The following is a 230,686-nucleotide window of genomic DNA, read 5'->3' as shown; positions in this document are numbered from 1 at the left end:
TATCCGCTCAACATCGGTCTTGCCGCGATTATCGCGTTTGACTTTTTCCTCACGCTCATGATCAAGGGTTGGATGCATCGATTGGATCGTGCACGTTGGGAACCCAGCATCACAACTTCCCTCGCTTTCTGCATCGCCACCTCGCTGGTCTTGATTATTGGTCAATTGCTGGTTACGATTTTGGTGTATTTGATGGCCCTCTTGCTGACGGGAACGAGATACCGCATGCATGACCGGGCAGAACCGGTGATCCTGGGTGCGCTGCTGGGAATCGTGGTAGCGGTCATCGGCGTGCAAATGCTGTAGGATGGATAGGAAGTGTCAATCCATCAGCAATCGTCACGTTTTCTCAACCGATCAACTTTGGGCGCAAGGATACGGAGCGAAGGCCGGGGCTGTTTGCGAAACTTTGTCAGCAATCCTGGGTAACCTGGAGATGATCCGGTTCCAAACGGTTACCAATGAGACAATGTAGATGGTGGGCAAAGGAGATTGGACATGGAGCGATTGATCGAAGCAGCGAAACAAGCGCGCGAGCAAGCCTATGTTCCCTATTCGCGGTTCCGGGTTGGAGCCGCTTTGTTGACGGACGAGGGAACCATATTTACGGGGTGCAACGTGGAAAACGCCTCGTACGGACTGACCAATTGTGCGGAACGGACGGCGCTGTTCAAAGCGGTGTCCGAAGGCGCCCGCCGATTTGCCGGGATTGCCGTGGTGGCGGATACGGAGTGGCCGGTTTCCCCCTGCGGTGCTTGCCGCCAGGTATTGTTTGAATTGTGCCCTCCGGACATGAAGGTGTGGTTGGCCAACCTCAAAGGTGACGTGACCGAAACAACAGTGGGGGAATTGTTGCCCGGCGCGTTCGGAAAGGGGGATTTGCGTGATGAGTGAAGGGCATAAATCGGGGTTTGTGGCGTTGATCGGCCGCCCCAACGTGGGGAAATCGACGCTGATGAACCACATCATCGGCCAGAAAGTGGCGATCATGTCGGACAAGCCGCAGACGACGCGGAACCAGATTCGCGGCGTATATACCGACGAACGCGGACAGATCATTTTTCTGGATACGCCCGGCATCCATAAACCCAAATCCAAACTGGGCGAATACTTGGTGAAAACGGCGCAAAACGCGTTGGAGGAAGTGGATTTGGTACTGTTCCTGGTTGATGCGAGCGAAGGACTGGGACCCGGTGATCGATACATCATCGAACACCTGAAGGGGATCAAAACGCCGGTCTTTCTGGTGATCAACAAAATCGACCAGGTTCATCCCGACGATCTGTTGCCGCTGATCGACCAGTACCGGCAACTGCACGACTTCGCGGAGTTTGTCCCCATTTCCGCGTTGCAGGGGAACAACACGTCCACGCTGGTACGGTTGATTTTCGAACGCTTGCCGGAAGGACCGGCTTACTATCCGGCAGACCAGGTGACGGATCACCCGGAGCGATTTATCGTCGGCGAACTGATCCGGGAAAAGGTGCTGTTTCTCACGCGCGAGGAAATTCCGCATTCCGTCGCGGTGATCGTGGAGGAGATGAAACAGCGCGATAACGGAGCCGTCTACGTTCGTGCCACCATTTACACCGAGCGGGATTCGCAAAAGGGCATCCTGATCGGCAAACGGGGCAGCATGCTCAAAGAAGTGGGCAGACTGGCGCGGGAGGAAATCGAGCGCCTCTTCGGCAGCAAGGTTTTCCTCGATTTATGGGTGAAAGTGAAGAAGGACTGGCGCAACGAAGAATTTCTCCTGCGGCAGTTCGGCTATCGGGAAGAGGATTGAACTGGAAGAAAAAGTTTCTGAGGATATCCCGCAATTCACACATACTCCTTCCGATCCCGGTCATCCTAACAGATGACAACAAAGCGGAAAGGATGATGCTGGTTGCGCGAATTCTTTTGGAACTGTTTTGCCGTGACTGGCAGTGTCGACGCATACTTGTTGTACAAGGATGCGGAGGCGTTAGCGAACGATTCCGCAGAAGAAACGCCGGATGACCGGGATGAGGAAGAGATAACCTAGGAAGGACGCGGCGTATGCTGATCAAAACGGAAGGCGTGGTGATCCGCACCCGCGATTACGGGGAAAGTCACAAGCTCGTCTGGTTGTTTACTCGGGAACAGGGCAAGGTCTCTGTGATGGCCCGCGGTGCCAAAAAGCCGAAAAGCCGTTTCAGCGCGGTGACCCAACCTTTTACCCACGGCGAATATGTGTGGTTTTCGGGAGGGAGCGGGTTGCCCACCTTGTCGCAAGCTGATCTCATTCATGCTCATCATTTGCTTCGCTCCGATCTGGAAAAAACGGCGATCGCCGCTTACCTGTCCGAACTGCTGGACCGCCTGACGGAAGAAAAGGAACCACACCCGCATTTGTTTGCATTGTGGACGTCCACCTTGTCGTTGTTAGAAACGGAAACCGATGCCGACATACTGCGCCATATCTTTGAATTGAAAGTGTTGGAAATGGCGGGATACCGTCCCTATCTGGACGGGTGCACCCGATGCAAACGGGCGGTACTGCCCGTTCGGTTCAGTGTTCGACACGGGGGATTTCTCTGTTTGGATTGCGCGTCGCATGACCCGGCTTCATTGCCGTTGTCCGAAGCGTCGGCCCGCATTTTGAAGCTGTTGCAACGGGCCGTGCCGGACCGGCTGGGGGAAGTTCGGGTCAAGGAAGAGACCAAGCGACAACTGGACAACGCATTGCGTGCGTTCATCGACGAGTATGTTCCCGTTCGTTTGCGATCGCGCGCATTTCTGGATCAGATGCGAGGCGGATGGGGCCGAGATTGACAAGGTCCTTTTTTCTTTGGTATAAATAGTCTATCTCCAAAACTGAACAACGGAAGTGCGATGAGAGAAAGGAGTAACCGGATCTTTCGTGTCTGAGCGAGCCGGGGAGGGTGGAAGCCCGGCCACGGAACCCGGTGAAGGGCAGTCTCGAGCACGAGTGCAAAAGAGGGGATCGACTGAAAGATGCGGTCGGTCAAATAGGGTGGAACCGCGGGAAACCTCCCGTCCCTATGTGAAAGGGGACAGGGGGGTTTTTGTCGTTCTCCGCGGAACGGGGCGGACCTGGTCATTCATGGTTCACCCGGTCAATGTGCAAGGATCGTAGGCACAAGAGCGTGTCCGGCAAATGGGAGATCGAGGAACATCGTTCCCCGATGAGCGACTTCATCACGCGGGGAATGAGCCGGGGAAAGGGACCCCGGAGACAGCCGTTTTGATCATGCCTGATTGGTCGTGCCATGATGATGGAGGTGGAATGATGAACTTTCAGGAAATGATTTTGCGTTTGCAGTCGTTTTGGGCCGAACAGGGCTGTGTCCTGGTCCAACCGTACGATGTGGAAAAAGGGGCCGGGACGATGAACCCGATGACGTTTTTGCGCGCGTTGGGTCCGGAACCTTGGAACGTGGCGTATGTGGAGCCCTCGCGCCGGCCGGCTGACGGCCGCTACGGGGAAAACCCGAACCGCCTGTACCAGCATCACCAGTTCCAGGTGATCATGAAACCGTCACCCGACAATATCCAGGAAATCTACCTGGACAGCCTGCGTGCGCTGGGAATCGATCCGCGGCATCACGACATCCGATTCGTCGAGGACAACTGGGAAAACCCCGCCATGGGGGCTGCCGGCCTTGGATGGGAAGTATGGCTCGACGGGATGGAGATCACCCAATTCACCTACTTCCAACAAGTGGGGGGACTGGATGTCGATCCGGTTTCGGTGGAGCTGACATACGGACTCGAACGGTTGGCGACCTACATCCAGGAGAAGGAGAGCGTCTACGATCTGGAGTGGGTGAACGGCGTTACCTACGGCGACGTGTTCCACCAGCCGGAATACGAGCACTCCAAATACTCGTTTGAGATCTCCGACGCCGATCTGTTGTTCCGCCTGTTCGACGCCTACGAAAACGAGGCGAAACGGGCGCTGGAAGCAAAGTTGGTACACGCCGCCTACGATTATGTGCTCAAATGCTCTCACACGTTCAATCTGTTGGAAGCGCGCGGTGCAATCAGCGTGACCGAACGAACCGGCTATTTGGCCCGTGTGCGCAACATGGCCCGGCAATGTGCCCGCGCGTATGTTCAGTCCCGGGAGGAACTGGGGTATCCCTTGCTGAAAAAAGGAGGGAATCAGCGTGACGAAGCGTGATTTGTTGCTGGAAATCGGTTGCGAGGAAATTCCCGCCCGGTTTATCGATGATCTGCGCCACCAATTGGCCGACCGGTTGCAAAAATGGTTGAAGGAACAGCGCATCGACGCAAAAGAGGCGGTTACATACGCAACACCACGCCGGATCGCGGTTTTGATCGGCGATGTGGCCGAACGGCAGGAGGACTTGGATGAGGAAGTGCGGGGTCCGGCCAAAAAAATCGCTCTTACGCCTGACGGCAGCTGGAGCAAAGCGGCGGAGGGGTTCGCCCGGAAACAGGGAGTCCCGGTCGATGCGTTGGTGTTTGACGAATTCAAAGGGGAAACGTATGTGTTTGCCCGCAAAAGGGTGGAAGGGCAACCGACGGCGACACTGTTGGCTGAAGGTCTGCCGTCGGTACTTTCCTCGCTTCATTTCCCCAAGACGATGCGTTGGGGAGCGGAGCGCACCCGCTTTATCCGCCCGGTTCGCTGGTTGGTCTGTCTGTTTGGCGAAGAGACCGTTTCGTTTTCATGGGCCGGTGTGACCGCTGGCAACCGGACGAGGGGCCATCGGTTCTTGGGGAAAGAGGTGACGTTGTCTCATCCGGGTCAATATGTGGAAGCCCTTCGTGAGCAATGGGTGATCGCTGACGTCAATGAGCGGCGAGAGAGGATATTGGACCAGTTGCGGCGGATGGAAGCGGAGCGCGGATGGCGCATTCCGGTCGCGGAAGATTTGTTGGACGAAGTGACGCACCTGGTGGAGTACCCGACGGTACTTGCCGGTTCGTTCGATCCAGATTTTCTGGTGTTGCCGCGTGCCGTGCTGATCACCACGATGCGGGAACATCAGCGTTACTTCCCCGTGGAATCCGCCGATGGCCGTTTGTTGCCGCATTTTGTCACCGTGCGTAACGGGGACGAAACCTCCCTCGACGTGGTGGCCAAAGGGAATGAAAAGGTACTGCGCGCTCGTTTGGCTGATGCCCGATTCTTCTATGACGAGGACCTGAAGCTGCCGATCGATCAGGCGGTGGAAAAGCTGGATCAGGTGGTGTTTCACGAAGAATTGGGCACCGTGGGCGACAAAGTGCGGCGGATTGTCCATATGGCGGACCGTCTGGCCGATGCGTTGCAATGGGAAGAAGACCGTCGACGGGTATTGAAACGGGCGGCACAGATCTGCAAATTCGATCTGTCCACGCAGATGGTCTACGAGTTCCCCGAGCTGGAAGGTATCATGGGCGAGGAATATGCGCGAAAAGCCGGGGAAGACGAAGAAGTGGCACGGGCGATCAGGGAACATCACCAACCGCGCCATGCCGGGGATGAGACACCGCAGTCCGCGATTGGTGCCGTGATCGGGTTGGCTGACAAAATGGACACGGTCGCCGCTTGTTTCGGAATCGGCATCCAGCCGTCCGGTTCGCAAGATCCCTACGGCTTGCGGAGAAGAGCTTCCGGTATCGTGCAAATCTTGTTGGACCATGGTTGGTCTCAATTGACACTGGATCAGTTGTGGGCAATCGCGCTGGAGCGCCTGCAATCGGAGGGGCTTTTGAAAAAATCGGCGGAGGAAACCGCGGAAGAATTGCGTTCGTTCTTTGCACAACGTTTGAAAACGGTACTGCAGGAAGAAAACATTCGTTACGATGTGATTGACGCGGTACTGGGTGCGGACATATCCCGGCCCAAGCTGGTGTTGGCCAAAGCGAAAGTATTGATGGACCGGGCGAACGCCTACGAAACCTACAAACTGGCCGTAGAAGGCTTCACCCGTACAGCCAATCTCGGTGTCAAGGGTACGCACGATGTGCCGTTGGCGGAAGCTGATATGACGGAGCCGGCCGAGCGCAAGTTGTACGAAGCCTATCAGGAGGCAGAAAAGGCCTTTATGGCGAGCTTGTCGGAGCAGGATGCCGACGGTATGTATGAAGCGTTGGCGTCGATGGTTCCCGTCATCCACCGGTTTTTCGACGAAGTCTTGGTGATGGTGGAGGACGAAACCGTCCGGACACGCAGACTGGGTTTGTTGCGCCGGATCACGGATTTGGTGCATCAGTTCGCACGGTTCGATCAATTGGTCTTGACGTAATAAAAACGGCCGTTCCATCACGGAACGGCCTTCGTTGTTGACAAAGCCATGGGCTTCGATTGCAACACCCCTTTTTGAGACCGGAAAAACGACGCAGATAACCCCTCATTTCGTTTAGACCTAGGTTATCCTCCTGGGACGACGAACCAACTCACCCGCGCCAATTTGGGCATTTAAATAGCATCATTTCAGTGCAGTTTCGACAACATGTGCATTCAAAAGAGCAAATATATGCTTCATCATGATGGTGAAGTGACTTTCCGCATTTTTCACACTCATCTTTCATTTTCAAAGGCATCATTTCATCACTCTCAAAATGTGTGATAAAGCATTGTTTGTTCGTCTGTCTACGTGATTCCCTCCAAACGAAGCAGTTCAGCCTTGAGATCCAGTCCGCCTCGATACCCTGTCAAGGTTCCGTTTTTGCCAATGACGCGATGGCATGGGATGACCACCGGTATCGGGTTAGCGGCGTTTGCAGCTCCGACGGCCCGAACAGCTAACGGTCGGTTGATTGCCTTTGCAATTTCCGAGTAGCTCTTAGTGGTTCCATAGGGAATGTCAAGCAGTGCTTTCCATACTTGAATTTGAAATGGAGTCCCCCGAAGATCGAGTGGAAAGGTAAACGCTTTTCTCCTTGATTCAAAATACGCTTTCAGTTGTTGGATATATTCGGACAATAACGTTTCATCTTTTACCAAAATGGAACTTCCCATGTGTTTTTGAGCCCAACGTTCAAGTGCTTCAAACGATTCGTTGGGCAATGTAATACAGCATAGCCCGGCTTTCGTGGCAGCCAAACGAAATGTCCGGTTTCCGAGATTACATATGCCCCAATAGACATTCTCCGGTTCTTTGGTCAAAACGTTCTCCTCCTTTGACGGATTTCAGGTGAGAATTTCTGAACTCCGAAGGGGTTTGACCGGTCACCTTTTGGAATACAGACGAAAAGTGCGAGAGGCTGTTAAAGCCAATGGCGAGGGCGATTTCTGTAATCGTATTGTACCGAGGATCTTTTAAAGCTTGTTTAGCTGCGTTGATCCTGAATTGCAACAAGTACTCAGCGGGTGTCATTCCCGTGAAACGCTTAAAAATTCGGTGTAGATGATAGGGACTGATCGTCACTTCACCGGACAACTGGGCAAGCGTAAGCTTATCATGATAACGGGTATGGATCATTTTTTTCACATCTTCCACAAGCTCTGCGTCTGGACCAAGCGGGCCTTGATCCGGGAGACACCGTTTACACGGGCGAAAACCGGAAACGATCGCTTCATCAACGCTTCGGAAAATACGGACATTGCGTATGTTTGGAGTGCGGGAACGGCATGATGGCCTGCAAAAGATACCGGTTGTGATCACGCCGTAGTAATATTTCCCATCAAAAGTGGTTTCACAATTGACAATCGCTTTCCAAAGCGCTTCGTTCATTTTCATAACCTCCACGTTTACAATACACCCGGTAGTCGGGTGACGTAAAGACATGCTGAATATGATAGCAAGAATTTGAAAGCGAACGAGTGGGTGATATGGATAAGTGAGAGGGTCGATTTCCCGCGGGCGGCCATTGCTTTGTGATGCAGGAGCGAAAGGAATTTCGGCGCACCCAAATCACGATGGTAGACATTTTGTCAGCAGAATCAGGCCGTTCCATCACGGAACGGCCTTGTTCTTTATCGTTTTTTCAATTGACGCAACGTATCCAGGAATACCGGCAGCTGTTCCGACGTTTCTCCGGCGGTCAAGCTGATCGGTGTAGCGGTATCCACTTCTTCGGCAAAATCGAGCAATTCCGGGTGCGCTTCCTCCGGGAAGGGGATGTGCGCCGTATGGGGGGTGTCCCCCCAACTGACTGCATAGGAAAGGCGGACCATCGCTATATGTTCCTGGGTCTGTCTGTAAAATTCCCGCCAAGATCGCGGTGCGTTCATGATCTCCTTTTCCGTTGCACCGGCAAACAAACTGCGGGATCGGTGCATATAGGACAAAACGTTGGATGCAATGCGCGCATGAGCGGTGTCCAGGCACAGTTTCACATCGGTCGCCTGCGTGATTTGCAGCAGATGACGCGGTGTGCGCAAAGCAGGGTGGATACGGGCCTGCCCCGGTTCAAAATACAGGGGACCTCCCATCGGTGCATTTTCGATCAGCAGATGGATACCGAGCGGTTTGGCGATTTCCTCGATCTGGCGCAGCTGCTTGATCACCGTTTCCACGTATTGGGTTTTGAAATCATGCAAGGCATTGAAATCATGGGGACGCTCGTCCAGAAACTCGAATATTTCTCCCAGTGTAACGGTGGCCCCGAATCCGATCACCCATTTGGGTTGTTCCAAAAACAGAGGTGCAACGGTTTCCAACCAATATCGCCAATTTTCAAGTTCAAAAGAGGGAGTACCCAACCCCATGTCGGGAGAAACGCGAAAGGCCATCGGCTCCGTGCCGGAAGTTCGGAACAAGTCGGCCAGTTCCTCCGTTGTGTACCGTGCGGGCGAAAGTTGCAACTCCACCCGGCGAATGCCCATTTTGCCGATGGTATGCATCTGATGGAGATCGGGCGCACTCGTCACCGCCACCGGATTGGAAAACAGCATGAGAATTCCTCCATTGACCACTTGATTTTCTTCCAATTCATAGAAAAACGCGGATTGCAATCAGCGTGGTACTGTTCAAGAGAGCCCCCGTTGCAGGCGGACATGATCTGCTTGCCGGGAGCATTCAGGTGAACAAGCCGGGAAAGCGGCGCGTACGCTATGGATCAGACACCCGTTAGTTTTCCCCAAACGAAAAAACTCATGAAGAAAATCGGTTGCAGACAAGCTGGGAATGGGATATAGTATATACTAAATGGTGAAACAAACGATTCAGTATGACATAATAAGTGTGCGGATCATACTGGGGGTGTGGGGAGATCGAGCTAACCAAACGACAAGAGCGGATCTTGCAAATCGTCAAAGATGAAGGTCCGATCACCGGTGAGCAAATCGCCGAGAAGCTCAATCTGACAAGAGCCACGTTGCGCCCTGATCTGGCCATCCTGACGATGGCGGGATTTTTGGATGCACGACCTCGGGTGGGGTATTTTTATGCCGGCAAATCAGCCAATCAACTTCTCGGCGAACATGTGCGCAAATTGATGGTCAAGGATTACAAATCATTGCCGATTGTGGTCAAAGAGGAAACCTCCGCATATGACGCCATTTGCACCATGTTTCTCGAAGACGTCGGTACCCTGTTCGTTGTCAAGGAGAATAAACAGCTGGCCGGAGTTGTCTCACGGAAAGATTTATTGAAAACGGCCATGGGCAAACAGGACTTGCAAACGATCCCCGTCAGCATTGTCATGACCCGGATGCCCAACATCGTCACGTGCTCGCCGGACGATTCGTTGTTGGATGCAGCGGCCAAGTTGATGCGGTATCAGGTGGACGCGCTTCCAGTGGTGCGCCCGATGGAGGACGGCGACGGGGTGGAAGTGATCGGACGCATCACCAAAACAACGATCACCAAAGCGTTTGTGGAACTGGGACAACATACGGATGTCTGATATAGGAGGGGAAGAACCATATCCAACCAAACCCAGCAGCCGATTGTTTTTGTCGTTTCCGATTCCATCGGAGAAACGGCCGAATTTGTGGTCCGGGCGGCCTCCAGCCAGTTTAACGGAGGGCATATCGACATTCGGCGTGTCCCATATGTGGACGATAAGGGCACGATCATGGAAACGGTCCAAGCGGCAAAAGAAGTGAACGGTATGATTGCGTTCACACTGGTGGTTCCGGAGTTGCAGCAGTTTTTGCTGGAAGAGGCGGGTAAAGCGGGCATTCCTGTCGTGGACATCATGGGACCCATGATTGAAGGCCTGTCCCGTTTGTTCCGACAGGAACCCAAACGAGAACCCGGATTGGTCCACCGTCTGGACGAAGATTATTTTCGCAGGGTGGAAGCGATCGAATTTGCGGTCAAATACGATGACGGCCGCGACCCGCGCGGACTGTTGCGCGCAGACGTCATCTTGATCGGCGTGTCGCGCACCTCCAAAACGCCGCTCTCCATGTATTTGGCACACAAGCGGCTGAAAGTGGCCAACGTGCCGCTTGTTCCGGAAGTGGAGCCTCCGGAGGAGCTCTTTATGATCGACAACAAAAAATGCATCGGACTCACCATTCAGCCCGAGCAATTGAACAACATCCGGCGTGAACGTCTCAAGGCGCTGGGGTTGACGTCAAGGGCCAACTACGCCAATATGGAGCGGATTCTGCAAGAGCTCGATTACGCGGAAAAAATTATGAAGCGGGTTGGCTGTCCGATCGTCGACGTTTCCAACAAAGCAGTGGAAGAAACGGCCAACCTGATTCTGGACATTCTGCGCAAGGGAGGCACTGCTGTATGAGCGAGAAGCGAGTCTACCTGTTTCATGAAGGAAACGCCCAAATGCGGAACCTGTTGGGAGGCAAAGGCGCCAATCTGGCCGAGATGACCCGCGCCGGCCTCCCGGTTCCTCCGGGGTTTACGATTACCACGAAAGCGTGCAACGATTACTATGCCGGCGGGAAACAATTGTCCGAAGGACTAATGAATGAGGTTCGAAAAGCATTGGCAGAATTGGAAGCGCAAACAGGGAAAAAATTGGGCGACCCGTCCAACCCGCTGTTGGTGTCTGTGCGTTCCGGAGCGGTGTACTCGATGCCCGGCATGATGGACACCATTTTGAACCTGGGACTCAATGACGAAACGGTGGAAGGATTGGCGCAACTGACCGGAAATCCCCGGTTTGCCTATGACTGCTACCGCCGGTTCATCCAGATGTTCGGTGATGTGGTTCTGGGGATCGACCACTACCGTTTTGAGCGGATCATCGACAACGTCAAGGAATCGCGGGGCGTCAAACATGATCCGGAATTGTCAGCGGAAGATTGGAAACAGGTGATCGCTTCGTTCCAGAAACTCGTGCAGGAACAGACCGGTGAGGCATTCCCGCAGGATCCGCATGAACAATTGCGCCGGGCGGTGATCGCGGTATTTGACTCCTGGAACAACCAGCGTGCCATATTCTATCGCAAACTGCACAAAATTCCCGATGATTTGGGGACGGCCGTCAACGTGCAGATGATGGTGTTTGGCAATATGGGAGACGATTCGGGCACCGGTGTGGCGTTTACCCGCAACCCCTCGACCGGAGAGAAAACGCTTTACGGCGAATTTCTCATCAATGCCCAAGGGGAAGACGTCGTCGCCGGCATCCGCACCCCCCAACCGATTGCCCGACTGGCCGAACAAATGCCGGAGATCTACAAGCAGTTCCAGGAGATCAGCCAACGCCTGGAGCATCACTATCGTGACATGCAGGACATCGAATTTACGGTGGAACGGGGCAAATTGTTCATTCTCCAAACCCGGGCGGGCAAACGGACGGCCCATGCGGCCGTGAAAATCGCGGTCGATATGGTCCGGGAAGGCATCATCGACAAACAGACGGCCCTGTTGCGCGTCGACCCGGACCAGTTGAACCAGATATTGCATCGCCGTGTCGATCCCGACGCCCGGCTGGAAGTGTTGGCCAAAGGGTTGCCGGCTTCCCCGGGTGCGGCTTCCGGGCAAGTGGTGTTTGATGCCGACACTGCAGAAAAATGGGCCAACGAGGGGCAACGGGTCATTTTGGTCCGGCCGGAAACGACACCGGAAGATATTCACGGTATCATCGCCGCCGAAGGTGTGTTGACCAGCCGGGGCGGCATGACCAGCCATGCGGCCGTAGTGGCGCGCGGTATGGGGAAACCGTGCATTTGCGGTTGCGAAGAGCTGAGAATTGACTTGCAGCGGAAAGAACTGCATATCGGGGACACTGTGATTCGTGAGGGGGATCGCCTGTCCATCGACGGCGGGACCGGGAAGGTGTTGCTGGGTGAAGTCCCCCTCATCGATCCTGAACTCTCCGGGGAATTCCAGACATTGCTCACCTGGGCGGATGAGGTGCGCAAGCTGAAAGTAAGGGCCAATGCTGACAATCCGCATGATGCGGCCAAAGCTCGGGAATTTGGTGCTGAAGGGATCGGGTTGTGCCGGACTGAGCACATGTTTATGGAGGCCGAGCGCGTTCCGATCGTCCAGGAGATGATCCTGGCGGAAACATTGGAAGAGCGTCAGGCAGCACTGAACAAACTCCTTCCCATGCAACGCGAGGATTTTGTCGGCATCTTCCGGGCGATGGACGGCCTGCCCGTGACCATCCGTCTGTTGGACCCGCCGCTACATGAGTTTTTGCCGGACTTGGAAGAGCTGTTGGTGGAAATCACCCGGCTGCGGATGACGTCGGATGCGGACAAGCGGGAACTGCTGAAAAAAGAAAACCTGTTGCGCAAGGTACGGACCCTGCATGAGTTCAACCCGATGCTGGGGCACCGTGGATGTCGATTGGGCATTATCCATCCGGAAATTTATGCGATGCAGGTGCGGGCCATTTTTGAAGCAGTCTCCATCGTCAAAAAAGAAGGGGTCGATGTGCAGCCCGAGATCATGATTCCGCTGGTGGGTCATGTCAACGAACTGCATGAGATGCGCAAACTGGTGGAGGAAGTGGCGGAACAGGTTCAACAGGAGACGGGTGTTTCGATTCCGTTTAGCATCGGTACGATGATTGAAGTGCCGCGCGCGGCGCTGACGGCCGATCAAATCGCCAAGGAAGCGGACTTCTTCTCCTTCGGCACCAACGATTTGACGCAGACGACGTTCGGTTACAGCCGCGACGATGCGGAAGGCAAATTCCTGCATCAGTACGTGGACCAAAAAATCTTGCCCGATAATCCCTTCATCACGCTTGACACCGAAGGGGTGGGCAAGCTGGTTTCCATGGGCGTCCAGCTGGGCCGCCAGACCAAACCCGATCTGAAAACGGGAATCTGCGGTGAACACGGCGGCGAAAAACGTTCCATTCAATTCTGCCACAACACCGGACTGAACTACGTCAGCTGTTCGCCGTTCCGGGTTCCTTTGGCGCGTCTGGCGGCTGCTCAAGCCGCTTTGTCGGCTGAACGCTCTTGATACCGGAAGCGTGTGTGGGTAGCTGCTCTCATCTTTCGAAGCACGGGAGTGATTCCCCGACGATCCCATACAGGGCTGACCGATTCCGGTAGAGCGAAGCACCGGAAAGAGGGGAGACAGAAGGGAGAATACGGAGCAGCTTGGGAAAGCGTGGCGGCTGATATTGCCAGACAAGGATCAGCCGGACCGGTAATTCGACTGACGTCCTTCGATGTTTCATTGTTTGTCCGAGGGGAAAAGAAACACTGAAGGCAAAAGGCCCGTTCTGACATCTTGGCGGGCCTTTTGTCATCCGTTTCAGATAATAATGATTCTAAGATAGAAAAAAAAGGAGATGTCAAGGCTGAAGCAGGATTTTTTTCATTTTCCGGCGTATAATACTACAGGTGTATCTTTTTGAGCGATCTTGCAAAATTCGACACAATTTTGTCGAAAAAGAAATACACCAAAGGGCTGGAAGGATTCGCATGCTCTGTGTAGAATAAAGGGATAGGGGGTTGGGCAAGGTTTCCTTCTTTTTTTTCCATCCATTTAAACCAAATATTACTATAGGCTATCATTGGGGGTTGTGCAGGATTTTGACGATTTTTGTCGAATACAAAGTGGGTATTAAGGCACAACCCCCGGTTCTGCTGCAAAAAACGGATCATCCAGACGGGAAAGCGGTGATTTCTTGATGGGGCGCATCCCTGACGAAGTCATCGACCGAGTCCGGGAACATTTTGATATCTTGGATGTAGTGGGTCAATATGTGCAATTGAAGCGAAGCGGGCGCAATTATTTCGGTTTATGCCCGTTTCACTCAGAAAAAACCCCTTCCTTTTCAGTCGCTCCCGACAAGCAGATTTTTTATTGTTTCGGATGCGGTGCAGGCGGCGATGTGATTAAGTTCATGATGGAAATTGAACAGCTTTCCTTTGCCGAAGCCGTGCGCCATCTGGCCGATCAGGCCGGGATCGCCCTGCCGGAGACGAATCGGGAGGAACGGCCGGAGGATGAGAAGCGCACCCGATTGCGTCAGGCGTTGGACTTGGCGGCGCGGTTGTACCACCACTTGCTGGTGAACACGGATCACGGTCAGCCCGCACGGGCATATCTGGAACGTCGGGGTGTGAGCATGGAGACGATCCGCGAGTTTCAGATCGGATATGCTCCTCCCTCCCGGCAATTCCTCCTGTCGTTTCTCAAAGGAAGGGGATATCACGAGCAGGAGATGGAGGAAGCCGGGTTGATCTCGATGCGTGAAAACGGAACCGGATACTATGACCGGTTTCGCGGGCGGGTGATGTTTCCCATCCATGACGCGCAAGGCCGTGTGGTCGGGTTCGGCGGCAGACTGTTGGGAGAAGGCCGTCCCAAATACCTGAACAGCCCGGAAACACCTGTCTTTCACAAGGGGCGCAATCTGTTCAACCTGCATCGTGCCCGCCAGGCGATGCGCAAAGATCAGCAAGCCGTCCTGTTTGAAGGTTACATGGACGTGATTGCCGCCTGGCAGGCAGGGATTCGTTCCGGTGTGGCGTCACTGGGCACTTCGCTTACGGAGGAGCAAGCCCGTGTGATCCGGCGCAATGCGGAGGCAGCCATCATCTGCTACGATGCGGATGATGCCGGTCAATCGGCGGCCGATCGCGGGCTGGAACTGCTTCAGGAACAGGGGGCCATCGTCAAGGTGGCGCAACTGCCGCAAGGGATGGATCCCGACGATTATATCCGTGAACGGGGTGCAGAATCATTTCGCCGGGACGTCATCGGTTCCGCTCTCCCGTTGACTGCGTTTAAACTGGAGCGATTGAAAAAGGATTTCGATCTCCGGGATGAACCGCAACGGTTGAAATATCTGACGCAGGCCCTGGAAGTGGTCGCTGACCTTCCCCTTGCCATCGAGCAGGATCATTATGTCCGCCGTTTGGCAGAAGAGCACCGGTTGTCCCTGGATGCCCTGAAACAGGAGCTCAGGCGCATCCGGCGGCGCAAACAAAGAGAAAACAAAAGGGATAAAGGTCAAACAAAGTGGAATAATGTATATCATAATACCAAACACATGGTCGGTTCAGACAGACGCACCGCTGCGCATGAGGCGGAAAAACAGTTGCTCGCCATGATGATCCGTGACAAGGAAATCGCCGCGTATGTGGAACAGACGCTCGGGCCGGATTTTCACATTGATGATTACCAAGCCATCGTTGCACATCTGTATGCGTATTATGCCGAGGGTAATCCGGCCGATCCGGGACGGTTCCTGCATTACGTCAAGGATGCCGAGTTGTCATCTCACATCAGCGAACTGGCAATGATGGACATTCCGGACGATTTTTCCGAGAAGGCTGTGGACGACTGTATCCGTCGCATCCGCCATCATTCCATTCATCTTGAATTATTGGAAATCAAACGTCAGATTGAAGAAGCAGAACGTGCTGGTGACACCGCAAAGGCGGCCCAGTTGGGAATCAAACTTTTGCAACTGGAAAAGAAAAAGAAAATGCTGGCCTGAGACGGTGAAATCAGGGAAGGAGGGAACTGACATTGGCAAAGGAACAACATGTTGACACCGAAATGGATCTTTCTTTGGAACAAATGAAGGAACAACTGATCGACCTCGGCAAGAAACGGGGCGTTCTCAGCTATAAAGAGATTATGGAAAAATTGTCCGCCTACGATCAGGACTCCCAACAAATCGATGAATTTTTCGAGCAGTTGGCTGATCAGGGGATCGAAGTGATCAACGAAGACGTGGATGATGACATGGTCTTTGACGATGACGATACGCATCCTGAAGAGGAATATCTGGACGATGACCTGAGTGTGCCCCCGGGCGTCAAAATCAACGATCCGGTTCGGATGTACTTGAAGGAGATCGGACGTGTACCGCTGTTGTCTGCGGAAGAGGAAGTCGAGCTTGCCAAGCGGATCGAACAGGGGGACGAAGAAGCCAAGCGGCGCCTCGCCGAGGCCAACCTCCGTCTGGTGGTCAGCATCGCCAAACGGTATGTGGGCCGGGGCATGCTGTTCCTGGATCTGATCCAAGAAGGCAACATGGGTCTGATCAAAGCCGTTGAGAAATTCGACTATCGCAAAGGGTACAAGTTCAGCACCTATGCCACGTGGTGGATCCGCCAAGCGATCACCCGGGCGATTGCGGATCAGGCCCGCACGATCCGAATCCCGGTGCATATGGTCGAAACGATCAACAAATTGATCCGGGTTTCCCGCCAACTGTTGCAAGAACTGGGTCGTGAACCCACGCCGGAAGAAATCGCCAAGGAGATGAACCTCAGCCCCGAAAAGGTTCGCGAGATCATGAAAATCGCGCAAGAGCCGGTCTCGCTGGAAACACCGATCGGGGAAGAGGACGACTCCCATCTGGGGGATTTCATCCCCGACGATGACGCGCAGGCGCCGGCGGATGCGGCCGCCTATGAGTTGTTGAAGGAACAGCTGAAGGAAGTGCTGGACACCCTGTCCGAGCGGGAAGAAAATGTGTTGCGTCTCCGCTTCGGATTGGACGACGGACGCACCCGCACGCTGGAAGAAGTGGGCAAGGTGTTCGGCGTCACCCGTGAGCGGATTCGGCAGATCGAAGCCAAAGCGCTCCGCAAATTGCGCCATCCCAGCCGGAGCAAGCGGCTCAAAGACTTCCTCGAATAAGCATCCGTGAGGGGAGAGCATCCTACACGGGTGCTTTTTTCTTGTCAGATACTGACTCAATTTTATCCCTTTTCAAATCGCAATGCAAACGCTCTCCCGCGCCTTAAACGACAGAAAAAAGTGTTCATTCCCAAAATTCTTGATAAAAATAAATGAATCCACCTATAATGGGATTGATAGCGCTTTCCACAAAAAAAGAAGGAGTGGGAGAACATGAATTTCGACCTGACGGAAGAGCAGAAGATGATCCGCAAATTGATGCGTGATTTTGCCGAGGGAGAGGTGGCTCCTACCGCAGACGAGCGGGATCGGACCAAGCGGTTCCCCCGAGAAATCTTTGAGAAGATGGCTGAACTCAATCTGATGGGGCTGCCGTTTCCCGAGGAATACGGTGGCGGGGGAGCAGATACGGTCAGCTTCGCCATCGCGGTGGAAGAGTTGAGCCGGGTGTGCGCTTCAACTGGCATTACGTATTCTGCTCATATCTCGTTGGGTTGTGCTCCGCTGTATTTGTTCGGTACCGAGGAACAGAAACAAAAATATCTGGTCCCGCTTTGCCGCGGGGAAACGCTCGGGGCATTCGGACTGACCGAACCCAATGCCGGTTCGGACGCGGGAGGAACCAGGACGACTGCGGTGCGTGAAGGAGATGAATGGGTGATCAACGGCTCCAAATGTTTCATCACCAACGCCAGTTACGCCCGTTTTCTGGCATTGACGGCCGTGACGGGAAAAAAGGGGGAGCAACGCGAAATCACCGCGTTCATCGTTCCGACGGATGCGGAAGGCTTTCAAGTGATCGATCAATATCACAAAATGGGTCTGCACAGTTCCAACACGGCTGAGTTAGTGATGGATCACGTGCGCGTGCCGCATGAAAACATCTTGGGCAAAATCGGGGAGGGGTTCAAACAGTTCCTGATCACGCTCGATGGCGGGCGAATCGGCATCGGGGCGATGGCGGTCGGAATCGCGCAGGGGGCGTATGAAGCGGCGTTGCAATACGCCAAGCAACGGGTGCAGTTTGGGCGTTCTATTTCGAAATTTCAGGTGATTCAGCACAAATTGGCCGACATGGCCATGTACATCGAATTGGCCCGCAACATGGTGTACAAAGCAGCTTGGCTGAAAGACCAGGGGCGCCGGTTTACCAAAGAAGCGTCCATGTGCAAACTGTTCGCCTCCGAGGTGGCAATGAAGGTATGCAACCAAGCGGTTCAAATCCATGGCGGTTATGGATACATGCATGATTACAAGGTGGAACGCTTTTTCCGTGACGCCAAATTGACGGAAATCGGGGAAGGAACTTCGGAAATTCAGAGAAATATCATCGCCCGGGAAATCGGGTGCTGAATGAGGAGGGGCAAGGGTGGCGGAACTTCTCGATATCACGGTGGGGGATCTGTTGGATCAAATGGCGGATCGGTTGGCGGATCATCCTGCGGTGATCTATCCGGAGTACGGGTTGCGTTGGAGTTACCGGGAATTCCGGCAGCGATGCAACCGGGCTGCACGCGGCCTGATGAAACTGGGGTTGAAAAAAGGAGATCATCTGGCGATCTGGGCGCGAAACGAGCCGGAGTGGTTGGTGACTCAGTTTGCCACGGGCAAGATGGGCGCCGTCCTGATAACAGTCAACACCAACTACCGTACCCGGGAGCTGGAATATCTGCTGCGCCAGTCGGATACGGAAACACTGATCCTGATGGAACAATTCAAAGGGAACAATTATGTCGAGATGCTGTTGGAGATCTGTCCCGAATTGAACGATTGCTCGCCGGGGGAATTGCGCTCCGCCCGACTGCCCAAGCTGAAGAACGTCATCCTTCTGGGGCGGGAGCGCAAACCGGGCATGTTTTTGTGGGAGGACATCCTGCAAATGGGAGATGAAGTGACCGAGGAGGAGTTGGTGCAGCGGCAGCAATCGTTGCATCCGGAAGATGTGATCAACATGCAATATACGTCGGGTACCACCGGCTTTCCCAAAGGAGTCATGCTCACTCATCGCAACATTGTCAACAATGCCCGCAACATCGCCGAGTGTATGCGGCTGACCCACCAGGATCGCCTCTGCATCCCGGTTCCGTTTTTCCACTGTTTCGGGTGTGTGTTGGGTACGTTGGCCTGTGTCTCCGTCGGCGCAACGATGGTACCGATTACGGAATTTGATCCGCTCCGGGTCCTCGAGGCGGTGGAACAGGAACGCTGTACCGGTTTGCACGGGGTGCCGACCATGTTCATCGCCGAGCTGAATCATCCCGAGTTTGACCGATTCGATTTATCATCCCTGCGTACGGGCATCATGGCCGGTTCCAACTGTCCGATCGAATTGATGAAAAAAGTGGTTGAGGTAATGGGGGCGCGGGAAATCACCATTGCTTACGGTCAAACCGAATCTTCCCCCGTGATCACGCAAACGCGGACGGATGATCCGATCGAATTGCGCGTCGCTTCGGTAGGAAGGGCACTGCCCCATGTGGAAGTGAAGATCGTGGATCCGAACACGGGCGCCGAAGTGGAACCGGGTGTGCAGGGAGAATTGTGCACCAGGGGTTACCATGTGATGAAGGGATACTACAAAATGCCCGAAGCCACCAAGGAAGTCTTGGATGATGACGGTTGGCTGCACACGGGCGATCTGGCGACCATGAACGAAAACGGGTACGTCCGCATTACCGGTCGGTTGAAAGATATGATCATCCGCGGCGGGGAAAACATTTACCCACGGGAAATCGAGGAGTTTCTCTACACGCATCCCAAAATCCTCGATGTGCAGATTGTCGGCGTGCCTGATGAAAAATATGGCGAACAGGTGATGGCATTTGTCCGCGTCAAAGAGAGAGAGACATTGACACTGGAGGAATTGCAGGATTTTTGCCGGGGGCAAATCGCTCACTTCAAAATACCGCAGGCACTTCAGATTGTGACGGAGTATCCGATGACGGCCAGCGGGAAAATCCAAAAGTACAAGTTGCGGGAGATGGCTGTACAGATGCGCCAATCCCAGACTTGAAGAATCACACCGGGATACTCCAATCCCGCTCCCTGCTGAAAAGAGGGAAGCCATGATCTTGCCTTGAACATCGAAAACCGTCTCCCCGCTGAGCAACCTGGGACGACAGGCATGAAGAAGAGGCGGATGTGTCAAACATTTAAGTTCCATTGATTCACCTCTGATGCGGCATTTGTGAACAGAGGCGATCATCCCCTTTTGTAAATCACGATACTTTCTTCCGGTCTGCCTCCAACCGCTTCACAATCTGCTTGCGCATACGGTTTTCCGGTTGCCGCGTTTGGGATCTGGAGACCAAATGGTTCCAAGTGAAGCGATTGATCAACTGATGACAGGAATTTCACTTTGATCAATTCCCGAATGGGAGGCAGTGTCCATCAGTTGGTCAAAACACTCACCTCCCTGGGGTGTTCTTTCAATCATGCAGTACACAAAAGCGTTGCCGCGTGTGCTTGCTCGTCGCCGAAAAAGGATATAACCTGAAAATAAATGAAATTCAGACTGAGGTGGCGATGAATGGCCCAGCAATTGCAAACCGCTTCGACGGAACGGGATTTTTTTGCAATCCGTGATGTGGATTATTTGGAAATCTATACGGGCAATGCAAAACAGGCGGCGTATTTCTTTTGTCGGTCATTCGGATTCCGGCTTGTCGCTTACAGCGGTTTGGAGACAGGGAATCGGGATCATGTCTCCTATGTACTGGAGCAAGGGAAGATCCGCCTGGTTGTGAGCGGTGCTTATGGTCCGGATCATCCCATTGCCGAATTCGTCAAGCAACACGGTGACGGAGTCAAGGATATTGCGCTGTTGGTGGATGATGTCGAATCGGCTTTTTCGGAAGCGGTTTCAAGGGGTGGCATTCCGGTAAAAGAACCTCATGAATTGCAGGATGAACACGGCGTGATCAAAAAAGCGGTCATCGGCACATACGGGGATACCGTTCATACCTTGATCGAACGTCATCAATATCATGGTTTGTTCGCCCCCGGCTTTGCCGCACCTGAATGCGACATCCCCCATCATGACGCCGGTTTGGTTGCGATTGACCATGTGGTGGGCAATGTGGAGCGGATGGAGGAATGGGTTGCCTATTATGAAAACGTGATGGGCTTCAAGCAAATGATCCATTTTGACGACAAAGACATCAGTACCGAGTATTCGGCACTCATGTCCAAGGTGATGCACAACGGTGGACGAATCAAGTTTCCGATCAACGAACCGGCCCAAGGCAAGCGGAAATCGCAGATCCAGGAGTACTTGGAGTTTTATCGCGGTGCGGGAGTGCAACATGTCGCCTTGCTGACCAATGACATCGTCAAAACCGTGGAAACCCTGCGACGTCACGGAGTAGTGTTCTTGTCCACTCCCGATGCGTATTATGACACCCTGATCGAACGTGTGGGAAACATCGACGAATCGATCGAGGATTTGCGACGGCTCAACATTCTGGTCGACCGGGACGATGAGGGGTACCTCTTGCAGATCTTTACCCAACCGATCGTAGACCGGCCCACCCTCTTCATCGAGATTATTCAGCGCAAGGGAGCTCGCGGTTTCGGCGAAGGAAACTTCAAAGCACTGTTTGAAGCAATCGAGCGTGAACAAGAACGGCGGGGCAACCTTTGACACACTCCTCAAATGCGCTCCCAACGTCATCTTCCGGCGGGGGCATGAAAAAGTTCACCCGGACAAATCAATGATCAACGGCCATCCGTTCATATTTCCCTTGCGATTGGATCATCCTATAGGGAGAAATCTCCAACAGAAATGGGTGGATGAACGGATGAAACGCCGTTTTTTCTTTTTGTTCGGTTTGTTGACAGTGATCAGTCTGATTGTGACCGGTTGGTCGCCCCGTCCGATGAATGGATTGCGGACGGTCCCATCTGCGGAAAAAACGGAGCGTCCGCATTACCGGATCACGGCTCATTATCATGACGAAAAGGTACAGGTTACCGGTCATGTGACGGTGACTTTCCCCGCCAAACAGGTCGGCGATTCACGGGAAGTATATTTTCATCTGTATCCCAACGCTTTCTCCCATTGGAAATGGGGAGCCCATACCAAACCAAAGCAACCGGGGTATCTCCATGTATCCCATGTGAAAGTGAACGGTATTTCCGTTTCCCATCAAGTGAAGGAGACGGTCATGAAGGTGCCGTTGCCCGGACGGGTGGGAGCAGGAAAAACATTGCGGATTGACATGGATTACCGATTGCAGCTGCCCAAGGGCGGCACCCGGTTGAACACATTCAAGCGGACCGCTTTCTTGGCTCAATGGTATCCCATGTTGGCGGTAAAGGATCAAGACGGTTGGCATACTGAACCGTATACGACCATCGGCGATCCGTTTTACACCCGGATGTCCGATTTTGAGGTCACATTCCATGTGCCTTCGGGATATCGTTTGATCACTTCGGCTCGTGACCCGGAAGACTCGGTGGAAGGAGTCGTCACCCTTCGCCGTGACAACGTGCGGGATTTTGCCGCCGTCATCACCAAAGATTATGAGCAGGTGCAGGGAAAGGCCGGTTCTGTACGCGTTCGGCTTTGGTATTTGCCCGGCATGGAAGACGTGGCACAGGAGCTGCACGATGCCGCCGTATCCGGGATGAAGTTTTTCTCCCAACGTTTTGGTGCCTATCCGTATGACGAAGTGGATGTGGTGTTGGGAGAAACGGGATACGGCATCGCGGGGATGGAATATCCCGGCCTGGTCACTTCGGTCCCCAAAATTCTCACACGACAAGGGGAACGGCCCGCCGTCAATGTGGTCGTTCACGAGTTGGCCCATCAGTGGTGGTACGGAGTGGTGGGGAACAATCAAGTGAAGGAACCGTGGTTGGACGAAGGATTGACCACATTTTCCGAGTTTCTCTACATGCACGACCAAATGGGAGAAGACGAGCGGGATCTCTTGATCCGTGCCGCTGAGCAATGCAACCGAATCAACCGGAAAACCGGCGTCACCTCGGTTGAATCGCTGTACCGCTATTCGGATCTGGTTTACGGATTGATGGTGTACACTCGCCCGGCGGCCATGCTGTGGGAACTGGCAGACGAAATCGGCAAGGAAAAGGTGTTGCGGATATTGCAAACCTATTATCAACGATACCGGTATCAAATCGCCACCACCGAGGACTTTATCCGGGTTGCCAATGAAGTGGCCGGCAAAGACCTGACCCCGTTTTTCAACAAATGGCTGTACTTTCAGTCACGATGAAAACGAAAGCTGGCTACCTTCGATCCCTGAAGAACGATGGATCGATCGTATGGCCGGCTTTTCGTTTGATCTGGTGTGACACCCACATCCATCCGCGACGGCTGTTCCCAAGTCCGGGTGAACCGATATTCTGTCGGATTTTCGCCAGGGCTGGAGTGCTTCCTCGTCTGACGCGCGTGATGATGCCGACCTTGCAGAAATGGGTTTTCCGCTCGTTCTTGACCCTCGGGTGAGTCTTTTTCCTTCCCGTTCCTGTCAGCTTCGTTGAGAGGTCGCTCATCGGAAAAAGGCTCCCGCCCCCGGGCCAATGCATGAACGGACATGTGCCGAAAGCGGATGAGCCTAAATACGTACTTCCCCGGCTTGGTCGATCACATCCGGATCAATCATCTGGTTGGGACTGCCGGTGATATTGAGAGAAAAATCACCGATGGGAGAAGAGCCGCCAACACCCTTGTCGTTGGATGACGGGCTGACATTCATGGTGTCTCCCCAATTGATGGTGGATGTGGAATCAACTTTGCCGATTTTCGCATGGAAAATCTGATTGGCGGTGGGCAATGCGCACGCCTCCCCTGAACGAAATGACGTTGTTGGGGACGTAGGGCGAACGTCCCGCCCTGTCATTTTATTCACTTCGCTTTAAAGCGTTCATGGACAACGGCATCGCGGAGTTGTACCCGATTCGTTATAATGGGAAAGACGAAGGATTGCCAAAGGAGGATGCATTCATGGTGCAACCGAATGAGAATGCACCTTCCGTCCAAGTGTCCAAGCGGTTGAAAGTGATCGCGCAAAAAGTCAGGCCGGGAACAGTGGCGGATATCGGTGCCGATCACGCCTTGTTGTTGATCGCGTTGGCGGACTCCGGAAAGCTTGTTCGCGGAATCGCCGGAGAAATACATACAGGCCCGTACGAAAACGCGCGCCGGCGTGTGCGGCAAGCCGGACGGCAGGAACAGATTGAGGTTCGTCAAGGAGACGGTTTGTCCGTTTTGCGTCCGGGGGAAGTGGATGCAATCACGATCGCCGGAATGGGCGGTGCCCTGATCGTCCGCATATTGGAGGAAGGGAAAGAGAAATTGACCGGTGTGCGCCAATTGGTGTTGCAGCCCAACACCGATGGCCGGTATGTTCGCCGGTGGCTTGCGGACAACGGCTGGGCGCTGACGGAGGAAGAGTTGGTCGAAGACGGGGGAATTCTGTATGAAATCTTGGTCGCGGAACCGGGGGAAAATCCGGGGCTTTACGACCAACCTTTATTGACCACCGAACAACTGATGATACTCGGACCCTGGTTATGGAAACGAAGACATCCGTTGCTCAAACGACGGATTCGGGAAATATTGGAGGAGAAGCAGCGCATCGCCGAGCGGCTTCAGGAGGCAAAGTCGGCTGAAGGCCTGAAGCGCAAAGCCGAGCTTGCCCGTGAAATCGAAGAGTGGAGGAGGATCGAGCAATGGGGATTCAAGGACGCGAATTGATTCGGGCCATGGAAGCATGGGCTCCGACGCGATTGGCGGTGGAAAAGGATCGGATCGGATTGCAGGTGGGAAATCCGGATGCCGAGGTTCGCGGGGTTTTGGTCACGTTGGATGTGACCGAAGATGTAGTGGATGAAGCGATTCGACTTGGGGCGAACTGGATCGTGGCCCATCATGCGGTCATTTACAAACCGGTCTCATCACTCCGGACGGACCGGCCTGCAGGTCGGTTATACCAAAAGCTGTTGCAGCATCAGATCCAGGTTTACATCGCTCATACCAATCTGGACACCGCCGATGACGGTGTCAACGATGTACTGGCGGAACGGTTGGGCTTGCAGGAGACGGAAGTGTTGCTCCCGCACGTTCACGAACGGTTGAAAAAAATCGTGGTGTTTGTACCGGAAGACCATCACGAAGCGGTGTTAAACGCCATGTGCGAAGCGGGCGCCGGTTGGATCGGACAATACAGCCATTGTACGTTCAACGTGAACGGTACCGGTACATTTCTTCCGCGGGAGGGAACCAACCCCTACATCGGTGAACAGGGAAAATTGGAGCGCGTCAAGGAAATCAGGCTGGAGACCATCATCACGGAATCGATCCAGTCGCGCGTCATTCAGGCGATGCTGAATGCACACCCTTACGAAGAGGTGGCCTACGATCTCTATCCCTTGGATAATCCCGGACCGGCCATGGGGCTGGGGCGCGTGGGCCATTTGCCGCAACCGGTGACCCTGCGGGAATTGGCTGAACAGGTCAAATCCGCATACGAAATCGAAGGAGTGCGGTTTGTGGGCGAACCGGATCGTCAAGTGCGACGTGTGGCGGTCATGGGCGGCTCCGGCGGCCGTTTTTATTCCGCGGCATTGGACAAACAAGCGGATGTCTACATCACCGGGGACGTTGACTTCCACACGGCGCAAGATGCGTTGGCCGACGGATTGTGCCTGATCGATCCGGGGCATCACGTGGAGCGCTGGATCGTGCCACGGGTCTGTGAAAAGTTGCGTTCGGCCCTGCCGGATGTGTCGGTAACACCTTCCCGAGTGAACACCAATCCCTTCCGTTTCGCCTGATTGCCAATGAATCCCACTTGAAACGGTGAGCGGGATTTGTTACAATGTAATCTCTGATTTGATACAATGGATCTCCGTTGAAGAGCGGAAAGTAAACCAGGCAATCGCCGGTGGATCGCCGCAAGGCGCCACGGGAGGAAAGTCCGAGCTCCATAGGGCAGGGTGCCGGCTAACGGCCGGTGGGGGCGACCCTAAGGCTAGTGCCACAGAAATGCAGACCGCCGATGGAAGTGCTGCGGCACTTCACAGGCAAGGGTGCAACGGTGCGGTAAGAGCGCACCAGCGGCATGGAGACATGCCGGCTAGGTAAACCCCACCCGGAGCAAGACCTGATAGGGGATCGGCGTGCTTGGCACGCAACTGTGGCCCGCAGTGATCCCGGGTAGGTCGCTGGAGCTGTGCAGCAATGCACAGCCTAGACAGATGATTGCCACTCCAATGGGCGGGAGGCGAACAAGCCGCCGTCGGTACCGCTCGGAGTACAGAACTCGGCTTATGGTTTGCTTTCCGCGGAGCTTGTACGGAGATCATGTTTTTTACTTTCCAGTAGAAATAGGTTCGGCGTTGGTCGTTTCACTGATCCAGTGGTGAACGATCAGCGCCGGTTTTATTTTTCTGATGTAGAATGTCCGATTTCAACGACATGTTTTCATGAAAAAATATGTAATATTCCTATTACATTCCTTTTATATGGATGAAATGGGAATGTGATGTTGATCTTGTATACTTAAGGTCACAACAGGAAAAGGAGGTGAGTGACATGAACAAGGTGTGGCCGTTGATCCTGGCCGTCGGGGTCAGCATCTCCGTTTGGGCAGGTTGGGAGTGGATACAAGCATGGCACCGGCCCGCCTCTGCACGGTCCCTTGATGCCGGCATTGTTCATGAAACTCCCTCCGTGTTGCAAACATTCAAAGCGCGTGCGAACGACAAAGGGAGCCTGCATTATCTGGCGTTGGGCGATTCAGTCGCATTGGGAAAAGGGGCCTCACGAGGATATGCTGCGGAAGTGGCAGACAGGCTCAAACAACATCAATTGCCGGTGCAACTGGATAATCAGGGGGTGTCCGGTCAAACCTCATCGCAATTGTGGACAGCATTGCGCAATCCCGAGATGAAGCGCAAAATCCGGCAAGCCGATCTGATCACCATCACCATCGGCGGAAACGATGTGTTGAAAGTGGCACTGCAACATTCCCATCCGTGGGAAGCAATATCTTCCTTCGACGATATCAGGGACGGATTTGTCCATCATCTGGATCAAATCCTGACACTCATTCGACAGGAGAATCCCTCAGCCGTTGTGCTCGTCACCTCGTTATATAACCCGATACCACCGGAGGCGTTCTATTTCCCCCTTGCCGAAAAACTGCTGGACAACTGGAATACGGCGTTGACGCAAACCGTATCCACTCAACCGGGGTGCATCGTCGTTCAGATTGATGAACGGTTAAGACCGGAGCACCGCGATTGGCTGGCGGATCAGGTTCATCCCAACACCCGCGGCCACCGGTTAATCGCCACCGCGATTCTGAACGCCATCGGACTGGACGATACCGGGTCGCAATTGGCGGATGCCGGAGGAAACGGAAGATCCACAAATCGATGACAAACTGTTCGAACGTGTGTCTGCTATTTGATCAAACGGCGTGAAGCGAAACTTGGCCGTCCTTGCGCCTTCGGTGTGGAGCGGGCGGGGCTTTCCCATCACTTTTTCAACTGCCTGACCCATTTGTTTTTCGTTCTCGCCACCCGCCGTCCCTCGAAAGAGCACAGGTGAGGCGAACGGGAAAACGAAGCGGACGATATTTTTCAGACACGCCGTGGCCAATCCGATTTCGGGTGCGGGTCCGAAATCCCTTCCCGTTTGTGAAGAAGGGGGCGGTGCTTTCATATGGAAATGCCTCTCGCCATAAACATGAGTCAAAGCAGTTTGTTCTTCGATCTTCAGCCGACCCGCACAAGGAGGCGCAACCGGTGGCGGAAAAATGGCTGAGTATCGCGATCACTGCTTTTGTCGGTGGGCTGATCGGCCTGTTTTTTTCTTTTGTGAAGGACCTGTTGTTCGTATGGTTTCAGGGCAGAGGGCGGTTGGAAGTACAGGTGAGACGTGTTCTGTTCTCCTATTATCGCTTTGGTGATACCGGAAAGGGGGGATGGGGAAGCCGTACGGAAAGACGAAAGGAAGCGCAGGTAGCATTGTTGGAAGTGGATGTGGTGTGGGTAAACCGATCGGCTCGACCGATCGTGGTGACGGATGCGTGGGTGACATTACGTAATCGTGGTCAGGATTACCGCATCCAACCGGTGGATCGGCATGAGGGAAAGACATTTGGGATGTACCGGGTGGAAGGGAATGACAGCTGTCCGGGCTGGTTGTCCGCACGTTTCAACCGAACCGAAGAAACCCGTTTTTTCTTTGAGGGGAAAAAGACCCAGGTGGGTCTTTTGATCACCACACGACAGGGGAAGACGACGGAAGTGGCCTTAAAATGGGAAGATCGCGATTGATGAACCAATTTCCATCCATATGGTTGGAATCCCGGTCGGCTCTGGCCGAGATGCATGGAACCGTCATCGGCGGGAAAGGCTAAACCAAACGGGTGGAAGAGGTTGAAAAGGTATGATGTATCCTTTTTCTTCTTATGAGGCGTATATTGAACGCTACAAAATGTTTTGGTCCGAGGAAGGGGATGGACGTCCCCCCATTTTGTCCGAAACGGAATTCCGCAAAAAATTTCAACTGCTGAAAGAGAGCTACCGTACCTATTGGGAAATGCTCCGTGGTGGGCAGGAGTCAGAAGCGGCCCATTACTATCTCAATGTTATCAATCCATTGGAAAATGAGTTGGCCATTGCGGATGGAGCGGATAATTTCTTGTTGGATGATGAGAATCAATAAATGATCCGTAAGCCAAACCAACACCCTGCGGCATCGACTCCGCAGGGTGTTTTAATCTGATATGGCCGGAGATTCGTTCACTTGCAAAAGGTGATGCATCTCACGGCAATGTCTGAGCAGCGCTTCTTGGGACGGAAATCCGCGTTCGGTGGCCAAAAAGCGCATGATTTCCTCCAATTGGCGGACAGATTCCTCTCGTTTTCCTTCCGTCATGCTGTCCATCCATCGTTCCGCCAGTTCGTGAACGAGCGGTCCATGAACTTCCGACCGGAGCCGGTGATACAAGTCAAAGGCGCGGTACAACCGCATCACGGTGATATAGACGCGGATTCGTCTTCCGGGATCAAACCGCAGCATGGAGGGAATCATCCCGGGGCTGGTGCTGATGGCGGTCCATCCTTCATCCGATTCAAAATCCGGGTTGTCCAGGGTAAATCCTTCGGTTTTCAGCCGGTCAAACCCCATATAAATCCATGCAGGCCGGCCATTTTTGATACGTGTCAGGCACAATGTGATCAAAGCGGACGGCTTTCCTCTGAGGTATGGAGTGAGATCAACAGTTTGATCTTCCCACCGTTCACGTTCCTGCGTCACCAAATCTCTGCGCCAAACGACCCGGCGGTCCACCCGCAATTGCATTTGGTATTGACCGGTCATTTTGGCAAGGGGCACTTGGTCCGGGTAAACGCTCATATACGAGAACGTCAATCGGTAGCGGGAAGACGGGGACAGGCGGACTTTTTGCCGGAACCCGGCCGATGTTCCCGTTCGGGTCAGATTATTGGGAGCGACGAACACACTGGCGTATCCCGTCCCTGATCGTGCCAGACGTTCTTTCACTTCCGGAAACCACACTTTGTGCAATACATAGGTGATCAAACCCTGAATGCGTTGGTTCCGCAGCGCATTCAGTCCGTAGCGCACGGCTTTGTCTACGTAGGAAACGGTGGGACTGGCCGGAGTGGCGGACAATTTGCTCGCATGTACCATCAACACCAATGGCAGCCCATGGGGGGCCAGCAGCTGACGCGCCTGCTCCACCTGCCCGGGCAAACTTTGCAGACGGTGCGTGTTTCTGTATTTGTCGTCGCGAAAGGTCATCACCACGCCGTCGATCGCGTGATGATACTTTTCAATGAAATCGGTCGTGATACCGGGAAAGTATATCTGCGGATAAAAAAGAAGGTTGGGGTTTTCCGCTTTACCCGCCCGCTGAATCCGTTCCGTATATCGTACAGTGAAAAATCTTCGGTTATCGTTGAAGTCGTCGATCACAACGCCTTTGAGATTGGGAAAGGTACGGGACAAGTGACCGATCGCCCGAAACCAGGCCACATAATCGGTTCCAAACGGTTCCGAGGATTTCTCCATCGCTTCGCTTGGCGGCACGAGATAAGCCCACACCTGAATCCCGGCCTTTTTGGCGGCAGGCAAAAACTCGCGGCGTAAGTCGTCCCAATCGGTCGGCTCGTGCCAAATCAAATAAAAATATGTGTTCACCTTGAGTTCGCGCAGACGTTGGATCATTTTGGGCGTGTCAATGTGATGAATCCCGTCTTTCCGGGGTTTCGCCTCCCGGATTTCCCCGCCGTAATCGCCGATCATGGCGGAAAAGGAAGGCGGGGGAGTCGGGTTAGACATGACGGAAACCGTTGCGTCCGACCATGACGGCCACAGACCTGCCGCAAGCCCCAAAGTGAGGATGACGGCCAGGAATGATCGTTTTCCGCAAAACGAGGGTATCACTTAATGAACGTCCCCGTTGACTTTTGCCACTTGGGACTCCAGACTGATCGGCTGGTCGCGGCGGTCGTCGATCGTAATCTGCGTGATCACACGATTGGTTCCGTTTTGCATGGAAGAACGGTGAATTTCCCGGGCCACATCCATCAAACGTTCCAGATCTCCTTCGATGACGGTGGCTGTCGGGGTAATCTGATAATGGAGGCCGCTCTGTTCCACCATCCTGCAAACATCTTTGACCATATTGCTGAAGCTGGGTGTATGGGTTCCCACCGGTACGATACTGATTTCCATCAATGGCATTGTTGTTCCTCCCTTCCTCCGTAGTGTGAAGAAGAGGGAGTGGAAATATGTACGTAAATAAACGGAAAACGTTTCAGCCATAATACATGGCGGATGAATATGGGAGGAAAGGAAGACAATGAGATGGAACTGTTGAAAGAATTGACGGAAGCCAATGGAGTCCCCGGTTTTGAACGGGAAGTGCGCGCCATCGTGCGTCGGGAGTTGGAGAAAGGGAATACGGATCTGTTGTGGGATCGCATGGGCAGCGTGTTCGGTCAGAAAAGGGGGACGGAAACCTCTCCGCGTGTCCTCTTGGCCGGTCATTTGGATGAAGTGGGGTTTATGGTGACCGAAATCACCAAAGGGGGATATCTCCGTTTTTCCCCGTTGGGCGGTTGGTGGAGCCAAGTACTGTTGGCCCAGCGGGTCACCATTATGACCGAAAAGCGGAATTTCACCGGTGTAATCGCTTCAAAACCGCCGCATGTAATGACGTCAGAAGAAATGAACAAGGTTTACCCGATGCGAGAGATGTATATCGATGTCGGCGCGCATTCGGACAAACAGGTGAAAGAGTGGGGCATTCGCGTCGGCGATCCGGTCGTACCGATATGCCCTTTTGAGATTTTGCCTGATGATGACACCATTTTGGCCAAAGCGTTGGACAATCGGGTTGGGTGTTATCTGGCCCTGGAAGTGATCAATCAATTGCGCGTCACTGAACATCCCAACACCGTCATCTGCGGTGCCACCGTGCAGGAGGAAGTGGGGTTGCGCGGTGCCACCACCACACCGCATGTCACGGAACCGGATGTGGCGTTTGCATTGGATGTGGGCGTAGCCGAAGACGGGCCGGGCAGTGAGGGAACCAGCAAAGCCAAACTGGGCAAGGGACCGCTTATCACGTTCCTCGATGCGACGATGATTCCCAACGTCCGACTGCGCAACCTGGTGATTGACACAGCTGAGCGACACGGAATCCCCTACCAAATTGACACCATGCTCGGCGGCGGGACGGATGGCGGCCAATTTCATCTTTTCCGCAAGGGGGTTCCCACACTGGTAGTGGGGGTGGCCGCACGGTACATTCACAGTCACGTGTCGATGGTGAGCAAGAAAGACGTGGAAAACGCCGTCAAACTGTTGGTGGAAGTAATCAAAGAGCTGAATCGGGAAACGGTGGAATCGCTCACCGCCTATAATCAAATCTGAACGGGTAAACGCGATTTTTCTCTCCTGGACTCACGTTTCATCCTGTGTCATAATGGGTAACGGATGAGTGATGTCAACATTGGCAGGGAGGGAACGGATATGGCCAAAGTGTTGATTGTGACGGGAGACGCCGTGGAAGCGTTGGAAGTGTTTTATCCGTATTATCGACTGCTGGAGGAAGGGCACGAAGCAGTTATCGCCGCTCCCAATAAAAAGAAACTGCAGACCGTGGTTCATGATTTCGAACCGTCGATGGAGACCTACTCTGAAAAACGCGGCTACGGTCTGGATGCCCATATCGCCTTTAAAGATGTGAACCCGGCTGAATATGACGGGTTGATCATTCCTGGCGGTCGGGCTCCGGAATACATTCGTCTCGAACCGGAAATCCCCTCCATCGTGGGTCACTTCTTTGAAACGGGCAAACCGATTGCTGCGATTTGCCACGCGGCACTGGTGTTCAATGTGATTCCGCAACACGTCCGAAACCGCAAAATGACGGCCTATATTGCCTGCCGTCCGGAAGTGGAAACGGCCGGTGCGCAATATGTGAACGAAAACCTGCATGTCGACGGCAATCTGGTGTCGGGGCACGCTTGGCCGGACCTTCCCGGATTGATGAAAGAGTTTCTGAAGTTGTTGAACCGCTAAAGTTGTTCTTACGTAGGCTCGCCCAAACAGGGCGGGCCTTGTTTATTTACCCGTCGGCTCGTAACCTTTCCCTTGCATCAAAGAAAACAAGACACCACTTCGTTAAGAACGATAAGGACTGTCCTGACTGGAGTGTGTCCGGTGTTGTCCACCAGTGCTTTTCCAGCTCGCTCCACCTGCGCCCTGCAGGGACGCAGATGATGGCCGCTCCGACCCGGTCAGCGCAGGTCGCGGGCAAATTACGCTTCGCTTTGAGGAAATGGCCCGCGATTTCCATCCTGCGCTTCCCGAGTCTTCGCTCAGTCAGGGCTTGGTCAGTCGCTCGTCCGGAAAAACATGGCTCCCTTACGGAATGATCAGACACGCCATAAAAGTAATCAAGAGAGAGTGAACGCCAACTCCTTTTAGTCAAAAGTTGATTCATATTTTTGTCCATGAAGTTGTTGATTTCCCAATCGGATTCCAAATCAGTTGTTGGTAACCAACGGTTGCAATCGAGAAAAAGGTATGGCGAGCAGGATGATATTGTGTGTTTGTCCTTTCTCCGATAGTGCGGGATCAGGTTTCCTCATCAGTAAGCGAATTGCGAATTTTTTTGAAGGAATCCGTTTCGTTTTTGTTTAATATTTTTTATCGGACAACAAACAAATATTAAGAAAGGATGAATGTTGATGTTTAGAATCACCTAATATGATTTATATTATGATGATTGTTGCCTTGTTTGGACATTTTGCGGAGCGGGGGAAACCAAATGGGGATTCGGATTCGGTCTTTAACGAAAAACTATCGTCGTCATCGTGCGCTCAATCGATTTTCGCTCGATGTGCAAGACGGGATATTCGGCCTGCTGGGCAACAACGGTGCCGGAAAGAGTACGTTGATGAAAATCTTGGCGACATTGTTGGACTACGATGAAGGGGAAGTGGAGATATTCGGCTATGATCTCCGGAAGGAGCCGGAAGAGATCCGATCTCTTCTCGGTTATCTCCCTCAGGATTTTGACTTTTTTCCACAGTTGACGCTGTGGGAGACATTGGACTATTTTGCTGACTTGAAAGGATTGGAAAAGGGGAGACGTCGCAAAGAAGAAATCGAGTGGTGCCTGGAACAAGTCGATCTGCTGGGGCACGCTCGCAAGAGAATCAAAGAGCTTTCCGGAGGGATGAAGAGGAGGTTGGGAATTGCCCAAGCTTTACTTGGGGATCCCAAACTATTGATAGTGGATGAACCCACTGCAGGATTGGATCCAAACCAACGAATTGCTTTTCGTAATTTGCTCAACAGGATCAGCCAAGGGCGGGTGATCCTGTTGTCCACCCACATTGTCCCGGACATCTCGAGCACATGTGAACAAGTGGCCATCATTCGGCGGGGGGAGTGTTTGTATCAGGGATATATTGACACACTGTTGGAAAGTGTGGAAGGGAAAGTCTGGTCTGTACAGACAGGGATGCAACATTTGGATGAACTTTCCCGTCAGGTGCATATTTTATCCATCGTTCGAAAACGGGAGGGAATTCAGGTGACGTTTCTGTCCGATGATGAAAAGGCTGCTGTGTTGCAAGCCGAACCGGTATCGCCCAGTTTGGAGGATGCCTTTGTTTATTTGGATCATTACTGTAAAGGAGCGTACCATGCGTGAATTTTATCGATTGATTCGGTTTGAGTTCCATTCCATTGCTCGCTGGAGTGTATACTGGCTTTTTGTATTGGTTGGTTTCATCCTCGTGCCGCTGAAATTCAGCCGTTTTCTACATACGTGGGATCTACGGAATTTCATCATTCTTTTTCATATACAGATGATTCATGTTCTCTTATTTTTTCCTGTTTTTTTGTCAAGAACTTTCAATGAAGAAACGGAAGTGTTTGTTCCTCCATTGATTCTGGCCAAGATACGGCACAAATGGTTGTATATCACCGCCAAATCGATGGTGATCTGGTTGTTGGGATGGTTGACGGTGACGGCGATCGATACTGTACTGATGGGTGTGTATACATTCCGAACCGGAAGCGGCAACTGGGTACTGCTGGGAAAAACTGCTCTTGCCGGTTTGACCACTCTCTTGTTTTACAGCCAGGTGTTAATGGCAGTTACCCTTTTGATCAATCGGGTGATTTATGTTCTTTTCGTCATGATCGTATATGTGTTGGTGGGAATCAAACTGGATCACCCCTTTTTTTCGATTTGGTTCGGTCCGATGTCAGCGTTGAAATACCTCACGGAACATTCGTCTGAATTTTGGCTTTCCAGGGCATTGTTGTCTTTGTTGGCGTTGGGGATGGCAGTGATGTTGGGGCGTTGGCATGTCAGGGGGTGGAGGGCGTGACGGGGAGATGGCTGACTTTGTTTTTCACTAATGACCGGGCATATTTTTATTTCCTGTGTCTGGGAGGATTGACTGCTTGGGCATGGTCGATCATGAAAAGCCCCAATGCCATCTTGGTGGTGAACCTGTTTTATTTGTTTACTGCATTTATCGCTTATCAACTCAGTACATTTCACCGTCGTTTTCAAAGCGAGACATATCTGTTTCTCTCCAGGTTCGGTACGGGGCGGCTGGTAATCGAACAGTATGCGGCTTCCCTGCCTTTTGCGCTTCTCCATCTGCTGATTCTCTTCGTCCTGTTGTGTCGGGCCAATAACGATTTTCCCGCACTTCTTCTTGTCGTGCAGGGTTCAGTGGCCGGTTTTTTCGCGGTTTCCCTGGGGATTTTCTCCGGCTCCTTGATCCGAAACCGTTGGTGGGGGCTGGTGCTGGTCTTCGCCTTTTACTTGACCAGTTTGCAAAGTATGGACGAACTGCATGAGCTTCTCTTCTTCGTTTCTCCAGTGGTACAGCTGTTTCACCCCTACGAATGGAATTGGCTCAACTTGTTCGGGTTGCTTTCCATTTCACTCTTGCTGGGAACGGTGACTGTTATCGCTTATCCCCGGAGAGAGAATCAACGTTTTCTCCGATGGGTATACGTTGGTTTCGCAGTTTTGTCATCACTGATTTTGTTGGTCGTAGTCGCCTTTCCTTTTTTCCGGGATCATCAGATCAAGCATGAGCCGTATCAGACCGTCCAAGTGGGACACACACTCGTGGAATACAAGGGGATCACAGAGGAACAAGCGAAAACATTCGGACATTTGTACGAAAGTGTCCAACAAGAGGTCCAGCGGGTGGGGCTTCCCACTAAGCGACACACGCTTCGCATTGTAAAAAGCTACTCGGATGGAGATTGGTTTTCCAATGATATGCCCATTACAAGAGAGGGAGACAAGCTGATATTACGGTTGTATGCCACAAAACACCTGAACTTGAACTATTGGGGTGGTGGGGCAGACTGGACCAGTGCATTTTTGGAGGAGATTTTGCCGCCACCAAAGAGCGTTCAACGGGAACACCCCGGCTACACTGATTTGCAGTTTTGGTTGAAATATCGGGTAGTCCAACATCATTCCGAGATTTTCGACCAGTATCAACGTCAGCGATACATCACGAATTTCCGTTATGTGCTAAGCCGTACACCCACACGGTCCCGTGCCAACTTGGTAAAAGTGTTGACCCAAGTACACAGTGGTTGCTCAGGTGTACGCAACTACTGGGATTTATTACGAGTACATCCTGATCAGCTGAGGTCAATGGGTGAAAAAACACTGGTTGGGGGCATTTGTCATGATCCGTAGATTGTGGAAGTATCCAGGATCAAAACTTGTTAGTCAATTCCAATGCGATACCGGTTCTCACAGGGAAACATTTTTCCTTTGATCGAAGAATGACCGGACAGCCTGGAGCGAATCCGTGCGAATCCGTATTCAAGATCAAGATTACATAGAAACGTCCTCCACACGAAGATCTGGATTGGATGAGGTTGAAGTGGCGCTTCTCTTATCGAATCGAAGAAGGTCATTTTTTTTTGTGATCCAACCCAGATGGTGAACCCATTCCTCCATGCTTTTGCCCCATTGGTTTTTCGTGGTAAGATAAGATTAGATTGTTGGCAAAATTACCACGCTTCGGCCGATTGTTGAGGATGTATCCGGTATTTCCCGACCGAGAGAAGAGCGGTCTGGTTCCGGCAAACGAGCAAGAGGGGGCAAGCACGCTCGGGCCAAACGGATTGACCGGATACACCCTGGCCGCAGGCGGAATCGCAAACGGATGTACCGGGAGGGAGTGTCGTGGATCGGCGGTTGGCTTTTTTGGATGAGGTGGATCGTCGTCTGCGTGATCTGCCGCACGTTTCACTGTCGTCGGTGGTGGAAAGGGCCGGTGGCATTGAACGGGTGTTCCTCGTGTTGGTGGATATTCTCAAGGGTTTTTGTGACACGGGTCCATTGTCCAGCAAACGCGTCCGGGAGATGGTGGAGCCGGTGAGGCGCTTGACGGCGATTTGCTTGGAAAGGGGCTTGCCGGAGCGCAATTTGCTGTTTTTGCATGATGAACACCCCGAACATGCCGTCGAGTTTGCCGCGTTTCCCCCGCATTGCGTCCGTGGGACGGCGGAGTCGGAAGTGGTGGATGAACTCCGTCCGTATTGGGAATTGCAAGGAGTGAAGCGATTTCGAAAAAATGCGACCAGCGGATTGTTCGGGGTGAATGATGCGAATGAAGTGTTTCATGCGTTTTTGACCGACCGGTTCCGGGAGGGACATTGCACCTTTTTGGTCATGGGAGATTGCACCGATCTGTGCATCTACCAAAATGCACTGGGTATTCGTCTGTTGGCCAATGAGCGGAATGCCGATGTGCGGGTTATGGTCTCCCGTGAACATGTCCGGACGTATGATTTGTCCGTTGATGCGGCGGAGGCGGTTGGAGCCCTTCCTCACGACGGCGATGTGATGGATTGTTTGTTTAACTACCACATGTGGCTCAACGGTGTGGAGATCGTGCAGACGGTGACGTTGGACTAAGGAGTGACCAAAAGGACAGCTGAGATGCAGTAAAGGATGAAATCGAGACAACCCTTTCCCGAAAAGAGATTTTCAACACGTGAAGAACGAGCCGGGGAAATGAAAACAGCCTTGACGGGATGGATGTTGTGACAAGCCAAAGGGGGCTATCGTGTTGCGAACGGAAGAAATGTTGCTCAACGTGGGTCCGCAGCACCCGAGCACACACGGCGTTTTGCGCATCATCCTGCGGATCGACGGGGAAATCATCCGTTCCGCCGAACCGGTGATCGGCTACTTGCACCGCGGGACGGAAAAATTGGCCGAAAACCTGAATTACACGCAAATCATCCCCTACACCGACCGGATGGACTATCTGTCGGCCATGATTAACAACTATGCCATCGTGCATGCCGTGGAAACATTGATGGGGCTGGAAATTCCGGAAAGAGCGGAATACCTGCGCGTCATCGTGATGGAATTGAATCGGATCGCCAGCCATCTTGTCTGGTTCGGAACATACCTGTTGGATATCGGTGCGATGAGTCCGTTTTTGTATGCTTTTCGTGACAGAGAGAAGATTATTGATCTGTTCAACGAGTTGTGCGGGGCTCGGCTCACCTACAATTACATGCGAGTGGGCGGCGTGAAGTGGGATGCGCCGGAAGGCTGGATCGACAAGGTGAAGGAACTGGTGTCCTATCTTCGGGAGCGTCATGAAGAGTACCTGGATCTGGTGGCGGGCAACGAAATTTTCTTGGCCAGGGTAAAAGGAGTCGGTCGATATGATCAAGCGACGGCCGTTTCCTACGGATTGTCAGGCCCGTGTCTGCGGTGTACCGGGATTCAGCGCGATCTGCGCAAAGATCAGCCGTATTCGATTTACGACCGGTTCGATTTCGATGTGCCGATTTCGACCAACGGCGATTGTTACGACCGCTTTTTCGTGCGCATGGAGGAAATCCGTCAGTCGTTGCGCATCGTGGAGCAGGCGGTGGAGCAATTCCCGGATGGCGGCCCGGTGATGGGCAAAGTACCGCGGGTCATCCGGCCGCCTGAAGGCGAAGTGTATGTGGCCGTGGAAAATCCGCGGGGAGAACTGGGCGTGCATCTGATCAGTAAGGGCAAAGACAAACCATGGCGCATTCATTGGCGCCGGCCTTCCTTCTACAACCTCCAGATTCTGCCGCATTTGTTGGAAGGGGAAAACATCGCCAACCTGGTCGCCATCCTGGGCGCGATCGATATCGTGTTGGGCGACGTGGACGCTTGACAAAAAACCCGCAGGGAGGGAACCGATTTGGGTTTGGTCACCCCGAAGGGATTGTTGGAAGCGGCGCGTGACAAGCAGTATGCGGTGTGCGGTTTCGCTTTTCACAATTTGGAGTTGTTGCAGGCTGTCGTCGCGGGGGCAGAGCGGATGCGGGCGCCGGTGATCCTGCAAACGACACCCGCCACCATCGAAGCGGTCGGGCTGAACTACTTGGTTCATCTGGCAAGAGCGGCCGCGGAGTCGGTATCCGTCCCCGTCGTTCTGCACCTGGATCATGGACGGGATTACGGAACGGCCTTGCGGTGTTTACGGGCGGGATACACTTCGATCATGATCGACGGTTCCCGATTGCCGTGGGAAGAAAATGCGGCGCTTGTCAAAAAGGTAACAGAGGCAGCCCATGCGGTGGGGGTGCCGGTTGAGGCAGAGCTGGGTCGAGTGCCGGATGCGGCGGATGCTTCCCCGACAGCGGAAGATACATACACTGATCCTTACGAGGCGGCACGTTTCGTGGAAGAAACGGGATGTGACTCGCTGGCCGTCGCCATAGGAACCGCGCATGGGGTTTACCGGGGTGAGCCCAGACTGGACTTGGATCGACTGGCATCCATCGCTCGTGAAACGCCGGTGCCGCTGGTGCTGCACGGTGCCTCCGGCTTGCCGGACGAATCCGTTCGCCAGGCGATCGCAAAAGGCATCGCCAAAATCAACATTTCCACCGAATTGAAACTGCCCTATGCTTCTGCACTCCGTTCGTATCTGCACGATCATCCCTCGGAATCCGATCCGCGGATATACGTGCAAAACGGGAAGCGTGCAGTGCAAAAAGTAGTGGAAGAGAAACTGCGTCTCACCGGTTCGGCGGGACGTGCCGAAGCGACGGTGACAACGGGGGCGATACCGACATGATTCTGACTGTCACCTTAAATGCTGCCATCGACCAAACCTGGATCGTACCCGATTTTCGCGTCCATGCCATACATCGCAGTCGACGGGTGATTCGGCAGCCTGGCGGTAAAGGGGTAAATGTCGCCCGGGTGTTGCATGCGTTGGGCACAAACGTTTGCGCTACGGGTTTTGTCGGCGGACAAAACGGACGATGGATGATGAAAGCGCTGGAATCGGACGGGATCCCGTCCGATTTTGTTTGGATCGGGAAAGAGACGCGAACCTGTCTGACCTTTTTGGACCCGGATCACGGCACGCAAACGGAGGTGTTGGAACCGGGACCGACGGTATCCGAAGTGGAATGGCACCAATTGACGGCCAAAGTGGCAACATGGGCGGAGCGGTCATCCATGGTTGCCTGTTGTGGGAGTCTACCGCCCGGGGTCCCGGAGGATGCTTACGGCGAATTGATCCGGATTGCCCGTTCACGGGGAGCGACCGTCTGGCTGGATACGAGCGGGAAGGCGTTGCAGAACGGATGGGCGGTCCGGCCGGACGGCATCAAAGTGAATCAGGATGAAGCGGGGCACCTGTTGGGGAAAGTGGTTTCGTCCCGTGCGGAGACCATTGCGGCTGCCAGACAGTTGGTGCGGGACGCGGGGCAAACGGTGATTGTCACGGCCGGTGTCCAAGGATTGGCGGCGGTGGTCGGTGGAGAAACATATTGGGTGACGCCGCCCACCGTTCAAGCGGTCAATCCCGTAGGGAGCGGGGATGCGTTTCTGGCCGGTTGGCTGTCTGCCACTCACCAAAGGAAAAGCAGGGAGGAGGCGCTGGCATTGGCGACGGCGTGTGCCGCTGCCAATGCGCTGCGGGAGACGGCGGGGATTGAGAAACAGCAGGTATCGGTGTTGTTGAAAGAGGTTCGCGTGGAAAAAGTGGTAGACTAGGGCGTGACTTGTCAATTCGTGAGCGGGCACATGCATGCCCGGTTGAGTGAAGACCGAGTCCGGCGAAGACCCGAACATGCAGAAATGAAATCGCGGGCAACTACTTCAAAGAGAAGCGTACATTGCCCATCCTGCGCTCCGGGTAGGAGCGGCCATGATCTGCATCCTTGCAGGACAAGGCGGGGCAAGTCAGGAAAGCAATTGGACAGTATTCACCAGACACGCTCCGATCCGGTGAGATCCAACCGAGACAGCCGATGTCGATGAGCTTTCTTGTTGGCGGAGAAAGGCATGACGCAAATGGATTCATCATCGATGAGGAGGGTTCATATCATGTGGACATGGGAGTATTATGCGAACTGGGATTTGGAAAAAGGGGTGCCCGAACAGCCACTTACGGAATCGGAAGCCAATGAGCGGGATGAAGAATTGGAACCCTATGTGGTAGTGGTCAAACAAGACGGCCAACCTCGGTATGTGGTGGATATCAGGTGTAATTCCTTCAGCTACGGCCTCATTTATTTGGACAAAAGCCGTCAAGCGGAGCGGATGGACTTCTATACCATCATGGATGCTATGGGCGATGACTTTCTGTTTCTGGAGTCAGTTATAGAATGGAAAAGGGCGGAGGGGGTACGAATTCAATCGTTCTATCATCTTGACGGAACTTGCAACAGGTTGCATCATCGTTTGGACACGGACGAGTGCTTCAAAGAAGAAACGATGGAGTACGATTTGGCGGACCATATTCGGGAAACGGTGTCGTTCGGTGAATATCGTTCACTTCTGCCTGCGGTCAATGAATTCACTACAGACTGTTAACATCACATTACTTTGGAATCAAAAGAAAGTATGATATCCTATTATTTGACGCGAATGCCGCGAACGGTTCTCAAACGGGGTTGAAACATGGAACAAACGTTGATGGAATGGTTATTGGAGTACGGCTATATCGGTATTTTTCTGTTTCTGGTATTCGGCATCGTCGGATTGCCGTTGCCGGATGAAATCATGATGACGTTTGTCGGATACCTTTCTTCCATCGGCCGGCTCAATCTGTATTTGGCGTTTGCCAGTGCGCTGACCGGTTCCCTGTGTGGGATTACTGTCAGCTATTTTTTGGGCTGGCGGTTGGGATATCCGTTTTTGAAAAAATTTGGACCGAAGTTTTTCATCACACGCCGTCGGTTGCGCATCACGCAGTTTTTATTTCGCAAATACGGCAATTGGGTGTTGTTTTTCGGTTACTTCATTCCCGGTGTGCGCCATGTGACGGCTTATTTGGCGGGGATCTCCAACCTGCCGTGGCCCAGGTTCGGTCTGTACGCCTACACGGGTGGGTTGTTTTGGTGCTTAACGTTTATCGGCTTGGGTTATCAAGTAGGGGCCAATTGGGAAAATGCGCTCCATCTGTTGCATCGCTATGGCATGGATTTGTTGTGGATTGTGGTTCCCCTCGTACTGGTCTGGATGGGTTGGGCGGTTTGGCAGAGTCGGGTGAACTCCGACACGAAGTGAGGCATCGTGTCCCGGATTCCGCGTTATGGGATCGGAGGCTGGAAAAGCCCATGCCCAAAGTGGTTGTGAAGAAGAGAAGGGAACCTGTTTTCGAGGTGGAGGAAGAGGAAGGCCGTCTCAAAGCGACAGGTGAGTTGGAAGCATATCGGTGAGGGATAATGAAACGGCGTCCGGCATACGTCTGGCCTGCCAGGTTTGGATCTACGTGATGTCAAGGTATGTGTGTCCACTTTTTCCTAAATCACCTTCGCAAGCGTCCACATTCCCGGAAAACCCGGGGGGTGGGCTTTTTTATTTGGTGTGGGCGGGTGCCCATTTTGATCTGCCCATGTTTCGAAATGGGACGCCCATCATACTGTAATATAGGCGATGGCTGATATGAGGAGGAGTTCCCATTGATTATCAAGCTAGGAGTATTGAAGGTGAATGCCGTGACGACGACCTCATCCATCACGGTGGGAACGCATTTGACTTATTATCCGTTCAGTTTGCAAAAGAACAACGTGGGAACCTCGACGACCGGTGACCACGCGGTGATCCGCACGGCCAACCCGATCGTCGATCCGGACGTGAACGATCACCCTGTTCTTATTCAACAGGCCTGAGGGCATGTCTGGTCATACCACAAGAGGGCACTTTACCCGGTCCGACCGCGCATCGATTCGGGAAGTGATACACGCGACAGGGGTGAGACACACCCCGGGTCAGACAAGGAGGAAATTCGATGCCCATCTCGATTGGTGGAATCAAGGTGAACACCGTATCGATCAATGCCCACGTGAATACGTCCCCTCTGACGGTGGAATGGGCGCCGTTCAGCTTTATCAAGGAAAACCTTACCCATATTAGTTATGGGGATAACGGATGGTTGGAAGAGTGGGCGGAGATCGCAGACGAGGATTTGAAGGAGTGCTTCTGGGGGAAGCGCAAGTAAGGAACGATAAGGGGGAATGGGCATGCCATTCGTCTTTAAAATCAACAGCGTCTCCAGTACCGGTCAACTGAATGTGGCGCCGGTCAACTTTTTGGTCAATCAGGAGAGCTTTCAGAAAAGCAACTTGGTCAACAGCAACGCGGGTGATTTACCGGTGTCCATCGTATTCGGACCGATATTGGATTCCGATGTGGCGGACACCCCCATTTTTCAGGTCAAAGGGGTTTGAGCTAAGGAGGGAATGCCGTGTTGTCACCCATGGTGATCGGGGCACTGTCCATCAACCAGGTTTCCAGTGTGGGGAAAGTCAATGTTTCCTATGGTTTGAACTTCCTTGTCCACTCCCGAAGTTTCCTGAAAGCGAACGTGAGCAATTTTCATGTCGGCGACGCTTCCGTCCATCGGGTCGTGTCTCCCGTCAATGACCGGGATATCACGGATACGACGGTCATTCAGGTGAAAGTGGTTTGATGTCGTGCAGCGTCACTCGATCGGCGGTTGACGCCGGGTGAACGGGATTGTTAAAATGGAGAAAAATGTGATACGTTTCGTTCCACCACTAGGGGTGCACCATGGGTGCTGAGAAAGGCGCGGAGCCTTAACCCTTTGAACTTGACCTGGGTAATGCCAGCGAAAGGAAGTGGGGGAAGGTTGGTGTTCAGGAAAGGTTTACGTGCATTCAACCGGTATCCCCATGGATACCGGTTTTTTTATGGTCGGAGGAAGTGACATTCCGATGGAAGTCCATGTGATCACGGACCAGCGGCATACCTGGGAGCAAATTTGTCGGGTGGCGAGGCAGGCGGGACCGTATGTCGACCGTTTTCATCTGCGGCTGAAAAACCGGACGGCCCGAGAGATTTGGAGCTGGGGGAAACGTTTGTTGGAAGAGAGATGGCTCACACGCGAACAGCTGGTGGTGAACGACCGGATGGATATTGCCCTTTCCCTGGGATGCCGGGGGGTACATCTCCCGGAAAAGGGATTGCCGCTGTCGGAGGTCAAACCGTTGGCAAGCGGCCTCAGTGTGGGCCGTTCGGTTCATTCGCTTGAAGAAGCACTTCGATCCGAACGGATGGGGGCGGATTACATATTGTTCGGCCACGTGTACAACTCAGCCTCCAAGCCGGGCATTCCCCCGCGGGGTTGTGCTGAATTGGCCCGCATCGTCCGTGCAGTGCGCATTCCGGTAATCGCCGTGGGTGGGATTACGGTTGAAAATATGGTCGAGGTGGCGGAAACGGGATGCGCCGGTATTGCCGTGATTTCGGCGGTGATGGATCATCCCCGGCCGGATGGTCAGGCCCGCAAATTGCGGGAAATCGCCCGGCATTTCCGGAAAACCGACGGGGAAATCCCCGATGCGAAAGGAAGGAGCCAATCGTGCAAACACAGGACGTAATCATCATCGGCGGCGGTGTGATCGGGTGTTCAATCGCCTATTACCTGGCAAAAAAAGGGGCTGACGTCGTGGTCTTGGAGCGGGACCGCGTGGGCGCCCACGCTTCATCCGCGGCGGCAGGAATGCTGGGTGCCCAGGTGGAGATGGCTTTTCCGGGACCCATGATCGAACTTTGCCTGCGCAGCCGGGCGATGTTCCCGGAATTGGCACGTGAATTGTATGGACGAACCGGTTTGGACATTGAGTTGAACACCGAGGGTCTGTTGCGGGTGGCATGGAATCGGACAGAAGCGGAAGAATTGCGCGACCGTGCACATTGGCAACGGGAATTGGGCGGCCGGGCGGAATGGTGGGAGCCCCGTTCGGTTCGCGAGGACGAACCCGAAGTGGGAGCTGACATCACAGGCGCGCTGTTTTTGCCGGATGATGCCCAGGTGTCGGCTCCAAGGCTGACGTTGGCGTTTGCGCGGGCCGCGCAGGCGTTGGGAGTCCGGTTTTTGGAAGGATGTGAAGTGACGGACTTTCTCACCGACGGTGACCAAGTGACGGGTGTGGAAACCGTGTTTGGGACTTTCCGCGCAGGTGTCGTGGTATTGGCCGCCGGGGCGTGGAGCGGTGTGTTGGCCCGGAGATTGGGACTCAACTTGCCGGTATTCCCGGTGAAAGGGGAATCGCTCGCCTTGCGTCCGGACCGGCTGTCGCATCGGAAGACACTGTTTGCCCACGGGTGTTACCTGGTGCCCAAAGCGGATGGCCGCATCGTCGTAGGCGCGACGGAGAAGGAACATGATTTCTCCCCGGGCGTTTCGCTGGGAGCGATCCACCGGTTGGCGCATGAGGCGGCGCGACTGGTCCCTTCATTGGCTGAAGCTGATGTATTGTCGTATTGGTCGAGCGTTCGTCCGGGTTCCGGGGACGGGTTGCCGTTGATGGGCCGGTTGGCGTCGGTTCGCGGCCTGTACGTGGCATCCGGCCATTTCCGTAACGGGATTTTGCTGAGCCCGATCACCGGTGCGTTGATGGCGGAGTTGATCACTGGTGGGGAGGTGCCGGAACTGGCGCCGTTTTCGCCGGATCGCCTGCCGGAATCCGCGATGGACGGTGTAAGGAGGTGATGCGGGAGTGCGCATCCAGTTGAATGGACAGCCCTATGACTTGCCCGCGGGGGTGGACACGGTTGCGCGGTTGATTCAACACCTGCAGTTGGAGCAGCGGATTGTGGTGGTGGAACACAATCGGCGCGTGTTGGAGAAGGAAGACCACGCATCGGCGGTTTTGCGCGAAGGTGACGTGTTGGAGATCGTCCATTTTGTGGGAGGAGGCTAAGTATGCTGACCATTGGCAAGTATACATTTCAATCCCGGTTGTTTCTTGGAACGGGGAAATTTTCTTCCTTGGACGTTCAACGGGAAGCGGTGGAAGCATCCGGAGCGGAAGTGTTGACGTTTGCGGTTCGTCGATTGAACATCAGTGATCCCAATCAGCCCAACTTTTTGGAGAAACTGGATTTGAGCAGATACACCCTGTTGCCCAATACGGCAGGCGCAACAACCGTAGAGGAAGCGATAAGAATTGCCCGACTCGCCCGCGCCTCCAAGTTGTGCGACATGATCAAGGTGGAAATTATCGCTGATCCGAAAACGCTGCTGCCCGATCCGGCGGCAACGCTGGAAGCGACCAAAATCTTGGTGGAAGAAGGTTTTACGGTACTTCCCTATACCAACGACGACCCGGTGACGGCCAAAAAATTGGAGGAGGCCGGGGCTCATGCGATCATGCCGGGCGGGTCGCCGATCGGAACGGGACTGGGTCTGCTCAATCCGTACAATCTCCGTTGGATTATCGAGCAGTCCCAAGTGCCGGTAATCGTCGATGCGGGTATCGGGTCTCCGGCTGACGTGGTGCAAGCGATGGAATTGGGTGCAGACGGGGTGTTGCTCAACACTGCGGTGGCCGGTGCGGACGATCCGGTAAAAATGGCCCGTGCGATGCGGTTGGCCGTTGAAGCGGGTCGTCTGGGCTTCGAAGCGGGGCGTATCCCCAAAAAACGTTATGCCAGTGCCAGCAGCCCGATGGAGGGCTTGGTGACGACATGAGCAATAGGAGACGCTGTTCTTCATGAAAACGGTTTGAGCTGTTGTCTAAGGAAACGGGACTGTTCCTCATGAACAGCCCTGTAGGTTATTGCCAAAGTTTACGGGCTCTGATTTCCCGTCTCCGCTCCGTAGCGACAGCCAGAGTCGCTCGACGGGAAAGTCAGACCCGTCTCTCTAACAGAGGGTGGGCGTTTTCCCACGAGCGACCTTTGAGCTTGGCGAAACAGGAGCGAGAGGGAAAACGGCTCACCCGAGATTAACGATATTACCCACTTTGTAAGCAGTCTACAGGGCTGTTCCCGGGGAACAGCCCTGATTCGCGTTTATCTACCCGGAACAGAAACCGGTCCGCGAGGTTTTTTCTGTTTGGCCGGCATGTCGGTGTAGCGGGAAATATTGAGCAAGATGCCCAACGATGTCATGCTCAACATCAACGTGGAACCGCCATAACTGATGAACGGCAACGGTACACCCGTAACCGGGAGCATGGCGGTCACGACACCGAGATTGAACAAGGCTTCGATCCCGATTAAGGAGGTAATGCCGATCCCGAGCAGCATGCCAAACTGGTCGGGTGCCCGCAGGGAAATGCGAATCCCGCGCAAAATCAGCGCGATAAACAGGGCGATCAGCAGCGTCCCACCGATAAAGCCCAGCTCTTCCGCCACGATGGCGAAGATGAAATCGGTGTGTGCTTCCGGAAGGTAGGCCATCTTTTGGATGCTGTTGCCCAATCCGGAGCCGGACAATCCGCCGGGTCCGATCGCATACAGCGACTGAATGATCTGATAGCCGTCCGCAGTGGGATTTTTCCACGGGTTGAACAGGGTGGTGAGCCGTTTGATTCGGTACGGCTCCATGATCATCACCCAAACGAGGATCGGTATGCCGGTCAATGCGAGAAACAAAAGATGGCGGAATCGCAACCCCGCACAAAAGATGACCACCATGCAGGAGGAGAGGATGATGATGGTGGTACTGTAGTGCGGTTCGATGACGATCAGTGAGCAGATGAGACCCAACACGATCAAAGGTGGCAAGATGGCGCGTTTGAAACTGTCCATGACCGGTTGTTTCTTTGTCATGATCGATGCCGTATAGATCAACGCGCTCAATTTGACCAGCTCCGATGGTTGAAAGCTCATCGGTCCCAGTTCGATCCAGCGGCGGGCTCCCTTGACCTCGACACCGATGCCGGGAATGAGTACGGCGATCAATAGCAGAATGCTGATCAACAAAATCGTACCGACAAATCGTCGATAAATGGTGTAGGGTATATTGGCCGCCACAAAAAAGAGAAACAATCCGGCCACTGCCCAGATTAACTGCCGTTTAAAAAAATAGTAACTGTCCCCGCCATAATCGGTTAATCCTTTATAGTAGCTTGCACTGAATACCATGACCAAGCCGAATCCCAACAGGATGAACGCGATCAGGATCAGCCAAAAATCAGGTTTCCCTCGTCTCATGGCAAATCCCCTCGATGTTATGTATTTAAAAGTATTCACATCCTATGTTAGCATGGACATGCAGAAGAATCATATGAAAAAAGCAGGTGTGAGCAGATGACGCACAAGTGGAAGCGATCTCTCGTATCATTGGACTATCCGCTCATCGTGTTGGTCCTGCTTTTGGCCGTCATCAGCATTCTCTCCATTTCCAGCGCCACCTACACGTCGGATTCCTCCTATGTGGTCAAGCAAATCGGGTGGTATCTACTGGGTATTCTGTTCATGACGGCCGTTCTCCTGTTTGATTACCGCATTTTGGCGCAGGGCAGGTTTTTGTACTTGTTGTACGGTTTGGGATTGGTTCTGTTGATGTTGGTCTGGGTCCCCGGCTTGGGTGCCAAGGTGAAGGGAGCACAACAATGGATCCGTATCGGATCGTTCCAATTCCAACCGTCGGAGTTTATGAAGATCTTTTTGATACTCATCTTGGCCAAACATCTGGCCGAAGTGAAGCGACTGCCCCTGCGTGATTTCAAAACGCTGGGCAAAATCTTCCTGTTGTTTGCCGTCCCCTTTTTGATCATCCTGAAACAGCCCGATCTCGGAACCGCATTGGTTTTGATCGGAATTTTGGCCAGCATGCTGCTGGTGGGCGGTTTGGATTGGCGATGGATTCTCACCGGTGTGGTGATTGTGGGGATCGTTGTCGGCACGGTGTTGGGATTGTACGTTACCAAAAGCCCGTTGATCCACGTCATACTGGAACCGCACCAGATCGAGCGCATCCAGACCTTTTTGGACCCGGCATCCGATCCGACCGGAGCGGGGTATCAATTGACCCAATCGATGATTGCCGTCGGTTCCGGTCAGTTGTCGGGAAAAGGGTTTCACAACGGGACGCAGGCACAGGGACGATGGATTCCCGAACCGCACAATGACTTCATCTTTGCCGTGTTTGCCGAGGAATTCGGATTTATCGGCGGAAGTATCCTGTTGTGCATCTTTATCTTCATCGCTTACCGGATGATCCGTATCGCTCTGCGTTGTGAGGATCGTTTCGGTTCCTGCATCATTGCGGGGATCGTCGGAATGCTGGTGTTTCAGGTGTTTCAAAATGTCGGCATGACCATCGGCATATTGCCGATCACCGGTTTGCCCCTTCCGTTCATCAGTTACGGCGGCAGTTCACTTTTGACCCAGATGGTGGCGGTGGGCTTGGTGTTGAATGTGGGCATGCAGCAAAAAAGAGAGTTTTTGTTCATGGATCGGTGAAGCGGCTGTTCCCGACCGGGCTGACTCCGGTGAAAGGATTCGGGACAGGAAAGGAATGCCCGCAGACTTCGCCCATGATCTTTCAGCCCGCTCGGGCTGAGTTTTTCACAAGGGAACCGAATATTCTGGATATATAATGTTCCGGGATCAGTGTCATTTGGTGGTGGCAGATCAAATCATCACTCATAGAAATACCGGGCGGCGGAAACCCAACGGCTTTAGCAGTGGAAGAAGACGCCCATCTCCACTGATAAATAACGTCCATAAGATTACTGCCAAGCCCATGGCTTTAGCCGTGTGGTAGTTGACGACAAGAAGGGTTCAAAGACGTTTTTTCGTCACTGTTGCTTCCATTTGTTTGTCAGGAATGACATTGACAATTATTTTTCAAACTCATCTATTTTTCAAACTCATCGATAAGGCTGTTGATCCTGTTTGTAAGGGCTTCCTCCAGACAGCGTGACCTTTTTGTGGCGATGAGTCTAAAATTCCCCAGCATGTTGCGGGGCTGTGGTATAATACCGTAAAAAGGACACCCTGATGATACGAGGTGTTCAAGTTTGATCCCTTTATCGCTTATCAGTGCGATGTTGCTCCTGTTGGTTCCGATGTGTGCATGTGACGGGGTGATATCCGCAGAATGCACAACGGTTCGATGGGAGCGTGAATGGACTGCACATCGGCCATCGAGAGAAAAGACACGGATCAAAAGGAATGTGGAATATAGATGCCGTGCGCATGAAAAAGCGGCGATTGAACGTTGGTTATGGAACTTTCTCGCCGTTGGTTGGCGACTCCGTTGCAGATGGATTTTGCCTCGTCAGTTTCAGAGCGATACTTTCGGCCTCCAAATCAGACCCGGATGCTTCAGCGGTTGTCGCAGAAAAACTTATCATGATGCGATGGGAGGAATCAGCCTATGGTGACATTGTTGTGGATCTTGTCATTGGCGGCGTTGGGTTTGACGTTTTGGGCGCAGTTCCGTGTGAAGGGCACATTTCGTAAATGGGCGAAGGAACCGGCCACTTCCGGGTTGACCGGTGCCGAAGTTGCCCGGCGCATCTTGGATTCAAACGGGCTGCACGATGTGGCGGTCGAACCGGTACCGGGGGAATTGACTGACCACTACGATCCAATTCACCGGGTTGTGCGTCTGTCGGAGCCGGTTTACTACGACAGCTCGATCGCTGCGATTTCCGTGGCGGCTCACGAGTGCGGACACGCCATTCAGCATAAAGAAGCGTACGGTGCGTTGGTATTGCGGCACCGCATGTTTCCGGTCGTCAACTTCGCCTCTTCCGTGGCTCCGTTCTTGCTGATGGGTGGGATTTTCCTGCAAATGATGAACCTGTTTGCGCTGGGAGTCGTGTTTTTCTCCGCTGCCGTGGCGTTTCAGCTTGTCACGCTGCCGGTGGAGTTTAATGCCAGCTCCCGCGCGAAACAGATCATGGTTCGCGATGGATATATCCGCAATCTGGAAGAACGGGGCGTCAGCAAAGTGCTGAATGCGGCCGCGTTAACCTATGTGGCTTCGGCGTTGTACGCACTGTTGGAACTGTTTCGCTTCGTGGCGATGTTGGTGGTTTCGCAAAACGATGATTGATATGCGCACAGCCGCGTTTTTCGCGGCTGTTTTTTGTTTTACATATTTCATTCGCAAGCGTCGGATACTAAGCGGAGAATCCAACCAAAAGGGGGAATACGGCCATGCGGCTGTTGACCAAGTGGATCGCGGGAACGCTGACGCTTGCGGTGTTCCTGGGAATGATGGGATGTGCCATGCAAAAAAGACCGGAATCCCAGCCTGACACGCGTCCCAGGACGACACAACCGATTACCTACCGTACGCCGAATGCCGCACCCAATGTCACCAATCTGCGGGCAGCCAATCATGTGGCGGACGCAGTCGCCCGTCTGAAAGAAGTCGACTCGTCCGTTGTGTTTCTGGCCGATCGCACGGCATATGTGGCGGTCGTGTTGGAAAAAGACTACCGTGCCGGTTTGACGGGGCGTTTGAAGTCCAAAATCTCCAGGCAGGTGAAAAGGATCGATCCGAGCGTACGAACTGTCTACGTATCCACCAATCCCGATTTTGTCGCCCGGATGCGAGATTATGCGCGTGATGTCCAACAAGGACGTCCAATCACAGGGCTTATCGACAATTTCCGGAAAATCATTCAACGGACGTTCCCGACGGCACGGTAACCGAAGGCCCCTGATTCCAGGGGCCTTTCATCATGGGAAAATCGTCAACAAACCGACCTTCCTTCATTGTAACGGTTCGTTATAGTATTATTTATAAAGAGCGAGCGGAAAACCCGGCCTCTTCAGGGTTGGGATGAAAGCGAGCGTCGGACGCGGGAGGGCTTTGGCTCTCGCAAGTCTGACATGGTTCCCATGCCCTTGATCCATTCTGAAAATACCTGGAATCCTGTATAATACAATTGTAGGGAAAAGGTGATTACGATGATGAGAATCTGCAAATTCAGGCTGAAACCAACGTAAAAGTCAATCTGGAAAAATGGAATGGACGCCGGGCATGTGCCGCTGGTCTCTGCAACGCCATGCTTGAACAAAGAAAGTTTGCCTGTAAGAGACGTGGTATTACCATGAACGATCACAAGCAAGCAGTAGCGCGGGGAAACACCGGGATACCCTCGCATTTAAGGAGAACCGTACGATGGCTTCACCGATCCTCAAGCCGGTTACCAATCACGGTCGATCCTCACAACACGTCACAGGCATGCTCCGAATGTGATCAGACCGGAAAGAAGACATGAAACGAACGGATCGATCGTTGCTCATGCGGATATATGGCAGACAGAGATGTCCATGCCGCAAAAAATGTTCTGCATCCAGCGATGGGATCCGTTCCTGAACCGGGATACGGGCAATGAGAACCAACCCTTTTCCGGGCTTGAACAAAGCCATCATGGATGGGAGTGGGTTGCCGTGCCGGATGAGCGAGAAGCCCACGGCGACCGAAGGAAGTGCGCCTTTGGTGTTTGAGCCGTGCGGAGCAAGTCACATAAAGGGAAAACACCAGGATTTTGGGAGGAGGCTTCATCGATGCAACGTTTGACGCCGATGGACATTTACAAAAAAGATTTCAAACATGCCATCCGAGGATATGACATAGATGAAGTCAATCAGTTTTTGGATTTGGTGATCAAGAATTTCGAAGAGTTGATCGAAGAAAACGAACGACTGAAAAAAGAGCTGAAAAAAGCCCAATCCGGGCAAGTTGGTCAAATGACGCATCCCCGCCTCGCCAAGACGGAAATTTCCCCGAATGACCCCGTAATCCAAGACATCCTGCGCCGTTTGGAACGATTGGAACAGCGTATTTTCAGTACCCGACCATAGGACCCCAACGGAGGAGGAAACAAGATGTCATTTTTACGCCGAATGTTCAGCGGCGTAACAGAGACGGGGGAACGCGATCCCGATCCGGATCTGCGCACCCGGTATTACCGTGCACCTGTAAAAGAAGTGGGAGAGACACTGGAACAGTTGCCGGCACGCCTCTCATTGTTTCGCGTTGTTCATCATGACCGGCAACGTCACGAAATCATGCTGGAGTATCGCAACCCGCTGGGCGGGAAACATGATGTGGTGGTCACGTTGTTTGCGGTTTCCCCGGTCAGGGTGGCGGTGGATATTCATGCAGCAACCAGGGGCAAAATGATCGATCTGGGTTGGAACAAAAAGTGCATACAAGCCATTTATCAACACCTGGATGGCATCCATCCAAGGGTATCGGGGGCATGACATGCGGACATGGCGTGATCGACTGGAACCGTTGTGGGAGCGATGGAAGTCGGAATCGGGAGAGAAAGGGGCACAAGTGGGGTGTGCCCTTTTTTCGCTTCGACGGAAGGAGACGTACGGTCACCGGGATGAAGAATGGATGATTCCCGCGTCCAACAACAAGCTGTGGACTTCCGCCGTTGCATTGGAGCGGTTGGGAGCGGAGTATCGTTGGCAAACGCTCCTGGAATGGACGGAAGATCGTTGGTTGATCGTAGGGGGCGGTGATCCCGTGTTCGGCCAACGACAGGCGGAAGCGCTGTTGGCGGAATTAAAAGGACACGGTGTTCGACGCATGCCCGGTCGTATCGACTGGGACGACAGCGCATTCCCGACGCGGCGATGGGGTACCGGTTGGGCGCGGGATGATTTATCGGAAGGATACGCCGCCCCTGTCCACGCGCTCAATATGGAATTGAACCGGATTGCTTGGGTGGCTGATCCGGAAGACCCCTATCCCCGCCTTCGGTTGCCACCGTCATATGGCACACTTACTGTTCAATGGCGAAGTCATTTGTCGTGGACCGAAGAGGAAGAATCAGATGTACGGGTGATGAGGGCCGAACGTTCCAACCGTTTTCGCATCGAGGGGGCGCTTTCCCGCCAGGATCCGCAGGTAACGGGAGCGGTATGGTCGCCTCCGCACTTTTTTATGGAGCGTTTGCGTTGGTTTGCACAGGAACAAGGTCTGGCCGTCCCGGAAACATGGACCGGACGCCGGCGGAAGAGCGGTGGCCGGATGCGGAAGACGGGTGTGGACTCTCCACCGCTGAAAGAGTGCCTGGCATTGGTCAATGCCGACAGCGAAAACTTGGTGGCGGAGATTCTCCTGCATACAATCGGGCGCGAATCCGGTGGGAAGGACTGGGTGGAGCAAGGCATTCAAATCGTCGAACAAACCTTGCGACGGTGGGGATTGGAACCGCCCGCGGCATTTGTGGACGGATCGGGTCTGTCCATGCATAATCGCTGTTCACCACGCCAATTGTGCGAATTGTTGCGCTTGATGCTAGACCATCCGGCTTTCTCCGTTTTTGCGGACAGTTTGGCGGTTTACGGACAAACCGGTACGTTGAAGAAACGGAATCCGCTCCCGCCGCCGATCACCGTTCGCGCCAAGACAGGCACGCTCACCGGTGTCAAAACGCTTTCGGGATACCTGTTTGAAGGTCGGACGCCCGTTTACGTGTTTTCGCTGATGGTGAACGGCGTGCGGGAAGAACGAAACGTGGAAAACCTCCAGGATGCGTTTTTACGTCTCCTCGCCGACCATATCCGTGATGAGCGGGATTGAGGCCGGAAACTCGGAGCCGTCATAGCGTCGGCCAAAACAAAATTCCTCCGCATATGGTGCGTCTTGGCTGAGTGATTGCACCTGAACGGGCAACCCCGTTCGCGGGGCGTGGATGAATCGGTCGTCTCCCACATACATCCCCACATGATGAATCCGACCTCTGCCCTGCTCGTAAGCGAAAAAGACCAGATCGCCCGGTTCCAGCGAGTCCCGCTCGATGCGCAGACCAAATGAGGCTTGAACATGAGCATCGCGGGGAATGCGAATACCACAAGCTTCAAACACACGGTGGACAAAGCCGGAGCAATCCATCCCATACACGGAAGTGCCGCCCCATAGATAAGGAAGGCCCAAAAAACGGCGGGCCGTCTCGATGCGTCGGTTCGCTGCGGCCACCGGCAGTGTACGGCCGATGTGAACGTGTTCAACCGGAACCCGTCCCGGTATGCCGGACGGGGTCATCACGATGACGTCACCGTTGGCTTCTCCGATAAAGGGCAAGCGGGTCAGCCATCCGATTTCCATCGTACGCTGGGCGCCGTCGATCAACAGTCCGGTCTTCAAAGCCGTTACGATCGCAAACGGGTGGCTCTCCCGCATATGGTGGAAATCCGGATGATAAGCGAGATGATGAGCGGGGACCCAGCCGGGGTAACCCCGTTTTTCTTCGTGATGCGGCTGTCCGGGAATGAATACGTGCGCCCAGCCGTCTATTTCTTCCTTCACCCACACCGGTTCTCCCAGCAGCAGTTGGGTTTCCAAGCGTCCGACCAGCCCCAACCGTCCGTCCTTCTCCTCGTCCAGTCGGGACAACCATTCAAACACACTCGGATGCCTTTTCAGGATTACACCGTCCATTTCTCGCGGTCGGTCCGGATCTTTCCATACGTTGGCGACCGGAACACGGACATAGGCGATCGTCATGTTTTCCCTCCTCGTGCGATATAGTGAAAACAAACGACTGTCCTTCGAGATGTATTCGATTCTGCAAACGGGAGTTCCTCGGGATTTTCGGAAAAAAGGAATTTTTTGCGCCGTGATCGAAATCGTATCAATGGAAATGGATTCGTTTTTTTCCGTAGGAAAAGGAGAATTTTCAAGGGGGTTGTGCCATGGGGCGTTATGGGAGACTGATGCTCATATTTATCCTCGCAATCAGTTTGTTGGCTGTCGGATGTCAGGGTGGTTCGGTGGAAGGGACCGGAGAAAAAATTTTAAGGCAGAACAGTTCTTCGGGAGAACCCTCTTCGCTCGATCCGGCAAAAGCGTTTGACGAAGATTCCATGGATGTGGTCGGTTCACTGTTTGAAGGGTTGATGCGGCTCAACGCCCAACATCAGCCGGAGCCGGCCGTAGCCGAAAAAGTGGACGTATCGTCGGACGGACGGACGTATACGTTCCATCTGCGGGATGCTCACTGGTCCAATGGAGAGAAGGTGACCGCCCACGATTTCGAATACGCGTGGAAACGGGTGCTCAATCCCCAAACCGCTTCGGAAGCAGCATTCTTAATGTATTTCATCGAAAACGCCGAAGCATACAACACCGGAAAAGCGACAGCCGATCAAGTCGGGGTGAAAGCAACGGACGACCGTACATTGGTGGTCAAACTGAGCCAGCCGACACCGTTTTTTAAGCAGTTGACCTGTTATCCGGTATATTCACCCGTCTACAAAAAAGGATTGGAAAAAAACCCGAACCTCTACAACGAAGCCGCAAGCTATGTCAGCAACGGCCCGTTCAAAATGAAAACGTGGAAACATGACCAAAAGATCGAGGTCGTGAAAAACGAACATTACCGTCTGGCGGATCAAGTGAAACTGGACGGCATTTCGTGGACGATGGTCACTGAACAGAAAACGGCCTATCAAATGTATCAATCGGGTCAATTGGACATGTTGAGCCGGAAGTCCGTGCCCTCTGACATCTTGGCCGGATTGATCAAAAAAGGGGATGCCAAGGTGAACCCCGGATCGGGTCTGGAGTTTTTCCGGTTCAATGTCACCAAACCCCCCTTTCACAATGCGAAAATCCGCAAAGCGTTCGCTCTGGCGGTGGATCGCACCGCGATTGTGAAACAAGTGGTTCAGGGGAATGAACAGCCGGCAGGTGCGTTCGTCTCACCGGGAACTTTATCCCAAACGGGCGATTTCCGCAAAGCGGCATCACCGTTTGTACCGTTGGCGGCCCAACCCGCGCAAGCCAAACAATTGTTGCAAGAGGGGATGAAGGAGGAGGGTTGGAAAACATTGCCTCCCGTCACCCTGCTTTACAACAGCAACGAGAAAAACAAGGCCGTGGCGGAAGCACTGCAGGCGATGTTCAAACAAAACCTGGGCGTGGATGTCCGGTTGCAAAGCCAAGAAACCAAAGTGTTTTTGTCCAACCAAAAGGCGAAGAATTACCAATTGTCCCGCTCCAGCTTTTTGCCTGATTACAACGATCCGTACAACTATCTGGAAAGTTTCCAAACGGATCATCCGATGAACCGGACAGGTTGGAGCAACCCACAATATGATGCCTTGGTGAAAAAGGCGTTCTCCGAACCTGACGATACCAAACGGCTGGGATACCTCCATCAGGCGGAAAAGATCCTGTTCGACGAAATGCCGATCTTCCCGTTGTACTACTACAATCAGGTACACGTGCAAAAGGACTACGTGAAAAACATCATCCGCCACCCGGTCGGACCCAGTGATTATCGGTTCACGGTGCTGGACAAATAACAGGAATCGCCGGTCCCCCGCCTCCGTGCGGGGGCCGGTTTATAAAGAGCGGGTGGGGAAAGCGAGCAGCATTCACGGAACATGTCTTGGAAGGGAGAAACCGGCAGTTGCTCCATCACTGGAAACGGTTGATGGTTGTTGGCACCTGTTTTTGGTAACGGAGAACGATGAAACAACGGTCGGGAAGTATCTGCCCGATGCAGGATGGATGGCATGGATCATGTTGGCGGGTGCCGTTTTTGTCACGGGATTGTTCCGTTCTCGATATGAAGGCGGATTACCTTTTGGACAGGCGTTTCCTGGTGATGTAGAAACTGTCAAAATACCGTTCCTTCCACTGTCGCATACTAATATCAGGCTCATACGAGTGGAGGGATTTTTGTGGCCAAAGAGCACCATGAAGACGAAAAAAGGGAGGAAATGCGGCAGTTGGAAGCTTCCCTTCAGGACGAGCGGGATCAGGTGGAGAATACGGATCGCACTTCTAAGGAGTGGAGTTATGCCAATACAGAACCGGTGGATGTGGAAGCGGCTTCTGAGTTGGCCGAACCTGTCCGCCGGGACAACATTCCCGACCGCAAAAAAGAAGGTGTGTCCGACGGGCGCACCATGGGGATCATCGCTTTGGTGTTGTCGCTGATTTCCTTTTTCCTGCTCCCGTTTTTGTTCGGCTCCGTCGGTATTATTTTAGGCGTGTTTGCGGCGGCGAGGGGCAGTCGCATCGGTTGGTGGGCGTTGGCCCTGTCAGTGATCGCCATCGCGGCCTCCATGGTGATTACGCCGATCATGCGGTATTGATGTTGTTCCAAAGTGCTCCGAAATCGGAGCGCTTTTATAATGAGCGAGCGGGAAAGCCCAGCCCTTTGGGGTTGGGATGAAAGCGAGCGTCGGACGCGGGAGGGCTTCCACTCTCGCAAGTCCGACAGCATTTGGGTATCATCAAGTCGTGCGACAACATTGAAAACGACGATGCAAGCAAAGACTCGTGAAACCGAAAATCACCCACGTTTGGACGAAGCCGTCGTGGATGGATGTGGGCAGCCACGCCGGATGAAGCGAGAAGGTTCCGGTGCTTTAGCCGTGCGGAGCAAGTCACCTTGAGGTGAAACGGGCATCAACAATTCATTGACCCTGTGGATCAAAACCAGCCAATACCCGGACAGATCCAGGTTTTGGTGACGGGGGATGATTTTCGCATTCCAACAAAGCCCGTCAATCCTTGCAGCGGAGATACCCGTTTCACCGCCATGACCGTTCAGGTGTGGAAAGTTCGACCGAGGACAACAGCTGGAAATATGGATGTGGAAATCCGGGCCGGGGACGAATCTGTTTTTCCGTACAAAAAAAGGTTGCATAGACAAAAGAGACGTGCTAAAATAATTTCTGCACCGCGCGGATGTAGTTCAATGGTAGAACACTAGCTTCCCAAGCTAGTAACGCGGGTTCGATTCCCGTCATCCGCTCCAGGACCAACCCGTTGCACCTGCGTGCGACGGGTTTTTATTTTTTGGAAAAGGGGAGAAGGTCGTTGGTCCGGATTCGGCTGGCGACGGAGGAGGATGTGCCCTTGATCTACCTTTGGCGTCAGGATGAGGAAGTGGCGTACTGGTCTTCCGGCGGGCACGGATATTCAGCCGTCACGTTTTCACAATTGTCGGAACGCATCCGCGGACAGCGTTCGGACAGCCGCAGTTTGATGTATATGGTGGAGATCAGGGAAGATGGGGGATGGAAACCGATCGGTTCTTGCCATTTTCGCGATTTTGACGCGGTATCCCGTTCGGTGATCATCGGTTTCACGATCGGTGAAAAGTCGTATTGGGGCAAAGGGTACGGCACACGGGCGCTGAGGGTGTTTGTGGACCTGCTGTTTCAGCGGTACAATCTACACCGCATTCAGCTTGATACGTTCGATGAAAACAGACGAGCGATCCGTTGTTACGAAAAATGCGGATTTGTTCGGGAAGGCGTTTTGCGAAAAGCTTTTTGGACCATCCATGGTTACCGGGACAAGATCGTAATGGGATTGTTACGGGAAGATTGGGAAAAGGATCGGGCTGGACATGAGGATGGATCATAATGGAAAATCAAGTTGTCGGTACTTGGTGAACAGTTGCCGACTAAATAGGCCGCCCGGATCTTTCATCCACCGGCATACAAGGAACGGGCACTCAGGACCGTGAACAATGTCGGAAAAGATAGAAGAAATCATCAACAACCGCTTGTATAGGGGGAGTCAATGGTGAATAAACGGGAAGCGTATGTTCAACAGTTGTTTGTCAAGGAAGACGAGGTGCTTCGTTCGATCGAACCGGGCCTTTCCGAGAGAGGCATGCCGCAGATCTCAGTGTCCCCCAATGTGGGTAAAACCTTGCACATGCTGGTACGAATCACGGGTGCTCGACGGGTGTTGGAGATCGGGACACTGGGGGGGTACAGTACCATTTGGCTCGCCCGCGCCCTGCCGGAAGACGGTCGTCTGGTTTCGCTGGAATTGAATGCCGCTCATGCATCGTTTGCCCGTACCAACGTGGAACGTGTCGGGTTGGCTGATCGGGTGGAAATCCGTGTCGGGGACGCCAAGAAAAGCTTGCAGCAGTTGGCTGAGGAGGGGGAAACATTTGACTTTTTCCTGATCGATGCGGACAAGGAAAGTTACTTGACTTATTGGGAATGGGCGATCCGGCTGGCTCGCCCCGGCGCAGTGATCACGGCGGACAACACCCTGCTTCATGACCGCATTTTCGAAGAAAACGTCAAGGACGAACGTGTCCGTGCCATCCTTCGTTTCAATGAGGCTGTCTCGCGGGATGATCGGGTGGAAGCCATGCTGTTGCCTTTCGGTGATGGCTTGTTGGTGGCGCAGGTGAAGGACTGACACCAAATCAAACCCCGGCAAGATAGGCCGGGGTTTGTTTACGGTCGGAACAGCTGTTGGATTTTCCGTGTCTTTTTGAACCGGTCGATCCGCTCCGCCAGCTTGGGATAACGGGCGCGCAGTTTCATTAATAAACGGCGGGCCCAAGGCGAAGTGTAGGACAGCATGTACAAACCGATCAACAAAAACAGCACACCCTGCAACACGGGCAAAAAGAGACCGAGTACACCGAGAAACAGGAAGAACCAGCCGCCGATTGTCAGCAAGATCCGTTTGACATTCGCGTTCATGAAGCAACTCCTATTCACGTGATTTGTTACATAGTTTGCGCTGATTGACTTACTGCCATTCTAACACAGATTCGATACGGTTAAAAGGAAAGGACCGGAGGGAAGAATATGGAGCGTTTCATCGGTTCACAGTCACCGGTGTCCCTTTTGCCTGTCTGTTTGGCTGTTGCCCCAACCATGGTTTGTACGCCGGCAATTTTTCATCGTGCCGGCCCCATTGTCTGGCTTTTTCATTATATTCGCAGGCCGTTTGAGATGCTCCCTTTTGAGCTGACAGATGCACAACCTGGTATGGGGGTACCAAGTCCAATAAATGCAGAAAAATTTCTTGACACGCCACATGTCTGAAAACGTGGAATTCTTGGACCGTTGGCGTCCGCAGTCCGTTTTCCGCTTCGGATAACGCCCAAGTTCAGGGGTGTGTATCACCCGGTCCCAAGCAGTTCTGCAACAACGCTGCATGTACCCGCATGGGCGGCGTACCTGCGACCAACGGAAGTGCCCGTGGTATTACCGGTACGCCGGTTCTTCTTTACTCGCGCTCATGGTACCCGGTGGGGGTTTTTGCCGCCAGCACTTCCTGCCATGACGTACAAAATCCTACTACCAGCAGGATGAGCACAGATTGATGAAGATGCTGACATTTCTTGTTTTCCCTGACCATCCCCGTGATGGGGATCACGGACAAAGCTGTCTTTTATCCCACGATTCAAATACCCCCAAGGGGCTTGCAGTCAGCTTTCTGTAAAAATGCCACCGATTCCTTACACGGGCAAAAAATAATCGACACTTTGTGGTGGGAAAGAATCACCGCGCCGACCGTCACAGATCAATCTGTCACCAGCCGCGGGTTTTTTTGGCTGATTGTCGGGAATGATGGTCATGCACTACTCCCTTTGTACCCCATTCCTTTCATTCCCATGTCGGAGATCAACATTTTTCGAACACAGTGGCTGTCCCGTTTTTACCGAAGGATAATAAAGCGGAAGCCGTGTGCGTATATTGTGTTGCGGAGGGATGGCAGATGATCATCGCGGTGGATTGCGGGCGCAGTTATGTCAAAGTGATGACGGAAGAAAAGACCTTTCTGTTTCCCAGCAAAGTGAGCGGGTGGCGCAAACGGAACTACCGGCAGGAAGTGGAAGGGGACATCGAACTGCAGTACCGGGGCCGAAAATGGTTTGTGGGTCAACTCGCCGAACGGGAAGGGGAGTTTACCCGCCAGGCGATGCAGGACACCAAAGCGGTGGAGGAGACGCTCTTGCTCACGCTGACCGCCATTCACTTGGCGGGAGGGAAGGGAAAGGTCACGTTGGTGACGGGTTTGCCGATCGTCAATTTTACCGAGGAGGAGAAGTACGCAGTCAAGCGGCTGTTGCAGGGGCATCATCACGTGGAAGTGAACGGCCAGTGGAAACAGTTTCACATCGATCGCGTCTACACCACAATTGAGGGGGGAAGTGCATTTTTCGCCGAACCGCGCATGGGATTGGTGCGCATCATCGATTTTGGAGCCAAGACTACCAACTATGCGACATTCAAGGACCGGGTGTTTATCGACCGGGAGTCGGGCACCATTCCGATCGGGTGGGAAACAGCCAAGGAGTCCAATGTAAGGGAGATGGCGGATTTGATCGCCAGCAGTGTCTCCAAAAAATGGGGAGCAGACGACGTCGTCCTGTTGGTAGGGGGAATGGCGAAAAAGATGGAGCCGCACATCCAGGAACATTTCCGTTGCGCATTGGCGGTCAAATATCCGCAAACAGCCAATGTTCGGGGTTATTTCGCGGTGGGGAAAGCAATGCTTGAAGGAGTGCAGGTATGAAAAAAACAGTGGGTGTCTCATTTGATCTGTCTGATCCGATGGAGAATGATCTGTTTCAGTTTGCGCAAAAGAAAACGGGCAATTTCGACGATCTGGTCAAACATTTGTTGTTTGCGTGGCGCTACGGTTATCTGGAACCGGATGGACAATGGGAAACGTCCCGGCCCGATGCGGCACAGGTGATCCGTAACAGCGGCCTTCCTTTTGGATGAGCATGCAAGAATGGAGGAATCCCGCTTGAATCGAACGACGGAGTTTGTGTTGGCTTTGATCGGTGGTATTTTCGGGCTGCTCTTGTCCCTTTCCTATGTGTTGTTCGGCGGCGTTGGACTGGTTTCGGGAGTGGAAGAAGCGCAACAGGGCGGTATGGTGATCACGGTGGCCGGTATTCTGCTGTTGATCGGCTCGATCGCTTCCATGATTCTTTCCGCACCTTCGCAAATCCGGAAGCATCACAAATGGAGTGGCGGCGTGACATTGGCCACCGGCATTCTTGGCTTTTTTGTAGCGTTTATTCTGTGGCTGATTCCCGGTGTATTGTTGATCCTCTCCGGTGCATTGTCACTTCGAATTCCCAAAACGGACAGGCAAAACCATACGGAAGTGTGAAGCACATCCCGGATGCCCGGGAAGGCATCGAGACTGCTGACAAAGGGGTTTCACCACTCGCGATTTCGGGTACGCCGGTTTCCCTCTCATTCCTGAATCGCTGTGGCTCAATGGTCGCTCGCAGGAATTGGGACACCCTCTTTTAGGAGAGCGGGTCCGGATTCCCTGTCGAGCGACTCTAGCTGTTAGAGCTTAAGACGGGTAAAAGGGATTTTTTTATATTATCTAGAGAAATTGAATTTTTTTGTACATTCCATTGTCTGAGAGAATGGGCGCCATTATTAAGTGAAAGTGAGGAGAGATTATGTCAGACGGGTTTGTCGCGCGTTCTTTAGATGAGATACGATTTTGGTCACGTCATGAAGGAACATTCACTCTTTCTTAAATTAGGTTTTCGATGTGAAGATACTCAATTGATTCAGGAAGCCGACTACTTTTATGCTTTGTTTCAAGGTATAGAAAACAAAGCGCATTCCTACTCATTCAAAACAGATCCTGAGGTCATTAAACGGTTTAATGCAAAGGTTTACAATGCTGCCTCACAGATTTGGGCATTCAAAAGAAAGGTATTGGGCTTGGTGCTCACATGTCAATTGCCCGGGGCAAACAACTTTCCCTTATTAATCGACCATGTAAGCAGGGAAGCCAATTATTTTAGAAAGCGATTGAGAGAACTCAATACAGGAACATTAGAACCACTACCTGATGCGATTATTGATGAAAATGTATTTTTCTTACGTATTATGGCTGACCATGCAAAATTCATTGCTCATTTACTTGACCCATCCGAACGCAAGCTGGTTGAACAAGCACGAAGTTTTAGTCATGATTTTGATCAGTTACTATTTCAAGCCAGAGATTTGGAATCGATGCGTCCTCAATCACAAACCGTTCCTCTCTTGGATCAATTTCTGGATCAGAACAGAGTATCTGTAAAATCACTTCGTGACTTCAAAAAAACTGCACGCGAATTAATTGAAGCGTGCCGAATAAAAAGCATTATTCATCCTTTATTGGCAGATCACGTGTTTCGCGAAGCAGAAAGGTTTCTCACTATTATTGATATGTTTGAACAGCATTTAAATGCTAAGACCCGGTGAGACATTGGCGGGCAAGCCATTACCGAAGCTCAGAAAATATAAGAGGTGTATAATCCATGAATTTCCGGTACAATCCGTGTAGCGATCCATTCTTCTTTGGCTCCGGGACATTGGAAACATTGTTGATTTTCAAGGCCGGATTTGGATTATCATGCTAATCGGGAAAACTGCTGCATCCCGAACTTGTTCATATTCGACTCCTCGGCGTAGCCGGTAGGAGTTTGGCGCGGTAGTGAACCGGAAGTGGTGCGAATAGTCAAACAGGTGAGGGAAGAGACTTGTTCCATTGCCATGCGCTCTGTTGCCTCGCACTTGTAGTCGGATGCATACTTTCGATCGGGGTGACTGCAAACTTTGTGAACAACCAGGATGCCCGTGAGGGCATCTTTTCGTTTCCGCACCAACCGTTTCCATCCACATAAGATAGGCACTGACATGGCACGAATCTGCACAAAGGAGAGAAATCGCATTGAAAAAACGGTGGACGGTTGGAATCGCGGCGAGTCTGTTGTGGTGGGGAACAATCGGGTGTGGGGCAACCCCTTCGGCCCCGGCGAAAGAGACTGAATCGAAATCGGCTGTGCCGGCGAAACCGACACCCGCGCCGACACCTGCTCCCGCCCCGGAAGTGTCGGAGCCTGAGGCAACCCGGCAGGAAAAAGCAGCATATCTGGAGCAGGTCGGTACGTTGTCCGAACGGATGGCGGAGGGGATGCGGGCGGTCGCCCAAGGGTTATCGCTGATCCAAAACGGCGATACGGAGAGTGGTTTCGGTTTGTTGGACGAAGGCGTAACCCGATATGAATCGGCTTTGCGCGAGCTGAAACAGCTCCATACTCCCGGTATGGCAGACTTTCAGCAGTTCCATGCCGATTTGCTGGAAGCGGATGAGGGGATCCTCCACGCCGTCAAACAGTTACGGATCGGGATTACCACGGGAAATAGAGAGATGATACAATCCGCCACGAACGCTTTGGATCGTTGGAACACTCGTTTGGATGAATTGGCTCGGCAAATGCAGATTTTGGGATAGGAGGGTCGTTTGGCGGTAGCGTGTGGAAGACGTGTCACAAGAAGCACAGTGTGCCACACGGTGCGGGACGGATCCGTGGCCGGTTCCGTTCCGCGGGGAGGCCACTAGATCCGTTTGAGGTGTTTGGCACTGTAAAGCAGAATGTGACCGCATTGCCTGCACTGGTAATTGAGTACGGGTACGGCGCCTTCTGTATGTAAGCGCGTCCGTCCGTCCGCGGTTTGGGTCATCGGAGTCAATGCAAAAAGCTGGCCGGTCTCGAGAAAATGGAGACTGCCGCACTGGGGACAGCGCATTCGAGAAGGATGGGTTCGTAGGTTGCGTTCTTCCAAAGTTGGAACACCTCCGGTTAACATTCTACATCATTTGATCTATGTGACGGGAGATCCCATATGAAAAAAAGCGGAAGGTCCGGTATAATGAAATTGCTTGAGATATGAAGGACCGATCCGTACGGCGGATCGAATCGAGGAGAGGTGTGCCAGATGGGAAAAGTGACGCATGACCACAGCAAATACGCCAACATTCGTTTTGACACGCAAGACGAATCGGCGATCATGGTGGATATCCTGGAGACCATCCCGTACGAATATCCCGGCAAAGATACGGAAGTGGTCATCCCGACCAGTGAATTCACCTCCGTCTGTCCATGGTCAGGTCTGCCCGATTTTGCCGAGTTGACCATCACCTTTATCCCTGACCGATTGTTGGTGGAGATGAAATCGCTCAAATATTATCTGACTTCCTACCGCAACGTTGGAATCTATCAGGAGCATGCGACCAATCGCATTTTGGAGGACCTGGTCAATTTGATCCAGCCGAAATACATGAAGGTGGAAGCGGTGTGGAACCCGCGCGGCGGCTTGGGCACCCGCGTGGTGGCGGAGTATACGAAAGAAGGCTACGTACGCAAATAAGAGCAGGAAAATGAGCATGTTAGGTCCTAAAAAGGGAGCGTTTCCGGTGCATGAGAGCGGAAGCTCCCTTTTTTTCGCTCCAAGCCTTCGCGGAAGTGTATCTGGCTCTTTTGTCAGAATGAGTCGTGCGTTTCGCATTCACGCAAGGGTGAATGATGTAGAACAACCAGCCGTGAGCAGTAGCCACAGCAGAATCACAATCAATCCGGCGATCCGATTCCAGGGCTTCTCTGTGACCGGAAAAGAATTCGCTTTTTTCTGCCATCTCCGAGCACGGGAGTGGGTATGAGTTGAATGGCATTGCGATTCCGACGGATAACAGGAACGAGTATCCAAATAGCCCGGGATGAAATCAAGGACGGGTTCCCGATCAGCGTAGTATCACGTGAGCACTTCCCGCTTTCGTTTGTTTGCCTATTCCTTCCATGATTTCATCTCGGTATCCCCTTTTCATTTTGTCGCTCTTGATGGGGAAATTCCATTGCTGAAGGGATACCAAAAAGGGAAGATTAACATAATGAGGGATTAGATGCTTTTTTGTTGACGTGGAAGATAACGGTACATAAAATATAAGTGAGTAATCACTCACTATCCGCAGATAGGAGGAGCCATCATGTTTCACCGAATCGGAGCCATGGTGCGCAAGGAGTTCATCCAATTGCGGCGCGACAGGCGGTCATTGGCGATGATGCTGATGTTGCCGGTGATCTGGTTGGTGGCGTTCGGCTATGCCGTCAACTTCGACATTCACCGCATTCACGTGTATGTGGTGGATGAGGCGAACAATGCCGACAGCCGCCAGGTGATCGGACAGATCGGCCAACAGGATGATTTTTCGTACCAAGGGAAAGTGAGCAGTGAGCAGGCGCGGGCTTATCTGAAAGACGGTCGTGCCGACGTGGTAATGGTCTTCCCGAAAGACTACCGCGTTCTCCCGAAATCGTCCGCCGCCCGAATGCGGGTGTGGGTGGACGGCAGTCGTCTGTTCACAGCCCAATCGGCGGTTCGTCGGGTCAACGAATTTTTGTTCCGCGTGCAAAAAGAAAGTTTGGCCGACTTGCAGGCGAAAATCAAGCGATCCATGACGGCGCCGGGTGGGGGGATTGATCTGAACCTCGCACAAATTCAGGACCCGCGTTTGGCGTCCATGTTTCGGCATATGCCCGCGGAACAACGTCAACAGATACAAGCGGCTTTACAGGAGCAAATCGGGCGGTCGCTGGCATCGGTGGTTCAACAGCGTTCCGAAACGATCGGGCAATTGTTCCCGAAGACGGAGTTGCTTCAACCTTCGGTGAAAGTGTGGTACAACCCTGACCTGAAAAGTGTGTATTACATGATTCCCGGACTGGTGGGGCTGGTTCTGATCTTTGTCACAACGTTGATGACGGCGTTGGGTGTCGTGCGGGAAAAGGAACGGGGAACACTGGAGCAGTTGATCGTTTCGCCGCTTCGGCCATGGGAGCTGATGGTGGGCAAACTGCTCCCCTACATGTTGATCGCCTTGGTGGATTTTTTGCTGGTGATGGCAGTCGGGGTATGGGTGTTTGACGTGCCGTACCGCGGAGAACTCGGAACGTTTCTGTTGGTGGCACTGTTGTTTTTGACAGGGTCGCTCGGCATGGGACTCCTGATTTCCACCGTGTCGCAAAACCAGCAACAGGCGATGCAGTTGGCCGTATTGACACTGGTTCCGCAATTTATTCTTTCCGGTTTCGTCTTTCCTCTGGAGGCGATGCCGTGGGGGATCCGTTGGCTCGCTTATCTGATGCCGCTTACGTATTTCCTGCCGATCAGCCGCGGAGCGTTTCTAAAAGGTGTCTCTCCGTTGGAGGCAACGACCGGATTATGGGTGCTGGCGGGTTATGCGGTATTGTTCATCCTGATCGCTACCGTGCGCTTCCGGCGCAGTCTGGCATAAGGAGGAATACAGCATGACGGTACTGGTCATGGAACAGGTAAGCAAACGTTACCGTCAGACAACGGCCGTCGATCAGGTGTCCGTTTCCTTGGAAAAGGGGGAAATCGTCGGGGTGCTCGGGCCTGACGGCGCGGGCAAAACCACGTTGCTCAATCTGGCGGCGGGAATGATCCCTCCTACAAAGGGACGGATCAAACGTGAGGAGGAAGCAGTCGGATTCGTTCCGCAACATTTCGGCATGTATGAGGAATTGAGCATCGAAGAGAATCTCCATTTTTACGGTCAGCTCAACGGGATCGACAAAAACGAGCGCGATGAACGGATCGCGGAACTGTTGGCCCGTATCCGTTTGGCGACGTTTGCCTCACGGCGGGCCGGTCAGCTCTCTGGCGGGATGAAGCGGAAGCTGGCCATCGCCGGTGCGATGTTACACCGACCCGGTCTGATGGTGTTGGATGAACCGACACACGGTGTTGACCCCGTATCCCGACGCGAGGTGTGGGAGATGATTCGTCATGCAGCCGCAGAAGGGGCAGGCGTGCTGGTCTCCACCCAATACTTGGACGAAGCGGATCATTGTGATCGGGTTCTGCTGTTGCATCGGGGTCGAGGCTTGGCTGACGGGCGTCCGGAAGCGTTGCTCCGTCAATTTCCCTATCCGGTTTGGGTGGTGCGCGAGGCGGTGAACATTCGGTCGAACGGCGTTCGGCATCTGTTGCAGATGAAAGAGGTGGTGGACGCCTATCCGCGCGGTGTCGATCTGGTGGTGATCGGTCGCGACCCATCGGCTGGAGAGGCGCTGATGCGGTGGTTACACGAAACCGGTGCCGCCCGCGAGGTGGGTCCGGTGGAAGAAACGGGGCCGACGATGGAGGATGTGCTGATCCGGCTGATTCGGGAACAGAAGGGGGAAGGACGATGATCGAATTGCAAGGCGTCACCAAGCGGTTCGGTTCGTTTGCGGCGGTCCGTCAAGTCTCCCTGCACGTGTCCCGCGGAGAGATTTTCGGCCTGCTGGGTGCGAACGGGGCGGGAAAGACCACCTTGATCCGCATGATGTGCGGTATTTTGAAGCCGACCGAGGGGACGGGTACCATCCTCGGTTGGGATATGATCCGCGATCAGCAGACGATCAAGGAGAACATCGGATACATGTCGCAGAAGTTTTCATTGTATCCCGATCTGACCGTGGAGGAAAATCTGCGGTTTTATGCTCATGTGTACGGCGTCCGTCAGCCCGTGGCGGAACGGGTGGAATCGCTGCTCCGGGAGTTTGAGCTCACAGGGGTGAGGAAAACGCGCGTTTCCGAGCTTTCGGGTGGCGTGCGTCAACGTGTCGCATTCGCTTCCGCCATCGTTCACGAACCGCCGCTGTTGTTTCTGGACGAACCGACCAGCGGGGTTGACCCCTTGACGCGGCGCGCGTTTTGGGAGATGCTGTACCAGATGGCCGACCGGGGAACAACCATTGTGGTCACGACACACTATATGGATGAAGCCGAGCGTTGCGACCGGATGGCGTGGATGAACCGCGGACGCATCGTGGCGGAAGGTTCGCTGGCCGAATTGCGCAGGCGCTTTGCCCCCCGTGTGGGAAACCGGAAGGCCACTCTGGAGGAAATGTTCGTTTACGCGATGGAAGAAGGGGAGGATCATGACGGACAAGACGTGGGATGAGTGGATAGAGCAGATCGCTGTGGAATACGAGTTGAACTTGGGAAAACAGGACAAAGAGACGGAAAAACAGAAGCGGATCTTGGAAGCGGCGATTCACACGTTTTCCGAAAAGGGGTTCAGCGGCGCCTCCACACAGGAGATTGCCAAGCGGGCTAATGTCGCCGAGGCGACCATCTTCAAACATTACCGTTCGAAAAAAGGGCTGTTGCTCCGGTTGGTGATTCCCGTCATCTCCAAGCTGGCGACACCGTACATCCTGCGCTCGGTGCTGAAAATCCTGGAGAAAGATGCACCACTGTATCAATTGTTGCAGGAAGTGTACAAAGACCGTGTTCATCTGGTGGAACGCAATTGGAAAAAAGTGAAGATCATCGTCGTGGAAAGCCTGTTTCACCCCGAATTGCGCGAGGCGTTGCAGGAGCATGTCGCCCGGACATTCTACCAGGTGATGTCGGAAAAAGTGGAGAAGTGGAAAGCGGAAGGGCGGGTACGTAACGATTTGCCCACCCATGTGGTGATCCGCAGTCTGCTGTCCATCGGAGTCGGCTACATCCTGGCGCGCAACATCTTTCCCGATGTGTTGGCACGGGAATTGGAAGAAAAGGAGATCGCCTGGATGGCCGATGTGCTCTTGAACGGCATCGGTGGACCCAATGAGCCGCGACGGGGAGAGTGAGATGTTTCAGCAAGCTCGCCAAACTTCCTAAATGAACCAGCGTTTGAGATCCAGATCAGCAACGTCACGACGGATGCCACATTCGATTTCGTCACCCAAGATGCAACGGGAATCCCATTCCGGGAGCCCCGTACTTCCGGACACAAGACCGGTTCCGGATGATCACCGCGTTCTCCACAGGCGAGTAGGCAATATTTTCAAATGCTGGCCAGGTTCACGGCCAGCTTTTTTCTTTGTGGAGATTCAGTTTTCCTTCGGCCACCAAAATACCGGCCAGGATCAGCAAAACACCCATCCACTGCGCGGGTGTGACAGGCTCGGCCAGCCACCAAGCGGACAAGCTGACGGCGACGGGCAGTTCCATCGAGCCAAGTGCTGAGGCCAGTCCCGTGCCGACCAGGGGAACACCGGTGGTGAACAGGACCGACGGCAGGATCGTTCCAAACAAGGCAATCCATCCGGCCCACTCCCCCAGACCGCTGTCCCACACTCCCTCCAACAGGAAACGCGGCGGGAACACGATCAGCGTGACTGCAACGGAACCCGTGGAAATCCACGCACTGCGCCACCAGGGGGAAACGTCGACGGCGATATGGCCGCTCAGATGGATGAAGCCGGCGTAGCAGACGGCCGAGAGCAGGGCCGTGGTGACGCCGAATAAGGATATCGTGGACGAGGGTGTATCCGTCCATCCGGCGGCCAGCACCGTTCCCGCCAGGATGAGCACCAATGCCCATCGCTGGTTGCGGGGAGGAGTGCGACGGGTGATGCGCCATTCGATCACCATGCCCATCCACGTAAATTGAAACAACAGCAAAATAGCAAACGAAGCGGGTAAGTCCTTTAATGAAATGAAATAGAAAACCCCGGTCAGACCGCCCAACGCCCCACAACCGCATAAAGCCAGCACTGTGCGTGCGGGGAGTTTCGGCACTTGTCGGGTGGCCGCCAGACAGACGAGCCAAATGCCCAAAGCACCCGCCATCGCCTGAGCGGCGGTCAAATCAGCGGGTTGCAAACCGTCGGCATAGGCCATTTTGACAAGCGGCGACAGCAAACCGTAGCTGGCGGCAGCCGTCAGTACGAATAAACTGGCGATCGAACGGTTCATCCGCATCCGTTTTCTCTCCCTGTCTGCAAAATTGCCGGAAAACGGGATTCCCCCATCGGAGGAACCCCGTTTCATTAAACACGCCCTATTCAATCAATATATCACAAAAAGTCGGTTTCCGCGCAATAACGATCAACCGGCCCGATCATCGGGCCGGTTGACGTTCCAGGTACAGAGGTGAAGGAGGTGCAGATATACCGATGCGGCAGGGCATCTTTCCCATAGGAGACGGCGGGAAATGCCCTGACATCATAACAGACGGCGCAACTGGTGCAAAGGTTGCAAAGATGATCAATTATATTTGAATCCCTGCTGGTCCAAAGCCGGACGAGTCTTGGAATAGTAGATTTTGTGGTAAAAGGAGGAGACGGTTTGCGACCAGTTGCGGTCACTTTCCCCGCCTGTGCGCTGACGCATGTATTCGGCCATCGTTTCGTCGTACTGCCGGATCAGATCCAGCTGATCCCGGTTGTAGGTTTCCTGATGAATGACCGCTTCCCGCGGGAGTCGGGGTTTTTGCGCCGAGGGATCGGCAGGATGACCGATTACCAGACCGGAGACGGGGAACACGTACTCGGGCAGTTCCAACAGTTTGATCACTTCATCCGGATTTCTCCGAATCCCGCCGATGGGGACAATCCCCAATCCCATCGATTCAGCCGCCGCGGCGGCATTGGCCAGGGCGATTCCCACATCGGTTGCACCGATCAAAATCGATTCGATGCTGTTGGTGATGGCGAGTGGCTCGCCGTTGATCTCCGCAGCCAGTTTGGCCCGGTAGAAATCCAGGCAGAGTACGAGAAATACGGGAGCTTGGTCCACCCAGACCTGGTTGCCGACGAGCTGGGAGAGTTTCCGTTTCCGCTCCTTGTCCTTGACCACGATCACCGTAACCTGTTGACCGTTGACCCAGTTGGGAGCCGCTTGAATGGCACGGAAAATGTGATCCAGCTGTTCATCGGTCACTTCCTGGGAGGTGTAGCTGCGAATCGAACGGTGTTGGGTGAGCGTGCGAATCACGTCGTTCATCTTTCAGACAACCTTCCTGCATGTTATCGGCTTGCCAAAACATCAAGCGAAGCGCGGGTGAAAGCGTCCAGGTCATCCGGCGTCCGGCTGGTGACCAATCCTCCGTCCACAACCACTTCTTCGTCAAATACTTGCGCACCGGCATTTTTCAAATCGATTTGGATTGAGGTGTAACCGGTCACCCGGCGTCCGCGCAGAACCTCAGCGTTGATCAGCAGCTGCGGGCCGTGGCAGATGGCGAAAATCGGCTTTTCCAAGTAGGCGAATTTCCGCGCAAATGCCACGAAACGCTGATCCGCCCGCAGGATATCGGGGGAGAATCCACCTGGGATAAACAATGCGTCAAATTCTTCCGCTTTTGCATCGTCCACGGAAAGCTCAATTTTCTGTTTGCCACCGTACAATCCTTCCACGGTGCTCCCCGCTTCCGCTCCGACCAAGGTCACTTTGTGGCCAGCTTGTTTGAACGCTTCCGCCGGAACCTCAAATTCCTTGTCATGGTACATGTTGCCCAAAACGACTGCGATGTTTGCCATGTGTTTTCCCTCCACGCGCTTTCTTTCTGTTAGACACTTACATGATATACCTATTACAGACTTATTTAAAGTAGTGATTTTTTCTACACATAATTTCGATTAGGATATATAATTTCCAATAGGAAAGTAATAGGAGGGATTGGGATGGAAAAAACGAAGCCAACAGCGGACAAACAAGAGGTGTGTACGGATAGAGATGTGGAGTGGATGCAGTGTTCGGTGGAAGAAGTGTTGGATGTGATCGGAGCCAAGTGGTCATTTCTCATTTTGCGCGATTTGATTGAGGGACCCAAGCGATTTGGAGAACTGCTGCAATCGCTCAAGGGAGCCAGTCCCAAAACGTTGTCCGTCCGTTTGAAGGAACTGGAACGGCACGGGATTGTCACTCGTACGGTATATCCGGAGATACCGCCCAAAGTGGAATATGCCCTGACGGAAAAAGGAATGGACCTGAAGCCTATTTTCTGGGAAATGAAAAAGTGGGGTTGTAAATGGTTAAAGTGAGTGCATGAGTGAAGTGCCCCGTTTCCCGTAAACAGGGAATCGGGGCGTTTTTCATGGTGATCATGCTGATCGATTTTTTCGATCAATTCATGAAAAGTAATCAAAAAATTGATGCAACGGCGGAAGGAATAAAACCATTTGTAGAAGAATGATTTTATTGCAAACGTTTTCTTTGGAATAACCTCATTATACACAGGGATTTTTCACTCTTTTTTTGCAAGATTGTGCAAACGATTGCACAAACAGAAGGGAGATGATGGTGTTGAAACGAAGAAGGTGGCTGTCGATGTTGATGGCATGTCTGTTGGGCCTTACCGCCTGCGGCCCGCAGGACAATGCTGCGGGAGTGGGTGGGGAGAGTAAGGAAAAGCCCAAGCAGTTGGTCATTTGGGAAAATGAAGACCCGATCGAGTTGGCCAATACAAAAAAATTGGCCAAGCAGTATGAACAAAAAACGGGAATTCACGTCAAAATCGTCACGATCAAGATGTTGGATCAACCGAAAAAACTGACCTTGGACGGGCCGGCCGGGAAAGGTCCGGACCTGATCACCTTCCCGCACGACAATATCGGGGATACGGTGTTGAAAGGCCTGATTCGCCCGTTGCAGGTGGATGAAAGTGTCAAGGATCAGTACAGCGCTCCGGCGATTCAGGCGATGACCTATGAGGGCAAACTGTACGGATTGCCGAAGGCGACGGAGAGCGTCGCGTTGATTTACAACAAAAAGCTGATGCCCAAACCGCCTGCCACATTTGAGGAATTGATCCGATTTGCCAAAGACTTCACCAAGCCGGAGCAGAAAAAGTACGGCTTGCTCTTTGAAGCAAACAATTTTTACTACGACTTTTTCCTTTTTGACAATGCTGGCGGATATGTGTTCAAGGTGAAGGATGGTATGTTCGACACGAATGATATCGGTCTGAACAATGCCGGGTCGCAAAAAGCGGTGCGGATGATCGGCGATTGGTATCGTGAAAAACTGCTTCCGCAGGGGATTAAGGCGGATGTGGTCAACGGATTGTTCAAAGAAGGCAAGGTGGCTGCCGTTATCAACGGGCCTTGGGCGGTGAAGGATTACCAGCAGGCCGGCATCGATATCGGTGTGGCACCGCTTCCCAAGCTGAACGGCAAAGATCCGCGCACATTCATCGGTGTCAAGGGATGGTATGTTTCCAGCTACAGCAAACATGCTGCTTGGGCGACGGATCTGGCCCGATTCCTGACAAGTCATGATGCATTGAAATCCCGCTTCCAAGATACCAAACAAATCCCGCCGCGCAACGATTTGTTGGCGGATCCGCTGATTCAGGATGATCCCATCGTGCGTGCGTTCGCTGACCAAGCATCCCGGGGCATGCCGATGCCGAGCGTTCCGGAAATGGCGCAAGTTTGGGAGCCGATGGGTAACGCCGTCACCTTTGTTTCCCAAGGCAAACAACAACCGGGTCCCGCGCTGAATGACGCGGTCAACATCATCAAACAGAAGATCGCGGCACAAAAGCAGTAAGCGGAGCGGCGAAAAGGAAGCGGTTTCCCTGTCAACCGGGAGCAACGGGGAGACCGCTCATCCTCCTCAAAACGTCACCGAATCAACGAGAGGGCGGCCTATTGCAAGCCAATATATCTTTTGATCTGTCATCACAGGGAGGATATGCACCTTGGAAGCACAAGCAGAATGGAAAAACGTCATGAAAGGACGAACATGGAGGATGCGCCATACGGCGGGGCTTTTGTCCGCATTGTCGATGGGTCTGGGACAATTGTACAACCGCCAATGGTACAAAGGGATTTTCCTGTTGTTGCTGGAGTTCTCCTATATCGGTATATTCGCCGATCTCTTCAATATGGGACTGTGGGGGATCGTCACATTGGGCACGGTGCCCTTCCGGGATGATTCGGTCCAATTGCTGGCCAAAGGGATCGTGGCGCTGATCGTGATTGCGTTCGGTCTGTTCTTTTATGTGTTGAATATACAAGATGCGGTTCGCGTCGCCAAGATGAGGGAGCGCGGGGATCGTCCGCCGGGTTTGTGGCAGACTTGGCGAACGGTGACCGACAAGGGATACCCGTATCTTATCATCGCACCGGGATTTTTGCTGTTGGTGTTTGTGGTGCTGTTTCCACTGTTGTTCATGGTAGCACTGGCGTTTACCAATTACGACCTGTACCACTCCCCGCCCGCCAAGCTGGTGGATTGGGTCGGCTGGGACAACTTCATCAATCTGTTTCGTCTGGATTTGTGGAAAAACTCGTTGATCTCCGTTTTTCAGTGGACGGTGGTCTGGACGCTGATTTCCACCACGGTGCAATTTGCACTGGGCTTGTTATTGGCCGTACTGCTCAATCAGAAGCAGGTGAAGTTCAAACGGTTGATCCGCACTGTGCTGATTTTGCCTTGGGCGGTTCCGCCATTCGTGTCGGTGCTGGTGTTTTCGATGATGTTCAACGACAGCTTCGGCCCGATCAACGGAATGCTTGAAAGTATCGGTCTGGACCACATCCCGTGGATGACCGACCCGTTCTGGTGCAAGGTGGCGATCCTGCTTATCCAGTTTTGGTTGGGCTTTCCGTTCAATCTGGCCCTGTGCACCGGTGTGCTGCAAACGATTTCTTCCGATTTGTACGAGGCGGCGGATGTGGACGGAGCCACGCCGTGGCAGAAGTTTCGCCATATCACGTTGCCGCTGGTGCTCTATGCCACCGCTCCGCTGTTGATCGTGCAGTATGCGGGCAACTTCAACAACTTCAATGTCATTTATCTGTTCAATAAGGGAGGACCGGCGGTGCCGGGGCAGACGGCAGGCGGGACAGACATCCTGATCTCGTGGGTATACAAGCTGATGTTTGATACGTCCAAGTTCAACTATGCCGCGACCATCTCCGTCATCATCGGCTTGGTGGTGGTATGTTTCGCGGTGTATCAATTCCGTCAAACGAGATCTTTCAAGGAAGAGGATTTGATACAATGAACGCCCAACGTTTGAAACGTGCAGTCGGATTGTGGATGACGTACGCAGTGCTGCTGATCATGATGGTGATCAGCGTCTATCCGATTTTGTGGGTGATCGGCTCGTCGCTCAACCCGGGCACAAGCCTGTTTTCCAGCACCCTGATCCCCAAACATGCGACATTCGATCATTATGTGTGGTTGTTCACCAGTCCGGACAGCCAATATCTCACCTGGTACAAAAATACGCTCATCATCGCCGCGTTGAATGCGATCGCCTCGGTGATTCTGACAATGGGAACGGCCTATGCATTTTCCCGGTATCGGTTTGTGGGGCGGAAGCACGGTTTGGCCTTTTTCCTGGTCTTGCAGATGTTTCCGTCGATGATGACGATGGTGGCCATCTACGTACTGCTCAACATGTTAAACCTGTTGGACAGCTACTGGGGACTGCTGTTGGTTTACGCCGGTGCGCAGATTCCGTTCAACACCTGGCTGGTCAAGGGGTATTTTGACACGATCCCGCGCAGTTTGGATGAAGCGGCCAAGATCGACGGCGCAGGGCACAACACGATCTTTTTCCGTATCATGTTGCCGTTGGCTCGACCAGTGATTGCACTGGTGGCACTGTTTAACTTCACCGGGCCGATGACGGACTTTTTGTTACCGCAGATCGTTCTGACCAGCCCGGAAAAGAAAACGCTGGCGGTGGGGCTGTTCGGATTCATTTATGATCAGTTCGGCAAAAATTTCACGCTGTTCGCGGCGGGTTCGGTGTTGATTGCCGTACCGATTGCGGTTCTGTTTCTGGCTTTGCAACGGTTTTTTATTGCCGGGCTGACGGCAGGCGCCAGCAAGGGCTAAATGGATGTGTGACGTGCAGTTCGCTCAGGGTCAGCGCCAGAGTGTGATGGTGGATATGGACTTGCGAGCTGTATGGGTGCGTGTGAGTGTAGCGAGAGAGGAGAGGGAGGATCGATCACATGAAGGTGGAAGCGTTGTTTCACCGGGCGGAATCACCGTTTGCCCATCCCCTGGACGCCCGACGGTTGCATGTTCGGCTACGGACGAAACGGGGGGATGTAAAACGGTGTGAAGCGCATTATGCGGATCGCTATGATCCGCCGGAAATGTCGGAAATCGTCCCGATGGTACGGACGGGTTCTGATGCGTGGTTTGACTATTGGGAAGGCGTGATTCCCGCGCCGCACAGGCGGGTGCGGTATGCATTTTACCTGGAAGATGAAAACGGTGACAGTCTGTGGTACGGGGAGAGCGGGTTTTCCTCTGACCGACGGGAGGCGGGCGTGTTTCAGTACCCCTACATTCACGAGGAGCATTTGCATTCTGCGCCGGATTGGTTTCTCGACAGCGTGGTGTATCAGATTTTTCCCGAACGGTTCATGAATGGTGATCCGACCAATGATCCGGAACATACGGAGGAATGGAGCGTGTCCGCCCGTCCTCGGCCGGACAGCTTTTACGGAGGGGATTTGCAGGGCGTCATCCGCCAACTGCCGTATCTGAAGGAGCTGGGTATAAACGCGTTGTATTTGACACCCATCTTTGCATCGCCGTCCAACCATAAATACGACACAACCGATTATACCCGCATCGATCCGCACTTCGGTGATCGGGAAACGCTGAAGGAGTTGGTCAGCCGGGCGCATCAATCGGGAATACGGGTCATATTGGATGCGGTGTTCAACCATTGCGGGTATGGCTTTTTTGCGTTCCAGGACGTGATCAAAAAAGGGCGTGCGTCCCGTTATTGGGATTGGTTTCACATCAAATCGGGGCCGGTGATGACCACGCCCAAACCCAATTATGAAACATTCGCCCAAAATGTGTGGACCATGCCGAAACTGCGGACAGATCATCATGAAGTGAGAGAATATCTGCTGGATGTCGCCGCCGAATGGACGCGGGAGACGGGGATCGACGGGTGGCGACTCGATGTGGCCAACGAGGTGGATCATGCGTTTTGGCGGGCGTTTCGTGAACGGATCCGGTTGATCAACCCGTCCGCCGTCATCATCGGGGAAGTCTGGCATGATGCGGGTCCGTGGTTGAAAGGCGATCAATTTGACTCAGTAATGAATTATCCGTTTCGGGAGGCCGTATTGGATTTCGCTGCCCGTGGCCGGATTTCGGGGAGGGAGTTGGACGCCCGTTTGACGCGGATTCGAATGACGGTGCCGGAACCGGCGCATCGGGCGCTGCTCAATTTGTTGGGTTCCCATGATACCGAACGCGTTCGAACGGCATGCGGGGGAGATGATCGGCGGTTGCGGCTGGCGGTGCTCCTGCTGATGACCTATACGGGCGTACCGATGATCTATTACGGAGACGAAGTGGGAATGGAAGGCGGGAACGACCCGGATTGCCGTCGACCGATGATATGGGATGCGGATGAGCAAGACCGGGATTTGCTCGCTTATTATCGTTTGCTTATCGCGATTCGCCGCGGCAGTGCAGCGATGAGAAGAGGGGAGACGCGCACTTGGTGGGTGGACCCCGACGGCGGCGGATACGCCTTTTTCCGCCGGTGGCAGGAAGAAACGGTCGGTGTGGTTCTCCATAACGGCGATACCAGTCGTACATTCACTTTGGACGCCCGACCGTTTGATCACGCGGAAGAGTTGGTGGATGCAATGACGGGTGAGGTGTTTGCTGTCCGGAACGGAACCGTCACGGTGGCGTTGGGGCCGTTTCAGGGCAGAGTGTTGCGGTTGAAATAATGGGAGAAGTGAGTTCCCGGATTACCCCGGAATACCTCGCGAATCCATCATCGTATCCCGTTTCCCGGTGCAATCGGCTACGCAAACAAGAACAGGTACATCAATGGTGGGAGAACAACTGGGGAGAAACCGTATTGAATCGACAAAAAAAGGCAAAAGGTTGGGTCCTCCCCCGGTGTGCATGACACCTTCGTGCGGCCCAAGTCATAGAAACTATGTGCCCGAGGTGTGCAGGGCCTGCAGAACCCGTAAAGACGTTTTACCGGGCAAACGAATCGTAAGTCCCATAACGGACGTTGCGAAATGCAGCCGATGACAGGTACCTCCGTATGCCGCAAGGCTTGCTTCAAACCCACCTCGCGCCTCACACTTGTGGAGGAAAGCTCCGATCACGAAATCCGCTCCGTGGTTCACCTCCGATATCTCCTGATTGATAGCAGATACGAGGAGCAAATCCCAAATAAATGGAAGACATCCGAGGAAAACGACCTTTGATTGTGTATAATGAAAACGATGAAAACGATTGCGCACAAGCTGAAACAAAGGGGATATCGTCATGGCTACCATCAAGGATGTCGCCAAAAAAGCGGGCGTGTCACCGTCGACGGTTTCACGCGTGATCGCAGGAAGCAACCGGATCAGCCAAGAGACGAAAGAGCGCGTGCGTCGTGCGATGGAACAGTTGGGATACGTGCCCAATGCAATCGCCCGGAGCCTGGCCCGCAGCAACACCCATACAATCGGTTTCACGATGTGCCGGCGTGCGGATCAAGTGTTTTCCAACCCGTTTTTCCCTGAAGCGATCCGCGGAATGTCCGCGGTGGCACAGGAGAAAGATTACAACATCCTGCTTTCGATCAGTCTGACTCCGGAAGAAGAGTTGAAAAAGTGTTTGCAACTGGTACGGGAGCGGCGGGTGGACGGGCTGATCCTGTCCACTTCGCGGGTGCGGGACCCGTTGATCGAAGCGCTGGTGAAAGAAAACATTCCGTTTGTCGTAATCGGACGCAGTGCGGATCAGCCTGTCCGTTCCGTCAACAACGACAATGTCAAAGCAGGGTATCAAGCAACGTTACACCTGTTGGATCAAGGGTATCGGCATATCGCGTATATCAGTGGACCACAGGATTTGGTGGTCAGCATGGACCGGTTGACCGGATATAAACAAGCGTTGATTGAACGGGACATCCCGGTTGTGCCCGAACGGATCGAGGTGGCGGAGATTTCGGAAGAGGGCGGAACACAGGCGATGTATCATTTACGTGAGAAAGGGGTACCGTTTGATGCCGTTGTGGCGGCGGACGATTTGCTGGCACTCGGTGCTCTCCGCTATGCTCATGAGCAGGGGGTCCATGTGCCTGATGAGCTGGGGATTGTGGGTTTCAACGACACGCCGATCATGTCATATACCCATCCGCCGTTGACCAGTGTCCGCATCCTTTCTTACCAGCTGGGTGTTGAAGCGATGGAATTATTGCTCGAGGGATTGGAACACCCCGAAAAAGCGCAAACCAAAAAAGAGATCCTGTTGCCGTCGGAACTGATCGTGCGCAAGTCCAGTTGCCCCGATCGTCCGTAAGGTGTAAGCTAATAAAATGACCCGTGGAAACAAGTTGCCGAACCGAAGGGATATCGTTGCCAGTTTCACGGACCCGATACGGGGGGATGCGGACGTGAGCGAAAGGATGGAAGAAATGGCCTATTTGGACAATAGCGCCACCACCCGGACTGATGATCAAGTGGTGCGGGTGATGGTTGAGGTGATGAACAACATATACGGGAACCCCGCTTCGCTTCACGGATTGGGCGCCAAGGCGGAACGGCTCGTCACCCAGGCCCGTGAAGCGACGGCGCGCACACTGGGTGTCTCCCCCGGGGAGATCGTGTTTACCTCCGGTGGAACGGAAGGGAACAATACGGCGATCAAAGGTGTGGCGTTCCAATACCGTGACCGGGGTCGCCATCTGATTACCACCCGGGTGGAGCATCCTTCCGTCTACGGGGTGTGCAAACAGCTGGAAGAGTGGGGTTGGCGCGTCACCTATTTGCCGGTGGATGCGTACGGTCGGGTGCGCCCTGAGGACGTGGAGACAGCCATCACCGACGAGACGGTCCTGGTTTCCGTCATGCACGTCAACAACGAGGTGGGCACCATTCAGCCGATCGCGGAGATTGGAGCGCTGCTGAAACGTCATCCCAAAGTGCTGTTCCATGTGGATGCGGTGCAGTCATTCGGCAAAATGGAAGTGCGGCCCAAAGAATGGGGCGTGGATCTGATGACCCTTTCCGGGCACAAGTTTCACGGTCCCAAGGGTGTGGGATGCCTCTATGTCCGGGAGGGGGTATCATTGGCACCGCTTTTGACAGGGGGCGGACAGGAAGGCGGACTTCGTTCCGGTACGCACAATGTCCCCGGCATCGCCGGTTTTGCCAAAGCGGCCCTGTTGGCCAAAGAACGGCAACCGGAAGCGGTTCGTCGTTGGTCGCGTTGGAAGGCGGATCTGATTGAACAGGTGATGAGCAGGGTGGAAGGTGTCCGGGTCAACGGTGACCCTTCTCATGAAGGGGGTGCCCCTCATATCGTCAGTTTCTCCTTCCCTGGCCTGCGTTCGGAGGTAATTGTGCATGCATTGGAAGAGGAAAACGTGTTTGTTTCCAGCAAATCAGCCTGTTCGTCCAAAGGAGAAAAACCGAGCCGCATCCTGTTGGCGATGGGGCTGGACCCGACTGCTGCGGTCGGTTCAATCCGCATCAGCATGGGGTATCACACCACGGAAGAAGAAGTGGAACGGTGTGCACGGGCACTGTGTCAAGTGATTCCCCGATTGCAAAAGATCATGACGTAAGGGTGCGACGCATATGGGATACGATGTGATTTTGATTCGATATGGAGAATTGGCGTTGAAAGGAAAAAACCGGTCCGATTTCGAAGACCGCCTGTTGCGGAATATCCGCAACAAGTTGAAAGATTTTCCGGATGTGAAAGTGAAAAAGACGTATGGCCGTATGTTGGTGGAGCTGAACGGACAAGCTCATCCGCCCGTCGTGGAGCGGCTGAAGGAAGTTTTCGGCGTTGTCGGTGTAAGTCCGGCCAAGCGCGTCCCCACAGAGTTGCAGGCGCTCCAGGAGGCGGCTGTGGCATTGATTCGCGAGCAGCAAACACTCCCCGCCACTTTCAAGATTGCGGCCAAGCGAAGCATCAAATCGTTTCCGCACAAATCGATGGAGTTGAACCATCTGATCGGTGGTTACGTATTGAAAAATGTGGACGGGATCAAAGTGGACGTTCATCATCCCGAGATCACCGTTCATGTCGAAGTGCGCTCCGAAGCCGCCTATGTATACGGTGACGACATTCCGGGGCCGGGCGGATTGCCCGTCGGTGCCAGCGGTCGGGTGGCCCTGCTTTTGTCAGGCGGGATCGATTCGCCGGTGGCGGGGTATCTGGCGTTGAAGCGCGGTGCGGAATTGCAGGCGATCCACTTTCATTCCTATCCGTTCACGAGTGAGCGTGCCAAACAGAAAGTGATCGACCTGGCGCAAATTTTGACCCGCTACGGAGGAAAGATCCGTCTGCATGTGGTGCCGTTCACCGAAATTCAAACACAGATCCGGCAAAAATGCGAAGAGTCGTATTCGGTGACGGTGATGCGCCGGATGATGTTCCGCATCGCCGAACGAATCGCTCACAAAGAGAAAGCGCTGGCGCTGGTCACGGGTGAAAATCTCGGCCAAGTGGCCAGTCAGACGCTGGAAAGCATGTACACGATCAATCACGTCATTCGGATGCCGGTTCTGCGCCCCGTGGTGGGTATGGATAAACAAGAAATCATGAACATGGCCAAACGGATCGGTACCTATGAAACCTCCATTTTGCCTTATGAAGACTGCTGCACCGTTTTTCTCCCCAAATCGCCCAAAACCCGTCCGGATTTGGCCGCGACGGAGCGGACGGAATCCAATCTCGACGTGGAACGGCTGGTGCAGGAAGCGGTGGATGCGACGGAAGTATTGGATCTGTCACCGGACAAACGGGAGGAAGAGTTTACGTTTTTCTGATTCCGAACGGAAGCGAAAGTCTTTGCCAGTGGAGATACGGAAACGCGGGGGACACACAAAACCGGGGACCCGTTTTCCCAACAGAAGCGATATGCGCATTCGCGGGGAGACGGGTCCCTTGATCCATTCATATTCACTGAAACCACGACAACATAGATCATGCTGCAAGAAGGGGAGCTTTACTGCTTGCTTGCGATCGTTCAACGCCATAGCGCGTCTTTTGCAGGTGAAATGCGTTGTTCAAGCATGGCGATGTAGAACCGGCGGCACATGCCCGGTGTCCATTCCGTTTTCGCGATTGGCTCTAACGTTGGTTTCAGTCTGAATTTGCAGGTAATTATCACCGTGATCAACTTTTTGTACGGTCTTTCCTTGGTTGATACTACCGGCATTTTCAGAATGGATGAAAAGGGCATTGGATCAATGGGTGAGAGCGGAAGCCCCTCCCGCGTCCGACGTTCGTTTTTATCCCAATCCCGAAGGGCCGGTTTTTCCCATTCGCGCTTTTGGCTGCTTCAGCTCTTCCCAAAATGAGCTCAGCTTCCACTTTGTCTGCGAAAGCCCGGGCTGGATCATCCCATGACGGTGGTGGCGGGAATATCACTGCTGTAATTGCTGTGGAAGAATAACTCGGAACACCGACGTATGGTGATATCCCCTAGGCGGGAAATCGGAACCCGTTAGCCTCACGCCCTGAAAAAAGGGGAGCCGTTTTCACCATCCGGTGGAGGTGAACAACGGCTTCGGCAGCATCTCCCGCTTCACGTAAACCCATTCTACTCGGCATGAAAAGGTGGCCGGTCGAACACTTTCGTGAGACTCCTTGATTACAGCAGCCGCTCAATCCGCTCGATCAACGCCACATCGCGCTCCGTCACGCCGCCGGCGTCATGCGTGGTGCAGGTGAGGGTCACGGTTTGATAGCCGATCAGCATGTCCGGATGATGATCGAGACGCTCGGCTTCTTCCGCCACACGTACGGCAAAGTGAACACCGTCCATATATGCGGGAAAAGAGAACGTTTTGACCAGTGCCTCGTTTTCCCGACGCCATCCCGGAAAACGGACCAGTATATTCTCAATTTCCTGAAGGGACAGTTTCATGATCAGGTTCCCCTTCCTTTTCGGCTGTAGGGTACAACTATTTCTCAGTTTATGATATCGTATGATGGGAATCTATAAAAGCCGAAACCTTGTATGACAGGAAGGAATGGAGTTGGATTGGATACACAATTTTGGATTGGATTCATTAATATCATCATTCTCGACTTGGTATTGAGTGGAGACAATGCCGTCGTGATCGGTATGGCGGCAAGAGCGCTCCCCGAACGACAGCGGAAAAAGGCGATCATCTTCGGTACCAGTGCCGCCATTGTGCTTCGCGTCGCTTTGACCGGCATTGCCGCCTATTTGTTGAATATCCCGTTGTTGATGTCCATCGGTGGATTGATCTTGCTGTGGATTGCGGTAAAACTGGTCGCTGAAGAGGATGGCGAGACGGAAGTCCATGTCGGCCGGGGGTTGAAGGAAGCGATCAAAACGATTATCGTCGCCGATGTCGTGATGAGCTTGGATAATGTACTGGCAGTAGCGGGGGCGGCGCACGGCAATTTCTGGCTGGTGCTGTTCGGTTTGATGCTGAGTATCCCCATCATCATGTGGGGCAGCCGGATGATTGCCGTGATGATGAACAAACTGCCGTGGCTGGTGTTCGTCGGCTCCGCCATTTTGGGATATACCGCCGGACAGTTGATCGTGGAAGATCCCATCATCCATCAACAGTTCGTCGAGTCAGTGCCTGTTTTGTCCTGGGCAGTGCCGCTCGCTTTGGCTCTGTTGGTTGTGATTGCGGGTGGCGCGCTTAAACGTGCCGCCAAATGAAAAAACGGTTCGCGTTCCGCAACTGCGGAGCGCTTTTTTGTGTGCATGCCGTTTGCGTCCCCGATCCATACTAACAGGGCAGAGTTTGAATCGGAGGCGTTGGTGGGATGAGTGGCGGTTTATTGTCGGCTTGGCGTTTGTGGGATCAAGTGTATTATCACTGTACCCGCCTACAGTATGTTGACAGGGAAAATGAAAACCTGTTCCGTGTGGTGATCAAACCGTATCATGGACCGACACTGACGACGTCTGACGGGGAGGTTTTACAGGAGGGAGATTGGTATGCCAAATTGCATTTGCACAATTGCTTGTTGGCACACATATTGCGTCGTCACAGGGGAGACGATGTCCAAATGGCGCTGCGGGTGCTGACAGAAGTGCGCCAATCTCTCCCTGCATTGGCGCGTTTCATTGCTGATCATCCGCGATCGGATCAAATCAGGGTATTGATGGGAACCACATTTTTGCACCGTGGATCACAACACCTGGGGTTTGACGTGACGGATGTGCCCGGCTCTTGGTATGCCGCATACAAAACCTGGTTTTTTAAATTCATTTTGTCCAATTGCCATCCCGAAGGATGGAAGCGACTGAAAACAGGGAACAGCCCTTTGATCCCCAAACGGGTCTACATTTCCAAAGCACGCTTGTTACGGCGTTATCTTGATGGTGAGGGGCCATGACAGACAGAGTGCTGATTTTGACGGAGCAGATTGGCGGTAACGGGCATTTCAAAGCGGCACAGGCCATTCAAAAAGGGTTGGCGAACGCGGCTCCCCGACTCCAGACGGAAATCGCCTGCGGTATGCCGTTGGTCCACCCCTCTCTGGAGCAGATGATCCGCAAATGTTATCTCCACACCTTGCAATATGCACCGCATCTGTGGGGGGCGGCGTACCGAAGAGAAGGGGAACTGAGTCAATGGTTCAAAACGCCGCTGGGAAAACTGGTAGCCAATCGGATCAAAGACTGGGTCCAACAAGTACAACCCCGCACGGTTGTTTGTACGCATGCGTTATGTTTGAGTGCGATGGGCAGAATCAAGGAACGGATGAAACGACCGTTCTCATTGGGTGCGGCCATCACCGATTTCGATGTCAACGGTTTTTGGGTTGACCCCGCCGTTGATTTTTATCTGGTGGCCCATGAACGGGTGAAACAACGTTTGTGTCAGCGTTTTGGCATCTCTCCCGGCCGAATTCATATCACGGGCATTCCCATCGACCCTGCTTTTTCCGTGCAACAACCGGCCAAGTCCGAGCTTCGGCGCATGTTGGGGCTGGATCAGAATCGTTTGACGGTGCTGATCATGGGCGGGGGTGTGGGTTTGGGCCCGATGGAAGCGTGTTTGACATCATTTTGCCGCGATTGGCCGGAAGTGCAGTTGGTGGTCGTGACAGGAAAAAATGAATCCCTGTTCCGACGGTTGAATGATCGTTTCGGCGAGGCGGAACAAGTGCGCGTGTTGGGATATGTGGACCGGATGGCACAATGGATGAACGCTTCCGACTGGATTGTTTCCAAGCCGGGAGGATTGACCAGTTCCGAAGCGTTGGCAGCCGGGCTGCCGTTGGTCATTTGCCGACCGATCCCCGGTCAGGAAGAGCGGAATACCCGTTTTCTCTTGCATCAGCGGGTGGCGGTTCGTCAGGACTCGCCTGCCGCCATTCCGCGACAGATGCAATCCATGCAAACAGATGATGCTCAATGGCGGCGCATGCGCGACAATGCCCTTCAGCTGGGGAGACCGGATTCGGCCCATCGGGCGGCGGATGTGATACTGAACACATTGTGAAAAAAAACCGATCCGAAACAATCGGATCGGTTGAACTGGCATTTAAGCATGGTCGGTTCTCGCATGATTACGATGCATCCGCGGTCGGTGTATTCAAGGTGTGGAATGTGATCTCCGGACGGGAACGCAGGCGGAGATTGAGGGCCGTCTGCCCCAGTCCCTCGCTGATGTAGTAGGCGCGGTTCCGGTAATAATGCAGACCGCGGAAGATGCGAAGATGCGGAAGTTGTCCCATCTTTTTCAGATGGTACGGTTTGGGCCAGTGAATCTGCCCGCCGTGGAAATGACCGGACAGCAGATAGTCAAACGGGTAATCCGCCATCTCCAGCACAATGTTGGGATCGTGTGTCAACACGAGATTGATGCCGTCCGAGACATCTTTGTATGCACGGGCCAAATCACTGCGTCCGGTGTAATGATCATCCACACCGATGATATTGAGCCGAAGGCCGTCTTCCAACTCCAGCGTACGGTGTTCATTTTGCAGTACGCAGCAACCCCGCTTCTCCATCTCTTTTTTTAACTGAGGCAAAAGGTTTTCGATGCAGTAATCATGATTGCCGAATACGGCGTACATCCCATAACGCGGATTCAAAGAAGCCAAAACGTCCATATATTCCAGAAAGCGGTCGGTCATCCGCGGTGTGTCCAGGTAATCGCCCGTCAATGCGATCAAGTCGATTTCCGTATCCCCGATTTGCTTAAGCAACGCCTGAGGGGAAACCGACAACTTCTCCATGTGCAAGTCGGTCAAATGGAGAATTTTCAATGGAGAAGAGAGAACAGGGCGCGGAATTTGGAGGTTCACATGTTTCACCATCGGTTTGTACGTGTTTCGCCGGGCGATGATCCACAGCACGACGATCGCCGTCGCCATGGCGCCCCCGATCCATTCGATGATGGACATGTTGTCAATCACCACCTTCTACGTTTCCCGACTCTTTTCTAGCATACTGGCTCTACCTCCTCCCGTCTATAGCAAATGAAGGAAAGAAACCGCAAATCACGGGATTTCACTCAATGATTCACCCATTGTTCCAAAAGACGGCCCCTGTCCCATATGGATTCATCCGGTTGTGCTGTCTCAGTGGTTAATGAGGGCTTTTGGATTGTAGAGCATTCAAAATAATGATATACTTTTCTCGATACCGAACAAAAGTTCTCTTTATATTCGATTCCCCAATCGGGCAACATGATCTCTCTATGTGGGGGAGCGGAAGATGCATCTTGAAAGGAGATGATTCCATGGGAGATCAATTCAGCAATGCGCAAATCGGTCAAATCGGCTTTTTTGAAATTAACGCCAAAAATCCAAGAGAAGTAAAAGGGTTTTATGAATCCGTTTTTGGCTGGAAAATTGCGGATGATGACGGTGAATCGCTGAATATCTCAGGTGATGAGGCGGGGATCAATGGCCATATTTTTAGATGGCCACATGAACACCCTCCCTATATCACTTTTTATGTGAAAGTAGAAAATATCCAAGCCACCTTAGACAAAGTCACCCAAGCCGGAGGCAAAGTGATGATGCCCGAAACGGAAATCCCTGGAGACGGCACATTTGCCCTTTTCACAGATCCGGAAGGTCATGTAATGGGCATTTACTCCGGAAGATAATCACAATGTAAAAAAACCCTTCAACCCTAGTGGTTGCAGGGATTTTTCATTTCTTGATTCATTGCCCCCGAGTGTCTCACCGTCTCGGGGGCCTTTGTTATGGCTGGGGAGGCAGGAATCGAACCTGCGCATCACGGAGTCAAAGTCCGTTGCCTTACCGCTTGGCTACTCCCCATCAAATTCATGTCGGGAATCGGAGTGCCACGCTTCACCTGAATGTTTACGGATATCTTGTCACATTGAAGTTGTTTTTATACGACAATAAATGTCGACAAAAAGAGGAAAATGATGAAATTTGTAGAATGTTTGGAGGTGTATGGGGATGAAAGGATGAGGTGGTGGGAGATGGATATTCCGGCTTCGATTGCAAAATTGCTGGAGCGGGCGATCGACATGCGTGCCAGTGATATTCATGTGGAGCCGCAGAAGGATGGTTTGCGCATCCGGTTTCGGATCGACGGATTTTTGACGGTGATCGACCGCATACCGTCCGAGTGGATGTGGCGATACGTGTCCAGGCTGAAAGTGATGGGCCACTTGGATATCGGGGAGAAACGCCTTCCACAGGATGGGGCAATGACCATCCGGCATCGGGGTGAAAAGGTGGATGTGCGCATTTCCACGATGCCGACCGTACACGGCGAAAAGGTGGTGCTCCGCCTGTTGCGCGACCGACCTGACGGATGGAGGCTGGCCGAATTGGGAATGGACGAGCCGGAGCTGTCCCGTGTGACACGTTTGATTGACCGGCCGCATGGATTGATCGTGGTCACCGGTCCGACCGGGGCGGGGAAGACGACGACGCTGTATGCGATGTTGCGCGAGTTGAACCGACCGGAGACCAATATCGTGACATTGGAAGACCCGGTGGAGTTTCAGATGGAGGGGGTCAACCAAATTCAGATCCACCCGAAAGCGGGATTCACCTTTGCAGCGGGTTTGCGGGCCGTACTCCGCCAAGATCCCAATGTGATCATGGTAGGTGAAATACGGGACAGGGAGACGGCGGACATTGCCGTTCGCGCCGCCATGACCGGACATCTTGTGCTGTCCACCCTGCACACCCCGGATGCGCTGGGTTCCATCACCCGTTTGCTCGATATGGGGGTAGAGCCGTACCGGGTGGCGGCCACGCTGATCGGAGCCGTCGCCCAGCGGTTGGTTCGGCGGGTCTGCGGTTCATGCGGAGGCGAAGGATGTCCGGATTGTCAGCAGACCGGTTATCGCGGGAGAACGGGCGTGTTTGAAGTGATCACAGTGGATGAAGCGTTGAGTCGCGGCATCGCGGAAGGCTGGTCATCGGAACGGATGCGGAAACATCTGTTGCTCCGTGGTGTGCGCACCATCGCCGACCGGGTGAAGGAACGCGCTGCATCCGGATTGACGACGTTGGAAGAGTGTCATCGGGTGGTGGAGTTCAGTGAGGAAATGGAAGTGGTCGGCGGAGCGGTTGGCGATGTTCAGCAGGACGCTCGCTCACCTGCTGGAAAGTGGATTCCCGCTGTTGCCCGGCATCGCGATCCTGGCGGAACAACGGGTGATCAGTCCCGCACAGGCCGAACGGATCCGGCAAAAGTTGAATGAAGGAGCCAGTTTCTCACAAACCTTGCAGGGAGAAGGCGTGCCGCCGCTCTTCCTGTCATTCGTCAGTGCGGCGGAAGAGCACGGAGATTATGGGCAGGGGTTGCGGCAGTGCGAAGCGTACTATCACGAGCTTGCCCGCAGGAGACGGGAAATCGGACAGGCTGTGATCTATCCCGTGATCGTGTTTGTTTTGGTCATTCTTTCGTTTCTTTTTCTGATTACCGCTGTCATTCCTCGTTTTTCGGTCTTATATGAAACAATGGGTTTGGAATTGCCCCCGTTCACGGTCGGAATGATTCGCCTGTACGCCTGGCTCAATGAGTCGCTGGCGGGGGCGGTGTGGAGCGTTTCTCTCTTGGTTGTGGCGGGACTCGGTTTGCGTATGCTGCCGCCTGAGAGGCGTGCACCCTGGGTCGAACGGATCATTCGTTTGCCGATGGTTCGGCGTATGTATCGTTACCGTTTTACACACTATTTTTCCATTCAGCTGGGGTTGTTGCTGAGAGCGGGCGTTCCGCTCTTGCGCGCATTGGACATCATGCGGGAATTGACACCATGGTGGTCGTTAAAGGCATCCATTGACCGGATTCGATCTTGCTTGCTGTCGGGAGAATCTCTGCACGATGCGTTGAAACACGGTGGAGCGACCCTGTTGTTGCCGACCCTTTCCCAATGGGTCGCCTTGGGAGAGGAGACCGGGCGGCTGGATCATGCCCTGTTGTCGATGGCCAAGGGAACGGAATTGTTGATGCATGAACAAATTCGCCGGTTCACCCGAAGTTTGGAACCCGTGCTGATCTTCTGCATCGGTCTTATGATCGCCGTTACGGTGATGGCGCTGTTTTTACCCATGCTGCAGTTGGTGAAAGCCATATAGAAGGGATGTGGACGCATGCGTTCCCCGATCGGGAACCAACGGGGATTCACCTTGGTGGAAATGTTGGTGGTGCTGTTCATCATCGGTGTGATCATTGCCATCGCCTTGCCCAACCTGAAATCGGCCGGAGAAAAGGCGCAGGACCGGGCATGTCAAGCCAATCGCCAGCTGATCGGCGCTCAGGCGGACAATTATTACCTGGAGATGGGAAAATACCCTGCCAACGTGGCCGAATTGAAAAAAAGAGGGTATCTCAGAACAGAACCGGTTTGTCCTGCCCACGGCAAATATACCATCCAACCGGATGCACCGCCGGAAAAACGGGTCCGTTGTTCCAAGCATGGTGAGTAGCGGTGTGTTTGATTATGAGGCTGACACCCCGTCCCGGGAAGGAAGGCGGATGGACGCTGTTGGAGATGGCATTGATCCTGGCTTGCATCGGCTTGTTGACTGCGTTGGCTTTTCCGGCCGCGGCGCAAATCGGGGAACGGGTGGATCGGGAGATGACTTTGTCCCGTCTGCAATCGGATTTGCGTATGGCACAGCGGTGGGCGGTGAGCCGCGAACGGGAGGTGGTTGTACAGTTGTCGAAAGATGGTCGGCACTATCGGATTCTTTCCGGTTCCGCCGTATGGAGGACAGGTGAAGTGTCGCGAAGATACCGACTGGTCAGCAACTATCCGGGCGGTCGTTTGGAATTTCGTCGAAGCGGGCAGGTGCGGGGCGGAACCATTCACCTGATGGAGGGAAACGCGATCCGGGGAAAGGTGATCATCCAGGTGGCATCAGGACGTGCCCGTGTGGAGACGGCACCGTGAAAACGTTTGGCGGTGAACGCGGCTTCACGTTGGCGGAGGTGCTGACAGCGCTGATGATCCTCGGTTTGTTGGCTGTCACGGCCATTCCGGCATATACGGAGTTGCGCATCCGATATCAGGTGCAGGATCAGCGCTTTGAAGCCGTTCAGTTGATGCAGGAACAAATGGAACGCCTCCAACGGACATGGGTCGTGCCGGCGGTCAACAGGACAATGGAGATCAACCGTGCCGGGACGATGTTTCGGGTCACTGTACGCAAGAGGTTGATTCGTTCCCATTTGCTGGAGTCGGAAGTGGTGATACGATGGCGGGACTTTCGGAAACAAGAACAACTGCTTCGCCTGCGCGCCCGTCAGTTCGCTCCCTGAAGCGTCAGGCCGGCTTTACTTATGTGGAAATGGCGGTGACAACGGCGCTGTGGATGTTGATGATCCCGATCGTGTTCACCGTGGCGTTTACTCTGGAATCCTCGCTGAAAAAACAAATCGGCCGGGTACAGTTGCAGATGGAAGCCAATGCGTTTGTCAGTGATATCCGCGATGAAATTCGGGGAGCGGTCAGGGTTCGTTCCGGAACGGACGGTGCTTTGTGGTTGGATCGCGCTGACGGGAGTATCGTTCGTTACCAGCTGAAAAAACGGCGGGTCATCCGGGATGTTCGTCATCCTGGCGAGCGTTCCTTTTCCGGGACGACCGTTCTGTTGCACGAGGTGTATTTCCTTTCTTTCGTTCCGGCAGAGGACGGGGTGAAGGTGGAGGTGGGACTGCAAAACTGGTATGCTGACTTGGAAGTGTTTACGTTTGTTCGGCTTCGCGCACCTGCCGACAGGCCGTAGTCGGCAAAACGGATTCGCGTTGCCGATGGTGTTGGCTGTTACGATGATGCTTTTCCTGTTGCTGACCGCTGCTGTGAGCAGTTTGGCCGACAACAGGGACGATACGATGTGGCAGTGGGAAATGACGCAGGCGCAGTATGCGGCGGAAACAGGGATTGCCCGGATTCAGTCGATGCTGGCCGAACGGCGAACCGTTCAAGGGACGCTCTCATTCAACTGGGATGGGACGAAAGTGCGTGTCCTGGCCCGACCGGGTCCGTCCGGGTATTGGAGCGTGACGGCCGTGGGAGAGCGGAGAAGCGGGATTGTACAAACCGTCCGCGTCGTGCTGGAAAACCGGCGATGGACCATCATCCGCTGGGAACGGTAAACCAACGTCGACACGCTGATTCGGAACCAACCGTACGGGGCCTCCCATTCGACAAAAATCAGGGCGATCAAGTAATATAGTGAGTGATACATGCATCATCAAAGGAGAACACACAGCAAATGAAACAGCACCTGATTCTGATCGGCATGACGGGAACCGGCAAAACAACGGTGGGACGGGCACTGTCTGAACGCCTGGGACTTCCGTTGACGGATACCGACCGTGTCATTGAGCAAACCACCGGACAATCCATCGCCCAATTGTTCCGGGAACAGGGTGAGCAGGGCTTTCGTGCAGTCGAAACACAGGTGTTGCATCAAGTGTTGGCTGGGAAGCCTCAAGTGATTGCCACGGGAGGAGGCATCGTACTTCGGGCTGAAAATGTCGAACGGATGAAGCGGCACGGTTGGGTCGTTTGCCTGCAAGCTTCGGCGGATGAGATTTGCCGGCGGTTGGCAGGTGATACAAACCGGCCGTTGTTGCAGGGAGACCTGAAGCAGCGTGTTCGGCAATTGATGCTGGAGCGGGCCGGCAAATACGATTTTGCCGACTGGAAAGTGGAGACCACGGGCCACACCGCTTATGAGGTGGCGTCGATGATTGAACAGCGGTGGCGTCGGGAGATGGAAGTCCGTGTTTAAATACGCCCCCTTGCGGTCATGATAGACCGTAGGGGGTGTTGTTTTTTGTCTTCCAAGGATTTGCTGCGCATGATGTTGGAACGGTTGTTATGGTTTGTGGAAACCCCTCGGCATGAACGCAAACAATTGCAGAAGAAGAAGGAGCCGTGGACTGTGCGATGGTTCGGCATGCTTCCCGTCTCGTTGAGCATGATGATGAACACAAAGGAAAGGAACGGATCAGGAGATCATGAACACACATGATCAAAGCAAGAAAGGTTACCGATTGATCAACCTGGAAGATCGTCCTGATGTGATGCGGACGATCTCACAGGCGGAACAAGAGTTACACCGCTTGCTTCAGCAGGATGTCGCGTTGGTCGCCTACGTTCGCCAAGCTGATTCGTTGTAATCACAGGTTCGAAAATCGCCCGCATATCCTGGGTGCGTCTGTGAAAACCTATGGTCCATGAAGGAGGTGTCCGTCATGGCGAAACGCATCGCTGTGGAAGATCATTTGAAACACGTGCAGGAATATCTTCGTCACAATGGTTATGAAGTCGTGCCGCTGAACGCGTCGACCCGGCTTGACACGTGTGATTGCTGTGTGATTTCAGGTGGGGACAAAGATGTGATGGGGATGCAAAACATTGATACGGGCGCACCGGTGATCAGTGTAAAGGGACAATCGGTGGAAGAAGTATACCGCGCAATCCAGGAACGTGTGGGAAGCTGATACATGACCTGATACTGTGAATATACAGCTCAGGTTGACAAACGTCTTCTTCCCGACAAGCCGTGTCTGGCATTTTGTAGACCGACAAGGGTAACCGCTTTTCCATGAGCGACCTCGGAGCTTATGCGAAACAGGAGCGAGAGAGAAACAGGCTCAACCCCGGCAAAAGGGACTGATGGAGACACACCCTGGCGGTCTGTTTGCAGAACTTGGTGACCGTTTACCTGGAGCCAAAGGCTCTCTTAGGTTGTTGACAAATTGCGCGTGCTCCAAAATCGCATGGTGGCACGTAGTCATCAGATCCGGGGAGCCAAAAGGCTCCCTTTTCGTCTGCCTGAAATATGGTATACTCGTATAGGTGGAATGCAGGACTCATTCATTCATTTCAAACGCCATCATCTGACGGATCGATACAAAGGAGCGATCAGATCCATGTTCCATCGAACGGAAACCAGACCCGTTAAAGTGGGGAACATTCAAATCGGCGGGAATGATCAAGTGGTCATCCAAAGCATGACCACCACCAAAACGCACGACGTCAAAGCAACGGTGGAGGAGATCAATCGGCTGGCGGAAGCGGGTTGCCAAATTGTCCGTGTTGCAGTGCCGGACATGCGGGCGGCGGAAGCCATCCCATTGATCAAAAAAGAAGTAAACGTACCGTTGGTGGCTGACATTCATTTCGATTACAAACTGGCGTTGAAAGCAATCGAAGGCGGTATCGACAAAATCCGGATCAACCCTGGTAACATCGGTCGACGAGAAAAAGTGGAAGCGGTGGTCAAGGCCGCAAAAGAACGGGGCATCCCCATTCGCATCGGGGTCAATGCCGGTTCATTGGAAAAACGGATCTTGGAGAAATACGGTTATCCGACCGCGGAGGGAATGGTCGAGAGCGCCCTCTACCATATCGGCATTTTGGAAGAGCTGGATTTCCACGACATTGTCGTGTCACTCAAAGCGTCCGATGTGCGTCTGGCGATCGAAGCTTACAAAAAAGCGGCCGAGACGTTTCGTTATCCGCTCCATCTCGGCATTACCGAATCGGGCACCTTGTTCTCCGGCACGGTGAAAAGCGCTGCCGGCTTGGGCGCGTTGTTGGCGATGGGAATCGGCTCCACCATTCGGATTTCCCTGAGTGCTGATCCGGTGGAGGAAGTGAAAGTGGCGCGGGAATTGCTCAAGGCTTTCGGATTGGCCGCCAATGCCGCTACGTTGATCTCCTGTCCCACCTGCGGACGCATCGAGATCGATTTGATCAGCATCGCCAATGAGATCGAGGAATACATCTCCAAAATACAAGCACCGATCAAGGTATCTGTCTTGGGTTGCGCGGTCAACGGTCCCGGGGAAGCCAAAGAAGCGGACATCGGCATCGCCGGTGCGCGCGGAGAGGGATTGTTGTTCCGGCACGGAAAAATCATCCGCAAAATCCCGGAAGAAAAAATGGTGGAAGAACTGAAGAAAGAGATTGATAAGCTGGCGGAAGAATTTCGCCGCAAACAACAAACGGAACAAGGTGTTTGAGTTTTATGCTGATGAACTCCGGAATCCCGGAGTTTTTTTGTTATACATCCGCTCAAATATTGAAATACTGAAGCTGAGTCGGTAAAAAGGAGGAATTACGATGGGCCGTTTGGCTTTGATATTGGTGATAGTCGGTGCCGTGAACTGGTTGCTGGTCGGACTGTTCCAATGGGATTTGGTCGCCGCCATCTTTGGAGGAGACGCCACACGCGAATCCTCGATCATCAGTCGGATGATTTACGGTCTCGTGGGACTGGCGGGAATTTACTCCATCAAGTACCTGTTTGATGATCGGGTCCCCGCCCGTGAAGCGGAATGAGTGGGCGAGGGAATCAATTTCCCGTTCTGAAACTCCGCACTCGACGGCAAATTTGGATTCGTTCCCGAGGATGGCCGTTTTCCCGTGAACGACCCGTGAACTGGCGAAACAGGAGCGGAGGAAAACGGTGCATCGGAAATTCCATTGAATCACTTGTCAGGAGACTCACAACACCGGAAACACCGGTGTTGTTTTTTGTTTGGATCCGGTCATTTCTGCAGTACAGTTGCCGCCTGGTAATGCGTATATTGAAACAGCGATTGAATGGCTTATCCCGGATGGAAGAGAAGGGGGACGGAAACATGAGACCGCTGATCGGATTGACGATGTCCTTGCAGGAAGAGCGGGTACAGACGCTCTCGCGGGAATACAGTGATGCGATCCGCCGCGCGGGAGGAACACCTGTGGCGATTCCGTACTGTCATGATCCGGAGATCGTAAATGAGATGGCGCAGCGCTTGGACGGCGTGGTGTTGACCGGAGGAGGGGATATTGATCCGTCGCTGTTCGGGGAAGAACCGTTACCGGGACTGAGAGAGATTGTGCCGGAACGGGACCGCATGGAGACGGCTCTGGTCCGTCTTTTGTTGGAAAGGGACAAACCCCTTCTGGCCATCTGCCGGGGATGTCAGGTATTGAACATCGCTGTGGGCGGCGACATGTATCAAGATTTGTACACTCAACGTGAGGGTTTGCTTCAGCATGATCAGCGATCCCCCCGTCACCATGCCACACATGCAATTCAGCTGGTGGAAGGCACCTTGCTGCATCGTCTGGCACAGGGAAATCCCGTTCGGGTTAACAGCTTTCATCATCAAGCCGTTCGAAGAGTCCCCTCTTCGTTTCGGATTGCCGCACGGACGGCCGATGGTGTGATTGAGGCAATCGAGAGCGCACGGCACCGATTTGTTGTGGGCGTACAGTGGCATCCCGAATGCATGGCGGAGACGGACGCTTTTTCCCGGAGATTGTTTGAAGCATTGGTGGAAGCGGCGGGACGACGCTTCTGACATCTTAAAAGAACCCGTGGTATCCGTGGGAGAATGAAACGAGGGAAGGACAAAGCCCCGTTGATCCAAAGACTGACCTGAGTATGACCCGCAAGCGCGGGAATTGACTTGGGCAAATGAGCAATTTCCTCTTGAGTGAAGCGTATTTTGCCCGTGTTGCGCCCTTGATCCCATCCGGCATGGATCTGCTTCCTGAGACAGCTCAACCGGGTTGCCTTGGTGAAAAAGCGAGGAACCGCCCAACGGTCAAACCATTCGCTCTTGACCCCCACCTTCAAGAGTGGGGGCCTCCTTTTTCACCGCGAACGTATTTTGCATTGAACAGAAACAGGCGCAACAAGAGATACAGTGACGGAACGAGCAAAAAGAGACCCGCAATAAACGCCGTCACCAATGCCACTCCCATCGTGGAATGGGTCAAGGCGGAGTGAATCGTCACATACGGATACAACAAATACGGCAGGTGGGAGATGCCATAACCGTAGAAGGCGAATGCAAACTGCAGCATGACGAGGACAAACGCCCATCCCAGCGCTTTACGCTTCCAGATCAGGATGACCGCTCCGAGGAAGCAGAGCAGGGACAAGGCAAACATCCACCACAGCTCCATGGTTTTGGCGAAATGCTGAGGATTGTGCTGAGACAAGCCCACAAAGACGAGAAAACTGGCCAGTATCGTCGGCCCGCTCCAGGCGAGTGCATACTTGCGCAACAGCTCCATGGCGGGACGGTCTTCCGCGCGGTGTGCATAAAACGTCAGAAAACTGGCGCTGATGTAGAGTACGCTGACCAAGGCGAGAAAGACGACCGCCCAGGAATACGGGCTGGTCAGCAGCCGATCCGGCAAAAAGATGACATTATCGCCTTCTTTGCGGATGAATCCCCCTTCGGAAATGGTGAGCACCGTAGACAGAGAGGCGGGGATAAACAGACCGGTCGCACCGTACAGAAAGAGATACAGCCGGCTTTTCCGCGCGCCATAATTGGCAAAAGCGTAAAACGAACCGCGGATCGCTAGCAACAAAAGGGCGATTCCGCCGGGGAGCAGCAGGGCGGTTCCGTAGTAAAACGCCGTTTCCGGAAAAAACCCCACCAATCCGACGAAAAAGAACACCAGAAACACGTTGGTGACTTCCCACACAGGGGATAAATACCGGTCGATGATCTTGTTGATGATGTGTTCCCGTTTGGTTACCGCACTGTAATAGGAAAAAAATCCGGCTCCAAAATCAATGGAAGCCACGATCAGATAGCCGTACAAAAAAGTCCACAGCACCGTGATCCCGATCGCTTCCAAATGCACGGTCATCCGCCTCCCTTTCTACAGGATGATGTTGCGGTCGGCCAGTTCCGATTCCGGTGTTTTGTTTCGGAACAGACGGATCAATACGGTCACGGCAATGATGCCCAGGGCGATGTAGAGGAAAGTGAAGATCAAAAACACCGGCAGCGTGTGCTCCGATGTGGTCACGCCCTCCTTCACCGTCATCATGCCGCGGATCATCCATGGTTGCCGCCCGACTTCCGCGTAGATCCAACCCAATTCGATGGCGAGGAAGGACAGGGGTCCACCGGCGAGAATACCGCGCATCACCCATGGGTGCCATTCATTCCCTCCCTTTTTTGCCCAGAGGAAGAGGAATACGGCTGAGATGAAAATCAGGTAGAAGCCGATCGCAACCATCAAGTCAAACAAATAGTGAACGTACAGCGGCGGCCAAAGGTGTCGGGGAATATCCTTCAGCCCGATCACTTCCGCAGAAGGACTCCCTTTTGCCAAAATGCTCAGGGCCGACGGGATCTCAATACCGTACCGAACTTCCAATGTTTCGGGGTCCAGAATGCCTCCCACCACCAGCGGCGCATGGCGTTGCGTTTCAAAATGCCATTCGGCGGCCGCCAGTTTTTCCGGCTGATGTTTAGCCAGGAATTTTCCGGACAGGTCCCCGGCGATCAAGGTGGCGATGGCGAGGATGAAGCCGGAGACCATCGTCAATCGGAGCGCTTTTTGGAAATAAACGTGGCGACGTCCCTTCAAAATGGAATAAGCCGCGATGGAAGCCAGCAAAAAAGCGCCCGTCAGGTATGCGGAAGACAGCACGTGCGCCACTTTGCTCGGTGTGGCCGGATTCAGCATGGCCTCCAACGGACGGATATTGGTCAACGTACCATTTTTGACGGAAAAACCGGTCGGTGTATTCATCCAAGCATTCACTGTCGTGATAAACACAGCCGACATGGTGGAACCGATGATGATCGGGATCGATGTCAACCAATGATAGATCGGTTTTCGGAAACGGTCCCAAGTGTACAGGTAAATGCCGAGAAAAATCGCTTCAAAGAAAAAAGCGAACGTTTCCATAAACAGCGGCAAACTGATCGTATTGCCGGCCACTTGCATGAACCGTGGCCACAAGAGACTGAGCATCAAGCCGATGCATGTACCCGTTACAACGCCGACGGCGACGGTGATAACAAACCCGCGTGTCCATCTTCGGGCCATCAGGATGTAGTGAGGATCTTTCTTGAAGATTCCCCATGCTTCCGCGATGGAGATAAAAATGGGCAAGCCGACGCCGATGGTTGCCCAAATGATGTGAAATCCCAGTGTTTCAGCCGTCAACAGCCGGCTGATTGTCAATCCGTCCACACGGTTTCCCTCCTTTGTGATCTCTTTTTTATCATACCCTTTTTTTCCCTTTTTCAGTGGGATGTCAATGAATCGAAACAACAAATTGGCGGATTTGTCACAGATGATTGGTGATTATTTCTTCAAGTATCCTCCTGTAATTGATGCACACTAAAAGCGAAGAGAGGAGGGTCACCATGAGACAAGCGGTGATGATCGCGGCGGTGCTGTTATGGGTGTATGGCTGCAGTATCGTCCAGGAACCTCTGAAGTCGGGGCAGTCGCATCCGAAAGCGGCTCCCACACCGCAAATGTTCATTTTGGAATCGGACGGACAGCGATGGTCCGTCGATCTGCGTGAATTTGGCTATGACGGAATCGATCCGACGACGTTGAACCGAGGAGCGTTCCATACGTGGTTAAAACGGGTGGAGGAACGTGTATACCGTCCACCGCAAAATGCCCGTTTTGTCAACCGGTCCGTTCAGCCTCATCAAAACGGTCGCAAACTGGATCAGCAGAAAATCGACGACTGGCTTGACAATATCCATGAATATGTCAACCGAACTCTCCCCGTACCGTACCGGACGCTGTATCCATCCATCACCACGGAAATATTGGAACAGATCAAAGAAAAACGCATCGGACGTTATTCCACCCTGTACAATCCGCATCACGCCAATCGCGCCCACAATATTTGGTTGTCGGCCAAGGCTATTGACTATCACGTGGTGGATGTGGGCGAAGTGTTTTCATTCAACCAAGTGGTCGGACCGCGTACAGTAGCCCGCGGCTACAAGCCGGCACCGGTCATCGTGCGTGGTGAGTACACAGAAGGCGTCGGCGGAGGCATTTGCCAAACGTCCAGTACCTTGTTCAACGCCGTTGACCAAGCGGGATTGCGTATTATCCAGCGAGTGAGCCACAGTAAAGAGGTCACTTATGTTCCGGTCGGACGGGATGCAACTGTCTCGTGGGGTGGAGCCGATTTCCGGTTTCAAAATCAACTGAATCAGCCGGTACTGATCGTGACGCATGCACGGTACGGCAGGTTGACGGTGTCGATCTACGGTCCGGAAGAAATTCGTAACCAGCCGCACCCGGTACCGGAAGCGCCACGGCAGATACCGGAATCGGAAAAAGTGCCGCCGAACCAGCCGAAGCCGTTGGAAAAGAAATCGGAGTATGAAGAATCGCCGATTCCGCCGTCGGAGCTTCCTCGCTCCTATGGCCAAGAAGGGACGGAAAGTACTTCGCTTGGATACGCCAGAGTTGGCTGACCAGGGTGTGTCCGGTCATTTCCGCGCAAGTTTTCCCGGTAAGTAAAGACTCGGCTGAGCGAAGACCCGGCAAGCGCCGGAATGGAATTGCGGCCCATTTCCTCTAATCGAAGTCTGCTTCGCGGCCTGTCACTTCGTGTCGGAGCGGTCATGATTCGCTTCCGTCCGGGCCGCAGATGGAGCAGGGGATTCACCAGACAGTCCGAATGAATCGCCTGCGGTCTTGTGTGGACCGAGTGCACTTCTCGTAGGAAGAAAACGTCCCGTCTGCGTTGTGGACAACCCGCCCGTATGGGCGGGAAAGCCTGCTCAGTTAAAGTAGGCTTGAGGTTATTGACAAACTCCGCGGCCGTGCCGCTCCGAAGCGGCAGCTAAAGTCGCTCAACGGGAAATTCGTACCCGCTACCTAAAAATAGGGTGGCCGTTTTCCCACGAGCGACCTTTGAGCCAGCGAAACAGGAGCGAGAGGGAAAACGGTGCACCCGGAATTCGGAGTGGTTCAACACTTTGTCAGCAGTCTCAACCCGCCCGTATGGGCGGGATTTTTGTGTTCCATCAGGTGCATTTTGAAGGATCGGTGAGAGATCGTTCGTTTTTCGGCCGTAACAGTGAGAGATGGAAAATCGCGGGGAAAATTTTCATGGCTGGACATCATCCGTATCTGCTATAATAGTAAACGTGTTTTTCGGTATTTTTCAGTGAAGGAGGCGTTGGATGAAAAAGATCCTACTGATCGGAATCGGGATTGTGTCCATCCTGCTCCTTTCCGGAACACTGGTCTATGCGATGCAAGAAGATGTGACCATCACCTTCAGCGATAAAGATCACCCCTTGGTCACCAGTGTGATGGGGGGCACATTGGAAGAAGCATTGGAAAGTGAAGGGTATGACATCCAAAAACTGAAAAAGAAATATATTCCCAGTATTCCGTGGAACCGAACGCTGTCCGACAATGCAAAGGTTCAACTGTTGTGCCAATGCAGGGTCCAACTGCAGGTTGGCGGCGAAAAAACGGGAACCTATACGACGCGGCAACGCACGGTGGGACAATTTTTGGCGGAGCGCCACATTCAGCTTAATCGGTGGGATCAGGTAAATGCCCCGCTGAATGCCAAAATCACCGACAACATGTTGCTGGTCGTAGACCGGATCGAGAAACGGATCAAAAAGAAAGTGGAGGTCACGCCGTACAAGACGGTGAAAAAAGAAGACCCCAAATTGGAAAAAGGTAAAGAGCAAGTGCTGAAACAAGGGGTCAAAGGAAAAAGGATTTACGAAGTGGCGTTGATCTACAAAAACGGCAAACCTTTGGTAACGGACGAACGCTTAATCGAAGAAATTCTCCCTGTACATATGCTTGTCGCCGTCGGGACTGGAACGGAGATACCAAAAGACCAAGAACAAAAAGAGGATACGCAAGTGGCCGAAGAACGCGGTTCGTCCAAAATTGCCGGTATGGAGTATACCAAAACGATGGATGTGGAAGCGACCGGATACACTTCCAGCGGCAACGCCAAAACCGCGACCGGCACCACGCCTCGCCGCGGAACGATCGCAGTTGACCCGGATGTGATTCCGCTGGGGACCAAGATGTATATCCCGGGCTACGGTGTGGGCGTGGCCGAGGATACTGGCGGTGCCGTCAAAGGGAACATTATCGATCTGTATTTCGAGTCGGAGCAGGAGGCAATCCAATGGGGTCGTCGAAATGTGACGATTTACATTCTAAAAGATTAGACGCAGAAACCTGCGGCGAAGTTGCTGCAGGTTTTCTTTTTATGGAGAACATTGTCGCGAGGGGACTTCAATTCTTCCCTGTACATTCATTTCATGGATTTTTTTGCAATTTTCTTTTGTCTCTTGTGTCCATTTCAGATATACTGAATGTAAGGAATATCCTTTTGGAGTGTGAACCATGGTTGGTCGAAATGATCCATGCCCCTGCGGGAGTGGAAAAAAATACAAAAAATGTTGTGAACGTGTCGTGGCCATTCAGGCGGCCGAACAACTTCGTGAGAAGCGGGAAATCCAGATCAAAAACGAAATCCTCAAGGATCTGAAGGAATGGTTTGAACGACACGTTTCGAGGGAAGAGGAGAGAAAATGGAAGAAACGCTTTAAAGAGATTCTGCGTTTTCCATCCGCCAAACCTCTCCCTTCGAAATATACACTTGCTTATCGATTTTGGTTGATGCTGGACGCACCGTGTGTCGACGGCCGTCGACCGATCGATGCATGGAGAGAGGCGGCGAAACTGCAAACGGATCGGCTGGAGGTGGCCGATCAGTTGCGAGATGTTCATCTCGGATGCTACGAGGTATGTCACACCGGAGATCAGGAAGTGGTGCTCCAACCGATCCTCGGTGAGGGAACCTATGTAACCAAGGTGTTTGAGCCTTTACATAAAGGTGATGTATTGATCGGACGCCTCTCTCGATTGGGAAATCGCTACGAATTGTTTGGTCCCTACACCATGTTTAGACAACAGATGAGAGGGGAGATCTTGATGCATCTGGAAAAACAAGTCCCCCGGGATCCGGCGGGAGCGCGGGAGTTCTGGCGGCAAAACGGGTTGCATGTCTTGGGTTGGGCCATACATCGAGCCAAGGAATGGGACCAGCTTTCCAGTCAAGCACAGGCTTCCCGGGATGAAGCGGCTCCAACTGCTGAAGTCCGTGCCCTGCCTTCTCTGCCGTCATTGAAAGAAGAAGAAAAAGGGCTGCCGGATTTGGTCACCCAGCATTTGGAGCTGTTTTTTATGAATGCGGTCTCCGAGTATCAACCGCGTACCCAGGCGTTGTTTGCACGCTCGCTTGAGTACTTGGTGGAATACATTTCCCTGTATTTCGGAAAATCCTTCACCTGGTCCCGGTTCAATGAGGATATTCTCGCCCATTTTTGCGGTGTCTGGTATGTCGACCGTGTTGGCGGCAATGCGGTGAAGGCCAAGATTTTTCTCAACACGATCAAACATCTCTTCCGCTGGTTGGATGGCGAAGGAATCGAAACCGTCTATGCCGCCTATCGCAGGGTGTATCCTTCCTTGATCCAGTCGTTGCCCTTGGCGTTTGAAGTGAGAAAATGGCTGGTGCAACACGGGGTTCAAAATCAAACAGCCGAAGAAACGGCCATGACGGGAACCTATTTGTTGGCCGTTCCGCCGTCCGGCCCCGTGTTGCTGGTAGGGAAAAAGTGGTTGCCGCTCAATTTGCGGGGCTTTCCACCGAACTGGGCGGAATACCGGTTTTGGTTGAGAGGAACAGTCGCAAACGATGGATCACTTCACCGCGTGGAAGCGGTATATCCGGTGTTGTTGGACGATTGGGATCAATCGGTGGAGAAAACGATGGAAGAAAGGTGAAAAAGCGGCCGAGGGGAGCGGGCCGCTTTTTTTGTTGCGCCATTGATTGAAGGAAAAATGAATGATGGAGGAAAAAATGCGAAATCCGTTTCATCCTGTGAGGGAACAAAGTAGGGTATGATGAGAAGGGGAGGGGATCGTTTTTTGCCTAGAGAGGAGCACCATGTAGATTTTTTGCGGTGGAGAAGAGTCCGCCAGCGGCAAAAAGAAAGGCAGTTTTACCGGCTGTTGGACGATGTGTTGGCATTTGCGGAAAAACGTACGCTGTTGCGTGAAAAAGTGCGTGCCCGCCATATTTTTCAACAACTGACCGGTCGAAAACCGGATCAGCCGGCAGCGATGTCCGGGTTGGCCGAACAGGTATTTCGTATCTGGTATGCGTTGGATTATCTGAATATCCGCCAACGCCGCCTGATCCAAGAGTATCTTGACGCCGGCGGTGGAGCATGGTTGGACAAAAAGAGCCGATTGATCTGGGTGAGTACACTGATTGCTTCTTATTACTCCATATTTTCCGTGACACGCGCGGGAGAAGACTGGATTCTGAAAGAAATGGTTTCGGACTTGCCGCCGTTGACGGCCGACCCTCGTTATTGGCCGACCGAGGGATGGCGGGAAGGGGTGTCTGTGATCGCCCGACCGGTCAAAGTGGGTGTCCATCATTTGCCCGTCGGACCGATACGGGTGATGTCGCAAGAAGAATCGGACGATGTGCGGGGTTTTTTGGAACGGGTTTACACTCATACAAAAAAACATCACCCCCATCTCCCATGGCGTGTATTCATGCAACGGCACGGCTTGGGATGGTTGGGTCAATTGGAATCGGGAGGAAGTGATTGAGTCATGGCGCGTGTGGATTTGCACATTCATACGACAGCATCGGACGGGCTGTATTCTCCGGAAGCGGTTGTACGGTTGGCCAAAAAAGCGGGACTTCGGGCCATTGCGATCACGGATCACGATACCGTGGGTGGAGTGGCTCAAGCGGCAGCCGCGGCGGCCAATCTGGGAATGGAGCTGGTACCCGGAATCGAGATCAGCACGTTAGCGAACGGGCAGGATGTCCATGTGTTGGGGTATTTCGTGGATACGGAACAGGAATGGTTTTTGCAGCGGTTGCAGTCCCTCCGGAACACCCGGGAAGAGCGCAACCGCAAAATCATCGAAAAGTTGAACGAATTGGGCATTGCGATCACGTGGGAAGAAGTGCAGGCCAAGAAGAGAGGCGCCATATCCGAAAAGAATGTAGGGCGACCCCATATTGCCGAAATATTGGTGGACAAGGGGGTTGTTCGCTCGATGGATGAGGCGTTTGATCGGTATTTGGGGAAAGATGGAGCCGCCTATGTCACCACGAAACGGATTACCCCGTTTGAAGCGATCGAATTGATCAAGGAAGCCGGCGGCGTTCCCGTATTGGCTCACCCGGGATTGTATGAAAACGACGCGTTGGTGGAGGAGATCATCGTCCACGGCTTGGCGGGGTTGGAAGTGTACCATCCCGATCATGATGAGGAGTGCACTGAACGCTACCTGGAGATGGCGGAACGGCACGGGTTGATTGTTACCGCCGGATCTGATTTTCATGGTGAACGGCACGGCTCAATGTTTCATGCACCGATCGGTACCAAGACGGTGGCCTATGAACAGGTGGAACGGCTCAAATCGGCCGCAAGGAAGCGAAAATGAGTGCGAATGATCAAATTGGCCGGCGACCTCGTTCATGCTGATGCCGTGCAGCTGCATCCGGGCACGTTGGCGGGGCCTGTCTTTCCCGTCGAGTGTCACGCCAGTTTTTTGTTCATCCAAATGTGTTTGACGCCCATCTCTTCATAAGGTTTTCCTTCGGTATGGTAGCCCAATTTTTCATAGAACGGCCGGGCGTGCAATTGTGCACTCAACACCAAGTGTTCGGCTCCTTTCCGCTTCGCGTAAGCTTCAACGGACTCCAGCATGGAACGGCCGATTCCGGTGCCGCGAAGTTCGGGAAGCACCGCCACGCGTTCGATTTTGGCCGTTTTCGGGTCCAGCCAGCGAAGGCGCAAAGTGCCGACCGGCCGGTCTTCATCATAAGCCAGCAGTTGGATGGCGAAATCATCATGCCGATCCTTTTCCATGATGTCGGGCATCTGTTGTTCGTGGACGAACACCTGGCGACGGATACGTTGTACTTCCGCGAGTTCTTCAGGTGTTTGCGCTTCTTTGATGTCGGTTTCGGCCTGTTTCAAGTTGCAATGCCTCCTTTGCACTCATTATTGGTATTCCCGATCTCCCACCGCATGCAACAGGAAAAATCAGATAAAAAAAGAAAAACAGGGCATTCGCCCTTTCGAGGTTGATGACAAATGTTGTAACCATGCGTGTTTCGTTCGCCGATTACTCTCTCGCTCCGGAATCGCTGCGCTCAATGGTCGCTCGGGGGAAACGGCCACCCTTTGTTGGAGGGGCGGGTCTCCGGTTTTCCCGTGAGCGACTCCGGATGTTTTACCCTTTCAAAAGAAAGCTTTGATATACGCTCCAGGAACCGTTTTCAAGCTGATACAACAGGTGAAAACGGTCCACTTCGGTATGTAGATCCAATGAGCACATCCGCAGGCTCCCATAGACGTCGTGCAATTCGTCGGTAGACATATCCTGTCCGATGGTCAAGTGAGGAGTGAACGGGTAGCGATGGGGGTGATACAGTATACCGGAGTTGACTTTTTCATGCAGCGTGCGGAGCGGTTCATCATTGTTTACGGCCAAGTAGATGACGTTGTTTGTCGGATGAAAGTGACTTACTTTATGAAATCGGATTTCAAAAGGCTGAGACTCTTCGGCCACCTTTTCCAAATGGTCGACGGCTTTGTCCAGTTCGGACTCATTCATTTCAAACGCTTCTTTCAACGTGATGTGTGGCGGGATGAGGGTATAGTGCGGGTCATATCGTTTGCGGTAGGAGTTTGCAAAATCTTGGACGTGTTTTTGCGGGAATATCGCGATGCCATATTTCATATGAACTCCCTCCTTTTGACGCTGTCTTCGCCGTGCAGGCTGAGGTTTCGCCGGATTCAGAGAACCTGGTGAAGGGTGACCGTTTTCCTGCAAGCGACCTTTGAGGGTATCATTGGAGGAGCGAGTGGGAAAAGGCCACCCAAAATGCGTTCTTCAAGCACCGGGGTGTATTTCTTTCCGAAATTTCCCACGAATAGAAACGACGAGTGGACGTGCAATACGTTGTATTTTCATTATACCCCCTTTTCCTGCCGCTGATGAAGGGCGGTGAAAGAAAGATTTCGCGCGTACCCGTTTATCAAACGCGAGCGGGAAACCGGCACCTGAAGAGTTGGGATGCGAGGATGAGGGAGGGCTTCTGTCTTCTCGCAAGTCCGACAGGACTTTGGTACAATCTAGTCATCAGTGTGAAAACACGCAAAACTGCTAAAACGCTTGAAACGAAACCGTCCAGGCTTGGATGAAGCCATTGTGGATGGATGTGGGTTGCCACGCCGGATGAAGCGACAATCCCACGGCGACCAAAGGGAATGTCCCCTGGCGCTTCAGCTCGCTTCAGCTGTGTGGGGCAACGCACTCCGGTGTGTGTTATGATAGACATAGGCTCCCGCGTGGGAGCAGGAGAGGAGGGTTACCGGATCGTGAAGCGTGTTCACAGCCGGGAAGTGAAACAGGCGGCGATGGAACGACTGCAACAACGCGGCGTCACCATCGAAGGGATTGCCGAAATTGTATATCAGATGCAAGCTCCCTACAACGAAAATCTGACGCTCGATCTGTGTGTGCAAAGTGTACAGGCTGTATTGGAAAAACGGGAGATCCAGCATGCCATTCTCGTGGGAACGGAATTGGACATGTTGGCGGAAAAGGGAATGTTGTCAGAACCCCTTCAAACCTTGGTGAGAACGGATGAGGGATTGTTCGGATGTGATGAAACGCTGGCCCTTGGGTCGGTGCTGGGATATGGAAGCATCGCTGTCACCACGTTTGGCCATCTCGACAAACAAAAAATCGGATTGATCAAACAACTGGATACAAAGAAAGATGGATCAGGTCCTGTCCACACGTTTATTGACGATTTGGTCGCCAGCGTGGCGGCCGCCGCATCCAGCCGGCTGGCTCACCGGCTGCGCGATGAAGAGGAAAAAGCGGTTGTATCACCATCCAATTGAAGGAACAGTCTGTCCCGCGCGAAAAAGCGCGGGCCTTTTTTGTTTCGCATCAAAAAGACCCAAGCGCCTTCCGGCACTCGGGTTGGATTAGAGGAGGGAACATCTGTCCAATGGCAGATCAGATGGCTAAACAAACGGGGGAACCGTTTGTGCTATATCTTATGCGCCAAGACGAGTCTTCGCTTCATCCGCGGAAAAAATGTGCCATTGCCCTTTTGGCATGAATGCAGCTTGGTTTAGGCACAATATCGAGTGAATTCTTCCGCAGGAGGGAACACCGATGTCTTGCTGGATTTATTGGGCCAAATTGTATGACACGCGATTTCAGGCACGTTGTTTGGCTGCCCGTATCCAGGAGGATTGGTGGGTCTACGGTTACGACAGCCCTGCCGAGGTCGAAGTGTTTCAATCGAAGCGTGGCCGTTACGGCGTACGCTACTTGTGGGACAGAACTGAGGTTCGGAAAAAAAAATAAAAAAACCTCTTGCATTCCTCTCGAGCCTGTTGTATAGTTATAGTTGTCGTCAGCGAAAACGGCATGAATGAAAAGAGCGACGCGGGGTGGAGCAGTTGGTAGCTCGTCGGGCTCATAACCCGAAGGTCGCAGGTTCAAGTCCTGCCCCCGCAACCAAATACGGAGCTGTGGTGAAGTTGGAGTTCACGCCGGCCTGTCACGCCGGAGGTCGCGGGTTCGAGTCCCGTCAGCTCCGCCATTCTCAATGGGCCTATAGCTCAGTTGGTAGAGCGGTCGGCTCATAACCGATTGGTCACAGGTTCGAGTCCTGTTGGGCCCACCAATACGAATACCTTCACTTGGGCAGTTAGCTCAGAGGGAGAGCGCTTCCTTGACACGGAAGAGGTCGTAGGTTCGATTCCTATACTGCCCACCAAAAACACCTCTATATGAGGTGTTTTTCTATTATGTGAAAAAAACCCCCATTCTTGATAGTGGGGGTGAGTCGTGTGATACAATGGGATTGTCCATGTAGGGGATCTTTTCGAAAAACAGTAGAGGGAGACCGTCATGGGAAGACCAATCGTCCTCATCGCAGCCGCATTGTTGGCGGTGCTGTTGATCGTGTTCACACAGCAGGGGGACGACGCGGGTTGGCGTACATGGTTGCGGGAATGGCATCAACAGGTGGAAGAACATTCCTCGGCGTTTCGGTTACCCGCTTCCAAAGCCAATCGCTCCTCCTCCGAAGTTGCTCTGCCGTTCCGGTCTGTGGATGGAACGGTCTATTTTCGTTTGAACGACTTGAAACGGCTACATATCCAAGTCTCTTACCAAGCCAAGGAAGGCATCATCACCATCCGTGAAGGCAATACGGTGTTGGAGATGTTGCGATCGGCACCCGTGTTGAATCGCAACGGGATCTACCTGCCGATGACGGAGCGGCCCCAAGTGTGGGGGAATGAGGTGTGGATTCCCTCGTCCGCTCTGAGGGATGGCTTGGGAAAAACCATCCGCTTCCAACGAAACACTGCTTTGATCAGTGTAATGGATGCGGTGCCGGTTCAGTCGGCTCCGATGAAAGATCCGAGCGCATCGTTTTCGCCCGACCAAATGGTTCAATATTTGTCTTTCCTGCAAACACCCATCCGGGGAGCCAAAGTAAGTGAGCGCGAATCGCACTTGCCGGGGGCGCCGCGAAGGTATCGTAACGGCGTACACGAAGGACTCGACTGGTATGGTTATGCGTGCGGGGTGACGATCGATTCCCGGACACCCGTCTACGCGGTGGCGGACGGAATCGTGGTCAGGGCGGACAAGGATTATCGCGAGATGTCCGATGCCGAGCGGGAGCGTTTGTTGCGGATCGGCGAGCAAAACGATGGGCAGACTCCACAGTACATTTTGGACAAGATGCGGGGCCGGACGGTTTGGATTCAGCATGACAAAGGCGTGATGTCCCGTTATGCGCATTTGAGCCGGATTGCGGATGGCCTCTACGTGGGACAACATGTGAAAAAAGGTCAACTGATCGGCTATGTCGGAAATTCGGGCACGCATTCGGGAGTGGAACACAACGGCAATGATCTTCACTTGCATCTGGATCTCTTGATTTACGGGGACTGGTTTTGGAAGTATTTCACACCGGCTGAACGCCGGTACATCCTGGAGCGCGTGTTCAACCACTGAATATGCTCTCCATGAAATGTTCACATGCTGTTCATCGTTTCTTCATCTGCGTCGTTTAGGCTGAATAGGAACACGCTTGACGGGGGTTGGGCGACAGATGCAACGTCTGGTCCATCGGATTCAGCGGATGGATGTTTGGTTGGTGTGTTATGTCAACCGCCAGTGGAAGTCTCGGATGATGGACTGGCTGATGTGCCGGTTGACTCATTTGGGTGGTGCTTTTTGCACGATCACGTTTTTGGTTGTTTGGTGGTTGTTCACTTCCTCTCCGATGAAGCAATGGGCGGTGGAGGGATTCGCTGCTCTGGCGGGCAGCCACTTGGCCGTACGGGCCTGCAAACATTATCTTCCCCGCATCCGCCCTCATTTGCGATTGAGTGAGTTGTATGCGTTTCCCGATGCCTTGACGGACTATTCCTTTCCTTCCGGGCATACGACGGCCGCGTTTTCCATCGCCACCGTGTTTGTGCTCCATGCACCATGGTCGGCGGCGATTTGGTTGCCGTTGGCCTGTCTGATCGGTCTTTCCCGGATGTATCTCGCACTCCATTATCCGACGGATGTGGTGATGGGGGCCGTGTTGGGTACGGGATTCGCATTGGGTGCCTGTGCGTTGCTGGGCGCGGGCTGAGGTATTCGGTTTGAGTGAGCGAACTACGGAAAGCGCAGCGGACCGGTCGCGGGCAAACGGCTCCGGTTCAAAGCGGCTTGTGCGTTGATAAAGAGAAAACCACTTCAAACTACGATGCGCGCAAAAACTCGTGAAGCGAAAATCACCCGGGCTTGGACAAAGCCATCGTGGATGGATGTGGGTTCCACGCCGGATGAAGCGAGAAATCCACGGCGGCCAAGGAAGTGCCTCCGGTGAGTTCCGAGCAATTTCGCTCCTACGCTGCACCCGCAATGAAAAAGGGTGCGCTTTTTTTGTTTTCATGATTTGCAGTGGCCACCGATTTTGCCCGCTCGGTCGTAGAAAACACTGGCGGGCGTGAGTGAACGGGCGTACAAAATACTCGTCGTGCCAAACCGTTCCCGAATGCGGTCGATCGCATCGGCCAGCTGCTGGTCTTTGGCCGTACGCCCGAACAGGTCCAGCTGCAGGCTGCGTTCCGGTTCCAAGTTGCCCAGGCTGATCCCCACCAGCCGAACGGGAGCATGGTTCCAATGCCGGCGAAACAGATGCATGGCTCCTTCAAAAATCACCCGCCCGATGTTGGTGGGTTCCGGCAAGGTATACGAACGGTGAACGGAGGTGAAGTCCATCCCCTTCAAGGTGAGTGACACCGTTCGTCCGATGGCGCCCGCCCGACGCACCCGACCGGCAACTTCCTCCGCCAGCTCCCGCAAGACGACGCGAATATCCGATTCGGTCTCATAATCCCGGGGCAAGGTGAACTGATGTCCGATCGATTTGTTTTCATCCAATGAATGGGGATCGACCGGGCTGTGATCGATGCCGTTGGCTGATTGGTGCAACACGCGCCCGATCACGCCGAAACGGTGTTGCAGCAGTTCCGGATCGGCATGGGCCAAATCACCGATCGTCCGGATCCCCATCCGGTGAAAATGCCGCTCCATGCGCGGCCCGACGCCGAACAGCTCGATTACCGGCAAGGGCCAGATGCGGCGGGGGAGATCCTCCATCGTCAGAACGGTCAATCCGTCCGGCTTTTCCAACCCCGCAGCCATCTTGGCCATCAGCTTGTTGGGCCCGACTCCGATGGAGCAACGGAGACCCGTTTCCCGAAAGATGCGTTCCTTGATCAGCCGGGCCGTCGTCTCTCCGTCACCAAAAAGGGCTTCACATCCGGTGGTTTCCACAAATGCCTCATCTATCGAAAAAGGTTCGACCAGCGGTGAAAACTGTTTCAGAATTTCGACGATCCGTACCGAAACCTGCAAATACCGTTCCATACGCGGTGGGACCAAGCAGGCATGGGGGCACAGCTCCTTGGCCTGATGGACGGCCATCCCGGTTTTCACACCGTATTTTTTTGCTTCGTATGAAGCGGCCAGGACAATACCGCGCCGACGGGCCGGATCGCCGCAGACAATGACGGGGCGTCCGCGCAGATTCGGGTTGCGCATCTGCTCCACGCTGGCGTAAAAGGCATTCATATCGGCCAACAATACGGTGCGTCGGGCAGTCATCTCGCTCCCTCCTCACGAACGTTTGTTCTTATTTTACCACGGAACAAACAAATGAGGAGAGGAAAATGATGGGTTTTCAGGCGCTATTTTCTGGGGTTGAAATACATGACCCGTCCATTGAACAGGTACAGTTCCGCTTTCAGGGAACGGGCGAGATACCGGGACAATTCGTTTGCTTTGGCTTTGTCTCCATGAGTCGAATCGGCTGGGAGAATGATTTGGATCCGGTCCGGTTCTGCCACTCCGATTACCAGATGTTTGTACAGGTTGGGATCGGTTCCCGTCAACACCAACCACGACCGTCCATCTTTGGATTTTTCCTCGATCCGGTACGGAAACGCAGCGGCGGCGTAGTCCCAGTCCAACTGCTGACCGGTATAGGCGCTCATCTTCCGGTATCGTTCCAGATGCTCCTTCACCTGATGCAACTCGATTTCCGATTGAATCGAACCTTCCACCAGGCGGATCGTCGCCACTTGGTTCATGCATGTCACCTCTGCGATATGGGGTTTTCTCCGTCACCTGCAACATAATCATCTTAGCACGTTCCGGGATGTTTTCACAAACAAATCAGAATCGTGCCACTCCGGGCCGGGCTTATTCAAGAAAGAAAACCGATGTTGGTCGATTCGTAATAAAACTATAAAATATTGTGAAAATATGTTGTCTTGCACACTTCCTTATGATACACTAATATCTAACTTTCAGTGTCCGATGGGGGATAGATGTGCATGCGAAAATCGGACCTGTTGGATGAACTCCGCTCAGAAATCGGTGTCATGTCGGACAAAATGGACGGAGGCATCGAAGAACTGTATCATTTTGTCATCGATTGTTTATATGAAAAAGTGGCGGCATATCGATTTGTCGGCATTTACCTCACCAAATCGTACATGTTTGAATGTCTGGGCTATGCAGGAGCCAATCCGTATCCCTGCCGGGTTCGTTTCGGCGAAGGGCTTCACAGCTTGGCAGCCGCCCGGGGCGGTGTCGTCCGGGAACAGAGGGGCAAGCGCACCGAAGTGTTCGTCCCGTTTTATCGTGGCCATCACTTGATTGGTGAACTGGTGGTGGTCGGTGAGCCGAGCGATCAGATCGATGAGGAGGATATCGCGTTTTTCTGTGAACTGGCTTCTTTGTTTGAGTCGAAGTCGGAAGAGTGCAATTCATGATCACGTTTTGATCGCCGCCGGGTTTCACTGCGTAGATCAGACCCCATCAGCGGTCCTCACGCCCATCACTTCAACTTGTACCCGTCTCTATGAGAGAAGGCTTGACAGGGTTTGAAGACTACGAGAAACGGGTAATACATCCCTAACCCTTTCTTTGTGCCGAAATATCACGATATTCCTCGAGGGATCATTCCGGGTATCATTCCGGTGGCGAAATCATAATATAAAGGATATGGCTTCCTTTTGGCGTACAAACTTTTGCAAAGGAGGAGATCTGTGTGAGTCTCTATGAACGGCTGTATGATGAAGCTGAACAAGCCAAGGTGCGTTTTGTGGGGTTTGTTTCGGAAAACGGTCGTTATGATTTCGGGATCGTGTACACCAACATGTTTTTCGGAAAGCCATTGGTCGTTTGTATGCAGACGGGACGCTCCTCTCTGTTGTCACAGGATGATGTGGAGAATCTGGAATACCTGCAAAAGGTGTACAATCTGAGGTCCAAAGAAGAAGCAGAGGAATTGGCTGTCTTTTTCAGTAACAATCTTCCCGGACTCACCTTGGAAGCCGAGTCTGAGTATTAAACGGAGATGACAGTCATGTCCGATTTGGTTGATCCACCATATACCGCCGCTCATTGCAGGAGTGAAACCGACCGCGAGGTATAACGGGAGAAAGTGTTTCTCAATCCCGTACCTCGCGGTTTTATTTTTGGTGAAATAAGCCCAATTATTCGGTGTGCATTGACATAAATATGACATCATATTATACTAATAGTGACATATTAATTGAAGCGGTTACATTTCCGCGTGAGGGGGATTTTTCATGGAAGTGATTGTCTGCCAACAGTGCGACAAGATCATCGCCTTCACGGAAGCCGAGAAAGCCGGTGTGTTGTACGGCAAATGTCCTGGATGCGGTGAGGAAAAACAGCGCGAACAACGCAGAGTATCGCAAACCGCATGACCAAAATACAAAACCGACAGGCACAGCCGTTGGATTCACCACCCCTCGGAACAGGTGGTCAGGTTGTTGGCGAAGTCCACGCTTTCCGCTCTGAACCTTTGTACTCGACGGGAATTGCGGAAAGCGTCCGGCAAATGAACGCAACGTTTTTCCGGGTGAGCTACTGGCCCTAACCTCGAAGAACGGGAATTGATTCGCGGGCAAGTACCTACTTGAAGTAAAGTGAGGCTTGCCCGCATTCCTGTGTCTCCGGTTTGCAACGGCCTTGTTCGGCTTCCTTGCAGGGTGCAGGGGGAGAGAGCCGGGAAATCTGATCATACGTCGGACCGTTTTGTCAGCAGACTCACCACCCCTCTGACGGGTGGTGTTTGCTTTTTTGTGCGATTCAAGGTGCTAAAAACCCACCCATGAGGATGGGCGGGTTTTTAGCGGATCACGCGTACCATTCGGATATCGGGATCTTCGGGACCCTGGACGGGCAATCCCACTTGCATATGTTCGCGGATGTAATCGATGTTTTGTTGCGTGATGCGTTCACCGGGCAACAATACCGGGATTCCCGGCGGATAAATCATGATGAATTCGGCAATGATGCGACCGACCGACTCCTCCAGCGGGACGGCGACCGTTTCCGCATAAAACGCGTCCCGCGGTGATACTGCCAACTCCGGGATATCCGGCAGGCGGATCGGACCGCCGTTTTTCCGGTCGGGCGAATAAAAATGCCGGGACAAATCCTGCAGCCCCTCTACCAGCAAGCCGATCGTCTCTTCTGAATCGCCGGGGGTGACGAGGCACAGGATGTTGTACAGATCGCTCAGTTCCACTTCGATATTCCAGTTCTGACGCAACCATTTTTCCGCTTCATAACCGGTAATGCCCAAATGTTTGAGATGGATGGTCAGCTTGGTCTCGTCCATATCGTATGTGGCGTCGGATCCGAGGATTTCCCGGCCGACACAGACGATGCCCGGGATTTCGTTGATCCGTTTGCGCGCCTGATCGGCCAACATCAATGCCCGCTCGAATTGAGCGTGACCTTGCGTGGCCAAAAAACGCCGCCCCGCATCCAACGAAGCCAAGAGCAAATACGATGTGGATGTGGTCGTCAGCATGCTGATGATGGATTGCACCCGATTGGGATTGATACGCTCGCCCTTGACGTTGAGGACCGAGCTTTGCGTCAGCGATCCTCCCAGTTTGTGCATACTGGTGGCGGCCATGTCTGCCCCGGCCTGCATCGCGGACATGGGGAGCCGTTCGTGGAAATGCGTATGAATCCCATGCGCTTCGTCCACCAGCACCGGAATGTTCCAACGGTGAACCAGATCGACGATTTCGGCCAAATTGCCGGCTATACCGTAATAGGTCGGGTTGATTAACAACACCGCTTTGGCATCCGGATGGGCGCGGAGGGCTTTTTCCACATCACGGGCGGTGACACCGTGCGCGATGCCCAACTGATCGTCCATGGCCGGATGCACGAATACCGGATGGCCGCCGGCGAGAATGATGGCGGACAGCACGGATTTGTGAACGTTGCGCGGGACGATGATTTTGTCTCCCGGTGTGCAGACGGACATCACCATCGTCATAATGGCACCACTGGTTCCCTGAACGGAGAAAAATGTGTAATCCGCCCCAAACGCCTCCGCCGCCAATTCCTGCGCTTCCTGGATCACACCGTGCGGATGGTGCAGATCATCCAGGGGCGCAATGTTGATCAAATCGATGGAGAGCGCGTTGGGACCGATGAAATCGCGAAATTCGGGGTCCATGCCATGCCCTTTTTTGTGTCCGGGTATGTGAAATTGGATCGGATTCTTTGCCGCGTGTTCTTTCAGCTTGGTAAACAGCGGTGTTTGATACTGTCTGGGCATCATGGTTGCATGCCTCTCTTTACATAAAGATTCACTCGGCAAGTATAACAAAAACAGAACGCAAACTGAAGAGAGAAAATGAAGGATGGGAGGAATTTTTTCCGTCGGTATCGAAACCCTTGGGTGCTGAAGTGTGAAGATTGCGACGAAGGAGTGATCACCCCAACCAAAGTACAAGGATCGGATCATCTGCTTGAATGGGAAGGACACACTGCTCATCAACCCGGTCATTGGGTGTACCGGGTAGGGGATTGGATACCGCACGCAGGATTTTGTCAAAAGAACCATCCGGCGAGGCGTCGCTCTGCGGGTTGATCCGTGTGATGCCGAAGTGTTCGGATTTGGAACCGGTTTCGGTTGGTGGGTTTTTTCGCCAAAATAATGGAGAAAAATTACTTTTTCGATTCGGCTTGCAATTTCTGAGCTTTTTCAGTAGCATCAATAATAAAACTGTCTGTAGGGGGTGGTGGAGAGTTCAAGCGACGGAGCGTTTTTTGTGCCCGGATTGTATAAACATGTAAAGGGGTGAATACAATGGCGACCTTGACATGGAAAGTGGGCGGTGCCCAAGGGGAAGGGATTGACAGTACCGGGGACATTTTTGCCACCGCACTCAATCGTATGGGTTATTATCTGTTTGCGTACCGTCATTTTATGTCGCTCATCAAGGGGGGCCATACCAACTACAAAGTGAGGGTGGCGGAAAGCCCCGTGGGATATCATGGGGACGATCTGGACATTTTGGTCGCATTCGATCAACGGACCATCGATGAAAACGCTCATGAATTGACGGAAGATGGCGTATTGATCTATGATTCCGGAAAGTTGAAGTCCCCTGTCATTCCGGACGGACTTCAGGTAAAACTGTGCCCCGTTCCCGTGACGGACATGGCCAAAGAGCTGGGAAGCCCGATTATGAAAAACATGGTGGCCAGCGGGGTCTCCGCGGCGATCGTCGGATTGTCGGCGGACGCATTTGACTCGCTGATCGAAGAGCGATTCGGAAAAAAAGGGGAATCCGTGGTAGAGAGCAACAAAGCGGCTGTCCGAGCCGGATTTGAATTTGCCATGGACCGGTACGGCGTGCTGAAAAAGTTGCCCAATCCGCAACCGGCTGATGACGGCGGCGGTCATTTGTTCATCTCCGGAAACGAAGCCGTGGGACTGGGGGCGTTGGCCGCGGGGTGCCGGTTTTTGGCAGCGTATCCCATCACGCCCGCCACGGAGATCATGTACACCGCATTGGCTCATTTCCCCAAATACGGCGGAAAAGTATTGCAGGCCGAAGATGAAATCGCCGCCTGCATCATGGCGATCGGAGCCAACTACGCCGGTGTACGCGCGATGACGTCCACCTCGGGTCCGGGACTTTCACTGATGCAGGAAGCAATCGGCCTGGCGGGGATTTCGGAAACGCCTCTGGTGATCGTGGATGTCATGCGGGGCGGTCCGGGAACCGGGTTGCCGACCAAAACAGAGCAGTCCGACCTGAATGAACTGGTCTACGGTTCGCATGGGGAAATTCCGCGCATCGTGCTGACGCCTTCGACGGTGGAGGAGTGTTTCTATTACACGGCTGAGGCATTCAACCTGGCGGAGAAATACCAATGCCCGGTGATTGTGGCCACCGATTTGTATCTGGGAATGTCCAAACAATCGGTGCCGGTCGGTGCCATCGATTTTGAAAAAGTGACCATCGACCGGGGCGAATTGATTTCGGACGAAGAGTTGCTGGCATTGGCACCCGGCGAATACCGCCGTTACGCTGTTACAGAGTCGGGGATTTCCAAACGTTCGATTCCCGGGCAGAAAAACGGTCGGTTTGTGGCGATGAGCAACGAACACGATGAGGGAGCCAATGAGGAGATCGAAGATCCGGAAACCCGCGTCCAACAAATGGCCAAACGGATGCGCAAATTGGATGCCTTCGACCCGTCCGCTTTGGGTGTGGAATACGACGGCCCGGAAACGACGGAGTTGACGCTGGTCGGTTTCGGCTCCACCCGTGCGCAGATCGGAGAAGCGGTCAAGCAATTGCGGGAAAATGGAGCAAAGGTGGGTCACCTGCAGATCAAGGTGGTCAAACCGTTCCCGGATGCGCTGGTCAAACGGTATCTGTCCGGCGCGGAACGAATTGTCGTCGTGGAAAACAATGCCACAGGACAACTCGCGGAGCTGATCCGCGCACGTGTCGGGTTCCATGACAAAATCCATTCCTGCCTGAAATTCAGCGGGGATCCGTTTACGGTGGAGGAGATTTTGGCGCATTGCAAACTGAAGCAGGAGGTGGGGTTGTAAGATGGCAACCATGAAGGACTTCCGAACGAAAAACAAGCCGACGTGGTGTCCGGGTTGCGGGGATTTCACTGTCTTGGCCGCTCTGCAGAAAGCTGTAGCCGAGTTGGGATTGGAGCCGGAACAAGTAGCCTTGGTGTCCGGAATCGGATGTTCGGGGAAAATATCCCAATACTTCAACAGCTACGGTTTTCACAGCTTGCACGGAAGGTCTTTGCCCACGGCTACCGGTGTGAAACTGGCCAACCAGGATCTGACGGTAATCGCCGCCGGTGGAGACGGGGATGGCTACGGCATTGGCATGGGTCATTTTGTCCACACGGTCCGCCGCAATATCGACATTACCTACATCGTGATGGACAACCACATTTATGGGTTGACCACCGGTCAAACTTCACCGACCAGTGATCGGGGTTTCCGTTCCAAAACCTCGCCGCAAGGTGCCGCCGAAGAGCCGGTCAAAGCAGTGGAAACGGCGATCGTGAACGGTGCCAGCTTCGTGGCCCAGGCGTTTTCCGGCGACGTGAAACAGATGACCCATATTTTCAAAGAGGCAATCAGCCATAAAGGATTTGCGCTGGTCAACTGTTTCAGCCCGTGCGTCACCTTCAACAAAGTCAATACGTATGAATGGTTCAAAGAACAATTGGTCAACGTGGATGAGTTGGAGGATTATCAACCGGAAGACGTCGATCACGCCCTTCGCGTGTTGGCCGAAACGAAAGGGACGGTGACCGGCATCCTGTACAAACAAAAGCGACCGGTATACCACGAAGTGATGTCGGGAGCCAGCGATGTCGCCGCCGCCAAGTTGGATCTGCGTTTGCCGAAAGAGGAACAACAGGCCCTGTTGCAGTCGTTCCGTTGACATCCGGGGGGATGATGATTGGATTTTCCGCTCCGCGAACGGAGCGGTTTTTTATTTTTGAAAACAGGGCCTGTTATATAATGTTCAGATATATTATATTACTGTTATAATACAAAATCAACGGTCTGTAGGAAAAAATCGTTCATTTGCAGGCTGCCACGCCAGGTATAAGCGGGGAGCCAGCGGGTGAGTCGTGTGGAGCAAGCGGTTTCCTGAGATCGGAGAAAGTCAATGAATCAGCAACGGATGATCCACCGCTGTCAGGTGGATGTTTTTTGTCCTGTTCCACGAATCGGGGGGATTGGGAAAGTGTGGGCGCAAAAGCAGGGTGAGCCATTCCCGTTTGCTGCTGTGACGCAACATCGCTCACGGAATTCAGGCCACCCTCTTTTCATGAAGCGGGTTCCATTTCAGACGGGAAATCGGAACCCGCGAATTTGGACTGCAACCAGGATTTTTTGTTTTGAGGCGTTTGACAACCCGGCATCTCCATTCAGTGCCCGGCCGTTTCCGCCAAACGGTACAGCGGCATAAGCTGTTGAAACGTCGTTTGCACCGAACGGAGAAACGCTTGGCCGTCCTGAACGACCGGATCGTGACGGTCCAGCAGGACACCGCACAGAAACTCCGCTTTTTTCACCTTTTCCAACCGCTCCAATACACGGCGTATTCCATCCCGCCCCAAATCACGCTTCGCTGTGGTTTCCGGGCGCGTATGGTCTTCCGATATGACAAATCCGTCCGGTACCGTCGGCCACACCTCATCCAGTTGCTCCAGAAGGCTGCGTGCAAACGCGCTTTTGCTTTTGCATTCCTCAATCAAGGCAAACATGATGAACGCTTGCGATTGCCTCAGACCGACTTGGAAATGGGGATACGCTTTGTAACCGCGTTTGCTGGTTGACCAGGCCACCCATGTTTCATCCGGCGGGTTGACGGTGCGGCGGGCGTGCTTCGCCACATGCACGTAACAGGGTTCGCCGATCATTTGCTCCAACAACGGGGCCACCGCTTCTCCGATCGCCGCCAATTTGGGCCGGATTTGCGCTCTCAATGCCTCCATTCTCGGCTCCAGCCCGGGTATGGCAAACACGTCAAAATCGTGATCGGTAAATCCGGGAAACATCAATGTTCATTCACCATCCGTGGATTCATTCATAGAAAGTCAAGCTTATTCTCCATCATAACACAATGTTGATAGCACAAAACGGCCTGCGTATATTGAGTGAAAATTATAAAAAATGAATCATATCAGTGGAGAACCGTGACCGAATTTGGAGAACCTGCGTACGTTGTAGGTAACAAGTTGGATGGGTGAAATCGAAACCGGATCGGACCGATAGGTTTATTTCCTAGATTGGAAGGGCATCCTGTAGCCAGATTCCCTTCCGTCCCAACATAATGAGGCACCGATGGCGTTTCCTTCATCAAAAACGGGGTGGGATCTCATGGGAAGACACAAGCGAGAGAAGGGGTGCAGCGTAACCGTGGAAGAAGTGATCCGAGCGTTCAAATGCCGGGAACCCGAGAAGCGTATACCGGTCCTGAGAATGGAGTTGGATTACGAACTGGCCCTGTTGCACGAGGCAATGGTTGAAAACGATCCCCACCGGATCGATCAATGCAAGGCGCGCTTGCGTGAACTTCGTCGTGAAATGATGATGTTGGAGGCTTTGTGAAGGAACGTCAGCTGAAAAGGAACATTTCAGGCCTTTGTCGAAGAATATCCGTGTATCTCCTGTGGGGATGCACTTTTTTCTATGTCCAAAAAAGGGGGAAACGTCATGAAACTCGTCCGATACCTTTACCAAAAACAGATCCGGCACGGCATCGTGCGCGGGAATGCGATTCACCCGATCACAGGCTCTCTGTATGAAACATGGAAGGAAACGGGTGAGCCGGTTGCGGTAGAGGATGTCCAATTGTTAGCGCCGCTCATTCCCAACAAACTGATCGGTATCGGTCTCAACTATGCCGCACACGCGGAGGAGACCGGCAAGCCTCTTCCGGATGAGCCGATGATGTTCATGATCTCCCCCACCGCGGTGATCGGACCGGAGGCGTCGATTGTGTTGCCCAATGTGGATGACCGAATCGACCATGAGGCGGAACTCGCCGTGGTGATCGGAAAAAGAGGCAAGAACATCCCTGCAGAACGTGCGACGAATTATATATTGGGGTATACTTGTGCCAACGATGTTTCCAATCGGGTCCTGCAGAAGAAGGACGGACAATTTACTCGCGCCAAGTCATTCGACTCATTCAAACCGCTCGGCCCGGTCATCGAGACGGAACTGGACCCGTCCGATCTGGAAGTGGTCTGCCGCGTCAACGGTGATGTCCGGCAAAAGGGGAGAACGTCCGATCTGATCCATTCCGTCCCGGAGTTAATCGCACACATTTCGTCGGTTTTTCCGCTGGAACCCGGTGACGTGATTCTGACCGGGACGCCGAGCGGTGTCGGTCCGCTTTCACCGGGGGATCAAGTGGAGGTGGAAGTGGAAGGGATCGGTGTGCTCGCCAACCGTGTATTGGGACCGTTGGAGCACATGGCGCTTTGACGACGAAGGAGGGAGAGAAGCTGAAGCGGGACTGGGTTATGCTTTTTGAAGCATTGCGCAAGTGGAGACCGAATCTGACCGTGGATGGATGGTGGGAAGTGACCGATCCCTTTTTCAAAAGTGCCGGGTGCGTGTTGGTGCAAAACACCTCGTGGCATAATGCGTGTCTCGCGATCGATGGGCTGTGTTCACGGGGCATGACCACACCTTCAGCTTTACTCCAGGCATCCGACGACACATTGTGGGAGGCGATTCGTCCGGCGGGATTTTACCGTGCCAAATCGGCCGCGTTACGAGGACTGTACACGTGGCTGAACACCGTTGGAGGATGGGAGAGGGCCAAGAAACAATCCGCTTCCATCCTGCGGGTGCAGTTGCTGGGGATTCGGGGAATCGGTTCGGAGACGGCGGATATGTTGCTGCTGTACATGCTGGAGAAAAAAACGTTCATCGGTGACGCGTACACCCGGCGCATCGCCGCCCGCTGGTTTGGCGGTCCGCCGCCCACTTATGAAACCGTTCGGGCGGAGGTTCTGGAGTCACTCACCGATGTGCCGGCGTTGCAGTTGTTCCACGCCTTGTTGGTGGAATTGGGCAAGGAACACTGCAAAAAGAACGTCCCCGGTTGCACAACCTGTCCCATCCGCGGGAATTGTGCACAACATCAATCCCGCAGTGCGTAATACCTCCATGGGCAATATGGAGCAGGGAGTGGGAGAACCATCATGCAGGTGTTGATCAGCAAAGAAGCGGTACAGGCAATCCAAAGCAAAAAACCGCAAGAGTCGTCCGCCGTGTTGCGGCTTTCGGCGACGGACGAGGGTTGCGGTTGCGGAGCGACTGTATTGTATGAGTTCAATTGGGACCATCCCGGACCGGAGGATGTGCACATTCCTTTTGACGGGTTCACATTGGTGTATGATCAAGACAGCGAAGCTTATTTTGATCCGCGGGTGAAAATCGACTACGATCCTTCAAGGGATTCGTTTACGGTGCAAAGCGATGGCCAGATCTATCTGATGCACATTCGCTTATAGAACCATGTGGATCATCCGAATCAAAGGAGGAATCGCATATCGAACCCCTCGTGTTTGCCCATCGCGGAAGCTCCGCGGCGGCGCCGGAGAATACCATGGCCGCGTTTGAACTGGCGGTCAAAGCGGGTGCGGGCGGGGTGGAGCTGGACGTACAACTCACCAGGGACGGCCGGGTCGTGGTGATCCATGACGAGACGTTGGATCGCACCACGAACGGCTCGGGCTGGGTGAAAGACCATGAATGGGAAACATTGCGGCGATTGGATGCGGGATCATGGTGGAACCCCCGTTTCTCATCGGAACGAATCCCGCTGTTGGAAGACGTGTTGGACTTGTTATCCAACACGGACATGATCATCAACATCGAGTTGAAAAACGGTTGGGTTCGGTATCCGGGGTTGGAAACCGCGGTGTTGGCGTGTATCGATCGGTTCCGCATGGCCGAACGCGTCATTCTGTCGTCGTTCAATCATAACAGTTTGCGCATGTTGCGCGGGATGAGACCGGAGCTTTCCTTGGCGGCATTGTATGAATCGGGCTTGTTCGAGCCGTGGGTCTATGCCCGATATCTGGGAGTGCATGCGATCCATCCGGATTGGCGTGCGATCGATGAAACGGTGGTAAAAGGGTGCCAATCGGCGGGAATTGCCGTACGGCCATACACGGTGGATGATCCCGAAATGATGCAACAATTCATTGCATGGGGTGTGGACGGCATTATCACCAATTACCCTGAACGATGTCGTCAAGTACTGGATGGCCGGCCCATGAAAAGTTGAAGGTGGAATTGCAAAAATGGTATGATGAAAGAGGTTCATGGCGCCCGCAATGGTTAGCAGGCGCTTTTTTGGTTTCGGGAGGCGAATGAGATGAAAATCGGTTGTCACATCAGTGTGGCCAAAGGATTTTTGAAAGCGTCGCAACGGGCGAAAGAGCTGGGTGCGACTGCTTTTCAGGTGTTTACGAAAAATCCGCGCGGACTTCGTCCCAAAAAAGTGGACGTCAAAGATGCCGAAGCGGGTGTCCGATTTTGCCGTGAAGCCGACATCACATTGGTGGCGCACACGCCGTACATCACCAATTTGTCCACACCCAAAGCGGATTTGCACGAGGTGACAATCCGCTCCATTCGCGAGGATTTGCGGATTGCCGAAGCGTACGGGGCCATCGGGGCGGTCGTCCACTGCGGCAAGCATGTGGGCGAAGGCGTGGAATATGGCACGAAGCGGATGATCGAAACGCTGAACCTCATTTTGTCCGAGTATGACGGACCGGTGAAACTGTTGTTGGAAAACACCGCCGGTCAGGGATCGGAATTGGGTCTGACCATCGAGGATTTGGTGACCATTCGGGAGGCGACCGATCATCCGGAGAAAATCGGCTTCTGCTTCGACACGTGTCATGCGTTTGCAGCGGGTGTCTGGTCGGAAGAGACGTTTGATCAGTTGGTGGAAACGATGGAACAAACCGGCTATCTGGATCATCTGGTGGCCATTCATTTCAACGACAGCAAGGCACCGTTCAACAGCCGGAAGGATCGGCACGAAAAAATCGGAAAGGGTGAAATCGGTTCCGCCGCATTGGCCCTGTTTCTGCATTGCGACCGGTTTGAAGGATTGCCGATCATCTTGGAGACGCCGGTGGAAGACGAAGCGGAATATGCGGATGAAATCCGTTACTTGCACGAGCTGAAGGAACAGGCCATCGGGGCTTGAGAAGGGGGACCATCATGGCGGCGATCAACGCGTGGTTGCATCAATCGTTTTGGGGCGCGTACGGAGTGATTCTCGTTCTGACGGCGATCGTGTACAAAGTCGTATTCGCCAGACCCCTCCCGCTGCTGAAACAGTTGATCGTTTATCTGGCACTGGTGGCGGGATGTTTTCTGTTGTTGGTTTTTCATCTCCTCGGGTTTCCGATCATCCCCATTCTGATCGGCACCGTAGTCCTGATGATCGTGGCACGGATCCGCATGGCGATGACGGCCAAACAAAATTCCGAACGTCATCACCGGGAGAATCACTGATGACTGCACGCTATTGGCTGGTGCCGGTCACACGACTCACACCGTTGACATTGGGAGAAGAACGTATCCGATTGGATCAAACGGCGGCGGAGCAGTTGATCAGGATCGCCCGCGCGGCACACCCGCGCCTGATTTTGCCGATGAAAATCACCCGTATGGTTCAACAGGAGCAAGATACATGCGGACGGTTGCCACAACGGCTGGAAGCGGACGGTCCGATCGTACTGAACGGAAATCCTTGGTCCCCGTCCGGTTGTGCGTGCCGGTGGGCAGAATCGCTGTTGGGAGGGGATGCCGCGCTGGCGCTTGCCCGTCATTTCGACGGACATGCATTGGGGGCAACATTGGTTCAATGGTGGAGTCGGGGGTTTCGAACGGGATTGTTGGTGGAACCGGAAGGAAAGAGGGTGACGGAGAACAGATGCAGTTGATGGATGCCTTGTTCAATTGGTTGCAGATCAAGGTGGTGTGGGACGCTCGTCCGGCGGATCGTTCCGCCAAGGACACGGTGGAGTTTTTTGCACAGATGTTGCGGGAAGACCATGGCGTGGAGGTGACGGGCGTCACCTTGGAAGGGGATCATTACCTTGTCCGGTTTGAAAAGGACGGGCAGACGAGCGAACAACGCTTTGAACGGGAAGCGGTGGAGCAATTGCTGTCGTTTATCGAGTCAGAACCCAAATTCAATCAGTAGTCGGGGAAGCCCCCGATTTTTCCCGGCGTTCAAGGGCTTTTTTCCCCACCCGTTCGTAGCAGTCCGAACAGATGATGATTTTGTGCGGGTGTTTGCGGATCTTTTTCTCTTGCAGCTTGGTCGGTACAAACGGCTGTTCACATAAAATACAAATCACTTTCATGATCCTTGTCTCCTTTTCCTTTCCTCTCCCGTCAACGGGTGTGCGGGGAAGAATGGTCCACGATCTTTTTCAATTGCTGGATGGTGTCGCTGATATAGGGAATATGAGAGAGTTCTGACAGCAGAATGCTGAGTAAACTGATCACGATCGCCGTCCCCAGTGTGAGACCGAGTCCCCTGCTCAGTCCGGCCAGCAGATTGAGCCAAAACACGCGTTGCGGCTGGGTGTAGTTTAACAGCAGATCCTGCAGGCGGGATTGTTCCATCCACAAGGTGATCCGGTCCAGCCGGCTGTTGAGGCGCTCCGTTTGATCGGCCAGTTTTTCCACCCGCTCTATCAGATCGGGGTGGTAGGTGACGGTTTTTTGCCGCTTCATGGTTCGATCTTCCCCTTCCTTCCACACTAGTATACTACTAAAAGGGAAGCTTTTTTTAGAACCCTTATTGATAATGAGTGAGTGGCAATACCCGGCCCTTCAGGGTCGGGATGACAGCGAGCGCCGGACGAGGGAGGGCTTCAGCCCTCTCGCAAGTCCAAAGGGTTTTGGTGAAATCAGGTTGAGTAGTGCGAAAACACTTAAAACAATTATGCAGGTAAAACGTGAAACGAAAATCACCCAAGCTTGGACAAAGCCATCATGGATGGGGGTTGCCATGCCGGGTGAAGAGAGAAGCCCATGGTGACCAAAAGGAGTGCCTGCTGCCTCTGGTTCTTGGAGCCGCGGGGTCCCAGTCACGTACCAACCGCAATCAGGCCCGTTTGTCATCCTTTCGCAAACTGACGGGCCCATTTTTGTTTTCATGGACAGTGTATCATATTTTCGGTTCTTCAACCCAGGAAATGTTGAAAGCCATCATGGTTGATAACAAATTGTAACTGAATATCATGATTGTTTCGTATATACTATTTGTCGGAGTCTTCGAATGCAGGAAGAAAGGAATGATTGATCATGGACCCGAACAAAGAAAAAGGCATGGAAATTGAATTGGAAGACGGTGAACTGGAGCTCGAGATTGGTGGGGTTGAGATCGAAATCGGTGATGACGGGATCGAAGTCGAATGGGATGATTGATGAAAAAGATAGGGTTCCGGCGATAACTCACAGCTGCCCGACGGCAGCTGTTTTTACATGTCGAGAAAAGGATGATGAGGGTTGTTACCAGCTTTTTTCTCGTGTATGCTGATGTCGTCCAGCATCGTATACAATCCCGCACAAGCGGCATGTTCAAGTAGGGGAAATGAAAATCCGGTTGGGGGCCTCGAAACATTCTCCGCCGGTGCGATCAGCTACAGCGAATAAGGAAGCAAGGAGGAGATACAGATGTCGGATCAGGTGGCGAATGCATTGCCTGAAGCGTTGCTGGCCAAGTTGCAGAAGGAACAATATGTGTTGTTGGCCACTGTGGACGTGGAAACGAAAGCGCCCAGCGTCCACGCCGTATCCTGGGTATACGCGCCCAATCCGAACCAAATCCGGTTTGCAGTGGGTCAGCGTTCCCGTATCGTGGAAAACATCGAGGTCAACCCGGATGTGAGTATCACGCTGATCGGCGCCGGTTCCACTTATGCGATCGAGGGAAAAGCGCGTGTGGTGGAGAAGCCGATGGCCAATGTTCAGATCAAACTGGCCAAAGTGGAAGTGAACGTGACAGCGGTGCGTGATGTGATGTTTTACGGAGCCAAAATCGATCAAGAACCCACCTATATAAAAACCTACGACGAAGACGCTGCAGCTAAGTTGGACAACCAAGTGATGAGTGCGTTGAAAAACGACGGAGAATCTTGATTGAGGGGGAGACGAGTTGGCACGCCGTTGGGGAAACATCGTGTTTTGGCTGGTGAACGTGGTGGCGTTTGTCACCATCGGTCCGGTGGTGAGCATGTGGGCGTTTTTCCAAGAGGTACACGCATTCATGGACCAAGCGTCCAGACCGTCGGGATGGATGGTGGCGGGCATGTTGGCGGCGGCGATGGTGATTTTACTGATGGTCCATGCCGTGATCAATGCAGTGATGCAGGTGAAGCGCCCGCCGCGGACATTGATCCTGATCAGTGTGGTCATCCCCGTCCTGTCTTACCTGCTGTTTGATTACCTGATATTCCGTTTGTGAGAGGGAAAAGGACCGTGTCCGGTGCTTCGGGTTGCTCGACGGAACGGTCCATTTTTTGAATGGGAAATCTCCCTCACCGCCTGGGGGAAGGCGCGGACGGAGATTGATCGATTTTTTCCTGATTGATCTTGGTGTTCTGCTGTTCCCGTTTGGGAACGGTTTTGGACGGTTGCGGCATCAAACGGTTGACGATTTCGGCCAACTCCTGCGCCACTCCGACGGCCGGTCGACCCTGGCGAACGTCTTCGCTCAATTCGCGCAATCGTTGCACCAGATCCACATCGGCGGTAACCAGCGCATGCGCACCATAGGGGTCTTTACGAAGAGCCTGGGCGACAGAATATTTGATGGTGCCAACGCGCCCGCGATCCAATGCGGGATCGACATCAATGCCCACAACTGTATACCGCCCTGCAACGACGGCCGTAGCTCCGCGTACCTGCGGCTGGCTGGTGGCTATCTGCGTCAATCTGCGGGCGATCGCTTGCGGATTGGCGGGCCGGCCGGATTCCGGCGCCGTTTGTTTGACACGGATGGTTTCGGGGATGTTGGGCGGCGGTGCCGCTTGGTTGGCCGGCGGCTTATTGGCCGGCTGACATCCGAAGGTCAAAAGACCGAACGTACACATGATGAACAACAGACGGATCAATGGTGTTCCTTCCTTTCCGTGAGCGTGATCGGTTGTCGTTAGTGTATCCGCAGAAACCAGATCCGATGTATGCACCCGTAAAGGAACATGGTTTTCGAACGAGGCCGGTATCGATATCGTAAATAAGGGAAGTTGCCCATGTGCCGGCAAACGGGCTTGGCCGGTCTTTCTTGTCATTTTTCATGGTAAAACGTGTCTGCTCCGACAATTCGGGATAAAATAATAGAATAAGTCCATCCATGGGGAAGGGGGAGGAAAATGAACGTTCGTTCCTTTACGCTCGGTCCCGTAGCCACCAATTGCTATGTGTTGTACGAAGAATCGGAAGCAGTGGTGATCGATCCGGGCATGGGTCCCGATCCGGTGCTGGAATGGGTGCAGGCGGAACAATTGAAAGTGCGGGCGATTTTGTTGACCCATGCGCATTTTGACCATATCGGCGGAGTGGAAGCCGTACGCGCGGCAACGGGTGCACCGGTCTATTTGCATCGTGCGGAAGCGGATTGGTTGACCGATCCGCAAAAAAACGGCTCCAGCTTGTTTCCGGGATTGGAGCTGATTCGCTGTAACCCGGCGGATTATTTGTTGGAAGGCGGGGAAACATTGAAATTGATTAGCAGGGAATTCCGCGTCTACCATACACCGGGTCATTCACCGGGCAGTGTGACGTTTCATTTGGATGATCAGGTGTTCAGCGGCGACGTCTTGTTTGCCGGATCGATCGGTCGTACTGACCTTCCGGGTGGCAATTATGAAACATTGATGCGCTCCATACACGATGTGCTGATGGAAATGCCGGAGGAGACACAAGTCTATCCCGGACATGGTCCTGCCACCTCGATTGGCCGTGAGCAGGCGTCCAATCCGTTTGTGACGGGGATGATGGGTTAATCAAGCAAAACATGGGGGTCGAAAGACGCCTCCCGGCCAAGCGACATAGCTGGTTCGGTCATTCTTGAGAGGAACGGGTTGGCCTGTTTCCCGCAAACGCCTTGAAACGCAAGGGAGCGAAAGGGAAGCAGGCTCACCCTCTAAACGAAGGATACAGAACAAACGTTGTTTGCGAAAATCTGTCGGCAGTCTGTACATGTTGATCATTTGGCTTCGTTTGGTGGGACCTTCGGCCGACGTCCCCGTTTCCAAATGTAGAATCCCAGTGTCAGTACGATCAATGTGATGCCCAATCGGAAATAGTTGGATTCCACGTGGATCAAGTCATAACTGATCAGCACCTCAAGTGAGATGGATGGGATTTTTCCCACGGCGGTCGCTGACAAAAAGATCCACACGGGAATGGTGGTCAGGGCAGTTGCCATGTTGACCAACCCGGATGGGACGAACGGGGTGATCCGTATCAGGATCAGGGAAAGCAGTTGCTGCTGTCGGGTCATCCGGTTGAGAGAACGAACCCATTTCCAATCCCGGTGCCGGGTGAGGCCCGCTTTTTTCACCCCAAATCGATACAGAAAAAAAGCAGCAGCTGAGCCCAGCATTTCCCCCAACCACGACACGATTCCCCCCAGCCAGGGACCCCAAACGAGTGTATTGGCCGCAGTAATCGCGACGGAAGGCAGAAACCCGATCAAATTGATACCGCCGTTGACCGCGATGCTGACCAGAACAGCCCACCATCCCCAGTCGATAAATCGATCCACCCAGTATGAAACCATCGTATCTCCCTTTTTCCATCCATTTACATACATCCGTAATAATAGGTTTGATATCCCGTTTCCATTGTAACGGAATTGGTGAAGGAGAACGAAAGAGTATCCATGTCATCTCACTTTTCTTTACATACCATAGGGAGGTATAGTATAATACGATTAAGATTACAGGGACAACACAAGGGGATATAACCGATCGAGGATACGGATTCCCGGTATCCTGTTGAGGTGATGAACGTGGAAAAGCAAGTCGTGGTGCGAATTACGGGAATGACATGCGCCGCATGCGCCAATCGGATTGAAAAAGGGTTGAAACGCCTGGAAGGGATAAAGGATGCCAACGTCAATCTGGTAACGGAACAAGCGACGATCCATTATGATCCGGGACAGCTGGATGTGGGGAAAATCGAGGAAAAAATCGAAGCGTTGGGTTACGGGACGGTAAAGGAGTCCGTCGATCTGGCTATCACGGGAATGACATGCGCTGCGTGTGCCGCCCGCATTGAAAAAGGGTTGTCCCGCATACCGGGCGTGTGGGAAGCCCATGTCAACCTGGCGACAGAGACGGCGCGGGTGACCTATTCCCCCGAATCGGTGAACACGGATGATTTGATCCGAAAAGTGGAACAGCTGGGTTATCAGGCCAGACTCCGTTCGGAACAACCGGAAGACCGTGACCATCGGCAGTCGGACATGATCCGGCGCAAACGTCAATTTATCTGGTCTGCGCTGCTGTCGCTGCCGTTGTTGTGGGCGATGGCGGGACATTTCGCATTTCTCTCTTTCCTGTGGGTACCGGAGCTGTTGATGAATCCATGGGTTCAACTGATTCTGGCCACACCGATCCAACTGGGGATCGGATGGCAGTTTTACAAAGGAGCATACAAAGCATTGCGCAACCGCAGTGCCAACATGGATGTGCTGGTCGCTCTCGGTACGTCGGCCGCTTATTTTTACAGTCTGATTCAGACACTTCGCACCATGGGAGGCGGTCATGCCGAGTTGTACTATGAAACGAGTGCTGTGCTGATCACCTTGATTCTCCTCGGCAAGTGGTTGGAAGCCCGGGCCAAGGGGCATACGTCGGAAGCGATCCGCAAATTGATGAATCTGCAGCCGAAAATGGCGACGGTCATCCGGGATGGAAAGGAACTGCGCATTCCCGCTGCCGAAGTGAAGGTTGGCGATCAAGTGCTCATCAAGCCGGGAGAGCAGGTACCGGTGGATGGCGAAGTGACGGAAGGCGCCTCCTCCGTGGATGAGTCGATGTTGACGGGAGAAAGTATTCCCGTAAAGAAAACGAAAGGGGATCAGGTGATCGGCGGTACGGTCAACGGAAATGGCGCGTTGACTTTGCGGGCCACGCAAGTCGGGAAAGACACGGTGCTGGCACAGATCATCCGGGTGGTGGAAGAAGCCCAAGCGGCCAAGGCACCCATCCAGCGCATCGCTGACGCCGTCTCGGGCGTGTTTGTGCCGATTGTCGTCGGAATTGCGTTGGTCACGTTTGGTTTGTGGTACGTTTGGTTGGAACCGGGTCTATTCGCCTCCGCCCTGGAAAAAGCGATCGCAGTGCTGGTCATCGCTTGCCCCTGCGCATTGGGATTGGCCACACCCACTTCGATCATGGCGGGATCGGGACGAGCCGCAGAATGGGGGGTTTTGTTCAAAAGCGGCGAGCATCTGGAAACGGCCCACCGCGTTCAAACGGTGGTGTTGGACAAAACGGGTACGGTTACGGAGGGAAAACCGGTATTGACGGATGCGATAGCGGAGGAGCCGTGGGACAAACACGAATGGTTGCGCCTGGTGGCCGCGGCGGAGAAGAGGTCGGAACACCCGCTGGCCCAAGCGGTGGTGGCCGGTGTCGATGAACAAGGAGAGGGGCTTCCGGCAGTGGAATTCTTTGAAGCCGTGCCCGGTCACGGGATTCGTGCCCAAGTGAGCGGGCACGATGTGTGGATCGGCAATCGTCAATGGATGGAACGGCACGATGTGGATTTTTCCGCGGCGGAACCCATGTTGCAAAAGTGGGAGGAAAAAGGGAAAACGGCCATCCTGACGGCAATTGACGGTAAATATGCCGGTGCGCTCGCAGTGGCCGATCCGGTGAAACCCTCTTCCCGACAAGCGATTGCACGCCTGAAGGCGATGGGACTGGAAGTGGTTCTGCTCACGGGAGACAATGCACGTACCGCTCAAGCCATTGCCCATGAAGTGGGGATCGGACGGGTCATCGCGGAAGTGTTGCCCGAAGGAAAAGCGGAAACGGTCAAACAGTTGCAGGCGGAAGGGAAAAAAGTGGCCATGGTGGGCGACGGTATCAACGATGCTCCCGCTTTGGCGGCAGCGGACGTGGGTATGGCGATCGGGACGGGTACCGACGTGGCCATGGAAGCAGCGGATATCACATTGATGCGCGGTGACCTGAACGGCATCGTCGATGCGCTCGTCATCAGCCGTTTGACGGTGAGGAACATCCGGCAAAACCTGTTTTGGGCCTTGGTCTACAATGCCGTCGGCATTCCGGTGGCCGCTGCCGGATGGTTGGCACCCTGGCTGGCGGGAGCGGCAATGGCCTTCAGCTCGGTGTCAGTCGTACTGAACGCGCTTCGCCTGCAACGGGCAAAACGGCCTTCTCTTGGCGATGCTCTCTTCTTTCCAAGGGGGGAGGGGGTATAGTATAGTGAAAATGGAGAAAGGAGATCGATGAGATGGACAGGACGGATGCGAGCCGGGAACCCCACGTGTCGAAGCCGTCACGGAACAGTCATCATACGGAAACATTCAAAAACAATCTCATCACCCGTTTGAACCGCATTGAGGGGCAGGTGCGGGGGGTACGCCGCATGATCGAGAACGACACCTATTGTGATGATGTGCTGAATCAGATTGCGGCGATCCAATCCGCTTTGAACGGCGTGAGCAAGCTGTTGTTGGAAGGACATATGAAAAGCTGTGTGGTCGAGCGGATTCAGGAAGGCGATCTCGCGGTGATCGAAGAATTGTTGACCACTGTTCACAAACTGATGAAAAAGTGAGGAGGATCTGACGATGCAAACGGTTACGCTCCAAGTGGAAGGTATGTCGTGCGATCACTGCAAACAGGCTGTCGAAGGCGCACTCAAAAAATTGACGGGAGTAGAGCGGGCGGAAGTCAATCTCAACGAGAAAAACGTCACCGTTTGGTACGATGAGAACCGGGCGACGGTGGCGCAAATGAAAGAAGCGATCGAAGACCAGGGCTATGATGTCGTGTGACGGATGAAGTATTCTCGCCGGTCTTTGTGTGTAAGGTTCGGGGGATGCTCCCCCTTTTTTCTTGTTCTCCCCTTTTCGGGCAAGTTACGTAGATTCCTGCGATATACTGGTAACAGGGGATGTCCCGGGGAAAGTCCGGGATTTCCTCTGAGCGAAGCGTACTATGCCCGTCTGCGCTGCCGGTTTTTTACTTGCAGGGGCCAGGTAAATGAGCCGGAAAAGTGGTGCGGACGATGGTATGGATCGGATTCCCCTTGTGAATCGGGGACGAAAAGGGAAAAGACGCACTTTCGGTCGTATCCGTTTCTGACACGCCCTGGTGAGATAAGGAGGTGAAGCCGTTGAAAGGACAACCTCAAGCTTGGCAAAACGGCCTGATCGGGCTGTTGATCGTTGCAGCGTTGATCGGGGCCGTTTGGTACGGTGGAAAACAGGATCGTTCCGAGAGGATGGTACAGTCGTCAACGCCCCCCAGGAATCAGGCAGAGGTAACACCAACGACTCCCCAAAAGGATACGGGTTTGCAAAAAGGGGATACCGCTCCCGTTTTTGCCTTGCAAACGTTGAACGGGCAGACGATGGATCTGGCCAAACGGAACGGCAAGCCCGCATTGATCAACTTTTGGGCGACGTGGTGCCCGCCATGCCGTGAGGAGATGCCGATTTTGCAGTCCATGTACAAGCGTTACGGGAATCGTGTGGACTTTTTCATGGTGAATCTCACCAGAGAGGAAACAAATGAAGAACGCGTCGCCCAATATCTCCGGCAGCACAAGCTGACCTTCCCCGTGCTGAAGGATGAAACGGGAGAAGTGGCGGAAATCTATTCGATCCTGGCTATTCCGACCACCTATATCGTGGATGCCAACGGTGTCATCGTGTGGAACAAAACAGGTGCCGTAACCCAGAAGGAAGTGACGAACGTGCTGGATTCGCTGATCCAACCGGAGGGATGAGTATGTCGGAATTGTCGTGGTGGCTGGCGTTCGGAGCGGGTGTGCTTTCGTTCATCTCCCCCTGTTGTCTTCCGTTGTATCCGTCGTACCTGTCCTACATCACGGGGATCTCGGTCAGTGAGCTGAGAGAAAAACGAACGGCGGATGTCCGGCGGTCGGTCGTGTTGCACACCTTGTTTTTCATCTTGGGATTTTCCATTATTTTTTACGTCCTCGGCTTTTCGGCGACGTGGCTGGGGCGGTTGTTCGAATCGTACAAAGAGACGATCCGCATGCTGGGCGGTGTGCTGATCGCCGTGATGGGCCTGTTTTTGATGGGGATCTTTCAGCCCGCTTTTCTCATGCGGGAAAAACGGCTGGAAATTTCGCGGCGGAAAATGGGTTATCTCGGCTCGACGTTGATTGGAATCGGTTTTGCCGCGGGCTGGACACCGTGTGTCGGTCCCATTTTGGCATCGGTATTAACATTATCCGCTTCCGACCCCGGTGCGGGGCTCGGATACATTACCGCCTACACGCTCGGGTTCGCCATCCCGTTTTTTGTCATGGCGATGTTCCTGGGCCGGACACGGTGGATTCTGCGTCACTCCGCACGCATCATGAAAGTGGGCGGGGGCGTGATGGTGGTTTTGGGGGTGTTGTTGTATTTCAACCAGATGTCCCGGATTACCACTTGGCTGATCCAGCTGTTCGGCGGCTTTGTCGGGGTGTGAAAAGCGGGATTTTCAATCGGCTCAAAGGAGCGGTTGATCACGTCCGTACAAATCCGTGTCTTTTCCGATTTGCAAAGAAACGAGGAATGGCGACGAGTATGTCAGGCGGTTTTCCAAGCGTTCCGGGGGAACGGGAAGGATATCGGGGATGCGGAGGTTCGCGGACATTGTCGCTTCCGCGGGACTGGAGCGGAGCGGGTTCCGCAATTGAAAAAATGCACAAAGAAATGCTGCGGGAAGCAAAAAAACCGGATTACGGCCAGTTCCCGCCGTGTCCATCAGTGATCCCGAATGGTGGGGCCGTTTCAACGAGGTCCATATTCGTTCCATACAGAAAGAACAACAGGAAACGAGCTGAAAAAGTGGGAGGTCAGCCTCTGTGCGGGCGGCCTCCCTTCATTTATGACACAGCAGCTTCGGGTTGGAAATAGTCTCCTCTCACAATCCCCGGCGATGATACCGGGAGTTTTTCCGGGGAGTGGGAGCAAGCCCTTTTTCTTCATACCGGCGGCATTCCGGAGTCTTCATTGACGGGAATCCAGATGCTTCATTAATATACGAATAGGGGTATATGTATGAACGCTTGGGCGGTGCTGTAGTGTGGTGGATAATGGGTCCGAAATCTTGATATGCTTCGATGAAGCACGGAGGGATGGCATTGACCGGATGGGTATGGGTCGTGTTCATCGCATTGGCCGTCTTTATCTGGTTGATGGGGATGAAATCGCACGGGGTGAAAATATTGGAGCCCCGCGCGTTTTATGAAGCGATTCAGCGCGGGGAAGGACAGCTGATCGATGTCCGGGAGCCGGATGAGTATCGGGAAGCGCATATTCCGGGAGCGATCAATGTCCCCGTCGGCCGGTTGTCGGAGCATCTCCCCAAACTGTCGAAGGACCATCCGGTCCTTCTCTACTGCCGGAGCGGCAATCGCAGTGGTATCGCCGCACGGATGCTGAAAAAACAGGGATTTGAGCAAGTGTATCTTTTGCGTGGCGGACTTTTGGAATGGCCGTATGAAAAGACCGATGGCTGACGGTGCCGCGTTCCGGTGGACGGCTCGAAGAACAGGAGGTGATCGAACCATGGAATACACGACGGAGATGCGAAACCGTTTGAAACGGATCGAAGGTCAGGTGCGCGGCGTATTGCGCATGATGGAAGAAGATGTACCATGCAAGGATGTGGTCGCCCAGTTGTCGGCGGTGCGTTCCGCCGTCGACCGTGCCATCGCGGTGATTGTCAGCTCCAACATGGAACGGTGCATCCGGGAGGAGTTGGAGAAAGGTGATGAAGCAGGAGCGAAAAAAGTGGTGAAAGAAGCGATTCAATTGTTGGTGAAAAGCCGCTAGGCCGCTCCCCATCCGTTTGAATCGAATCGTCAGGAGGATGTGTCGCCGAAAAAACCCCCACGGGTTCGTATGTGGAAACCGCCTCGCAAGAGCGAAGGAGAATAATCGATATGTGCTTCGCGAAACAACAGTCGATCGGTTTCCCCTACTAAAAAACGCAAGCCCTCTCGTTCGATGACTTGATCCTTTTTTTGCGGGGAAGTTTCCACTTGAAATCCAAACCTGCCGCCGCAAGCGACCCCGGAGTGCGTAAGACGAAGGTATACTTCTTGCGGATTCAAGCCTTGCTCCTTAAGCAATGCATGGAGTTGGCGCGCGGCGGATCGGGTCAGTTCCAGCATAACACGGATCTCCTTTCACTATGGCCGGGAGGTGGATGGCGACGGAATACTGTTCGAACCGGTTCGCTCCTGGGGATCTGTCCGGTTCTTTGTGGTTCTTCCAAGAGGTATTATAGACGGGAGATGTCCGTTTCAACAATACATTTTTCCGGCGATAGAGTGGAAAATGTTTGCATCAAAAGGACAAACCGAGCCGTAACAGGTCATTCCTTGTGGGGAAGCGGCAAATTCGATACAATCGGGTTGCTTGCGATACCCGCGCAAGATGTTGCAACGAGTGGGTGATTGAATGAATGAACAGGCCAGATTTTGGACCCGGCGCATCCTGCTTCTGATCATGGCGGTGATGATCGGATTTGCCATCTATCAGACGGTGAATCAGAAAGACGATGATGCACCGGAAGTCGGTGATCCCGCACCGGATTTTCAGTTGATTTCTTTGGACGGAAAGCCCGTCAAGCTGAGCGATTATCGCGGTCGGTATGTTCTGCTCAATTTCTGGGCCACGTGGTGTCCGCCCTGTCGGGAGGAAATGCCCGCATTGGAGGAGACGTACCGCGCATTTCGCGATCAGGGCTGGGTCGTCCTGGGGGTCAATATCGCCGAGACGAAGGTGACGGTAGGTGGTTTTGTCCGTCAGCAAGGGGTTACGTTTCCGATCGTACTCGACGCTGATCGGAGTGTGACGGAACGCTATCATGTGGGACCGATTCCCACCTCGTTTCTCATCGGACCGGATGGTCGGATTCGGAAAAAAGTGGTTCGACCGATGGATACGGGCTTTGCCCGGTTGATTGTTCAGCAAGTGATGTCCCAGGACAAATAAGCTTTTTGATGGAGGGGGAAACAGCATGAGCGAGAAAGTGTATCAGGATATTGCGGCTGAGGAGTTGAGCCAAACCTTTGCGCGTGAGAGGGAACGGTTTGTGGTCGTTGACGTCCGGACAGACGAGGAGTTTCAATCCGGGCACATTCCGGGGGCGATTCACATTCCCCACGATGAAATGGAAGAACGGGCGCACGAGCTGGAATCGGTTAAAGACCGGGATATTTTGCTGGTTTGCAGAAGTGGCAGACGTAGCGTCATCGCCGCTCATGTTTTGGCCGACAAAGGATTTCGCCGATTGTTCAACCTGGAGGGAGGCATGTTGGAATGGACCGGACCGGTGACAACGGAGTGAAAACGAGGTTGAAGGGACCGTTTCCCCGGGCTGTGGACAATATTACCGATCTGATCGGGAAGACGCCGTTGGTCCGGCTCAATCGCCTCCCCTCGCCCGATGATGCCGAGGTATACGTGAAGCTGGAGAAGTTCAACCCCGGCGGCAGTGTGAAAGATCGCACCGCATACAGCATGATCCGGGCTGCCGAAGAGGCGGGAAAACTGAAACCGGGTGCCACCATTGTCGAACCCACCAGCGGCAATACCGGTATCGGGCTGGCTCTGGTGGGAGCCGCGCGCGGATATCGGACCATCCTGGTGATGCCGGATACGATGAGTCAGGAACGGATCAACATTTTGAAGGCGTACGGGGCGGAGGTGGTCCTCTCGCCCGGCCATGAACGGATGCCCGGTGCGATCCGTGTTGCCAAAGAAATTTTGGAGAAAACGCCCGGTGCGTTTATGCCGCTTCAGTTTGAGAATGAAGCCAATCCCGAAGTCCATCGACGGACAACTGCGCGGGAGATTATCGAGCAGATGGGGGATCACCTCGATGCGTTCGTGGCGACGGCGGGAACCGGAGGGACCATTACCGGTACGGGTGAAGTGTTGAAACAGCATTACCCCAACTTGTATATTGCCGTGGTCGAGCCGAAGGGATCGCCCGTGTTGGCCGGCGGTCAACCGGGGCCGCACAAGATTCCGGGAACGAGTCCCGGTTTCATCCCCCCGATTTTGAATCAGGACATTTATGACGAGATTTTCCACGTAACAGACGAGGATGCGGCAGAAACGGCCCGGAAACTGGCCCGGCTGGAAGGCATCCTGGTGGGACCTTCCTCCGGCGCATCGGTATGGACTGCATTGCAAGTGGCCAGACGGTTGGGCAGAGGCAAACGGGTTGTCTGCATCGCCCCGGATACCGGTGAACGGTACTTGAGCACCGACCTGTTCGCCTCGGAATGAGGGATTGTGGATGATGCGGCCTCTGGAAAAGATATTGGTGGAGGAAATCAAGCGTGCCCCCGGCGGTTCGATCCCATTTATCCGGTTTATGGAGCTGGCGTTGTATCATCCGCTTTGGGGTTATTATCATCAAAAACGGCCAAAATGGGGCAAGCGCGGAGATTATTACACCAGTCCGATGGTGGGGGACGTGTTTGGGCGTGTCATGAGCGGTGTGCTGGAAACCATGCACCGCTCTTTTGGCACGACAGGATCTTGGGCGGTTGTCGAATTCGGCGGAGGGGACGGCCGCTGGGCGGAACAATTGCTGGAAGGCCTGAGCGCATCGACCGCATTTTCTTTTCTTACCTATGTCATGGTGGAGACAAGTGCCGATCATCGGCGCCGGCAACGGGAGCGGCTGGCACGCTTCGGATCAAAGATCATGTGGGTGGAACGGCCGGAGTCTGTATTGCGCGCCGTTCCTTGCGTCGTGCTCAGTAACGAACTGATCGATGCATTTCCGGTGCATCGGTTGCGCAAAGAAAATGGACAGTGGCGGGAAATTCACGTCTCCTGGGATGAAAAGCGCCGCCTGCATGAACTCACGCGTCCGATCACCGATCCCGCATTGCTCCGGTACGTGGGGCAATGGGAGAAATCGTGGCCGGACGGAACGGAAACAGAGGTCAACACCCGGGCGCGGGCATGGTTGAATCAAGTGGCCGCAAATTTGCGGGAAGGGTTTGTCGTCACCTTCGATTATGGCGGTCGGGATGAAGAAGTGCGCGGACCCCATCGGCCGGAAGGAACGATTCGCTGTTATTCCCGGCATCATGTGCATCGACGCTTGTATGATGCCCCCGGCGAATCGGACATCACCGCCGACGTCAATTTTGATGATTTGATGCGATGGGGAAGGAAGGCGGGATTGGAGACGGTCTGGTACGGTCCGCAATCGCGTTTTCTGGTCAACGCCGGCATTTTACGCCTGCTGACCGAACTCCATGACCCGGACCCGTTCAGTGCATCCGCCCGTCGGAACCGGGCCATCCGTCATCTCGTCCTTTCCGAGGGGATGGGGGAACGATTCCGCGTGCTGATTCAAGCAAAAGGGGTCAAGATCGATGGGGTGGCGGAAAGCCTGCATGCCGGGAAATGAAAAAAGCCCCCGGTTCGGGAGCAGGTTTGGTGTGCAGGCGCGTCAACCTTGCGGCATGAAGAAGAATGAATAGGTGACCATGCCGATAAAGGCGACGACCATATAGCCACAGAACAGATACATGTAAGTCCGTTCGGTGAGACCCATGAAGCCCAGCACGACGAACAGGACGGTTTGGGCGAAAAAGAGCAGCGCCAATGCGTTCATGTCACCGGCCAAGAACATGATGCCCATCACCAGGCACCAGAACCCGAGTACCCGGAACATCCGATCCATTTTTCCCACTCCTTCTGCGATTCAGTACGTTCTGGACGCGTGCCCGTTAAACCTGTGATCAAATACGGGACGTTGTCACTGATCGGAACCATCATACCACAGAGGTTATTATATACGAAGTGAGCGTTTTTTAAAAGCGGATACATCCCGTGATGACTGGGATAGGAGCAAACAGACAGGGGATGAGATCATGCAGACATTGATCACCGAACAAAAGAATGGCGTCGGTTGGATTCGGTTTCATCGCCCCGAAGTGCGCAATGCGGTCAACCTGCAAATGATGCAGGAGCTGGAAGATGTGTTGGCAAAGTGGAAATCGGATTCCGGCGTGAAAGTGTTGGTACTCACGGGAGATGAACGAGCATTCGTTTCAGGCGGCGATTTGACGGAGTTTCACAAACTGAAGACAGCGGATGCGATTCAACCGGTACATGCGCAGATGGGAAGCCTGCTGGATGTTTTGGAGCAATTGGGAAAACCGACGATCGCTGCGGTCGGTGGAGCGGCGGTGGGCGGCGGATGTGAGATCGCGGTCAGCTGTGATTTCCGATTTGCGTCGGATACTGCACAGTTCGGGTTTATTCAAGCTGGTTTGGGGATTACGACCGGATGGGGAGGAGGTTCGCGTTTGATTCGCCTGGTGGGTCGAAGCCGCGCTTTGGCGCTGCTTTTGACAGGGGAGCGCATCGACAGCACACAGGCGTTTCAGTACGGGTTGGTGGATCGGGTGGTCCCGTCGGAACAGCTGGAAGAGGAAGTCCAACGGTTCGCGGAAACCATCGCCCGCACGCCGTTGCCGGTTATCGAGGCGTATATGGAATTGGCCAACCGGGTGCGCGACGGCGCTGACCGGCTGGATTTGACAAAGTGGGAGAGCCGGACGTGTTCCCGACTGTGGGAGTCGGATGTACACCATCAGGCTGTTGAAGCTTTTTTGCGCCGGACCGGTCGATTGTAAGTGATCCATCTCGGGGATCAGTTTTCAAGAGGTGCGTTTGGACGATCCCATCGTGGATGGATGGGGTACCACGCCGGATGAAACGAGACGTCCACGGAGGCCAAAGGGAGTTGGCCGTGTGGAGCGGGTTGCGAAGACTGAAGTCTCATCCAGCCAAGCGACTCCAAGGAGTGTTTGGTTGCTCCACGTGCATGGATCAAGCTTCACTGGACCGGGGGAGCTTGACACGGTATACGGTTGTTCGTGAACTTTCGGACTTGCCGCCCGTCACGGGCGGTTTTTCTCATGTCTGCGGACGGCATGTATACCAAATGGACAATTCGGTTATAAAATTTACTAGTTACATATACTACGTTTTATACCAAACGCATACAGATAGAACAAATTGATTTGTGGAAAGCCTGATCAGGGAGGGTTATCATGGTGGTGAAAAGACAAGACGCATGGACACCGGACGACGATCTTGTTCTGGCAGAGGTGACGTTGCGTCATATTCGTGAGGGAAGCACACAGTTGGCCGCTTTTGAAGAAGTGGCGGAAAAGTTGGGACGGACGCCGGCGGCTTGCGGATTTCGCTGGAACAGCTTTGTGAGAAAAAAGTATGAGGCGGCCATTCAAATTGCCAAATCGCAGCGGCAAAAACGAAACAAAGAAAAAGGGCGCATATCGCGCGTACGCGTGTTGAGCGAGCAATTGGATCACGGGGAAGATCATCTGATGTCCCTGGATTCCATCATTCGTTTTCTGCGTATGCACAAAAACGAAGTGGCTGAGTTAAGGCGTCAACACAAACAGTTGGAGAAGGAAATCAAGGAGCGGGAAGAACGGATTCAGCAGTTGTCAAAAGAAAACGATGAGATGAAGAGCCAACTCAACCACGTCCAGAGCGACTACCAAGTTGTCAACGACGATTACAAAGCCCTGATACAAATCATGGACAGGGCGAGGAAGTTGGCACTGTTGGAGGAAGAGGACGACGAAAAGCTGAAAACCAAGTTTAAAATGGACGAAAACGGGAATTTGGAGCGGATCGACAAATAAACGGGTTGTTGCACCTTGGGAAATCAAGCACGGACTTTGTCATCAAACCTGGAATGCGAAGAGGGAAAGCCGTCTCCCGCCTCCGTTTCTTTCTTACGTATGATCGGTCGGCTGGGAGACGTTTTTCGAGAGCGTTGGCAAAAGTCCCGACGGGGGACCGTTTCGGATGAAAACGGTCCCATTTCCTTTTTACCTGGAAACGACGGCTGGTTCCCTCGAAGTATCTGCATCCCTGAGCGGGAATCGTGTGGGATTCGTTTCGTCATTCCTTGAGGCTGACACCGGGTGGTGTCCAGACATAAGGGTTTTCTCCCCGATCGCGTACGGGATCGTATTTAACCGGCGAAAATCCCATCTTTTTCCAAAATTCGTCAGATCGACAACGGGCGTTGGTTTTAATCGGCAAACCCAGGCTTTTGGCATGTTCCACCAGTGCTGTACCGCATCCTTGATTTCGATACTGGGGAAGTACTTCCAACTTCCACAACTCATAGTAATCTTGCGGCGGATCAAAATAACGGTCGTATTTGGCGTCAATACGGTACAAACTGGCACGGGCGATCAGGTTGCCGTCCAAGTAAATGCCGTAAAATGGGGAATTGCTGTCGTTCTCGATGATGTTGGCTTGCAAATCTTCCAACATGGACAATTCTTGCAACCCGTACTCACGGAACTTTTGGAATTCTTCCAGTGTTTTGTAATTGATTTTGAGCCGTTCCACTTTGTAATGGCTCATCGTGGCGGACGCCTCCTTTCCCCTCCTGAAATCGATCCGCTTTCCTCCTCATTATACACGATTCCAAGGGGAACGACGAAATGGGAATCCCGTCAAACACAATCCGATGTTGTGAAAGGGATTCACTTTTCGGTATAGTGGTAATGAAGAGAAAATTCCATCCCCCGCCTTCAGTGATGAAAGCACAAACAAAAACACAAGAGGTGGATTATGGGAATCAAAACCATTCTCATCGCCAATCGTGGAGAGATTGCCAGAAGAATCGCCCGAACTTGCCGTGCGCGCGGTATTCGCGTCGTTGCGGTATATTCCGAGGCAGATCAAGACATGCCCTTTGTTCGGGAGGCCGACGTGGCGGTTGCCATCGGTCCGCCTCCGGTGGCGCAAAGTTATCTGAATATAGATGCCATCATCCAAGCGGCAAAAAAGACGGGAGCCGATGCGATTCATCCCGGTTACGGTTTGCTTTCCGAAAATGCGACCTTTGCGCGAAAAGTGGAGGAGGCGGGTCTGGTATTGATTGGACCGCGGCCGGACGTGATCGAACGAATGGGCGACAAAGTGACGGCGCGTCGCACGATGGCCGAGGCCGGCGTCCCCGTCGTTCCCGGAACGGAGGGAGGCGTCAGCGGGGAGGAGGAAGCGCTGGCAGAAGCAGAGCGCATCGGGTATCCCGTGATGATCAAAGCGAGCGCAGGTGGTGGCGGAATCGGCATGCAAGTATGCCGAACACCGGATGAATTGAAGAAAGCGTTTGCCACCGTGCAGGCCAAAGCCAAAGCGTATTTCGGCGATTCCGCCGTGTTTTTGGAGCGGTTGATCGAACGACCACGCCATGTGGAAGTGCAGGTGGCCGCCGATTCACAGGGAAATACGGTTCACCTGTTTGAGCGGGAGTGTTCCGTTCAGCGTCGGAACCAAAAAGTGGTGGAAGAGTGCCTTTCCCCGTCCATCCGGCCCGAAACGCGGGAGCGGCTGAGCGATGCAGCCGTGCGGGCCGCAAAGGCGGTTGGATATACCGGAGTCGGTACGGTGGAGTTTCTGGTTGATGAGCAGGAACGCATCTATTTTCTCGAGATGAATACGCGCCTTCAGGTGGAACATCCGGTGACTGAGATGGTGACGGGTCAGGATCTGGTGGATTGGCAACTGGATATTGCAGAAGGGAAACCGCTCCCGTTGAGGCAACAGGAGATCAAGGCCCGGGGGCATGCAGTGGAATATCGGATATATGCCGAGGACCCGACGACCTTCCTGCCGTCGCCGGGAACGATCCATGCGATGACGGTGCCGGAGGGGGAGGGCATCCGCGTGGATGCGGGTGTGGAAGCGGGCAATGTGGTGACCCCGTTTTACGATCCGATGATCGCCAAACTGATCGTGGGCGGACCGACGCGGGAAACGGTGTTGGAAAAAAGCCGCGCGGCGTTGGAAATGTTCCGGGTTGAAGGGATCCGAACCAATTTGCCCTTGTTGCGTGCGTTGTTGGATCACCCTGAGTTTGTTGAGGGACGGTATGATACGCAGTTGCTGCAACATTTTCAAATGGATGGAGGCATCAGACGATGAAAACGATTCAGGCGAACATGGCGGGGACCGTATTGCAGGTATTGGTGAAACCGGGGGACGAAGTGAAATCGGGTCAGGACGTCGTCATTCTGGAATCGATGAAAATGGAGATCCCGATTGCAGCCGAAGCCGACGGGAAAGTGAAATCCGTTCCCGTGGAGATCGGCTCCTTTGTGGGCGAAGGAGATGTGTTGGTAGAGCTGGAGTGACCGGGGGCGCTTGGTCATTATCGATGCGAGAGATATCAGATTTTCTACGAGATACCTGTCTCGAGCGACTCTGGCCTGTCCCGGTTATTCGGCCAGGCGGCAACGTTTCCAGACAAGCGACTGCCCGGTTCTTTCCGGGAAACGATTCGGAAAGCGCCATATTCGTGGATCATTTCCGCGGAGCGTACTTTGCCCGTGTCCTGAGTTTAAGGTACGGGCTGTAGGAAAGAGGCGGCTGTCTGCGGAACTTTGTCAGCAGACTTGGAGGAGGTGCTTTTTGGAACCAATATTCACACATGTCCTGGGTTCAGGGAATGGGAGGTGATCCCGTGACACGGGTGACCATCGTGGAAGTGGGGCTGCGGGACGGACTGCAAAATGAATCGGTCATGCTGTCCGTCGACGTGAAGTGCCGCATCGCCGAGGGGTTGATCCGGGCGGGGGTCAAGGAAATTGAAGCCACTTCATTCGTTCATCCCCGCTGGATTCCCCAAATGGCCGATGCGGCGGAGTTGGCATCCCGTCTGCCGAGGGGACGAGACGTTCGGTACCGTGCGCTGATTCCCAACGTCAAAGGCTTGGAACGGGCTTTGACCACCCCGATCGACGAATATGCCGTTTTTCTCTCCGCCAGTGAAACCCACAACCGGAAAAACATCAACAAATCGATTGACGAAACCTACCCGGTGCTGGCGGAAGTGGTGGAACGGGCCCAAGCGGCGGGCAAGCGGGTGCGGGGGTATGTGTCAACGGTGTTCGGGTGTCCCTACGAGGGTGACGTCCCGGTTTCGCAAGTGGTGCGGGTGTGCGAACGCCTGCTCGAAATGGGAGTCTACGAAATCTCCCTCGGAGACACGATCGGGGTGGCCACACCCAAAAAGGTGAAAGAAACGTTGGAAGTCCTGCTCCGGCACATCCCGGCGGAACGCTTGGCGGGGCATTATCACGACACGCGGGGAACGGCACTGATCAATGCGTACGTGTCGCTTGAAATGGGAATCCGCACCTTGGATAGTGCGTTCGGCGGTCTGGGAGGCTGCCCGTATGCGCCGGGAGCGTCGGGAAATGTGGCCACGGAAGATTTGGTATATTTTTTGGAACAAGAAGGCATCGAAACGGGCATCGACCTGGAAGCGCTCTGTCGGGTCAGTATTGACGTGCAAAAAGAGATGGGTCGACCATTGTCCTCCAAGGTGTTGCAGAGCGTGATCGCAGAGTGGTCGTCGGCAGGGAAGGGGGAAGCGTGATGAGCCTGGTCGAGTGGGAACGGAGAGAAGGCATCTCCGTTTTGACGCTGAATCGACCCGAAGTGTACAACGCGCTGAACTATCCGACATTGCAGGAGCTGAACCGGATTCTCCAGGAGTTGCATCATTCCAAAGCCACTCGCGTGGTGGTGATCACCGGGGCGGGGGAGAAAGCCTTCTGTTCCGGTGCGGATCTGAAAGAACGGCGCACGATGTCGGAAGATCAGGTTCGGCGTTACATTCATCTGATTCGTGAGACATTTCTGATGGTGGAACGACTGCCCAAGCCGGTAATCGCCGCAGTGAACGGAGTGGCGCTGGGCGGTGGGATGGAGTTGGCACTGGCGTGTGACCTCCGTGTGGCGGACGAGAGGGCTGTGTTCGGTTTGACGGAGACCTCTCTCGGGATCATCCCGGGCGCGGGCGGAACACAGCGACTGCCACGCATTGTGGGCAAGGCCAAAGCCAAAGAGTTGATCTTCACGGCCAGCCGGATTTCGGCAAAGGAAGCGGAAGCGATCGGTCTCGTCAATCGGGTAGTTGAAAAAGGGAATACGTTGTCGGCAGCTTTGGAGATGGCCGAGAAAATCAACCAACAAGCGCCGCTGGCCTTGGCGCAGGCGAAAATGGCGATCGATTACGGTTTCGAGATGGATTTGGCGTCCGGATTGGCCTTCGAAACCAAAGCGTACGAAGTGCTGATCCCGACCAAAGACCGGTTGGAGGGTCTGCAGGCTTTCAAAGAAAAAAGAAAGCCCATTTATCTGGGTGAGTAATCTCTCGTCGTTGGGAGGAGGAACCATACGATGCAAACGACCACGGTGGAGACGCTGGCACAGCGTGCGGAGAAGATCAAACAGGGAGGCGCCGCCAAATATCACGAAAGACTGTCCCGGCAAAACAAACTGTTTGTCCGTAAACGGTTGGAGTTGCTGTTTGACGACGATTTTCAGCTGGAAGACGGATTGTTTGCCAATTGCCTGGACGAATCGCTTCCTGCCGACGGCGTGGTGACGGTAATCGGCAAGGTGAACGGTCAAAGGGTTTGCGTGATGGCCAATGACGCCACGGTAAAGGCCGGGTCATGGGGCGCCCGCACGGTGGAAAAAATCATCCGCATCCAGGAAACTGCCGAACGGTTGCGCATCCCGATGATTTACCTGGTCGATTCCGCCGGCGCCCGGATCACCGACCAGATCGAGATGTTTCCGGGCAGGAGGGGAGCGGGCCGGATCTTTTACAACCAGGTGAAACTGTCAGGAAAGATTCCGCAAGTCTGCGTTCTGTTCGGTCCGTCTGCCGCAGGGGGAGCGTATATCCCGGCATTTTGCGACGTGGTGATCATGGTCGATCAAAACGCCAGCATGTATCTGGGTTCGCCGCGGATGGCCGAAATGGTAATCGGAGAGAAAGTGACGTTGGAAGAAATGGGCGGCGCCCGGATGCACTGCACCGTCAGCGGTTGCGGAGATGTATTGGCCGCCGATGAAGCGGAAGCCATCGCGGCGGCTCGTCGCTATCTGAGCTATTTCCCGGCCAATTATACGCAAAAACCGCCGGCGGCCCAACCGAAATCTCCTTCCGGGAAAGGTCGGCCGGTATCCGAGATTGTACCCGATAACCAAAACACACCGTTTGATATGATGGAGCTGATTGAAACCCTCGTGGATGAGGATTCGTTTTTCGAGATGAAAAAGCTGTTCGCCCGGGAACTGATCACCGGATTTGCGCGTATCAACGGTCGTGTCGTGGGCATCGTCGCCAACCAATCCAAGGTCAAAGGCGGTGTGTTGTTCGTTGATTCGGCCGATAAAGCGGCGCGGTTCATCACGCTGTGCGACGCATTTCACATCCCGCTTGTCTTTCTGGCTGATGTCCCCGGATTTATGATCGGCACACAGGTGGAACGGGCCGGTATCATCCGTCACGGAGCCAAAATGATCGCGGCAATGTCGGAAGCGACTGTGCCGAAAATTTCGATCATTGTGCGCAAGGCCTACGGTGCCGGTTTATACGCGATGGCAGGTCCCGCTTTTGAGCCGGATTGCTGTCTGGCCCTTCCCACTGCACAGATCGCGGTAATGGGTCCGGAAGCGGCGGTCAATGCGGTGTACAGCAACAAGATCGCCGAATTGGAGGAGCCGGAGCGGACCCGATTCATCATGCAGAAACGGGAAGAGTACAAGAAGGACATCGACATCTACCGCTTGGCTTCCGAATTGATCATCGACGGCATCATCGAACCGGACCGATTGCGTGAGGAGTTGATCGACCGTTTGGAAGCGTACGCTGATAAGGAAATGACGTTCAGCGAACGCAAGCACCCGGTTTATCCGGTATAAACGTTTGGAATACGTCCATCAGAGAGGTGGGATTTTAACCACTCACAACTCTGGGTGTACCGTTTTCCCTCTCGCTCTCTTTCGGGCTCAAAGGTCGCTCATTTGGAAAGCGTTGCCCCCTAACGGATTGACCAGACACATTCTAGCTGTGTTGCTACGAAGCGGAGACGGGATCGGAGCCTGCAGATTTTGTTACTCCTGTCCGCCCTAGGTTTGGGCGGCTTTTTTTGTGGTCCCCATCACGGCTGGAGAAATTAGACATTGAGTAGGATGGTCAAGCATGTTCCCTGATAGTAAAATGAAAAAATAATGATTGGCGGAGATGCGGGGGAAAAGGGAGACGGTGATGCGTCTTCAGTCTTCCGTGAATCAATCGGTTAATCGAAAGGAGGGGAGGGCATGCGCATCGGCGTGTGGGGTGGCGGGGCGTTGGGGCTGTTGTGGGCGGCGCGACTGGCTGCATTGTATTCGGAGACGGTATTGGTGACGCGAACACGGAAACAGGCCGATGCTGTCCGAAGTGAAGGAATTCGTGTCATCGGACTGGACGGAAAGGCACGGCGGATGCCGGTGCAGGCGGTGGAATCAGACAGAGTGACCGCCTCGTTTGATGTCATCATGTTAATGGTAAAACAACGCGATTTCACCTCGGCATTTTATCAGGCACTGTCCGTCTGCGCACAGGATGGGGTGATCGTCTGCTGGCAGAACGGTGTGGGCCACGACGCCGTCGTGAAGAAAACCCGTCATACCCAACCGGTTTATGGAGCAGTTACCACCGAAGGAGCTTGGCGAGAGGATATGACAACTGTCCGTCATACCGGCGCCGGGCAGACGTGGATCGGACCGCTTCTGGGAAAACAAGAGGACCATCCGGCTTTGTTGCGGTCGCTCATCGCTCAGGTGGATCACCGGTGGTGTCCGGTTGTGTTGGAGGCTGATATTCAACCCCGCATATGGAAGAAATTAATGATCAACAGTGTGATCAATCCGTTGACAGCTTTGCTGGAAGTGGAAAACGGTGAACTGTTCCGTTTGCCGGACGCCAGGGCGTTGATCCGGGCTGCGCTGGAGGAGGGTGTTGCGGTTGTGCGGGCGATGGGGTATCGGTGGGAGGCTGACGATGTTTTTCATGAGGTAGCGGAGGTTTGTGAAAAGACAGCCACCAACCGTTCCTCGATGTATCAGGATTTGATGCGGGGGCATATGACGGAGGTGGACTGGATCAACGGGGGGATCGTCAAGGAAGGAAAAGCCCGCGGGATCCAGACACCCATTCATGAAACCCTGATGCGATTGGTCCATGCCAAAGAAGCAATAAACCGTCGATAGCGGCCCGATATCGATTTTCCATTTCCATTCATCGTATGATATCATAAGAAATGGATAATGCAGTCAAAATACCTCAATCCACCCGAAAAAAGGTGTGGAGGATCGCGGAAACCGGATGCAAGGGCAATCCCATCAGACTGTACACAACTCTGGCATCATCAAGTCATCAAATGAGAGCGAACATTCATTTCAATATAAGGAAGTTGGGGATCGGCAGGGGCAACACAGGGGGCGATCTTCACCATGCCGACAGCGAAAACGCGCATCGTGGATACATATGTGATCGCGATCTTCCTTAGCACACTGGACATTGAGATCGTGACACCCGTACTATCGTCTATCGCGGCCGACTTTGATCTGACACCCCGGTGGGCTGTATGGATGGTCGCTGTATATTTGGCTGTGTTTTCCATTGCATTGCCGGTGATGGAACTGTGGCCCGTTCGTCAGACGCGTGAGCGTCTGTGGCTGTTGGCCCTGTTTTTGTACGCGGTCGGTTCGTTCGTCGTGAGCATAAGCTCGTCTTGGTTTTTGCTCTTGACCGGGCGCATGCTGCAAGCGTTGGGATCGGGTGGCATGGTTCCTCTGTTTGCTGTTGCGATCCGGCGGTGGATGCAAAAAAGCCGTCCGTATATCCGCATCGGACTCACTTTGCTGTTGGCGGGCGTGCTGGTTGTCCTGCCCCTCTTATCCGGGTGGACGGCCAGCATTTTTCACTGGCGGTGGCTGTTTATTCTGCCCATTCCGCTGGTGATCACACTGTTTTGGGCGGCTCCGCGATCCGCACCGGGATACGGTCGACATTCGCAACCGTTGGATATCATCGGTGTCACCTTTTTCGGATTGATGCTGTTTTTTGCGATGGCGGCCATGGCGATGATGAACCCGGATGAAGGTTGGCAGGCGGTCATCGCGCCTCAGGTGTTGCCGCTGTGGATCATGGCGTTGGGGATGGTGGTCCCGCTGTTTATGGTGGAGAAGCAGGTCGGGGCACCGTTTTTTACACCGACGATCTGGCAGGATCGCCGATTGTTGCTGTTTCATGTGTTCGTCTTTCTGACGGGCTTCTGTTGGTCATCCGTGGTGTTGATTCCGGGATGGATAGGTTTTTTGATGCCGCAAATCGGGAATGCAGAAGGGTGGAGCTTGGCGTTGATCGCGGCTTCCGCCAGCGGCTCCGTGCCGTTGTCGCGCTGGTGGGTATCCCGCAAAGGATGCCATGCCAATTTTACGTTGGGATTCGTGCTGTTGTTTATCGCCGATTGGTTGCTGGCCCGCATCCTGGCACCGTGGACGGTATGGGTCGCACTGGTGTGTTGGGGGGCGGGGTTGGGGTTCACGCTGAGTGCGCCGCTTCACCTGTTGTTGTTGCAATGGCTGCCCTCGCGGCAAGTTCGGGTCGGATTGGTCGCCGCCGGCATGTCGCGTGCAGCGGGTGGGGCACTGGGTTTGATTGCACTGGCGTATGTGTTGGGGCCGGTGGATCCGGACATCTGGTACCGTCATATCGGATCGTTGTATCCGCACTATCCGCGTGCGATGGAGTTGGCGGCAGGTGTTTCGGCGATCGGTTTTTTGTCCACCTTTCTTCTGCCCCGAAAGCCGGAAGAGCGGACGAAATCGGCCGGTTGATCACGGATGGTGGTTACCGGCAGCAGCATTCGTGATATACTTGGAAGCAGTCAAAGGAGAGAAAAGGGGTATCGAATGAGAACGCAAGGCATCCAGTTTAAGCCGGATCACCCAATGGTGGCAGATTATATGAAATGTTCTCCTTCCGTTCGCCCTTTCTACGGGTATGACCCCTTTGCGGAATCATCATTTCGCTTGCGGGCAGAACGGATATTGAGCCGTTCGCGGCCGGTTTCGCGGCAAGCGTTGGTCGATGTGCTGCGGTCGTATCACGGGGATGAGGAGATCCATCCGGCTGTGGAACGAAACTGGAAACGGTTGACCGATCCTGACAGCCTGGTGGTGATCGGTGGCCAGCAGGCCGGCCTGTTGACGGGACCGTTGTATACGATTTACAAGGCGGTCACGTTGATTCAACTGGCCCGACAGGAGGAAGAACGTTTGGGGCGACCCGTGATCCCTGTTTTTTGGATAGCCGGAGAAGACCACGACGTGAATGAAGTGGATCACATTACTCTCCCTTCGCTGGATGAGCACCATCCCTACCGGAGACACCGGTTGCACGTTTCCGTGGAAGGGCGGCCGTCCGTCGGACGGATCGAGATTGAGGGCGCCGCATTGCGGGAATGGTTGGACCAACTGTCCCGCTTGCTTCCTGACACCGAGTACAAACGGGAGGTATTGTCCCGTTTGCATCGGTTGGACGGTAACCGGGTCCAATGGAGCCGGTATTTTGCCAGATTGATGCATGAACTGTTCGGACGGTGGGGATTGTTGCTCGTCGATTCAGCCGACCCCGGACTCCGGCGATTGGAAAAGCCGTTTTTTGAAGAGTTGATCCGGGATCGGGAGGGGTTGGCCGTCACCGCCTGGCGCCAGAAAGAGGCCGTTGAAGCTGCCGGTTATCCGTCACAAGTGGATGTCAATGGCAATCAAGCTCATCTGTTTTTGCACGTGAACGGAAACCGGGAGGCACTCTATCTGGACAATGGGCAGTTTGTCACCAAGGATGGTGCCCATCGATGGACGGCAGAGGCGTTGTTGGATATCGCATGTACGAATCCGGAGCAATTGAGCAACAACGTGATTACCCGCCCGTTGATGCAGGAGTTTTTGTTCCCCACTCTGGCCGTGGTGGTCGGGCCAAGTGAGATCGCCTACTGGGGATTGCTCAAGCCGCTGTTTGAGCGTTACGGGATGGAAATGCCGCCGTTGGTGCCCAGAAGGCACTTTACGTTGGTGGACCGGGCGTCGGCCAAATATCTGTCCCGTTTCTCCCTGACGTGGGAAGACGTTGTCGATCATCTGGAGGAGAAAAAGCGGGCATGGTTGCTCGCGCAACAGACAGTGGATGTGGAGGCGCTGTTTACTGAGGTGCAAACGGCCATCGACCGGATCTACGAGCCGTTGATCGCAGAAATCGGTTCCCTCGGAAAGGATTTGGTTTCCCTGGGAGAGAAAAACAGGAAAAAAGTGCACGAACAGATCCAGTACCTGAAGAAGAAAACAATCCGGGCGATGGAGCGGCGACATGCCGTCGACCTGCGTCAGTGGGATCATTTGGGGCGGATGTTGCTCCCCGGAGGCAAATGGCAGGAACGGGTGTATAACATCGTCTACTTCTGGAATCAATACGGTTTGGAATGGTTGGAGTGGCTGGTGGAACAGCCCCTCCCCGCAGCGGATCGACATTGGCTGGTATACTTGTGAAAGGAATACAGCAAGTACATTGTTGACAAACAGTTGTGACTGGCAATCGTCGCCTTCCGGCTGAGCCAATTCAGGAGGTTGGGATGGGGAGCGGGGGCGGGATACGAGCGATTAACATAACTTGGTTAAAGGGTTTCACCGTCTTGTAACCATACGGCGGACTGGAAGTCGGTCAATGGGAGGCGGGACGGCTGAATGACACATAGATATATCCATATCGAATGATGTAAGGAGGACTGTTTCATGAATGTACGAGAAACGAGTATGGTGAAAGATTTGAGCTTGGCGCCTCAAGGTCGTCTCAAAATCGATTGGGCGCGTGAACACATGCCGGTGTTAAACCGGATTCGCGAAAAATTCATCGCTGAAAAGCCGCTGGCCGGTCAAAAAGTGGCGATCTCGCTTCATTTGGAAGCCAAAACGGCCAACCTGGCGGAAGTGATCCGGGACGCCGGTGCGGAAGTGACGATCACCGGCAGCAACCCGTTGTCGACGCAGGACGACGTGTGTGCGGCATTGGTGGAATCGGGCATTCAAGTGTTTGCCAGATACAACCCGACACCGGAAGAGTACAAGGAGCATCTGATTCGCACCTTGGAAACCCGTCCGGATCTGATTATCGACGACGGCGGGGATCTGGTGGGCATCCTGCACGCCGAACGTCCGGATCTGCTCGATCAAATCAAAGGTGGATGCGAAGAGACGACCACCGGTATCCTGCGCCTGCGCGCATTGGAAAAAGCGGGTGAGTTGAAATTCCCGATGGTGGCGGTAAACGACGCTTATTCCAAATTCCTGTTCGACAACCGGTACGGTACCGGACAATCCGTGTGGGACGGCATCATGCGCACAACCAACCTTGTCGTAGCCGGTAAAACCGTTGTCGTCGTGGGGTACGGCTGGTGCGGCCGCGGGGTGGCCATGCGTGCCAAAGGGTTGGGTGCCCGCGTGATCGTCACCGAGGTGGATGCGATCAAAGCGACTGAAGCGCATATGGACGGCTTCACCGTGATGCCGATGATGGAAGCGGCCAAACACGGCGACATCTTCGTGACGGTAACCGGCAACCGCGCCGTGATCACCGGTGATCATTATCCGCTGTTGAAAAACGGAGCCATCTTGGCCAATGCCGGTCACTTCGATGTGGAGATCGACAAAGTTGCGCTGGAAGAGCAAGCGGTCAGCAAGCGCGTGGTGCGCAAAGACATCGAGGAATTCGTGATGCAAGACGGGCGGAAGCTCTACCTGCTCGGGGAAGGCCGATTGGTCAACCTGGTTGCAGGTGACGGACATCCGGCGGAGATCATGGACATGACGTTTGCCCTGCAAGCCTTGTGCCTGCTTTACGTCCATGACAACCATGAAAAAATCGGTCGTCATGTCATTGACGTTCCGTATCACCTGGACGAACAGGTAGCCCGTTACAAACTGGAATCCTTGGGTGTGCAAATCGACGATCTGACCGAAGCCCAAGAAGAGTATCTGGCCAGTTGGAAAGTGTAAGGGATGACAAAAAATTGAATTGTTATCAAAAAATCCTGCGCTGAGGCGCAGGATTTTTTAGTATGCTCGTGGTATAATTTACAATGTGGTGGAAAGTGGGGGGAAGTGGAGGGAAGGGGGTAGCGAGGGGAGGACGGGTCCATGTTCATGGGTGAATACCGGCATGCCATCGACGAAAAAGGCCGTTTGATCATCCCGTCGAAATTTCGCGAAGAGCTGGGCGCGCCGTTTGTGATCACCCGTGGATTGGACAACTGTCTTTTTGCATACCCTCGGACGGAGTGGAAACAACTAGAGGAGAAACTGAAGTCGCTGCCGTTTACCCGTGCGGATGCGCGCGCGTTTACCCGCTTTTTCTTCTCCGGCGCGATTGAAGCCGAGTTGGACAAGCAGGGGCGGGTAACTCTTCCTGTCAATCTTCGTCAGTATGCCAAATTGGAAAAAGAGTGTGTCGTCATCGGCGTTTCCAACCGAGTGGAAATCTGGAGTGGAGAATCGTGGGAAGCTTACTACGCGGCCTCTGAGGATTCGTTCAACGAAATCGCGGAAAAGCTCGTAGATTTCAATCTGGAATTGTAGGAGAAAAGGATGAACAACTGTGTTTCAACATGAGACCGTGCTCAAACACGAAGCGGTGGAGGGGCTGAATGTTCGGCCGGACGGGGTGTATGTCGACTGTACGCTGGGGGGAGCGGGACATACACGCCTGATTGCGGAACATCTCGGCCCTGCCGGTACCGTGATTGGAATTGATCAGGATGATGCCGCTTTGCAAGCGGCGCATGAACGACTGCGCGACGTGGGATGCAGGGTCCACTTGATCAAGAGCAATTTCCGGCGACTGAAAGAAATATTGGCATCGCTGGGATTGGAGCGAGTGGACGGTATCTTGTTCGACCTCGGTGTTTCTTCGCCGCAGTTGGACAAAGGTGAACGAGGATTCAGCTACCACCATGACGCGCCGTTGGACATGCGGATGGACCCCGAAGCGCCTCTGACCGCCCGGGAAGTGGTCAACACTTGGCCCGAAGCGGAGTTGGCGCGCATTTTGTCTCAATACGGAGAGGAGCGGTTCGCCCGGCGGATCGCCCGGATGATCGTCAACCATCGAAGGGTTTCCCCGATCGAGACGACGGGAGAGTTGGCGGACATCATCAAGGATGCCATCCCCGCACCGGCACGTCGAACGGGGCCACATCCGGCGCGTCGTTCGTTTCAGGCGATTCGCATCGCGGTCAATGACGAGCTGAACGCCTTTCAATCGGCCTTGCAGCAGGCGATTGACGGCTTGAACCCCGGGGGGAGGGTAGCCGTGATCACCTTTCATTCGTTGGAAGACCGGATCTGTAAACGCACGTTTCAAGAGAAAGAAAAACGTTGCGTTTGTCCGCCGGATTTTCCGGTTTGCGTCTGCGGTCAACAACCGGTCCTGCGTGTGATCACCAAAAAACCCATCCTGCCGTCGGAAGAAGAGATCAGAGAAAATCCGCGAGCCCGGTCAGCCAAACTGCGCATCGCGGAGAAATTATAGGAGGGTCAACGATGAAAAAATATCGGGGAAACGTCGCAATGGCCGTTGTGGAGAATCGCCGGCAGAGCACCCGGCAGTCCAAACGCCCCCGAACGGAGCGGGCGCACGGATTGACCACCGGCGAGAAGCTCCTCTATTTGTTGAGTGTGATGGTTTGCGTCGCACTTGCCTCTGTTATCCTCTCCAAATACGCCGAACTGACGGCGCTCAATATATCCGCTCAACAGATGGATCGCCAAATCCGGGAATTGCAGGAGACGAACCAACAGCTGGAAATCCAACAAAAACAATTGTCCAGCGGGGAACGCGCCCGCGAATATGCAAAACAAAAAGGCATGAAGCGGGCGAAGTCTTACAAGACGTTGCCCGTTCCAGGTCAATCTTCCTCCGCCCGGCAACAGAAACCGGTCAACGATGAGGGGTGAAAACGAAGAAACAGATGGAAAAAAACAAAAACAGCCAGTTGCGTTCTCTGGTGATCGGGCTTTTCCTTATCCTGATGTTCATGGTCGTCATCGGGAGACTGTTCTGGATTCAAACCGTGGATGCTACCGATCTTCGCAGAAAGGCGGAAGCCAACTGGCGAATCAACAAGGTGCTTGAACCTCGCCGCGGAACCATCATGGACCGCAACGGCAACGTGCTGGTTCAATCCATGCCCGCCTATGTCATTGCCGCAGACGTGAGTTTGGTGAAAGATCCCCGCGCCTATGCCAAGAAATTATCTCCACTGTTGGGTATTCCCGAGGATAAACTGGTGGCCAAACTGTCCAAGAAAAAAGGTCAGGTCGAATTGCGGGACGGCAACAACTATAAAGTATCCCCACAAACACGCGATCAGATCATGAAGTTGGATCTGGATGGGATTTACTCGTATCCTGCAACGATGCGCGTCTACATGGAAGGTCCTTTGGCGGCGCACGTACTGGGGTTTGTCAATATGGACAATCAAGCGACGGGCGGCGTTGAACAGCGTTATGACTCATTACTTCGCGGTCAGCCCGGAACCTGGTCGTTCCAAAAAGACGCCAACGGATGGAAGCTTTCAGGTGGGGTTGAAACGTTTCAACCGCCACGGGACGGGAAAAATCTGATGCTTACCATCGATAATCGCTTGCAATACGAAGTGGAGCGAATTTTGGAACAAGCGATGCGAAAATATCAAGCCAAAACGGCGACCGCTATCGTGGCTGATCCGAACACCGGCGAGATTCTGGCGATGGCCAATCGTCCCACATTTGATCCGAGTAAATATGCCAAAACATGGAAACCAGGGGTCAATTCGACCAATCTGGCGGTCAGCAATCAGTTTGAACCCGGTTCCACGTTTAAGATCGTGACGTTGGCGGCTGCCATTGAGGAGGGCTTGTTTCATCCCGACGCCATCTTTTCCTCCGGTTCGATCCAGGTAAAGGACCGGGTGATCCGGGATTGGAATGAGACAGGCTGGGGGAACATCCCATTCCGTCAAGGAGTGTACCTGTCGAGTAACGTGGCGTTTGTCAAATTGGGGCAGGCTTTGGGAGTCGATCGTTTGGAAACATATATCGACAAGTTCGGGTTCGGCCGCATTACCGATCGGACAGGACGGAAAACAGGGATCGATTTGCCGGCCGAGGAGCGGGGTATTTTCTACGGTCGGTCGCTGTATCCGTCGGAATTGGCCACTACCGCGTTCGGACAGGGAATCGCCGTGACGCCCATTCAACAAGTGGCGGCGGTATCGGCGATTGCCAACGGCGGAAAATGGGTTCAGCCGCATGTGGTCAGGGCGATCCAAGATCCCGGCCGACAAGGAAGGATGCAAATGATCCAACCGCGGAGCCGAAACGTCGTCACTGGCAGGACCGCCGCACAAGTGAGGCAACTGTTGCGCGGGGTGGTGCAGTACGGCACCGGTAAACAAGCGGATCTGCCCGGCTATGACATCGCCGGAAAAACAGGAACGGCGCAGAAACCCTCTTCCCATGGCGGTTACATTCCGGGAGAATACCTCGTCTCCTTTATCGGATTTGCACCGGCTGATCATCCCAAAGTAGTGATCTACGTCGCAATTGACGCTCCGATCGTTTCCGGTGGTGCCACGGGCGGCGCCGTGGCCGCGCCGATCGCCAAAGAAGTGTTCCAAAAGGCGTTCCAAGTGTTGCACATCCCGCCCCGTACGAAGACCAAAACCGCTTCTTAATCGGTGGGGGACGGGTTTCCGTTGCGTGTCATTCCCTTCAAACGGAGTGGCGTGACCCGCGCCCGCCCCTCGCCTCAAAGCGCACTGTTTTTGCTTCTCTAGCGGGGAGAAAGCCAAAGTAGTGAGAAAACGATCTCTTGCATTGACAGCCATGTTGAAGAGGATTCGACATGGCTTCTTGTCATGTTCTTCCCTTTCCGGGAATAGGTTGTCTCATAGGACATCCTGTTCGGGGAGGGGAACGGATTGCGCATCTCCAGCGCGATGGTCCGCCGCCGGCTGTTTGCGGCATTGATCGTGGTGATCGTTTTGTTTGCGGGATTGTTGGGACGTTTGGCCTATGTACAACTTGTCAAAGGAGATTGGTTGACGGAGCGGGCGGAACAGTTGTGGAACCGAAACATTCCGTTTGAGGCGAAACGGGGGCGCATTTTGGATCGACAGGGAAAAGTGTTGGCTTACAATGTCAGCACACCGTCAGTTATGGCGATTCCGGCCCAAGTGAAGGATCCGGCGGAAACCGCCCGCTTGTTGGCGCGGGTCCTGAAAGCGCCCGAAGAGAGCATCTATCGACAAATCACCAAGCGTTCGCTCACCGTTTGGATCAAAGAAGGGCGCAAAATCTCGGAAGACGCGGCACGGGACATACAGGCGCTGCGCCTGCCGGGGATTGCCGTGACGGAAGACAGCAAGCGCCATTATCCATATGGCGCAATGGCCGCCCATGTGCTGGGATTTGCCGGTATCGACAATCAGGGGCTGGCCGGCTTGGAATTGGAATACGACAAACGTCTCAGCGGGGTGAGAGGGTACGTTTCCTTCAAGGCCAACGCACGGCATGAAAAATTGCCGGGCGGGGTTGAATCGTTCACGCCACCCAAAGATGGCATGGATCTGGTCACCACCATCGATTACTATATTCAGAGCGTGTTGGAGCGGGAAATGGACCAGGCGATGGTACAATATCAACCGGAAAACGTCCTGGCCATTGCGATGGACCCGCGTACGGGCGAAGTGTTGGGCATGGCCAGCAGGCCCACATTCAATCCCGCTCATTATCGGGATGCCGATCCGATGGTTTATAACCGCAACTTACCGATCTGGAAAACATTTGAACCCGGGTCCACTTTCAAAATCATCACGCTGGCTGCGGCGTTGGAAGAGAAAAAGGTCAGCTTGACGGAAGGGTTCACTGATCCCGGTTTTATCAATGTGAGCGGTGCCCGGCTGCGTTGCTGGAAGCATGGCGGGCACGGGCACCAAACCTTTTTGGAAGTGGTGGAAAACTCCTGCAACCCCGGCTTTGTCAATATGGGGCAACGGCTGGGGGAAGAGAAGCTCTTTTCCTACATCCGCAAATTCGGATTTGGTCAAAAAACGGGAATCGATCTGAACGGAGAAGCTAAGGGTATCCTCTTTTCCCCCGAACGGGCAGGGCCGGTGGAAGTGGCGACCACCGCATTCGGCCAAGGAGTTTCAGTGACGCCGATTCAGCAGGTGGCTGCTGTTTCCGCGGCGATTAACGGCGGTTACAAAGTGGTGCCCCATCTGGCCAAGGCATGGTTGGACCCGGAAACGAGCCGGGTGGTGGAACGGGAGGAACCCGGCAAGAAAGAACGCGTCATCTCCGAAGAAACCTCACGCAAGGTGAGAGAGGCACTGGAATATGTCGTCGCCAGGGGAACGGGGAGAAAGGCGTTCGTTGACGGCTACCGCGTCGGCGGGAAAACGGGAACCGCGCAAAAGGTGGGACCTGACGGGCGATATCTGCAAAACAATCACATCGTGTCCTTCATCGGGTTTGCCCCGGCCGATGATCCCCGACTGGTCGTTTACGTGGCGGTGGACAATCCGAAAGGCATCCAGTTTGGCGGAGTGGTCGCTGCACCGATCGTGGGACGCATTTTGGATGATGGTCTGAGATATTTGGGCGTTCCCAAACGGAAAAACCAAGTCTCTCCTGAAAATACGCCTACTTCGGTTTCCTATGTGGAAGTCCCCGATTTGATCGGGGAAAACGTAAGCCAGATCCGCAACAGTTTGTATTCCTTCCCCCTTCTGACGACAGGGCGCGGAACATACGTGGTGGATCAACTCCCGCAACCGGGACAACGGGTCAAAAAGGGTACACCGATCCGTATCTACTTGGGTGACAAATCGGGAAAAGGGGATTAAAATAGGGATGTGCAAAAATCATCATGCCAGGAACTTACCTGGCATTTCTCGTGTCTTTTTCTTTTTTCAGGGTTGTTTCATTTCATCTGGAAAAATCGGAGGAGGAGCGGCTTGATGAAATTAAAAGAGTTGCTCCGGCCGCTCGTCATCGCGAAAGTGGTCGGAAATGCCGACATCGAGATCACGGGGATCGAGACGGATTCCCGCAGGGTACGCCCCGGCCACCTGTTTGTGGCCTTGCGCGGGTTTACCGTGGACGGTCACCGCTTTGTCCGCCAAGCGGTGGAACAGGGAGCCGTTGCCGTGTTGGTGGAGGAGGACGTCGACGTACCCGCTGCGGTGGTGCGTGTACCTGATACCCGTCGGGCGATGGCCGTGCTGGCGGCTGCGTTTTACCGACACCCGACCCGGGAATTGAAGTTGATCGGGGTGACCGGTACCAACGGAAAAACGACCACCGTACATCTGATTCAGCGCATCTTGAACGATTTCGGCACCCCGGCCGGTATGATCGGCACCATCCACATGCAGATCGGCGACCGCACTTACCCGGTTCAAAACACGACGCCGGATGTTGTTGAACTGCAAAAAGGATTCCGCATGATGCGGGATGCCGGATGTGCCTACGCGGTGATCGAGGCATCGTCTCATGCTTTGGATTTGGGAAGAACCAGGGGATGTGAATTTCATTCTGCCGTGTTCACCAACCTGACGCAGGATCATTTGGACTATCACAAAACGATGGAAGAGTACAGGGCGGCCAAAGGCTTGTTGTTCAGCCAGCTGGGCAACCGGTACGAAGATGATCCGGCGGACAACCGGTACGCGATTTTGAATGTGGATGATGAAGCTTCCGCTTACTTCGCCCGCATTACCCCGGCGCAGGTGATCACATACGGCATCGAACAGGCCGCCGACGTGCGCGCCGAACAGATTCGCCAGGGTGCGGACGGTACGCGTTTCGTGTTGCGCACGTTTCGCGGCGATATCGATCTCCACTTGCAATTGGTGGGCAAATTCAACGTCTACAATGCGCTTGCCGCTGCGGCAACAGCATTGGCCGAGGGGATTCCGCTCGAACACATCAAGCGGAGTCTGGAAACTGTTTCCGGTGTCAACGGTCGGTTTGAAAAGGTGGACGAAGGTCAGCCGTTCACCGTGTTGGTGGATTACGCGCACACACCGGACAGTTTGGAAAACGTGCTGAAAACGATTCGTGAATTTGCCGAAGGAAACGTATACTGCGTGGTGGGGTGCGGCGGTGATCGCGACCGGACCAAGCGTCCCATCATGGCAAAGATCGCTGCCACTTATGCGGATGTCGCCCTGTTTACGTCGGACAACCCCCGTACCGAAGATCCGGAGGCGATACTTGCGGACATGGTGGAGGGCGTGAAAGAGATGGCGAAAGACCGGTACGATGTGATCGTCGACCGCCGGGAGGCCATCTTCGAAGCGATCCGTCGGGCGCGTCCGGGTGATGTCGTGTTGATCGCGGGGAAAGGGCATGAAACTTATCAGGAGATCAACGGCGTGCGCCATGATTTTGATGATCGGGAAGTGGCCAGAGAAGCGCTGCGTTCGTGAGAGCGGGAGGAACAAGCATGATCGAACAAACGTGTGAATGGGCGTCCAAAGTGACGAACGGTCGTCTGGTGGGGAGTGTGTCCGACCGTCGGCTCTTGTTCAAGGGGGTGTCGACCGACACCCGTACACTTAAGCCGAATCAGTTGTACGTGCCGCTGGTGGGAGAACGGTTTGACGGGCACGATTTTTGGCGGGATGCGGTGGACAAGGGAGCGGCCGCCTGTTTGTGGCAGCAGGATCGGCCTGTACCCGAAACGGCAGAAGTACCGTTTATTTTGGTGGCAGACACCCTGGAAGCGTTGCAGGCGATGGCATCGGCATATCGGGATACGTGGTCGATTCCGGTCGTCGCCGTGACCGGCAGCAACGGGAAGACGACCACCAAAGACCTGATCGCATCGGTACTGTCGGTACGCCATCGTGTACACAAAACACAGGGCAACCTGAACAACCACATCGGTGTGCCCTTGACCTTGTTGTCCTTGCCAAAGGAGGCGAAAGCGGCCGTCGTGGAAATGGGCATGAACCACAAGGGTGAAATTGCGCTCCTGTCACGGATGGCCAAACCGGATGTGGCCGTGGTCACCAACATCGGTGAGTCGCATCTGGAACACCTGGGCAGTCGTGCCGCCATCGCCGATGCCAAATGCGAGATTGGCGAGGGACTGGCTCCGAACGGTACCTGGGTGATTCACGGGGATGAACCGTTGTTGTTGGAGCGAGTGAGGCAGGATTCGCGCCAAGTGATAAAAATCGGCTGGGGGGACACCAATGACGATCGTCCTGAATCGATCAGCTTGAACGGGCTGTCCGGCATTTCTTTCACATCCGCACGGATGGGAGCGCGCTTTTCCATTCCGCTCCTGGGAAGGCACAATGCTGTCAATGCGCTGATGGCGGCCGCCGTCGGCCGGTTGTTGGGCTTGAGTGAAGAAGAGATCGGCCGGGGACTGGCTGAGGCGCAATTGACAGGGATGCGCCTGGAGATGCGGAAGACGGACAAGGGAATGCTGATCATCGATGACACGTACAATGCCAGCCCGACTTCCATGAGAGCCGCAATCGACCTGCTTCTGGAGCTGGATGAGGGGAAAGAGAAGTGGGTACTCTTGGGCGACATGATGGAAATCGGTGCTCAGGAAGCGGCGTATCACCGTGAAATCGGGCGGTATGCCGCGGAAAAAGGGGTGTCCCGCGTCTATACGTTGGGAGAGAAAGCCCGGTGGATCGGCGAAGGGGTGACATCAGCCAATCCCACCATCCCGGTACGCCATTTCGGGACACGAACGGAAGCGGCTCAAACCTTGCAGGAACAGGGTGGACCGAATGTGATCCTGTTGGCGAAAGCATCCAGGGCCGTCAAATTGGATGAGGTTGTGAAAGATTTAACAAAAGGGGAGAAAAGAGACTAAAATGGATACGATGGACATTCGCCTTTTTCTGATTCCGCTGGCAGTGGCGCTGGGGATCACGATCCTGCTCGGACCGATGGTGATTCCGGTTTTGCGGCGGTTGAAATTCGGTCAGAGCATCCGCGAGGAAGGACCGCAGGCACACATGAAAAAAGCGGGAACGCCCACCATGGGCGGCGTCATGTTTTTGACGGCGATCGTGCTGACTGCCATTCCGTTCAGTGCAGCACTCCCGTTCGGCAACAACATCGTGGAGAATGTGATTAATCCGGACTTGTTTTTCCTTGTATTTGCCACGTTGGGTTACGGGATTCTCGGCTTTTTGGATGACTACATCAAGGTTGTGATGAAGCGGAACCTGGGGCTGACGGCCAAACAGAAGCTGTTGGGTCAGTTGTTCATCGGCTTGGTTCTCTTTTGGGTGTTGCTGGAGGTTCGTGTGTATCACGAAGGTACGATCGGTTACATCTTCTCCGTCCACATTCCGGGAACCGGTCTGGAATGGCATCTGAACTGGCTGTATCTCCCGTTGTTGCTGTTTATCATGATCGGTACGTCCAACGCGGTCAACCTGACTGACGGTCTGGACGGCCTGGTGGCGGGGACGGCGGCGATCGCCTACGGCGCTTTTGCCGTGATCGGTTGGATGCAAAGCAACATCACCGTCACCATTTTCTCCATGGCCGTGGTGGGGTCGTTGCTGGGATTTTTGGTGTTCAATGCGCACCCTGCCAAGGTGTTCATGGGTGATACCGGTTCATTGGCATTGGGAGGCGGGTTGGCGGCACTTTCCGTCATCACGAAGACGGAACTGTTGTTGCCCGTCATCGGGGCCGTGTTCGCCGCAGAAACGTTGTCCGTGATGTTGCAGGTGGCCTCGTTCAAACTTCGCGGCAAACGGATTTTTCGTATGAGTCCGCTTCACCACCATTTTGAGTTGTCCGGCTGGTCGGAGTGGCGCGTGGTGACTACCTTCTGGTTTGCCGGATTCATCGCTGCGCTCTTGGGCATCTATCTGGAGGTGTTCCTATGATATTGCGCGACGCCGAAGAGTGGGCCGGCCGATCCGTGGTTGTACTCGGCCTGGCCAAAAGCGGTGCGGCAGTGGCCAAGCTGCTCCACCGATTGGGCGCGCAAGTGGTGGTGAATGACAAAAAGCCGCGGGAAGCATGTCCCGAGGCGGAAGAATTGGAAGCGCTCGGGATTCGGGTGATTTGCGGTCACCATCCTGACGATTTGCTGACGAATGGTGTGGACGTACTCGTCAAAAACCCGGGGATTCCCTACTCCGCCGCCCCGGTTCGCCAAGCGCAGGAGATGGGAATTCCCGTTATCACGGAAGTGGAGGTATCAGGCCGGTTAACTGCTTCCCGTTTGGTCGGCATCACCGGTTCCAACGGGAAAACGACCACCACTTCCTTGGTGGGACAGATGCTCTCGGCCGGGGGAATTTCATCCCGTGTCGCCGGCAACATTGGCATGGCGTTATCGGAAGTGGTGCAGGAAACCCGGCCTGAAGAATGGCTGGTGGTGGAGCTGAGCAGTTTCCAGCTCAAAGGGACGGAACGTTTCCATCCGAAAGTGGCCGCCCTGCTCAACGTGGTGCCGGCTCATCTGGATTATCACGGAACGATGGAAGACTACATCACCTCCAAACAGCGTCTGTTCCGCAATCAGACATCGGAGGACGCCGCCGTGTTCAACTGGGATAACCCGGTATGCAGGGAAACGGCGGCCTCGGTGAAAAGCCGTGTGTGGTGGTTCAGTCGTCGGGAGACGGTCCCGCGCGGTGCGATGGTGGAAGACGGGTGGGTTCATCTGCGGACGGATGAAAGGAAAATCCCGTTGCTTCCGGTAAAAGAGGTGGCACTGCCGGGGGCGCACCACCTGGAAAACGCCCTCGCCGCCGCGGTGATCGCCCATCTTTGCGGGTGTCCGGCGGATGCGATCGCGAATGTGCTGCGCACCTTCCGCGGTGTGGAGCACCGGTTGGAATATGTGGGGACAGTGGAAGGCGTCGCGTATTATAATGACTCCAAAGCGACCAATGCGCAAGCCGCGATCCGGGCATTGGAATCCTTTGATCAGCCGATCGTGTGGATCGGAGGCGGTTTGGATCGTGGAGTGGATTTTCACGAGTTGGTTCCGGTCTTTGCCCAACGGGTGAAGGCCGTGGTGGCGTACGGTCAGTCAGCACCCATCTTGCTCGCCCGTGCCGAAGAGGCGGGTGTGCCCATTCGTCTGGGTGTCAAAGATGTGGCGGAAGCGGTCGCGGAAGCGAGCAAAGCTGCACAGCCTGGCGATGTGGTCCTGTTGTCGCCGGCATGTGCCAGCTGGGACATGTACACTTCGTTTGAGGAGCGGGGAAGCATTTTTAAACAAGCCGTGCATAGGCTGTAAAGAGGGCTTGCCCAATCCGACGAACGAGGTGAACAATGCCCATGTCCAAAATGCGAACCAACCCGGATTACGTGATCGTCACGGCGATTCTGTTACTGCTGGCCATCGGGGTTGTCATGGTGTACAGCGCCAGTGCCGCCTATTCGTATCATCGGTATGACGACGCGTTTTTCTATGCGAAACGGCAGTTGTTGTTCGCAGGCTTGGGCGTGTTTCTGATGTTTGTGATTTCCAATTTGGACCCCCGGCGGTTTGCTGAGTGGGCGAAGATCGGAATCATTCTCTGTTTTCTCCTGTTGATCGTGGTATTGATCCCCGGAGTGGGCCTGTTGCGTGGCGGTGCGCGCAGTTGGCTGGGAATCGGTGCATTCAGCATCCAGCCGTCGGAGTTTATGAAACTGGCGATGATTGCGTTTTTGGCCCGTTATCTCTCTGAGCATGCCGACAGTATGCATCGCTTTACGTCGGGCCTGCTTCCCCCGTTGGCCATTGTGGGGGCGGCATTTGCGCTGATCATGATGCAGCCCGACCTGGGTACGGGAACCGTATTGGTGGGAACGGGGATTGCCATGATCTACGCGGCAGGAGCCCGTCTGTCTCACCTGGGCGGTTTGGGATTGCTGGGTATGGGCGGGTTTGCCGCGTTGGTGTTGGCGGCACCTTACCGGATCAAGCGGATCACGGCGTTTCTCAATCCGTGGCAAGATCCGCTGGGTGCCGGGTATCATCTCATCCAGTCGCTCTATGCAATCGGTCCCGGCGGATTAATGGGCTTGGGTCTCGGCATGAGCCGGCAAAAACATCTCTATTTGCCGGAACCGCACACGGACTTCATCTTCTCGATCCTGGCGGAAGAGTTGGGTTTTATCGGTGCAGGCACGGTGATTGTGTTGTTTGCGATACTGGTGTGGCGGGGGATTCGTGTGGCGATCATGGCCCCCAATTTGTTCAGCAGTCTGCTGGCTACGGGGGTGACGGCGATGATCACCATCCAGGCCGTCATCAACATCGGCGTCGTCACCGGGGCGTTTCCCGTCACCGGGATTACGTTGCCCTTTTTGAGCTACGGCGGTTCTTCCCTGACCCTGACACTTGCCGCAGTGGGCATTCTGCTCAATCTGTCCCGCTACACCAGGTAAGAACACCAACGAATGCGGGGGATGAACATGAAACGGATTTTGCTTTCCGGCGGTGGTACGGGCGGACACATTTATCCTGCTTTGGCGGTCATGCGGGAAGTGCGCAAACGTTATCCCGACGTGGAAGTGGGCTATATCGGAACGGAAAACGGTTTGGAGTCTCGCATCGTCACCAAAGAGCAGAACATTCGCTTCTTTACGGTGGAAATCCAGGGCTTCCGGCGGAAACTGACGTGGGAAAACGTGCAGACGATTTCCAAATTTATCCGTGCTGTCAAAAAATCGAAAGAGTACATAAGGGAGTTTCAACCCGACGTGGTGGTGGGTACAGGAGGTTATGTGTGCGGCCCGGCCGTATATGCCGCCCACCAGTTGGGAATCCCGACGCTGATCCATGAACAAAACGTCATCGTGGGTTTGACGATCCGCTTTCTGTCCCGTTTTGCCGACACGGTGGCGATCAGTTTTGAAGGAACGGAACAACATCTCCATAGCGCCAAGAGGGTGATTCACGCCGGGAACCCCCGCGCGACGGAAGTGGTACATGCAGACGCTGCGGCCGGCATGGAGTCGCTCGGTCTCACGGGTTCGGACAAGCCGATCGTTCTGTTCGTCGGCGGCAGTCGGGGTGCCCGTCCGATCAACGAAGCGGTGTTGCAGATGGTGCCGCTGATGGCGTCGGCGCCTGACATCCAATTCGTTTACGTCACGGGGGAAGCCCATTATGATGATGTCGTGGCCAAAGTGGGCGAACAGACGAGCGGGAACTTGATTATTCGCCCGTTTTTGTATAACATGCCAGATGTCTTGGCTGCCACGTCCCTGTTCGTGGGTCGGGCCGGAGCTTCAACATTGGCGGAGTTGACCGCTTTGGGATTGCCGTCAATCCTGATTCCGTCGCCTTACGTCACCAACAACCATCAGGAAGCCAATGCCCGACTGCTGGAGAAAAAGGGCGCGGCCCGGGTCTTGTTGGAAAAAGAGTGCAGCGGCGAAACCCTGTTTGTCATGATCCAGGAGATTCTCGGGAATCGGGAGCGGCATCAATCGATGAGCACGGCGGCCCGTCAGCTGGGACGACCGGATGCGGCGGAGGTGCTGGTGGATGAACTGGAACAATTGGTACGCAATCACAAAAAATAGACAGATCCCCAATAGGCGGTCGTCACATCAAACGGAGGCGGGCATAAGATATCGTATATCACGCTCCGCTCACGCTTTGTGCAAGGTTGTTCGAGGGGGGAAGTGGACATGAAGGAAGTAGCACGCGATTTGGAAATGGCTGGAGTTCAACATGTGACATTGAACGAACCTTTGTCCCGTCACACGACATGGAAAGTGGGCGGGCCGGCGGATATCTTCATTTCTCCCCGCAGCAAGGCGGAATTGGAGCGGACGATGGCTGTTGTGAGGAAACACGGTCTGCCGTGGCGCGTGATCGGACGGGGCTCCAACTTACTGGTCAGAGATGGTGGGATTCGCGGTGCGGTGATCAAACTGGGAGCAGGTTTTGATGATTTGAAAGTGGAAGGCACCCGTGTGATCGTCGGTGGAGGTTATTCCGTCATTCGTTTGACATCGATGGTTGCCAAACACGGATTGACGGGATTGGAATTTGCAGGCGGCATTCCGGGCAATGTGGGGGGCGCCGTCTACATGAATGCGGGGGCGCACGGCTCGGAAGTGTCGCGCGTGTTGGAGTCGGCCGAGGTGTTGTTGGAAACGGGCGAATGGATCACGTTGACCAATGAGCAACTGGAATTCCGATACCGCACATCATCCTTGCAAACCAAGTACCGGGGCATCGTAACCGAAGCCGTTTTCCAACTGCAATACGGTGACCGGAAGGAGATTGCCTCCATCCTGGCCCGCAACAAAGACCGACGTCGGAAAACCCAACCTCTTCAATATCCATGTGCGGGAAGTGTGTTCCGCAACCCGCCGGGAGACCATGCCGGACGACTGATCGAAGCGTCCGGTCTGAAGGGGTATCGCGTGGGCGACGCGGAAGTCTCCACCTTACATGCGAACTTCATCATCAACCGGGGCCAAGCCACGGCGAAAGATGTTCTCACCCTAATTCATCACATCATCCGGACGGTGGAAGAGAAATTCGGAACTACCTTGGAGCCGGAAGTTCAGGTGGTGGGCGAGGGGTAAACGGAGGTGGAACATTGGAGCATTTTCTCATCGAGGGTGGAAAGCCTCTGTGCGGAACCGTTCGCATCCAAGGTGCCAAAAATGCGGCTCTTCCCATCTTGGCCGCCACGGTGTTGGCCGACGGTGTCCATGAATTGCACGATGTCCCCCGCCTGTCAGACATCGATGTGATGGGCTGCATCTTGGAAGCACTCGGCGCGAAGATCACACGGTTTGGTAACCGTGTTGTGGTGGATACGACCACACTTCGAACCTCCCATATCCCCGACACCTTGATGCGGCGGATGCGTTCGTCCATCTTTTTGATGGGCCCGTTGTTATCCCGTTTTCAGGAAGTGAGTGTCACACGGCCCGGCGGCTGTGCGATCGGCGCCCGTCCCATCGACTTGCATTTGAAAGGGTTGCAGATGCTGGGGGCGCAAATCGAAGAAACGGGTGGCCTGATCCGTTGTGTAGCCAAGCGACTGGTCGGCACCACGATCCGTCTGGATCTGCCCAGCGTAGGTGCGACAGAAAACGTGATGATGGCGGCGGTGTTGGCGGATGGGATCACCGTGATCGAAAATGCCGCGCGAGAGCCTGAGATTGTGGATTTGCAACGCTATTTGAATCAAATGGGCGCCAACATCGAAGGCGCAGGAACGAATACGATCATCATCCGCGGGGTGAAGCGGTTGCGTCCGGTTCCTTACGAGATCATCCCTGACCGAATCGTGACGGGAACGCTGGTCGCAGCGGTCGTGGCCACATCCGGCGAAGTCACCCTCACCCACACCATTCCGGAACATTTGCATTGCATGTTGTCACTGGTCCGACAAGCGGGTGCCGAGGTCCAAACGGACGGGGACACATTGTGGGTCCGTGGCAGCAGAGAATTGAAGGCCGTGGGAGAAATCCAAACAGAGCCATATCCCGGCTTTCCGACCGACCTGCAACCGCAGATGATGTCACTTCTTACACTGGCCGAAGGAACCAGCGTCATCAGAGAGCGGATTTTCGACGCCCGGTTGAAGCATGTCGATGAACTGCGAAAAATGGGAGCGGATCTTCAGGTCGTGGACAATTCGGTACGAATCCGCGGGGTGCGTGCGCTCAGCGGTGCACAGGTGAAAGCCACCGACCTGCGCGCCGGTGCGGCATTGGTCATCGCCGGTCTTGCCGCTCATGGTACGACCAGTGTGTACGGCGTGGAACATATCGAACGGGGATACGATAGGCTGGACCTGATGTTTCAGTGCCTGGGAGGCAGGATTCAGCGGGTTCCAGACCAAATTCCTTCGATGGAAAGCGGCACTTTGTGATGTGCCGCTGTTTTTGTGGGATATCATACAAAAGGGTGCATGTGGAACTTTTTTCATTTTTGAGGGCAGGGATCACGGGTTTTTTGTGGTAACATAGATAAATGACACCACCTCCTAAGTGCCAGCGGTCACATGGGTTCCTACCGGGAAAGGAGATACTTTTTGATGGAACAGCGTATTCCGCCTTTCCGCCTGCCGCACCGCTCCGATCGCCCGTCCGCCCGATGGGCGAATTGGGTGATATTGGGGTTTTTCACCGGAATATTGGTGATCTTGTTCCTGCAATCACCACTCGGAAAAGTGGAACGGATTCAAGTCGAGGGGAACCGGTGGTGGTCCGAACAGGACTTGGTGAAAAAATCGGGATTGAAGCAGGGTATGTCCTTTTTTGGATGGAGCAGCCACGATGTAGAAATGCGATTGCGTTCGATTCATGCGGTTCGCTCGGTGAAGGTCTTCAAGCATTTTCCGGGGACGGTACATATTCGTGTAACGGAATATCCGCAAGTGGCTTGGTGGGACACGGGACAAACGCGGTTTCCCGTGCTGGCCAACGGTGCGATCCTGCACCGGTCCCATGCCCCGGCAACCGGGGAGCATCATCCGGTGCTGGTCGGATGGCGTGATGATCGGGCAGCGGCAACGCTGGCCAAGGCGTTGGCCGGTTTGTCCCCTGATGTTCATCGGGACATTGTTTCGGTGAAACCTGTCCAGCATCCGACCTATTCTGATCTGGTTGGTGTAATCACGCGAGAAGGCCATTTGGTCAAAGTGAGAGTGTCGAATTTTCGGGAGAAGATGGCCTTATACCCCGCTTTTCGCGATAAGCCCCGAGGCACCTTGTACCTGATGGATACCACATGGTTCATCCCTTCCCACCCGTAACCGTTGTTCCACCGATGCAAAAGGTAATATGATCATTATTTGCCAAATTCTGCAACCCTTTTTCATCAAACATGGTGAACAGAAAAAATTAGGAAGGAAAAAGGGGAAAGCATGGTGGGTGTTGAAGTATTGGAGTAATGTTTTTCCCTTCACTCCCCCCTGTTTGAAATAAGTACCAATGTTTTTCCACCACACAGAGATCGATTCCCGGGCAAGGAGGTGCCCAAGATTGAGCAACGGAGGATACATCGTCACCTTAGATATCGGAACATCCAGGGTCCGATTGATCGTCGCCGAAGTGCATGCGAACGGAAACATCCATATTGTCGGCGTCGGTTCGGCGGTCTCGCGGGGGATGAAGAAGGGAGCCATCATTGATATCGACCATGCCGTGCAGTCCATTCGGGAAGCGGTGGATGACGCGGAGCGAATGGTGGGAATAGAGGTTTCGGAAGTGTTTGTGGGGATTTCCGGCAACCACGTTTCGTTGCAACCCAGTCACGGGGTTGTAGCTGTTTCCAGTGAAGATCGGGAAATCGGTTCCCAGGATATCGAACGGGTGTTGCAAGCGGCGAGAGTGATCGCATTGCCGCCGGAGCGGGAAATCATTGAAGTGATGCCGAAGCAGTTCATCGTGGACGGGTTGGGTGAAATCCGCGATCCTCACGGGATGATCGGCGTTCGTCTGGAAGTGGACGCTCTGATCGTCACCGGGGCCAAGACGGTGATCCACAATGTGTTGCGGTGTGTGGAAAAAGCCGAGTTGAGCGTGGCCGGCATGTTGCTGTTACCGATGGCGACGAGTGAACTGTGTTTATCGGCGGACGAGAAAAACCTGGGTGTCGTCATGGCCGATCTGGGTGGAGGAACCACCACGATCTCCGTGTTCCAACACGGGCATTTGGCGGCCACCGCTGTGATCCCGGTCGGCGGGGACAACATTACGAACGATATCGCCATCGGTTTGCAGACGGATACGGAGACGGCCGAAAAGATCAAGCGACAGTATGGTGTCGCTTCCGTGAAGGAAGCTTCCAAAGAGGTCACATTTCAGATACGGACCATCGGCAGGCAGCGGGAAAAGAGCGTGACCCAGTGGGAGCTCGCACAGATCATCGAACCGCGGGTGGAAGAGCTGTTCCACCTCATCCAGCAACAAGTGGAAGGGCTCGGTTTTTCCAAAGAACCGGTCGGCGGATATGTGCTGACCGGCGGCGTGATGTCCTTGCCCCATATCTTAACGGTGGCCCAGGAACAGTTGGGTCAGGCGGTTCGGGTGGCCGTTCCCGACTATATCGGCGTACAGGACCCTTCGTATACCGCCGGCATCGGCATGGTGCACTATCTGTTGAAACGGCGAATGGTGCGTCTGGCGGAACCGGGTACCGAAAGCACGGCACGTACGAGGAAACAAAAGGGTCCATCACCGCTGGAACGGATGAAAAATTGGTTGAGCGAGTTCATTTAAAGCACGGCAGGGATACATGAAAGAGAGAAACGGGAGGGACAAGCCATGTTGGAGTTTGATATGGAAATTGAACAAATTGCTCAGATAAAAGTGGTCGGAGTGGGAGGAGGCGGCAGCAACGCGGTAAACCGCATGATCGAAGCCGGTGTCCAAGGAGTGGAGTTTATCGCGGTCAACACGGATGCACAAGCACTGAACCGCTCCAAGGCCCCGGTCAAAATGCAGATCGGGGAAAAACTGACAAGGGGATTGGGTGCCGGAGCCAATCCGGAAATCGGCAAAAAGGCGGCGGAGGAAAGCCGTGAGAGCTTGGAAAACGTGTTGAAAGGTGCGGACATGGTGTTCGTTACCGCTGGAATGGGAGGCGGAACCGGAACGGGAGCGGCTCCCGAAATCGCCGCCATCGCCCGTGAACAAGGTGCGTTGACCGTCGGTGTGGTCACCCGTCCGTTCACCTTTGAGGGACGCAAACGTTCCCTGCAAGCCGATCAAGGGATTGCGGCTTTGAAGGAAAAAGTGGATACGCTGATCGTGATCCCCAACGATCGTCTTCTGGAGATCGTGGATAAAAACACCCCGATGTTGGAAGCCTTTCGTGAAGCCGACAACGTGTTGCGCCAAGGGGTGCAGGGGATCTCGGATTTGATTGCGGTACCCGGCCTCATCAACCTGGACTTTGCGGACGTAAAGACGATTATGACCGAACGCGGTTCCGCGCTGATGGGAATCGGGATGGCCACCGGGGAAGGGCGTGCGGCCGAAGCGGCCAAAAAGGCGATCTGCAGCCCGCTGTTGGAAACCTCGATCGACGGGGCGCGCGGTGTCTTGATGAACATTACGGGCGGAACGAACCTGAGCCTGTACGAAGTGAATGAAGCGGCTGATATTGTGGCTTCCGCTTCCGATCCGGAAGTGAACATGATTTTCGGTGCGGTGATCAATGAAGATTTGAAGGATGAGATCATCGTCACGGTGATCGCCACCGGATTTGATCACAAACAGCAGGAAAAAACTCCCGGAAAACCGCAATTCCGGTTGGAAGAGGAAATTGCCGCATCCAAACTGGATATCGTGAAGTTCAATTCACAAGAGAACGATTTGGATATCCCCACTTTCCTGCGTCATCGGCGGAAAAAATAAGACCGATATGCCGCCGGATACAAAAAGGGCAGGGATATGAAGAGAGGGAGGTATTTTTCCCCCGGTTTGATGACAAAGTCATGCGGAGTCCGATTTCCCGTCTACACTCCCCGGCAACGGCCTGAGTCGCTCGACGGGATATACGGGCCCGCTACCCTGAAAAAGGTGATCGTTTTCCCGAGTGACCTTCGAGCGCTGCGAAGCGAGAGGGAAAACGGCGCACCCGAAATCACCGGTGGTAAAAACGCTTTGTCAGGAGTCTCGGAGGGAGGCGTTATGCCTCCCTTTGTTTTTTCCAAGGATCGGGATGCGACCAACTGTGAAGAACACGGAATTCGACGGGGGATTCAACCGGCTGACACACCACCGTCCACTGTCATGATGTGTCCGGTGATGTAGGAAGCTTCGTCCGAACACATCCAAACGACCGTGTGGGCAATATCGAAGGGCTGCCCGATGCGCCCTTGCGGAATCCGCGACCGATATCGTTGTTCGGTGGTGCCGGTCGTATCAAATACCCGTTCCAGCATCGGGGTGAGAACGGCTCCGGGGCACACGGCATTGATGCGGATGTTGGATTGGGCGTATTCCAGTGCGGCCGATCTGGTGAGACTGATCACCCCGGATTTGCTCGCCGCGTAAACCGCTGCTTGGGGTGTGCCCCTCAAACCGTTGACCGATGCGATATTCACGATCACTCCGCCCCCCTGCATCTGCATCTGTCGAATTTGATGCTTCATGCAGAGCCAGACTCCCTTGAGGTTGATCGACACGATGGAATCAAACTCATCTTCCGCGATCTCAGCGACGGGTGCCAGTTTGCCGCCAATCCCCGCGGCGTTGCAAGCAAAGTCCAGTTTTCCGAAGCGATCCACGGCAGTCTGCACCATATTTTCCACTTGTTCATCCACACCGACATCCGCTTGAACGGCGATCGCCTCACCTCCCTCATGCTCAATCATCTCTTTTGTCTCTTCAATCGTTTCACGAGTACGGCCGGCCACGACCACCTTGGCACCTTTTCGTGCAAAAGCCAAGGCGGTAGCGCGGCCGATACCCGAACCGCCGCCCGTCACCAGTGCGACCCGTCCGGCGAATGACCGCATGAGATTCCCCCCTTCTTTCACCTGAATCATTTCGCAATGCCGACAACCAAATCCTCCGACAGTTTTCGCCTTCTCCCATTGAATGTTCCGTGATTCTTATTATTATTCGACGAAAAAAGTGAACTGCGGGAGGCAAGTTTCAACAGACTTTGAAATATGAATTAGTATATACTGTTTTCACATTGGACGAGAGGGGATGAAGACATGGTCATCTATGCGGACATGGTCTTCCTCCTCAACCTGTTTATTGATTTTACATTGTTGCTGTTGACCTCGGCCATCCGCAGACAGCGGGTTCCATTCTGGAGGATGAGTTGCGGCGCCCTGCTCGGGGCGGTGTATTCCATCCTGCATTTGTGGCCGCAATTTGCTTTCACCTATACCTTTCCGGCAAAAGTGTTGTTTTCCATTTTCATGGTGGGCGTGACATTTGGTTTTTCCACCCCGGTTGCGTTTGCACGCAGTTTGGGTGTCTTTTACACCACCTCGTTTGTCATTGGAGGTGGCATGTTCGCGCTTCACTATGTCATGACGGGAGAGGGAACGGTGGCCGGTGGGATCTTTCTGTCCCAATCCACCGGCTGGGGTTCACCGGTCTCCTGGCTGTTTGTATTGGTCAGCTTTCCGTTTGTGTGGTTGTATGCACGCGTATCGTTCCGCTCTTTGCAACAACGGCAAGAGATTCATTCTTATTTGACACCAGTGGCGATCTGGATCGGCGAACACCGGTTGGAATGCGTCGGCTTGATCGACACCGGCAATCAACTGCGAGATCCGATCAGCCGCGCACCTGTAATGATGGTGGAACTGGAGCGGATCCAGACTCATATTCCCGAAGCGTTGACAGCGATGGTCCGGACCAAGGCATGGCATCAACACTGGAATTTCCTTCCTGCAGAGTGGATGACCCGGGTGCGGTTGGTGCCCTTTCGAGGGGTCGCCGCCCAAGGGGAGATGATGGTGACGCTGAAACCGGACCGTGTGGAAATCCGTCAACAACAGGATTGGGTCGCCGTCGGAAAAGTGTTGGTCGGACTGGACCCGGGCAGATTGTCATCCGACGGTACGTATCAAGCCATCATCCATCCTTCTTGTTTGCCGCAAACGGGGTAGGTTTTCATTCTTTCATTTTCAACTATACAAAGGAGGATGAGCCGTGACAGGGGAGCGATATCGGAGATGGGTCAAGTGGAAGTTGGTTTTGCAACTGTTTTGGTACCGGTTGTTGATGCAGCTGGGCCTGAAGGGGGAAGAAGTTTATTATATCGGCGGAAGTGAAGCACTGCCGCCGCCGCTTTCACGGGAAGAGGAAGAGCATCTGCTGGAACGTCTGCCAGGGGGAGATGCCGCCGTGCGCGCCATGCTGATCGAGCGGAATCTCCGTTTGGTGGTTTACATTGCTCGCAAATTTGAAAACACGGGCATTCATATTGAAGATCTGGTATCCATCGGCACCATCGGGTTGATCAAGGCAGTCAACACATTCGATCCGGGAAAAAAGATCAAACTGGCCACCTATGCCTCGCGATGCATTGAAAACGAGATTCTCATGTTTTTGCGGCGCAACAACAAGATCCGTTCGGAAGTCTCCTTTGACGAACCCTTGAATACGGACTGGGACGGCAATGAGTTGCTGTTGTCGGATGTGATGGGAACGGAGAATGACACAATCTACCGAAACATTGAGGAACAAGTGGACCGGAAAATCCTGCGCGCCGCCTTGGCCAAGTTGTCCGAGCGGGAACGGACGATCATGGAACTCCGCTTTGGACTCAATGGAGGAGAGGAGAAAACGCAAAAGGACGTGGCCGATCTTTTGGGCATCTCGCAATCTTACATTTCGCGGCTGGAAAAAAGGATCATCAAGCGGCTGCGAAAGGAATTTAATAAAATGATTTGAAATATGCGCCAAAGATGGGTCGATTATAAAAAAGCCTCCTCAGGAGATACTGTTCATACATGCTTCCTGAGGAGGGGACCCCATGGCGCGGAACAAGGTAGAAATCTGCGGAGTGGATACATCCAAACTACCGGTATTAACCAACCAGGAGATGCGTGTACTGTTTCGGCAGTTACAGGCTGGGGATCGATCCGCCAGGGAGAAGTTGGTCAACGGCAATCTCCGTTTGGTGCTCAGTGTGATCCAACGATTCAACAACCGGGGAGAAAATGTGGATGATCTGTTTCAGGTCGGTTGCATCGGCATGATGAAGGCCATTGACAATTTCGATCTCGGACAAAATGTCAAGTTTTCCACATACGCCGTTCCGATGATCATCGGTGAGATTCGCCGCTACCTGCGGGACAACAATCCCATCCGCGTGTCGCGCTCTCTCCGGGATATCGCGTTCAAAGCGCTGCAGGTGAGAGATACGCTCACCAACCGGCATTCCCGTGAACCGACTGTCCAGGAAATTGCGGAAGAACTGAACGTACCCAAGGAAGATGTGGTATTTGCGCTCGATGCGATTCAGGACCCGGTGTCATTGTTTGAACCCATTTATCAGGACGGCGGGGACCCAATCTATGTGATGGATCAGCTGAGCGATGACAAGGAAAAGGATTTCAAATGGGTGGAGGAGATCGCCCTTCGGGAAGCGATGAACAAATTGAATGAACGGGAAAAATTGATTTTGTCCATGCGTTTTTTTGAGGGGAAAACCCAGATGGAAGTGGCCGATGAGATCGGAATTTCCCAAGCACAGGTCTCTCGTCTGGAAAAAGCTGCCATTCATCAGATGCAAAAATTTATCCAGTGAATCACTGACCGTCCTTTTTCGGGCGGTTTTTTGTTGCGACTGGGGGGTGTCTGGTCATTCCGTAAGGGAGCAACGATTTCCCGGACATGCGAAGATCAAGGCCTTGACTGAACAAAGACCCGGAAAGCGCAGAATGGAAAACGCGGGCAATTTTCTCAAGGCGAAAGCTGATTGGCCCGCGTCCTTCGCTGCTCGGGTCGGTGAGGATCATCCGCTTTCCTGCAGGGCGCAGGTGGAGCGTAGCAATTTGGACTGTATTCACCGGCCCCGCCCCGGAAGATGTCAAAAGCAAACACACCTCTGTACATTTTGCCTACCTGTCTCATATACATAAAGTAACGATGACTTTTGTGATGAAGGGGGATCACCCCGTGATCAAAATTTCCGAGTTGCAGGCCAAAGATGTGGTCAACGTTCAGGACGGACAAAAACTGGGGCAAATCCACGATGTGGAGATCGATTTGAAAATGGGTCAGATCAAGGCGATTGTGGTGCCGGCAGAAAACCGGCTGTTCGGTCTTTTTTCCGGGGGGAAAGAGTGGGTCATTCCATGGCGGCAAATCGTGAAAATCGGAACAGACGTCATTTTGGTGCGATTGCATTCAACAACATCATCCTACGAATATTACGACAATCACTCTTCCTCACAGCCGCCGTTTTTACCTCCTTCTCCTGAGGATTGACTGATAAGTGTCTCTTTGTCTCGTCACCGAAATGTGGTAATATGATGGAAGGAGGGGAGCGAATGGAACCATTTCAGTTTCATGATGGTGCTGGCGCCCCCTGTTTTTTCCTTTCAAAGTGGGAAAAGGAATTCCCTCATCTGTCGGTAGGGATGAGCGCCAGAGGAGGCGGGAAAAATTACGCTCTTCACGTGGGGGATGATCCCGATCGTGTCATCGCCAACCGAAAATCGTTGGCGAAGGCGTTGAATCTGCCTTTTGCATGGTGGACCTGCGGTGAACAGGTTCATGGCACGGATATCCGGGAAGTTCGTGCAGAGGATCGGGGACGTGGGAGCGATTCCCGCCGAACGGCCTTTGCTGATACGGACGGTTTGGTGACCAGAGCATCCGGTGTTTGGTTGACTTCTTTTTATGCAGACTGTGTACCACTGATTTTCTACAGCCCCGATGTGGACGTGATCGGCATTGCCCATGCGGGATGGCGCGGTACAGTGGGCGGGATCGGCCCGAAGATGGTGCGTCGCATGGTACAGATGGGAGCCGATGTCGGACGCATCCGCGCAGCAATTGCGCCGTCGATCGGGGGATGCTGTTATGAAGTGGACGATCGGGTGGCCGGCGCTTTGCAGGAAGTTTTGCCATCCGCGTCCAATGAAATCTTGAAGTCGATCCAACCCGGAAAATGGAAGTTGGATTTGCGATTGGCCAATCGGGAAATGCTGATTTTGGAAGGGATTCGTCCGGAACATGTGGAATTGACGCATTGGTGCACCAGCTGTCATCCCGAATATTTTTTTTCATACCGGCGTGATAAAGGAAAAACAGGACGCATGGTAGCATGGATCGTGAAACGGAACAGGGGAGATGGCTGATGGACGAACTGCGGCAACGTTGGGAACAGATCAGGAAAACCATTGCTGACGCTTGTGCCCGGGTCGGCCGTAACCCCAACGAAGTGCGTGTGGTCGCGGTCACCAAATATGTGGATTTGGAAACCACCCGCGCAGTATTGGATGCGGGAATCGAAGACATTGGCGAAAGCCGGGCGCAGGAAGCCGTACCCAAATTCGAAGCGCTTGAAGGCCGGGGAGTGTGGCACTTCATCGGTCACCTGCAGCGGAACAAGGTGAAGGACGTCATCAATCGATTTACATATATTCATTCACTCGACCGATATTCGCTGGCGAAGGAGATCCAGTCCCGCGCGGAAAAAGCGGACAAGCAGGTGAAGTGCTTCATCCAGGTCAATGTGTCCGGTGAAGAGAGCAAACACGGCATCGCGCCGGCAGAGTTGACGGATTTCGCCCGCGAAGTGGTGGAGACATGTCCGCGTATTCAAGTCGTAGGATTGATGACGATGGCGCCCAAAACGGATCAACCGGAGGAAGTTCGTCCGTTTTTCCGGCGTTTGAAACAGCTGCAGGTCGAATTGCAAAAACTGGGGGATACCCGATTGCATGTTCCGCATTTGTCCATGGGCATGTCGCAAGACTATCCCATCGCCGTTGAGGAAGGCGCAACATTCCTGCGTCTGGGGTCGGTGTTGGTGGGGAGGCAAAAGTAAGACGGCCGGTGAGGAGGCGATTTTGATTGAGTTTCATCCAACGGGTGATGAACTTTTTCGGGATCACAGAGGATGACGTGGTGGAATACCATGGGGAGGATACCGAGTCGGTATCGACCAAAGGACGTAGCGGGCATGTGGTATCGTTGCACACCCAGAAAAACATCCGTGTGATGCTGATCGAACCCCGCACCTACGACGATGCTCAAGAAATCGCCGACAACATCAAAAGCCATCGCCCGGTCGTCGTCAACCTGCAACGCGTGGACAAGGAACAAGCAGTTCGGATTGTGGACTTTTTAAGCGGAACGGTGTATGCACTGGGCGGCAACATTCAAAAATTGGGTCCCAATATCTTTATGTGCACACCGGCCAATGTAGATGTGCAGGGAACCATATCGGATCTGATGTCCGATGACGCCAAAGAATTGCTGAGGTGAACGAATGAGCGCAGTGTATGAGTTGGTTCATTGGGGTTTTTACCTTTACAATATCCTGATTATCATTTATATTTTGCTCTCGTGGGTCCCCCAAGCGAGAGAGACACCAATCGCTTATTTTTTGGCGCGGTTGGTGGAGCCGTACCTGTCCATTTTCAGGAATTTGATCCCTCCTTTCGGCATGTTGGACATCTCCCCGATTGTGGCCCTGATTGCGCTCCATTTCATGGAGTACGGTGTTCTCTACATCCTGGGCTTGGTGATCGGCTGGCTGACATGAAGCGCGAAGCGTTGTTCGCTCATTTCAGACCGGAGGAACGACCGTTCGTGGAGAGGGGCTTGGATTGGGTTTACCGGGCTGCGAAGAAGTATCAACCCGTGCAGACGCCATTTTTGGACCCTCGCCAGCAGTTTATCGTTCGGTCCTTGGTCAACCGGGAGCCAGACATCGGGGTGTGGTCCGACGGAGGGTATGAAGGAGCGGAACGGTGTCGCATGTGGGTGCTTCCCGCTCATTTCCCACCGGAAGAATTGTCGTCCGGTTTGGCCTTTCTAGCCATTCGTCCGCATTCGGGAAGAGAGCTGAAGCACCCCGACGTATTGGGTTCCCTGCTCGGATTGGGGATCAAGCGTGAGAAATTGGGCGATCTGCTCCTGCATCCGGAAGGCTGTCATGCGATCGTAGCGGATGAATTGGCCGATTATATCCGATTGCATTTAAGCCGTGTCGGCAGAGAGACGGTATCCGTCGAGGAGATCGGCCGGGAGGAGCTGGTGATCCCGGAACGCGAGGCGATTGCGCAGTCCATCACGGTAGCATCGCTTCGTGTGGATGCCGTGTGCGCCGAAGGTTTTCGCCTCTCCCGCTCCAAAGCGGCACAAGTGATCAAGAGTGGCAAATGCAAGGTGAATTGGAAGGTCGTTGACAATCCGGCCGAGACGGTCGCCGAACAGGACATGATCTCGCTTCGGGGTTTCGGTCGCCTGCTTGTGGGGAAAATAGACGGGAGGACAAAAAAAGGGAGGTATTGGGTCGAAGTCCTGAAAATGAAATAAACATATGCAAATAATCCCATTATTAACAATAAACTTTTCTTCAATGTGACAAGTAGAGGTAGCTTTCCGGGAGGATTTTTGTTAGTATTGTCGAATAGAGAGGAGAAGCAATCTATTGAGGAGGTGCGGACTATGCCGCTTACGCCTTATGATATACACAATAAGGAATTCAGCCGATCTTTCCGTGGTTACGATGTCGACGAAGTGAACGATTTTTTGGATCAGATCATTAAAGACTTCGAATTCCTGATCCGCGAAAAGCAACAGCTGGAAGAACAAGTGGAAGAATTGCAGGCTGAACTGGAGCGGTTGATGGAACAACAATCCATGGCTCCGGTCCAAGCTCCTCAGTCGCAATCGCCGCAGCCGCCGCAACCGCGTTATCAACCTGAACCGATGTACCAACAGCCGTCCGCGGCCGCGTTGACCTCGATGGAGCAAAGTATCCACAAATCGATCCGCGTTGCCCAGGAAGTGGCGGAAGAAGTGCGGTTGAACGCGAAGAAAGAAGCGGAGCTGATCGTGCAGGAAGCGGAGAAAAATGCCGACCGCATCATCAACGAAGCGTTGCAAAAAGCGCGCGCCATCCACAGCGAGCTGGTCGGCCTGAAGCAAAAAGCGACGATTTACCGTGCCCGTTTCCGTACATTGGTGCAATCTCATTTGGATATTTTGGAGAATAGCGATTGGGAGTCCCTCGAGGAGCTGGAGGAAGGGCTGGAGGAAACCGGAAAACAATTGGAGCAATTGGCCCAACCGTCTGAACCGGAAATGGAAGAGGATCTCCATCACGATTTCGATGACTATCATCATGGCCATCATGAAGAGTACCAAGATCCGATGGATCAACCGGAACCCTCATATCAGCTCGAAGAAGAGGACGAACCGCGTCGCGAATTGCGCCGTACGTCGCGCAAGCTGAAGAAGAAAGCGATGTTTTAATTCGTCAGGAAGCAAGGCATCATAGGTCATGGAGAATTCAGGAAGTACATATGCCTTCCTTATGGCTGCGATGATGTGTTGCTTCGTGAGGAGAATTTTTCTAGAATAAACGAACATTGTCAACGGCGAAGAACGGGAAGAGTAGGCGGATGTGTCCGTGTGACAGCGAATTAGGGATGGTGCGAGCCTAATCCGGACCTCCGTTCCGAAAATCCCCCGGGAGCCGTCGCCCGAAATCGCGAGTGACGAGAGTAGGGTGGACCGCGTCATTCCCGTTAACGAATGAGAGAGTGGGCCGTTTTTGGCGACGAAATCGGCTCATTAGGGTGGTACCACGGGAACCTTCTCGTCCCTAGCGGATGAAGAAGGTTTTTTATTTTGAAAAGAGTGAAGGGAGGACCTGTATGGATTACAGCAAAACGCTGCATCTGCCGAAAACGGATTTCCCCATGCGGGCCAATTTGCCCAATCGGGAACCGGATTGGCAAAAATGGTGGGACGAAATTGATCTGTATCACAAAACGCGCGAAAAACGCAAAGGACGTCCGAAATTCATCCTGCACGACGGACCGCCGTACGCCAACGGCGATATCCATATCGGACATGCGTTGAACAAAATCCTGAAGGACATCATCGTCCGGTTCAAAAACCTGCAGGGATATGATGCCCCGTATGTCCCGGGATGGGACACGCACGGACTGCCCATCGAACACGCCATTATCACCAAAAAAGGAGTCAACCGCAAAGAGGTGGACCCCATCACTTTCCGCGAGCTGTGCAAGGAATATGCCTTGTCGTTCGTGGAAAAACAAAAAGCGCAATTCAAACGGCTGGGTGTACTGGGAGACTGGGAAAACCCGTACCTCACCCTGAAACCCGAGTATGAAGCGGAACAGGTACGCGTTTTCGGTGAAATGGTCCGCAAAGGCTACATTTATCGCGGGCTGAAGGCGGTATATTGGTCTCCTTCTTCGGAAACGGCTTTGGCGGAAGCGGAGATCGAATACAAGGATAAGCGCTCGCCTTCCATCTACGTGGCGTTCCCGGTGCAGAACGGAAATGGCGTGTTGCCGGAAGACAACACGGCGGTTGTCATCTGGACCACCACCCCGTGGACGATCCCGGCCAACTTGGGCATTGCCGTTCATCCCGATTTCAAATACACCCTGGTGAAGGCGGGAGACCGGCAGTTGCTTATGGCGGACGAATTGGTGGATCAAGTGATGAAAATTTGCGGCATCACCGATTACGAACGGGTGGGTTCGTGGAAGGGGAGCGAACTGGAAGGCGTCGTATGCCGTCATCCCTTCTACGACCGAAAATCCCCGGTGGTTCTGGGTGATCACGTGACGTTGGATGCGGGTACCGGTTGCGTACACACGGCTCCCGGACACGGGGAAGAGGACTTCCTCCTCGGGCAAAAATACAATTTGGGCGTATTGTGTCCCGTGGATGAAAAAGGCCGGATGACGGCGGAAGCTCCCGGCTTTGAAGGACTGTTTTACGACGATGCCAACAAGGAAGTGACAAAGAAGCTGGAAGAAGTGGGCGCCTTGTTGAAATTGTCGTTCATCACCCACCAATACCCGCATGATTGGCGGACGAAAAAGCCGGTGATCTTCCGGGCGACCCATCAATGGTTTGCTTCGATCGACGGATTCCGCGAACAGATGCTGGAAGCGATCCGAAAAGTGAAATGGACGCCTGCCTGGGGAGAAACCCGTTTGCACAACATGATCGCCGATCGCGGTGATTGGTGCATTTCCCGTCAGCGGATCTGGGGCGTACCGTTACCCATTTTCTATTGTGAACAATGCGGAGAACCTTACATCACCGAAGAGTCGATCGAGCACATCGCCGCCCTGTTTGCACGGGAAGGCTCTTCCGCCTGGTATGCCAAAGATGTCGCCGAACTGTTGCCGGATCAAGCGGCTTGTGAATCCTGCGGCCACACCTCATTCCGCAAGGAAACGGACACGATGGATGTGTGGTTCGATTCCGGTTCAAGCCACCGGGCTGTGTTGAAACAACGGGCAGAACTCCAGTGGCCGGCCGACATGTATTTGGAAGGATCGGACCAGTATCGCGGCTGGTTTAACTCGTCGCTGTCGACGGCAGTGGCCACGACCGGGCAAGCACCGTACCGGGAGGTGTTGAGCCACGGGTTCGCGTTGGACGGTGAAGGGCGGAAAATGTCCAAGTCGCTCGGCAATACGATTGAGCCGCAAAAAGTGATCCAACAATTCGGTGCGGACATTCTGCGTCTGTGGGTGGCCTCGGTCGATTATCAGGCCGATGTGCGGATTTCCGATGAGATTCTGAAACAAATTGCGGAGGCATACCGCAAAATCCGCAATACATTCCGCTTCCTGCTGGGGAACCTGGCCGATTTCGATCCGGCGAAGGACAGCGTCCCCGTTGAAAAATGGCCAGAGTTGGATCGATTCGCCTACATTCAGCTTCAGCGTCTGATTGAGCGCGTCACACGGGCTTATGAGGCGTACGAGTTTCATCAAGTGTACTATGCGATCCATCATTTCTGCACCGTGTTTTTGAGCCAGTTCTATCTGGACGTGTTGAAGGATCGCCTGTACACATTGCCTGCCGATGCCGAAACACGCCGGGCATCACAAACCGTGCTGTATCGCATCTTGACCACCGTCAACCCGCTGATCAGCCCGATCCTGCCGCATACGGCGGAGGAAGTATGGCAGCATACGCCGGGGAAAACGGAAGAAAGCGTTCATCTGACCGATCTGCCGCAAGTGGATCGCAGTGTTTTGGACGAAACATTGGAGAAAAAATGGAATGCCTTCCTCGAGGTGCGTGACGTCGTGCTGAAAGCGTTGGAGGAAGCGCGGCAAAACAAGGTGATCGGCAATTCGCTCGGTGCGTCCGTCCATCTGTACCCGGATGAGCGCACATATCGGTTGTTGTCGGAGATCGAAGACCTGTCCGCCGTGTTCATCGTCTCCCACACGGAACTGCATGCACCCGGTAATGTACCGGCGGAGGGTGCCGTCGTCGGGAAAGGAATCGCAGTCAAGGTGGAAGTGGCGCCGGGCGAAAAATGCGAACGTTGTTGGGTGGTATCCCCGACAGTGGGGCAAGACCCGGATCATCCGACGATTTGTGCCCGTTGTGCGGAAATCGTGCGGAAGCTGGATACCGGCACAGTTTGATCAGGAGCGAGGATCAATGTCCGCGGGCACTGATGGGGGACCGGGCAATCATCGAGCCGGAACGTGCGAAGGTCCGACCGTGGGCATTCCTCTATGCAAGCGAACTTGCCACAGACATACTTCAGTCGCGGCAATCAGGTCTTTGCGAAACATTGCGGTATTCTCAGGCTGTTTCTCGCTAAGCGGGAAACGCCAGGTGATTGACAAAGTCCGCGGCTCCGAATTCCCGTCCCGCTCCGTAGCATCAGCCAGCGTCGATCGACGGGAAATTCGGACTCCTACCCTAAAAAAGGGTGGCCGTTTTCCCAATGAGCGACCTTTGAACTGACGAAACAGGACCAAGAGGGAAACGGCGCACCCGGAATCGCGAGTGGTTCAACACTTTGTCTGTCTTGCTGTTTCCTGACCAACAGGAAACAGCTTTTTCTTTTTGGTATCGCCATTTTTTTGTATGCAACAACAGTTGACGTCATGGAGAAGCTATTGGAAAAGTGGTTCGGGGGGATGAATGTGGGCGAACGCGTTCAGGGAAACCGCCATTGGTTCGAGCGGATCGACAAACAGTTGAAAACCCTCGCCCGTCGGCTGGAGGCAAGTGAGATCGCGGAATATGTACAGTTATTGAATCATCCGTTCCGTTTGGTCGTCATTAACATCGTAACCGGCATCGCACGCGGCGTCGGGATTGCGATCGGATTTACCCTGTTCGCTTCATTCATCGTGTATGCCCTGCAAAGAATCGGGGCACTGAACCTCCCTGTCATCGGCAATTTTGTCGCGGAAATCGTGAAAATCGTCCAGGCACAACTGGATTTAAACCGGCCCACATATTGAGAAGGAGGCATCATCTCCATGACGGAAGCACAACAGTCCGCTTTGCGGGCGCAATTGCTGGAGGAAAAACGGCGTTTGGAGGAACGGCTGGCAGGAAATGATCATTTCGGGATGGCACGAGGGATGAACGATTCCATCGGTGAATTGTCGGGCTATGACAATCATCCCGCCGATATCGGCACGGAGCTGTACGAACGGGAAAAGGATCTGGCGTTGAATGAGGCCGCCGAACACCAATTGGAGGAAATCGAGCTGGCATTATTGCGCATGGAAGAAGGTACGTATGGTCGATGCGTCGTCTGCGGGAAACCCATTCCCTACGAGCGGCTGGAAGCGGTACCCGCCACCGTCTATTGCAAGGAACATCAACCGGGTGGACATGTTTCCCGACGCCGGCCGGTAGAAGAGCAAGTGATTCATCCGCCATTTGGTGAGCATTTTAACGACGGGGATGAGGAAAGAACCGCTTATGATGCCGAGGACGCATGGCAGGAAGTGGAACAATACGGCACATCCAACCCACCGGACTATTTCCGCGAAGGTAAGAACTACAATGAGTTGACGATCGATCACGATGAAAAACGGGGCTATATTGACGACTTCGAAGGGTTCACGATTACGGACGCACATGGCAATACCGAAGCGATTACGGACATCACACACAACGAAGCATATGACCGTGCAGAAGCGTCACGGGAAAAACGACGGAAAAAATGATAGGATCAGGTTGCTGACCAAGCCCGCGGGCTCCGATAACCTGTTTCAAGTTCCGTAGCAACCAAGAAAGGGCCGGTCAATATCGCGTGTATTATGCCCCTCTGCCTGTCGCCCTTTCGGAAAGCGAAAAGCCGCTTCACAACCTGCATACGGGCGCAATTGACACTCCACACGGCTAAAGTACCACAGGCACTCCCTATGGTCTCCGTGGGATTCTTGAGTGGTTAATGCCCTCAGTCCATTTCTGTTTCGGGTATGTTGCTCCAAGCGCCTTCTTCAGGGGGCACCGAGCAACGCCGCCTGTCATCCCACGATTGAAATACCCCAAGGGTACTTCCTATGGGCGCCGTGGGCTATCAGGCGGCTTTTTCTGTAAAGGATGCTTCGCTCAGGAGAAAATGGTCCGGTGACGCCATCCTCGCGCTTTCCTCGATTGGGCATGAGTCTTGTCGCTCGCTTGGGAAAACATGAAAAGATACACGATGTCAGCAGTCTCATTCACCGATCAGTCACTGTTTCATTCCGTGCTTTTGAAGGCTTTCACTGCGTTGGTTTGGTGTTTCGCTTTTTGCCCCGTGTTCGTTCAAATCCCTGTCATTGTGTCCGCCCATTCCGCTGTGCTACAATCAATGGAAGATGCAGGCATGGCATGGACGCGTGAAGGGACAGGAGGAAAACAGTCAGTGGTATGGTACTACGTGATCGCGTTAACCGTGTTGGTGATCGACCAACTGACCAAATGGTTGGTTGCGACCAAAATGTCACTATATGAATCCATTCCCCTGATTCAAGGGGTATTTTACATCACATCTCATCGCAACCGCGGAGCGGCGTTTGGCATCCTGCAAAACCAGCAGTGGTTGTTTATCACTGTTACGTTGGTTGTCATTGCTTTTTTGCTGGTGTATTTGCATCGTTTGGGCAGGGAGCGATCCGGGGCTGCGTGGTCGTTCGCCCTCATTCTGGGAGGAGCCACCGGCAATTTGCTGGATCGGGTACGACTCGGGGAAGTCATCGACTTTTTCGATTTTCGGTTGATTCATTACCCCATCTTCAATGTGGCTGATTCCGCCATCGTCATCGGTGTCATTCTGTTGATGATCGACACGTTCCGTCAGCCGGCGCACGACTCGGAAGAACCGGCGGCGAAAGCGAGTGCGACCGATGATTGAGGAAGAATCCCGCATCGTATGGCGGGCGGATGAATCAGCTGAAGGGGAGCGGATCGACAAGGCGGTTACTTCATTGGATGACGACTGGTCCCGCTCTGCGGTACAAACATGGATCAAAGAAGGGCGGGTCACGGTCAACGGACGAACGGTGAAAGCCAATTACCGACTGGAGGCGGGAGACGAGGTGATCGTCTCCGTCCCGCCGGTAGAGGAGTTGGCGGTGGAACCGGAACCGATTCCGCTGGATGTGCGGTATGAGGATGAAGATGTCATCGTCGTGAACAAACCGCGGGGCATGGTGGTTCACCCGGCGCCGGGCAACACCTCGGGTACGCTGGTGAACGCACTGCTGGCCCACTGTCGGGACCTGTCCGGGATTGGAGGCGTGGCGCGCCCGGGTATCGTTCATCGCATCGACAAAGATACGTCGGGTCTTTTGATGGTGGCCAAGAACGACATGGCCCATCAATCGCTGGCGGCGCAGTTGAAGGCGCACAGTGTGGACCGCATTTATCTCGCCGTTGTACACGGCAACATTCCGCACAGCCGGGGAACGGTTGACGCACCGATCGGACGGGACCCGCATGACCGCAAAAAAATGGCGATCAACCACAAGAACGGCAAGCCGGCCGTCACCCATTTTGCAGTACTGGAACACTGGCGACATGCCGCATTGATCGAATGCAAGCTGGAGACGGGGCGTACCCATCAAATCCGGGTACATATGGCTTCCATCGGCCACCCGTTGATCGGAGATCCGGTTTACGGACCGAAAAAGAACCGGTATCCGATTCAGGGACAAGCCCTGCACGCCAAAGTGTTGGGCTTCGACCATCCCCGTACCGGTCAGCGGATTCGTTTGGAAGCGGAGCTGCCGGAGGATATGGAAAAATTGATCAGCTTACTTCGTGCGGAAAATCATTGAAATGGGATTGACTTTTGCAGTGTGATCGTTCATAATACGAGCGAACACCATAGGCCTTTTAAATCCAGTCCCGTGAGGCTGGCAAGGGCGCGGCAACCAATCAACGGACTCATGATCCCTGTTACGTGAAGGAATGATTTCCGCCAATGGCGCTTCTTGCCCGGCCCGGGTGAGAAGCTTTTTTTGTGCCAAGGAGGGATTCGCCATCGAAGCGAAAACCATTTTGGATGAAGCGGCGATTCGGCGAGCATTGACCCGGATCGCACACGAGATTCTGGAACGGAACAAAGGCGTTGAGAATACGGTGCTGGTCGGAATCCGGACGCGGGGCATCTTTTTGGCTCGGCGTTTGGGCGAGCGGATTCAGCAAATCGAAGGAGTCAGCGTTCCTGTAGGGGAGTTGGACATCACCCTCTACCGGGATGATTTGACTGAAAAAGCGGAGCAGCCGGAAGTGCGGGGTTCCGAGATCCCGGTGAAGATTCACGGCAAAAAGGTGATTCTTGTCGATGACGTACTCTATACCGGACGGACTGTCCGCGCGGCGATGGACGCCCTGATCGACATGGGTCGTCCGCGTATGATCCAACTGGCGGTTCTGATCGACCGAGGCCACCGCGAATTGCCGATCCGGCCGGATTATGTCGGGAAAAACGTCCCCACTTCCCAGAGCGAACTGGTAGCGGTTTTGCTCAAGGAGTCCGACGGAATCGACGCGGTGGAAATTCGAAAACGGCAGGATCAATGAAGAACAGGAACAAAATCAGATCCACCCTTTAAAGACGGTCCCGTGAGGCCGGCAAGGGGAGGCGGTGCCATTCGTGTGCGCATGGGGCGCGTAACCTCTTTGCCGGCTAGGCAAAGAGGTTTTTTTATCGGGCAAAAGGAGGAGAAATGGATGAAACGGAACATGGTGTTGGATGTACACGAACGTCCCCAGGCACTCAAATGGCTGGCGCTCAGTCTGCAACACCTGTTTGCGATGTTCGGCGCAACCATTCTCGTGCCGCTGTTGACGGGGCTGGAACCGTCCGTGGCACTGTTGTCGAGCGGAATCGGCACGATCGCTTACCTTATCGTCACGAAAGGAAAAATCCCCGCCTATCTCGGCTCATCTTTCGCATTTATCGTTCCGATCATCACCGTGACCAAAGCCGAAGGCGTGGGAGCGGCATTGTTCGGATGCTTTCTGTCCGGTTTGGTGTACGGTGTGGTTGCATTGGCTGTTTCCAAATACGGAGTCGGCTGGCTGGATCGCTTGCTGCCCCCGGTCGTGATCGGTTCGATCATTATCGTGATCGGATTGGCCCTGGCCGGTGTGGCTGTTGATATGGCCAGCACGACGAAAGTGGTTCAGGAAGTGCCCACAACCGCGCAGGCATTGTCCGCCCTGCCGGGGAAAGTGGAAAGTGTGGACCCGCAGGCGGGTACGGTGACACTGAAAGTATACTCGCTCAAACACTTCGGTGTGGCAATGGCGACGTTGGCGATTGCGATTCTGGCCAGCTTGGTGTTCCGGGGGTTCCTCAATCTGATCCCGGTGCTGGTGGGGATCGCGGGCGGCTATATCGTGGCGTATATCGCCGGACTGGTCGACTTGACACCCGTCAAACAAGCCAGTTGGTTCGCACTTCCGGATTTCCACACACCGACCGTCTCGTGGAAAGCGGCATTTGTCATCGTCCCGGTAACACTGGTGACCCTGACCGAGCATATTGGTCACCTGATGGTGACCTCCAGCATCATGAACCGGGATTTGGCGAAAAATCCGGGATTGCACCGGTCTCTGCTGGGTGACGGCGTAGCCACTTCGATCGCCGCAATGATCGGCGGGCCGCCGAGCACCACCTACGGGGAAAACATCGGGGTAATGGCGATCACGCGCATCTTCAGCGTATGGGTGATCGGCGGTGCGGCTGTGTTTGCGATGGCGTTTTCCTTCATCGGGAAACTGTCCGCGCTGATTTCCACTGTTCCGCCGGCGGTGATGGGCGGCGTCTCCATCCTCCTGTTCGGCATCATCGCTTCGGCCGGCTTGCGGATGCTGGTGGAAAACGGTGTCGACTTCAATGATCGGCGCAACCTGGTAATCGCATCGGTAGTGCTGGTGATCGGTGTCGGCGGCGCCGCACTGAAACTGGTGGGCATCCATCTGGAGATCGAAGGAATGGCGTTGGCGACGCTGGTCGGGATGTTCCTCAATCTGGTGCTGCCCAAGGGCGGCGAGCGACCGGAAGAATCGGATCAATCCCAAGGTGAACCGGCGGTCAATCGACCGGTTTCCGGTCAGATCGGGTAAAAGATAAAGGTTCCTTTAATCCAGTCCCGTGAGGCTGGGAAGGAGCGGCATAGCCGATCTGCACCCTTTTGGACGGGGTGCGGGGTTGGTGGGCTCCTCCCATCCGTTTGGGAGGAGCCTTTTTATATCACACGGGGAGGGAGCAGGATGAACATCGCCGTTCGATCCAACGATACCAATCTGATCGACACCAACGGATTGTCCCGAAGCGAGTTGATGGCCATTTTGGAACGGGCTCGTTTTTACGAGGACCAACAGGGGATGGTACCGCCGCGTTATCTCGGGCGGTTCGCCGCCAACCTGTTTTTTGAACCGAGTACGCGGACGCGTTTTTCTTTTGAGGTGGCGGAGAAACGGTTGGGATTGGAAGTGTTGAATGTATCGGAAGACACTTCCAGCACCGTCAAGGGGGAAACGTTGGCGGACACGTTGAAAACCCTGGCCGCCATCGGAGTGGAAGTGGCGGTGATCCGTCACAGCCAGTCCGGGATCGCGGAAGAAATGGCCAAACAAGACAGCGGTGTTTGCTTGGTCAACGCCGGAGACGGCCACAACGCCCATCCGACACAGGCACTGCTCGATCTGTACACCTTGCACAAACACTTCGGCGACCTGAACGGACTGCGTGTGGCCATCATCGGCGATCTGCGGCACAGCCGGGTGGCGCGTTCCAATCTGTGGTCGCTGACCACGATGGGGGCTGAGGTGGTGTTCAGCGGGCCGGAAACGATGCGTGCGCGAGATTTGGAGGATTACGCGCCGTATCTGCCGATCGACGAAGCGATTGCGCAGGCAGATGCCGTGATGATGCTCCGGGTGCAACTGGAGAGGCACCGCGAACGGTTGTTTACCACTGCGGAAGCGTATCATCAGCATTACGGGCTGACGTTGGAGCGGTTTGCACGCATGCGGGATCATGCGGTCATCCTGCACCCCGGACCGGTCAACCGGGATGTGGAGTTGGCGGACGAGCTGGTGGAGCATCCGCGCTCCAAGGTGTTTGAGCAGATGAAAAACGGTGTATGGGTTCGCATGGCGGTGTTGGAACGCGTATTGGAAGGAGGAAACAGGGGATGAACCACATCCTACTGAAAAACGGACGGATCTTGGATGAGAAAACGGGGGAGACGGTTCCGGCGGACGTGCGGATTGAAAACGGCGTGATTGCGGCCATCGGTCGGGATTTGCCGGAGGCGGGTGCGGAGACGGTCGATGTGGCCGGACGACTGATTGTGCCCGGATTGATCGACATGCATGTCCATTTGCGCGAACCGGGATTCGAACATAAGGAAACGATCGCGACGGGAACAGCCGCGGCGGCCAGAGGCGGCTTCACGACGGTGGCCTGCATGCCCAACACGCGGCCGGTGGCGGATACCCCCGAAGTGATCGCCCGTATCCGCGAGACGGCGGAACGGGAAGGACGGGTGCGTGTCCTGCCCATCGCCGCGATTACCAAACGGGAGCTGGGTGAGGAGTTGACCGACTTTGCCGCTTTGAAGGAAGCGGGTGCGATCGCCTTGTCCGACGACGGTGTGGGCGTGCAGAGCGCCCGCATGATGAAAAGGGCGATGGCGTGGGCCAGTGAGTTGGACCTGCCCATTGTCGCCCATTGCGAAGACAATTCACTGGCCAAGGGCGGTTGCGTCCATGACGGAATCTTCGCTGCCAGTCACGGTCTACCCGGCATCCCCGGATCAGCCGAAGCGGTGCATGTCGCCCGCGATATCGTCTTGGCCGAGGAAACGGAGGTCCATTACCACGTGTGCCACATCAGTGCCAAGACATCGGTCGATCTCGTCCGGCTGGCCAAACAGAAAGGGTTGCGCGTAACGGCGGAAGTGACGCCGCACCATCTGCTCCTGAGCGATGAAGACATTCCGGGGCCGGACCCGATGTACAAAATGAATCCTCCTCTGCGCTCCGCCGAAGACAGGGCCGCACTGCTGGAGGCGCTGAAAGACGGTACGATCGACATCATCGCCACCGACCACGCTCCACACACGGCGCAAGAAAAGGAAATGGGAATCCGGCAGGCGCCGTTCGGGATCGTCGGGTTGGAAACGGCATTTCCGCTGCTGTATACCCGGCTGGTGTTGACCGGTCATCTGACCTTGATGCAACTGGTGGAGAAACTGACGCGCCGACCGGCGGAATTGTTCGGTTTGCCTTGGGGACGGCTGGCTGAAGGACAAACGGCGGACATCACCGTGATCGACTTGGACGAAGAACGGACGATTGATCCGGATGCCTTCATCTCCAAAGGAAAAAATACGCCGTTTGCCGGGTGGAGGGCCAAAGGATGGCCGGTTTTGACCATGGTGCAGGGACGTGTGACGTGGCGCGAGTCGGTCCGATCGGTACAATCTCCCGAATCCGGCACGAAGGTTTTGTCAGCAACCTGCGAAGTGGAGGGATACTGATGAAAGCACGGTTATTGCTGGAAGACGGGACATGGATGGAAGGGGTCTCCTTCGGCGCCACGGGCGAGACGACGGGTGAAGTGGTGTTTACCACCGGCATGAGCGGATACCAGGAAGTGTTGACCGATCCCTCGTACTGCGGGCAGATCGTAACGATGACGTTTCCGTTGATCGGCAATTACGGGATCAATCGGGACGACATGGAAACCCTGCGTCCGTTTGTCCGGGGGTTTATCGTGCGGGAACACGCGGAACACCCCAGTAATTGGCGGTGCGAGACACGGATTGACGATTGGTTGAAAGAATGGGGCATCATCGGGATTGCCGGCGTGGATACCCGGATGCTCACTCGCAAGATCCGCGTGCACGGCACGATGAAAGGACTGATCACCACCGGGAATGAGCCGATCGAAGTGTTGATGGAACGGCTGAATGTGCCACTGCGTCGCGACCAGGTGGCCCAGGTGAGCACCAAAAGCATTTATACGGTTCCCGGTTACGGAAAACGGGTCGTACTGATGGACTTCGGTGCGAAATACGGCATCCAGCGGGAATTGGTGCGGCGAAACTGCGACGTGGTCGTGGTCCCGTGGAACACGACGGCCGAAGAAATCGACCGTTTCCACCCGGACGGCATTTTGCTCTCCAACGGACCCGGTGATCCCAAAGATGTGCCGGAGGCGGTGGAGACCGTTCGCCGCCTGTTGGGTCGTTATCCGATCTTCGGCATTTGCCTGGGACACCAATTGCTGGCGTTGGCCTGCGGCGCGGATACGGTCAAGATGAAGTTTGGCCATCGGGGTTGCAACCATCCGGTGAAGGAACTGGTTACCGGGAAAACGGTTATCACCTCGCAAAACCACGGCTACACCGTGCGTGCCGAATCGCTGGCGGGCACCGGCTTGGAAGTGACGCACATCGCGTTGAACGACGGAACGGTGGAAGGGTTGCGCCACACGTCATTCCCGGCATTTTCGGTGCAATACCACCCGGAAGCGGCGCCCGGACCGGTCGATCCCAATTACCTGTTCGACCAGTTCCTCGACTTGATGGAGACCCACCGCCAACGTGCGATCAAGGAGGGTATGCAATATGCCTAAAGATCCCAGCCTGAAAAAAATCCTCGTCATCGGTTCCGGTCCGATCGTCATCGGTCAGGCGGCGGAGTTCGACTACGCGGGAACACAAGCGTGCCGTGCGCTGAAAGAGGAAGGGTTGGAAGTGGTGCTGGTCAACTCCAACCCGGCGACGATCATGACCGACACGGAAATGGCGGACAAGGTGTACATCGAACCGATCACCCCCGAATTCCTGATCCAGGTGATTCGCAAAGAGCGTCCGGACGGGCTGTTGCCGACTTTGGGCGGACAGACCGGATTGAACATGGCGGTCGAACTGGCCAGGCGGGGCGTATTGGAAAAAGAGGGTGTCCGTCTGTTGGGAACGGAACTGCACGCGATCACGTGTGCGGAAGACCGGGAACAGTTCCGGGCATTGATGAAGAAGATCGGCGAACCGGTGCCGGAAAGCGAAATCGTTCACTCGGTGGAAGAAGCGGTCCGTTTCGCCGGTGAGACCGGCTACCCGGTGATCGTGCGGCCGGCGTATACACTGGGCGGCACGGGAGGCGGGATCGCCCGTTCGGAAGCGGAACTGCGGGAAATCGTCGAAAACGGACTGCGCTACAGCCCCATTCACCAGTGCCTGATCGAAAAGAGTATCGCCGGCTACAAGGAGATCGAGTATGAAGTGATGCGTGACGCGGCCGACCACAGCATCGTCGTCTGCAACATGGAAAACTTCGATCCTGTCGGCGTCCACACCGGTGACAGCATCGTGTTTGCGCCCACGCTTACACTGGCCGACCGTGAGGTACAGATGTTGCGGTCGTCCGCGCTCAACATCATCCGGGCACTGGACATTCGCGGCGGGTGCAACGTGCAGTTTGCCCTCGATCCGCACAGCTTCCAATATTACGTGATTGAAGTGAACCCGCGTGTCAGCCGCTCCAGCGCACTCGCATCCAAAGCAACCGGTTATCCGATCGCCCAGATTGCAGCCAAGATCGCCATCGGCTACACGCTGGACGAGCTGAAAAACCCGGTCACCGGGCAAACTTACGCCTGTTTCGAACCGACGTTGGACTATGTGGTCTGTAAAATCCCGCGTTGGCCCTTTGACAAATTCACCTCTGCCAACCGGAAGCTGGGCACGCAGATGAAAGCGACGGGCGAAGTGATGGCCATTGGCCGTACAGTGGAGGAGTCTCTGCTCAAAGCGGTCCGTTCGCTTGAAATCGGCATGGAAGATCTGGAGTTGCCAAGTGCGGCTCACCTGACCCGCGAACAGTTGGAAGAACGGTTGACCCAACCGGATGATGAGCGATTGTTCCTCCTGGCGGAATGGTTGCGCCGCGGTTACGGGTTGGAGCAAGCGGCGGAACTGACGCGCATCGACCGGTTTTTCCTGCAAAAAATCGAAAACCTGATCCGTTTCGAACGGGAAGTGCGCGAGCGCGGCTCGCTGGATGAGGAGACATTGCGGAACGCCAAGCGGATGGGCTGGACCGACCGGACATTGGCCCGCTGGTGCGGGATGCAGACGGAGGAAGTGCGCAGGCTCCGCAAGGAGTGGGGGATTCTGCCGGTGTACAAGATGGTGGATACCTGCGCGGCCGAATTTACGGCCGAAACACCGTACTATTACTCTACCTACGAACAGGAAGACGAAGTGGTGCTGAACGGCAAACGGTCGGTTTTGGTACTCGGTTCCGGGCCGATCCGCATCGGGCAAGGCGTCGAGTTCGACTATGCCACGGTGCACGCCATCAAAGCGCTGCGTGAAGCGGGGATCGAGGCGGTGATCCTGAACAACAACCCGGAAACGGTCTCCACCGACTTCAACATCTCCGATCGCTTGTACTTTGAACCGCTGCACATAGAAGACGTGTTACATGTCATCGACAAAGAGCAACCGATGGGCGTCATCGTCCAATTCGGCGGACAAACGGCACTCAACCTGGCGCGCCATCTGGAAAAGGCGGGGGTTCCGATCCTGGGAACGTCACTGTCGGAGATCGACCGGGCTGAAGACCGGGAAAAATGCGAGCAATTGCTGGCGTCCATCGGCGTGCCGCAACCGCAGGGTTTTGCCGTCACCTCCACGGAGGAAGCGATGGAAAAAGCGAAAGAGATCGGCTTTCCCATGTTGGTGCGGCCCTCGTATGTGCTGGGCGGTCGGGCGATGGAAATCGTGTACAGCGAGAAAGAACTCGTTTCCTACATGTCGGAAGCGGTCAAAGTCAACCCGGAACATCCGGTGCTGATGGACCGTTACCTCCGGGGGAAAGAGCTGGAAGTGGACGCCATCGCCGACGGGAAATCGGTCCTGATCCCCGGTATCATGGAGCATATCGAACGGGCGGGAGTTCACTCCGGTGACTCGATCGCCATCTATCCGGCCCAATCGATCACCGCATCGCAAAAAGAGCGCCTGATCGAGATCACCACCCGGATTGCCCGTGCACTTCAGATTCGCGGACTGGTCAACATCCAGTTTGTTCTGCACCAAGACGATCTCTATGTGCTGGAAGTCAACCCGCGCGCTTCGCGAACGGTACCATTCCTGAGCAAAGTGACGGGCATCCCGATGGCGCAGGTGGCCACACGCGTCATGTTGGGTGAATCGCTGGCCGATCAAGGATACCCGAGCGGATTGTGGCCGGAGACCGGAGAGGTGGCCGTCAAGGTGCCGGTCTTCTCCTTCGCCAAACTGCGGCGCGTCGATGTGACGCTGGGACCCGAGATGAAATCGACCGGCGAAGTGATGGGGCGTGATCGAGACCCTGCACGCGCCATCTACAAGGGGTTGTTGGCCGCCGGCATTTCGCTGCCGCAATTTGGTACGGTCGTTGTCACCATCAGCGACAAGGACAAGGAGGAGGCGCTCCCGTTGATCCGCCGTTTCTCCGACCTGGGATACCGGGTGGTGGCCACACACGGCACGGCGGACATGCTGGAGCGGGAAGGTTTGCCCGTCACGCGGGTGAACAAGATCAAGGAAGGCTCGCCGCACATCGTCGATCTGATCCGCCGGGGCGAAGCCGATTTGGTCGTCAACACGTGGACGCGCGGCAAAACGCCGCAGCGTGACGGGTTCCGCATCCGGCGGGAAGCGGTGGAACACGGTATCGCCTGCCTCACATCGCTGGATACGGTGGAAGCGCTCCTCACCACGCTGGAATCGATCTACCTGACCGCGGACCCGATCGGTCAGCCGGTGTCGGGACAGAAAAAATGGGGTGTGCTGGCGGGATAAAAAGTGGGATCGTTTGATGTGAACGAAACTTGAAAGGGGCATGGTTTCAGGATGAAGGGTGGCCGGTTTCACACAAGCGATTTGCACGAATCAAAAACGGGAGCGAGAGGAAACCGGCTCACCCGGAGATATCAGATTTCCCCACAAAGGCGAAGAGATGGAAAGGAGACATTCGATGACCAGTTCAACCGCTCTAACTGACCCCACCATCATGATCGCACTGGACTTGCCGACGCAGGCTGCGGCCGAATCGTTCCTGGCGCGGTGGCCGCAAGAGAAACGGCCGTTTCTCAAAGTGGGGATGCAGCTGTTTTACGCCACGGGCCCCGCATGGGTGACCAGCTTGAAAGAGCGAGGGTATCCGGTGTTTCTCGACCTGAAATTGCACGATATTCCCCATACTGTTTATCATGCCGTGAAATCCGTCGCCAGCCTGGGAGTGGATATGCTCACCCTCCATGCGGGGGGCGGCGTCTCCATGATGGCCGCGGCGCGGGAAGCGGCGGCTGCGGCCGGAGCGGACACCATGCGGTTGGTCGGCGTCACCCAACTCACTTCCACTGACCAGCGGACGATGAATGAGGAGATCGGCATTCCGGGCACGGTGGAGGACTGCGTCCGGCGTTATGCGGAACTGGCGGCCCAAGCGGGTTTGCACGGGGTGATTTGTTCCGGTTGGGAAGTGCCGATGGTCAAACGGGCCATGCGAAATGCGGGAACGGAAGGAATCGCGGTGGTGCCCGGCATCCGGCCGCATGGGGTGGCATCCGATGACCAGAAACGGATCATGACGCCGGAGCAGGCAGTACAAAACGGTGCCGACTATTTGGTGGTGGGCCGGGCCATATTGCGGGCGGATGATCCGGTGCACGCATACGAACAGATCCAACAGGACATCACAAAAGTGAGGAGGATATGAAATGGCGTGGGATGTACGTGAAGCCATTCAGCGGACGGGCGTGTTGAAAGAAGGGCATTTCCTTCTGTCCTCCGGCCGTCACAGTGCCCAATACATGCAATGCGCACAACTGTTGCAACACCCGGCGGAGGCCGAACAGGCGGGACGGGCACTGGCTGATCGGTTCCGGGACGACAAGGTGGATCTGGTGGTCGGTCCGGCGTTGGGCGGTGTGATCATTGCCCATGAGGTGGCGCGGGCACTCGGGGTGCGGTGTCTGTTCGCCGAACGTCAAAACGGGGAGATGAGCCTGCGTCGCGGCTTCACTATCCAGCCCGGCGAGCGTGTTCTCATCGTCGAAGACGTAGTGACCACGGGCGGATCGGTGATGGAAGTGGTGCGTCTCGTTCAGGCGGCGGGCGGACGTGTGATCGGGATCGGCTCCATCGTGGACCGCAGTGGTGGCCGTGCCCCGTTTGACGTGCCGTATCGGGCGTTGCTGCCGTATGAGATCCCCAGCTACAATCCGGCGGAATGCCCGTTGTGCAAAGAGGGGATCCCGGCGGTGAAACCGGGCAGCCGCACAGTAAAGGCGAGATGAGGAGGAAAAAGGGAGGACATGGATGTTCTCCCCTTTTTTCCCCCACCATACCTTGTAATACGATGTATAAAGTGTTAAGACGAAAGGATCACGAGGGAATGAAGGAACACCATGGACGATGATAATACATCTTGATTTTGTCCCTGTTGGCTTACAGAGAGATGTACGGTTATGAGATGGCCAAGCGAATCCGGCAGCAAAGCCGGGATTTGTACGAGATGGGAGAAGGCACGTTGTATCCGGCGTTGAAGCGTCTCGAGAACAAGGGGTGGCTCACATCAAAGTGGAAAGAGACGGACGGAGGAAAGCGAAGGCGATACTACTCCGTCACTGAGGATGGGAGAAAAGCGTTGACGCGAAAGCTGGAGAGATGGCATTTCCTTCGCCGGCTCATTCTCCAGGTATCTCGGGAGGTGCACTCATGAACGACATCCATCGTCGTGTCACCGAGCTGCTCCGAAAGGTTCAATGCAATCCCCGTCAGCGGAAGGAACTGGAGGAAGAGCTGCTTGACCATTTGACCCTGCTGTATGAGGAATACAGGGAAAAGGGGGTACCTGCCGGATGAAGCGGAGCGTCAGGCGTTGACCGCTTTCGGGGATGCCGGGAAAATCGGCGGGGAGATCAACCGGGTATGGACGGGAGGAAACATGAGGATGAGAAAATGGTGGATGGCGATATGGCTGTTGTTGGGCATCGCTTGCATGTGGAAGGCGTATGATCTCTTGATGTTGGCCATACCAACGGGGAAGGGATCGGGGTGTATTTTCCGGGAGTGGAGAAACGATCGGGTCAAGTTGGGAGAAATCCCCTCTTATATAGCCGCTTTTTTCGGTTTGGGAATGGTGTTGTTGTTTCAAGTGTGGGTGTACTGGCGAAAGGCGGTTGGATTGAGCAGAAAAATGGACTAGAGGTGTATCCAAACCTTTTCGTGGGAAGCGTACGGCCAGGATCATACCGGCCTTTTTGATGAAACAGCCTTTTGATACAATAAAGATTGTGAATGTTGCAAAGAGAAAGGTGGATTGGCATGTCCTGCAACTTAAAGGGCAAAATTGCCGTCGTTACCGGTGCCACGCGCAAAACGGGCATCGGTGCGGCGGTGTGCCGCGCACTGGCCGAAAAGGGCGCAGACGTATTTTTCACCCATTGGACCCCTTATGATCGCATGACGTTTCAGAAGACGACGGAGCGGGAACCGGAGGAGCTGTTGCAGGAGTTGCGTGCCTTGGGTGTCCGCGCGGAAGCGCTTGCGGTGGATTTGTCCCAACCGGAAGCGGCGGAACGCGTCTTGGAAACGGTATGCGAACGGCTGGGTGCACCGTCCATTCTCGTGAACAATGCGGCGGTGTCGATCAACGACAGCTTCGAAACGATCACCGCACAGGGGCTGGACGCCCATTATGCCGTCAATGTGAGGGCGACCGCATTGTTAAGCGCCGGGTTTGCGCGCCGTTACAAAGGCGGACCGGGTGGACGGATTATCAATCTGACCAGCGGGCAGTCGCTGGGACCCATGCCGGGGGAGCTGTCCTACGTTGCGACGAAGGGCGCGATTGAAGCACTCACCCGGACATTGGCTGCGGAAGTGGCGCACAAGGGGATCACCGTCAATGCGGTCAACCCCGGACCGACGGATACCGGTTGGATGTCGGAGGAACTGAAACGGTCCTTGTTGCCCAAGTTTCCGATGGGACGCGTGGGACAACCGGCTGATGCCGCCCGGTTGATCGCATTTTTGGCCAGCGATGAGGCGGCGTGGATCACGGGACAGGTGATTCATTCCGAAGGCGGGTTTATCCGAAACTGAAGGGGAGGGACAACAGGATGAGCCGGACGGATCGTGACGTGACGGTGGTTTGCGACGGTGTGGCGAGAACGGGGCGATCGTCTCAAACCATCCTGGAACTGATGGGTGACCGGATTCCTCATTTGTGTTACCACCCCAGTCTGGGACCGATCCAAACCTGCGACCTGTGCATGGTCGAAGTGGATGGGGAATTGGTTCGCGCCTGCGCGACGCAGTTGGTCGACGGGATGAAGATCGATACCCTGTCGGATCGGGTGAAACGGGCACAAAAAGAGGCGATGGACCGCATCCTGGTCAACCATGAGCTGTACTGTACCGTTTGCGACAACAACAACGGCAACTGCGATCTTCATGAAGCGGTCAAGGCGATGAAGGTGGATCATCAGTCGGAGCCGTTCCGGCCGAAACCGTATCCGGTTGACGACAGCAACCCGTTTTACCGCTACGATCCCAACCAGTGCATTTTGTGCGGACGTTGTGTGGAAGCATGCCAAAATCTGCAGGTGAACGAAACGCTGTCCATCGATTGGGAGGCGGATCGCCCGCGGGTGGTGTGGGATCACGGCGTGTCGATCAATGAATCGTCGTGCGTTTCATGCGGTCATTGTGTCACCGTTTGTCCGTGCAATGCCTTGATGGAAAAATCGATGCTGGGGGAAGCGGGTTTTTTGACCGGATTCAAACCGGAGACCCTGCGCCATATGATCGACATCACCAAGGAAGTGGAACCCGGCTACCGCCAGATCCTGGCCATTTCCGAGATGGAAGCGGCCATGCGGGAGAAAACGATTCGCAAGACCAAAACCGTCTGTACTTACTGTGGTGTGGGATGCAGTTTTGACGTGTGGACCAAGGGACGGCGCATTCTGAAGATCCAGCCGCGGGAGGAAGCCCCGGCCAACGGCATTTCCACGTGTGTCAAAGGGAAGTTCGGTTGGGATTTTGTCAACAGCGAGGAGCGATTGACCCGACCGTTGATCCGGCGCGGGGACGTCTTTGAGGAGGCGGACTGGGAGGAAGCAATGGCCGTGATCGGCGAGAAGCTGGGAGCAATCCGTGATCGGTACGGTCCGGATGCCATCGGGCTGATCGCTTCTTCCAAATGCACCAACGAAGAAGCCTATCTGATGCAGAAGTTGGCCCGTGCCGTCATCGGCACCCACAATGTGGACAATTGCTCCCGATATTGCCAATCGCCGGCCACGCAAGGTCTTTTCCGTACGGTCGGTTACGGCGGAGATTCGGGATCCATCTCGGATATCGCACAGGCGGATTTGGTCATCATCATCGGTTCCAACACGGCCGAGTCGCATCCGGTACTGGCAACGCGGGTCAAACGGGCGCAGAAACTGCGCGGCCAAAAGGTGATTGTCGCCGATCTGCGCAAGCATGAGATGGCGGAGCGGGCGGATCTGTTCCTGCGACCTCGACCGGGGACGGATTTCGTATGGTTGTCGGCGCTGGCCCGCTACATACTGGATCAGGGCTGGCACGATGCGTCGTTTTTGGCGGAGCGGGTGCACGGTTTGGAGGAATACCGGCGCAGTTTGGAACCGTTTACACTGGCTTTTGCCGAGGAAATCACGGGGATTGCGGTGTCTGACCTGATCCGGGCGGCGGAGATGATCCGCGATGCCGACACCGTTTGCATCCTTTGGGCGATGGGCGTCACCCAGCATACCGGGGGCAGCGATACCAGCACCGCCATTTCCAATCTGCTTCTCGTGACGGGAAATTACGGCCGTCCCGGCACGGGGGCCTATCCGCTCAGGGGGCACAACAACGTCCAAGGGACCAGCGATTTCGGTGCGATGCCGCATATGTTTCCGGGCTATGAACCGGTGACGGACGAGCGGGTCCGAAAGCGGTATGAAGAAGCGTGGGGTGTTTCGCTGCCGGATCGGCCGGGATGGAACAATCACCAGATGGTGGATGCGATCCACGACGGCCGTTTGAAAGCCATGTACATCGTCGGAGAGGATATGGCCCTGGTGGATGCCAATGCGCGACGGGTACAGCGCGCTTTTGAACAATTGGAGTTTCTCATCGTGCAGGATCTGTTTCTGACGCGGACGGCGCAGTTTGCGGATGTCGTACTCCCCGCCAGCCCCAGTTTGGAGAAGGAAGGGACATTTACCAACACCGAGCGGCGGATTCAACGGCTGTATCCGGCGCTGGAGCCTCTGGGAGATTCGTTGCCGGATTGGCAAATCATCCAAATGGTGGCGCGAGCGTTGGGAGCTGACTGGTCGTATGCGCATCCGGGGGAAATCATGGCGGAAGCGGCCCGTTTGGCCCCGATGTTTGCCGGGGTCACATACGAGCGGCTGGAAGGATACCGAAGCCTGCAATGGCCGGTCCATCCGGACGGAACGGACACCCCGCTGCTGTATCGCGATCGCTTTGCGTTCCCGGACGGCAAGGCGCGCCTGTATCCGATGAAATGGATTCCGCCGCGCGAACGGGAAACGTCGTATGATTTGCATTTGAATAACGGTCGTGTGTTGGAACATTTCCACGAAGGCAACATGACCGGACGCTCCGTTGGCATCCGCTCCAAGGTCCCGCGCGCGTTCGTGGAAGTGTCGCCCGAAGTGGCGAAGGAGCGGGGGTTGACGGATGGCATGTGGGTTCGTCTCACCTCCCCTTACGGTGAGGCGCGGGTACCCGTGCTGGTGACGGATCGTGTGCGGGGACGGGAGCTGTATCTCACCATGAACGACCCTGAGGATGGTGCCGTCAACCTGTTGACGGGCGATGACACCGACCGGGAAACGGATACACCGGCGTACAAGGAATACGCCGTGCGCATGGAGGTGTTGGACGAACCGCCAACCGAACCGTTGCCACGGCACAACCCGCGTTTTGCCAACCGGCGACCGACACGCGGGGTGGAAGTGGAACGAAAATGGCAAAGAGCGGATTACCGCATGCCCGGAACGGAAGGAGGGGACCGTGATGGCCGCACCCACGAGAGAAATCGTCTCCAACCGGAAACCCGCCACTGAAGAGAAGCTGTCTCCGGAAGCGGTCCAATTGCTGAACCGTTGGGCTGAACAAAAAGAGGCGGTCGATGAACTGATCGATGTGATCAGTTTGCTTCACGAAAAAGGATGGTTGCGAACGGCCAAGGCTTTTTTGGCATCGACCGACGAGCTGTTGACCGTCGCACTGGAGCAGTTGAATACGCCGGGCGGCAAGCGTTTGTTGCGCAACCTGATTCATACGGGTGTCCTGTTGTCCGCGGTCGATCTGCCGTCTGCGGTCAAAACGGCGGAAGAAGCGGAAAAAGAGACGGAGCGACCGGGCATGTGGACACTGCTCCAAACCCTGCGCGATCCCGAAGTGATCGCCGCCATCCGTTATTTCCTGAATCTCGCCAAAAGGTTGCGTCCGGAAGAAGGAAAGGAAAGCGGGGAGGAAACGAGATGAGGCTCCATCCGTTTCCTCCTCCGAGAAGCAATGTGTCTCGCAGGCATATCCGGCGTGTGACCGGAGGTCAAATCTCCACGAGGACGGACCGGATCATCGTGGAAGAACCGATGGAAATCCGCATCCGGCTGTATGGTGTTCCCGAACCGATTCCCCTCGGGGTGACGATGCGCACCCCGGGCCATGATTTCGAACTGGCTGCGGGATGGTTGTTTGCCGAGGGCATTTTGCGCTCGCCTGACGAAGTGTCGCATCTCACCTATTGTACAGACCCCCATGTGGATCAAGAACAACGCTACAACATCGTGAACGTGCATTTGCGTCCCGGCATCCGTCCGAATCTGGACCGGCCCCGCCGCCGTTTTGCGGCCATGTCGGGATGCGGTGTCTGCGGAACGGCGTCACTGGCATCCCTTCGTGCCCAGGGTGTCGTTCCGGCAAAGGGGCGGATTCGGTTACGCGCCGCTCTGTTGCCACGGATGGGAGAGGTGTTTCGCCAGAGTCAACGTCTGTTTCAGCAGACAGGCGGATTGCATGCAGCCGCCTTGTTTGATGAAGAGGGACGGTTGTTGTCCATCCGCGAGGACGTGGGTCGGCACAATGCGGTGGACAAACTGATCGGCCAAGCATGGCTCAACCGGCAGTGTCCGCTGGACCGGAAGATCCTGATGGTGAGCAGTCGTGCCGGGTTCGAAATCGTACAAAAGGCGGCGGTTGCCGGCGTGCCCATCCTCATCACGATGTCGGCACCGTCCACATTGGCATGTGATACCGCCCGTGCGTTCGGCATCACGCTGATCGGATTCGCACGTGGCGCCTCGTTCAATGTGTATACGGGTGAGGAGCGGGTATGGTTGGAGGAGTCGGAACGGGCAGACGGGTAAACACAACTTCTTGCAGCGAAATGTCTGGATTCGGGCGTGTCGGGTCATCCCCAGGGGGCAATGGCCTGGCATCCATACGCAAGCGCAGAAGTTGAACCGCGGGCCTCTCTATGCAAACCGGATTTTGCCCGCGTCCTGCTCCGTTCGGAGTGGTCATGATTTGCTTCCTTGCATAATCGGGTGAAGCGATTCGGGAAAAGGAAAAAAACGATATGGAGCAGACACGCGCTATGCAGGATTCACCCGGTTTTCCCCGTAAATATATTAAAGTTCGGAAAATGTGATGAGGAAAGGGGAGTACGGGATGAATTCCGGAGATGAAAGAGAAAAAAACCGTACGTTGCCAAACGTTTGCGATGTTCGTCAACTGGGAAAACGGGATACGATGTGGCCTGCCTTTCAAGCAATGGTGGAAAAAGGAGAGGCAGCGGTTCCTGTGCTGATGGAAGGCTTGCAGGATGTGGATGAACAGGTGCGAGGGGTAGCGGCGGTTGCGTTGGGTGAGATTGGAAGCGCGGCAAGAGGAGCGGTTCCGCAGCTGATCGCGCTGCTGCATGAAGAAAACCGGGAAACGCGCATGGCGGCGGCATTGGCGCTGATGAAAATCGGAGCTGATGCGGTCGAAGCATTGCAATCGTGTCTCAGATCGGACAACCGGCAAGCACGTTTTTGGGCGGCCTGGGCCTTGACCATGAACGATCCGTCACAAACGGAAGCCGTGTACGTGCTGCGCGAAGCCTGGGCGGATGATCGCAATGACAAATATGTTCATTTGGCCGCGGCGGAAGCCATTTTCAAAGCGATGCGGCATCAGTCTTCCGAACGGTAGAAGAGAAAAAGGGAGAATACGGGATGAAGCGGATTTGGAGGGGGAAATTGCTGGTTTCAGCGGTGATGACGGTTGTGACACTGATTGTATTGAAAATGATTGTCTGGATGAAACATTCATTCCAACCGCCGGACCCCGATGTGTTGATGATCCCTTATGATCCGTTTTTTTATTTGATATACGTGGCCCCCGTCATGTTTTTGTTTGCGCTGCCCGTCTCGTTGGTGTCAGATTGGTTGACCCGGCGGGCAGGGAAACATCGGTGGGTGTTGTCCTTGCTGATCCACACGGGAGCCGCCGCACTGTTGATGTTCTGGTTGGGGTGGAATTTACGGCAATCGGTTCAATGGGTGGTGACGCTTCCCACTCTCCTGGAACTGTTTGCGGAGTCGGTTTTCAGCCTGCCCACCCTGTTGGCGTTGGGATATTGGGCACTGGATGAATGGTGGAAGAAAACCGGCACAAAAAACAGTCGTACCGACGGTACGACGTGAAATTGCTGACAAAACAGCTTCCTACTCGCAATTTCTGGTGAGTTTTAAGACCTTGCCTTTTCCGTCAGTTGTCGGATCACCGATTCATCCGGTGTGACATACAGCGTTTTTTGATGGTCATAGATGACAAAACCCGGACGGGCGCCGGAAGGTTTACGCACGTATTTGACCAATGTGTAATCGACCGGCACTTGACTGGAATGACGGGCTTTGCTGAAGTAAGCGGCCAGCATGGCAGCCTCGTGCAAGGTTTGTTCGCCGAACGTTCGGGCCCGGATCACCACGTGCGAGCCGGGGATGTCCTTGGTGTGCAACCATGTGTCCCCGGACGAGGCGAGGTGATGGGTCAAATAATCGTTTTGTTTGTTGTTTTTGCCCACGAGAATGGGAATCCCTTCAGAAGAATGATAAACAGCCGGGGAAGGTGCTTCCTTTTTCCGCTTGCGCGTTCCTTTTCCCGATGGACGCAGCCAGCCTTCTTCCTCCAGTTCCTCCCGAATTTGCTCCACTTCTTTCAACGAGGCGTTTTCCAACAATGCCAGTACGGACTCCAGATAAGTGATGTCTTGCTGTGCTTTTTCCATTTGCTCTTTGTTCCATTGGCGTGTGGCTTTCGCCTTGTTGTAACGCTTGAAATAGCGCTGGGCGTTTTCCGACGGGGTCAACTGCGGATCGAGCGGAATTTCGATCTCGGGCGCTTCCGGATCGTAATAGTTGATCACCCGTGCCACCCGGTCTCCCCGTTGAATCTGGTGCATATAGGCGGTGAGCAATTCCCCGTAAATCCGTGCATTTTCCGCCTTTTCCGCTTCCCGGATTTCCCGTTCCAACACTTGGATTTTTTTTTCATTCTTCTCAATCTCGTTTTTCAGTTTGCGCACGAGATCCAATGTTTGCTGCCGGACACGATCCCGTTCCGCTTTCCCGTGGAAAAAGGCATCCAGACACGAACTGACACTGTCGAACGTTTGCGCATCTCCCTTCAGGTGGGTTAATGCCACCACGGAGAAAAACGCCTTCTGTTCGGGGGAGACGACGATGGTGGGTTGGTACCGGTGTTCGCGGATGTCGGCCATCACCTTGGAAAAGGCCTGCCACAACCGCGACCGCTCCCCCAACCCTGCCCGATGGACGATCTCTTTGGCGACCACGGGGCTGATACCGGCGAATCGGTCGACGATCTGTCGGTCCAACCGGCCCTGGTTGAAGTCCAACGAACGGATGAACGTCGCTTCATCCGCAGTTAACGGGTGATGTTTGTCCTGGGTGGGCGGCCGCCGGTACGTCACGCCCGGCAACACCTGACGGTAACGGTTGACGGCATGGGAGACGCGGCGGACGGCGTCGATGATGTGGTTGGATTCCGGGTCTGTCAGGATGATGTTGCTGTGACGACCCATGATCTCCGCGATCAGCAGGCGGGTCACATCATCGCCCAAATCGTTGCGGGCGCGGATGTGGATGTGAACGATCCGCTCCATGTCCACTTGTTCGATGGCGGTGATGATCCCGCCTTCGCAGTGTTTGCGCATCAGCATGCAAAACATTGGCGGCTCCAAGGGATTTTCCGTCATATGGCGGGTGAGATGAATCCGGGCATAAGACGGGTGTGCCGAGATGAGCAACAGATGATTCCGTTGTTGTACCCTTACTTGCAGCAACAACTCGTTTTCACTCGGTTGATAGATTTTGTTGATCCGCCCGCCGACCAGCATCTGCATCTCCCGAACGGCGGCACGGGTGACCAAGCCGTCGAACGACATGGTATCCCTCCTTCCTGAAATGTGGTCCGTATGTATGCACGCATCTTGTCCAGTATATCACGATTGGTATTGCTGACTCCATACGATTTGCCGTGAACCTGGAGCGTGAGACGGGTGAAATGCTCCGTCGCCTCCAAATGACGCTGGGAGATTCACTTATTATTGTGAGAGCTGAGCAAACTCGACACTTGATCGCTGTTGACCCCAGCCAAGGATTTAATGGGTCTATTTTGCAACCGTTCGAGAATCCGCCCGGGGTGATGAATTGAATTTTCCACGCTTGTATTGTATCAGCCAACTCATACCGCACAGAAAGGAAATAGTCCCAATCCCCAATCCAACCAAGGGAATTCCCAGTTGTTCGTAAGTCCACCCGGATACCACATAGGAGAGTTGCATCACTCCGCCATAGGTTGCCAAGTGCAGGGAAAAAACACGTCCCCGGACTTCCTCATTCGTATGGGTTTGCAACAGATACGTGTCAAGGGGGATGATGATACCGGAACTTACCCTCATCAGATACAGCATCAAAACCCCCGTTAGAAAGGTGTTGGTTTGAGCGAGCAAAGCAAAAAATAATGCCTGGGTAAGGTAGGAAACCCCATACCATACTACGGCTCGACGGTGTTGATCCTTGATGAATTTTTTTAAACAGTATGCCCCGGTCAACACTCCCAGACCATCGATCGCATACAGGATTCCGATCCCGAATCCTTGCAGATCGTAGACTTTGCTTCCAAGCAGAGGGATCAATATTTGATATCCTCCGCCGGCAAATCCCCAGCTGATCCCAATCAGGATAACAGAACGGACGACGTGGTTGCGGGTCGCTTCCCGGAATCCTTCCTGTAAAGCTTGTACGTAGGGATGATGACGGGAAGATGGGGTGGCTTCCGACCATTTCGTTTGAAGAATGCAAAGCGCGGCACATCAAAAGCATACCGACAGACAACGCAGAATGAGACAGGAACAGAATCGTTTGTGCAAGTGCCACTTGGTTAAACCAATCCCCCAGCATACTGCCGGTTTGACCGATCCAAAGGTAACGGTAATTTTTATTTCTGGCAATCAAGCTTTTTTTCATTCTCGCTCCTCCTTGTTTTCTCTTTTTTACATGTGATTCTGTTTTTCCTTTTTTCGTGCAAGATAACATCAAATTATTTATAATCTACTTAAAAAACAAATGAAGGTGAAAGGATGGAAAAAGAAAAGCGTTTATTGCGATACCTGTTCCGTAGTTTCCAAGATCGCGACAATGATTCTTTTCATCGAAAACAAGGCGTCCATATTCCGGAACCGGAATTTCGTCAAGGAGAACTCTCAGCGGAAAGCATCAAACTGATTAAGGACAAAATGAACCCCGATGAGGAAGCGGAATTGCACATTTGTCCGGTTTTTCTGGAACGTACAGATGATCCGAACCAGATCCTCACGCCGTTATTCCTGCCGGCCCGGTTGGAAGACGGCAAACTGTTGCCGATTACTCATCGTCCCGCATACATACCGAGAAAGTACTTGGAACCGACTGTGGGCCACGAATTGGTTTTGGGCAGATTGGATCAACTGGACGCGTTGGCCGAACAAACGGCGTATGCCGTAGAGGGTAACTGGTCTGAAGCTATTGCTTATGCGGAAAAACTTTTTCAGCATGTCATCGGCGAGCGGTTGCAAAGTTTTGTGATCGACGGCTATCGACGCAGTGAACAGGTGTGGGTGGTACCGATCCAGGAAGGAAAGCTGAACAAAGAGTTCATTGCATTGTATAAGCATTTGGTTGGATCAGAGACTTTACCTGCTCTGTTGCAAAACTACCTTTCTCTTGAGGAACAGAAAAATGAACCAATTCTTTCCTGTCTCGATCAATCGGAACGTCATCTCGGTCAGATGAATCATGTCTATCCGCTGTCTCCCGGTCAGCGGGAATCGTTGCATCATTTTTTCACCCTGAATGAAGGGGAGATGTTGGCTGTCAATGGACCGCCGGGAACAGGTAAAACCACCCTGCTGCAAAATGTGGTCGCTTCGCTGTGGGTGGAGGCGGCAGCGAAAGGGATGGACGATCCGCCGGTAATTGTCGCAACGTCGGCCAACAACAAAGCGATCACCAATATCATCGACAGCTTCGGTCAAACGGGAGAGAAACAACCGGACACCCGGACGGTTTGGGGAAAGAAAGCGGTCCAGTTGCAGGGCAGATGGATTCCCGGGCTGAAGAGTTACGGTTTGTATCTGCCTGCGTCATCACAGATGGGGAAATTGGCGGAATCGGGTCATCCGTACCATGTTGTCAGCGAAAACGGCGAAGATTTCATGAAACAAATGGAAATGCCGAGCCAAGTTGCAGAAGCAAAAACTTACTTTTTAAGTCGGTGTGCTGAGTACGCGGGTTCAACGGTGGACAGTCTGTCATTCGCGGCGGAACTTTTGCAAACCGATCTTGTTCGAACCTGTGAAGCGATTCGGGATGGGGTGAATTTGGCTAAACAGTATCAGGCGTATCAGGAACGGTTGAACCGGGAATACGACGGATCGATCGAGAAACTGTCGGAACAGATCCGAGAATGGGAAGAACAGGAAATGGAGGCGTCCAAAAGAAAACAGTTCTATGTGAGGTTGAAACGGGATTGGACGGAACATCTAAACAAGGAACCGCTGTGGTGGAAATGGCTCTTTTTCCTTCCCGGGATCAACGAGAGAAGGCGGCGGCGAAATGAAGTGTTTCTTCTGGAAAAAAACCATCCGATCGAGGTCTTCTCTTTTGCAAATGATGAAATCAGTCGCGCCATCGACCGGGAGATCCAAAAACACGAGGCCGACCGACAGGCGGCGGAAGCGAAGCGAACCGAATTACAGCAATTGCTCGAAAAGATTCGTCAATCAGAACATCGTCTCCGAACATGGTGCCGAAATCATGAAGTCCCGTTTTCCGACTCCATGGAGACACTGGATACCAGCCTTCGGTACTTGGCTTTTCGTCTCGCCACTCACTATTGGGAAGCCAAATGGTTGATGGAGATGGAAGAGCAAATTGCCAAAGGATATCAAGAGAGCAAATCCAGCCGGAAAACCAGAAAAAAATGGCGGCGATACGCCAAACTGACTCCGTGTTTTGTCGCCACTTTTCATATGCTGCCGAAGTGGTTTTGCGTGTACGATCCGGTCGTGAACCAAGGAAAGAAAAAATACCAATCGGGGTATCTGACGGGTTTCATCGACCTGCTGATCATCGATGAGGCCGGGCAAGTTTCTCCGGATTTGGCCGTCCCGGCGATTTCCCTCGCCAAAAAAGCGTTGGTGGTGGGAGATACCATGCAAATCGAGCCCATCTCCTCAGTAACCCGGGACGTGGATCACGGAAATCTTTTGGGAACCGGTGTGATCGCCGATTTGAAAGAAGCGGAGGAGATCGAGGAGAAGGGCGTGACAGCAGCCCTCGGAAGCGTCATGAGGATCGCTCAACGGAGAAGCAAATATCGGAAGAACGAACGGTTCGGAGGTATGTTCCTCTCCGAACACCGCCGTTGTGTACCGGAGATCATCCGGTACTGCAACCTCCTCGCTTATGGCGGCGATTTGCAACCATTGCGTCCGTCAGAGAAAAAATACGACTTTCTCCCGCATCTGGGATATGCCGACATCAGGGGGGAAGCCAAAGACGCCGGAGGAAGGGGAAAGTTCAATGTTGAAGAAGCCGAAGCCATCGTTGGTTGGATTCGGAATCATCGTGAAAAACTCGAACACATTTCGGGGAAAGCCATTGGAGACATCTTGGGAATTGTCACTCCGTTTCGATACCAGACCGTTTTGATTCGCGAGTTGTTGAAGGAATTGGGGATTTCAGACATCACTGTCGGCACGGTTCATGCTTTGCAGGGGGCGGAAAAGGATATTGTCCTGTTTTCGCCCGTGGTTGGTTCCAAGTCTGGCAAGCCCTTTTACGACCGGAATCTCAATATGATGAATGTGGCCGTTTCCCGGGCGAAGGACAGCTTTCTCGTCTTCGGCAATATGGAGGAGTTCGGCTTGATCCCCGGCACTCCGTCCCATTTGTTGAAAAGTCTCTTGTACAAGCCGGAGAATAAAATTCCTGTTTCCTATCAAAATGATCGTCTGTTGCCGCATCTGACCCGACGCATGCGAACCCGTCGCGATTCCTTCTCCATGCAGGATCGCACCATCGTTCAACAGATCATCCATATCCACAAAAATGAGGGACAAGTGTTGATCGCACAAGATCAAGGCAAGATCGTGGCGACACAGAACATCAGAAAATGATCATGAGAAAGGGTGGTTATTGTGGCTGATCGCCATATTCAAGTTCATCATAACAAGGGTCAATTCGTTATCAACTACGGGAAGGGAACCCAAAATGTAACACAAAATATTTACCACGGCCATGAAGATCAATGGGGCCAGTTGTATCAACGATTGGAACAACTTCTCAACGAATTGAAACGAACAGATCAATTGGATGGGGAAAGGAAAGAGGAAGCCGTCGAATACATTGATGACGTGTTGGCAAATGTGAAGGAACGTTCCATCAAAAAAGGTTCACTGCGCAAACTGAACAAAGAATTAATGGAAATGAAGGGTTTGATTTCAGCGAGTTCCGCACTGGGACAATGCATCAGTGCGGTGATGGATATCATCAGCACCATTTTGAAGGCATATCACAACATCGTTTCGTTTTGTGTCTCATCCATTCAACTATCTGGTATGAGCTCTTTTCCTTGCGCTTTACTTCCAAAAACATAGGCGAAATCCTTCTGCTGAACCGGCAACAACCAGATACACCCTCATTCACAACAAAAGTGCCCCCTGTCTTACCTGCAATCGACCTTTACCGTAAATGCAGTAAAGTTAAGCAAAAATCCTTGAGGCCATAAAGCACTTCTTCGTAGGTTTTAATGGCTTTTTGCTGGGGGTGCTGGACAAAAACGATGGATTGTAACGGCAAGGAGAATACTGGCCCAGCCATTGCAATGACTTTTGTGCTTTTCTTGGTGACGTGGATGGTGATGGAATTCAAGCGCTATTAAGAAAAGGAGATCCCGTGTTGGAAGAAGCTTTGAAAGAGGAAGCAGAACTCTATCGTCTGGCTGAAGATGAATTTCTGAAAGCGTTGAACGGATCCATTTGCGGTTATCTCTTCCAATGTCTGAACTGTAGAGGCCATAAACTATATACAGATTTAGACTAATTCTATCCATAGGGAACCATCATCATTTTTGAATGTCCACACTGCAGCGATGCGGGATGCTCATGGAGGCATCCCGTTTCTTTCTGTATTTTCTTGGGAAAACACTAGGGGTATCTGCCCTTGAAAGGTCAGTTACAGATACTGTCGGCGCATGTATGCAAAGTACTGCTTCATAACTCTGGTCTCTTGTGGTTCCAAGCGTTTGCGCTATTTGTGTAACATGCGCGAAAAGCAACACCCATGGGTGCTTTTTCTTCCCTTCCCCTATTACCCAATCATGATTCGGGGCCTGTCTGAATATGGTTACCAGAGAGGATGGGACAAAGGAGGAGGGAACGTGACGGAATATGGGCATTGGGTGGATGTGGACACCCGGGAGGTGTTGGACCATTTTGCTGTCGATCCGGCAACCGGTTTACGCACGTCCGAAGCGAAGCGGCGGTTGCGACGGGTTGGTGCCAACCAGCTGACCGAAGGGCAGCGCATCTCCCCGCTGGTATTGCTGTTGAATCAATTCAAGGATTTCATGGTGCTGGTCCTGCTGGCAGCCACGCTGGTGTCCGGCTTATTGGGAGAATACACGGATGCGATTGCGATTATCGCCATTGTCGTCCTCAACGCAGTGTTGGGATTTGTGCAGGAAGTGAAAGCGGAGCGGTCGTTGCAGGTATTGAAACAGTTATCGGCGCCCACAGCCCGCGTGTTGCGGGATGGTAAGTGGCAACGGATGCCGGCGGCAGAACTCGTGCCGGGTGATGTGGTCGGGTTGGAGAGCGGAGACCGGATACCGGCGGATGTCCGTTTTTTGCAAGTGGAAGGCCTGTATGTGGAAGAGTCCGCTCTGACGGGTGAGTCACTGCCCGTAGAGAAGACGAATGTCCGGCTGAACCGCTCCGACGTACCTTTGGGCGATCGCAAAAACATGGGATACATGGGAACAATGGTGGTTCGCGGGACAGCCAAGGCTGTCGTGGTGGATACGGGCATGCGTACGGAGATGGGACGGATCGCCCACCTCATCCAATCCACGGAAACGGTGCAGACGCCGCTGCAGCGCCGCTTGGAACAGTTGGGGAAAATATTGATCGCAGTCGCGTTGATGTTGACGGCGTTGGTGGTGGTTACGGGCATTCTGCACGGCCATGATGCGTACAAAATGTTTTTGTCCGGCGTCAGTCTGGCAGTGGCCGCCATACCCGAAGGATTGCCCGCCATCGTCACGATTGCGCTGGCCCTGGGTGTGCAGCGGATGATCCGCAGGCGGGCGATCGTGCGCAAGCTGCCGTCCGTGGAAACGTTGGGGTGTGCCACAGTCATCTGTTCGGACAAGACGGGTACGCTGACGCAAAACAAAATGACCGTGACACGGGTGTGGGCGGACCGTCAATTGATGGAAGTGACGGGAAGCGGGTTTGATCCTGAGGGTGCATTCCTGTTGAATGGCCGGGAGGTACGGGTCGACCAATCGCCGGCGCTGCGTCGTCTGTTGGAAATAGCCGTGTTGTGCAACAATGCGGCGTTGATCACGGAGAACGGGCGAAACGGGCGACTGCGACGGAGACGGGAAACCTGGCGCATCGACGGTGATCCGACGGAAGGCGCGTTGTTGGTGACCGGGGCCAAGGGCGGGATGAAACAGGAGCAAATGAAACGGGATTGGCGGCGGGAGAAAGAGTTTCCCTTTGACTCTTCGCGCAAAATGATGTCCGTGATTGTGGAGCGCGGCGGGAAACGGATGTTGCTGGCCAAAGGGGCACCGGATGTTTTGATCAATAAATGCACCCATATTTGGCACGAAGGTCGCATCCAACCGATGACGGAACGGCTTCGGGCCGAAGCGCTTCAAACGAACGAACAATTGGCATCGATGGCACTGCGCAATTTGGCGTTTGCATTCCGGGAATTTCACGGGACGACCGCATCGGAGAGGGAAACGACACTGGAGCGCAACCTCGTGTTCGTCGGGTTGGCCGGGATGATCGATCCGCCGAGGGAAGAGGTGAGGGAGGCGATCCTCAACTGCCGGAAAGCGGGCATCAAGACGGTGATGATCACGGGTGATCATCAAGCGACGGCGGTGGCCATCGCCCGGCAGTTGGGGATTTTGCAGGCGGGCGGTTTGACAGTAACCGGAAGGGATCTCTATAATATGAGCGAGTCGGAATTGAAAGAAAAAGTTCATCATATCGACGTCTACGCCCGTGTATCACCGGAACACAAACTGCGCATCGTTCAGGCATTGCAGGCAAACGGACACGTGGTGGCCATGACGGGGGACGGCGTCAACGACGCACCCGCCATCAAAGCGGCGGATATCGGTATCGCGATGGGCGTCACCGGCACGGATGTGTCCAAGGAAGCGTCTGCACTGGTACTGGCGGATGACAATTTCACCACGATCGCCGCTGCCATCGAAGAGGGGCGCAGCATTTACGACAATATCCGCAAGTTCATCAGCTATTTGTTGGCGAGCAATGTGGGTGAAATCCTCGTCATGTTCATCGCGATGATGGCGGGGATGCCGTTGCCGCTCGTGCCCATTCAGATATTGTGGGTCAATTTGGTGACGGACGGCTTGCCCGCGCTGGCGCTCGGCGTGGACCCGCCGGAGGAAAACACGATGAACCGCCCGCCTCGCAACAGCCGTGAAAGTATTTTTGCCCGCGGCGTGGGGTGGAAAATATTGACGCGCGGTCTCTTGATCGGGGTGTTTACGGTGGGAGCCTTTTGGGTGGTCTACACCGAAACGCCCGACGATCTGGTTCGTGCGCAGACGGTCGCCTTTGCCACTTTGGTGATGTCCCAATTGGTGTACGTATTTGATTGCCGCAGCAACCTGACTGTGTTTCACCGGCATCCGCTGGAGAACAAACCGTTGGTGTTGGCCGTTCTCTCTTCGGTTCTGCTGTTGATCGGCGTCATCTACTATGCGCCGCTCCAACCCGTTTTCCACACGGTGGCATTGTCCCTGCGCGAATGGGCACTGGTGGCGGCAGCGTCCGCTTTCCCGACGCTGATCGCCGGGTTGGTGGACAGTTTGCCGATTGCGCGGCGTATGGTTCACGGGTGAGAAGACGTAGAAGGGGAACACGATGAAATTCACCAAGATGCATGGATTGGGCAACGATTTTGTGGTGGTATACCAAAAAGAGCCGTTGAAAGAATCGCCGACGGATCTGGCTCGAGCCGTTTGCGATCGACATCGCGGCGTGGGTGCGGACGGTCTGGTGTACATCCTGCCGTCGGAGCGGGCCGATTTCCGGATGCGCATTTTCAACGCCGACGGTTCCGAAGCGGAACAATGCGGCAATGCGGTGCGGTGCGTGGCCAAATATTACTACGAATGCGTCTCCGGCGTCAAAAAGGAGCTGACCGTGGAAACCGGCGCAGGGATTCAGCGGGTATGGCTGGATGTGGTCGACAACCGGGTGGATCGTGTGAAGGTGGATATGGGCGTTCCCGTGTTGCGAGGTGAACAAATTCCTGTTTCGATCCGCAAAGACCGTGTGGTGGAAGAACCGCTGGAAGTAGACGGACGGCGATTCGCCTTTACCGCTGTTTCCATGGGCAATCCGCACGCCGTTATTTTCGTGGACGATGCCGTCGGTTTTCCGGTGGAAGAGTGGGGTCCCAAGATCGAGGTACACCCGTTCTTTCCCAAAAAAACCAATGTGGAATTCATTGCTGTCCGATCCGACAGGGAGCTGGACATGCGGGTCTGGGAACGCGGTGCCGGCCAAACCATGGCATGCGGCAGTGGGGCTTGTGCATCTGTGGTGGCGTCGGTGTTAACGGGCCGGACCGGTCGCCATGTGATCGTCCACCTGTGGGGGGGCGATTTGGAAATAGAGTGGAGCGAAACGGACGGTCATGTGTACATGACCGGACCGGCGGAAGTGGTGTTTGAAGGAAAATGGTTGGTGTCGGACGCTTCCCTTTGAGAGATTTGCCACAACCCATTCGGACGTGTCGGTCATTCCATGAAAAGCATCTTTGCCCGTGGCCTGCAACACCGGTTCGGAGCGGTGTTGCTTACCTTCTTGCAGGGCGCGCATCCAATATTGATCAGACATGTCACAGCCCGGAGGAAGCTTGAGGCATCCTTCCGGGCTTTTCACATTTGTGAGGTCGTTTGGTGAAGATATGCTGACACTCCACACATCTGAAGACGTGGGATTCTTGGGTCGTTAGCGTCCACGGTCCGTTTCCGCTTTGGATAACGCCCAAGTTCAGGGGTGTGTCATCACCTCGTCCCAAGCAGTTTTTCCGGGATGAAAATGGGTGTTGCCGGGCGTTTCTTTTGGACAACAACAGATTTGTAGTATAATCAAGCGTTGTAGCGGTGCTCATTTGTTCCTTAAAAGAAAGATAACGGGGGGATGCGCAATGACCAAACGATTGACGTTCGACTATTCGAAGGCATTGACGTTTGTTGGAGAGCATGAGATTGCCCAGATGGAGCCGGCCGTGCGGACGGCGCATGAGCTTCTGCATAACGGAACGGGGGCGGGCAACGATTTTCTTGGATGGGTAAATCTTCCCTTCGATTATGACCGGGACGAATTTGCCCGGATTCAGGCCGCTGCAAAAAAGATCCAGTCCGACTCGGATGCGTTGGTCGTGATCGGGATCGGCGGATCGTATCTGGGTGCGCGTGCCGCCATCGAAATGTTGACCCACAGCTTTTACAACCAATTACCGAAGGACAAACGGAAAACGCCTGAAATCTATTTCGTCGGTCACCACATCAGTTCCACGTACACCGCTCACTTGCTGGAGCTGTTGGAAGGCAAGGATATCAGCGTCAACGTGATTTCCAAATCGGGCACGACGACGGAACCTGCCATTGCATTCCGGTTCTTCCGTGAATACATGGAAAAGCGCTACGGAAAAGAAGAAGCACGTCGGCGCATTTACGCCACCACCGACCGGGCCAAAGGTGCCCTGAAACAACTGGCCGATGCCGAAGGATATGAGACGTTTGTCATCCCGGATGATGTCGGCGGGCGTTACTCCGTTTTGACGGCGGTGGGGCTGCTGCCGATCGCTGTGAGCGGAGTGGACATCGAAGCGATGATGGCCGGAGCCCGCGACGCAGCGGAAGCGTACCGCAACCCCGTGCTGGCGGAAAACCCGAGCTACCAGTATGCGGCGGTTCGCAACGCACTTTATCGAAAAGGGAAAACGACGGAGCTTTTGGTCAACTATGAGCCGTCCTTCCATTATTTTGCAGAATGGTGGAAGCAATTGTACGGCGAGAGTGAGGGGAAAGACCAGAAAGGCATTTTCCCGGCCGCTGTCGACTTTACCACCGATTTGCATTCGATGGGACAATACATCCAGGAAGGGTTGCGCAACATCTTTGAGACCGTGATCCGAATCGATCAACCCCGGGTGGATTTGACCATCCAGTCCGACGAGGACAACCTGGACGGATTGAACTACTTGGCCGGTCAAACGATGGACTTTGTGAACAAAAAAGCGATGGAAGGAACGCTTTTGGCTCACACTGACGGCGGAGTGCCCAATCTGGTGGTGGAAGTGCCGGAAGTCTCCCCGTATTATTTCGGCCAATTGGTCTATTTCTTCGAAAAAGCGTGCGGCATCAGCGGTTATCTGCTCGGCGTCAATCCGTTTGACCAACCCGGCGTGGAAGCGTACAAGAAAAATATGTTTGCGCTTTTGGGCAAACCCGGTTTCGAATCAGAACGGGAACGCCTGTTGAAACGGCTGAACGGATAACCATACCGCCGGGGAAGGCGCTCCTCCAAGACAACACTGCGGGTTCCGATTTACCCGTCTTTGCGCCGTGCGCCGGTAAGAGACGCGCGACGGGAAATTCGGACCCGTTCTTCTTTGTCAGCCGTTTCGAGTAAAGTCATTTCTTTTTGTAGGATACTAGGGCGTGTCTGGTCATTCCGTAAGGGAGCAATGTTTTCCCGGACGAGCGACTGACCAAGCCCTGACTGAGCGAAGACTCGGGAAGCGCAGGATTGAAATCGCGGGCAATTTCCGCAAAGCGAAGCGTGCTTTGCCCGCGACCTGCGCTGACCGGGTCGGAGCGGTCATCATCTGCATCCCTGCAGGGCGCAGGTGGAGCGAGTTGGGAAAGCACAGTGGACAACACCAGTCGCACTCTAAGGACGGATGGATCATTGGGACGATGGGAGTTAAAAGATGTTGAAAGACAGGATACCGAAAAATCAGACTGAAGTGGCCAACAAGGACGATTACAGAAAAAGCCGTCTGAAAGCCCACGGCGACCATAGGAAGTACCCTAGGGGTATTTGAATCGTGGGATGAAAGGCGGCGTTGCTCGGTATCCCCTTTTGGGGATGGTAAGAGCAACCAATTTGTTGTATAATCGAACGTATGAGCGGTGCTCATCCACTGGTAGTGGGCATGTTCCTGTGTACGTCATGGTATGAGGTTCCAGTGGCGAACAAATCTCTCCCACTGGGTAAAACCATGAGAGTGAGGCAAAAAGAACTAGCGTACTGGTAACAGGTACGCCGCCCATGTGGGTACATGTGCCCGGTGGCGCAGAACCATATGGGACGGGGTGATGACACACCCCCTAGCTTGAGGGTTGCCCGAAACAGAAATGGATTGAGGGCGCTAACCACTCAAGAATCCCACGGCTTTAGCCGTGTGGAGTGTCAAAAGAAAAGACCATCACCTATCAACAATACGAAAGTGAAACGATGGGGAGATATGGTCATTTGTCAAAATGACAAAGAAAAGTAAAAGCGTTCAACCAACACCGCTACCATCGTCTGACCGTCTGATGAGGTTCTGTCGTTTTCCCTGCTATCACCGATGGCGATGATGGCATATCTGAGGATAACCCGCTATCGTCTCAACGTCCATTCATCATCAACGATGAGAGGACGTTTTTTCTTTCGCTATTGTCAAAAAAATCTGCTTTACAAATGAAAGAAAGCGCTTTATCATAAAGATACATAATTAATTAATTTAAATTAGAAGGGAGCAAGTCAGGTGGAACTCCGTTACAATCCGCTGTTGGATGATTGGACCATGGTCGCCAGCAATCGTTCGCACAGGCCGACCATGCCCAAGGACTTTTGTCCTTTTTGTCCGGGGTCGGGGAAAGTGCCCGATGATTACGATGTATATGCCTACGACAACGATTTTCCGGCATTGATGCCCGATCCGCCGGAGCCGGACCCGGTCGGCTCGACGCTCTACCAAACGAGAAAAGCCCGCGGCAAATGCGAAGTGATTCTATATTCACCGGAACATACGATCACTTTGCCCCAGCTGTCGGTGGATCATATCGAAAAGCTGGTTGATCTGTGGACGGAGCGGTTCGTCGAATTGGGTAAGGACCCTGCGCACCAGTATGTGCTGATCTTTGAAAACCGCGGTGAAGAATGTGGTGTGACCATGCCCCACCCGCACGGTCAAATTTATGCATATTCGCAAATGCCGCTCAAAATCCGAACGGAATTGGTCAATTGCCGAAAACATCACGAGCGGACCGGACGTTGCCTGATTTGCGATATGAACCGGGAGGAAAAGGCGTTTGGTCAACGGGTGATCACCGAGAATGATTCGTTTCTGGCGTATCTTCCCTTTTTCACCGACTTCCCTTACGGACTGTTTATCGTGAGCAAAAATCACAAAACCGCCTTGCCGGATTTCACGCGGAAGGAGAAGCGGGATTTGGCCGAGATGCTCAAACACATGACCGGTACGATGGATACACTGTTCAACCGGTTGTTCCCCTACATGATGGTGCTGCATCAACGTCCGGTCAACGGGGACGATGTGGAAGCGTACTATCATTTTCACATCGAATTTTATCCACCGTTGCGCGACCGTAATAAACTGAAATATTATGCTTCTTCGGAAATGGGAGCATGGGCGGCCTGCAACCCCCACGCGGTCGAACAAACGGCGGAGCAGATGAGGGAAGCGTACCGCCGGTATCTGAAAAAGGAGGGGCGGAGTGCTTAAATGGCGGGTGAAAATTGGTTCAGCGAGTTTGAACGGCGGTTTGGCGATGGAGATGAGGTTCGCGTCTTTTTTGCGCCGGGAAGAGTGAATCTGATCGGAGAACATACCGATTACACGGGTGGTTACGTTTTTCCGGCGGCGCTGACGTTCGGCACATGGGTAATGGTTCGTCCGCGCAGAGATGGTTGGTTTCGATTCGCATCACGCCAAATGGAACGGGAAGTCCACTGCCGGGTGGATGAGATCCGATACCGTTCGGAAGACGGTTGGGCCAATTATCCCAAAGGAATCATCCGCCAGTTTTTGGAGCAGGGTGCCGAAATGGATGGAGCAGACATGCTATTTCACGGCAATATTCCGATGGGATCGGGACTGTCCTCCTCGGCTTCCATCGAGATGGCCACAGCGGTGGCTTGTCAAGCGTTGGCCGGAACGGACTGGCCGATGGTGGAGCTGGTCAAAATGGCGCAACATGCGGAAAACCGTTTCATCGGTGTCCAATGCGGGATCATGGATCAATTCGCCTCCGGCATGGGACGAAAAGATCACGCCATCCTGCTGCATTGTGACACCTTGCGGTACCGGTACGCACCGATGGAATTGGGCGATTATCGGTTGGTCATCACCCATACCAACAAACCGCGTGAACTGGCCGATTCCAAATACAACGAACGACGGGCAGAGTGCGAAGAAGGGTTTCGGCAAATCCGTCCCTGGTTGGACAACGCCGCTTGTCTGGGGGAGGTGGATGTGGGCATGTGGCAACGGGTGCGGGAACGGGTGTCCGATCTAACGCTGCGGAAGCGGCTGACGCATGTGGTGGAGGAAAACGCCCGTGTCCATGCATCCGTGGAAGCGTTGGAGCAAGGGGATTTGATCGCGTTTGGCCGACTGATGATGCAATCGCATGAATCCTTGCGCGATTTGTACGAAGTGACCGGGAAAGAACTGGATGCGCTGTTTGATGCGGCCCGACAGGTGGATGGATGCATCGGCACGCGCATGACGGGAGCGGGTTTCGGTGGATGCACGGTTAGTTTGGTGCACCGGGATGCGGTAAAGACATTTCAGGAGGAAGTCGGAAAACAGTATGAAAGGCAGACGGGATTGACGCCCGCTTTTTATACGGCGGAGATCGGTAACGGTGCACATGAAGTGAGCGAGGAGGTTTTTACATCATGGCGATTCTCGTGACAGGCGGCGCCGGTTATATCGGCAGTCACACGGTAAGTGAACTGTTGGACCACGGCGAAGAAGTGATCGTGCTGGACAATCTGGAAAAAGGGCATCGGGAAGCGGTGCTGGCGCCGACGTTTATCCACGGCGATGTACGCGACCGCGATTTGTTGGACCGGATATTCCGCCGGTACGACGTGGAAGCGGTGGTTCATTTCGCCGCATACTCCCTGGTCGGCGATTCGATGAAAGATCCGTTGGCCTACTACGACAACAATGTGGCGGCGGCACAAATCCTGTTGACCAAAATGATCGAACACGGGGTGAAGCGCATCGTCTTTTCGTCGACGGCCGCCACGTACGGTGAACCCAGACAAATCCCCATTCAGGAGACGGACCCGACCGAACCGACCAATGCTTACGGCGAAACCAAACTGGCCATCGAAAAGATGATGGGATGGTGTGAACAGGCTTACGGATTGCGTTTTGTGTCCCTGCGGTATTTCAACGCGGCAGGTGCGCATCCGGACGGTCACATCGGCGAGGATCATGACCCGGAAACCCACTTGATTCCGATTGTGCTGCAAGTGGCCCTCGGTCAACGGGAGGCATTGTCCATTTTTGGCGATGATTATCCGACCGAAGACGGGACCTGCATCCGGGATTACGTACATGTGATGGATTTGGCGCAGGCGCACCGGTTGGCACTGAAGAGATTGCGGGATACGGGAAAAAGCGGTATCTACAATCTGGGCAGTGGAACCGGTTTCTCCGTGAAACAGGTGGTGGAACGCGCACGGGAGATTACGGGACACCCCATTCCCGCCCGTATGGCTGCGCGACGCGCGGGAGATCCGGCCGTGTTGATCGCATCTTCCCATAAGGCGCGGGAAGAGCTGGGATGGCGACCGCAATACGAGGATTTGGACACGATGATCGCCACGGCATGGGCTTGGCACCGATCCCATCCGAACGGATACAGAAAAGAGGAGATTCGCGGATGACAAGGGCGGTGGATACGGAGACGTCCACCATCGTGCGAGAGCGTCTCGACCGACTTCGCAGATGGGCGGCACATAACGGGCTGGATGGCATCCTGTTGCGAAAACGGCGCAGTTTTGCATGGCTGACCATGGGACGGTGCAATCATATCGTCTGGACGACGGAAGAAGGGGTTGCCGATCTGCTGATTTTCCCCGATCGAGCGATCTGTGTGACGACACGGATGGAATCCGATCGGATCGCAGAGGAGGAGTTGACGGGCCTGGGATTTGAGATGATCGCCCCGGAATGGACCGAGGGAGTGTTGCCCACCCTCCGTCGGTTATGCGCAGGGAAAACGATCGGGGCCGATGTATGGCCGGATGCATTGGGGATCGAGAGCGCAGTCTATAAAGGAGATGCGCTGTTTCAGTTGACCTATGTGCTGGAGAAAGAGGAAATCCGGCGCTACGCATGGCTGTGCCGGCAGGCGGCGATGGCTGTTGAGGAGACTTGCCGGGAAGTTCGACCGGGGATGAGCGAGTGGGAGATTCAATCCCGTTTGGCGGCGAAGATTTTGCCGCATGGCATTTTCCCCCAGGTGATCCTGGTGGCCACAGATGAACGCGTGTTCCGCTACCGTCACCCCATCCCCACCGCCAAACCGCTCAGGCGCTACGCCATGTTGGTGCTCTGTGCGGAAAAATGGGGATTGGTGGCCAACGTGACGCGGTTGGTCCACTTCGGTCCCCTGCCGAAAACGTTGTCTGACCGCCGCAGGAAACTGGCCGAGATCGATTTGACCATGAATCTTGCCACCCGCCCGGGAGTCCCGATCCGAGACGTGTTACGTGCGGGCATCGAGGCATATCGCCGGGTGGGACACCCGGATGATTGGCGGTATCTTCATCAGGGCGGTCCGACCGGGTATGCGACACGTGAGTTTTTGGCGACACCGGACAGCGAGGGGGTCGTGCAACTGCATCAGGCGTTTGCCTGGAATCCCTCATTGCCGGGTATCAAATCGGAAGATACGATATGGGTGGACGAACAAGCGAACCACTTTCTCACCCACACCGGAAATTGGCCGTATATTATAATGGAGAGGGATGGACAAGTCTACCAACGGCCAGATATTTTGGTGATACCCTAACGAGCTGGGAAGGAGTCACAGCCGTGTCGCGGACGATTCAAGTGGGAAGTTTCCGGTGGATGAAGACGCTCAATAAGTCAACCATTCTGAACATGATTCGGCTTCACGGTCCCATCTCCAGGGCGGAGATTGCCAAGATGACCAAATTGACGCCACCCACGGTGACCAACATCGTCGGTGAACTGTTGGAGTCCAATCTGGTGATCGAGGCGGAATTGGGAGAATCGACAGGTGGCAGAAAGCCGATCATGTTGAAGATTAACGCCGATGCATTCACCGTGATCGGCATCTACGCCGGTGCGAAAAGGATACGGGGTGTGGCGGCCAACTTGGAGGGGGAGGTCCAACATACCGTACATGTAGAGGTTCCGACTGAACCGGCCGCTGAAGTGTTTGTGGATCTCGTCCAGGGGGCGATACGCCAATTGTTGGAACTCGCAGATCTCCGGACCCGCCCTTGTTTGGGTATCGGGGTGGGGATGCACGGTTTGGTTGACACGGAGAAGGGGGTGTCCATTTTTGCCCCCAACCTCAATATCCGTGATTTGCCCTTGAAAGATCGATTGGAACAAGCGTTTCAACTGCCCGTCGAGGTGGAGAACGACGTACGGGCACTCGCTCTGGGGGAAAGTTGGTTCGGTTTGGGCAAAGATATCGCCGATTTCATTTGCGTGCATGTGGGAACAGGGATCGGCGCCGGGATAATCTTGAACAACGAGTTATATCGTGGACCGTCGTTTGCCGCAGGTGAGATTGGACATACGACCATAGATCTGAACGGTCCGAAGTGCGGTTGCGGCAATATGGGATGTCTGGAAGCGCTGGCGGCAGGTCCGGCCATTCTGTCCCGGGTAAGAGAGGCGATCAGACAAGGTCGATCCACTGTGTTGGCGGAGTGGGTAAACGGGGAGACGGGACGGTTGACCGGGGAGATGGTTCACCGGGCAGCTCAGCAGGGAGACGATTTGGCCATCGAAGTGTTGGCGGATGCGGGCCGTTATCTGGGAATCGGTCTCGCCAACCTGATCAATACGCTCAATCCCTCCCGCATCATCTTGAGCGGTGGTGTGGCGCGTGCCGGCCATTTCGTATTGGAGCCGCTGCAAAAGACCGTAAGAGAACGGGCACTGTCCGCCGCAGCCAAAGACGTCGCCATCATGTGTTCCCGACTGGGGGACAACGGTGCGGCAATCGGTGCGATGACATTGGTGTTGCAGCATTTGTTCATGCCTTCCTACGCATAAGCGTAGGAGTTTGTCATTTATTTTCATAATAATAGTTATATTAAGTAAACAAATCGAGGGGCTTGGTTCGCATGGAGTGAATGATTCGACGAGATGGTAAAAAAGGGTTGGAGAAGATGAAATTTCTAAATATGGATCCGAGTTTTTCTTGTTGTTTGCGGTTGAAGCTTGAAAAAGTGTTTATGACAAAAGCAGCAGCTGAGATGGAAAGAGAGGTAAAATTCGTTAATTGACTATAAAAGCGTACATTTGTTACAATGTGAACGATTTTATTTATCAAACAATTCAATAAGAGTTTGATATGTCGGGTGATGGGTACGCTAAGTCGCAGGAGGAGATGAATATGAGTCTATTCCGGAAAAAGAGTATCAACCAGTTGATCCAGTCAAGCAAAACAGGGAAAACCCTGAAAAAGGATCTGACTGCTTGGGATCTTACGCTGCTGGGGATCGGTGCGGTCATTGGGACCGGTATTTTTGTTCTGACCGGAACCGGTGCGCTGACGGCGGGTCCGGCTTTGACCCTGTCCTTTATCGTGGCCGGTTTGGCTTGTGCATTTGCCGCCCTTTGTTACGCGGAGTTCGCTTCGCTCGTACCGGTGTCGGGTTCGGTGTACACTTACAGCTATGCCACTTTGGGTGAATTTGTGGCTTGGATCATCGGTTGGGATTTGGTGTTGGAATACTTGTTGGCGACCAGCACGGTTTCCGTCGGTTGGTCAGGATATTTCCAATCACTGTTAAAAGGCTTGTTTGGTTTTGAACTGCCGGTCGAGTTGACCGCCGCTCCCGGTGCGTTACGAGATACAACCACCTATTTCAATTTGCCCGCATTTTTTATCGTTCTGGTGATCACCTTCCTGTTGGCGCGCGGGATCACGGAGTCCAAACGGGTCAACAACATTATGGTGATTATCAAAATCCTGGTTGTGTTGCTGTTTATTTTCGTGGGTGTCCAATATGTCAAACCGGCGAACTGGACACCGTACATGCCCTTCGGGTATGAAGGTGTGTTCTCTGCAGCGGCACTGGTGTTCTTCGCTTACGTCGGGTTTGACGCCGTGGCCGCGGCCGCCGAAGAAACGAAAAATCCGCAACGGGACCTGCCGCGCGGTCTCCTTTATTCACTGGGGATCTGTACGTTGTTGTATGTCGTCGTTGCAGGTATTATGACAGGGATCGTGCCGTTCAAACAATTCGCCCAAGACCAATCTCATCCGGTTTCGCTGGCGCTGGAAATCGCGGGGCAGAACTGGGTGGCCGGATTTGTAGACCTGGGGGCCATCATGGGGATGACCACGGTCATGCTGGTGATGTTGTACGGGCAAACCCGGATTTTCTTCGCCATGTCCCGTGACGGCTTGTTACCGAAGAAGTTTTCGGATGTGCACGAAAAATATCGGACGCCGTACGGTGCCACTTGGTTTCTGGGACTGATTGCCGCGTTGATCGGTGCGTTGGTGCCGTTGGACAAGTTGGCCCAGCTGGTTAATATCGGCACATTGGCAGCGTTTACATTGGTGTCCTTCGGTGTGTTGGTCCTGCGCAAAACGATGCCGGACGCGAAACGCCCGTTTAAAGTGCCCGGAGTCCCGGTCGTTCCGATTTTGGCCATATTGTTCTGTGTCTTTCTGATGACGCGGTTGACAGCGCTCACTTGGATTGCATTCGTCATCTGGCTCACCATCGGATTGGTGATTTACTTCGCCTATTCCCGCAAGCATTCGGTGTTGAGCAAAGCGGAATAAGCGGCATCTACACGGAGACAGGCTGACCCGACAGGACAGCCTGGGACTTTCGAGTCCAAAGGTGGTTACTTGCCGTCAACGACATTCGCCGTTGCTGCGGATCATGAGACGGAAAATCGGAGTCCGCGGACTTTGTCAACAACCTGCAGGCTGTCTCAAAAAGGGACAGCCTGTTTCATTTTCAGCTGAGTCCCGGCTGCACTTGTGAGTCAACCGGAAATCTTTTAGAATAAAAACATGGCAGAAAACAGGAATATCCGCAGTATGACTGGCTACGGTCGCGGTGATCGGGAAAAGGACGGCATTCGCTTCATCGTGGAAATCCGCTCAGTCAACCACCGGTTTTTGGAGATCATGGTCCGGTTGCCGTCAGGGTGGATGATGATGGAAGACCCCGTTAAAAAGGCGGTGCAATCCGTTGTCAAGCGGGGGCGTGTCGACGTGTTCGTCACCCTGGAGACGGAAGACCGGGAGCAAACGGCCGAAGTGGATTGGCAACTGGCGCAATCGATTGTCGATAACGTGAGGGAGATGAATCAACGCTTGGGATTGTCGGGTGAACCGACTGCCATGGATTTGTTGCAGATACCCCAGGTGTGGGCGTTGCGTGAGAGAGAAATCGAACCGGAACTTCACCAATCTCTGTTACTGGAAGCGGTTCATGAGGCTTGTGAGGCATTGCTCCGGATGCGTCAGCGGGAAGGGCAGGCGTTGGCGGAGGATCTCGCCCGCAGGATCGGCAACCTGACCCGTTTGGTGGATCAAATTCGGGAACGCGCACCGGTGGTGGTAGAGGAGTACCGTACCCGTTTGCGCCAACGATTGAGTGAGTTTTTGTCGGAAGTGAACATCGACGAAGACCGATTGCTGACGGAGGCAGCCATCTTTGCCGACAAATCGGATATCCAGGAAGAATTGACCCGGCTGGAAAGTCATGCCCGTCAGTTCCTTCAGTCGCTCGGATCAAACGAGCCGGTGGGACGTCGTCTCGATTTTCTGCTGCAAGAAATGAATCGTGAGGTGAATACGATCGGTTCCAAATCGGGCGACCGTCTGATCAGCTCCTGGGTAGTGGAGTGCAAGAGCGAGCTGGAAAAAATGAAAGAACAAGTGCAAAACATCGAGTAAGACGGCAATACTGGAAGGGTAGAATTGATTCCCCGGGCAAAAGGAACTAAAATGGGGATAAAGGAATTCCGTACCGGTTCGCCCATCGGCTCCGGGCGGTCGATCCATCACGACGAGTTCAGTTTTCTCAGTGGAGCGAGGAGGCACTCGGATTGGGTATCAAACTGATCAACATCGGTTTTGGCAACATCGTCTCAGCCAACCGGATCATTTCCATCGTCAGCCCGGATTCCGCTCCGATCAAGCGGATCATACAGGAGGCGAGAGAACGCGGTATGTTGATTGACGCCACATACGGCAGACGTACCCGTGCGGTGATCATCACCGACAGCGATCATGTGATTTTGTCTGCCGTTCAACCGGAGACTGTGGCGCATCGTCTGACGAGTAAAGATCACCATGAGGAAATTGTCGAATAGGAAGGATTTGTTG

The 230,686-nt window shown here is 54.1% G+C and carries 229 protein-coding genes, 6 tRNA genes, 1 other RNA gene, 2 pseudogenes, 1 riboswitch and 1 other annotated feature (1 of these 240 running past the window's edge); of the genes and pseudogenes, 204 read left to right on the top strand and 34 right to left on the bottom strand.

Annotated features, from left to right (window positions below):
• The 7 genes from JQC72_RS03265 to glyS all read left to right on the top strand — a co-directional run.
• Positions 1–306, top strand: the 3' end of a protein-coding gene (locus JQC72_RS03265; protein ID WP_205492716.1) for a diacylglycerol kinase. The gene continues 384 nt to the left of window position 1, outside the view; 306 of the gene's 690 nt are visible here — the last part of the coding sequence; the start codon falls outside the window, past its left edge; the stop codon is at positions 304–306.
• A 192-nt stretch (positions 307–498) separates the two neighbouring features.
• A complete protein-coding gene (locus JQC72_RS03260) occupies positions 499–894 on the top strand; it encodes a cytidine deaminase (RefSeq protein ID WP_419179829.1) in 396 nt (131 codons plus the stop codon).
• The gene (era, locus tag JQC72_RS03255) at positions 887–1,786 is read left to right on the top strand and encodes a GTPase Era (protein ID WP_205492712.1); all 900 of its coding nucleotides are present in this window, start codon (positions 887–889) and stop codon (positions 1,784–1,786) included. The genes JQC72_RS03260 and era overlap by 8 nt, the downstream gene beginning before the upstream one ends.
• 102 nt (positions 1,787–1,888) lie before the next feature.
• Positions 1,889–2,026 (top strand): YqzL family protein, encoded by a 138-nt coding sequence (locus JQC72_RS03250; protein WP_205492710.1) that lies wholly within the window; start codon positions 1,889–1,891, stop codon positions 2,024–2,026.
• Positions 2,027–2,040: 14 nt separating this feature from the next.
• Positions 2,041–2,796, top strand: coding sequence for a DNA repair protein RecO (gene recO / locus JQC72_RS03245; protein WP_205492708.1), 756 nt, complete (start codon positions 2,041–2,043; stop codon positions 2,794–2,796).
• Between the two features lie 478 nt (positions 2,797–3,274).
• A complete protein-coding gene (gene glyQ, locus JQC72_RS03240) occupies positions 3,275–4,168 on the top strand; it encodes a glycine--tRNA ligase subunit alpha (protein ID WP_205492706.1) in 894 nt (297 codons plus the stop codon).
• The gene (glyS, locus tag JQC72_RS03235; protein WP_205492704.1) at positions 4,155–6,245 is read left to right on the top strand and encodes a glycine--tRNA ligase subunit beta; all 2,091 of its coding nucleotides are present in this window, start codon (positions 4,155–4,157) and stop codon (positions 6,243–6,245) included. The genes glyQ and glyS overlap by 14 nt, the downstream gene beginning before the upstream one ends.
• 151 nt (positions 6,246–6,396) lie before the next feature.
• Here the strand turns inward: glyS and JQC72_RS03230 are convergent, their stop codons facing one another.
• The 4 genes from JQC72_RS03230 to JQC72_RS03215 all read right to left on the bottom strand — a co-directional run bounded on the left by JQC72_RS03230 (position 6,397) and on the right by JQC72_RS03215 (position 8,839).
• Complete coding sequence (locus JQC72_RS03230; RefSeq protein WP_302104478.1) at positions 6,397–6,531, bottom strand: DUF1272 domain-containing protein; 135 nt, start codon at positions 6,529–6,531, stop codon at positions 6,397–6,399.
• A 61-nt stretch (positions 6,532–6,592) separates the two neighbouring features.
• Positions 6,593–7,108, bottom strand: a complete 516-nt coding sequence (locus JQC72_RS03225) for a methylated-DNA--[protein]-cysteine S-methyltransferase (RefSeq protein WP_302104450.1) — start codon at positions 7,106–7,108, stop codon at positions 6,593–6,595.
• Complete coding sequence (locus tag JQC72_RS03220; RefSeq protein WP_205492702.1) at positions 7,068–7,676, bottom strand: bifunctional transcriptional activator/DNA repair enzyme AdaA; 609 nt, start codon at positions 7,674–7,676, stop codon at positions 7,068–7,070. Before JQC72_RS03220 ends, JQC72_RS03225 begins: the two co-directional genes overlap by 41 nt.
• A 242-nt stretch (positions 7,677–7,918) precedes the next feature.
• Positions 7,919–8,839, bottom strand: coding sequence for an apurinic/apyrimidinic endonuclease family protein (locus JQC72_RS03215; protein WP_205492699.1), 921 nt, complete (start codon positions 8,837–8,839; stop codon positions 7,919–7,921).
• Positions 8,840–9,156: 317 nt separating this feature from the next.
• Here JQC72_RS03215 and ccpN point away from each other — a divergent pair, with 317 nt between their 5' ends.
• The 9 genes from ccpN (at position 9,157) to JQC72_RS03170 (ending at position 23,173) form a co-directional block, all read left to right on the top strand.
• Positions 9,157–9,792, top strand: a complete 636-nt coding sequence (gene ccpN / locus JQC72_RS03210) for a transcriptional regulator CcpN (RefSeq protein ID WP_205493230.1) — start codon at positions 9,157–9,159, stop codon at positions 9,790–9,792.
• Between the two features lie 18 nt (positions 9,793–9,810).
• On the top strand, positions 9,811–10,638 hold the full coding sequence (locus tag JQC72_RS03205) for a pyruvate, water dikinase regulatory protein (protein ID WP_205493232.1): 828 nt from the start codon (positions 9,811–9,813) through the stop codon (positions 10,636–10,638).
• A complete protein-coding gene (gene ppdK / locus JQC72_RS03200) occupies positions 10,635–13,286 on the top strand; it encodes a pyruvate, phosphate dikinase (protein ID WP_205492697.1) in 2,652 nt (883 codons plus the stop codon). Before JQC72_RS03205 ends, ppdK begins: the two co-directional genes overlap by 4 nt.
• Positions 13,287–13,962: 676 nt before the next feature.
• Positions 13,963–15,780: a DNA primase gene (dnaG, locus tag JQC72_RS03195; RefSeq protein WP_205492695.1), complete on the top strand. Its 1,818-nt coding sequence runs from the start codon at positions 13,963–13,965 to the stop codon at positions 15,778–15,780.
• Between the two features lie 62 nt (positions 15,781–15,842).
• Positions 15,843–16,934 (top strand): RNA polymerase sigma factor RpoD, encoded by a 1,092-nt coding sequence (gene rpoD / locus JQC72_RS03190; protein ID WP_419179836.1) that lies wholly within the window; start codon positions 15,843–15,845, stop codon positions 16,932–16,934.
• Between the two features lie 213 nt (positions 16,935–17,147).
• The gene (locus tag JQC72_RS03185; protein WP_205492692.1) at positions 17,148–18,287 is read left to right on the top strand and encodes an acyl-CoA dehydrogenase; all 1,140 of its coding nucleotides are present in this window, start codon (positions 17,148–17,150) and stop codon (positions 18,285–18,287) included.
• 16 nt (positions 18,288–18,303) lie between these two features.
• On the top strand, positions 18,304–19,947 hold the full coding sequence (locus JQC72_RS03180; protein ID WP_205492690.1) for an AMP-binding protein: 1,644 nt from the start codon (positions 18,304–18,306) through the stop codon (positions 19,945–19,947).
• 516 nt (positions 19,948–20,463) lie between these two features.
• Complete coding sequence (gene hppD, locus JQC72_RS03175; protein ID WP_205492689.1) at positions 20,464–21,576, top strand: 4-hydroxyphenylpyruvate dioxygenase; 1,113 nt, start codon at positions 20,464–20,466, stop codon at positions 21,574–21,576.
• 157 nt (positions 21,577–21,733) lie between these two features.
• A complete protein-coding gene (locus JQC72_RS03170; RefSeq protein WP_205492687.1) occupies positions 21,734–23,173 on the top strand; it encodes a M1 family metallopeptidase in 1,440 nt (479 codons plus the stop codon).
• A gap of 342 nt (positions 23,174–23,515) precedes the next feature.
• Here JQC72_RS03170 and JQC72_RS03165 read toward each other — a convergent pair whose 3' ends face one another.
• Positions 23,516–23,734 carry a spore germination protein gene (locus JQC72_RS03165; protein WP_205492685.1) on the bottom strand — a complete coding sequence of 73 codons (219 nt, stop codon included), beginning with the start codon at positions 23,732–23,734 and terminating at the stop codon, positions 23,516–23,518.
• Between the two features lie 170 nt (positions 23,735–23,904).
• Between JQC72_RS03165 and JQC72_RS03160 the strand changes: the two genes are divergently transcribed.
• The 6 genes from JQC72_RS03160 to JQC72_RS03135 all read left to right on the top strand — a co-directional run bounded on the left by JQC72_RS03160 (position 23,905) and on the right by JQC72_RS03135 (position 28,638).
• Positions 23,905–24,657, top strand: coding sequence for a tRNA (adenine(22)-N(1))-methyltransferase (locus tag JQC72_RS03160; protein ID WP_205492683.1), 753 nt, complete (start codon positions 23,905–23,907; stop codon positions 24,655–24,657).
• Positions 24,633–25,736 carry a Nif3-like dinuclear metal center hexameric protein gene (locus JQC72_RS03155; protein ID WP_205492681.1) on the top strand — a complete coding sequence of 368 codons (1,104 nt, stop codon included), beginning with the start codon at positions 24,633–24,635 and terminating at the stop codon, positions 25,734–25,736. Before JQC72_RS03160 ends, JQC72_RS03155 begins: the two co-directional genes overlap by 25 nt.
• Positions 25,737–25,824: 88 nt before the next feature.
• An RNA gene (gene rnpB, locus JQC72_RS03150) (RNase P RNA component class A) lies at positions 25,825–26,247 on the top strand.
• A 249-nt stretch (positions 26,248–26,496) separates the two neighbouring features.
• Positions 26,497–27,345, top strand: coding sequence for a GDSL-type esterase/lipase family protein (locus JQC72_RS03145; RefSeq protein ID WP_205492679.1), 849 nt, complete (start codon positions 26,497–26,499; stop codon positions 27,343–27,345).
• 368 nt (positions 27,346–27,713) lie between these two features.
• Positions 27,714–28,247 (top strand): hypothetical protein, encoded by a 534-nt coding sequence (locus tag JQC72_RS03140; RefSeq protein ID WP_205492676.1) that lies wholly within the window; start codon positions 27,714–27,716, stop codon positions 28,245–28,247.
• Between the two features lie 112 nt (positions 28,248–28,359).
• The gene (locus JQC72_RS03135; protein WP_205492674.1) at positions 28,360–28,638 is read left to right on the top strand and encodes a hypothetical protein; all 279 of its coding nucleotides are present in this window, start codon (positions 28,360–28,362) and stop codon (positions 28,636–28,638) included.
• Between the two features lie 51 nt (positions 28,639–28,689).
• Here the strand turns inward: JQC72_RS03135 and JQC72_RS03130 are convergent, their stop codons facing one another.
• Both JQC72_RS03130 and JQC72_RS03125 read right to left on the bottom strand, forming a co-directional pair.
• Positions 28,690–30,384, bottom strand: a complete 1,695-nt coding sequence (locus JQC72_RS03130) for a hypothetical protein (RefSeq protein ID WP_205492672.1) — start codon at positions 30,382–30,384, stop codon at positions 28,690–28,692.
• Positions 30,385–30,684 (bottom strand): MTH1187 family thiamine-binding protein, encoded by a 300-nt coding sequence (locus JQC72_RS03125; RefSeq protein WP_205492670.1) that lies wholly within the window; start codon positions 30,682–30,684, stop codon positions 30,385–30,387.
• 123 nt (positions 30,685–30,807) lie between these two features.
• On the opposite strand from JQC72_RS03125, the gene JQC72_RS03120 reads away from it, so the two are divergent.
• The 19 genes from JQC72_RS03120 (at position 30,808) to JQC72_RS03030 (ending at position 46,472) form a co-directional block, all read left to right on the top strand.
• The gene (locus JQC72_RS03120) at positions 30,808–31,878 is read left to right on the top strand and encodes a M42 family metallopeptidase (RefSeq protein WP_205492668.1); all 1,071 of its coding nucleotides are present in this window, start codon (positions 30,808–30,810) and stop codon (positions 31,876–31,878) included.
• 99 nt (positions 31,879–31,977) lie between these two features.
• Positions 31,978–32,529 carry a DJ-1/PfpI family protein gene (locus JQC72_RS03115; RefSeq protein WP_205492667.1) on the top strand — a complete coding sequence of 184 codons (552 nt, stop codon included), beginning with the start codon at positions 31,978–31,980 and terminating at the stop codon, positions 32,527–32,529.
• Between the two features lie 751 nt (positions 32,530–33,280).
• The gene (locus JQC72_RS03110) at positions 33,281–34,171 is read left to right on the top strand and encodes an ABC transporter ATP-binding protein (protein WP_205492665.1); all 891 of its coding nucleotides are present in this window, start codon (positions 33,281–33,283) and stop codon (positions 34,169–34,171) included.
• A gap of 220 nt (positions 34,172–34,391) precedes the next feature.
• A complete protein-coding gene (locus JQC72_RS03105; protein ID WP_205492663.1) occupies positions 34,392–34,856 on the top strand; it encodes a hypothetical protein in 465 nt (154 codons plus the stop codon).
• Positions 34,853–36,202 carry a hypothetical protein gene (locus tag JQC72_RS03100; RefSeq protein WP_205492661.1) on the top strand — a complete coding sequence of 450 codons (1,350 nt, stop codon included), beginning with the start codon at positions 34,853–34,855 and terminating at the stop codon, positions 36,200–36,202. Before JQC72_RS03105 ends, JQC72_RS03100 begins: the two co-directional genes overlap by 4 nt.
• A gap of 495 nt (positions 36,203–36,697) precedes the next feature.
• Positions 36,698–37,432 (top strand): cysteine hydrolase family protein, encoded by a 735-nt coding sequence (locus tag JQC72_RS03095; RefSeq protein WP_205492659.1) that lies wholly within the window; start codon positions 36,698–36,700, stop codon positions 37,430–37,432.
• Between the two features lie 151 nt (positions 37,433–37,583).
• A complete protein-coding gene (locus tag JQC72_RS03090; protein WP_205492657.1) occupies positions 37,584–38,684 on the top strand; it encodes an NADH-quinone oxidoreductase subunit D in 1,101 nt (366 codons plus the stop codon).
• Positions 38,685–38,711: 27 nt separating this feature from the next.
• Positions 38,712–39,593 (top strand): class II fructose-bisphosphate aldolase, encoded by an 882-nt coding sequence (locus JQC72_RS03085; protein WP_205492655.1) that lies wholly within the window; start codon positions 38,712–38,714, stop codon positions 39,591–39,593.
• Positions 39,590–40,522, top strand: coding sequence for a 1-phosphofructokinase family hexose kinase (locus tag JQC72_RS03080; protein WP_205492653.1), 933 nt, complete (start codon positions 39,590–39,592; stop codon positions 40,520–40,522). The genes JQC72_RS03085 and JQC72_RS03080 overlap by 4 nt, the downstream gene beginning before the upstream one ends.
• Positions 40,523–40,855: 333 nt before the next feature.
• Positions 40,856–41,344 carry a hypothetical protein gene (locus JQC72_RS03075; protein ID WP_205492652.1) on the top strand — a complete coding sequence of 163 codons (489 nt, stop codon included), beginning with the start codon at positions 40,856–40,858 and terminating at the stop codon, positions 41,342–41,344.
• 87 nt (positions 41,345–41,431) lie between these two features.
• Positions 41,432–42,040 carry a DedA family protein gene (locus JQC72_RS03070; protein ID WP_205492650.1) on the top strand — a complete coding sequence of 203 codons (609 nt, stop codon included), beginning with the start codon at positions 41,432–41,434 and terminating at the stop codon, positions 42,038–42,040.
• A 395-nt stretch (positions 42,041–42,435) separates the two neighbouring features.
• Complete coding sequence (locus JQC72_RS03065; RefSeq protein WP_205492648.1) at positions 42,436–42,645, top strand: spore germination protein; 210 nt, start codon at positions 42,436–42,438, stop codon at positions 42,643–42,645.
• A 119-nt stretch (positions 42,646–42,764) separates the two neighbouring features.
• Positions 42,765–42,974: a hypothetical protein gene (locus tag JQC72_RS03060; RefSeq protein WP_205492639.1), complete on the top strand. Its 210-nt coding sequence runs from the start codon at positions 42,765–42,767 to the stop codon at positions 42,972–42,974.
• Positions 42,975–42,996: 22 nt separating this feature from the next.
• Entirely contained in the window at positions 42,997–43,203 is a 207-nt protein-coding gene (locus JQC72_RS03055; protein ID WP_205492638.1) for a hypothetical protein, read from the top strand.
• Positions 43,204–43,220: 17 nt separating this feature from the next.
• Entirely contained in the window at positions 43,221–43,445 is a 225-nt protein-coding gene (locus JQC72_RS03050) for a hypothetical protein (RefSeq protein ID WP_205492637.1), read from the top strand.
• 80 nt (positions 43,446–43,525) lie between these two features.
• Positions 43,526–43,630: riboswitch (TPP riboswitch) on the top strand.
• 80 nt (positions 43,631–43,710) lie between these two features.
• The gene (locus JQC72_RS03045) at positions 43,711–44,376 is read left to right on the top strand and encodes a thiamine phosphate synthase (RefSeq protein WP_205492636.1); all 666 of its coding nucleotides are present in this window, start codon (positions 43,711–43,713) and stop codon (positions 44,374–44,376) included.
• A complete protein-coding gene (thiO, locus tag JQC72_RS03040) occupies positions 44,358–45,491 on the top strand; it encodes a glycine oxidase ThiO (RefSeq protein WP_205492635.1) in 1,134 nt (377 codons plus the stop codon). The genes JQC72_RS03045 and thiO overlap by 19 nt, the downstream gene beginning before the upstream one ends.
• Before the next feature lie 7 nt (positions 45,492–45,498).
• On the top strand, positions 45,499–45,702 hold the full coding sequence (gene thiS / locus JQC72_RS03035) for a sulfur carrier protein ThiS (RefSeq protein ID WP_205492634.1): 204 nt from the start codon (positions 45,499–45,501) through the stop codon (positions 45,700–45,702).
• Positions 45,703–45,704: 2 nt separating this feature from the next.
• The gene (locus JQC72_RS03030; protein WP_205492633.1) at positions 45,705–46,472 is read left to right on the top strand and encodes a thiazole synthase; all 768 of its coding nucleotides are present in this window, start codon (positions 45,705–45,707) and stop codon (positions 46,470–46,472) included.
• Positions 46,473–46,795: 323 nt separating this feature from the next.
• Here the strand turns inward: JQC72_RS03030 and ftsW are convergent, their stop codons facing one another.
• Positions 46,796–47,941: a putative lipid II flippase FtsW gene (ftsW, locus tag JQC72_RS03025; RefSeq protein ID WP_205492632.1), complete on the bottom strand. Its 1,146-nt coding sequence runs from the start codon at positions 47,939–47,941 to the stop codon at positions 46,796–46,798.
• 96 nt (positions 47,942–48,037) lie between these two features.
• Between ftsW and rodA the strand changes: the two genes are divergently transcribed.
• From rodA to dacB, 6 genes are all read left to right on the top strand, one after another.
• The gene (gene rodA, locus JQC72_RS03020; protein WP_205492631.1) at positions 48,038–49,195 is read left to right on the top strand and encodes a rod shape-determining protein RodA; all 1,158 of its coding nucleotides are present in this window, start codon (positions 48,038–48,040) and stop codon (positions 49,193–49,195) included.
• A 919-nt stretch (positions 49,196–50,114) separates the two neighbouring features.
• Positions 50,115–50,798, top strand: a complete 684-nt coding sequence (locus tag JQC72_RS03015; RefSeq protein ID WP_205492630.1) for a zinc metallopeptidase — start codon at positions 50,115–50,117, stop codon at positions 50,796–50,798.
• Positions 50,799–50,902: 104 nt separating this feature from the next.
• On the top strand, positions 50,903–51,400 hold the full coding sequence (locus JQC72_RS03010; protein ID WP_205492629.1) for a YhcN/YlaJ family sporulation lipoprotein: 498 nt from the start codon (positions 50,903–50,905) through the stop codon (positions 51,398–51,400).
• A gap of 864 nt (positions 51,401–52,264) precedes the next feature.
• Positions 52,265–52,561: a DivIVA domain-containing protein gene (locus JQC72_RS03005; protein ID WP_205492628.1), complete on the top strand. Its 297-nt coding sequence runs from the start codon at positions 52,265–52,267 to the stop codon at positions 52,559–52,561.
• A 24-nt stretch (positions 52,562–52,585) separates the two neighbouring features.
• On the top strand, positions 52,586–52,966 hold the full coding sequence (locus JQC72_RS03000) for a DUF1499 domain-containing protein (protein ID WP_205492627.1): 381 nt from the start codon (positions 52,586–52,588) through the stop codon (positions 52,964–52,966).
• Between the two features lies 1 nt (position 52,967).
• Positions 52,968–54,299 carry a D-alanyl-D-alanine carboxypeptidase/D-alanyl-D-alanine endopeptidase gene (dacB, locus tag JQC72_RS02995; RefSeq protein ID WP_205492626.1) on the top strand — a complete coding sequence of 444 codons (1,332 nt, stop codon included), beginning with the start codon at positions 52,968–52,970 and terminating at the stop codon, positions 54,297–54,299.
• On the opposite strand, the gene JQC72_RS02990 is transcribed toward dacB, so the two are convergent.
• Positions 54,258–55,223 carry a C40 family peptidase gene (locus JQC72_RS02990; protein ID WP_205492625.1) on the bottom strand — a complete coding sequence of 322 codons (966 nt, stop codon included), beginning with the start codon at positions 55,221–55,223 and terminating at the stop codon, positions 54,258–54,260. The genes dacB and JQC72_RS02990 overlap by 42 nt on opposite strands.
• A gap of 188 nt (positions 55,224–55,411) precedes the next feature.
• Between JQC72_RS02990 and JQC72_RS02985 the strand changes: the two genes are divergently transcribed.
• The 5 genes from JQC72_RS02985 to JQC72_RS02965 all read left to right on the top strand — a co-directional run bounded on the left by JQC72_RS02985 (position 55,412) and on the right by JQC72_RS02965 (position 59,903).
• Positions 55,412–57,025, top strand: coding sequence for a peptide ABC transporter substrate-binding protein (locus JQC72_RS02985; protein WP_205492624.1), 1,614 nt, complete (start codon positions 55,412–55,414; stop codon positions 57,023–57,025).
• Between the two features lie 381 nt (positions 57,026–57,406).
• The gene (locus JQC72_RS02980; protein WP_205492623.1) at positions 57,407–57,823 is read left to right on the top strand and encodes a DUF308 domain-containing protein; all 417 of its coding nucleotides are present in this window, start codon (positions 57,407–57,409) and stop codon (positions 57,821–57,823) included.
• Between the two features lie 594 nt (positions 57,824–58,417).
• Positions 58,418–58,491 (top strand) — tRNA-Gly (locus JQC72_RS02975).
• Between the two features lie 11 nt (positions 58,492–58,502).
• Complete coding sequence (locus tag JQC72_RS02970) at positions 58,503–59,105, top strand: GNAT family N-acetyltransferase (RefSeq protein WP_335342383.1); 603 nt, start codon at positions 58,503–58,505, stop codon at positions 59,103–59,105.
• 162 nt (positions 59,106–59,267) lie between these two features.
• A complete protein-coding gene (locus JQC72_RS02965; protein WP_419179828.1) occupies positions 59,268–59,903 on the top strand; it encodes an O-methyltransferase in 636 nt (211 codons plus the stop codon).
• 38 nt (positions 59,904–59,941) lie between these two features.
• Here JQC72_RS02965 and JQC72_RS02960 read toward each other — a convergent pair whose 3' ends face one another.
• Complete coding sequence (locus JQC72_RS02960) at positions 59,942–60,193, bottom strand: DUF454 family protein (protein ID WP_205492620.1); 252 nt, start codon at positions 60,191–60,193, stop codon at positions 59,942–59,944.
• A 108-nt stretch (positions 60,194–60,301) separates the two neighbouring features.
• On the opposite strand from JQC72_RS02960, the gene JQC72_RS02955 reads away from it, so the two are divergent.
• The 11 genes and pseudogenes from JQC72_RS02955 (at position 60,302) to JQC72_RS02905 (ending at position 69,951) form a co-directional block, all read left to right on the top strand.
• On the top strand, positions 60,302–60,541 hold the full coding sequence (locus tag JQC72_RS02955; RefSeq protein WP_205492619.1) for a hypothetical protein: 240 nt from the start codon (positions 60,302–60,304) through the stop codon (positions 60,539–60,541).
• A gap of 676 nt (positions 60,542–61,217) precedes the next feature.
• Positions 61,218–62,018: a ParM/StbA family protein gene (locus JQC72_RS02950; protein WP_205492618.1), complete on the top strand. Its 801-nt coding sequence runs from the start codon at positions 61,218–61,220 to the stop codon at positions 62,016–62,018.
• Positions 62,015–62,230, top strand: a complete 216-nt coding sequence (locus JQC72_RS02945; protein WP_205492617.1) for a hypothetical protein — start codon at positions 62,015–62,017, stop codon at positions 62,228–62,230. Before JQC72_RS02950 ends, JQC72_RS02945 begins: the two co-directional genes overlap by 4 nt.
• Positions 62,231–62,255: 25 nt before the next feature.
• Entirely contained in the window at positions 62,256–62,627 is a 372-nt protein-coding gene (locus tag JQC72_RS02940) for a DUF4064 domain-containing protein (RefSeq protein WP_205492616.1), read from the top strand.
• 304 nt (positions 62,628–62,931) lie between these two features.
• Positions 62,932–63,727, top strand: a pseudogene (locus JQC72_RS02935) (DUF2935 domain-containing protein).
• A 469-nt stretch (positions 63,728–64,196) separates the two neighbouring features.
• Positions 64,197–64,760 (top strand): hypothetical protein, encoded by a 564-nt coding sequence (locus JQC72_RS02930; protein WP_205492615.1) that lies wholly within the window; start codon positions 64,197–64,199, stop codon positions 64,758–64,760.
• A 485-nt stretch (positions 64,761–65,245) separates the two neighbouring features.
• Positions 65,246–65,677 carry a preQ(1) synthase gene (queF, locus tag JQC72_RS02925; protein ID WP_205492614.1) on the top strand — a complete coding sequence of 144 codons (432 nt, stop codon included), beginning with the start codon at positions 65,246–65,248 and terminating at the stop codon, positions 65,675–65,677.
• 613 nt (positions 65,678–66,290) lie between these two features.
• The gene (locus JQC72_RS02920; protein ID WP_205492613.1) at positions 66,291–67,598 is read left to right on the top strand and encodes an ABC transporter permease; all 1,308 of its coding nucleotides are present in this window, start codon (positions 66,291–66,293) and stop codon (positions 67,596–67,598) included.
• Positions 67,599–67,611: 13 nt separating this feature from the next.
• Positions 67,612–68,520, top strand: coding sequence for an ABC transporter ATP-binding protein (locus JQC72_RS02915; protein ID WP_205492612.1), 909 nt, complete (start codon positions 67,612–67,614; stop codon positions 68,518–68,520).
• Positions 68,517–69,275 (top strand): ABC transporter ATP-binding protein, encoded by a 759-nt coding sequence (locus JQC72_RS02910; protein ID WP_205492611.1) that lies wholly within the window; start codon positions 68,517–68,519, stop codon positions 69,273–69,275. Before JQC72_RS02915 ends, JQC72_RS02910 begins: the two co-directional genes overlap by 4 nt.
• Positions 69,253–69,951 (top strand): TetR/AcrR family transcriptional regulator, encoded by a 699-nt coding sequence (locus tag JQC72_RS02905; protein ID WP_205492610.1) that lies wholly within the window; start codon positions 69,253–69,255, stop codon positions 69,949–69,951. The genes JQC72_RS02910 and JQC72_RS02905 overlap by 23 nt, the downstream gene beginning before the upstream one ends.
• Before the next feature lie 214 nt (positions 69,952–70,165).
• Here JQC72_RS02905 and JQC72_RS02900 read toward each other — a convergent pair whose 3' ends face one another.
• The 3 genes from JQC72_RS02900 to JQC72_RS02890 all read right to left on the bottom strand — a co-directional run bounded on the left by JQC72_RS02900 (position 70,166) and on the right by JQC72_RS02890 (position 72,627).
• A complete protein-coding gene (locus tag JQC72_RS02900; protein WP_205492609.1) occupies positions 70,166–71,068 on the bottom strand; it encodes a DMT family transporter in 903 nt (300 codons plus the stop codon).
• 285 nt (positions 71,069–71,353) lie between these two features.
• On the bottom strand, positions 71,354–72,091 hold the full coding sequence (locus JQC72_RS02895) for an NADPH-dependent oxidoreductase (RefSeq protein WP_205492608.1): 738 nt from the start codon (positions 72,089–72,091) through the stop codon (positions 71,354–71,356).
• A 23-nt stretch (positions 72,092–72,114) separates the two neighbouring features.
• The gene (locus JQC72_RS02890) at positions 72,115–72,627 is read right to left on the bottom strand and encodes a type 1 glutamine amidotransferase domain-containing protein (RefSeq protein WP_205492607.1); all 513 of its coding nucleotides are present in this window, start codon (positions 72,625–72,627) and stop codon (positions 72,115–72,117) included.
• A 207-nt stretch (positions 72,628–72,834) separates the two neighbouring features.
• Here JQC72_RS02890 and JQC72_RS02885 point away from each other — a divergent pair, with 207 nt between their 5' ends.
• The 8 genes from JQC72_RS02885 (at position 72,835) to thiI (ending at position 82,881) form a co-directional block, all read left to right on the top strand.
• Entirely contained in the window at positions 72,835–73,131 is a 297-nt protein-coding gene (locus JQC72_RS02885) for a winged helix-turn-helix transcriptional regulator (protein WP_205493227.1), read from the top strand.
• Positions 73,132–73,393: 262 nt separating this feature from the next.
• On the top strand, positions 73,394–74,641 hold the full coding sequence (locus tag JQC72_RS02880) for an extracellular solute-binding protein (protein ID WP_205492606.1): 1,248 nt from the start codon (positions 73,394–73,396) through the stop codon (positions 74,639–74,641).
• Between the two features lie 181 nt (positions 74,642–74,822).
• Positions 74,823–76,103, top strand: coding sequence for a sugar ABC transporter permease (locus JQC72_RS02875; protein ID WP_302104474.1), 1,281 nt, complete (start codon positions 74,823–74,825; stop codon positions 76,101–76,103).
• Between the two features lie 35 nt (positions 76,104–76,138).
• Positions 76,139–76,945, top strand: a complete 807-nt coding sequence (locus JQC72_RS02870; protein WP_419179835.1) for a sugar ABC transporter permease — start codon at positions 76,139–76,141, stop codon at positions 76,943–76,945.
• 119 nt (positions 76,946–77,064) lie between these two features.
• A complete protein-coding gene (locus JQC72_RS02865; protein ID WP_205492604.1) occupies positions 77,065–78,822 on the top strand; it encodes a glycoside hydrolase family 13 protein in 1,758 nt (585 codons plus the stop codon).
• A 556-nt stretch (positions 78,823–79,378) separates the two neighbouring features.
• The gene (locus JQC72_RS02860) at positions 79,379–80,401 is read left to right on the top strand and encodes a LacI family DNA-binding transcriptional regulator (protein WP_205492603.1); all 1,023 of its coding nucleotides are present in this window, start codon (positions 79,379–79,381) and stop codon (positions 80,399–80,401) included.
• A 115-nt stretch (positions 80,402–80,516) separates the two neighbouring features.
• Complete coding sequence (locus tag JQC72_RS02855) at positions 80,517–81,668, top strand: cysteine desulfurase family protein (RefSeq protein ID WP_419179834.1); 1,152 nt, start codon at positions 80,517–80,519, stop codon at positions 81,666–81,668.
• 13 nt (positions 81,669–81,681) lie between these two features.
• Positions 81,682–82,881, top strand: a complete 1,200-nt coding sequence (gene thiI, locus JQC72_RS02850) for a tRNA uracil 4-sulfurtransferase ThiI (RefSeq protein WP_205492602.1) — start codon at positions 81,682–81,684, stop codon at positions 82,879–82,881.
• 827 nt (positions 82,882–83,708) lie between these two features.
• On the opposite strand, the gene JQC72_RS02845 is transcribed toward thiI, so the two are convergent.
• Positions 83,709–83,984: a 4a-hydroxytetrahydrobiopterin dehydratase gene (locus JQC72_RS02845; protein ID WP_205492601.1), complete on the bottom strand. Its 276-nt coding sequence runs from the start codon at positions 83,982–83,984 to the stop codon at positions 83,709–83,711.
• Between the two features lie 117 nt (positions 83,985–84,101).
• Here JQC72_RS02845 and JQC72_RS02840 point away from each other — a divergent pair, with 117 nt between their 5' ends.
• From JQC72_RS02840 to JQC72_RS02830, 3 genes are all read left to right on the top strand, one after another.
• On the top strand, positions 84,102–84,761 hold the full coding sequence (locus tag JQC72_RS02840; RefSeq protein ID WP_302104448.1) for a TerC family protein: 660 nt from the start codon (positions 84,102–84,104) through the stop codon (positions 84,759–84,761).
• A 107-nt stretch (positions 84,762–84,868) separates the two neighbouring features.
• On the top strand, positions 84,869–85,444 hold the full coding sequence (locus JQC72_RS02835) for a YkoP family protein (RefSeq protein WP_205492599.1): 576 nt from the start codon (positions 84,869–84,871) through the stop codon (positions 85,442–85,444).
• Positions 85,441–86,556 (top strand): MGDG synthase family glycosyltransferase, encoded by a 1,116-nt coding sequence (locus JQC72_RS02830; RefSeq protein ID WP_205492598.1) that lies wholly within the window; start codon positions 85,441–85,443, stop codon positions 86,554–86,556. The genes JQC72_RS02835 and JQC72_RS02830 overlap by 4 nt, the downstream gene beginning before the upstream one ends.
• A gap of 67 nt (positions 86,557–86,623) precedes the next feature.
• On the opposite strand, the gene JQC72_RS02825 is transcribed toward JQC72_RS02830, so the two are convergent.
• The gene (locus tag JQC72_RS02825; protein WP_205492597.1) at positions 86,624–87,463 is read right to left on the bottom strand and encodes a metallophosphoesterase; all 840 of its coding nucleotides are present in this window, start codon (positions 87,461–87,463) and stop codon (positions 86,624–86,626) included.
• 338 nt (positions 87,464–87,801) lie between these two features.
• On the opposite strand from JQC72_RS02825, the gene JQC72_RS02820 reads away from it, so the two are divergent.
• Entirely contained in the window at positions 87,802–88,173 is a 372-nt protein-coding gene (locus JQC72_RS02820; protein WP_205492596.1) for a VOC family protein, read from the top strand.
• A gap of 100 nt (positions 88,174–88,273) precedes the next feature.
• Here the strand turns inward: JQC72_RS02820 and JQC72_RS02815 are convergent.
• Positions 88,274–88,348: transfer RNA gene (locus tag JQC72_RS02815), tRNA-Gln, on the bottom strand.
• Positions 88,349–88,503: 155 nt separating this feature from the next.
• Between JQC72_RS02815 and JQC72_RS16380 the strand changes: the two genes are divergently transcribed.
• The 14 genes from JQC72_RS16380 to JQC72_RS02750 all read left to right on the top strand — a co-directional run bounded on the left by JQC72_RS16380 (position 88,504) and on the right by JQC72_RS02750 (position 96,869).
• Positions 88,504–89,757, top strand: a complete 1,254-nt coding sequence (locus tag JQC72_RS16380) for a GspE/PulE family protein (protein ID WP_302104447.1) — start codon at positions 88,504–88,506, stop codon at positions 89,755–89,757.
• Entirely contained in the window at positions 89,678–90,634 is a 957-nt protein-coding gene (locus JQC72_RS02810; RefSeq protein WP_302104446.1) for a type II secretion system F family protein, read from the top strand. The genes JQC72_RS16380 and JQC72_RS02810 overlap by 80 nt, the downstream gene beginning before the upstream one ends.
• 15 nt (positions 90,635–90,649) lie before the next feature.
• Entirely contained in the window at positions 90,650–90,985 is a 336-nt protein-coding gene (locus JQC72_RS02805; protein WP_205492594.1) for a competence type IV pilus major pilin ComGC, read from the top strand.
• Positions 90,986–90,999: 14 nt separating this feature from the next.
• Positions 91,000–91,452, top strand: coding sequence for a pilus assembly FimT family protein (locus JQC72_RS02800; protein ID WP_205492593.1), 453 nt, complete (start codon positions 91,000–91,002; stop codon positions 91,450–91,452).
• The gene (locus tag JQC72_RS02795) at positions 91,449–91,820 is read left to right on the top strand and encodes a prepilin-type N-terminal cleavage/methylation domain-containing protein (RefSeq protein WP_205492592.1); all 372 of its coding nucleotides are present in this window, start codon (positions 91,449–91,451) and stop codon (positions 91,818–91,820) included. The genes JQC72_RS02800 and JQC72_RS02795 overlap by 4 nt, the downstream gene beginning before the upstream one ends.
• Before the next feature lie 35 nt (positions 91,821–91,855).
• Positions 91,856–92,287 (top strand): hypothetical protein, encoded by a 432-nt coding sequence (locus JQC72_RS02790; RefSeq protein WP_205492591.1) that lies wholly within the window; start codon positions 91,856–91,858, stop codon positions 92,285–92,287.
• Positions 92,253–92,657 carry a hypothetical protein gene (locus tag JQC72_RS02785; protein WP_205492590.1) on the top strand — a complete coding sequence of 135 codons (405 nt, stop codon included), beginning with the start codon at positions 92,253–92,255 and terminating at the stop codon, positions 92,655–92,657. The genes JQC72_RS02790 and JQC72_RS02785 overlap by 35 nt, the downstream gene beginning before the upstream one ends.
• A gap of 119 nt (positions 92,658–92,776) precedes the next feature.
• A complete protein-coding gene (locus tag JQC72_RS02780) occupies positions 92,777–93,298 on the top strand; it encodes a shikimate kinase (RefSeq protein ID WP_205492589.1) in 522 nt (173 codons plus the stop codon).
• A gap of 45 nt (positions 93,299–93,343) precedes the next feature.
• Positions 93,344–93,541 (top strand): YqzE family protein, encoded by a 198-nt coding sequence (locus tag JQC72_RS02775; RefSeq protein WP_205492588.1) that lies wholly within the window; start codon positions 93,344–93,346, stop codon positions 93,539–93,541.
• Complete coding sequence (locus JQC72_RS02770; protein ID WP_205492587.1) at positions 93,528–93,689, top strand: hypothetical protein; 162 nt, start codon at positions 93,528–93,530, stop codon at positions 93,687–93,689. The genes JQC72_RS02775 and JQC72_RS02770 overlap by 14 nt, the downstream gene beginning before the upstream one ends.
• 75 nt (positions 93,690–93,764) lie before the next feature.
• Positions 93,765–94,013 carry a YkuS family protein gene (locus JQC72_RS02765; RefSeq protein WP_205492586.1) on the top strand — a complete coding sequence of 83 codons (249 nt, stop codon included), beginning with the start codon at positions 93,765–93,767 and terminating at the stop codon, positions 94,011–94,013.
• 432 nt (positions 94,014–94,445) lie between these two features.
• Positions 94,446–95,540, top strand: coding sequence for a flavodoxin-dependent (E)-4-hydroxy-3-methylbut-2-enyl-diphosphate synthase (gene ispG / locus JQC72_RS02760; protein ID WP_205492585.1), 1,095 nt, complete (start codon positions 94,446–94,448; stop codon positions 95,538–95,540).
• A gap of 100 nt (positions 95,541–95,640) precedes the next feature.
• Positions 95,641–95,859, top strand: a complete 219-nt coding sequence (locus tag JQC72_RS02755; protein ID WP_205492584.1) for a DUF378 domain-containing protein — start codon at positions 95,641–95,643, stop codon at positions 95,857–95,859.
• Between the two features lie 302 nt (positions 95,860–96,161).
• Entirely contained in the window at positions 96,162–96,869 is a 708-nt protein-coding gene (locus JQC72_RS02750) for a gamma-glutamyl-gamma-aminobutyrate hydrolase family protein (RefSeq protein WP_205492583.1), read from the top strand.
• Positions 96,870–97,143: 274 nt separating this feature from the next.
• Here the strand turns inward: JQC72_RS02750 and JQC72_RS02745 are convergent, their stop codons facing one another.
• Both JQC72_RS02745 and JQC72_RS02740 read right to left on the bottom strand, forming a co-directional pair.
• Positions 97,144–98,172 (bottom strand): cytochrome d ubiquinol oxidase subunit II, encoded by a 1,029-nt coding sequence (locus JQC72_RS02745; RefSeq protein WP_205492582.1) that lies wholly within the window; start codon positions 98,170–98,172, stop codon positions 97,144–97,146.
• 18 nt (positions 98,173–98,190) lie between these two features.
• The gene (locus JQC72_RS02740) at positions 98,191–99,519 is read right to left on the bottom strand and encodes a cytochrome ubiquinol oxidase subunit I (protein WP_205492581.1); all 1,329 of its coding nucleotides are present in this window, start codon (positions 99,517–99,519) and stop codon (positions 98,191–98,193) included.
• Positions 99,520–99,695: 176 nt separating this feature from the next.
• Here JQC72_RS02740 and JQC72_RS02735 point away from each other — a divergent pair, with 176 nt between their 5' ends.
• The 5 genes from JQC72_RS02735 to JQC72_RS02715 all read left to right on the top strand — a co-directional run bounded on the left by JQC72_RS02735 (position 99,696) and on the right by JQC72_RS02715 (position 105,828).
• Positions 99,696–100,778 (top strand): VanW family protein, encoded by a 1,083-nt coding sequence (locus JQC72_RS02735; protein ID WP_205492580.1) that lies wholly within the window; start codon positions 99,696–99,698, stop codon positions 100,776–100,778.
• Positions 100,779–101,492: 714 nt separating this feature from the next.
• Entirely contained in the window at positions 101,493–102,515 is a 1,023-nt protein-coding gene (locus tag JQC72_RS02730) for a 3D domain-containing protein (RefSeq protein WP_205492579.1), read from the top strand.
• Between the two features lie 178 nt (positions 102,516–102,693).
• Positions 102,694–104,139: a YecA family protein gene (locus tag JQC72_RS02725; RefSeq protein WP_205492578.1), complete on the top strand. Its 1,446-nt coding sequence runs from the start codon at positions 102,694–102,696 to the stop codon at positions 104,137–104,139.
• Between the two features lie 144 nt (positions 104,140–104,283).
• Positions 104,284–104,979, top strand: a complete 696-nt coding sequence (locus JQC72_RS02720) for a hypothetical protein (RefSeq protein WP_205492577.1) — start codon at positions 104,284–104,286, stop codon at positions 104,977–104,979.
• A gap of 3 nt (positions 104,980–104,982) precedes the next feature.
• The gene (locus JQC72_RS02715; RefSeq protein ID WP_205492576.1) at positions 104,983–105,828 is read left to right on the top strand and encodes a PHP domain-containing protein; all 846 of its coding nucleotides are present in this window, start codon (positions 104,983–104,985) and stop codon (positions 105,826–105,828) included.
• A gap of 95 nt (positions 105,829–105,923) precedes the next feature.
• Here the strand turns inward: JQC72_RS02715 and JQC72_RS02710 are convergent, their stop codons facing one another.
• On the bottom strand, positions 105,924–106,367 hold the full coding sequence (locus JQC72_RS02710; protein ID WP_205492575.1) for a GNAT family N-acetyltransferase: 444 nt from the start codon (positions 106,365–106,367) through the stop codon (positions 105,924–105,926).
• A 256-nt stretch (positions 106,368–106,623) separates the two neighbouring features.
• The gene (locus JQC72_RS02705; protein ID WP_205492574.1) at positions 106,624–107,133 is read right to left on the bottom strand and encodes a YjcG family protein; all 510 of its coding nucleotides are present in this window, start codon (positions 107,131–107,133) and stop codon (positions 106,624–106,626) included.
• A gap of 641 nt (positions 107,134–107,774) precedes the next feature.
• On the opposite strand from JQC72_RS02705, the gene JQC72_RS02700 reads away from it, so the two are divergent.
• The 8 genes from JQC72_RS02700 (at position 107,775) to JQC72_RS02665 (ending at position 111,079) form a co-directional block, all read left to right on the top strand.
• Positions 107,775–108,305, top strand: coding sequence for a phosphatidylglycerophosphatase A family protein (locus JQC72_RS02700; RefSeq protein ID WP_335342381.1), 531 nt, complete (start codon positions 107,775–107,777; stop codon positions 108,303–108,305).
• A gap of 280 nt (positions 108,306–108,585) precedes the next feature.
• The gene (locus JQC72_RS02695; protein WP_205492572.1) at positions 108,586–108,780 is read left to right on the top strand and encodes a hypothetical protein; all 195 of its coding nucleotides are present in this window, start codon (positions 108,586–108,588) and stop codon (positions 108,778–108,780) included.
• Between the two features lie 80 nt (positions 108,781–108,860).
• A tRNA-Met gene (locus JQC72_RS02690) sits at positions 108,861–108,936 on the top strand.
• A 5-nt stretch (positions 108,937–108,941) separates the two neighbouring features.
• Positions 108,942–109,018 (top strand) — tRNA-Asp (locus JQC72_RS02685).
• Between the two features lie 8 nt (positions 109,019–109,026).
• A tRNA-Ile gene (locus JQC72_RS02680) sits at positions 109,027–109,102 on the top strand.
• Between the two features lie 18 nt (positions 109,103–109,120).
• Positions 109,121–109,195 (top strand) — tRNA-Val (locus tag JQC72_RS02675).
• A gap of 134 nt (positions 109,196–109,329) precedes the next feature.
• The gene (locus tag JQC72_RS02670) at positions 109,330–110,448 is read left to right on the top strand and encodes a M23 family metallopeptidase (RefSeq protein WP_205492571.1); all 1,119 of its coding nucleotides are present in this window, start codon (positions 109,330–109,332) and stop codon (positions 110,446–110,448) included.
• A gap of 97 nt (positions 110,449–110,545) precedes the next feature.
• Positions 110,546–111,079, top strand: coding sequence for a phosphatase PAP2 family protein (locus JQC72_RS02665; RefSeq protein WP_205492570.1), 534 nt, complete (start codon positions 110,546–110,548; stop codon positions 111,077–111,079).
• A 299-nt stretch (positions 111,080–111,378) separates the two neighbouring features.
• Here the strand turns inward: JQC72_RS02665 and dinB are convergent, their stop codons facing one another.
• The gene (gene dinB, locus JQC72_RS02660) at positions 111,379–112,599 is read right to left on the bottom strand and encodes a DNA polymerase IV (RefSeq protein WP_205492569.1); all 1,221 of its coding nucleotides are present in this window, start codon (positions 112,597–112,599) and stop codon (positions 111,379–111,381) included.
• 83 nt (positions 112,600–112,682) lie between these two features.
• The gene (locus tag JQC72_RS02655) at positions 112,683–113,084 is read right to left on the bottom strand and encodes a DUF1885 family protein (protein ID WP_205492568.1); all 402 of its coding nucleotides are present in this window, start codon (positions 113,082–113,084) and stop codon (positions 112,683–112,685) included.
• A gap of 246 nt (positions 113,085–113,330) precedes the next feature.
• Between JQC72_RS02655 and JQC72_RS02650 the strand changes: the two genes are divergently transcribed.
• The 3 genes from JQC72_RS02650 to JQC72_RS02640 all read left to right on the top strand — a co-directional run bounded on the left by JQC72_RS02650 (position 113,331) and on the right by JQC72_RS02640 (position 114,734).
• The gene (locus JQC72_RS02650; protein WP_205492567.1) at positions 113,331–113,771 is read left to right on the top strand and encodes a hypothetical protein; all 441 of its coding nucleotides are present in this window, start codon (positions 113,331–113,333) and stop codon (positions 113,769–113,771) included.
• 278 nt (positions 113,772–114,049) lie between these two features.
• Positions 114,050–114,352 carry a DUF3055 domain-containing protein gene (locus tag JQC72_RS02645; protein WP_205492566.1) on the top strand — a complete coding sequence of 101 codons (303 nt, stop codon included), beginning with the start codon at positions 114,050–114,052 and terminating at the stop codon, positions 114,350–114,352.
• 241 nt (positions 114,353–114,593) lie between these two features.
• Positions 114,594–114,734 carry a GapA-binding peptide SR1P gene (locus JQC72_RS02640; protein ID WP_205492565.1) on the top strand — a complete coding sequence of 47 codons (141 nt, stop codon included), beginning with the start codon at positions 114,594–114,596 and terminating at the stop codon, positions 114,732–114,734.
• A gap of 425 nt (positions 114,735–115,159) precedes the next feature.
• Here JQC72_RS02640 and JQC72_RS02635 read toward each other — a convergent pair whose 3' ends face one another.
• Positions 115,160–116,614, bottom strand: a complete 1,455-nt coding sequence (locus tag JQC72_RS02635) for an aminotransferase class I/II-fold pyridoxal phosphate-dependent enzyme (RefSeq protein ID WP_205493223.1) — start codon at positions 116,612–116,614, stop codon at positions 115,160–115,162.
• Between the two features lie 534 nt (positions 116,615–117,148).
• Here JQC72_RS02635 and JQC72_RS02630 point away from each other — a divergent pair.
• A complete protein-coding gene (locus JQC72_RS02630; protein ID WP_205492564.1) occupies positions 117,149–118,912 on the top strand; it encodes a 2-oxoacid:acceptor oxidoreductase subunit alpha in 1,764 nt (587 codons plus the stop codon).
• A 1-nt stretch (position 118,913) separates the two neighbouring features.
• Positions 118,914–119,777, top strand: coding sequence for a 2-oxoacid:ferredoxin oxidoreductase subunit beta (locus JQC72_RS02625; protein WP_205492563.1), 864 nt, complete (start codon positions 118,914–118,916; stop codon positions 119,775–119,777).
• Between the two features lie 493 nt (positions 119,778–120,270).
• Here JQC72_RS02625 and JQC72_RS02620 read toward each other — a convergent pair whose 3' ends face one another.
• On the bottom strand, positions 120,271–120,906 hold the full coding sequence (locus JQC72_RS02620) for a YktB family protein (RefSeq protein ID WP_205492562.1): 636 nt from the start codon (positions 120,904–120,906) through the stop codon (positions 120,271–120,273).
• Positions 120,907–121,225: 319 nt separating this feature from the next.
• Between JQC72_RS02620 and JQC72_RS02615 the strand changes: the two genes are divergently transcribed.
• The 9 genes from JQC72_RS02615 (at position 121,226) to JQC72_RS02575 (ending at position 126,095) form a co-directional block, all read left to right on the top strand.
• Positions 121,226–121,456 carry a YkzI domain-containing protein gene (locus tag JQC72_RS02615; protein WP_302104445.1) on the top strand — a complete coding sequence of 77 codons (231 nt, stop codon included), beginning with the start codon at positions 121,226–121,228 and terminating at the stop codon, positions 121,454–121,456.
• Between the two features lie 105 nt (positions 121,457–121,561).
• The gene (locus tag JQC72_RS02610; protein WP_205492561.1) at positions 121,562–122,338 is read left to right on the top strand and encodes a fumarylacetoacetate hydrolase family protein; all 777 of its coding nucleotides are present in this window, start codon (positions 121,562–121,564) and stop codon (positions 122,336–122,338) included.
• Positions 122,335–123,021, top strand: a complete 687-nt coding sequence (locus JQC72_RS02605) for an endonuclease III domain-containing protein (protein WP_205492560.1) — start codon at positions 122,335–122,337, stop codon at positions 123,019–123,021. Before JQC72_RS02610 ends, JQC72_RS02605 begins: the two co-directional genes overlap by 4 nt.
• A 42-nt stretch (positions 123,022–123,063) precedes the next feature.
• On the top strand, positions 123,064–123,375 hold the full coding sequence (locus JQC72_RS02600) for an iron-sulfur cluster biosynthesis family protein (RefSeq protein ID WP_205492559.1): 312 nt from the start codon (positions 123,064–123,066) through the stop codon (positions 123,373–123,375).
• Positions 123,376–123,425: 50 nt separating this feature from the next.
• Entirely contained in the window at positions 123,426–124,154 is a 729-nt protein-coding gene (locus tag JQC72_RS02595; protein WP_335342380.1) for a glycerophosphodiester phosphodiesterase, read from the top strand.
• Positions 124,155–124,244: 90 nt separating this feature from the next.
• Positions 124,245–125,090: a deoxyribonuclease IV gene (locus JQC72_RS02590; protein WP_205492557.1), complete on the top strand. Its 846-nt coding sequence runs from the start codon at positions 124,245–124,247 to the stop codon at positions 125,088–125,090.
• 14 nt (positions 125,091–125,104) lie between these two features.
• The gene (locus JQC72_RS02585; RefSeq protein ID WP_205492556.1) at positions 125,105–125,401 is read left to right on the top strand and encodes a YlaH-like family protein; all 297 of its coding nucleotides are present in this window, start codon (positions 125,105–125,107) and stop codon (positions 125,399–125,401) included.
• Positions 125,401–125,832, top strand: a complete 432-nt coding sequence (locus tag JQC72_RS02580; RefSeq protein WP_205492555.1) for a hypothetical protein — start codon at positions 125,401–125,403, stop codon at positions 125,830–125,832. Before JQC72_RS02585 ends, JQC72_RS02580 begins: the two co-directional genes overlap by 1 nt.
• Positions 125,823–126,095 (top strand): hypothetical protein, encoded by a 273-nt coding sequence (locus tag JQC72_RS02575; protein WP_205492554.1) that lies wholly within the window; start codon positions 125,823–125,825, stop codon positions 126,093–126,095. Before JQC72_RS02580 ends, JQC72_RS02575 begins: the two co-directional genes overlap by 10 nt.
• On the opposite strand, the gene JQC72_RS02570 is transcribed toward JQC72_RS02575, so the two are convergent.
• Together JQC72_RS02570 and JQC72_RS02565 are read right to left on the bottom strand one after the other, a co-directional pair.
• Positions 126,085–126,258, bottom strand: coding sequence for a DUF2197 domain-containing protein (locus tag JQC72_RS02570; RefSeq protein WP_205492553.1), 174 nt, complete (start codon positions 126,256–126,258; stop codon positions 126,085–126,087). The two genes, JQC72_RS02575 and JQC72_RS02570, sit on opposite strands and share 11 nt — an antisense overlap.
• A 31-nt stretch (positions 126,259–126,289) precedes the next feature.
• Positions 126,290–126,634 (bottom strand): DUF5665 domain-containing protein, encoded by a 345-nt coding sequence (locus JQC72_RS02565; protein WP_205492552.1) that lies wholly within the window; start codon positions 126,632–126,634, stop codon positions 126,290–126,292.
• Between the two features lie 573 nt (positions 126,635–127,207).
• Here JQC72_RS02565 and JQC72_RS16375 point away from each other — a divergent pair.
• The 3 genes from JQC72_RS16375 (at position 127,208) to JQC72_RS02555 (ending at position 128,369) form a co-directional block, all read left to right on the top strand.
• A complete protein-coding gene (locus tag JQC72_RS16375; RefSeq protein WP_302104444.1) occupies positions 127,208–127,330 on the top strand; it encodes a hypothetical protein in 123 nt (40 codons plus the stop codon).
• Between the two features lie 249 nt (positions 127,331–127,579).
• A complete protein-coding gene (locus tag JQC72_RS02560; RefSeq protein WP_205492551.1) occupies positions 127,580–128,044 on the top strand; it encodes a pyridoxamine 5'-phosphate oxidase family protein in 465 nt (154 codons plus the stop codon).
• A 16-nt stretch (positions 128,045–128,060) separates the two neighbouring features.
• Positions 128,061–128,369 (top strand): hypothetical protein, encoded by a 309-nt coding sequence (locus JQC72_RS02555; RefSeq protein WP_205492550.1) that lies wholly within the window; start codon positions 128,061–128,063, stop codon positions 128,367–128,369.
• A gap of 73 nt (positions 128,370–128,442) precedes the next feature.
• On the opposite strand, the gene JQC72_RS02550 is transcribed toward JQC72_RS02555, so the two are convergent.
• A complete protein-coding gene (locus JQC72_RS02550; protein WP_205492549.1) occupies positions 128,443–129,018 on the bottom strand; it encodes a YhcN/YlaJ family sporulation lipoprotein in 576 nt (191 codons plus the stop codon).
• Positions 129,019–129,276: 258 nt separating this feature from the next.
• Between JQC72_RS02550 and JQC72_RS02545 the strand changes: the two genes are divergently transcribed.
• Positions 129,277–129,909: an MBL fold metallo-hydrolase gene (locus JQC72_RS02545; RefSeq protein WP_205492548.1), complete on the top strand. Its 633-nt coding sequence runs from the start codon at positions 129,277–129,279 to the stop codon at positions 129,907–129,909.
• Between the two features lie 203 nt (positions 129,910–130,112).
• Here JQC72_RS02545 and JQC72_RS02540 read toward each other — a convergent pair whose 3' ends face one another.
• A complete protein-coding gene (locus JQC72_RS02540; RefSeq protein WP_205492547.1) occupies positions 130,113–130,688 on the bottom strand; it encodes a TVP38/TMEM64 family protein in 576 nt (191 codons plus the stop codon).
• Positions 130,689–130,913: 225 nt separating this feature from the next.
• Between JQC72_RS02540 and JQC72_RS02535 the strand changes: the two genes are divergently transcribed.
• From JQC72_RS02535 to JQC72_RS02505, 7 genes are all read left to right on the top strand, one after another.
• Positions 130,914–133,364 (top strand): heavy metal translocating P-type ATPase, encoded by a 2,451-nt coding sequence (locus JQC72_RS02535; protein ID WP_205492546.1) that lies wholly within the window; start codon positions 130,914–130,916, stop codon positions 133,362–133,364.
• Between the two features lie 32 nt (positions 133,365–133,396).
• Positions 133,397–133,723 carry a metal-sensitive transcriptional regulator gene (locus tag JQC72_RS02530; protein ID WP_205492545.1) on the top strand — a complete coding sequence of 109 codons (327 nt, stop codon included), beginning with the start codon at positions 133,397–133,399 and terminating at the stop codon, positions 133,721–133,723.
• Between the two features lie 13 nt (positions 133,724–133,736).
• On the top strand, positions 133,737–133,943 hold the full coding sequence (copZ, locus tag JQC72_RS02525) for a copper chaperone CopZ (RefSeq protein ID WP_205492544.1): 207 nt from the start codon (positions 133,737–133,739) through the stop codon (positions 133,941–133,943).
• A gap of 341 nt (positions 133,944–134,284) precedes the next feature.
• Positions 134,285–134,899, top strand: coding sequence for a redoxin family protein (locus JQC72_RS02520; protein ID WP_205492543.1), 615 nt, complete (start codon positions 134,285–134,287; stop codon positions 134,897–134,899).
• On the top strand, positions 134,896–135,612 hold the full coding sequence (locus JQC72_RS02515; protein ID WP_205492542.1) for a cytochrome c biogenesis CcdA family protein: 717 nt from the start codon (positions 134,896–134,898) through the stop codon (positions 135,610–135,612). The genes JQC72_RS02520 and JQC72_RS02515 overlap by 4 nt, the downstream gene beginning before the upstream one ends.
• A 658-nt stretch (positions 135,613–136,270) precedes the next feature.
• Positions 136,271–136,648 (top strand): rhodanese-like domain-containing protein, encoded by a 378-nt coding sequence (locus JQC72_RS02510; protein WP_205492541.1) that lies wholly within the window; start codon positions 136,271–136,273, stop codon positions 136,646–136,648.
• Between the two features lie 49 nt (positions 136,649–136,697).
• Complete coding sequence (locus JQC72_RS02505; RefSeq protein WP_205492540.1) at positions 136,698–136,964, top strand: metal-sensitive transcriptional regulator; 267 nt, start codon at positions 136,698–136,700, stop codon at positions 136,962–136,964.
• Positions 136,965–136,993: 29 nt separating this feature from the next.
• On the opposite strand, the gene JQC72_RS02500 is transcribed toward JQC72_RS02505, so the two are convergent.
• The gene (locus tag JQC72_RS02500; RefSeq protein ID WP_205492539.1) at positions 136,994–137,305 is read right to left on the bottom strand and encodes a HesB/IscA family protein; all 312 of its coding nucleotides are present in this window, start codon (positions 137,303–137,305) and stop codon (positions 136,994–136,996) included.
• A gap of 289 nt (positions 137,306–137,594) precedes the next feature.
• Between JQC72_RS02500 and resA the strand changes: the two genes are divergently transcribed.
• From resA to JQC72_RS02480, 4 genes are read left to right on the top strand one after another with little or no spacing between them, the layout of a single operon-like run.
• The gene (resA, locus tag JQC72_RS02495) at positions 137,595–138,131 is read left to right on the top strand and encodes a thiol-disulfide oxidoreductase ResA (RefSeq protein ID WP_205492538.1); all 537 of its coding nucleotides are present in this window, start codon (positions 137,595–137,597) and stop codon (positions 138,129–138,131) included.
• Positions 138,132–138,156: 25 nt separating this feature from the next.
• Positions 138,157–138,486: a rhodanese-like domain-containing protein gene (locus tag JQC72_RS02490; RefSeq protein WP_205492537.1), complete on the top strand. Its 330-nt coding sequence runs from the start codon at positions 138,157–138,159 to the stop codon at positions 138,484–138,486.
• Entirely contained in the window at positions 138,459–139,433 is a 975-nt protein-coding gene (gene cysK, locus JQC72_RS02485; protein ID WP_205492536.1) for a cysteine synthase A, read from the top strand. The genes JQC72_RS02490 and cysK overlap by 28 nt, the downstream gene beginning before the upstream one ends.
• A 10-nt stretch (positions 139,434–139,443) precedes the next feature.
• Positions 139,444–140,574, top strand: coding sequence for a class I SAM-dependent methyltransferase (locus tag JQC72_RS02480; RefSeq protein WP_205492535.1), 1,131 nt, complete (start codon positions 139,444–139,446; stop codon positions 140,572–140,574).
• Positions 140,575–140,616: 42 nt separating this feature from the next.
• On the opposite strand, the gene JQC72_RS02475 is transcribed toward JQC72_RS02480, so the two are convergent.
• Positions 140,617–140,850, bottom strand: a complete 234-nt coding sequence (locus JQC72_RS02475) for a DUF2626 family protein (RefSeq protein ID WP_205492534.1) — start codon at positions 140,848–140,850, stop codon at positions 140,617–140,619.
• A gap of 190 nt (positions 140,851–141,040) precedes the next feature.
• Here JQC72_RS02475 and JQC72_RS02470 point away from each other — a divergent pair, with 190 nt between their 5' ends.
• Both JQC72_RS02470 and JQC72_RS02465 read left to right on the top strand, forming a co-directional pair.
• Entirely contained in the window at positions 141,041–141,808 is a 768-nt protein-coding gene (locus tag JQC72_RS02470; RefSeq protein ID WP_205492533.1) for an enoyl-CoA hydratase/isomerase family protein, read from the top strand.
• Positions 141,809–142,228: 420 nt separating this feature from the next.
• The gene (locus tag JQC72_RS02465) at positions 142,229–142,849 is read left to right on the top strand and encodes an RsfA family transcriptional regulator (RefSeq protein ID WP_205492532.1); all 621 of its coding nucleotides are present in this window, start codon (positions 142,229–142,231) and stop codon (positions 142,847–142,849) included.
• Positions 142,850–143,111: 262 nt separating this feature from the next.
• Here JQC72_RS02465 and JQC72_RS02460 read toward each other — a convergent pair whose 3' ends face one another.
• The gene (locus JQC72_RS02460) at positions 143,112–143,585 is read right to left on the bottom strand and encodes an N-acetyltransferase (RefSeq protein WP_205492531.1); all 474 of its coding nucleotides are present in this window, start codon (positions 143,583–143,585) and stop codon (positions 143,112–143,114) included.
• A gap of 216 nt (positions 143,586–143,801) precedes the next feature.
• Here JQC72_RS02460 and JQC72_RS02455 point away from each other — a divergent pair, with 216 nt between their 5' ends.
• The 25 genes from JQC72_RS02455 (at position 143,802) to ftsZ (ending at position 174,512) form a co-directional block, all read left to right on the top strand.
• Positions 143,802–145,154: an acetyl-CoA carboxylase biotin carboxylase subunit gene (locus tag JQC72_RS02455; protein ID WP_205493221.1), complete on the top strand. Its 1,353-nt coding sequence runs from the start codon at positions 143,802–143,804 to the stop codon at positions 145,152–145,154.
• Complete coding sequence (locus tag JQC72_RS02450) at positions 145,151–145,363, top strand: acetyl-CoA carboxylase biotin carboxyl carrier protein subunit (protein WP_205492530.1); 213 nt, start codon at positions 145,151–145,153, stop codon at positions 145,361–145,363. Before JQC72_RS02455 ends, JQC72_RS02450 begins: the two co-directional genes overlap by 4 nt.
• Positions 145,364–145,677: 314 nt before the next feature.
• Positions 145,678–146,610 carry a hydroxymethylglutaryl-CoA lyase gene (locus JQC72_RS02445; protein ID WP_205492529.1) on the top strand — a complete coding sequence of 311 codons (933 nt, stop codon included), beginning with the start codon at positions 145,678–145,680 and terminating at the stop codon, positions 146,608–146,610.
• Entirely contained in the window at positions 146,610–147,386 is a 777-nt protein-coding gene (locus JQC72_RS02440; protein WP_205492528.1) for an enoyl-CoA hydratase, read from the top strand. Before JQC72_RS02445 ends, JQC72_RS02440 begins: the two co-directional genes overlap by 1 nt.
• A gap of 30 nt (positions 147,387–147,416) precedes the next feature.
• Positions 147,417–148,952, top strand: coding sequence for an acyl-CoA carboxylase subunit beta (locus JQC72_RS02435; protein WP_205492527.1), 1,536 nt, complete (start codon positions 147,417–147,419; stop codon positions 148,950–148,952).
• A gap of 399 nt (positions 148,953–149,351) precedes the next feature.
• Complete coding sequence (locus tag JQC72_RS02430; protein ID WP_205492526.1) at positions 149,352–150,284, top strand: ketopantoate reductase family protein; 933 nt, start codon at positions 149,352–149,354, stop codon at positions 150,282–150,284.
• A 243-nt stretch (positions 150,285–150,527) separates the two neighbouring features.
• Complete coding sequence (locus JQC72_RS02425) at positions 150,528–151,916, top strand: MFS transporter (protein WP_205492525.1); 1,389 nt, start codon at positions 150,528–150,530, stop codon at positions 151,914–151,916.
• Positions 151,917–151,991: 75 nt separating this feature from the next.
• The gene (bshC, locus tag JQC72_RS02420) at positions 151,992–153,626 is read left to right on the top strand and encodes a bacillithiol biosynthesis cysteine-adding enzyme BshC (protein WP_205492524.1); all 1,635 of its coding nucleotides are present in this window, start codon (positions 151,992–151,994) and stop codon (positions 153,624–153,626) included.
• A 243-nt stretch (positions 153,627–153,869) separates the two neighbouring features.
• Complete coding sequence (locus tag JQC72_RS02415) at positions 153,870–155,129, top strand: adenosylhomocysteinase (protein ID WP_205492523.1); 1,260 nt, start codon at positions 153,870–153,872, stop codon at positions 155,127–155,129.
• Between the two features lie 141 nt (positions 155,130–155,270).
• Complete coding sequence (gene mraZ / locus JQC72_RS02410) at positions 155,271–155,708, top strand: division/cell wall cluster transcriptional repressor MraZ (protein WP_205492522.1); 438 nt, start codon at positions 155,271–155,273, stop codon at positions 155,706–155,708.
• A 19-nt stretch (positions 155,709–155,727) separates the two neighbouring features.
• Complete coding sequence (gene rsmH, locus JQC72_RS02405; protein WP_205492521.1) at positions 155,728–156,660, top strand: 16S rRNA (cytosine(1402)-N(4))-methyltransferase RsmH; 933 nt, start codon at positions 155,728–155,730, stop codon at positions 156,658–156,660.
• Positions 156,661–156,671: 11 nt separating this feature from the next.
• The gene (gene ftsL / locus JQC72_RS02400; RefSeq protein WP_205492520.1) at positions 156,672–157,085 is read left to right on the top strand and encodes a cell division protein FtsL; all 414 of its coding nucleotides are present in this window, start codon (positions 156,672–156,674) and stop codon (positions 157,083–157,085) included.
• A gap of 14 nt (positions 157,086–157,099) precedes the next feature.
• The gene (locus JQC72_RS02395; RefSeq protein ID WP_205492519.1) at positions 157,100–158,845 is read left to right on the top strand and encodes a peptidoglycan D,D-transpeptidase FtsI family protein; all 1,746 of its coding nucleotides are present in this window, start codon (positions 157,100–157,102) and stop codon (positions 158,843–158,845) included.
• A gap of 246 nt (positions 158,846–159,091) precedes the next feature.
• Positions 159,092–161,020, top strand: a complete 1,929-nt coding sequence (locus tag JQC72_RS02390) for a stage V sporulation protein D (protein WP_205492518.1) — start codon at positions 159,092–159,094, stop codon at positions 161,018–161,020.
• A gap of 114 nt (positions 161,021–161,134) precedes the next feature.
• Positions 161,135–162,607, top strand: coding sequence for a UDP-N-acetylmuramoyl-L-alanyl-D-glutamate--2,6-diaminopimelate ligase (locus JQC72_RS02385; RefSeq protein WP_205492517.1), 1,473 nt, complete (start codon positions 161,135–161,137; stop codon positions 162,605–162,607).
• A gap of 17 nt (positions 162,608–162,624) precedes the next feature.
• Entirely contained in the window at positions 162,625–164,019 is a 1,395-nt protein-coding gene (locus JQC72_RS02380) for a UDP-N-acetylmuramoyl-tripeptide--D-alanyl-D-alanine ligase (RefSeq protein WP_205492516.1), read from the top strand.
• A gap of 10 nt (positions 164,020–164,029) precedes the next feature.
• A complete protein-coding gene (mraY, locus tag JQC72_RS02375; RefSeq protein ID WP_205493220.1) occupies positions 164,030–165,052 on the top strand; it encodes a phospho-N-acetylmuramoyl-pentapeptide-transferase in 1,023 nt (340 codons plus the stop codon).
• A complete protein-coding gene (murD, locus tag JQC72_RS02370; protein WP_205492515.1) occupies positions 165,049–166,419 on the top strand; it encodes a UDP-N-acetylmuramoyl-L-alanine--D-glutamate ligase in 1,371 nt (456 codons plus the stop codon). The genes mraY and murD overlap by 4 nt, the downstream gene beginning before the upstream one ends.
• A 41-nt stretch (positions 166,420–166,460) precedes the next feature.
• Positions 166,461–167,558: a stage V sporulation protein E gene (gene spoVE / locus JQC72_RS02365; protein ID WP_205492514.1), complete on the top strand. Its 1,098-nt coding sequence runs from the start codon at positions 166,461–166,463 to the stop codon at positions 167,556–167,558.
• A 27-nt stretch (positions 167,559–167,585) separates the two neighbouring features.
• Positions 167,586–168,701 (top strand): undecaprenyldiphospho-muramoylpentapeptide beta-N-acetylglucosaminyltransferase, encoded by a 1,116-nt coding sequence (gene murG / locus JQC72_RS02360; RefSeq protein ID WP_335342379.1) that lies wholly within the window; start codon positions 167,586–167,588, stop codon positions 168,699–168,701.
• Positions 168,702–168,809: 108 nt separating this feature from the next.
• Positions 168,810–169,718 carry a UDP-N-acetylmuramate dehydrogenase gene (gene murB, locus JQC72_RS02355; RefSeq protein ID WP_205492512.1) on the top strand — a complete coding sequence of 303 codons (909 nt, stop codon included), beginning with the start codon at positions 168,810–168,812 and terminating at the stop codon, positions 169,716–169,718.
• Between the two features lie 14 nt (positions 169,719–169,732).
• Positions 169,733–171,019: a UDP-N-acetylglucosamine 1-carboxyvinyltransferase gene (gene murA / locus JQC72_RS02350; RefSeq protein WP_205492511.1), complete on the top strand. Its 1,287-nt coding sequence runs from the start codon at positions 169,733–169,735 to the stop codon at positions 171,017–171,019.
• Positions 171,020–171,184: 165 nt separating this feature from the next.
• On the top strand, positions 171,185–171,904 hold the full coding sequence (locus JQC72_RS02345) for a cell division protein FtsQ/DivIB (RefSeq protein ID WP_205492510.1): 720 nt from the start codon (positions 171,185–171,187) through the stop codon (positions 171,902–171,904).
• A gap of 229 nt (positions 171,905–172,133) precedes the next feature.
• Positions 172,134–173,372, top strand: a complete 1,239-nt coding sequence (gene ftsA, locus JQC72_RS02340; RefSeq protein WP_205492509.1) for a cell division protein FtsA — start codon at positions 172,134–172,136, stop codon at positions 173,370–173,372.
• A 45-nt stretch (positions 173,373–173,417) separates the two neighbouring features.
• Positions 173,418–174,512, top strand: coding sequence for a cell division protein FtsZ (ftsZ, locus tag JQC72_RS02335; RefSeq protein WP_205492508.1), 1,095 nt, complete (start codon positions 173,418–173,420; stop codon positions 174,510–174,512).
• 347 nt (positions 174,513–174,859) lie between these two features.
• Here the strand turns inward: ftsZ and JQC72_RS02330 are convergent, their stop codons facing one another.
• Complete coding sequence (locus JQC72_RS02330; RefSeq protein WP_205492507.1) at positions 174,860–175,618, bottom strand: glucose 1-dehydrogenase; 759 nt, start codon at positions 175,616–175,618, stop codon at positions 174,860–174,862.
• Positions 175,619–175,822: 204 nt separating this feature from the next.
• Between JQC72_RS02330 and spoIIGA the strand changes: the two genes are divergently transcribed.
• From spoIIGA to JQC72_RS02170, 32 genes are all read left to right on the top strand, one after another.
• On the top strand, positions 175,823–176,731 hold the full coding sequence (gene spoIIGA, locus JQC72_RS02325) for a sigma-E processing peptidase SpoIIGA (RefSeq protein WP_205492506.1): 909 nt from the start codon (positions 175,823–175,825) through the stop codon (positions 176,729–176,731).
• A 43-nt stretch (positions 176,732–176,774) separates the two neighbouring features.
• Complete coding sequence (gene sigE / locus JQC72_RS02320) at positions 176,775–177,518, top strand: RNA polymerase sporulation sigma factor SigE (protein ID WP_335342378.1); 744 nt, start codon at positions 176,775–176,777, stop codon at positions 177,516–177,518.
• 82 nt (positions 177,519–177,600) lie between these two features.
• Positions 177,601–178,377 (top strand): RNA polymerase sporulation sigma factor SigG, encoded by a 777-nt coding sequence (gene sigG / locus JQC72_RS02315; protein WP_205492505.1) that lies wholly within the window; start codon positions 177,601–177,603, stop codon positions 178,375–178,377.
• A gap of 371 nt (positions 178,378–178,748) precedes the next feature.
• Complete coding sequence (locus tag JQC72_RS02310) at positions 178,749–179,060, top strand: YlmC/YmxH family sporulation protein (RefSeq protein ID WP_335342377.1); 312 nt, start codon at positions 178,749–178,751, stop codon at positions 179,058–179,060.
• Between the two features lie 62 nt (positions 179,061–179,122).
• Positions 179,123–179,935, top strand: a complete 813-nt coding sequence (gene pgeF, locus JQC72_RS02305) for a peptidoglycan editing factor PgeF (RefSeq protein WP_205492503.1) — start codon at positions 179,123–179,125, stop codon at positions 179,933–179,935.
• Positions 179,902–180,627, top strand: a complete 726-nt coding sequence (locus JQC72_RS02300) for a YggS family pyridoxal phosphate-dependent enzyme (protein WP_302104442.1) — start codon at positions 179,902–179,904, stop codon at positions 180,625–180,627. The genes pgeF and JQC72_RS02300 overlap by 34 nt, the downstream gene beginning before the upstream one ends.
• 26 nt (positions 180,628–180,653) lie before the next feature.
• Positions 180,654–181,067, top strand: coding sequence for a cell division protein SepF (locus tag JQC72_RS02295; protein WP_205492502.1), 414 nt, complete (start codon positions 180,654–180,656; stop codon positions 181,065–181,067).
• A 4-nt stretch (positions 181,068–181,071) separates the two neighbouring features.
• Complete coding sequence (locus tag JQC72_RS02290) at positions 181,072–181,347, top strand: YggT family protein (protein WP_302104441.1); 276 nt, start codon at positions 181,072–181,074, stop codon at positions 181,345–181,347.
• Complete coding sequence (locus JQC72_RS02285) at positions 181,344–182,123, top strand: YlmH family RNA-binding protein (protein ID WP_205492501.1); 780 nt, start codon at positions 181,344–181,346, stop codon at positions 182,121–182,123. Before JQC72_RS02290 ends, JQC72_RS02285 begins: the two co-directional genes overlap by 4 nt.
• Positions 182,124–182,255: 132 nt before the next feature.
• A complete protein-coding gene (locus JQC72_RS02280; protein WP_205492500.1) occupies positions 182,256–183,065 on the top strand; it encodes a DivIVA domain-containing protein in 810 nt (269 codons plus the stop codon).
• A gap of 119 nt (positions 183,066–183,184) precedes the next feature.
• Positions 183,185–183,422 (top strand) — a binding site (T-box leader).
• A 47-nt stretch (positions 183,423–183,469) separates the two neighbouring features.
• A complete protein-coding gene (gene ileS, locus JQC72_RS02275; protein ID WP_205492499.1) occupies positions 183,470–186,247 on the top strand; it encodes an isoleucine--tRNA ligase in 2,778 nt (925 codons plus the stop codon).
• Between the two features lie 504 nt (positions 186,248–186,751).
• On the top strand, positions 186,752–187,081 hold the full coding sequence (locus tag JQC72_RS02270; RefSeq protein ID WP_205493214.1) for a DUF5665 domain-containing protein: 330 nt from the start codon (positions 186,752–186,754) through the stop codon (positions 187,079–187,081).
• Positions 187,082–187,099: 18 nt separating this feature from the next.
• Positions 187,100–187,798 (top strand): TraR/DksA C4-type zinc finger protein, encoded by a 699-nt coding sequence (locus JQC72_RS02265; RefSeq protein WP_205492498.1) that lies wholly within the window; start codon positions 187,100–187,102, stop codon positions 187,796–187,798.
• A gap of 644 nt (positions 187,799–188,442) precedes the next feature.
• Positions 188,443–188,970 (top strand): signal peptidase II, encoded by a 528-nt coding sequence (lspA, locus tag JQC72_RS02260; protein ID WP_205492497.1) that lies wholly within the window; start codon positions 188,443–188,445, stop codon positions 188,968–188,970.
• A complete protein-coding gene (locus tag JQC72_RS02255) occupies positions 188,963–189,895 on the top strand; it encodes an RluA family pseudouridine synthase (RefSeq protein WP_205493211.1) in 933 nt (310 codons plus the stop codon). The genes lspA and JQC72_RS02255 overlap by 8 nt, the downstream gene beginning before the upstream one ends.
• Before the next feature lie 133 nt (positions 189,896–190,028).
• The gene (pyrR, locus tag JQC72_RS02250; protein ID WP_205492496.1) at positions 190,029–190,643 is read left to right on the top strand and encodes a bifunctional pyr operon transcriptional regulator/uracil phosphoribosyltransferase PyrR; all 615 of its coding nucleotides are present in this window, start codon (positions 190,029–190,031) and stop codon (positions 190,641–190,643) included.
• Positions 190,644–190,793: 150 nt separating this feature from the next.
• A complete protein-coding gene (gene uraA / locus JQC72_RS02245; protein ID WP_205492495.1) occupies positions 190,794–192,194 on the top strand; it encodes a uracil permease in 1,401 nt (466 codons plus the stop codon).
• A gap of 147 nt (positions 192,195–192,341) precedes the next feature.
• Positions 192,342–193,271, top strand: a complete 930-nt coding sequence (locus JQC72_RS02240; protein WP_205492494.1) for an aspartate carbamoyltransferase catalytic subunit — start codon at positions 192,342–192,344, stop codon at positions 193,269–193,271.
• Positions 193,268–194,617 (top strand): dihydroorotase, encoded by a 1,350-nt coding sequence (gene pyrC, locus JQC72_RS02235; protein WP_205492493.1) that lies wholly within the window; start codon positions 193,268–193,270, stop codon positions 194,615–194,617. Before JQC72_RS02240 ends, pyrC begins: the two co-directional genes overlap by 4 nt.
• A complete protein-coding gene (locus JQC72_RS02230) occupies positions 194,617–195,717 on the top strand; it encodes a carbamoyl phosphate synthase small subunit (protein ID WP_205492492.1) in 1,101 nt (366 codons plus the stop codon). The genes pyrC and JQC72_RS02230 overlap by 1 nt, the downstream gene beginning before the upstream one ends.
• Positions 195,710–198,934, top strand: a complete 3,225-nt coding sequence (gene carB / locus JQC72_RS02225) for a carbamoyl-phosphate synthase large subunit (protein WP_205492491.1) — start codon at positions 195,710–195,712, stop codon at positions 198,932–198,934. Before JQC72_RS02230 ends, carB begins: the two co-directional genes overlap by 8 nt.
• A 175-nt stretch (positions 198,935–199,109) precedes the next feature.
• Positions 199,110–199,853 (top strand): orotidine-5'-phosphate decarboxylase, encoded by a 744-nt coding sequence (gene pyrF / locus JQC72_RS02220; protein ID WP_205492490.1) that lies wholly within the window; start codon positions 199,110–199,112, stop codon positions 199,851–199,853.
• 1 nt (position 199,854) lies between these two features.
• Positions 199,855–200,433 (top strand): orotate phosphoribosyltransferase, encoded by a 579-nt coding sequence (gene pyrE / locus JQC72_RS02215; RefSeq protein ID WP_205492489.1) that lies wholly within the window; start codon positions 199,855–199,857, stop codon positions 200,431–200,433.
• 131 nt (positions 200,434–200,564) lie between these two features.
• Positions 200,565–200,858 (top strand): PadR family transcriptional regulator, encoded by a 294-nt coding sequence (locus tag JQC72_RS02210; RefSeq protein ID WP_302104440.1) that lies wholly within the window; start codon positions 200,565–200,567, stop codon positions 200,856–200,858.
• Positions 200,855–201,001: a hypothetical protein gene (locus JQC72_RS02205; RefSeq protein ID WP_205492488.1), complete on the top strand. Its 147-nt coding sequence runs from the start codon at positions 200,855–200,857 to the stop codon at positions 200,999–201,001. Before JQC72_RS02210 ends, JQC72_RS02205 begins: the two co-directional genes overlap by 4 nt.
• Positions 201,002–201,089: 88 nt before the next feature.
• Positions 201,090–201,344 carry a hypothetical protein gene (locus JQC72_RS02200; protein ID WP_205492487.1) on the top strand — a complete coding sequence of 85 codons (255 nt, stop codon included), beginning with the start codon at positions 201,090–201,092 and terminating at the stop codon, positions 201,342–201,344.
• Positions 201,345–201,463: 119 nt separating this feature from the next.
• Positions 201,464–202,243, top strand: a complete 780-nt coding sequence (locus JQC72_RS02195) for an SDR family oxidoreductase (RefSeq protein WP_205492486.1) — start codon at positions 201,464–201,466, stop codon at positions 202,241–202,243.
• A 17-nt stretch (positions 202,244–202,260) separates the two neighbouring features.
• Positions 202,261–205,251: a formate dehydrogenase subunit alpha gene (gene fdhF, locus JQC72_RS02190; protein ID WP_205492485.1), complete on the top strand. Its 2,991-nt coding sequence runs from the start codon at positions 202,261–202,263 to the stop codon at positions 205,249–205,251.
• Positions 205,202–205,675: a helical membrane plugin domain-containing protein gene (locus JQC72_RS02185; RefSeq protein WP_205492484.1), complete on the top strand. Its 474-nt coding sequence runs from the start codon at positions 205,202–205,204 to the stop codon at positions 205,673–205,675. The genes fdhF and JQC72_RS02185 overlap by 50 nt, the downstream gene beginning before the upstream one ends.
• Positions 205,672–206,559, top strand: coding sequence for a formate dehydrogenase accessory sulfurtransferase FdhD (gene fdhD / locus JQC72_RS02180; protein ID WP_205492483.1), 888 nt, complete (start codon positions 205,672–205,674; stop codon positions 206,557–206,559). The genes JQC72_RS02185 and fdhD overlap by 4 nt, the downstream gene beginning before the upstream one ends.
• 304 nt (positions 206,560–206,863) lie before the next feature.
• Positions 206,864–207,388: a HEAT repeat domain-containing protein gene (locus tag JQC72_RS02175; RefSeq protein ID WP_205492482.1), complete on the top strand. Its 525-nt coding sequence runs from the start codon at positions 206,864–206,866 to the stop codon at positions 207,386–207,388.
• A 23-nt stretch (positions 207,389–207,411) separates the two neighbouring features.
• Positions 207,412–207,882: a hypothetical protein gene (locus JQC72_RS02170; protein ID WP_205492481.1), complete on the top strand. Its 471-nt coding sequence runs from the start codon at positions 207,412–207,414 to the stop codon at positions 207,880–207,882.
• 44 nt (positions 207,883–207,926) lie between these two features.
• On the opposite strand, the gene JQC72_RS02165 is transcribed toward JQC72_RS02170, so the two are convergent.
• Together JQC72_RS02165 and JQC72_RS02160 are read right to left on the bottom strand one after the other, a co-directional pair.
• On the bottom strand, positions 207,927–209,645 hold the full coding sequence (locus JQC72_RS02165) for an Rqc2 family fibronectin-binding protein (RefSeq protein WP_205492480.1): 1,719 nt from the start codon (positions 209,643–209,645) through the stop codon (positions 207,927–207,929).
• A gap of 225 nt (positions 209,646–209,870) precedes the next feature.
• Positions 209,871–210,560 (bottom strand): MFS transporter, encoded by a 690-nt coding sequence (locus JQC72_RS02160; protein WP_205493207.1) that lies wholly within the window; start codon positions 210,558–210,560, stop codon positions 209,871–209,873.
• Positions 210,561–210,842: 282 nt separating this feature from the next.
• Here JQC72_RS02160 and JQC72_RS02155 point away from each other — a divergent pair, with 282 nt between their 5' ends.
• The 14 genes and pseudogenes from JQC72_RS02155 to remA all read left to right on the top strand — a co-directional run bounded on the left by JQC72_RS02155 (position 210,843) and on the right by remA (position 230,673).
• On the top strand, positions 210,843–213,920 hold the full coding sequence (locus JQC72_RS02155) for an AAA domain-containing protein (RefSeq protein WP_205492479.1): 3,078 nt from the start codon (positions 210,843–210,845) through the stop codon (positions 213,918–213,920).
• A gap of 21 nt (positions 213,921–213,941) precedes the next feature.
• On the top strand, positions 213,942–214,400 hold the full coding sequence (locus JQC72_RS02150) for a hypothetical protein (protein WP_205492478.1): 459 nt from the start codon (positions 213,942–213,944) through the stop codon (positions 214,398–214,400).
• A 211-nt stretch (positions 214,401–214,611) separates the two neighbouring features.
• Positions 214,612–214,845 (top strand): annotated as a pseudogene (locus JQC72_RS16775) (CbrC family protein); the annotation flags it as partial.
• A 277-nt stretch (positions 214,846–215,122) separates the two neighbouring features.
• The gene (locus JQC72_RS02140; protein ID WP_205493205.1) at positions 215,123–217,915 is read left to right on the top strand and encodes a calcium-translocating P-type ATPase, SERCA-type; all 2,793 of its coding nucleotides are present in this window, start codon (positions 215,123–215,125) and stop codon (positions 217,913–217,915) included.
• A 22-nt stretch (positions 217,916–217,937) separates the two neighbouring features.
• Positions 217,938–218,786: a diaminopimelate epimerase gene (gene dapF, locus JQC72_RS02135; protein ID WP_205492477.1), complete on the top strand. Its 849-nt coding sequence runs from the start codon at positions 217,938–217,940 to the stop codon at positions 218,784–218,786.
• A 445-nt stretch (positions 218,787–219,231) separates the two neighbouring features.
• Positions 219,232–220,587, top strand: a complete 1,356-nt coding sequence (locus tag JQC72_RS02130; protein ID WP_205492476.1) for a glucose-6-phosphate isomerase — start codon at positions 219,232–219,234, stop codon at positions 220,585–220,587.
• Positions 220,588–221,844: 1,257 nt separating this feature from the next.
• Positions 221,845–222,825: a galactose-1-phosphate uridylyltransferase gene (galT, locus tag JQC72_RS02125; RefSeq protein WP_205492475.1), complete on the top strand. Its 981-nt coding sequence runs from the start codon at positions 221,845–221,847 to the stop codon at positions 222,823–222,825.
• Positions 222,826–224,019, top strand: a complete 1,194-nt coding sequence (locus JQC72_RS02120; protein ID WP_205492474.1) for a galactokinase — start codon at positions 222,826–222,828, stop codon at positions 224,017–224,019. It begins immediately after the preceding gene.
• Positions 224,004–225,005 (top strand): UDP-glucose 4-epimerase GalE, encoded by a 1,002-nt coding sequence (galE, locus tag JQC72_RS02115; RefSeq protein WP_205492473.1) that lies wholly within the window; start codon positions 224,004–224,006, stop codon positions 225,003–225,005. The genes JQC72_RS02120 and galE overlap by 16 nt, the downstream gene beginning before the upstream one ends.
• Positions 225,002–226,135: a M24 family metallopeptidase gene (locus tag JQC72_RS02110; RefSeq protein WP_205492472.1), complete on the top strand. Its 1,134-nt coding sequence runs from the start codon at positions 225,002–225,004 to the stop codon at positions 226,133–226,135. Before galE ends, JQC72_RS02110 begins: the two co-directional genes overlap by 4 nt.
• 23 nt (positions 226,136–226,158) lie before the next feature.
• A complete protein-coding gene (locus tag JQC72_RS02105) occupies positions 226,159–227,379 on the top strand; it encodes an ROK family transcriptional regulator (RefSeq protein WP_335342375.1) in 1,221 nt (406 codons plus the stop codon).
• A gap of 337 nt (positions 227,380–227,716) precedes the next feature.
• Positions 227,717–229,126, top strand: a complete 1,410-nt coding sequence (bcaP, locus tag JQC72_RS02100) for a branched-chain amino acid transporter BcaP (RefSeq protein ID WP_205492471.1) — start codon at positions 227,717–227,719, stop codon at positions 229,124–229,126.
• Between the two features lie 264 nt (positions 229,127–229,390).
• Complete coding sequence (locus JQC72_RS02095; protein ID WP_302104439.1) at positions 229,391–230,254, top strand: YicC/YloC family endoribonuclease; 864 nt, start codon at positions 229,391–229,393, stop codon at positions 230,252–230,254.
• A gap of 152 nt (positions 230,255–230,406) precedes the next feature.
• Positions 230,407–230,673, top strand: a complete 267-nt coding sequence (remA, locus tag JQC72_RS02090; RefSeq protein WP_205492469.1) for an extracellular matrix/biofilm regulator RemA — start codon at positions 230,407–230,409, stop codon at positions 230,671–230,673.
• Positions 230,674–230,686: the final 13 nt, after the last annotated feature.

It is taken from the genome of Polycladomyces zharkentensis, from assembly GCF_016938855.1.
Taxonomy (GTDB): Bacteria; Bacillota; Bacilli; order Thermoactinomycetales; family JIR-001; genus Polycladomyces; species Polycladomyces zharkentensis.
Note: the sequence above shows the minus strand (reverse complement) of the source record. Positions and strands in the feature narration are given on the sequence as shown.

Bases quoted from the DNA above. Each gene is read 5' to 3' on its own strand.
- JQC72_RS02200 (WP_205492487.1), top strand. From the start codon at position 201,090: ATGAGAAAATGGTGGATGGCGATATGGCTGTTGTTGGGCATCGCTTGC.
- JQC72_RS03000 (WP_205492627.1), top strand. From the start codon at position 52,586: ATGTCATTTTTACGCCGAATGTTCAGCGGCGTAACAGAGACGGGGGAA.
- JQC72_RS02650 (WP_205492567.1), top strand. From the start codon at position 113,331: ATGCGAAAATCGGACCTGTTGGATGAACTCCGCTCAGAAATCGGTGTC.
- JQC72_RS02170 (WP_205492481.1), top strand. From the start codon at position 207,412: ATGAAGCGGATTTGGAGGGGGAAATTGCTGGTTTCAGCGGTGATGACG.
- JQC72_RS03155 (WP_205492681.1), top strand. From the start codon at position 24,633: ATGGGGATTCAAGGACGCGAATTGATTCGGGCCATGGAAGCATGGGCT.
- JQC72_RS02560 (WP_205492551.1), top strand. From the start codon at position 127,580: ATGTCGGATCAGGTGGCGAATGCATTGCCTGAAGCGTTGCTGGCCAAG.
- JQC72_RS02565 (WP_205492552.1), bottom strand. From the start codon at position 126,634: ATGAAGCGGCAAAAAACCGTCACCTACCACCCCGATCTGATAGAGCGG.
- JQC72_RS02195 (WP_205492486.1), top strand. From the start codon at position 201,464: ATGTCCTGCAACTTAAAGGGCAAAATTGCCGTCGTTACCGGTGCCACG.
- JQC72_RS02640 (WP_205492565.1), top strand. From the start codon at position 114,594: ATGGAAGTGATTGTCTGCCAACAGTGCGACAAGATCATCGCCTTCACG.
- JQC72_RS02545 (WP_205492548.1), top strand. From the start codon at position 129,277: ATGAACGTTCGTTCCTTTACGCTCGGTCCCGTAGCCACCAATTGCTAT.
- JQC72_RS02725 (WP_205492578.1), top strand. From the start codon at position 102,694: ATGGTTGGTCGAAATGATCCATGCCCCTGCGGGAGTGGAAAAAAATAC.
- dapF (WP_205492477.1), top strand. From the start codon at position 217,938: ATGAAATTCACCAAGATGCATGGATTGGGCAACGATTTTGTGGTGGTA.
- JQC72_RS02280 (WP_205492500.1), top strand. From the start codon at position 182,256: ATGCCGCTTACGCCTTATGATATACACAATAAGGAATTCAGCCGATCT.
- JQC72_RS02860 (WP_205492603.1), top strand. From the start codon at position 79,379: ATGGCTACCATCAAGGATGTCGCCAAAAAAGCGGGCGTGTCACCGTCG.
- murG (WP_335342379.1), top strand. From the start codon at position 167,586: ATGAAACGGATTTTGCTTTCCGGCGGTGGTACGGGCGGACACATTTAT.
- JQC72_RS02655 (WP_205492568.1), bottom strand. From the start codon at position 113,084: ATGAACCAAGTGGCGACGATCCGCCTGGTGGAAGGTTCGATTCAATCG.
- JQC72_RS02500 (WP_205492539.1), bottom strand. From the start codon at position 137,305: ATGCTGGAACTGACCCGATCCGCCGCGCGCCAACTCCATGCATTGCTT.
- JQC72_RS03055 (WP_205492638.1), top strand. From the start codon at position 42,997: ATGCCATTCGTCTTTAAAATCAACAGCGTCTCCAGTACCGGTCAACTG.
- JQC72_RS02515 (WP_205492542.1), top strand. From the start codon at position 134,896: ATGAGTATGTCGGAATTGTCGTGGTGGCTGGCGTTCGGAGCGGGTGTG.
- JQC72_RS02590 (WP_205492557.1), top strand. From the start codon at position 124,245: ATGAAAATCGGTTGTCACATCAGTGTGGCCAAAGGATTTTTGAAAGCG.
- JQC72_RS03145 (WP_205492679.1), top strand. From the start codon at position 26,497: ATGAACAAGGTGTGGCCGTTGATCCTGGCCGTCGGGGTCAGCATCTCC.
- JQC72_RS02990 (WP_205492625.1), bottom strand. From the start codon at position 55,223: ATGACGATCGCCTATGTCCGTGTTCCGGTCGCCAACGTATGGAAAGAT.
- JQC72_RS02285 (WP_205492501.1), top strand. From the start codon at position 181,344: ATGAAGCGCGAAGCGTTGTTCGCTCATTTCAGACCGGAGGAACGACCG.
- JQC72_RS02780 (WP_205492589.1), top strand. From the start codon at position 92,777: ATGAAACAGCACCTGATTCTGATCGGCATGACGGGAACCGGCAAAACA.
- JQC72_RS02610 (WP_205492561.1), top strand. From the start codon at position 121,562: ATGAAACTCGTCCGATACCTTTACCAAAAACAGATCCGGCACGGCATC.
- JQC72_RS02270 (WP_205493214.1), top strand. From the start codon at position 186,752: ATGAATGTGGGCGAACGCGTTCAGGGAAACCGCCATTGGTTCGAGCGG.
- JQC72_RS02110 (WP_205492472.1), top strand. From the start codon at position 225,002: ATGACAAGGGCGGTGGATACGGAGACGTCCACCATCGTGCGAGAGCGT.
- JQC72_RS02185 (WP_205492484.1), top strand. From the start codon at position 205,202: ATGGCCGCACCCACGAGAGAAATCGTCTCCAACCGGAAACCCGCCACT.
- JQC72_RS02460 (WP_205492531.1), bottom strand. From the start codon at position 143,585: ATGAGCCATTACAAAGTGGAACGGCTCAAAATCAATTACAAAACACTG.
- dnaG (WP_205492695.1), top strand. From the start codon at position 13,963: ATGGGGCGCATCCCTGACGAAGTCATCGACCGAGTCCGGGAACATTTT.
- JQC72_RS02950 (WP_205492618.1), top strand. From the start codon at position 61,218: ATGATCATCGCGGTGGATTGCGGGCGCAGTTATGTCAAAGTGATGACG.
- JQC72_RS02900 (WP_205492609.1), bottom strand. From the start codon at position 71,068: ATGCGGATGAACCGTTCGATCGCCAGTTTATTCGTACTGACGGCTGCC.
- era (WP_205492712.1), top strand. From the start codon at position 887: ATGAGTGAAGGGCATAAATCGGGGTTTGTGGCGTTGATCGGCCGCCCC.
- JQC72_RS02695 (WP_205492572.1), top strand. From the start codon at position 108,586: ATGTCTTGCTGGATTTATTGGGCCAAATTGTATGACACGCGATTTCAG.
- JQC72_RS02985 (WP_205492624.1), top strand. From the start codon at position 55,412: ATGGGGCGTTATGGGAGACTGATGCTCATATTTATCCTCGCAATCAGT.
- JQC72_RS02825 (WP_205492597.1), bottom strand. From the start codon at position 87,463: ATGTCCATCATCGAATGGATCGGGGGCGCCATGGCGACGGCGATCGTC.
- carB (WP_205492491.1), top strand. From the start codon at position 195,710: ATGCCTAAAGATCCCAGCCTGAAAAAAATCCTCGTCATCGGTTCCGGT.
- JQC72_RS02625 (WP_205492563.1), top strand. From the start codon at position 118,914: ATGGCAACCATGAAGGACTTCCGAACGAAAAACAAGCCGACGTGGTGT.
- JQC72_RS02915 (WP_205492612.1), top strand. From the start codon at position 67,612: ATGACGGTACTGGTCATGGAACAGGTAAGCAAACGTTACCGTCAGACA.
- JQC72_RS02835 (WP_205492599.1), top strand. From the start codon at position 84,869: ATGAGTGGCGGTTTATTGTCGGCTTGGCGTTTGTGGGATCAAGTGTAT.
- bcaP (WP_205492471.1), top strand. From the start codon at position 227,717: ATGAATATGAGTCTATTCCGGAAAAAGAGTATCAACCAGTTGATCCAG.
- JQC72_RS03120 (WP_205492668.1), top strand. From the start codon at position 30,808: ATGGAACTGTTGAAAGAATTGACGGAAGCCAATGGAGTCCCCGGTTTT.
- JQC72_RS03075 (WP_205492652.1), top strand. From the start codon at position 40,856: ATGTGGACATGGGAGTATTATGCGAACTGGGATTTGGAAAAAGGGGTG.
- JQC72_RS02580 (WP_205492555.1), top strand. From the start codon at position 125,401: ATGACTGCACGCTATTGGCTGGTGCCGGTCACACGACTCACACCGTTG.
- JQC72_RS02290 (WP_302104441.1), top strand. From the start codon at position 181,072: ATGAGCGCAGTGTATGAGTTGGTTCATTGGGGTTTTTACCTTTACAAT.
- JQC72_RS02230 (WP_205492492.1), top strand. From the start codon at position 194,617: ATGAAAGCACGGTTATTGCTGGAAGACGGGACATGGATGGAAGGGGTC.
- pyrR (WP_205492496.1), top strand. From the start codon at position 190,029: ATGATTTCCGCCAATGGCGCTTCTTGCCCGGCCCGGGTGAGAAGCTTT.
- JQC72_RS02615 (WP_302104445.1), top strand. From the start codon at position 121,226: ATGGGAAGACACAAGCGAGAGAAGGGGTGCAGCGTAACCGTGGAAGAA.
- JQC72_RS03030 (WP_205492633.1), top strand. From the start codon at position 45,705: ATGCTGACCATTGGCAAGTATACATTTCAATCCCGGTTGTTTCTTGGA.
- JQC72_RS02865 (WP_205492604.1), top strand. From the start codon at position 77,065: ATGAAGGTGGAAGCGTTGTTTCACCGGGCGGAATCACCGTTTGCCCAT.
- JQC72_RS02895 (WP_205492608.1), bottom strand. From the start codon at position 72,091: ATGAACGACGTGATTCGCACGCTCACCCAACACCGTTCGATTCGCAGC.
- copZ (WP_205492544.1), top strand. From the start codon at position 133,737: ATGCAAACGGTTACGCTCCAAGTGGAAGGTATGTCGTGCGATCACTGC.
- JQC72_RS02395 (WP_205492519.1), top strand. From the start codon at position 157,100: ATGGAAAAAAACAAAAACAGCCAGTTGCGTTCTCTGGTGATCGGGCTT.
- rodA (WP_205492631.1), top strand. From the start codon at position 48,038: ATGACGCACAAGTGGAAGCGATCTCTCGTATCATTGGACTATCCGCTC.
- JQC72_RS02830 (WP_205492598.1), top strand. From the start codon at position 85,441: ATGACAGACAGAGTGCTGATTTTGACGGAGCAGATTGGCGGTAACGGG.
- JQC72_RS02770 (WP_205492587.1), top strand. From the start codon at position 93,528: ATGAACACACATGATCAAAGCAAGAAAGGTTACCGATTGATCAACCTG.
- ppdK (WP_205492697.1), top strand. From the start codon at position 10,635: ATGAGCGAGAAGCGAGTCTACCTGTTTCATGAAGGAAACGCCCAAATG.
- JQC72_RS02430 (WP_205492526.1), top strand. From the start codon at position 149,352: ATGCGCATCGGCGTGTGGGGTGGCGGGGCGTTGGGGCTGTTGTGGGCG.
- pyrE (WP_205492489.1), top strand. From the start codon at position 199,855: ATGGCGTGGGATGTACGTGAAGCCATTCAGCGGACGGGCGTGTTGAAA.
- cysK (WP_205492536.1), top strand. From the start codon at position 138,459: ATGGACCGGACCGGTGACAACGGAGTGAAAACGAGGTTGAAGGGACCG.
- JQC72_RS02905 (WP_205492610.1), top strand. From the start codon at position 69,253: ATGACGGACAAGACGTGGGATGAGTGGATAGAGCAGATCGCTGTGGAA.
- JQC72_RS03185 (WP_205492692.1), top strand. From the start codon at position 17,148: ATGAATTTCGACCTGACGGAAGAGCAGAAGATGATCCGCAAATTGATG.
- JQC72_RS02755 (WP_205492584.1), top strand. From the start codon at position 95,641: ATGGGCCGTTTGGCTTTGATATTGGTGATAGTCGGTGCCGTGAACTGG.
- JQC72_RS02575 (WP_205492554.1), top strand. From the start codon at position 125,823: ATGCAGTTGATGGATGCCTTGTTCAATTGGTTGCAGATCAAGGTGGTG.
- JQC72_RS02240 (WP_205492494.1), top strand. From the start codon at position 192,342: ATGAACATCGCCGTTCGATCCAACGATACCAATCTGATCGACACCAAC.
- murB (WP_205492512.1), top strand. From the start codon at position 168,810: ATGAAGGAAGTAGCACGCGATTTGGAAATGGCTGGAGTTCAACATGTG.
- JQC72_RS02805 (WP_205492594.1), top strand. From the start codon at position 90,650: ATGCGTTCCCCGATCGGGAACCAACGGGGATTCACCTTGGTGGAAATG.
- JQC72_RS03005 (WP_205492628.1), top strand. From the start codon at position 52,265: ATGCAACGTTTGACGCCGATGGACATTTACAAAAAAGATTTCAAACAT.
- JQC72_RS02910 (WP_205492611.1), top strand. From the start codon at position 68,517: ATGATCGAATTGCAAGGCGTCACCAAGCGGTTCGGTTCGTTTGCGGCG.
- JQC72_RS02330 (WP_205492507.1), bottom strand. From the start codon at position 175,618: ATGCGGTCATTCGCCGGACGGGTCGCACTGGTGACGGGCGGCGGTTCG.
- JQC72_RS03215 (WP_205492699.1), bottom strand. From the start codon at position 8,839: ATGCTGTTTTCCAATCCGGTGGCGGTGACGAGTGCGCCCGATCTCCAT.
- JQC72_RS03220 (WP_205492702.1), bottom strand. From the start codon at position 7,676: ATGAACGAAGCGCTTTGGAAAGCGATTGTCAATTGTGAAACCACTTTT.
- JQC72_RS02960 (WP_205492620.1), bottom strand. From the start codon at position 60,193: ATGAACGCGAATGTCAAACGGATCTTGCTGACAATCGGCGGCTGGTTC.
- recO (WP_205492708.1), top strand. From the start codon at position 2,041: ATGCTGATCAAAACGGAAGGCGTGGTGATCCGCACCCGCGATTACGGG.
- JQC72_RS03015 (WP_205492630.1), top strand. From the start codon at position 50,115: ATGGTGACATTGTTGTGGATCTTGTCATTGGCGGCGTTGGGTTTGACG.
- JQC72_RS02490 (WP_205492537.1), top strand. From the start codon at position 138,157: ATGAGCGAGAAAGTGTATCAGGATATTGCGGCTGAGGAGTTGAGCCAA.
- JQC72_RS02820 (WP_205492596.1), top strand. From the start codon at position 87,802: ATGGGAGATCAATTCAGCAATGCGCAAATCGGTCAAATCGGCTTTTTT.
- dacB (WP_205492626.1), top strand. From the start codon at position 52,968: ATGCGGACATGGCGTGATCGACTGGAACCGTTGTGGGAGCGATGGAAG.
- JQC72_RS02470 (WP_205492533.1), top strand. From the start codon at position 141,041: ATGCAGACATTGATCACCGAACAAAAGAATGGCGTCGGTTGGATTCGG.
- lspA (WP_205492497.1), top strand. From the start codon at position 188,443: ATGGCATGGACGCGTGAAGGGACAGGAGGAAAACAGTCAGTGGTATGG.
- ileS (WP_205492499.1), top strand. From the start codon at position 183,470: ATGGATTACAGCAAAACGCTGCATCTGCCGAAAACGGATTTCCCCATG.
- ftsL (WP_205492520.1), top strand. From the start codon at position 156,672: ATGAAAAAATATCGGGGAAACGTCGCAATGGCCGTTGTGGAGAATCGC.
- JQC72_RS02155 (WP_205492479.1), top strand. From the start codon at position 210,843: ATGGAAAAAGAAAAGCGTTTATTGCGATACCTGTTCCGTAGTTTCCAA.
- glyQ (WP_205492706.1), top strand. From the start codon at position 3,275: ATGAACTTTCAGGAAATGATTTTGCGTTTGCAGTCGTTTTGGGCCGAA.
- JQC72_RS02730 (WP_205492579.1), top strand. From the start codon at position 101,493: ATGAAAAAGATCCTACTGATCGGAATCGGGATTGTGTCCATCCTGCTC.
- resA (WP_205492538.1), top strand. From the start codon at position 137,595: ATGAATGAACAGGCCAGATTTTGGACCCGGCGCATCCTGCTTCTGATC.
- JQC72_RS03135 (WP_205492674.1), top strand. From the start codon at position 28,360: ATGATGTATCCTTTTTCTTCTTATGAGGCGTATATTGAACGCTACAAA.
- JQC72_RS02765 (WP_205492586.1), top strand. From the start codon at position 93,765: ATGGCGAAACGCATCGCTGTGGAAGATCATTTGAAACACGTGCAGGAA.
- JQC72_RS02475 (WP_205492534.1), bottom strand. From the start codon at position 140,850: ATGGATCGGATGTTCCGGGTACTCGGGTTCTGGTGCCTGGTGATGGGC.
- spoVE (WP_205492514.1), top strand. From the start codon at position 166,461: ATGTCCAAAATGCGAACCAACCCGGATTACGTGATCGTCACGGCGATT.
- JQC72_RS02255 (WP_205493211.1), top strand. From the start codon at position 188,963: ATGATTGAGGAAGAATCCCGCATCGTATGGCGGGCGGATGAATCAGCT.
- JQC72_RS02140 (WP_205493205.1), top strand. From the start codon at position 215,123: ATGATTCGGGGCCTGTCTGAATATGGTTACCAGAGAGGATGGGACAAA.
- JQC72_RS02450 (WP_205492530.1), top strand. From the start codon at position 145,151: ATGAAAACGATTCAGGCGAACATGGCGGGGACCGTATTGCAGGTATTG.
- JQC72_RS02630 (WP_205492564.1), top strand. From the start codon at position 117,149: ATGGCGACCTTGACATGGAAAGTGGGCGGTGCCCAAGGGGAAGGGATT.
- pyrC (WP_205492493.1), top strand. From the start codon at position 193,268: ATGAACCACATCCTACTGAAAAACGGACGGATCTTGGATGAGAAAACG.
- JQC72_RS02705 (WP_205492574.1), bottom strand. From the start codon at position 107,133: ATGAAATATGGCATCGCGATATTCCCGCAAAAACACGTCCAAGATTTT.
- JQC72_RS02385 (WP_205492517.1), top strand. From the start codon at position 161,135: ATGAAATTAAAAGAGTTGCTCCGGCCGCTCGTCATCGCGAAAGTGGTC.
- JQC72_RS02480 (WP_205492535.1), top strand. From the start codon at position 139,444: ATGATGCGGCCTCTGGAAAAGATATTGGTGGAGGAAATCAAGCGTGCC.
- JQC72_RS02540 (WP_205492547.1), bottom strand. From the start codon at position 130,688: ATGGTTTCATACTGGGTGGATCGATTTATCGACTGGGGATGGTGGGCT.
- JQC72_RS02505 (WP_205492540.1), top strand. From the start codon at position 136,698: ATGGAATACACGACGGAGATGCGAAACCGTTTGAAACGGATCGAAGGT.
- JQC72_RS02665 (WP_205492570.1), top strand. From the start codon at position 110,546: ATGCAACGTCTGGTCCATCGGATTCAGCGGATGGATGTTTGGTTGGTG.
- JQC72_RS03170 (WP_205492687.1), top strand. From the start codon at position 21,734: ATGAAACGCCGTTTTTTCTTTTTGTTCGGTTTGTTGACAGTGATCAGT.
- JQC72_RS02345 (WP_205492510.1), top strand. From the start codon at position 171,185: ATGGAACAGCGTATTCCGCCTTTCCGCCTGCCGCACCGCTCCGATCGC.
- JQC72_RS02800 (WP_205492593.1), top strand. From the start codon at position 91,000: ATGAGGCTGACACCCCGTCCCGGGAAGGAAGGCGGATGGACGCTGTTG.
- JQC72_RS02570 (WP_205492553.1), bottom strand. From the start codon at position 126,258: ATGAAAGTGATTTGTATTTTATGTGAACAGCCGTTTGTACCGACCAAG.
- hppD (WP_205492689.1), top strand. From the start codon at position 20,464: ATGGCCCAGCAATTGCAAACCGCTTCGACGGAACGGGATTTTTTTGCA.
- uraA (WP_205492495.1), top strand. From the start codon at position 190,794: ATGAAACGGAACATGGTGTTGGATGTACACGAACGTCCCCAGGCACTC.
- JQC72_RS02735 (WP_205492580.1), top strand. From the start codon at position 99,696: ATGAGACAAGCGGTGATGATCGCGGCGGTGCTGTTATGGGTGTATGGC.
- ftsW (WP_205492632.1), bottom strand. From the start codon at position 47,941: ATGAGACGAGGGAAACCTGATTTTTGGCTGATCCTGATCGCGTTCATC.
- JQC72_RS02095 (WP_302104439.1), top strand. From the start codon at position 229,391: ATGACTGGCTACGGTCGCGGTGATCGGGAAAAGGACGGCATTCGCTTC.
- pyrF (WP_205492490.1), top strand. From the start codon at position 199,110: ATGACCAGTTCAACCGCTCTAACTGACCCCACCATCATGATCGCACTG.
- JQC72_RS02920 (WP_205492613.1), top strand. From the start codon at position 66,291: ATGTTTCACCGAATCGGAGCCATGGTGCGCAAGGAGTTCATCCAATTG.
- JQC72_RS03080 (WP_205492653.1), top strand. From the start codon at position 39,590: ATGATTCTGACTGTCACCTTAAATGCTGCCATCGACCAAACCTGGATC.
- JQC72_RS03160 (WP_205492683.1), top strand. From the start codon at position 23,905: ATGGTGCAACCGAATGAGAATGCACCTTCCGTCCAAGTGTCCAAGCGG.
- spoIIGA (WP_205492506.1), top strand. From the start codon at position 175,823: ATGGTCATCTATGCGGACATGGTCTTCCTCCTCAACCTGTTTATTGAT.
- murD (WP_205492515.1), top strand. From the start codon at position 165,049: ATGATATTGCGCGACGCCGAAGAGTGGGCCGGCCGATCCGTGGTTGTA.
- JQC72_RS02265 (WP_205492498.1), top strand. From the start codon at position 187,100: ATGACGGAAGCACAACAGTCCGCTTTGCGGGCGCAATTGCTGGAGGAA.
- galE (WP_205492473.1), top strand. From the start codon at position 224,004: ATGGCGATTCTCGTGACAGGCGGCGCCGGTTATATCGGCAGTCACACG.
- queF (WP_205492614.1), top strand. From the start codon at position 65,246: ATGGGAAAAGTGACGCATGACCACAGCAAATACGCCAACATTCGTTTT.
- JQC72_RS02530 (WP_205492545.1), top strand. From the start codon at position 133,397: ATGGACAGGACGGATGCGAGCCGGGAACCCCACGTGTCGAAGCCGTCA.
- JQC72_RS02175 (WP_205492482.1), top strand. From the start codon at position 206,864: ATGAATTCCGGAGATGAAAGAGAAAAAAACCGTACGTTGCCAAACGTT.
- JQC72_RS02445 (WP_205492529.1), top strand. From the start codon at position 145,678: ATGGGAGGTGATCCCGTGACACGGGTGACCATCGTGGAAGTGGGGCTG.
- JQC72_RS02165 (WP_205492480.1), bottom strand. From the start codon at position 209,645: ATGTCGTTCGACGGCTTGGTCACCCGTGCCGCCGTTCGGGAGATGCAG.
- JQC72_RS02945 (WP_205492617.1), top strand. From the start codon at position 62,015: ATGAAAAAAACAGTGGGTGTCTCATTTGATCTGTCTGATCCGATGGAG.
- JQC72_RS02440 (WP_205492528.1), top strand. From the start codon at position 146,610: ATGAGCCTGGTCGAGTGGGAACGGAGAGAAGGCATCTCCGTTTTGACG.
- JQC72_RS16380 (WP_302104447.1), top strand. From the start codon at position 88,504: ATGAGGTGGTGGGAGATGGATATTCCGGCTTCGATTGCAAAATTGCTG.
- JQC72_RS03115 (WP_205492667.1), top strand. From the start codon at position 31,978: ATGGCCAAAGTGTTGATTGTGACGGGAGACGCCGTGGAAGCGTTGGAA.
- pgeF (WP_205492503.1), top strand. From the start codon at position 179,123: ATGGAACCATTTCAGTTTCATGATGGTGCTGGCGCCCCCTGTTTTTTC.
- JQC72_RS02435 (WP_205492527.1), top strand. From the start codon at position 147,417: ATGCAAACGACCACGGTGGAGACGCTGGCACAGCGTGCGGAGAAGATC.
- rpoD (WP_419179836.1), top strand. From the start codon at position 15,843: ATGGATCTTTCTTTGGAACAAATGAAGGAACAACTGATCGACCTCGGC.
- JQC72_RS02425 (WP_205492525.1), top strand. From the start codon at position 150,528: ATGCCGACAGCGAAAACGCGCATCGTGGATACATATGTGATCGCGATC.
- JQC72_RS03045 (WP_205492636.1), top strand. From the start codon at position 43,711: ATGGAAGTCCATGTGATCACGGACCAGCGGCATACCTGGGAGCAAATT.
- JQC72_RS02120 (WP_205492474.1), top strand. From the start codon at position 222,826: ATGGCGGGTGAAAATTGGTTCAGCGAGTTTGAACGGCGGTTTGGCGAT.
- JQC72_RS02845 (WP_205492601.1), bottom strand. From the start codon at position 83,984: ATGAAACTGTCCCTTCAGGAAATTGAGAATATACTGGTCCGTTTTCCG.
- mraZ (WP_205492522.1), top strand. From the start codon at position 155,271: ATGTTCATGGGTGAATACCGGCATGCCATCGACGAAAAAGGCCGTTTG.
- JQC72_RS02380 (WP_205492516.1), top strand. From the start codon at position 162,625: ATGATCGAACAAACGTGTGAATGGGCGTCCAAAGTGACGAACGGTCGT.
- ispG (WP_205492585.1), top strand. From the start codon at position 94,446: ATGTTCCATCGAACGGAAACCAGACCCGTTAAAGTGGGGAACATTCAA.
- JQC72_RS03010 (WP_205492629.1), top strand. From the start codon at position 50,903: ATGCGGCTGTTGACCAAGTGGATCGCGGGAACGCTGACGCTTGCGGTG.
- ftsZ (WP_205492508.1), top strand. From the start codon at position 173,418: ATGTTGGAGTTTGATATGGAAATTGAACAAATTGCTCAGATAAAAGTG.
- fdhF (WP_205492485.1), top strand. From the start codon at position 202,261: ATGAGCCGGACGGATCGTGACGTGACGGTGGTTTGCGACGGTGTGGCG.
- bshC (WP_205492524.1), top strand. From the start codon at position 151,992: ATGAGAACGCAAGGCATCCAGTTTAAGCCGGATCACCCAATGGTGGCA.
- JQC72_RS03060 (WP_205492639.1), top strand. From the start codon at position 42,765: ATGCCCATCTCGATTGGTGGAATCAAGGTGAACACCGTATCGATCAAT.
- JQC72_RS02205 (WP_205492488.1), top strand. From the start codon at position 200,855: ATGAACGACATCCATCGTCGTGTCACCGAGCTGCTCCGAAAGGTTCAA.
- JQC72_RS03125 (WP_205492670.1), bottom strand. From the start codon at position 30,684: ATGCCATTGATGGAAATCAGTATCGTACCGGTGGGAACCCATACACCC.
- dinB (WP_205492569.1), bottom strand. From the start codon at position 112,599: ATGACTGCCCGACGCACCGTATTGTTGGCCGATATGAATGCCTTTTAC.
- JQC72_RS02875 (WP_302104474.1), top strand. From the start codon at position 74,823: ATGAAAGGACGAACATGGAGGATGCGCCATACGGCGGGGCTTTTGTCC.
- JQC72_RS02585 (WP_205492556.1), top strand. From the start codon at position 125,105: ATGGCGGCGATCAACGCGTGGTTGCATCAATCGTTTTGGGGCGCGTAC.
- JQC72_RS02415 (WP_205492523.1), top strand. From the start codon at position 153,870: ATGAATGTACGAGAAACGAGTATGGTGAAAGATTTGAGCTTGGCGCCT.
- JQC72_RS03230 (WP_302104478.1), bottom strand. From the start codon at position 6,531: ATGAAAGATGAGTGTGAAAAATGCGGAAAGTCACTTCACCATCATGAT.
- mraY (WP_205493220.1), top strand. From the start codon at position 164,030: ATGGACATTCGCCTTTTTCTGATTCCGCTGGCAGTGGCGCTGGGGATC.
- JQC72_RS02885 (WP_205493227.1), top strand. From the start codon at position 72,835: ATGCAGTGTTCGGTGGAAGAAGTGTTGGATGTGATCGGAGCCAAGTGG.
- JQC72_RS02300 (WP_302104442.1), top strand. From the start codon at position 179,902: ATGGATCGTGAAACGGAACAGGGGAGATGGCTGATGGACGAACTGCGG.
- thiI (WP_205492602.1), top strand. From the start codon at position 81,682: ATGGGATACGATGTGATTTTGATTCGATATGGAGAATTGGCGTTGAAA.
- JQC72_RS02600 (WP_205492559.1), top strand. From the start codon at position 123,064: ATGCAGGTGTTGATCAGCAAAGAAGCGGTACAGGCAATCCAAAGCAAA.
- JQC72_RS02535 (WP_205492546.1), top strand. From the start codon at position 130,914: ATGAACGTGGAAAAGCAAGTCGTGGTGCGAATTACGGGAATGACATGC.
- JQC72_RS16375 (WP_302104444.1), top strand. From the start codon at position 127,208: ATGGACCCGAACAAAGAAAAAGGCATGGAAATTGAATTGGAAGACGGT.
- JQC72_RS02855 (WP_419179834.1), top strand. From the start codon at position 80,517: ATGGCCTATTTGGACAATAGCGCCACCACCCGGACTGATGATCAAGTG.
- JQC72_RS02890 (WP_205492607.1), bottom strand. From the start codon at position 72,627: ATGGCAAACATCGCAGTCGTTTTGGGCAACATGTACCATGACAAGGAA.
- JQC72_RS03110 (WP_205492665.1), top strand. From the start codon at position 33,281: ATGGGGATTCGGATTCGGTCTTTAACGAAAAACTATCGTCGTCATCGT.
- fdhD (WP_205492483.1), top strand. From the start codon at position 205,672: ATGAGGCTCCATCCGTTTCCTCCTCCGAGAAGCAATGTGTCTCGCAGG.
- JQC72_RS03070 (WP_205492650.1), top strand. From the start codon at position 41,432: ATGGAACAAACGTTGATGGAATGGTTATTGGAGTACGGCTATATCGGT.
- JQC72_RS02130 (WP_205492476.1), top strand. From the start codon at position 219,232: ATGACCAAACGATTGACGTTCGACTATTCGAAGGCATTGACGTTTGTT.
- JQC72_RS03260 (WP_419179829.1), top strand. From the start codon at position 499: ATGGAGCGATTGATCGAAGCAGCGAAACAAGCGCGCGAGCAAGCCTAT.
- JQC72_RS02870 (WP_419179835.1), top strand. From the start codon at position 76,139: ATGACGTACGCAGTGCTGCTGATCATGATGGTGATCAGCGTCTATCCG.
- JQC72_RS02955 (WP_205492619.1), top strand. From the start codon at position 60,302: ATGGAGCGTTTCATCGGTTCACAGTCACCGGTGTCCCTTTTGCCTGTC.
- JQC72_RS02635 (WP_205493223.1), bottom strand. From the start codon at position 116,614: ATGCCCAGACAGTATCAAACACCGCTGTTTACCAAGCTGAAAGAACAC.
- JQC72_RS02465 (WP_205492532.1), top strand. From the start codon at position 142,229: ATGGTGGTGAAAAGACAAGACGCATGGACACCGGACGACGATCTTGTT.
- sigG (WP_205492505.1), top strand. From the start codon at position 177,601: ATGGCGCGGAACAAGGTAGAAATCTGCGGAGTGGATACATCCAAACTA.
- JQC72_RS02750 (WP_205492583.1), top strand. From the start codon at position 96,162: ATGAGACCGCTGATCGGATTGACGATGTCCTTGCAGGAAGAGCGGGTA.
- JQC72_RS02670 (WP_205492571.1), top strand. From the start codon at position 109,330: ATGGGAAGACCAATCGTCCTCATCGCAGCCGCATTGTTGGCGGTGCTG.
- JQC72_RS02715 (WP_205492576.1), top strand. From the start codon at position 104,983: ATGGCGCGTGTGGATTTGCACATTCATACGACAGCATCGGACGGGCTG.